This is a genomic window from Bacillus sp. Au-Bac7 (genome assembly GCF_021341655.1).
Taxonomy (GTDB): Bacteria; Bacillota; Bacilli; order Bacillales; family Cytobacillaceae; genus Niallia.
Window position 1 is genome coordinate 749,729 of record NZ_JAJTTG010000001.1, and the last position, 230,686, is coordinate 980,414.

At 39.0% G+C, this 230,686-nt stretch carries 226 protein-coding genes, 5 pseudogenes and 3 riboswitches (2 of these 234 cut by a window edge); of the genes and pseudogenes, 91 read left to right on the plus strand and 140 right to left on the minus strand.

Annotated features, from left to right (window positions below):
* The 4 genes from LXM54_RS03855 to spoIIP form a co-directional block, all read left to right on the plus strand.
* On the plus strand, positions 1 to 132 hold the 3' portion of the coding sequence (locus LXM54_RS03855; RefSeq protein ID WP_233313768.1) for a sugar ABC transporter substrate-binding protein. 909 nt of this gene lie to the left of the window's left edge; the window shows 132 of its 1,041 coding nt (coding positions 910-1,041); its start codon lies off the left edge, out of view; the stop codon is at positions 130 to 132.
* Positions 133 to 302: 170 nt separating this feature from the next.
* Positions 303 to 908, plus strand: coding sequence for a lysophospholipid acyltransferase family protein (locus LXM54_RS03860; protein ID WP_233313769.1), 606 nt, complete (start codon positions 303 to 305; stop codon positions 906 to 908).
* Entirely contained in the window at positions 905 to 1,324 is a 420-nt protein-coding gene (gene fabZ / locus LXM54_RS03865) for a 3-hydroxyacyl-ACP dehydratase FabZ (protein ID WP_233313770.1), read from the plus strand. The genes LXM54_RS03860 and fabZ overlap by 4 nt, the downstream gene beginning before the upstream one ends.
* A 175-nt stretch (positions 1,325 to 1,499) precedes the next feature.
* Entirely contained in the window at positions 1,500 to 2,639 is a 1,140-nt protein-coding gene (gene spoIIP / locus LXM54_RS03870) for a stage II sporulation protein P (RefSeq protein WP_233313771.1), read from the plus strand.
* 38 nt (positions 2,640 to 2,677) lie between these two features.
* Here spoIIP and LXM54_RS03875 read toward each other — a convergent pair whose 3' ends face one another.
* Entirely contained in the window at positions 2,678 to 2,875 is a 198-nt protein-coding gene (locus LXM54_RS03875) for an aspartyl-phosphate phosphatase Spo0E family protein (RefSeq protein WP_233313772.1), read from the minus strand.
* Positions 2,876 to 3,087: 212 nt separating this feature from the next.
* Here LXM54_RS03875 and LXM54_RS03880 point away from each other — a divergent pair, with 212 nt between their 5' ends.
* The 4 genes and pseudogenes from LXM54_RS03880 to LXM54_RS03895 form a co-directional block, all read left to right on the plus strand.
* Positions 3,088 to 3,834, plus strand: a complete 747-nt coding sequence (locus LXM54_RS03880; protein ID WP_233313773.1) for a sugar phosphate isomerase/epimerase family protein — start codon at positions 3,088 to 3,090, stop codon at positions 3,832 to 3,834.
* Positions 3,835 to 3,946: 112 nt separating this feature from the next.
* Positions 3,947 to 6,106, plus strand: a complete 2,160-nt coding sequence (bglX, locus tag LXM54_RS03885) for a beta-glucosidase BglX (protein WP_233313774.1) — start codon at positions 3,947 to 3,949, stop codon at positions 6,104 to 6,106.
* 206 nt (positions 6,107 to 6,312) lie between these two features.
* Positions 6,313 to 7,269 carry a LacI family DNA-binding transcriptional regulator gene (locus tag LXM54_RS03890; RefSeq protein WP_233313775.1) on the plus strand — a complete coding sequence of 319 codons (957 nt, stop codon included), beginning with the start codon at positions 6,313 to 6,315 and terminating at the stop codon, positions 7,267 to 7,269.
* Between the two features lie 122 nt (positions 7,270 to 7,391).
* Positions 7,392 to 7,649: pseudogene (locus tag LXM54_RS03895) on the plus strand (hypothetical protein); the annotation flags it as partial.
* A 135-nt stretch (positions 7,650 to 7,784) separates the two neighbouring features.
* Here LXM54_RS03895 and LXM54_RS03900 read toward each other — a convergent pair.
* Complete coding sequence (locus tag LXM54_RS03900; protein WP_233313776.1) at positions 7,785 to 8,744, minus strand: tyrosine-type recombinase/integrase; 960 nt, start codon at positions 8,742 to 8,744, stop codon at positions 7,785 to 7,787.
* Positions 8,745 to 8,848: 104 nt separating this feature from the next.
* Here LXM54_RS03900 and LXM54_RS03905 point away from each other — a divergent pair, with 104 nt between their 5' ends.
* From LXM54_RS03905 to LXM54_RS03920, 4 genes are all read left to right on the plus strand, one after another.
* Positions 8,849 to 10,345, plus strand: a complete 1,497-nt coding sequence (locus tag LXM54_RS03905) for an aminotransferase class V-fold PLP-dependent enzyme (protein WP_233313777.1) — start codon at positions 8,849 to 8,851, stop codon at positions 10,343 to 10,345.
* Positions 10,346 to 10,396: 51 nt separating this feature from the next.
* Positions 10,397 to 10,499, plus strand: a riboswitch (TPP riboswitch).
* Between the two features lie 105 nt (positions 10,500 to 10,604).
* Positions 10,605 to 11,213 carry an energy-coupled thiamine transporter ThiT gene (gene thiT / locus LXM54_RS03910; protein WP_233313778.1) on the plus strand — a complete coding sequence of 203 codons (609 nt, stop codon included), beginning with the start codon at positions 10,605 to 10,607 and terminating at the stop codon, positions 11,211 to 11,213.
* A gap of 401 nt (positions 11,214 to 11,614) precedes the next feature.
* A complete protein-coding gene (locus LXM54_RS03915) occupies positions 11,615 to 13,330 on the plus strand; it encodes a glycosyl hydrolase family 18 protein (RefSeq protein ID WP_233313779.1) in 1,716 nt (571 codons plus the stop codon).
* 329 nt (positions 13,331 to 13,659) lie between these two features.
* The gene (locus LXM54_RS03920) at positions 13,660 to 14,406 is read left to right on the plus strand and encodes an MBL fold metallo-hydrolase (RefSeq protein ID WP_233313780.1); all 747 of its coding nucleotides are present in this window, start codon (positions 13,660 to 13,662) and stop codon (positions 14,404 to 14,406) included.
* Positions 14,407 to 14,443: 37 nt separating this feature from the next.
* Here LXM54_RS03920 and LXM54_RS03925 read toward each other — a convergent pair whose 3' ends face one another.
* Positions 14,444 to 14,983: a GNAT family N-acetyltransferase gene (locus LXM54_RS03925; RefSeq protein WP_233313781.1), complete on the minus strand. Its 540-nt coding sequence runs from the start codon at positions 14,981 to 14,983 to the stop codon at positions 14,444 to 14,446.
* A 199-nt stretch (positions 14,984 to 15,182) separates the two neighbouring features.
* On the opposite strand from LXM54_RS03925, the gene fni reads away from it, so the two are divergent.
* The 5 genes and pseudogenes from fni to LXM54_RS03950 all read left to right on the plus strand — a co-directional run bounded on the left by fni (position 15,183) and on the right by LXM54_RS03950 (position 19,010).
* Positions 15,183 to 16,253, plus strand: coding sequence for a type 2 isopentenyl-diphosphate Delta-isomerase (gene fni, locus LXM54_RS03930; RefSeq protein ID WP_233313782.1), 1,071 nt, complete (start codon positions 15,183 to 15,185; stop codon positions 16,251 to 16,253).
* Positions 16,254 to 16,393: 140 nt separating this feature from the next.
* Positions 16,394 to 16,744, plus strand: coding sequence for a hypothetical protein (locus tag LXM54_RS03935; RefSeq protein WP_233313783.1), 351 nt, complete (start codon positions 16,394 to 16,396; stop codon positions 16,742 to 16,744).
* A 103-nt stretch (positions 16,745 to 16,847) separates the two neighbouring features.
* A pseudogene (locus LXM54_RS03940) lies at positions 16,848 to 17,403 on the plus strand (DUF6434 domain-containing protein).
* A 268-nt stretch (positions 17,404 to 17,671) separates the two neighbouring features.
* Positions 17,672 to 18,277, plus strand: a complete 606-nt coding sequence (locus LXM54_RS03945; protein ID WP_325169544.1) for a GNAT family N-acetyltransferase — start codon at positions 17,672 to 17,674, stop codon at positions 18,275 to 18,277.
* Between the two features lie 55 nt (positions 18,278 to 18,332).
* Positions 18,333 to 19,010 carry a glycoside hydrolase family 25 protein gene (locus LXM54_RS03950; protein WP_442780430.1) on the plus strand — a complete coding sequence of 226 codons (678 nt, stop codon included), beginning with the start codon at positions 18,333 to 18,335 and terminating at the stop codon, positions 19,008 to 19,010.
* A gap of 40 nt (positions 19,011 to 19,050) precedes the next feature.
* Here LXM54_RS03950 and wrbA read toward each other — a convergent pair whose 3' ends face one another.
* The 3 genes from wrbA to LXM54_RS03965 form a co-directional block, all read right to left on the minus strand.
* Entirely contained in the window at positions 19,051 to 19,668 is a 618-nt protein-coding gene (wrbA, locus tag LXM54_RS03955) for an NAD(P)H:quinone oxidoreductase (RefSeq protein ID WP_233313785.1), read from the minus strand.
* 29 nt (positions 19,669 to 19,697) lie between these two features.
* A complete protein-coding gene (locus LXM54_RS03960; protein WP_233313786.1) occupies positions 19,698 to 21,158 on the minus strand; it encodes an aldehyde dehydrogenase family protein in 1,461 nt (486 codons plus the stop codon).
* Positions 21,159 to 21,326: 168 nt separating this feature from the next.
* On the minus strand, positions 21,327 to 21,743 hold the full coding sequence (locus LXM54_RS03965; protein ID WP_233313787.1) for a MarR family winged helix-turn-helix transcriptional regulator: 417 nt from the start codon (positions 21,741 to 21,743) through the stop codon (positions 21,327 to 21,329).
* 103 nt (positions 21,744 to 21,846) lie between these two features.
* On the opposite strand from LXM54_RS03965, the gene LXM54_RS03970 reads away from it, so the two are divergent.
* The 3 genes from LXM54_RS03970 (at position 21,847) to LXM54_RS03980 (ending at position 24,320) form a co-directional block, all read left to right on the plus strand.
* Positions 21,847 to 23,298 carry an MFS transporter gene (locus LXM54_RS03970; protein ID WP_233313788.1) on the plus strand — a complete coding sequence of 484 codons (1,452 nt, stop codon included), beginning with the start codon at positions 21,847 to 21,849 and terminating at the stop codon, positions 23,296 to 23,298.
* A gap of 399 nt (positions 23,299 to 23,697) precedes the next feature.
* Complete coding sequence (locus LXM54_RS03975; RefSeq protein ID WP_233313789.1) at positions 23,698 to 23,895, plus strand: hypothetical protein; 198 nt, start codon at positions 23,698 to 23,700, stop codon at positions 23,893 to 23,895.
* A 143-nt stretch (positions 23,896 to 24,038) separates the two neighbouring features.
* Positions 24,039 to 24,320 carry a hypothetical protein gene (locus LXM54_RS03980; protein WP_233313790.1) on the plus strand — a complete coding sequence of 94 codons (282 nt, stop codon included), beginning with the start codon at positions 24,039 to 24,041 and terminating at the stop codon, positions 24,318 to 24,320.
* A 60-nt stretch (positions 24,321 to 24,380) separates the two neighbouring features.
* On the opposite strand, the gene LXM54_RS03985 is transcribed toward LXM54_RS03980, so the two are convergent.
* Both LXM54_RS03985 and LXM54_RS03990 read right to left on the minus strand, forming a co-directional pair.
* Positions 24,381 to 24,947 carry a GNAT family N-acetyltransferase gene (locus LXM54_RS03985; protein WP_233313791.1) on the minus strand — a complete coding sequence of 189 codons (567 nt, stop codon included), beginning with the start codon at positions 24,945 to 24,947 and terminating at the stop codon, positions 24,381 to 24,383.
* 135 nt (positions 24,948 to 25,082) lie between these two features.
* Positions 25,083 to 27,266: a diguanylate cyclase gene (locus tag LXM54_RS03990; RefSeq protein ID WP_233313792.1), complete on the minus strand. Its 2,184-nt coding sequence runs from the start codon at positions 27,264 to 27,266 to the stop codon at positions 25,083 to 25,085.
* Between the two features lie 77 nt (positions 27,267 to 27,343).
* Here LXM54_RS03990 and LXM54_RS03995 point away from each other — a divergent pair, with 77 nt between their 5' ends.
* A complete protein-coding gene (locus LXM54_RS03995; protein ID WP_233313793.1) occupies positions 27,344 to 27,982 on the plus strand; it encodes a hypothetical protein in 639 nt (212 codons plus the stop codon).
* A 30-nt stretch (positions 27,983 to 28,012) separates the two neighbouring features.
* On the opposite strand, the gene LXM54_RS04000 is transcribed toward LXM54_RS03995, so the two are convergent.
* Entirely contained in the window at positions 28,013 to 29,029 is a 1,017-nt protein-coding gene (locus tag LXM54_RS04000) for a Gfo/Idh/MocA family protein (protein ID WP_233313794.1), read from the minus strand.
* Between the two features lie 160 nt (positions 29,030 to 29,189).
* Between LXM54_RS04000 and LXM54_RS04005 the strand changes: the two genes are divergently transcribed.
* The 4 genes from LXM54_RS04005 to LXM54_RS04020 all read left to right on the plus strand — a co-directional run bounded on the left by LXM54_RS04005 (position 29,190) and on the right by LXM54_RS04020 (position 31,866).
* Positions 29,190 to 29,519: a hypothetical protein gene (locus LXM54_RS04005; protein ID WP_233313795.1), complete on the plus strand. Its 330-nt coding sequence runs from the start codon at positions 29,190 to 29,192 to the stop codon at positions 29,517 to 29,519.
* 219 nt (positions 29,520 to 29,738) lie between these two features.
* Positions 29,739 to 30,293 carry a GNAT family N-acetyltransferase gene (locus LXM54_RS04010; protein WP_233313796.1) on the plus strand — a complete coding sequence of 185 codons (555 nt, stop codon included), beginning with the start codon at positions 29,739 to 29,741 and terminating at the stop codon, positions 30,291 to 30,293.
* A gap of 22 nt (positions 30,294 to 30,315) precedes the next feature.
* The gene (locus tag LXM54_RS04015) at positions 30,316 to 30,774 is read left to right on the plus strand and encodes an NUDIX domain-containing protein (RefSeq protein WP_233313797.1); all 459 of its coding nucleotides are present in this window, start codon (positions 30,316 to 30,318) and stop codon (positions 30,772 to 30,774) included.
* A gap of 111 nt (positions 30,775 to 30,885) precedes the next feature.
* Positions 30,886 to 31,866, plus strand: coding sequence for a DUF3231 family protein (locus LXM54_RS04020; RefSeq protein WP_233313798.1), 981 nt, complete (start codon positions 30,886 to 30,888; stop codon positions 31,864 to 31,866).
* Between the two features lie 67 nt (positions 31,867 to 31,933).
* On the opposite strand, the gene LXM54_RS04025 is transcribed toward LXM54_RS04020, so the two are convergent.
* Positions 31,934 to 32,158, minus strand: a complete 225-nt coding sequence (locus tag LXM54_RS04025) for an alpha/beta-type small acid-soluble spore protein (RefSeq protein WP_233313799.1) — start codon at positions 32,156 to 32,158, stop codon at positions 31,934 to 31,936.
* A 91-nt stretch (positions 32,159 to 32,249) separates the two neighbouring features.
* On the minus strand, positions 32,250 to 32,759 hold the full coding sequence (locus LXM54_RS04030; protein WP_233313800.1) for a CBO0543 family protein: 510 nt from the start codon (positions 32,757 to 32,759) through the stop codon (positions 32,250 to 32,252).
* A gap of 186 nt (positions 32,760 to 32,945) precedes the next feature.
* On the opposite strand from LXM54_RS04030, the gene LXM54_RS04035 reads away from it, so the two are divergent.
* The 5 genes from LXM54_RS04035 (at position 32,946) to LXM54_RS04050 (ending at position 36,169) form a co-directional block, all read left to right on the plus strand.
* Positions 32,946 to 33,608, plus strand: a complete 663-nt coding sequence (locus LXM54_RS04035; RefSeq protein ID WP_233313801.1) for a DUF4272 domain-containing protein — start codon at positions 32,946 to 32,948, stop codon at positions 33,606 to 33,608.
* 177 nt (positions 33,609 to 33,785) lie between these two features.
* A complete protein-coding gene (locus tag LXM54_RS04040; protein WP_233313802.1) occupies positions 33,786 to 34,661 on the plus strand; it encodes a DMT family transporter in 876 nt (291 codons plus the stop codon).
* A 15-nt stretch (positions 34,662 to 34,676) separates the two neighbouring features.
* Positions 34,677 to 35,273, plus strand: a complete 597-nt coding sequence (locus LXM54_RS04045; RefSeq protein ID WP_233313803.1) for a dienelactone hydrolase family protein — start codon at positions 34,677 to 34,679, stop codon at positions 35,271 to 35,273.
* A 233-nt stretch (positions 35,274 to 35,506) separates the two neighbouring features.
* Complete coding sequence (locus tag LXM54_RS27875) at positions 35,507 to 35,641, plus strand: hypothetical protein (protein WP_267913278.1); 135 nt, start codon at positions 35,507 to 35,509, stop codon at positions 35,639 to 35,641.
* A gap of 201 nt (positions 35,642 to 35,842) precedes the next feature.
* Complete coding sequence (locus LXM54_RS04050; RefSeq protein ID WP_233313804.1) at positions 35,843 to 36,169, plus strand: YnfA family protein; 327 nt, start codon at positions 35,843 to 35,845, stop codon at positions 36,167 to 36,169.
* Positions 36,170 to 36,205: 36 nt separating this feature from the next.
* Here LXM54_RS04050 and LXM54_RS04055 read toward each other — a convergent pair whose 3' ends face one another.
* Positions 36,206 to 37,123, minus strand: a complete 918-nt coding sequence (locus LXM54_RS04055; protein WP_233313805.1) for an aldo/keto reductase — start codon at positions 37,121 to 37,123, stop codon at positions 36,206 to 36,208.
* A gap of 186 nt (positions 37,124 to 37,309) precedes the next feature.
* On the opposite strand from LXM54_RS04055, the gene LXM54_RS04060 reads away from it, so the two are divergent.
* The 3 genes from LXM54_RS04060 to LXM54_RS04070 all read left to right on the plus strand — a co-directional run bounded on the left by LXM54_RS04060 (position 37,310) and on the right by LXM54_RS04070 (position 39,754).
* Complete coding sequence (locus tag LXM54_RS04060) at positions 37,310 to 38,461, plus strand: tetratricopeptide repeat-containing glycosyltransferase (RefSeq protein ID WP_233314751.1); 1,152 nt, start codon at positions 37,310 to 37,312, stop codon at positions 38,459 to 38,461.
* A gap of 169 nt (positions 38,462 to 38,630) precedes the next feature.
* Positions 38,631 to 38,930: an antibiotic biosynthesis monooxygenase family protein gene (locus tag LXM54_RS04065; RefSeq protein ID WP_233313806.1), complete on the plus strand. Its 300-nt coding sequence runs from the start codon at positions 38,631 to 38,633 to the stop codon at positions 38,928 to 38,930.
* Between the two features lie 230 nt (positions 38,931 to 39,160).
* Entirely contained in the window at positions 39,161 to 39,754 is a 594-nt protein-coding gene (locus LXM54_RS04070; RefSeq protein WP_233313807.1) for a cell wall hydrolase, read from the plus strand.
* Between the two features lie 38 nt (positions 39,755 to 39,792).
* Here the strand turns inward: LXM54_RS04070 and LXM54_RS04075 are convergent, their stop codons facing one another.
* Positions 39,793 to 40,698: a LysR family transcriptional regulator gene (locus LXM54_RS04075; RefSeq protein WP_233313808.1), complete on the minus strand. Its 906-nt coding sequence runs from the start codon at positions 40,696 to 40,698 to the stop codon at positions 39,793 to 39,795.
* 172 nt (positions 40,699 to 40,870) lie between these two features.
* Between LXM54_RS04075 and LXM54_RS04080 the strand changes: the two genes are divergently transcribed.
* The 7 genes from LXM54_RS04080 (at position 40,871) to LXM54_RS04110 (ending at position 50,032) form a co-directional block, all read left to right on the plus strand.
* A complete protein-coding gene (locus LXM54_RS04080) occupies positions 40,871 to 42,121 on the plus strand; it encodes an MFS transporter (protein WP_233313809.1) in 1,251 nt (416 codons plus the stop codon).
* 11 nt (positions 42,122 to 42,132) lie between these two features.
* Positions 42,133 to 43,782, plus strand: coding sequence for an alkyl sulfatase dimerization domain-containing protein (locus tag LXM54_RS04085; protein ID WP_233313810.1), 1,650 nt, complete (start codon positions 42,133 to 42,135; stop codon positions 43,780 to 43,782).
* A 143-nt stretch (positions 43,783 to 43,925) separates the two neighbouring features.
* The gene (locus tag LXM54_RS04090) at positions 43,926 to 45,695 is read left to right on the plus strand and encodes a helix-turn-helix domain-containing protein (RefSeq protein WP_233313811.1); all 1,770 of its coding nucleotides are present in this window, start codon (positions 43,926 to 43,928) and stop codon (positions 45,693 to 45,695) included.
* 152 nt (positions 45,696 to 45,847) lie between these two features.
* Positions 45,848 to 47,152 (plus strand): Zn-dependent hydrolase, encoded by a 1,305-nt coding sequence (locus LXM54_RS04095; protein ID WP_233313812.1) that lies wholly within the window; start codon positions 45,848 to 45,850, stop codon positions 47,150 to 47,152.
* A gap of 15 nt (positions 47,153 to 47,167) precedes the next feature.
* Positions 47,168 to 48,376 (plus strand): M20 family metallopeptidase, encoded by a 1,209-nt coding sequence (locus LXM54_RS04100; RefSeq protein WP_233313813.1) that lies wholly within the window; start codon positions 47,168 to 47,170, stop codon positions 48,374 to 48,376.
* Complete coding sequence (locus LXM54_RS04105; RefSeq protein ID WP_233313814.1) at positions 48,369 to 48,563, plus strand: DUF3311 domain-containing protein; 195 nt, start codon at positions 48,369 to 48,371, stop codon at positions 48,561 to 48,563. The genes LXM54_RS04100 and LXM54_RS04105 overlap by 8 nt, the downstream gene beginning before the upstream one ends.
* On the plus strand, positions 48,560 to 50,032 hold the full coding sequence (locus LXM54_RS04110) for a sodium:solute symporter family protein (protein ID WP_233313815.1): 1,473 nt from the start codon (positions 48,560 to 48,562) through the stop codon (positions 50,030 to 50,032). The genes LXM54_RS04105 and LXM54_RS04110 overlap by 4 nt, the downstream gene beginning before the upstream one ends.
* 62 nt (positions 50,033 to 50,094) lie before the next feature.
* Here LXM54_RS04110 and LXM54_RS04115 read toward each other — a convergent pair whose 3' ends face one another.
* Positions 50,095 to 50,598, minus strand: a complete 504-nt coding sequence (locus tag LXM54_RS04115) for a spore coat protein (protein WP_325169545.1) — start codon at positions 50,596 to 50,598, stop codon at positions 50,095 to 50,097.
* Positions 50,599 to 50,677: 79 nt separating this feature from the next.
* The gene (locus tag LXM54_RS04120; RefSeq protein ID WP_233313817.1) at positions 50,678 to 50,989 is read right to left on the minus strand and encodes a hypothetical protein; all 312 of its coding nucleotides are present in this window, start codon (positions 50,987 to 50,989) and stop codon (positions 50,678 to 50,680) included.
* A gap of 198 nt (positions 50,990 to 51,187) precedes the next feature.
* Between LXM54_RS04120 and solA the strand changes: the two genes are divergently transcribed.
* Together solA and LXM54_RS04130 are read left to right on the plus strand one after the other, a co-directional pair.
* Positions 51,188 to 52,321 (plus strand): N-methyl-L-tryptophan oxidase, encoded by a 1,134-nt coding sequence (gene solA, locus LXM54_RS04125; RefSeq protein ID WP_233313818.1) that lies wholly within the window; start codon positions 51,188 to 51,190, stop codon positions 52,319 to 52,321.
* 131 nt (positions 52,322 to 52,452) lie between these two features.
* A complete protein-coding gene (locus LXM54_RS04130; RefSeq protein ID WP_233313819.1) occupies positions 52,453 to 53,073 on the plus strand; it encodes a nitroreductase family protein in 621 nt (206 codons plus the stop codon).
* Between the two features lie 6 nt (positions 53,074 to 53,079).
* Here LXM54_RS04130 and LXM54_RS04135 read toward each other — a convergent pair whose 3' ends face one another.
* Positions 53,080 to 53,574 (minus strand): L,D-transpeptidase family protein, encoded by a 495-nt coding sequence (locus LXM54_RS04135; RefSeq protein ID WP_233313820.1) that lies wholly within the window; start codon positions 53,572 to 53,574, stop codon positions 53,080 to 53,082.
* Positions 53,575 to 53,749: 175 nt separating this feature from the next.
* Here LXM54_RS04135 and LXM54_RS04140 point away from each other — a divergent pair, with 175 nt between their 5' ends.
* The 8 genes from LXM54_RS04140 (at position 53,750) to LXM54_RS04175 (ending at position 63,229) form a co-directional block, all read left to right on the plus strand.
* Entirely contained in the window at positions 53,750 to 54,058 is a 309-nt protein-coding gene (locus LXM54_RS04140) for a hypothetical protein (RefSeq protein ID WP_233313821.1), read from the plus strand.
* A 108-nt stretch (positions 54,059 to 54,166) separates the two neighbouring features.
* Positions 54,167 to 54,514 (plus strand): hypothetical protein, encoded by a 348-nt coding sequence (locus LXM54_RS04145; protein WP_233313822.1) that lies wholly within the window; start codon positions 54,167 to 54,169, stop codon positions 54,512 to 54,514.
* Between the two features lie 91 nt (positions 54,515 to 54,605).
* The gene (locus LXM54_RS04150; protein WP_233313823.1) at positions 54,606 to 55,019 is read left to right on the plus strand and encodes a CoA-binding protein; all 414 of its coding nucleotides are present in this window, start codon (positions 54,606 to 54,608) and stop codon (positions 55,017 to 55,019) included.
* Positions 55,020 to 55,530: 511 nt separating this feature from the next.
* Entirely contained in the window at positions 55,531 to 57,510 is a 1,980-nt protein-coding gene (gene parE / locus LXM54_RS04155) for a DNA topoisomerase IV subunit B (protein ID WP_233313824.1), read from the plus strand.
* Entirely contained in the window at positions 57,507 to 59,942 is a 2,436-nt protein-coding gene (gene parC / locus LXM54_RS04160) for a DNA topoisomerase IV subunit A (RefSeq protein WP_233313825.1), read from the plus strand. The genes parE and parC overlap by 4 nt, the downstream gene beginning before the upstream one ends.
* A gap of 111 nt (positions 59,943 to 60,053) precedes the next feature.
* Positions 60,054 to 60,806, plus strand: coding sequence for a hypothetical protein (locus LXM54_RS04165; protein WP_233313826.1), 753 nt, complete (start codon positions 60,054 to 60,056; stop codon positions 60,804 to 60,806).
* Between the two features lie 137 nt (positions 60,807 to 60,943).
* Complete coding sequence (locus tag LXM54_RS04170; RefSeq protein ID WP_233313827.1) at positions 60,944 to 62,005, plus strand: AbrB family transcriptional regulator; 1,062 nt, start codon at positions 60,944 to 60,946, stop codon at positions 62,003 to 62,005.
* Positions 62,006 to 62,479: 474 nt separating this feature from the next.
* Positions 62,480 to 63,229, plus strand: coding sequence for a hypothetical protein (locus LXM54_RS04175; protein ID WP_233313828.1), 750 nt, complete (start codon positions 62,480 to 62,482; stop codon positions 63,227 to 63,229).
* A 26-nt stretch (positions 63,230 to 63,255) separates the two neighbouring features.
* Here LXM54_RS04175 and LXM54_RS04180 read toward each other — a convergent pair whose 3' ends face one another.
* The 14 genes from LXM54_RS04180 to LXM54_RS04250 form a co-directional block, all read right to left on the minus strand.
* A complete protein-coding gene (locus tag LXM54_RS04180; RefSeq protein WP_233313829.1) occupies positions 63,256 to 65,808 on the minus strand; it encodes a rhamnogalacturonan lyase in 2,553 nt (850 codons plus the stop codon).
* Positions 65,809 to 65,901: 93 nt separating this feature from the next.
* Positions 65,902 to 67,002, minus strand: a complete 1,101-nt coding sequence (bglB, locus tag LXM54_RS04185) for a beta-galactosidase BglB (protein ID WP_233313830.1) — start codon at positions 67,000 to 67,002, stop codon at positions 65,902 to 65,904.
* Positions 67,003 to 67,015: 13 nt separating this feature from the next.
* Entirely contained in the window at positions 67,016 to 68,380 is a 1,365-nt protein-coding gene (locus LXM54_RS04190; protein WP_285854778.1) for a family 4 glycosyl hydrolase, read from the minus strand.
* 14 nt (positions 68,381 to 68,394) lie between these two features.
* Complete coding sequence (locus LXM54_RS04195) at positions 68,395 to 70,380, minus strand: beta-galactosidase (RefSeq protein WP_233313831.1); 1,986 nt, start codon at positions 70,378 to 70,380, stop codon at positions 68,395 to 68,397.
* Between the two features lie 5 nt (positions 70,381 to 70,385).
* A complete protein-coding gene (locus tag LXM54_RS04200; protein WP_233313832.1) occupies positions 70,386 to 71,084 on the minus strand; it encodes a rhamnogalacturonan acetylesterase in 699 nt (232 codons plus the stop codon).
* Between the two features lie 44 nt (positions 71,085 to 71,128).
* Entirely contained in the window at positions 71,129 to 72,166 is a 1,038-nt protein-coding gene (locus tag LXM54_RS04205; protein WP_233313833.1) for a glycoside hydrolase family 88/105 protein, read from the minus strand.
* Between the two features lie 16 nt (positions 72,167 to 72,182).
* Positions 72,183 to 72,956, minus strand: coding sequence for a carbohydrate ABC transporter permease (locus LXM54_RS04210; protein ID WP_396953809.1), 774 nt, complete (start codon positions 72,954 to 72,956; stop codon positions 72,183 to 72,185).
* A gap of 128 nt (positions 72,957 to 73,084) precedes the next feature.
* Complete coding sequence (locus tag LXM54_RS04215) at positions 73,085 to 73,984, minus strand: carbohydrate ABC transporter permease (RefSeq protein WP_233313834.1); 900 nt, start codon at positions 73,982 to 73,984, stop codon at positions 73,085 to 73,087.
* Between the two features lie 66 nt (positions 73,985 to 74,050).
* Positions 74,051 to 75,340, minus strand: a complete 1,290-nt coding sequence (locus tag LXM54_RS04220; protein ID WP_233313835.1) for an ABC transporter substrate-binding protein — start codon at positions 75,338 to 75,340, stop codon at positions 74,051 to 74,053.
* 115 nt (positions 75,341 to 75,455) lie between these two features.
* Entirely contained in the window at positions 75,456 to 77,006 is a 1,551-nt protein-coding gene (locus tag LXM54_RS28200) for a response regulator (protein ID WP_325169546.1), read from the minus strand.
* The gene (locus tag LXM54_RS04235; RefSeq protein WP_233313836.1) at positions 77,003 to 78,769 is read right to left on the minus strand and encodes a sensor histidine kinase; all 1,767 of its coding nucleotides are present in this window, start codon (positions 78,767 to 78,769) and stop codon (positions 77,003 to 77,005) included. The genes LXM54_RS28200 and LXM54_RS04235 overlap by 4 nt, the downstream gene beginning before the upstream one ends.
* Positions 78,770 to 78,803: 34 nt before the next feature.
* Positions 78,804 to 79,436: a YesL family protein gene (locus LXM54_RS04240; protein WP_233313837.1), complete on the minus strand. Its 633-nt coding sequence runs from the start codon at positions 79,434 to 79,436 to the stop codon at positions 78,804 to 78,806.
* Positions 79,437 to 79,754: 318 nt separating this feature from the next.
* Positions 79,755 to 80,711: a magnesium/cobalt transporter CorA gene (corA, locus tag LXM54_RS04245; RefSeq protein WP_233313838.1), complete on the minus strand. Its 957-nt coding sequence runs from the start codon at positions 80,709 to 80,711 to the stop codon at positions 79,755 to 79,757.
* Between the two features lie 113 nt (positions 80,712 to 80,824).
* Positions 80,825 to 81,481 (minus strand): M50 family metallopeptidase, encoded by a 657-nt coding sequence (locus LXM54_RS04250; protein WP_233313839.1) that lies wholly within the window; start codon positions 81,479 to 81,481, stop codon positions 80,825 to 80,827.
* Between the two features lie 160 nt (positions 81,482 to 81,641).
* On the opposite strand from LXM54_RS04250, the gene LXM54_RS04255 reads away from it, so the two are divergent.
* Positions 81,642 to 82,331 carry a DUF1796 family putative cysteine peptidase gene (locus LXM54_RS04255; protein WP_233313840.1) on the plus strand — a complete coding sequence of 230 codons (690 nt, stop codon included), beginning with the start codon at positions 81,642 to 81,644 and terminating at the stop codon, positions 82,329 to 82,331.
* A 57-nt stretch (positions 82,332 to 82,388) separates the two neighbouring features.
* On the opposite strand, the gene LXM54_RS04260 is transcribed toward LXM54_RS04255, so the two are convergent.
* The 5 genes from LXM54_RS04260 to LXM54_RS04280 all read right to left on the minus strand — a co-directional run bounded on the left by LXM54_RS04260 (position 82,389) and on the right by LXM54_RS04280 (position 85,430).
* Complete coding sequence (locus LXM54_RS04260) at positions 82,389 to 82,868, minus strand: CBO0543 family protein (protein WP_233313841.1); 480 nt, start codon at positions 82,866 to 82,868, stop codon at positions 82,389 to 82,391.
* 6 nt (positions 82,869 to 82,874) lie between these two features.
* Positions 82,875 to 83,345 (minus strand): CBO0543 family protein, encoded by a 471-nt coding sequence (locus tag LXM54_RS04265; protein WP_282581433.1) that lies wholly within the window; start codon positions 83,343 to 83,345, stop codon positions 82,875 to 82,877.
* A 116-nt stretch (positions 83,346 to 83,461) separates the two neighbouring features.
* Positions 83,462 to 84,163 (minus strand): N-acetylmuramoyl-L-alanine amidase, encoded by a 702-nt coding sequence (locus LXM54_RS04270; protein ID WP_233313843.1) that lies wholly within the window; start codon positions 84,161 to 84,163, stop codon positions 83,462 to 83,464.
* A gap of 287 nt (positions 84,164 to 84,450) precedes the next feature.
* Positions 84,451 to 84,960: a hypothetical protein gene (locus LXM54_RS04275; protein ID WP_233313844.1), complete on the minus strand. Its 510-nt coding sequence runs from the start codon at positions 84,958 to 84,960 to the stop codon at positions 84,451 to 84,453.
* On the minus strand, positions 84,957 to 85,430 hold the full coding sequence (locus LXM54_RS04280; RefSeq protein ID WP_233313845.1) for a hypothetical protein: 474 nt from the start codon (positions 85,428 to 85,430) through the stop codon (positions 84,957 to 84,959). The genes LXM54_RS04275 and LXM54_RS04280 overlap by 4 nt, the downstream gene beginning before the upstream one ends.
* A gap of 160 nt (positions 85,431 to 85,590) precedes the next feature.
* Here LXM54_RS04280 and LXM54_RS04285 point away from each other — a divergent pair, with 160 nt between their 5' ends.
* The 3 genes from LXM54_RS04285 (at position 85,591) to LXM54_RS04295 (ending at position 88,042) form a co-directional block, all read left to right on the plus strand.
* A complete protein-coding gene (locus LXM54_RS04285; RefSeq protein WP_233313846.1) occupies positions 85,591 to 86,850 on the plus strand; it encodes a glycoside hydrolase domain-containing protein in 1,260 nt (419 codons plus the stop codon).
* A gap of 434 nt (positions 86,851 to 87,284) precedes the next feature.
* The gene (locus LXM54_RS04290; RefSeq protein ID WP_233313847.1) at positions 87,285 to 87,569 is read left to right on the plus strand and encodes a hypothetical protein; all 285 of its coding nucleotides are present in this window, start codon (positions 87,285 to 87,287) and stop codon (positions 87,567 to 87,569) included.
* Positions 87,570 to 87,685: 116 nt separating this feature from the next.
* Positions 87,686 to 88,042: a hypothetical protein gene (locus LXM54_RS04295; protein WP_233313848.1), complete on the plus strand. Its 357-nt coding sequence runs from the start codon at positions 87,686 to 87,688 to the stop codon at positions 88,040 to 88,042.
* A 10-nt stretch (positions 88,043 to 88,052) separates the two neighbouring features.
* On the opposite strand, the gene LXM54_RS04300 is transcribed toward LXM54_RS04295, so the two are convergent.
* From LXM54_RS04300 to LXM54_RS04340, 9 genes are all read right to left on the minus strand, one after another.
* Positions 88,053 to 88,370, minus strand: a complete 318-nt coding sequence (locus tag LXM54_RS04300) for a Parvovirus coat protein VP1-like protein (RefSeq protein ID WP_233313849.1) — start codon at positions 88,368 to 88,370, stop codon at positions 88,053 to 88,055.
* A gap of 110 nt (positions 88,371 to 88,480) precedes the next feature.
* Positions 88,481 to 89,008, minus strand: coding sequence for an endolytic transglycosylase MltG (locus tag LXM54_RS04305; protein ID WP_233313850.1), 528 nt, complete (start codon positions 89,006 to 89,008; stop codon positions 88,481 to 88,483).
* Positions 88,998 to 89,378 (minus strand): hypothetical protein, encoded by a 381-nt coding sequence (locus LXM54_RS04310; RefSeq protein WP_233313851.1) that lies wholly within the window; start codon positions 89,376 to 89,378, stop codon positions 88,998 to 89,000. The genes LXM54_RS04305 and LXM54_RS04310 overlap by 11 nt, the downstream gene beginning before the upstream one ends.
* Positions 89,379 to 89,572: 194 nt before the next feature.
* Complete coding sequence (gene queE / locus LXM54_RS04315; RefSeq protein WP_233313852.1) at positions 89,573 to 90,295, minus strand: 7-carboxy-7-deazaguanine synthase QueE; 723 nt, start codon at positions 90,293 to 90,295, stop codon at positions 89,573 to 89,575.
* Complete coding sequence (queD, locus tag LXM54_RS04320) at positions 90,292 to 90,774, minus strand: 6-carboxytetrahydropterin synthase QueD (protein ID WP_233313853.1); 483 nt, start codon at positions 90,772 to 90,774, stop codon at positions 90,292 to 90,294. The genes queE and queD overlap by 4 nt, the downstream gene beginning before the upstream one ends.
* Positions 90,774 to 91,442: a 7-cyano-7-deazaguanine synthase QueC gene (queC, locus tag LXM54_RS04325; RefSeq protein ID WP_233313854.1), complete on the minus strand. Its 669-nt coding sequence runs from the start codon at positions 91,440 to 91,442 to the stop codon at positions 90,774 to 90,776. The genes queD and queC overlap by 1 nt, the downstream gene beginning before the upstream one ends.
* A gap of 237 nt (positions 91,443 to 91,679) precedes the next feature.
* Positions 91,680 to 92,063 (minus strand): ribosomal maturation YjgA family protein, encoded by a 384-nt coding sequence (locus LXM54_RS04330; RefSeq protein WP_233313855.1) that lies wholly within the window; start codon positions 92,061 to 92,063, stop codon positions 91,680 to 91,682.
* An 82-nt stretch (positions 92,064 to 92,145) separates the two neighbouring features.
* Entirely contained in the window at positions 92,146 to 92,307 is a 162-nt protein-coding gene (locus LXM54_RS04335; protein ID WP_233313856.1) for a Fur-regulated basic protein FbpA, read from the minus strand.
* Positions 92,308 to 92,431: 124 nt separating this feature from the next.
* Positions 92,432 to 92,549: riboswitch (SAM riboswitch) on the minus strand.
* Between the two features lie 34 nt (positions 92,550 to 92,583).
* Positions 92,584 to 93,657, minus strand: coding sequence for an EAL domain-containing protein (locus tag LXM54_RS04340; RefSeq protein WP_233313857.1), 1,074 nt, complete (start codon positions 93,655 to 93,657; stop codon positions 92,584 to 92,586).
* Between the two features lie 215 nt (positions 93,658 to 93,872).
* Between LXM54_RS04340 and LXM54_RS04345 the strand changes: the two genes are divergently transcribed.
* Positions 93,873 to 95,369 carry an FAD-dependent oxidoreductase gene (locus LXM54_RS04345; RefSeq protein ID WP_233313858.1) on the plus strand — a complete coding sequence of 499 codons (1,497 nt, stop codon included), beginning with the start codon at positions 93,873 to 93,875 and terminating at the stop codon, positions 95,367 to 95,369.
* Between the two features lie 43 nt (positions 95,370 to 95,412).
* Here the strand turns inward: LXM54_RS04345 and LXM54_RS04350 are convergent, their stop codons facing one another.
* From LXM54_RS04350 to LXM54_RS04375, 6 genes are all read right to left on the minus strand, one after another.
* Positions 95,413 to 96,126 (minus strand): MBL fold metallo-hydrolase, encoded by a 714-nt coding sequence (locus LXM54_RS04350; protein ID WP_233313859.1) that lies wholly within the window; start codon positions 96,124 to 96,126, stop codon positions 95,413 to 95,415.
* Between the two features lie 159 nt (positions 96,127 to 96,285).
* Positions 96,286 to 98,163, minus strand: coding sequence for a molecular chaperone HtpG (htpG, locus tag LXM54_RS04355; RefSeq protein WP_233313860.1), 1,878 nt, complete (start codon positions 98,161 to 98,163; stop codon positions 96,286 to 96,288).
* A 160-nt stretch (positions 98,164 to 98,323) separates the two neighbouring features.
* Positions 98,324 to 99,886 carry a catalase gene (locus tag LXM54_RS04360; RefSeq protein WP_233313861.1) on the minus strand — a complete coding sequence of 521 codons (1,563 nt, stop codon included), beginning with the start codon at positions 99,884 to 99,886 and terminating at the stop codon, positions 98,324 to 98,326.
* A gap of 95 nt (positions 99,887 to 99,981) precedes the next feature.
* A complete protein-coding gene (locus tag LXM54_RS04365) occupies positions 99,982 to 100,395 on the minus strand; it encodes a GNAT family N-acetyltransferase (protein ID WP_233313862.1) in 414 nt (137 codons plus the stop codon).
* Positions 100,396 to 100,623: 228 nt separating this feature from the next.
* Positions 100,624 to 101,385 carry a DUF1129 family protein gene (locus LXM54_RS04370; protein WP_233313863.1) on the minus strand — a complete coding sequence of 254 codons (762 nt, stop codon included), beginning with the start codon at positions 101,383 to 101,385 and terminating at the stop codon, positions 100,624 to 100,626.
* 16 nt (positions 101,386 to 101,401) lie between these two features.
* Complete coding sequence (locus LXM54_RS04375; protein ID WP_233313864.1) at positions 101,402 to 101,722, minus strand: PadR family transcriptional regulator; 321 nt, start codon at positions 101,720 to 101,722, stop codon at positions 101,402 to 101,404.
* A 195-nt stretch (positions 101,723 to 101,917) separates the two neighbouring features.
* Here LXM54_RS04375 and LXM54_RS04380 point away from each other — a divergent pair, with 195 nt between their 5' ends.
* On the plus strand, positions 101,918 to 102,424 hold the full coding sequence (locus LXM54_RS04380; protein ID WP_233313865.1) for a hypothetical protein: 507 nt from the start codon (positions 101,918 to 101,920) through the stop codon (positions 102,422 to 102,424).
* A gap of 38 nt (positions 102,425 to 102,462) precedes the next feature.
* Here the strand turns inward: LXM54_RS04380 and LXM54_RS04385 are convergent, their stop codons facing one another.
* From LXM54_RS04385 to LXM54_RS04400, 4 genes are all read right to left on the minus strand, one after another.
* On the minus strand, positions 102,463 to 103,869 hold the full coding sequence (locus LXM54_RS04385; RefSeq protein ID WP_233313866.1) for an amino acid permease: 1,407 nt from the start codon (positions 103,867 to 103,869) through the stop codon (positions 102,463 to 102,465).
* A 398-nt stretch (positions 103,870 to 104,267) separates the two neighbouring features.
* Entirely contained in the window at positions 104,268 to 105,011 is a 744-nt protein-coding gene (map, locus tag LXM54_RS04390; RefSeq protein WP_233313867.1) for a type I methionyl aminopeptidase, read from the minus strand.
* A 121-nt stretch (positions 105,012 to 105,132) separates the two neighbouring features.
* Positions 105,133 to 105,555 carry a DUF1801 domain-containing protein gene (locus LXM54_RS04395; RefSeq protein WP_233313868.1) on the minus strand — a complete coding sequence of 141 codons (423 nt, stop codon included), beginning with the start codon at positions 105,553 to 105,555 and terminating at the stop codon, positions 105,133 to 105,135.
* A gap of 18 nt (positions 105,556 to 105,573) precedes the next feature.
* Positions 105,574 to 106,557 (minus strand): Gfo/Idh/MocA family protein, encoded by a 984-nt coding sequence (locus tag LXM54_RS04400; RefSeq protein WP_233313869.1) that lies wholly within the window; start codon positions 106,555 to 106,557, stop codon positions 105,574 to 105,576.
* A 176-nt stretch (positions 106,558 to 106,733) separates the two neighbouring features.
* On the opposite strand from LXM54_RS04400, the gene LXM54_RS04405 reads away from it, so the two are divergent.
* Complete coding sequence (locus tag LXM54_RS04405; RefSeq protein ID WP_233313870.1) at positions 106,734 to 107,363, plus strand: LysE family transporter; 630 nt, start codon at positions 106,734 to 106,736, stop codon at positions 107,361 to 107,363.
* A gap of 118 nt (positions 107,364 to 107,481) precedes the next feature.
* Here LXM54_RS04405 and LXM54_RS04410 read toward each other — a convergent pair whose 3' ends face one another.
* Together LXM54_RS04410 and LXM54_RS04415 are read right to left on the minus strand one after the other, a co-directional pair.
* Entirely contained in the window at positions 107,482 to 107,739 is a 258-nt protein-coding gene (locus LXM54_RS04410) for a hypothetical protein (protein ID WP_233313871.1), read from the minus strand.
* 558 nt (positions 107,740 to 108,297) lie between these two features.
* Positions 108,298 to 109,752, minus strand: coding sequence for an alpha-amylase (locus tag LXM54_RS04415; protein ID WP_233314754.1), 1,455 nt, complete (start codon positions 109,750 to 109,752; stop codon positions 108,298 to 108,300).
* 179 nt (positions 109,753 to 109,931) lie between these two features.
* Between LXM54_RS04415 and LXM54_RS04420 the strand changes: the two genes are divergently transcribed.
* Positions 109,932 to 111,152, plus strand: coding sequence for an MFS transporter (locus LXM54_RS04420; protein WP_233313872.1), 1,221 nt, complete (start codon positions 109,932 to 109,934; stop codon positions 111,150 to 111,152).
* A gap of 36 nt (positions 111,153 to 111,188) precedes the next feature.
* Here LXM54_RS04420 and LXM54_RS04425 read toward each other — a convergent pair whose 3' ends face one another.
* The 5 genes from LXM54_RS04425 to LXM54_RS04445 form a co-directional block, all read right to left on the minus strand.
* Positions 111,189 to 112,355, minus strand: coding sequence for a M20 family metallopeptidase (locus LXM54_RS04425; RefSeq protein WP_233313873.1), 1,167 nt, complete (start codon positions 112,353 to 112,355; stop codon positions 111,189 to 111,191).
* Between the two features lie 134 nt (positions 112,356 to 112,489).
* Positions 112,490 to 113,299: an adenosylmethionine decarboxylase gene (gene speD, locus LXM54_RS04430; protein ID WP_233313874.1), complete on the minus strand. Its 810-nt coding sequence runs from the start codon at positions 113,297 to 113,299 to the stop codon at positions 112,490 to 112,492.
* Positions 113,300 to 113,429: 130 nt separating this feature from the next.
* On the minus strand, positions 113,430 to 114,359 hold the full coding sequence (gene glsA / locus LXM54_RS04435) for a glutaminase A (RefSeq protein WP_233313875.1): 930 nt from the start codon (positions 114,357 to 114,359) through the stop codon (positions 113,430 to 113,432).
* Between the two features lie 167 nt (positions 114,360 to 114,526).
* Entirely contained in the window at positions 114,527 to 116,776 is a 2,250-nt protein-coding gene (locus LXM54_RS04440) for a sensor domain-containing protein (protein WP_233313876.1), read from the minus strand.
* Between the two features lie 140 nt (positions 116,777 to 116,916).
* Positions 116,917 to 117,342, minus strand: a complete 426-nt coding sequence (locus LXM54_RS04445; protein ID WP_233313877.1) for an EamA family transporter — start codon at positions 117,340 to 117,342, stop codon at positions 116,917 to 116,919.
* A gap of 253 nt (positions 117,343 to 117,595) precedes the next feature.
* Here LXM54_RS04445 and LXM54_RS04450 point away from each other — a divergent pair, with 253 nt between their 5' ends.
* The 3 genes from LXM54_RS04450 (at position 117,596) to LXM54_RS04460 (ending at position 120,324) form a co-directional block, all read left to right on the plus strand.
* Positions 117,596 to 118,651 (plus strand): LLM class flavin-dependent oxidoreductase, encoded by a 1,056-nt coding sequence (locus LXM54_RS04450; protein ID WP_233313878.1) that lies wholly within the window; start codon positions 117,596 to 117,598, stop codon positions 118,649 to 118,651.
* Positions 118,651 to 119,601 (plus strand): ATP-grasp domain-containing protein, encoded by a 951-nt coding sequence (locus LXM54_RS04455; protein ID WP_233313879.1) that lies wholly within the window; start codon positions 118,651 to 118,653, stop codon positions 119,599 to 119,601. Before LXM54_RS04450 ends, LXM54_RS04455 begins: the two co-directional genes overlap by 1 nt.
* 99 nt (positions 119,602 to 119,700) lie before the next feature.
* Entirely contained in the window at positions 119,701 to 120,324 is a 624-nt protein-coding gene (locus tag LXM54_RS04460) for a ribonuclease H1 domain-containing protein (RefSeq protein ID WP_233313880.1), read from the plus strand.
* Between the two features lie 60 nt (positions 120,325 to 120,384).
* Here LXM54_RS04460 and dacB read toward each other — a convergent pair whose 3' ends face one another.
* The 10 genes from dacB to LXM54_RS04510 all read right to left on the minus strand — a co-directional run bounded on the left by dacB (position 120,385) and on the right by LXM54_RS04510 (position 130,264).
* Complete coding sequence (gene dacB, locus LXM54_RS04465) at positions 120,385 to 121,872, minus strand: D-alanyl-D-alanine carboxypeptidase/D-alanyl-D-alanine endopeptidase (protein WP_233313881.1); 1,488 nt, start codon at positions 121,870 to 121,872, stop codon at positions 120,385 to 120,387.
* Positions 121,873 to 121,941: 69 nt separating this feature from the next.
* Positions 121,942 to 122,751, minus strand: coding sequence for a bifunctional DNA-formamidopyrimidine glycosylase/DNA-(apurinic or apyrimidinic site) lyase (gene mutM, locus LXM54_RS04470; protein ID WP_233313882.1), 810 nt, complete (start codon positions 122,749 to 122,751; stop codon positions 121,942 to 121,944).
* A 108-nt stretch (positions 122,752 to 122,859) separates the two neighbouring features.
* The gene (locus tag LXM54_RS04475; RefSeq protein WP_233313883.1) at positions 122,860 to 123,879 is read right to left on the minus strand and encodes an STAS domain-containing protein; all 1,020 of its coding nucleotides are present in this window, start codon (positions 123,877 to 123,879) and stop codon (positions 122,860 to 122,862) included.
* Between the two features lie 18 nt (positions 123,880 to 123,897).
* Positions 123,898 to 124,485 (minus strand): branched-chain amino acid aminotransferase, encoded by a 588-nt coding sequence (locus LXM54_RS04480; protein WP_233313884.1) that lies wholly within the window; start codon positions 124,483 to 124,485, stop codon positions 123,898 to 123,900.
* A gap of 24 nt (positions 124,486 to 124,509) precedes the next feature.
* Positions 124,510 to 125,871 (minus strand): DEAD/DEAH box helicase, encoded by a 1,362-nt coding sequence (locus LXM54_RS04485; protein ID WP_233313885.1) that lies wholly within the window; start codon positions 125,869 to 125,871, stop codon positions 124,510 to 124,512.
* A 176-nt stretch (positions 125,872 to 126,047) separates the two neighbouring features.
* Positions 126,048 to 126,848: an HAD family hydrolase gene (locus LXM54_RS04490; RefSeq protein ID WP_233313886.1), complete on the minus strand. Its 801-nt coding sequence runs from the start codon at positions 126,846 to 126,848 to the stop codon at positions 126,048 to 126,050.
* Between the two features lie 101 nt (positions 126,849 to 126,949).
* Entirely contained in the window at positions 126,950 to 127,936 is a 987-nt protein-coding gene (locus LXM54_RS04495; protein WP_233313887.1) for a ring-cleaving dioxygenase, read from the minus strand.
* Positions 127,937 to 127,951: 15 nt separating this feature from the next.
* A complete protein-coding gene (locus tag LXM54_RS04500) occupies positions 127,952 to 128,374 on the minus strand; it encodes a MarR family winged helix-turn-helix transcriptional regulator (protein WP_233313888.1) in 423 nt (140 codons plus the stop codon).
* Between the two features lie 214 nt (positions 128,375 to 128,588).
* A complete protein-coding gene (locus tag LXM54_RS04505) occupies positions 128,589 to 129,344 on the minus strand; it encodes an exodeoxyribonuclease III (protein ID WP_233313889.1) in 756 nt (251 codons plus the stop codon).
* A 146-nt stretch (positions 129,345 to 129,490) separates the two neighbouring features.
* Positions 129,491 to 130,264 (minus strand): MBL fold metallo-hydrolase, encoded by a 774-nt coding sequence (locus LXM54_RS04510; RefSeq protein ID WP_233313890.1) that lies wholly within the window; start codon positions 130,262 to 130,264, stop codon positions 129,491 to 129,493.
* A gap of 138 nt (positions 130,265 to 130,402) precedes the next feature.
* Here LXM54_RS04510 and LXM54_RS04515 point away from each other — a divergent pair, with 138 nt between their 5' ends.
* Positions 130,403 to 130,984 carry a CBO0543 family protein gene (locus tag LXM54_RS04515; RefSeq protein ID WP_233313891.1) on the plus strand — a complete coding sequence of 194 codons (582 nt, stop codon included), beginning with the start codon at positions 130,403 to 130,405 and terminating at the stop codon, positions 130,982 to 130,984.
* A gap of 102 nt (positions 130,985 to 131,086) precedes the next feature.
* Complete coding sequence (locus LXM54_RS04520; protein WP_233313892.1) at positions 131,087 to 132,085, plus strand: NADPH:quinone oxidoreductase family protein; 999 nt, start codon at positions 131,087 to 131,089, stop codon at positions 132,083 to 132,085.
* 25 nt (positions 132,086 to 132,110) lie between these two features.
* On the opposite strand, the gene LXM54_RS04525 is transcribed toward LXM54_RS04520, so the two are convergent.
* From LXM54_RS04525 to LXM54_RS04535, 3 genes are all read right to left on the minus strand, one after another.
* On the minus strand, positions 132,111 to 132,983 hold the full coding sequence (locus LXM54_RS04525; protein WP_233313893.1) for an amidase: 873 nt from the start codon (positions 132,981 to 132,983) through the stop codon (positions 132,111 to 132,113).
* 48 nt (positions 132,984 to 133,031) lie between these two features.
* Positions 133,032 to 133,120: riboswitch (cyclic di-GMP riboswitch) on the minus strand.
* Between the two features lie 159 nt (positions 133,121 to 133,279).
* Entirely contained in the window at positions 133,280 to 133,720 is a 441-nt protein-coding gene (locus tag LXM54_RS04530) for a CoxG family protein (protein WP_233313894.1), read from the minus strand.
* A 112-nt stretch (positions 133,721 to 133,832) separates the two neighbouring features.
* A complete protein-coding gene (locus LXM54_RS04535) occupies positions 133,833 to 134,789 on the minus strand; it encodes a tyrosine-type recombinase/integrase (protein ID WP_233313895.1) in 957 nt (318 codons plus the stop codon).
* A 222-nt stretch (positions 134,790 to 135,011) separates the two neighbouring features.
* Here LXM54_RS04535 and LXM54_RS28205 point away from each other — a divergent pair.
* Both LXM54_RS28205 and LXM54_RS04545 read left to right on the plus strand, forming a co-directional pair.
* Positions 135,012 to 135,332: pseudogene (locus LXM54_RS28205) on the plus strand (DUF5658 family protein).
* Between the two features lie 68 nt (positions 135,333 to 135,400).
* Entirely contained in the window at positions 135,401 to 135,667 is a 267-nt protein-coding gene (locus tag LXM54_RS04545) for a DUF2533 family protein (protein WP_233313897.1), read from the plus strand.
* A gap of 15 nt (positions 135,668 to 135,682) precedes the next feature.
* On the opposite strand, the gene LXM54_RS04550 is transcribed toward LXM54_RS04545, so the two are convergent.
* Positions 135,683 to 136,699 (minus strand): STAS domain-containing protein, encoded by a 1,017-nt coding sequence (locus LXM54_RS04550; protein WP_233313898.1) that lies wholly within the window; start codon positions 136,697 to 136,699, stop codon positions 135,683 to 135,685.
* A gap of 391 nt (positions 136,700 to 137,090) precedes the next feature.
* Between LXM54_RS04550 and LXM54_RS04555 the strand changes: the two genes are divergently transcribed.
* The gene (locus LXM54_RS04555; RefSeq protein WP_233313899.1) at positions 137,091 to 137,627 is read left to right on the plus strand and encodes a ribonuclease H-like YkuK family protein; all 537 of its coding nucleotides are present in this window, start codon (positions 137,091 to 137,093) and stop codon (positions 137,625 to 137,627) included.
* Between the two features lie 49 nt (positions 137,628 to 137,676).
* On the opposite strand, the gene LXM54_RS04560 is transcribed toward LXM54_RS04555, so the two are convergent.
* The 9 genes from LXM54_RS04560 to LXM54_RS04600 all read right to left on the minus strand — a co-directional run bounded on the left by LXM54_RS04560 (position 137,677) and on the right by LXM54_RS04600 (position 146,919).
* Positions 137,677 to 138,447, minus strand: a complete 771-nt coding sequence (locus LXM54_RS04560) for a TerC family protein (RefSeq protein WP_233313900.1) — start codon at positions 138,445 to 138,447, stop codon at positions 137,677 to 137,679.
* Between the two features lie 126 nt (positions 138,448 to 138,573).
* On the minus strand, positions 138,574 to 139,761 hold the full coding sequence (locus tag LXM54_RS04565; RefSeq protein WP_233313901.1) for a MalY/PatB family protein: 1,188 nt from the start codon (positions 139,759 to 139,761) through the stop codon (positions 138,574 to 138,576).
* Between the two features lie 29 nt (positions 139,762 to 139,790).
* Positions 139,791 to 140,540: a glucose 1-dehydrogenase gene (locus LXM54_RS04570; RefSeq protein WP_233313902.1), complete on the minus strand. Its 750-nt coding sequence runs from the start codon at positions 140,538 to 140,540 to the stop codon at positions 139,791 to 139,793.
* 210 nt (positions 140,541 to 140,750) lie between these two features.
* The gene (locus LXM54_RS04575) at positions 140,751 to 141,404 is read right to left on the minus strand and encodes a DUF1796 family putative cysteine peptidase (RefSeq protein WP_233313903.1); all 654 of its coding nucleotides are present in this window, start codon (positions 141,402 to 141,404) and stop codon (positions 140,751 to 140,753) included.
* A 28-nt stretch (positions 141,405 to 141,432) separates the two neighbouring features.
* Positions 141,433 to 142,062 carry a DUF1796 family putative cysteine peptidase gene (locus LXM54_RS04580; protein WP_233313904.1) on the minus strand — a complete coding sequence of 210 codons (630 nt, stop codon included), beginning with the start codon at positions 142,060 to 142,062 and terminating at the stop codon, positions 141,433 to 141,435.
* Positions 142,063 to 142,208: 146 nt separating this feature from the next.
* Positions 142,209 to 143,120, minus strand: coding sequence for an NAD-dependent epimerase/dehydratase family protein (locus LXM54_RS04585; protein ID WP_233313905.1), 912 nt, complete (start codon positions 143,118 to 143,120; stop codon positions 142,209 to 142,211).
* Positions 143,121 to 143,259: 139 nt separating this feature from the next.
* Positions 143,260 to 144,435, minus strand: coding sequence for a hypothetical protein (locus tag LXM54_RS04590; protein WP_233313906.1), 1,176 nt, complete (start codon positions 144,433 to 144,435; stop codon positions 143,260 to 143,262).
* Positions 144,435 to 145,667, minus strand: a complete 1,233-nt coding sequence (locus LXM54_RS04595) for a glycosyltransferase family 4 protein (protein ID WP_233313907.1) — start codon at positions 145,665 to 145,667, stop codon at positions 144,435 to 144,437. The genes LXM54_RS04590 and LXM54_RS04595 overlap by 1 nt, the downstream gene beginning before the upstream one ends.
* 37 nt (positions 145,668 to 145,704) lie before the next feature.
* Positions 145,705 to 146,919 carry a glycosyltransferase family 4 protein gene (locus LXM54_RS04600; protein WP_233313908.1) on the minus strand — a complete coding sequence of 405 codons (1,215 nt, stop codon included), beginning with the start codon at positions 146,917 to 146,919 and terminating at the stop codon, positions 145,705 to 145,707.
* Between the two features lie 192 nt (positions 146,920 to 147,111).
* Between LXM54_RS04600 and LXM54_RS04605 the strand changes: the two genes are divergently transcribed.
* The 6 genes from LXM54_RS04605 (at position 147,112) to LXM54_RS04630 (ending at position 152,147) form a co-directional block, all read left to right on the plus strand.
* Complete coding sequence (locus LXM54_RS04605; protein ID WP_233313909.1) at positions 147,112 to 147,630, plus strand: hypothetical protein; 519 nt, start codon at positions 147,112 to 147,114, stop codon at positions 147,628 to 147,630.
* A gap of 42 nt (positions 147,631 to 147,672) precedes the next feature.
* The gene (locus LXM54_RS04610) at positions 147,673 to 148,191 is read left to right on the plus strand and encodes a hypothetical protein (protein ID WP_233313910.1); all 519 of its coding nucleotides are present in this window, start codon (positions 147,673 to 147,675) and stop codon (positions 148,189 to 148,191) included.
* 171 nt (positions 148,192 to 148,362) lie between these two features.
* Positions 148,363 to 149,454: a non-hydrolyzing UDP-N-acetylglucosamine 2-epimerase gene (wecB, locus tag LXM54_RS04615; RefSeq protein ID WP_233313911.1), complete on the plus strand. Its 1,092-nt coding sequence runs from the start codon at positions 148,363 to 148,365 to the stop codon at positions 149,452 to 149,454.
* Positions 149,447 to 150,433: a polysaccharide biosynthesis protein gene (locus tag LXM54_RS04620; RefSeq protein WP_233313912.1), complete on the plus strand. Its 987-nt coding sequence runs from the start codon at positions 149,447 to 149,449 to the stop codon at positions 150,431 to 150,433. The genes wecB and LXM54_RS04620 overlap by 8 nt, the downstream gene beginning before the upstream one ends.
* On the plus strand, positions 150,434 to 151,264 hold the full coding sequence (locus LXM54_RS04625) for a dTDP-4-dehydrorhamnose reductase family protein (RefSeq protein WP_233313913.1): 831 nt from the start codon (positions 150,434 to 150,436) through the stop codon (positions 151,262 to 151,264).
* Positions 151,257 to 152,147: an NAD-dependent epimerase/dehydratase family protein gene (locus tag LXM54_RS04630; protein WP_233313914.1), complete on the plus strand. Its 891-nt coding sequence runs from the start codon at positions 151,257 to 151,259 to the stop codon at positions 152,145 to 152,147. Before LXM54_RS04625 ends, LXM54_RS04630 begins: the two co-directional genes overlap by 8 nt.
* Positions 152,148 to 152,203: 56 nt before the next feature.
* Here LXM54_RS04630 and LXM54_RS04635 read toward each other — a convergent pair whose 3' ends face one another.
* Complete coding sequence (locus LXM54_RS04635; RefSeq protein WP_233313915.1) at positions 152,204 to 153,286, minus strand: glycosyltransferase family 4 protein; 1,083 nt, start codon at positions 153,284 to 153,286, stop codon at positions 152,204 to 152,206.
* Positions 153,287 to 153,517: 231 nt separating this feature from the next.
* On the opposite strand from LXM54_RS04635, the gene LXM54_RS04640 reads away from it, so the two are divergent.
* Positions 153,518 to 154,240: a glycosyltransferase gene (locus LXM54_RS04640; RefSeq protein ID WP_233313916.1), complete on the plus strand. Its 723-nt coding sequence runs from the start codon at positions 153,518 to 153,520 to the stop codon at positions 154,238 to 154,240.
* Between the two features lie 111 nt (positions 154,241 to 154,351).
* Here LXM54_RS04640 and LXM54_RS04645 read toward each other — a convergent pair whose 3' ends face one another.
* The 8 genes from LXM54_RS04645 to gltB form a co-directional block, all read right to left on the minus strand.
* Positions 154,352 to 154,786, minus strand: coding sequence for a peptidylprolyl isomerase (locus LXM54_RS04645; protein WP_233313917.1), 435 nt, complete (start codon positions 154,784 to 154,786; stop codon positions 154,352 to 154,354).
* Between the two features lie 117 nt (positions 154,787 to 154,903).
* A complete protein-coding gene (locus LXM54_RS04650; protein ID WP_233313918.1) occupies positions 154,904 to 155,563 on the minus strand; it encodes a peptidylprolyl isomerase in 660 nt (219 codons plus the stop codon).
* A 79-nt stretch (positions 155,564 to 155,642) separates the two neighbouring features.
* Positions 155,643 to 155,849: a hypothetical protein gene (locus LXM54_RS04655; protein WP_233313919.1), complete on the minus strand. Its 207-nt coding sequence runs from the start codon at positions 155,847 to 155,849 to the stop codon at positions 155,643 to 155,645.
* 84 nt (positions 155,850 to 155,933) lie between these two features.
* Positions 155,934 to 158,168 carry a DEAD/DEAH box helicase gene (locus LXM54_RS04660; protein WP_233313920.1) on the minus strand — a complete coding sequence of 745 codons (2,235 nt, stop codon included), beginning with the start codon at positions 158,166 to 158,168 and terminating at the stop codon, positions 155,934 to 155,936.
* Between the two features lie 75 nt (positions 158,169 to 158,243).
* Positions 158,244 to 158,708 (minus strand): hypothetical protein, encoded by a 465-nt coding sequence (locus tag LXM54_RS04665; protein WP_233313921.1) that lies wholly within the window; start codon positions 158,706 to 158,708, stop codon positions 158,244 to 158,246.
* 97 nt (positions 158,709 to 158,805) lie between these two features.
* Positions 158,806 to 159,345, minus strand: a complete 540-nt coding sequence (locus LXM54_RS04670) for an HD domain-containing protein (RefSeq protein WP_233313922.1) — start codon at positions 159,343 to 159,345, stop codon at positions 158,806 to 158,808.
* 220 nt (positions 159,346 to 159,565) lie between these two features.
* A complete protein-coding gene (gene gltD / locus LXM54_RS04675) occupies positions 159,566 to 161,056 on the minus strand; it encodes a glutamate synthase small subunit (RefSeq protein ID WP_233313923.1) in 1,491 nt (496 codons plus the stop codon).
* A 17-nt stretch (positions 161,057 to 161,073) separates the two neighbouring features.
* Complete coding sequence (gene gltB / locus LXM54_RS04680) at positions 161,074 to 165,627, minus strand: glutamate synthase large subunit (RefSeq protein WP_233313924.1); 4,554 nt, start codon at positions 165,625 to 165,627, stop codon at positions 161,074 to 161,076.
* 139 nt (positions 165,628 to 165,766) lie between these two features.
* Here gltB and LXM54_RS04685 point away from each other — a divergent pair, with 139 nt between their 5' ends.
* Positions 165,767 to 166,669 (plus strand): LysR family transcriptional regulator, encoded by a 903-nt coding sequence (locus LXM54_RS04685; RefSeq protein WP_233313925.1) that lies wholly within the window; start codon positions 165,767 to 165,769, stop codon positions 166,667 to 166,669.
* An 89-nt stretch (positions 166,670 to 166,758) separates the two neighbouring features.
* Here LXM54_RS04685 and pepF (LXM54_RS04690) read toward each other — a convergent pair whose 3' ends face one another.
* The 4 genes from pepF (LXM54_RS04690) to LXM54_RS04705 form a co-directional block, all read right to left on the minus strand.
* Positions 166,759 to 168,552, minus strand: a complete 1,794-nt coding sequence (gene pepF / locus LXM54_RS04690) for an oligoendopeptidase F (protein WP_233313926.1) — start codon at positions 168,550 to 168,552, stop codon at positions 166,759 to 166,761.
* Positions 168,553 to 168,750: 198 nt separating this feature from the next.
* Positions 168,751 to 169,866: an NADH-dependent flavin oxidoreductase gene (locus LXM54_RS04695; RefSeq protein ID WP_233314755.1), complete on the minus strand. Its 1,116-nt coding sequence runs from the start codon at positions 169,864 to 169,866 to the stop codon at positions 168,751 to 168,753.
* Between the two features lie 219 nt (positions 169,867 to 170,085).
* The gene (locus tag LXM54_RS04700; protein ID WP_233313927.1) at positions 170,086 to 170,901 is read right to left on the minus strand and encodes an STAS domain-containing protein; all 816 of its coding nucleotides are present in this window, start codon (positions 170,899 to 170,901) and stop codon (positions 170,086 to 170,088) included.
* A gap of 336 nt (positions 170,902 to 171,237) precedes the next feature.
* On the minus strand, positions 171,238 to 171,438 hold the full coding sequence (locus LXM54_RS04705) for an IDEAL domain-containing protein (RefSeq protein ID WP_233313928.1): 201 nt from the start codon (positions 171,436 to 171,438) through the stop codon (positions 171,238 to 171,240).
* Between the two features lie 177 nt (positions 171,439 to 171,615).
* On the opposite strand from LXM54_RS04705, the gene LXM54_RS04710 reads away from it, so the two are divergent.
* Complete coding sequence (locus tag LXM54_RS04710) at positions 171,616 to 172,425, plus strand: Cof-type HAD-IIB family hydrolase (RefSeq protein WP_233313929.1); 810 nt, start codon at positions 171,616 to 171,618, stop codon at positions 172,423 to 172,425.
* 59 nt (positions 172,426 to 172,484) lie between these two features.
* The gene (locus LXM54_RS04715; protein WP_233313930.1) at positions 172,485 to 173,342 is read left to right on the plus strand and encodes a dimethylarginine dimethylaminohydrolase family protein; all 858 of its coding nucleotides are present in this window, start codon (positions 172,485 to 172,487) and stop codon (positions 173,340 to 173,342) included.
* A gap of 41 nt (positions 173,343 to 173,383) precedes the next feature.
* On the opposite strand, the gene LXM54_RS04720 is transcribed toward LXM54_RS04715, so the two are convergent.
* The 3 genes from LXM54_RS04720 to LXM54_RS27880 all read right to left on the minus strand — a co-directional run bounded on the left by LXM54_RS04720 (position 173,384) and on the right by LXM54_RS27880 (position 176,358).
* On the minus strand, positions 173,384 to 174,454 hold the full coding sequence (locus LXM54_RS04720; protein WP_233313931.1) for a branched-chain amino acid aminotransferase: 1,071 nt from the start codon (positions 174,452 to 174,454) through the stop codon (positions 173,384 to 173,386).
* A gap of 190 nt (positions 174,455 to 174,644) precedes the next feature.
* A complete protein-coding gene (locus LXM54_RS04725; RefSeq protein WP_233314756.1) occupies positions 174,645 to 176,039 on the minus strand; it encodes a M20/M25/M40 family metallo-hydrolase in 1,395 nt (464 codons plus the stop codon).
* 187 nt (positions 176,040 to 176,226) lie between these two features.
* Positions 176,227 to 176,358, minus strand: coding sequence for a hypothetical protein (locus LXM54_RS27880; RefSeq protein WP_267913281.1), 132 nt, complete (start codon positions 176,356 to 176,358; stop codon positions 176,227 to 176,229).
* A gap of 416 nt (positions 176,359 to 176,774) precedes the next feature.
* Here LXM54_RS27880 and LXM54_RS04730 point away from each other — a divergent pair, with 416 nt between their 5' ends.
* Entirely contained in the window at positions 176,775 to 177,905 is a 1,131-nt protein-coding gene (locus tag LXM54_RS04730) for a CAP domain-containing protein (RefSeq protein WP_233313932.1), read from the plus strand.
* Between the two features lie 38 nt (positions 177,906 to 177,943).
* Here LXM54_RS04730 and LXM54_RS04735 read toward each other — a convergent pair whose 3' ends face one another.
* From LXM54_RS04735 to LXM54_RS04795, 13 genes are all read right to left on the minus strand, one after another.
* Positions 177,944 to 178,855: an AEC family transporter gene (locus LXM54_RS04735; protein WP_233313933.1), complete on the minus strand. Its 912-nt coding sequence runs from the start codon at positions 178,853 to 178,855 to the stop codon at positions 177,944 to 177,946.
* A gap of 63 nt (positions 178,856 to 178,918) precedes the next feature.
* Entirely contained in the window at positions 178,919 to 180,181 is a 1,263-nt protein-coding gene (locus LXM54_RS04740; RefSeq protein WP_233313934.1) for an L-lactate MFS transporter, read from the minus strand.
* A gap of 49 nt (positions 180,182 to 180,230) precedes the next feature.
* Positions 180,231 to 181,421, minus strand: a complete 1,191-nt coding sequence (gene purT / locus LXM54_RS04745) for a formate-dependent phosphoribosylglycinamide formyltransferase (RefSeq protein ID WP_233313935.1) — start codon at positions 181,419 to 181,421, stop codon at positions 180,231 to 180,233.
* 247 nt (positions 181,422 to 181,668) lie between these two features.
* Positions 181,669 to 182,970: an allantoinase gene (locus LXM54_RS04750; RefSeq protein ID WP_233313936.1), complete on the minus strand. Its 1,302-nt coding sequence runs from the start codon at positions 182,968 to 182,970 to the stop codon at positions 181,669 to 181,671.
* 26 nt (positions 182,971 to 182,996) lie between these two features.
* The gene (gene uraH / locus LXM54_RS04755; RefSeq protein ID WP_233313937.1) at positions 182,997 to 183,341 is read right to left on the minus strand and encodes a hydroxyisourate hydrolase; all 345 of its coding nucleotides are present in this window, start codon (positions 183,339 to 183,341) and stop codon (positions 182,997 to 182,999) included.
* 22 nt (positions 183,342 to 183,363) lie between these two features.
* Positions 183,364 to 183,876, minus strand: coding sequence for a 2-oxo-4-hydroxy-4-carboxy-5-ureidoimidazoline decarboxylase (uraD, locus tag LXM54_RS04760; RefSeq protein ID WP_233313938.1), 513 nt, complete (start codon positions 183,874 to 183,876; stop codon positions 183,364 to 183,366).
* Between the two features lie 27 nt (positions 183,877 to 183,903).
* Positions 183,904 to 184,386, minus strand: coding sequence for a (2Fe-2S)-binding protein (locus LXM54_RS04765; RefSeq protein ID WP_233313939.1), 483 nt, complete (start codon positions 184,384 to 184,386; stop codon positions 183,904 to 183,906).
* On the minus strand, positions 184,383 to 186,689 hold the full coding sequence (pucD, locus tag LXM54_RS04770) for a xanthine dehydrogenase subunit D (protein ID WP_233313940.1): 2,307 nt from the start codon (positions 186,687 to 186,689) through the stop codon (positions 184,383 to 184,385). Before pucD ends, LXM54_RS04765 begins: the two co-directional genes overlap by 4 nt.
* Positions 186,680 to 187,564, minus strand: coding sequence for an FAD binding domain-containing protein (locus LXM54_RS04775; protein ID WP_233313941.1), 885 nt, complete (start codon positions 187,562 to 187,564; stop codon positions 186,680 to 186,682). Before LXM54_RS04775 ends, pucD begins: the two co-directional genes overlap by 10 nt.
* Complete coding sequence (locus LXM54_RS04780; RefSeq protein WP_233313942.1) at positions 187,539 to 188,180, minus strand: NTP transferase domain-containing protein; 642 nt, start codon at positions 188,178 to 188,180, stop codon at positions 187,539 to 187,541. The genes LXM54_RS04775 and LXM54_RS04780 overlap by 26 nt, the downstream gene beginning before the upstream one ends.
* On the minus strand, positions 188,177 to 189,202 hold the full coding sequence (locus LXM54_RS04785) for an XdhC family protein (protein WP_233313943.1): 1,026 nt from the start codon (positions 189,200 to 189,202) through the stop codon (positions 188,177 to 188,179). The genes LXM54_RS04780 and LXM54_RS04785 overlap by 4 nt, the downstream gene beginning before the upstream one ends.
* Positions 189,203 to 189,424: 222 nt before the next feature.
* Positions 189,425 to 191,041, minus strand: coding sequence for an aminotransferase class V-fold PLP-dependent enzyme (locus LXM54_RS04790; RefSeq protein WP_233313944.1), 1,617 nt, complete (start codon positions 191,039 to 191,041; stop codon positions 189,425 to 189,427).
* A 32-nt stretch (positions 191,042 to 191,073) separates the two neighbouring features.
* Positions 191,074 to 191,643: a glycerol-3-phosphate acyltransferase gene (locus LXM54_RS04795; protein WP_233313945.1), complete on the minus strand. Its 570-nt coding sequence runs from the start codon at positions 191,641 to 191,643 to the stop codon at positions 191,074 to 191,076.
* 290 nt (positions 191,644 to 191,933) lie between these two features.
* On the opposite strand from LXM54_RS04795, the gene LXM54_RS04800 reads away from it, so the two are divergent.
* Positions 191,934 to 192,170, plus strand: coding sequence for a helix-turn-helix transcriptional regulator (locus tag LXM54_RS04800; RefSeq protein WP_233313946.1), 237 nt, complete (start codon positions 191,934 to 191,936; stop codon positions 192,168 to 192,170).
* Between the two features lie 262 nt (positions 192,171 to 192,432).
* Here LXM54_RS04800 and LXM54_RS28420 read toward each other — a convergent pair whose 3' ends face one another.
* Positions 192,433 to 193,380, minus strand: coding sequence for a methyl-accepting chemotaxis protein (locus LXM54_RS28420; RefSeq protein WP_442780431.1), 948 nt, complete (start codon positions 193,378 to 193,380; stop codon positions 192,433 to 192,435).
* Positions 193,372 to 194,487 (minus strand): annotated as a pseudogene (locus tag LXM54_RS28425) (HAMP domain-containing protein); the annotation flags it as partial. The pseudogene LXM54_RS28425 and the gene LXM54_RS28420, both read right to left, overlap by 9 nt.
* Positions 194,488 to 194,639: 152 nt before the next feature.
* Here LXM54_RS28425 and LXM54_RS04810 point away from each other — a divergent pair.
* Entirely contained in the window at positions 194,640 to 195,371 is a 732-nt protein-coding gene (locus LXM54_RS04810; RefSeq protein ID WP_233313948.1) for a hypothetical protein, read from the plus strand.
* Between the two features lie 50 nt (positions 195,372 to 195,421).
* Here the strand turns inward: LXM54_RS04810 and LXM54_RS04815 are convergent, their stop codons facing one another.
* Together LXM54_RS04815 and LXM54_RS04820 are read right to left on the minus strand one after the other, a co-directional pair.
* Entirely contained in the window at positions 195,422 to 196,144 is a 723-nt protein-coding gene (locus LXM54_RS04815; protein ID WP_233313949.1) for a LysM peptidoglycan-binding and 3D domain-containing protein, read from the minus strand.
* A gap of 204 nt (positions 196,145 to 196,348) precedes the next feature.
* Positions 196,349 to 198,490 (minus strand): PAS domain S-box protein, encoded by a 2,142-nt coding sequence (locus LXM54_RS04820; protein WP_233313950.1) that lies wholly within the window; start codon positions 198,488 to 198,490, stop codon positions 196,349 to 196,351.
* A 256-nt stretch (positions 198,491 to 198,746) separates the two neighbouring features.
* On the opposite strand from LXM54_RS04820, the gene pepF (LXM54_RS04825) reads away from it, so the two are divergent.
* The 3 genes from pepF (LXM54_RS04825) to LXM54_RS04835 all read left to right on the plus strand — a co-directional run bounded on the left by pepF (LXM54_RS04825) (position 198,747) and on the right by LXM54_RS04835 (position 201,086).
* The gene (gene pepF, locus LXM54_RS04825; RefSeq protein WP_233313951.1) at positions 198,747 to 200,561 is read left to right on the plus strand and encodes an oligoendopeptidase F; all 1,815 of its coding nucleotides are present in this window, start codon (positions 198,747 to 198,749) and stop codon (positions 200,559 to 200,561) included.
* Between the two features lie 98 nt (positions 200,562 to 200,659).
* A complete protein-coding gene (locus LXM54_RS04830) occupies positions 200,660 to 200,809 on the plus strand; it encodes a hypothetical protein (protein ID WP_233314797.1) in 150 nt (49 codons plus the stop codon).
* A 19-nt stretch (positions 200,810 to 200,828) separates the two neighbouring features.
* The gene (locus LXM54_RS04835; protein ID WP_233313952.1) at positions 200,829 to 201,086 is read left to right on the plus strand and encodes a transcriptional regulator SplA domain-containing protein; all 258 of its coding nucleotides are present in this window, start codon (positions 200,829 to 200,831) and stop codon (positions 201,084 to 201,086) included.
* Positions 201,087 to 201,120: 34 nt separating this feature from the next.
* Here the strand turns inward: LXM54_RS04835 and LXM54_RS04840 are convergent, their stop codons facing one another.
* Positions 201,121 to 201,306, minus strand: a complete 186-nt coding sequence (locus tag LXM54_RS04840) for a cold-inducible protein YdjO-related protein (RefSeq protein WP_233313953.1) — start codon at positions 201,304 to 201,306, stop codon at positions 201,121 to 201,123.
* 191 nt (positions 201,307 to 201,497) lie between these two features.
* Between LXM54_RS04840 and LXM54_RS04845 the strand changes: the two genes are divergently transcribed.
* Positions 201,498 to 202,667 carry an alanyl-tRNA editing protein gene (locus LXM54_RS04845; protein WP_233313954.1) on the plus strand — a complete coding sequence of 390 codons (1,170 nt, stop codon included), beginning with the start codon at positions 201,498 to 201,500 and terminating at the stop codon, positions 202,665 to 202,667.
* A gap of 30 nt (positions 202,668 to 202,697) precedes the next feature.
* Here the strand turns inward: LXM54_RS04845 and recQ are convergent, their stop codons facing one another.
* On the minus strand, positions 202,698 to 204,845 hold the full coding sequence (gene recQ / locus LXM54_RS04850; RefSeq protein WP_233313955.1) for a DNA helicase RecQ: 2,148 nt from the start codon (positions 204,843 to 204,845) through the stop codon (positions 202,698 to 202,700).
* Positions 204,846 to 205,103: 258 nt separating this feature from the next.
* On the opposite strand from recQ, the gene LXM54_RS04855 reads away from it, so the two are divergent.
* Entirely contained in the window at positions 205,104 to 205,949 is an 846-nt protein-coding gene (locus LXM54_RS04855) for a hypothetical protein (protein ID WP_233313956.1), read from the plus strand.
* A 51-nt stretch (positions 205,950 to 206,000) separates the two neighbouring features.
* Here the strand turns inward: LXM54_RS04855 and LXM54_RS28430 are convergent.
* The 4 genes and pseudogenes from LXM54_RS28430 to LXM54_RS04875 all read right to left on the minus strand — a co-directional run.
* Positions 206,001 to 206,084, minus strand: a pseudogene (locus LXM54_RS28430) (YjcZ family sporulation protein); the annotation flags it as partial.
* A gap of 100 nt (positions 206,085 to 206,184) precedes the next feature.
* Positions 206,185 to 206,292: a YjcZ family sporulation protein gene (locus LXM54_RS04865; RefSeq protein WP_233313958.1), complete on the minus strand. Its 108-nt coding sequence runs from the start codon at positions 206,290 to 206,292 to the stop codon at positions 206,185 to 206,187.
* Between the two features lie 156 nt (positions 206,293 to 206,448).
* Complete coding sequence (locus LXM54_RS04870) at positions 206,449 to 206,721, minus strand: hypothetical protein (protein WP_233313959.1); 273 nt, start codon at positions 206,719 to 206,721, stop codon at positions 206,449 to 206,451.
* Between the two features lie 169 nt (positions 206,722 to 206,890).
* Entirely contained in the window at positions 206,891 to 208,075 is a 1,185-nt protein-coding gene (locus LXM54_RS04875) for an MFS transporter (protein ID WP_233313960.1), read from the minus strand.
* 94 nt (positions 208,076 to 208,169) lie between these two features.
* Between LXM54_RS04875 and LXM54_RS04880 the strand changes: the two genes are divergently transcribed.
* Entirely contained in the window at positions 208,170 to 208,889 is a 720-nt protein-coding gene (locus tag LXM54_RS04880) for a ZIP family metal transporter (RefSeq protein WP_233313961.1), read from the plus strand.
* Between the two features lie 12 nt (positions 208,890 to 208,901).
* Here LXM54_RS04880 and LXM54_RS04885 read toward each other — a convergent pair whose 3' ends face one another.
* Together LXM54_RS04885 and LXM54_RS04890 are read right to left on the minus strand one after the other, a co-directional pair.
* Positions 208,902 to 209,726 carry a formate/nitrite transporter family protein gene (locus LXM54_RS04885; protein ID WP_233313962.1) on the minus strand — a complete coding sequence of 275 codons (825 nt, stop codon included), beginning with the start codon at positions 209,724 to 209,726 and terminating at the stop codon, positions 208,902 to 208,904.
* Between the two features lie 192 nt (positions 209,727 to 209,918).
* Positions 209,919 to 210,056: a hypothetical protein gene (locus LXM54_RS04890; RefSeq protein WP_233313963.1), complete on the minus strand. Its 138-nt coding sequence runs from the start codon at positions 210,054 to 210,056 to the stop codon at positions 209,919 to 209,921.
* A 314-nt stretch (positions 210,057 to 210,370) separates the two neighbouring features.
* Here LXM54_RS04890 and LXM54_RS04895 point away from each other — a divergent pair, with 314 nt between their 5' ends.
* Positions 210,371 to 211,990 (plus strand): ABC-F family ATP-binding cassette domain-containing protein, encoded by a 1,620-nt coding sequence (locus LXM54_RS04895; RefSeq protein ID WP_233313964.1) that lies wholly within the window; start codon positions 210,371 to 210,373, stop codon positions 211,988 to 211,990.
* 292 nt (positions 211,991 to 212,282) lie between these two features.
* Here LXM54_RS04895 and LXM54_RS04900 read toward each other — a convergent pair whose 3' ends face one another.
* The 3 genes from LXM54_RS04900 to mprF all read right to left on the minus strand — a co-directional run bounded on the left by LXM54_RS04900 (position 212,283) and on the right by mprF (position 217,929).
* Positions 212,283 to 213,431 (minus strand): D-alanyl-D-alanine carboxypeptidase family protein, encoded by a 1,149-nt coding sequence (locus tag LXM54_RS04900; protein WP_233313965.1) that lies wholly within the window; start codon positions 213,429 to 213,431, stop codon positions 212,283 to 212,285.
* Positions 213,432 to 213,627: 196 nt separating this feature from the next.
* Positions 213,628 to 215,256 (minus strand): MutS-related protein, encoded by a 1,629-nt coding sequence (locus LXM54_RS04905; protein WP_233313966.1) that lies wholly within the window; start codon positions 215,254 to 215,256, stop codon positions 213,628 to 213,630.
* A 138-nt stretch (positions 215,257 to 215,394) separates the two neighbouring features.
* The gene (gene mprF / locus LXM54_RS04910) at positions 215,395 to 217,929 is read right to left on the minus strand and encodes a bifunctional lysylphosphatidylglycerol flippase/synthetase MprF (protein WP_233313967.1); all 2,535 of its coding nucleotides are present in this window, start codon (positions 217,927 to 217,929) and stop codon (positions 215,395 to 215,397) included.
* Between the two features lie 539 nt (positions 217,930 to 218,468).
* On the opposite strand from mprF, the gene pflB reads away from it, so the two are divergent.
* Both pflB and pflA read left to right on the plus strand, forming a co-directional pair.
* Positions 218,469 to 220,709 (plus strand): formate C-acetyltransferase, encoded by a 2,241-nt coding sequence (gene pflB, locus LXM54_RS04915; RefSeq protein WP_233313968.1) that lies wholly within the window; start codon positions 218,469 to 218,471, stop codon positions 220,707 to 220,709.
* Positions 220,710 to 220,855: 146 nt separating this feature from the next.
* Positions 220,856 to 221,596, plus strand: a complete 741-nt coding sequence (pflA, locus tag LXM54_RS04920) for a pyruvate formate-lyase-activating protein (RefSeq protein WP_233313969.1) — start codon at positions 220,856 to 220,858, stop codon at positions 221,594 to 221,596.
* Between the two features lie 94 nt (positions 221,597 to 221,690).
* Here the strand turns inward: pflA and LXM54_RS27885 are convergent, their stop codons facing one another.
* The 4 genes from LXM54_RS27885 to LXM54_RS04935 form a co-directional block, all read right to left on the minus strand.
* Positions 221,691 to 221,825 (minus strand): hypothetical protein, encoded by a 135-nt coding sequence (locus tag LXM54_RS27885; protein ID WP_267913287.1) that lies wholly within the window; start codon positions 221,823 to 221,825, stop codon positions 221,691 to 221,693.
* A 175-nt stretch (positions 221,826 to 222,000) separates the two neighbouring features.
* Complete coding sequence (gene nadE, locus LXM54_RS04925) at positions 222,001 to 222,822, minus strand: ammonia-dependent NAD(+) synthetase (protein ID WP_233313970.1); 822 nt, start codon at positions 222,820 to 222,822, stop codon at positions 222,001 to 222,003.
* A gap of 16 nt (positions 222,823 to 222,838) precedes the next feature.
* On the minus strand, positions 222,839 to 224,299 hold the full coding sequence (locus LXM54_RS04930) for a nicotinate phosphoribosyltransferase (RefSeq protein ID WP_233313971.1): 1,461 nt from the start codon (positions 224,297 to 224,299) through the stop codon (positions 222,839 to 222,841).
* Positions 224,300 to 224,330: 31 nt separating this feature from the next.
* Positions 224,331 to 224,870 carry a cysteine hydrolase family protein gene (locus tag LXM54_RS04935; protein ID WP_233313972.1) on the minus strand — a complete coding sequence of 180 codons (540 nt, stop codon included), beginning with the start codon at positions 224,868 to 224,870 and terminating at the stop codon, positions 224,331 to 224,333.
* A gap of 323 nt (positions 224,871 to 225,193) precedes the next feature.
* On the opposite strand from LXM54_RS04935, the gene LXM54_RS04940 reads away from it, so the two are divergent.
* Positions 225,194 to 225,484 carry a hypothetical protein gene (locus tag LXM54_RS04940; RefSeq protein WP_233313973.1) on the plus strand — a complete coding sequence of 97 codons (291 nt, stop codon included), beginning with the start codon at positions 225,194 to 225,196 and terminating at the stop codon, positions 225,482 to 225,484.
* Positions 225,485 to 225,518: 34 nt separating this feature from the next.
* Complete coding sequence (gene yidC / locus LXM54_RS04945; protein ID WP_233313974.1) at positions 225,519 to 226,316, plus strand: membrane protein insertase YidC; 798 nt, start codon at positions 225,519 to 225,521, stop codon at positions 226,314 to 226,316.
* Between the two features lie 41 nt (positions 226,317 to 226,357).
* On the opposite strand, the gene crcB (LXM54_RS04950) is transcribed toward yidC, so the two are convergent.
* The 6 genes from crcB (LXM54_RS04950) to LXM54_RS04975 form a co-directional block, all read right to left on the minus strand.
* On the minus strand, positions 226,358 to 226,720 hold the full coding sequence (crcB, locus tag LXM54_RS04950) for a fluoride efflux transporter CrcB (RefSeq protein WP_233313975.1): 363 nt from the start codon (positions 226,718 to 226,720) through the stop codon (positions 226,358 to 226,360).
* The gene (gene crcB / locus LXM54_RS04955) at positions 226,713 to 227,093 is read right to left on the minus strand and encodes a fluoride efflux transporter CrcB (RefSeq protein WP_233313976.1); all 381 of its coding nucleotides are present in this window, start codon (positions 227,091 to 227,093) and stop codon (positions 226,713 to 226,715) included. Before crcB (LXM54_RS04955) ends, crcB (LXM54_RS04950) begins: the two co-directional genes overlap by 8 nt.
* Before the next feature lie 64 nt (positions 227,094 to 227,157).
* Positions 227,158 to 227,361, minus strand: coding sequence for a DUF6501 family protein (locus LXM54_RS04960; RefSeq protein WP_233313977.1), 204 nt, complete (start codon positions 227,359 to 227,361; stop codon positions 227,158 to 227,160).
* 75 nt (positions 227,362 to 227,436) lie between these two features.
* Positions 227,437 to 227,640 (minus strand): hypothetical protein, encoded by a 204-nt coding sequence (locus tag LXM54_RS04965; protein ID WP_233313978.1) that lies wholly within the window; start codon positions 227,638 to 227,640, stop codon positions 227,437 to 227,439.
* A gap of 81 nt (positions 227,641 to 227,721) precedes the next feature.
* Positions 227,722 to 228,114, minus strand: coding sequence for a gamma-glutamylcyclotransferase family protein (locus LXM54_RS04970; protein WP_233313979.1), 393 nt, complete (start codon positions 228,112 to 228,114; stop codon positions 227,722 to 227,724).
* Positions 228,115 to 228,138: 24 nt separating this feature from the next.
* On the minus strand, positions 228,139 to 228,537 hold the full coding sequence (locus LXM54_RS04975) for a secondary thiamine-phosphate synthase enzyme YjbQ (RefSeq protein WP_233313980.1): 399 nt from the start codon (positions 228,535 to 228,537) through the stop codon (positions 228,139 to 228,141).
* A gap of 199 nt (positions 228,538 to 228,736) precedes the next feature.
* Here LXM54_RS04975 and sda point away from each other — a divergent pair, with 199 nt between their 5' ends.
* The gene (gene sda / locus LXM54_RS04980) at positions 228,737 to 228,874 is read left to right on the plus strand and encodes a sporulation histidine kinase inhibitor Sda (RefSeq protein ID WP_233313981.1); all 138 of its coding nucleotides are present in this window, start codon (positions 228,737 to 228,739) and stop codon (positions 228,872 to 228,874) included.
* Between the two features lie 40 nt (positions 228,875 to 228,914).
* Here sda and odhB read toward each other — a convergent pair whose 3' ends face one another.
* Positions 228,915 to 230,165, minus strand: a complete 1,251-nt coding sequence (odhB, locus tag LXM54_RS04985; RefSeq protein ID WP_233313982.1) for a 2-oxoglutarate dehydrogenase complex dihydrolipoyllysine-residue succinyltransferase — start codon at positions 230,163 to 230,165, stop codon at positions 228,915 to 228,917.
* A 15-nt stretch (positions 230,166 to 230,180) separates the two neighbouring features.
* Positions 230,181 to 230,686, minus strand: the 3' portion of a protein-coding gene (locus LXM54_RS04990) for a 2-oxoglutarate dehydrogenase E1 component (protein WP_233313983.1). 2,317 nt of this gene lie beyond the right edge of the window; 506 of the gene's 2,823 nt are visible here — the last part of the coding sequence; its start codon lies beyond the right edge, outside the window; its stop codon occupies positions 230,181 to 230,183.

Sequence of the window (230,686 nt, forward strand, 5' to 3'; positions counted from 1 at the left end):
ACAACAGCAACAGTGAACAACGGCAAAATCGACGTTCCAGCAATCCTCCTCGATCCAGTAGCAGTCACTAAAGGCAATATAGAGGATACAGTAATCAAGGATAATTTTATTAACAAGGATGACTTAGAATAATCACTTAAGGAGCTTAGGAATGAGCTCCTTTTGTGTGTAGATGAGACTACTCTTTTTCAGTTGGATAGTATATAATTAAAGGTATAGAAAAATATAGTATCTAGTACTAAGAGCAGATGTTATACTAATCATAAATAATTCGTTGTATTTTTACATAAAGGAGATTTAACATGTATACATTCACAAGTAATTTTGCCAATATTGTTTTAAAAATATTTGGGCGCAGTGAGGCGATAAACAAGGATAAACTGCCAAAGGATACAGGTTATGTTGTTGCCTGCTCTCATATTGGCTGGATCGATGTTGTGGCACTTGGAACATCACTATTGCCGAAACAGATTCACTTCATGGCAAAAAAAGAGCTGTTCACAAAGCCTAATGCTGCCAAGTTTCTTAACAGCATTAACGCCTTTCCAGTAGACCGGGAAAATCCTGGGCCTAGCAGTATTAAGACGCCTGTTAAACTGTTGAAAGAGAAGAAAATCGTCGGCATCTTTCCAAGCGGGACAAGAACGTCCGAGGATGTTCCGCTGAAAAGAGGAGCAGCAACAATCGCCAATCTTGCTAAAGTGCCGATTGTGCCAGCAGCTTACAGCGGTCCGACAGATCTTAAGGGATTGCTAAAAGGAAATAAAATTAGAGTAATGTTCGGCGATCCGATTTTACTGCAAAAGGAAGACGGCTCGAGAAAAGATGTTGCGGAGCTGACGCAAGAAATGACTGATGTTATGGCAAGTCTGCAGCTGCAGCTGGATGCAAGAGGGAAAAAGCAATGATTGATTTAGCCATTGTAAAAGATATTTTAAACCGCTATCCGCTGCCCCTCGTAGATGAAATCTTGGAATTGAAGGCTGGCAAAATGGCTGTAGGTGTTAAGCAAATCAGTAAAGAAGACACATTTGCCACAGGTCAAAACCCAAAAAGCCCTATTTTGCCGGGAGTGTTAATCATTGAAGCAATTGCTCAAGTAACAGCAGTAGCCATTCACAGTGAAAAAAAACATGAAGGCAAATGGGCGTTATTAGCAAAAATAAATGACTGTAAAATAAGAAGACCAGTCTTTCCAGGTGACGAGCTTTGTATGGAGGTTTTCGTCACAAAGGTCAAAAAAACGATTGCCAAAGCAAAAGGAATCGCAACCGTTCGCGGTGAATTAATCTGTGAAACAGAGCTGCTGTTTTCCTTTAAATAAGATTTTCGCGTATGTAAGGGAGCTACTACATACGCTTTTTTAACAAATTTATAAAAAATTTTACGCACTCAATTTATAAATAAAAAAATAAACCAAAGCAACTAAAAGTTAAATAAATTCGTTCTTCTAAATCTCTTACAATTGAATATAAATTTAGAGAGAAAGGAGACGACCTATGCATATATCAAAATTAAAATACTATTTCCAATACATTTACACTACTGTTTTAGGAGTCATCCTTGTTTTTATCTTAATTTCTGGTGCAACGACTTCACTAGTTTCACAAAAATTCTCCTCTGATTATATAAGAGAGGCCCTCGACAAGGTCGATGCCACCAATTTATACTCCCAGCTCTTTAACTTTGAAAATCACTATTTTCCAAAGGAAGGAAGCGCTATTTCCTTATCAAACCTATTCTTTCAGGTTGCCACAAATATCAGCCTTGATGATACAAGAACACTATTAGGACGAGAGCTGCCCCAGCTAAGCTTTTATCATACAAAAATCATTGTTGCTGAAGAAGGGACAACCATCGCCCAATTGCCGTATGAATCAACACCTTCTGATGAAATACTAAAAAATCCGAAGGAAGCAGACGAAGAAAAAATTACCGAAGATACCCCAAAATCAGAAGACAACAATTCAAATCAAACTTCCTCAGAAAAACGGGTTCTTATCTATCAAACACATAATTTAGAATCTTATTTGCCACTGTTGAAGAATGCTAAAGACCCAGATGATGCAATCAGTGCGGATGAACGGGTTAATGTAGTCAGTCTTGGTACTAAATTAACTAGCCTTCTGCAAAACGAAGGGATAGGGGTTCAGCATGATAAAACAAATATGAATCAAAGACTGTTAGACCGGAAGTGGAAGTATACTGCTTCTTATAATGCTTCAAGTGAAATTGTAGAAACAGCCATGGCAGAAAACAAAGATCTTACGTATTTAATTGATATACACAGAGATTCATTGCGGAAAGATAAAACAACGGCTACTATTAATGGCAAGTCATATGCAAAGATAGTTTTTGTTGTCGGTGAAGGTTATGAAGGCTATGAAAAAAACCAGGCTTTTGCCAAAAAAATGCATGAAGAACTTGCTGCTAAGTATCCTGGTATCAGCAGAGGCGTATTTGGAAAAAGTCAGGATTCAGGCAATGGTATATACAATCAAAACTACTCAGATAAAGCTATCCTTCTTGAAGTAGGCGGTGTCGACAATAACCAAGAAGAACTGAATAGGACAATCGAAGCTTTTGCCGACGTCTTCTCCGAAATATATTGGGAAGAAAACGGTGCAACAGAACAGTAAACTACCTTAGCCTCCTTTTCATTTTGGAAAGGAGGCTGTTACTTGTTTATTTTTATGCTGCCGAGGACTTGCTGGTATTTGACGATATACACATCAAGTTCTTGGCTGATATTCAAAACAGCAAGACTCTCTAAACCTTCCTGTGACGCAATTAGCAACAACTCACAGCGAAGATGATTGATTTTAATAAGCAACTTATTAAGCTTTTCCTCTTTGCAATCCCTTTCCTTCAGCAAGATGTATTCTCCCTTATTCATTATTCCTTACAAAAATGAGCCTTATAACCTATCATACTGTCAAATTATGAACAAATAATGAATGTTTTTTAAACTTTTGCAACTCACTTTAAAAATAATCGATTATTTAGACAGAAGAGGAGGAAAAGTACGTTCGAATATATAAAGAAGTACTTGAGTATTTTATACAAACCATGAAAAGGAGAGATTCTATGAAAATGCCAATCGCATTGCAGCTATGGAGTGTAAAAGAGGAGGCTGAGCAAGACTTTTTCGGGACGTTGGAAAAGGTAGCAAGCATGGGCTATGACGGTGTGGAATTTGCAGGTTATTACGGGAAAAGTGCACAAGAAATAAAAGCAAAATTAAAGGAGCTAGGGTTGAAAATTGCCGGTTCTCATATCAGCATGGAGGATATTTTGCAAAACACAGACAAGGTAATAGAATTTGAGCAAGAGCTTGGAAATAAATATATTGTGTGTCCTTGGGCAAACTTTCCTACGATCGAGGAGTGGAATGATTTTGCAGAAAAGATGCAGAAAACAGGTGCTAAGATTGCAGCTGCAGGATTATCCCTTTTATATCATAATCATAACCATGAATTTGCCCGCAATGATGATGAGTTTATTCTTGATAGGCTGTTTAAGGCAGTGCCAGCCGGCTATTTAAATGCAGAGCTTGACACATACTGGCTAGAATACGCAGGAATAAATGCTATTGACTATTTGGACAAATGGAAGGATAGAACTCCGCTAATCCATGTGAAGGACTTGGATGCTAGTAAACGGGAAAGTACAGAAGTCGGCAATGGCAGTTTAAATATAAAGGGTATTGTTGAAAAAGCTTACGAGAATGGTACAGAGTGGCTGATCGTTGAACAAGAAGCATTTACTCAGCCACCATTAGTGAGTGTCGAAATCGGTTTGCAAAATTTACAAACAATAGTAGCAAGTTTATAGTATTAAGTCCTCCCCTTGGTTTTTAAGTTGACCTCAGAAATGAAAACGCTTATAATTCAAATTGTAATCGTTAGTGAAACGTTTCGATAAAGGGATAAGGGGAGGCAGAAAGATGGTTGAGCTCAATCTGAAGTCAATAATTCATAACATGACATTAGAAGAAAAGGTCGCACAATTAATCCAGCTCGCCGGAAATTTTTATTACGGCTTGGCAGGTGAAATAACTGGTCCATTTGAAGAGATGAACATCAGCGGCTTTGTTGTTAAAAACAGCGGTTCTGTTTTAGGTGTTTCTGGAGCAGAAACGGTGCGAAAAATACAAGAGGAGCATTTAAAAAACAATCGTCATGGAATTCCACTCCTATTCATGTCAGACATCGTTCATGGCTATAAAACAATCTTTCCGATTCCTTTAGCGATTGGCTGTTCTTGGGATATGGAGCTGGCAGAAAAAAGTGCAGCGGTCGCGGCTAGTGAAGCAGCAGTTGCTGGTGTACATGTCACCTTTGCACCAATGGTTGACCTCGTCCGTGATCCGAGATGGGGCCGAGTGCTTGAATCGACAGGGGAAGACTCTTTTTTAAACAGTGCTTTTGCCAAAGCATTTGTGAGAGGCTTTCAAGGCAGTAATCTGGCGGAAGATTACAGCAAAGTGGCTGCATGTGTGAAGCATTTTGCTGCCTATGGTGCCTCAGAAGGAGGTCGTGACTATAACACTGTCAACATGTCTGAACGCCAAATGCGAGAATCCTATCTGCCTGCCTATAAAGCAGCACTAGATGAAGGCTGTGAAATGGTCATGACATCCTTTAACACCGTTGATGGGATTCCAGCTAGCGGCAACAAGTGGCTCATGCGAGAAATTCTTCGCGAGGAATGGGGTTTTAATGGTGTGTTGATATCAGATTGGGGCGCAGTCAAAGAGTTAATTCCCCATGGAGTCGCTGATGACGAAGCAGAAGCAGCCCGTATGGCAATCACTGCTGGTGTTGATATTGAAATGATGACCCCTTGCTATATCAGCAGCCTGCAAAGTCTGATAGAAACAGGGAAAGTGGAAGAGGCATTATTAGACGAGGCAGTGATGCGCATTCTAAAGCTGAAAGATAAGCTCGGGTTATTCCAAAATCCTTATAGAGCTGCAGATGCTGCAAAGGAACAAGAAGTGATCCTTTCTAAGAGCAATCGAGAAGTTGCCCGTAAACTGGCAGAGAAATCATGTGTTCTTTTAAAAAATGAGAACGTGTTGCCCTTGGACAAACAGCAGAAAATCGCCCTCATTGGTCCTTTCGCACAATCATCGGACATCTTAGGAGCATGGTCTTGGAAAGGAGAAATCGAAAAGACAGTAAACCTCCATGAAGCACTAAAAACAATGACAGAAAATCTGTCCGTCGCACAAGGTTGTAATGTTGAAACTATAACAGAAGAACAAGTTGCTGAGGCAATAGAAGCAGCGACGGCCGCGGATATACTAATTCTTGCAGTCGGCGAAAATGCTTCCATGAGCGGTGAAGCCTGCAGCCGTGGTGATATCACTTTACCGGAGGCGCAGCTGCAGCTAATTAAACAGATGAAAACATTAAATAAACCAATAGCTGTCATCCTGTTCAACGGCCGTCCCCTTGATTTACACGGTGTCCTAGATGAAGCTGATGCTGTGCTCGAAGCATGGTATCCTGGAACAGAAGGAGCCGCTGCAATAGCTAATATTCTATATGGAAAAGTGAACCCTTCAGGAAAACTGGCTATGTCTTTTCCCTATTCAGCAGGGCAAATTCCAGTTTACTATAATGCTTATAATACAGGCCGTCCCTATGACGGAGTAAGCCGTGATCATTATGTATCCAAATATTTAGATATTCCAAATAAGCCGCTGCTCCCATTTGGCTTTGGCTTAAGCTATACAAACTTCACATACACTAATCTGCGATTGTCCTCCGATAAGATGAGCGCAGATAAACCCGTTCAAGTCACACTAACCATTACAAATACCGGAGAATACTCCGGAGAAGAAATTGTTCAGCTCTATATTCGTGATTTGTCAGGCGAAGTAGTCCGTCCCGTCAAAGAACTAAAAGACTTCCAAAGAGTAACCTTAAACTCAAAGGAAACAAAGGACATCCAATTTCAAATTACAGAAGAACAGCTGCGCTACTACCATTCTGATATGAGCTTTACTAGTGATGCAGGCTTGTTTGAATTGTATGTGGGCAGCAGCAGTGAGGATGTATTGTCTGGGAGATTTGCGTTGATAACAAAAGAAAGTTAATTTAATGGGCATCTAAGTTTTTGCAGTGGATTATTTGGAAAATAAAACGTTTATAAGCGGAGCCAGGAAATCCAGACGATTTCCTGGCTCCCTTCCTTACATAAAAAATAACTTGCACACAACAAGAACTATCCTAGTAATTTTGATAAAATAGTATTATTGATTTATTTTACATAGCAACTTTTATAAGATTGGAGGGATTCGTATTGGCAGGAATTAAGGATATCGCAAAAGAGGCAGGTGTATCGATTTCAACCGTTTCGTATGCGCTTAATGGGAGCCCAAAAGTAACGGAAGAGACACGAAGCCGGATATTGGCAATTGCTGATCGGTTAGGATATGTTCCTAATGCTGCGGCAAGAATGCTAAAGGTAAAGCAAACAAAGATAATCGGTGTCTTCTTGGCTGATTATGGAGGATATTTCTATGGTCCGCTGCTTCGGGGGATGCGTGAGGCTTTAAATGAGAAGGGGTATGAATTAATTGCGTGCTCTGGTATTCATTCTCATCGCCTTTTACTCGAAAAGGTTATAGATGGCGGTATTATTTTAGATCAGGCATTTACTGACGAAGAGCTGCTTAATTATGCTGACAAAAGCTATAAAATCGTAGTGCTCGACAGGGAGCTTAATCATGAAAATATTAAAGGAGTGCTTTTGGATAATAAAGCTGGTGCAAGAATAGCTGTAAGGAAGCTTCTTCATCATAAGGTGAACAAGCTGTATGCAGTTACAGGTCCTGCTGGTTCTTATGATTCCAAAAAACGGCTGGAAGGTGTCAGGGAGGAATTACTTTCGTTCCCAAATGTGGAGCTGATTGAAATACAAGGTAATTTCCTAAAAGATTCTGGCGAAGAGGCAGCAAGACAAATTTTTGCAGACTGCAGGGAGCCGATTGCAATATTTTGCTTAAATGATGAAATGGCTGTTGGGATTTATAATTATCTTCAGGATAAGGAATATAAAATAGGCAAAGATGTGTTCCTTGTAGGTTTTGATAATATTGAATTAGCACAATATATGGTGCCAAGATTAAGCACCATCAGCTATTCCAGCTCTGAATGGGGTTGTATCGCTGCTAATAATTTATTAAAGCTGCTATCAAACGAAACAGTTGAAAATGAACAAATTGAGGTTACGATAACGGTTGGCGGTTCTTCGTAATGGTTATTACAGTCTTAAGTTTTTGAACTTGAGGCTTTTTTTATATTTACTAAACCCGCATATTTCCTTATAGCAACAGCAAAATAAGAGCATGGAGCTTTTCTATCTTAAGGGGGGCTATGATGGACTTTCCGACAATACAGACGAATTTCTGGGATGCCGTGGCGGCAGTGCCGATTGTGATGGTACTTACACAGCTTATAAAGTGGCTTTTTCCTATTCCTAAAAAATTCAGACCAACAACCGCTCTTATTTTAGGACTAATAATTTCTGTCTTTTTCAGCCATAGACATAGTTTAACAGCAGGTCTGTTTATGGGATGGTTTTATGGTTATTCTGCAATAGGCTCTTATGCGTCTACGAAAACAAGTGTATTAACGATGATAAGCAAGTGGGAGAAGAAGGATAAATACCCGCGGATTAGACTGTTTTTAGAAAAGGTATTTTTAATAAAAAAGAAGTTGACCACTTTGCCTGATTAAAAAGAGCAGATGGAATTATCCATCTGCTCTTATTTACTTGGAGGAGACTTCTTCATCCATCGCAAGCAAGTATTGTTTATATCTTCTCAATGCTGCTTCACTTGTAAGAGAGAAGCGTTCCATAATATATTCATCAGATTTGCCTTGCTGAATTTCCTCTAAAATTGCTGTATTCCGTAAGGTCACTGCTGATATTTTTCGCAAGCCTGCCCGCTTGACTTCATCCTTTATCATTTCCTGGATGGCACGAACGGATAAAGCTTTTGGCTTCTGTCTGTCATAATCATATTGAAAGGATAGAGACACATTATTAAAAGCAACGAAAAGCGGATCCTTAGAGTGATATTTCGGGCGAAACAGCTTCGGAATAGAATAAAAATATGTCCTGATATCTTCCATAATCTGATTTTCAACAGCAAACTTTTTCATCGTTGTCCCAAAAGGTATCGAAAGCTCTCCTTGCGAAAGATTCATTTGCTCCATCGTTATGGCATACACTTCTGTCGGTGTTAACCCGAATGCTCTGATAAGGGATGCAATGGCAGCATTACGCTCCACTAAAAAATTTCGTGCTGCTTTTTTTCCTGTTGCTTCCGAGTATCGAAGTTTCATAGTATAGATCAGTTTAGTGAACTCCTCACTCTCAATAAAATCATTGTTTGTTAAGGAACGGAGCGGTGCTGTGTGTGATAATTTATGAATATCATGGGCTGCAATACATTGATAATATTTCAGGAAACGGCTCAGCACTGTCGCTAACCGGCGAATCGTCGCATGGGAAAGTTTTTTATTATGCAGGTAGACGAAGTATTTTTGAATATCGTCTTTTCTTAATGCCTTTAACGTATCCATATCCGTTTTTTTCTGTTCTGCTTCAAGCCAAGAAAAAAACTTCTTCAAGTCTGATTCGTATTGTTTTAGCGTCAATTTAGAGCGTCCGGCTTCGTGCAAATCCTCTAGGAAAGCATGAGCAAAATCGGGTAATATAGCCATAAGCTTTCAGCCCCTTTCTTTTTTAAAAAATTTTTCTGGATTTAGATTAACTTCTTTCTTTATTTTAACATAGGTTAGTAAGTGAGAGAGAGGGAGGATTTAGGTTGATAAGAGCTAAAATTGGAGAATCGACATATGTGATTGGGACGGAGCTAGAATCACACTTTAGCTCATTCAAGAAACATATTATCGGAGATGATTTTGCCTACCCTACTGTTTATGGTACCCAAAAATTATTATATGCTGATTGGACAGCGAGCGGAAGATTGTATCGGAAAATTGAAGATAACCTTGTTGACATAATTGGTCCTTATGTAGCAAATACACATACAGAGTCCAACATAACTGGCACCTATATAACAAATGCCTACCATGAGGCAAAAAGCATCATTAAAAATCACGTGCATGCAAATGATGATGACATTCTAATCTTTGATGGTTTTGGCATGACAGGTGTTATCAATAAATTTCAAAGATTAATCGGCATTAAACATATGGACAAACGAACGCTGACTATTAAGGAAAGACCAATTGTTTTTGTAACACATATGGAGCATCACTCCAATTATCTGTCGTGGCTTGAAACTGCGGCAGAAGTAATCACAATCCGGCCAGATGCCAATGGCGATGTGGATTACAGTCACTTAGAGGAGCTGCTTCTATTGCATAAGCAAAGGCATATGAAAATAGGAGCGTTTACTGCTTGCTCCAATGTAACGGGCAGAAAAACTGATTATCATCAGCTAGCAAAACTAATGCATCAATATGGCGGGATTTGTCTTGTTGATTTTTCTGCATCCGCCCCATATGAAACCATGAATATGCATCCCGAGGATAAGGAAGCATTCCTAGATGTCATCTGCTTTTCGCCTCATAAGTTCTTAGGTGGACCAGGTACAAGCGGCGTTCTTATAATGAATAAAAAGCTCATTCATGCAAAAATTCCTGATCATCCAGGTGGAGGAACAGTTGACTTTACGAACGGATGGGGAGACATTCTTTATAAAAAGGATTTGGAAGAGCGGGAAGACGGCGGAACACCAGGCTTTCTTCAAGCAATTAGGACTGCTCTCGCTATTCAGTTAAAGGAAGAAATGAATGTCCAGAAAATGCAGCAACGTGAACAGGAGCTTGTCGCTTTGACAATGACAGAATTAAGTAAAATACCAGGAATAACGATACTGGACGGTGAAAATAAAAACCGCCATGGTATTATTTCCGTAATTTGTGAAGGGCTGCATTTTGATCTTGGAGCAAAGCTTTTGAATGACCGATTCGGCATTCAAGTAAGAGGCGGCTGCTCATGTGCCGGCCCATACGGTCACTATTTGCTTGGTATGAGTAAAGCGCAATCTAAGCAAATAAGTGCAGAGATTCAAAAGGGCATCTTCACAAATAAACCAGGGTGGATAAGAATCTCGCTTCACCCGACAATGACCAATAAGGAAGTTTATTCTATTATCCATGCTTTTAAAAAGATAATCATGTATAAAGAAGAATGGCAGAAGGATTACTGCTATATGCCTCGAAGCAATGAATATGTTTGTGCATTACGAAGTAATGATAATCATACGGATATTTTTAAATCCTCCTTAAAATAGAAACTGCTTTTTAAATAAGTGTATGCTAAAATATATACAATTGAATAAAAAGCAAACCACAGGGGGAGCATGTATGCTGAGAGTGATCTTAAATGATCAGACCCTTAGAACCTGTTAGTTAATACTAGCGTAGGGATCGTGGCTAAAAGACAATTAGCTAAGTAGATAAGTTTATTCTTAACTTTTTTATGCGGAAAAAACACATTAATCTTACTTCATCTCCCCTTTGGTATGCATATATAACAAGGGGGATTTTTTTATGAAAAAAATGGGGTTAGTTGTTTTAATTGAAATCGCCATCTTCGCAGCCTTTGCACTAGTACTGGATTTGCTGCCATCGATACATCTTGGCGCAAGCGGCTCTATTTCCATCGCAATGGTGCCAATCTTTATCATTGCTTTCCGCTGGGGTTTTAAAGCAAGCGTTGCAGCCGGCTTTTTATGGGGGCTGCTGCAAATCGTCACAGGAGATTTACAAGCACTGGCTTTTTGGCAAGTTATTCTTGAGTACTTCCTTGCCTTTGCCTGCATCGGGCTTGCCGGGCTGTTCATGCCAGCTATTCAAAATAAATTAAAAAATGGTGAAAAAGGCGCCGCGTCACTATTAATGGTTGCCGGCATCCTTTTTGGAAGCTTTGTCCGTTATTTTTGGCACTTTCTTGCTGGCGTAACAATCTGGGCTCAATACGCACCAAAAGGTCAGTCAGCCTTTGCCTATTCACTCTTTTACAATGGAGTTCCATTCATCGGTGCATCCATACTATGTGCCATTGTCGTTGTTATTCTGCTTGGAGCAGCACCGCGATTAGTGCTCAATCGTCCTGCTGGGCGCACAGGGTATCATGCCGGAAATACAGAAGCTAAATAGTGGTTGGAGAGGAGTCCTAAAGAGGGCTCCTTTTTGGATGTAATATTCATTAAATATTCACAAAGTACACTAATTTGGTCATTTTAAAAACGTTAACAAATATATAAAATTAGCTTATATAAGAATAAAGGGAAATCTATAAAGATTATCTATATATTATCGAAGGAAATGATAATATCTATGATTTAGAAGACTTTTCGTTAAAAAGATCCTTTCCGATTCAAACAGACGCTGACTTAATGTTTGGCAGCCTGCTTGTCAAACCTTCAGAATAACACTTACAGAAAAATGGAAAAGGCTCTTCCTTTTGTCTGCTCTTTTTTCATGTTAGAATAAAAATATCTTTCTATTAAAATAGAAAAAATATGGCATCATTTGATATGCATCACAGGAGGAAGGTAATGGCAGAAATATCTTTTCAAGCACCAAAAAGGCCTAACAAGTATAAATTCTTGCTGGGACTAGCATTTGCTGTTCTATTGGTAGTGACGAGCATCTTCTTTATATTCTATCCATTTGCAAGCTCTAAAACGGCTGAATACTTTAATGGAGAAAACCCGATTATTTTAGATGGAAAACAGGCTGGCAATGCATTAATAGACAATGGGACTGCTTACTTGCCTTTGAGCTTCTGGCAAGAAAATATAGATGAGAGCATCACATATGATTCTGAAAGCAATTCGGTAATAGCGACAACAAAAGATAAAGTGGTTCAGTTTCCATCTGAATCTGTTTCGTATTTTGTAAATGATGAAACGGTGGATCTGCAGTTTCATCCAATAAAGGATGATAATGGGGAAGTTTATGTAGCAGTTGAACCATTAATCGAGTTTTATCCGTACCAGTTTACCCAACTTAGTGAGGACACAAATGCCATTTTATTGGAGAAAGATGGTACGGAAAAAACAGCGGCAACTTTCAGCACTAAACAAGTGCGTGATGATTTTGCTAGGCTTCGTACAGAACCGACTCTTTTTTCTGCTTATACTGGTGAGCTTGAGCAAAAGGAAGCTGTAACGATTGAGAAGGAAGAGGGCGACTACTATTTTGTGCGTAAGAGCAATGGGGTTGCAGGTTATATTAAAAAAGACCTTGTTAATACAGAGGATACGATAACAGTTAAAGCTGAAGTAGAGGAAAAAACGCCTGCGCTGAAAAAAATAGACGGTCCAGTCAACCTTACATGGGAAGCTGTTTATTCTCAGAATCCAGACACTTCAAAAATTCCTAAAATGGATGGTGTTAATGTTGTGTCACCTACATGGTTTAAGCTGTCTGGCAACAAAGGAAATGTCAGCAATCTCGGCTCAGCGGATTACGTAAAATGGGCGCATAAGCAAGGCTATCAAGTATGGGGGTTATTCTCCAATGATTTTGACCCTCAAAAGACTCATGATGTTTTTAAAGACTTCAAGACGAGACAAAAAGTAATCAGGCAGCTCCTTGTATACAGTGAAATGTACAACCTTGACGGCATCAATATTGATATTGAGAATGTAAATGAAGAGGACGGCAAATATGTGACGCAGTTCGTAAGAGAAGCAACGCCTTACTTCCATGATGCAGGTTTAACAGTCTCGATGGATATCACATTCATTGCCGGCGGAAATTACTCTGCTTTCTTTGAAAGAGATCATCTATCTGAGATTGTCGACTATTTAGTTGTTATGGCATATGACGAGCATTGGGCAACCTCACCAACAGCCGGCAGTGTTGCAAGTCTTCCATGGGTGGAGAACAACCTGAAGACTTTGCTTGAGGAAGTGCCGAATAAAAAGCTAGTGTTAGGTGTGCCATTATATGCACGTTTATGGGAAGAGAAGGAAAACGGGGAAATCTCATCTGAGAGTCTCTCCATGGAAAAGGTGCAGGAATGGTTAGATACGTATAAAGTAAATCCAACGTATGATGAAGAAAGCGGCCAAAACTACGGCGAATACTATGATTCAAAAACAAAATCCACCTATAAAATTTGGCTGGAAGATGAATTGTCTTTATCTAAGCGTGCAAAGCTTGTAGAAGAGTATGATTTGGCAGGAATTGCGAGCTGGTCCCGCTACTTTGCAGACGAGTCAGCATGGGTAGCCATGGATTTAGAAGAAGACAACAGCAAATAAAGAAAAGCCCTTCTTGGTTATGCAAGAAGGGCTTTTTAGTATGCTGACAAAAACTTTTGGATTCGGTTTATCATGAAAGGGTGTGCTTTTGTCTTTTCATTTTCAAGTGGATGCAGTCAAGATTAGTCCGTTGCTTTATGTTAATGAAAGGACACAGTTTTAGGAGACGTTCAAGATATGGAGGGTTCAAAAGCTAATAGTGTAAGATTGTAAAGAATTAGTGTCTCTGTATGGCTTTTTAAAATAAAGAATCTTTCACCCTTGCCGCTTTGCATATAGAAAAACATAAGCTAAACTAGTACATAATAGCAATTTAAGGAGGCTCCTACATGATTAAAGTGTATCCATTAGGAACAGGTGGTGCTTTTACAAAGCATTATCATAATAATTATATATTTGAACTAGGCGACAGAAAGCTTTTGGTTGATGCCGGTACAACGTTGCGCTTCAGTCTGCCTGCGGCTGGCTATAAAGAAACGGATGTAACAGATATTGTGATTACCCATTTGCATGCAGATCATGTCGGGGGCTTGGAGGAGTTTGCGCAGCGCTGCATGTGGCTGTATAGTTATAAGCCAAACTTGTGGATTCGTGCAGAGCTAGCTGAAGGGATAGAGGATGTGCTGAAAGCTGGATTATTTACAGACGGTTTGCAGCTCAGCGATTATTTCCACGTGCATTACGAAAAGGATGGTTTTCAATTAGGCAATGATTATGAAATAGAGTTTATTAAAACAGATAATTTACATGCGAAAGATATGCTCTCAATGGGCTTTAAACTGTCTGACAAGAATGATAATGTTAATATCATTTATACAAGTGATATTGGCAAGCATGAGGAAGCTTTATTTGATAAACATTTTGATGAAAACACGAAAGCACTATTTCATGATATTTCCTTTATTCAAACACCGGTCCATTCCTATATAGATGATGTGATAGCTTATTATTCTGACAAGCTTGCGCTTCCATCTTTATACGGTATGCATTATGCTGATGACATTGATGCAGTAGAAATAGAGAAAAAATACGGAATACAAATGGTGAAGATACAGCAGCCCCTTGTGTTTCCATAAAATTTTCAAGCAGACATGTTCATACATGTCTGCTTATCTAATCAGCAGGGTTTATGATAGCGAGAACTTGATGATCCTCCCAGTTGCCATTAATTTTTACATTTTTTCTGGCAATACCTTCTTTATGAAATCCTGCCTTCTCTAATACTCGGATTGAGCCGATATTATGTGGCATTACCCCTGCTTCGATTCTATGAAGCTTAAGTCTTGTAAAGGAATATTCTACAACAAGCTTAACTGCTTCTGTTCCATAACCTTTGCCGTTATGAGCGTAATCGATAAAATACCCGATAAATGCACTTTGCAGTGAGCCTCTTACAACTTGAAACAAGCTGATTGTTCCAACGAGTCTCTGATTTTCATTTTCAAATATGCCGAATTGATAGTGAGTGTCTGCCTTCCATTTTTGTTCCCAATCAGCAATTAATTGCTGCTGTCTTAAAAGAGAATAATAGTGCTGATCCCGCTCCACTGAAAATCTCTCAAAAAAAGCTTTATTCTCATTCTGATACGTTAAAAGACTTTCTGCATCCTCTAAGGAAAATCGTCTTATATGTATATGTGTACTAGATAACATCCTTTCCACCACCTTACTACTAATATAACGCAAAAATCATATAGAAAGGGGGATTATTATCTAAAGTTTCTCACCTTATTGTACAGTGATAGCTAAACCACAAAAAAGAACTTTATGAAAGTAAAATCAGCCTAGAATACGAGTTAGTCAAATGGGGGAGAGTAAAGGATAAAGTTGGAAAGATTTGAGGCTGTTTTTTATGGATGAGAAAACAATACGACAAAAACGAAAAGAAGAACATATTGAGCTTGCTTTACAACAGAACTACTTGCCACACGCTGATTTTGATGATTTATTCTTGATTCACCGCTCCTTGCCGGAGACTGGAATAGAAGATATAAAGCTGCAGACCAAGATAGGTCCACTATCCCTCCCATATCCAATCTTTATTAATGCGATGACAGGCGGCAGTGAAAAGTCAGGCGAGATTAATGGAGCTCTTGCTGAAGCTTGCATGGAAACAGGGATTGCGATGGCAGTTGGTTCTCAGCATGCAGGCATCAGAAATGAAGCATTAGCACATACCTATAAAATTGTGAGAAAGAAAAATCCAAAGGGAATTGTGTTTGCCAATGTTGGTGGAGATGTTCCCATTGATTACGCACTTAAGGCAATAGACATGCTTGAAGCAGATGCATTGCAGGTTCATGTGAATGTGCCGCAAGAGCTTGTCATGCCAGAAGGAGAACGGGATTTCACTAATATACTTCTGCGGTTGGAAAAAATGGCGGCAAAATTGGATGTGCCCGTAATCGTGAAGGAGACAGGATTTGGCATGTGCACTGATACATTGTTGCAATTGAGTGATGCGGGAATTCAGTATGTCGATATAGGGGGCAGGGGTGGCACAAACTTTGTCCATATTGAAAATGAGCGGAGAAGCAAACGTGATTTTGCTTATTTAAAGGAATGGGGCCAATCGGCTGCTGTATCTTTGCTGGAAGCACAGCCAGTATTAGGTAAGCTGACAATAATTGCTTCAGGAGGAATACGCAACCCCCTTGACGCAGTCAAATGCTTCTCTTTAGGAGCAGCTGCAGCTGGAATCGCCGGACCGTTTTTAAAGATTCTTCATAATGAAGGTGTGGTAGGATTGATAGACGAACTGGAAGAGTGGAAAGAGCACTTAAAGACACTTCTAGTTCTGCAAGGAGCAAAATCTATTGCCAGCCTGCACAGCTGCCCCATTGTCGCAACTGGAAGGGTAAAAGAATGGAGTGAAGCAAGAGGGCATGATTGGCAAGGGTTAGCTAGAAGACGACCAAAATGACTGGGCTAATCCAAATATTAGCTCAGTAATATATCTTTTTTTACTTTTTTTAATAGCCCTTTCTTTTTCCTGCTATGTAAATATGATATTATCAATATTCAAGCACTAGTTTTTTGTTAATTTGGAGAAAGAGGAACAGCATGTTTGCAACTATATTTTGGACTATTTACATAGGCTTGCTGGGAACAGCAGCAATTGGATTTTTAATAAAGGGAAAATATAAGACAACCTTGTCAAAAATAGACTTTGCCCTTTCTGTCATAACATGGATAGGCTTATTTGGCTTTGTGACAGACACACAAATATGGACACCATTAATTTGGAAGATTGTGTTTTTTGTAGGGCTGGCATGGGAAATCTTATATGGGGTTTTTCTAAACGACCATTATGGCGAAGAGCCGGAGGAAGATGTACCGTTTATTATTGTCATCATTTTTTTTATTATATTTGTTGGCCCGTTATATTATGGGTTATACAGCTACGCATTTTAATATGGAAAATTTTAGAGAGAGTTGCATTGGCAGCTCTCTTTTTTATGGTAAAAAAGGAACTAATGTTCTATAATGGAAATAATTAACTATGGAGGTGAGGGGAATGAGACCGGAATTGTCATCAGAAATTACGGTTGCTTCTTTCCAAGAGTATTACTGGCTGAAAACGGAATTGCAGCAGTTTTGCCGGACAAATGGGTTGAGTGCAGCTGGGTCTAAGCTTGAGTTGACAGAAAGAATAGAGGTGTTTCTACAAACAGGAAATCAGGAAGCCTGCAAGAACAAAATCGCCAAAAACGCAACGGGAAAGTTTATCATTAAATACTGTAATAACCGAAAACCATCGCTGCAGTCAACAGGTAAGAGCATTTTTCGTATCTGCAATAGGGAAAAAATTTCATTTTTCTACTTTTATGCAAAACTATTTTCGCAATAATGCAGGGAAAACATATCGAGATGCTGTCGCCGCATGGCATGAGGAGGAGGAACGGAAAAAGGATCCAAATTATAAGAGAGAAATTGCTCCTCCATTTGAATATAATCGGTTTATACGTGATTTTTTTGCAGATCCTAACAACAGAGGGAAAAGCCGCGATGAAGCGATTCAGGCTTGGAATACGATTAAGAAACTGCCAGGCAGCAATGCATATAAACGTTAAAATACAAGTAAAAAACCATCCTAATGGGATGGCATTTATTTCAATCTCACAATTAAATCTTCGTATTTTGCTAGAATTATAGCTTTCGTGTAGGGGTTTTGAATTTCGGCGAGCCCGTTTCCATAATCAAAGAAGACAATATGAATTTTGCTTTTATAAATAACTTTCTGGCCAAATTTGATGTTGCATCCTCCTTTAGGTGCAGCTTGAAATAAAAACTTAGCATATAGAAAGATAGATGTAAACTCCAAAGGAGCTTCATGTATAAGTGCCGATTCAAAACAATATGGAAACAGTATGGAGAATTTCATCTTTAACGAGCATCCAAGTGAAGGAGGGAAAAAAAGTGGCAGCAGAGAAAATTATTTTGCGGGAAATGGAGCGAAAAGACTGGCGAGCTGTTCATGAATATGCATCACAACATATCGTATGCAAATATCAGCCTTGGGGTCCTAATACAGAAGCAGAATCGGCTGCATTTGTTGATCAAGTACTGATAGATGCACAGCATCATTCGCGTACGAGATTTGTTTACAGCGTTTTTCTTCCGGATAGCCTCAAAGTAATCGGTGCCGGAGAATTAAACATCAGAGATATTTATCATCAAACTGGTGAAATTTCCTATATTATTCATCCTGATTATTGGGGCAAAGGATATGGAACAGAACTCGCCAAAAAGCTAATTGAGATTGGTTTTTCAACAAAAAACCTTCACCGAATTTACGCCACATGTGATCCAAGAAATATTGGATCAGCAAAGGTTTTAAAGAAATCAGGCATGACGGAGGAGGGAAGACTAAGGGAGGATATGCTGATACGTGATGGTTGGCGTGATTCATTGCTTTTCAGTATTCTAGAACATGAGTGGACTTAAAAGAAAACATAAAGTGATTTTAGTGTTGTTATTTATCATTATTGCCTTCATTCTTATGCTTGCCATTTTATGGCGGCAGGGAATTTTTATCCCAAATGAATTTCAGGCAAATAATTATTCAGTAAAGGGAATTGATGTTTCGGCTTACCAAGGGGATATCAACTGGCCTGTAATAGAGGAGCAAGCAATCGATTTTGCGTTTATAAAAGCGACAGAAGGCAGCTCTTTCGTGGATGAAGAATTCTTTGACAATTGGTTAGAAGCAAATAAAACAAGCCTGCGAGTTGGGGCATACCATTTTTTCAGCTATGACAGCAGTGGCAAAACACAGGCAGAAAATTTTATTAACACAGTCCCAAAAAAGAATGCTGCATTGCCGCCAGTGATTGATGTGGAGTTTTATGGAAATAATTACAAAAATCCTCCAAAGCGCAGTTATGTGGAACAAGAATTGCGTACGATGATTGAATTGCTTGAAGAGCATTACGGCCAACGAGTCATTCTGTATGCGACTCAAAAAGCATATAATCTTTATATAAAAAATGGTTTTAAAGATACAGATATTTGGATTCGCGATGTTTTTACAAATCCCTCTCTGGCAGATCATCGTCATTGGATTTTTTGGCAATATACAGATAAAGAAAAACTGGCTGGCTATAACGGTGAAGAAAAATTTATTGATATGAATGTATTTCATGGCAGTAGCCTTGAGTTTGAAGCATACGGAAAATAACGAAACAGAGCATTCTTGAAGTCAAGAATGCTCTGTTTCGTTATTGCTTACCGTTCTTAATCAATTCAGCTATATGAACGACACGCTGTGCTTGTACTTTTGCCGCTTTTTTAAACACTTCTTTGTCACCGACAATCTGGTTGTTCTGGTCTACAGTAACGCTTGTTCCATACGGATTGCCGCCTGCTGCATACAAGGATTGGTCTGTGTATCCTGGTGTGGCGACAATTGCACCCCAATGATACATAGTTGTATACAGACTAAGAATGGTAGCTTCCTGTCCACCATGTGGATTTTGGGCTGAAGTCATCCCGCTGACCACTTTATTTACCGTCTTGCCGTGGAACCAAATTCCTCCTGTTGTATCTAAAAACTGTTTCATTTGTGCTGCCATATTGCCAAAGCGTGTTGGCGTGCTGAAGATAATAGCATCAGACTTTTCAATTACCTCAGGTGTGACAACAGGAATATCCTTAGTTTCTTCAATATGTGCTTTCCAAGCTGGATTTCCTTCGATCACACTTTGGGGAGCAAGCTCTTCAACACGGTAAATCGTTACTTCCGCACCGCTTTCTTTGCCGCCTTCAGCAGCCCATTGTGCAAGCTGATAATTTGTACCTGTTGAGCTGTAGTAAACAATAGCAAGTTTAACTGTCATTGAAAATTCCTCCTATTCATTATTTATGTTCAAAATGGATACTTGCGGAATTTCGTCTGCACAGAGATCCATTTCGTCACCGTAAATTCTTCCGCAATCCATTCATTTCCGAAGCGTCCCATACCGCTTGCTTTTGTACCGCCGAATGGCACAGTAGGACTATCGTTTACGGTTTGGTCATTTATATGAGTCATGCCGCTTTCAATTGCCAAGCCAAGTTCTCTGCCACGTTCAAGATCATTTGTAAAGATGGCTGAGCTTAGTCCGTATTCTGTGTCATTCGCTAGGTCAATGGCGTGTTCATCTGAATCTGCCTTAATAATCGTCGAAATTGGTGCAAATAATTCTGATTGTGCCAATTTGCTTCTGTTATCGACATCAATAAACACAAATGGTGTTAAAAGATTACCGATTCTTTCACCTTCCAGAGCCAATTGGCAGCCTTCGTTTTTAGCTTCTTCAATAATAGCCATCGCTTTATCTGCTTGCTTTTCATTGATGAGCGGTCCAATGATGGTTTTTGGGTCCTGTGGGTCACCATATGGGATCTGCTTAACTCGGTCTATATACTTTTGCACGAACTCTTCATAAAGATCCTTATGAATGATTAACCGATTTATAATCATGCATATTTGTCCTTGATGAATGAATTTACCGAAAATAGCTGCATCAACAGCTCTATCGATATCTGCATCTGCTAAAACGATAAATGGATTGTTTCCGCCAAGCTCTAAAGCAACTCGTTTTAACATACTGCCTGCTATTTTACCAATATGTTTGCCGACAGGTGTTGATCCCGTAAAGCTGATTAAACCAGAATCTTTACTTGTCAGCATCTCATCGCCCAGCTCTTCTAAGTCTGACTGGATGACCTGCAGTACGCCCTTTGGCAGTCCGGCAATCTCAAAGGCGCGAGCGATGATGGAGCCTCCGGCAAGGCCTGTCTGCACATCTGGCTTATGAACAACAGCATTTCCGAGGGCTAAAGCTGGTGCGATTGTTCGCATTGATAAATTCATCGGAAAGTTAAACGGCGAAATAGAGGTAATAACACCTAATGGCAGCCTGTACACATAGTTTTTTTTCCCTTCGGTTGTTTCTGCCATCTCTCGTTTTTGATGAATCTTGTCTACAAGATCAAACGAAGCCTCTAAGTAGTTAAGACTCAAGTCAAATTCTACATTTGCTTTAATCGAACTTCCGCCTGTCTCCTTTGAAATAATGGAGACAATTTCTTCTCTGTTATCACGCAAAAATTCACTTGCCTTTTTAAGGACGGCAAGTCTTTCTTCAGGTGTTCTATTGCCCCAGTCTTTTTGCGCTTTAACGCTTGAAGTAAATGCAGCATGGAGCTGGTCGGCAGTTGCCAAACTAAACGAAGTGATAAGCGATTGATCATATGGGTTTTTATCCTCGAATGTTCGGCCTGTTTTTCCTTCTGTCCATACGCCATCAATAAAACTTTTGTTTAGCTCTTCAAAATGTTCCAAGATATACACCTCTGATTAAAATATAGTCTTGTCCTAGTCTTGCTGAGTTTCATCCATATTATTCTACCCGATGAAATTTCCGGCAAACGTTAACGGGTTTTGTATAACAGACATGATAATAAGGCATGGTAAATAAAAAAGCCCCAGACTTAAGCTGGGAGCAGTTCATTACAGGCCGTTATCTATTTTTTTTAATAAATACATTAACTGATTTCTTTCCTCATCTGTTAAGTTTTTAGTTAATTCCTTATTTAGCTGGTCTAAAACAAATTGTATATGTGGATATACATCAATAGCTTTTTTTGTGGGGTAAAGTTCATTTGCACGCCGGTCTTTTCTGGCCGTTTCCTTAATAATGTAGCCAGCTTTTTCTAATTGGTGGACAGAACGAGCGGTTGTCGCTTTATCGAATTTCAGCTTAGATGTAAGTTCGTCTTGGTTTATCCCAGGTTTTTGAATGATCCATTTCAAGAACGCATATTGTCCGCCATTGCCGATTTGATATTGTTTAAATGCTTTGAGCAAATATTTTTGGTTTTGTCTGTGAATGACAGATATTAATCTTCCTAAAGGTGCTTCCTTCATTTTCGTCAACTCGCTTATATTTTATCAAGTCAATTGCTTAAGCTTTTTGATTAGATTACAATAAAATTGTTGCGTGCGCAACTAATGAATAGAGGTGATGATGTTGGCAACAGTTCAAGCTGGCGCAAATGGTCATGAAAAACGCTGGACGATATTAATTATTTTAAATTTGTTTACCTTTATGGCAACATTGGATGGCAGTATCGTAAATATTGCTCTTCCAACTGTTTCAAAAGAGCTTTCCTTGCCCCTTGCGCAATCTCAATGGATTGTCAGCAGTTATTTAATGATGATTTGTACGGCGATATTGTTCTTTGGAAAGCTGGGGGATATATTTGGCAAAATAAAAATCTTTCGAATCGGGTCAATTATTTTCATTATCGGGTCATTTCTTTGTGGATTTAGTCATTCTTTAGGATTTTTGATTTTTTCCCGTGTAGTACAGGCCATTGGCGCTGCGATGACGATGGCGAATAATCAGGGGATAGTCACAGAAGTGTTTCCTCCAAGAGAAAGGGGCAAAGCGTTAGGCTTAATAGGGACCTTTGTGTCATTGGGAAGCATTGCAGGACCAAGCCTTGGCGGCGTTATATTATCTAGTTTAGGCTGGGAATATATTTTTTGGCTTAATGTGCCGATTGGCATTATTGCGATTATGATTGCCTGGAAGCTCCTGCCAAAGGACGTGACGACTACAAAAGTGAAGATCGATGTTCCTGGAAGCCTCTTGTTTGCCTTTGCGATATTATTTCTGTTTTCAAGTCTTCTGTTAGGTCAGCAATATGGTTATGCTAATATTTTTATTATTTTATCTGTTTTGATAGGGATTATTTTGTTTATCCTGTTTGTTCTCGTTGAAAGAAGGACGGAAAACCCCATGCTGTCCTTTTCCCTATTTAAGAATTCTCTGTTTACGATCAGCATCGTTTGTGGATTTCTCGTGTTTGTTGCTAATTTTTGCTTCAATATACTTGCACCATTTTATACACAAGATATTTTAGGACTATCACCATTGCATGCAGGCTATATTTTAATGCTGTTTCCGATTGCAATGGCAGTTGTTGCACCGTTTAGCGGAGCTCTTTCTGATAAGATTGGCGGGCAAATAATAACCTTTGCTGGGTTGATTTTAATGATAATCGCCCAGATAGGGTTAACATTTCTTCATGAAGGAAGCAGTATTCTCACATTATCGATACTAATTGTTTTGCTTGGAGCAAGCACAGGCTTATTTCAATCTCCTAACAATTCATTAGTCATGTCTACAGTTAATCGAAAACAGCTCGGAATTGCTGGCAGTATAAATTCGCTCGTGAGAAATTTAGGAATGGTCGTCGGTATTTCTGTCGCAACAAGCACTTTGTTTTCTGTGATGAGCTTGCATGCAGGCTACCGAGTGACAGCATTGATTCCTGACAGGCCTGACATATTTCTAGCAGGCATGCATGTCGTGTTTATCGGATCAAGTATTCTGTGCTTCATAGGGGCAATCCTTACAGGACTTCGATTTTATTCATCCAGAAAAGGGATGAAGAGAAGGGAAAATACCGCATAAAAAAGCACTTGATTCGTTATCCGAATCAAGTGCTTTTTATTGCATGGTGAAGTTTTGATTATGTAATGGACAGTCCTAAAAGATTTGGATAATTTCTTGCATACCAATTGCGCCATCTTCAGTTGTTAAACGATACTGCCATGTGTCTTTAGCAAAACTGCTATCCTGCCTAAGATGGCACCGTATGTTTTAATAACTTAACCCTGAACACCTAAATTTTAACTTCCGACGTGTATTCGTCTTTATAAAAAAATAAAAAAGCTAATAAACACACTGATTTTAAATTCCAATTTAGGTGAACAAACTACATGCCAATTTTATATATTAGTAGTGTAGAGATTAATTAGATAAAACGACATAAGGGGAGAGAATAAATGGCATGTCATTTTTGTACAGGGCATGATAAGGCAAACGGAGGCACTTGCAGCAAATGCGGCCATTGGTATTGCTGGAATTGCTCTGACTTATCAAGAGGAAACAGCCCAAGATGCCCTTCTTGTGGGAACACAGCACCTCAAGCAAGACAAATATCATGGGGTGTTTACAGAAATAGTTAAAGAGTGTCAAGAGCCTTGCAAACAGGCTCTCTTTTTATAGGCGAGTACAGAGAATAAAGCAAATTACTATAAAAAGAATTCTATAATGAAATAAACCTATAATGCAAAAAAAATGACAAATAATTACATATATGCAATAATAAACAAACGGGAATTTTTTAATGTGAATGGAGGTGAACAAAAATGAATGAGAAAGATGTTTGGGGCATGAGATCCGTTATATTAACGGCTATCTTAGTTGCAGCAGCCTTTGTAATATTTATCCTGCCTCGAGTTTTTGAGTTAGGGACAGTAGTCCTTTTATATCTTTTGATATTGGTCGGATTTGTTGTATCGTTTATTTTTGGTTTATTAAGTAAAAAATCTTTTAAGGTTTTTAGTTTAATAGCGAACACTGTTCTGTTTTTAGGGTTAGGAGTAGTTACCTTCTTCCTAGCACTTGCCTATGGAATTTCGGAGCCTTAATAAAAGAAGCTCCCTAACAAAAGCTAATTACTCTCTGTTAGGGGAGCATCTTAAGTCAGTTTAACGATTAATTACAGGAACTTTATATTCGGGAAAGACTTTATACCAATACAATGTTTTATCAATATTTGGATGAAAGACATGCTTTAAAGTATCAACACCGCCAAGTTCCATTCCTTGTTTTATGTAAAATTTACAGGCTAGCAGGTTATCATCCTGTGCCTCAAGAGAAATTCCCCGTAAGCTCATTTGTATTGCCCATTGTTCTGCTGTTGCAAACAATGTTTTACCAACCCCATTTTTTCGATAATCTTTGCACACTGCAATATTCTCAATATAGCAGAACTTATTCCAATCTTTAATTAGACGGATTTGCCCGATATATTCATCACCTATAAAGGCAAGAAAGATTATTTTATTCTCTTTGTTTATATAATCATCCCATTCAAGGTTATCATCAGGAAATTTTGTATATGACGTATGTTCATACAGCTCTTCTTCATAAGTCCATTTACCATTATTAAACGAGGGAATCAGCCGACCGATGATGGAGAATGGTTCATTTGTTTTATTTATGATGCTTATATGTTCTCGCTGAAATGGCTTCACAGTAATTTGCGTTTCCAAGTATGTTACCGCCCTTCAAGAATAATATATCATTATCATAGCATGACGCATAAAAAATGTAATTATTGTTCGAATACTTAGGTAATTTTTATAAAAAAAAGACACCGATTTAATGACTGGTGTCTCTTGATGCGATTAAACTGGTTTTTTCGCTTCTTTCATAAATACAACTGCCTGATTTCTTCCTTGTGCTTTTGCTTGATACAATGCGGCATCTGCATTTAAGATTAGCTGGTGCAGACTTGTTTTGCTTGTTTCACCGGAGCTGATACCGATACTGATTGTCAGCGGAAGACTGCCGCCAAATTCAAGCTCCATTGCTTGGTCTTGCATTGCAAGAACAAGCTGTTCTGCAATCGTTTTAGCTTGGTTATGGGACGTATTTGGCAGAAAAACAATGAATTCTTCACCGCCATAGCGGCCGATAATTCCACTGTTATGACATATATTATGAATAATGTTGGCTACAAAAATAATTGCTTTATCGCCAGTCATATGACCATATGTGTCATTAACATTTTTAAAATGATCAATATCAATTAAGAACAGGGAAGAGCTGTCATTCAGGCTTGCTGTTATTTGATAAAGGTCTGTTATTTGCTCAAAGAAATACTTCCGATTATAAAGATTAGTCAGATGATCAAACATGGCGGAAACTTTCAAATTCTGATAGTTTTCTAGCTTTGTAAGAATATGCTGAAAATGATCGGCGAACGATTCGGTAATGATGTTAGCTTCGAATTTCTGAAGTTCTCCTTCTTGCTCGTTAAATACAACAAACAATCCTTCCTTTTTAGCAGCCTTTATCGGAATCGAGATTAAGGAGTGAATATCATTTTGAATGCCAAAAGGGTTATTACGGATATTTGTCATAAATTGAGGATTATCCATAAACTCTTCTGAAACAGTCCATTTGTCTGTTTGTATGGCATTTCCCTTATGTGCATAAACACTCCAGCCTTCTTCTTCCCGTTCTAAAAATAAAGCATTTTCGTATTTTGTCACATCTTGCAATACGGTCAGCCCGCTCTCAATAAGGGCTGGTGTTTCTTCCATCGCTTCCATATTTTTATAAGAGTTGTGGAGCATCGACTGAATATAGTATTTTTTTGTTTCTTGTTCTTTTTCAAGGCTGATTCTTTTGATTTTGTCAGCAAGACCAAGAGAAAGAATAAACACCTCTACTAGTGCGCCAATTTTTGGAGCAATAAGTGTAAAATGATTGAGCGGCAGGATTTTATAGGCAGCCAGCAGGTTTAGGACAACCCCTAAAACGAGCAGACCCCATGCTGCAAAATAATATTTAGCTTCTCTTGAATGAGCCCTCACGATTATTGCAACAGCAATAATATAAAAGACAAAAATCGTCGCCACAACCGTGCTAATCATCGTTGATAGCGATGGAGCAAACATTAGCGGAGCAAGCAGTGACAAACAGAAAACAGCAAGAATCCAATTGGTCAGCTTATACAGCCAAAGAGCAGCTGTTTTCACCTGCAGGAAATGTTTGGTGAATTGCAGGGCAAATAATGACGTGAATATGATAAAAAAGGAATTAGACCTCAATGCCCACCATGGGGAATCTCCCCACAAGAATTGATATGCATACCCATCCCAAATCAACTGCATAACCGTAAAGCCAATGACAAAGAAAATATAATATAAGTACGTTTTTTCTTTTAATGAAAAGAATAGAAAAGTATTATAAATGATCATTGCGATCATTACTCCAAAATAAATGCCGTTTGCGGTTTGGGTAAAATAATTATCAGTTGAAAAAGAGATAGGGTCCCATAAGATAATCGGTGCTTGAAAGAAAGTGTCTGTCTTTATTTTCAGAAAATAAACTTGTTCACCATCTTTCTCCAAAGTGATAGGAAATAACAAATTTTTATGCTTAATTTTCCGATCATTGAAAGGTAAACTGTAGCCAATTGTGTCTTCTTCTATCAGCTTGCCTGCTACTTCTCTGTACAAAGTAACAGAGCTGAGATGTGGTTTTTTAATTTCAAGAAGAAGTTCCTTTTCACTTGAAGACATATTAGTCAGAGGAAGCTTTATCCAGTAGCTTGCTGAGCTGATGTTACCGGAAGGGTTGGCTTCGGAAAATGGACGGAACTCATCCTGTTTATCTACTATACTATTAGGAGCGATTTTATCGGAATAATCAATATAAATGCTAGTCTTGTTTGTTGCATTTAGTTCGTTCAGGCTGTTCCCTATCTTAATCTCAGCAGCTGATACAAGGTGTGCAGATGCCGTCCATACAGCAATAAATAACAGCAGGAACAGAAGACGACTCTGAAAGAATACTTTCATAAAATAACTCCTCTAATGTAAATTAGTAGTATAATTATACCATGATTTTCTAAACTCTCTACCAGTGGAGGAAAAAAATGAAAAGTAAATTATATAGTAAACTTGTAAAAGACTTCCAAACAGGTGATATCATTTTGTTTAATGGCAAATATCCTATCAGCAAGCTAGTGGAAGAATTAGAGCATAGCAAGTGGTCCCATGTAGGCATGGTTGTAAGGCCCGATCCTGAGGGAGAGGTGTATTTCTTTGAATCTACTGCATTAACAAACTTAGAAGATGTTCTTGAGCATGATCATAAAACCGGTCCTAAGCTAGTTAAGCTGATTGATCGCCTGAAGACATACGGAGCGGATCTAGTCCCTTATGTACCACCGGTTTATGCAGTTCGTTCTCTAAAAAAACATAGTGCTGTTAACATGGACAAATTATATACGTACATAAAGGAAGTGCACGGCATACCGAACCCATCTGAATGGAAGATGATTGAAGAAGTAATCGAAGGAAGAATCTTCTCTATCCATAGTAGAAGCAAAGATTATACTTGCAGCAAGCTGATTGGGGAAACGCTGGAGGTTCTCGGCCTTTATAAACCAAAAATGCCTCTGAACGGCCTTATGCCGATGGATTTTTCTACTGATAGTCATATTAAACAGCTTTCCGCTCTATGGGAAGAGGAAATCTACATCGAACTTGAAAAAGAAGAGGCTGTCGGCTAAATCCAAAAAAGCTGGCGTTAACCGCCAGCTTTAAAAATGTATTTTCACCCCTTTTTTTGCACTCTCCACTGCACCAAAGACCATCTTCATGCTTTTTATGTTATCTCGGCAATCTGTTTCTGCATTTCTGCCGTTCTCAATGGAAGCAAACATTTCATCAAGACAGCCCCAATGCCCTTCACGAGCTGTCCAGCTGCCTTCATAATTCTTTCTTTCTACTGGATAAATGAAGCTGTCTTCGTTTGAGGTGTTTTTTATTTCTGCATAGAGACTGGTTGTTCCGTCCCATGCTGCACTGCCGCTGCTACCAGTAGCCCGCCAGTCAGATTCCCAGGAGGTGTTAAGTCCCTCTGCACACCAAGAGCCATTATAAGTGAATACAGAGCCGTCATTCATTTCAAAAATGCAGACAGCAGATGCGTTTCCTTTATACCAAGAGCCCTTCGGATTGTATTCATGACAATACACAGAAACAGGGTCTGCCTGCAGAAGGAAGCGTGCTTGATCGAATGTATGGATAGCCATATCCACAATGAGAGGGCTATCCATGATTTCTCGGAAACCGCCAAAATGAGGTCCAAGGAAAAGGTTCGCATGCAAAGAACCTATGTCACCAATCATACCAGAAGCAAGGAGCTCGCCAAAGGCGCGGATTTGCCGGTTATAACGACGGTTTTGCATAACACTGTAGCTCTTTCCAGTCTCCATAGCACAATCAACTAACCGTTGCGCATCCTCAACGGTTTCTGCCATTGGTTTTTCACCAAATACATGACAGCCCGCCTTTAATGCAGCCGAAACAATAAAGGGGTGAGCTGCTGGAATGGTAACATCAAATACAAGGTTTGCTCCAGTGTTTTTGATTGCCTCATTAATATCCGTAAAAACTGGTACTTCTAAATCGAATTTTTCTGCTAAAGTTAACGCCGTTTCTGCATTTAAATCAACAAGTCCTGCTATTACTGCATTCTCGCGCTGCAAAGCATATTCTAACCAAGTATGGGACATGCTGCCGCAGCCGGCAATAATGATTTTATGAGTAGCCAAATGTATCACCTCTATCAGTTTGTTAAGCGTTTTCATATATAGTTATTATAATGTATTCTTCTTCATCATTAAATAGAATTCATTTAAGACCAGGGATAGTTCAATAAGATTTTTTAAAGTTGGCTATACTAACGGCAAAATGATTCAAGGGGGCTTTACGATGCCGAAGAAACATGAAGCTGACAAGGAAGACGCAGCGGCTGAAACAGAATCGAAAGTAGTAGCACTGCATAAAGAGGAGCATAAGGATAAAATAGCGGAGCTTAATCGATTACTAGCGGCAGTGATGACCTACATCTCCGATGATGAAGTAGAAGAAATCGATGTGTCTTATTTACTTGATAATACAAAAGGCTTAAAAGAGTGGTGGGATGAATATAAGGAAAGCAACAGAAAAGTCGTGGAAGAAGAAATCAAAAAGTCCCTCAATAAGCTATCATTGAAGGAATTGGAGCAGATTCGTGAACAAATAAAGGAAAAAAATGAGTAAAGCTTCCGAATGCGGGAGCTTTTTTCTATGCTGAACTTTACAATTTTTAGAAAATATAATTGTAGTGCGTTTCTCGGATTGGTAAAATTGGAATACAATCTCATTATAAATGGTAACAGGGTAGTAAACTCAACTAAAAACTAAAAATTATTAACGTAGGCTCAGACTTCAGGAGCCTTTTTTTCATGTTCCTATTTTTATAGAGGGGTGTTTGTACAAATGAAACTAGCTGAAAAGCAATATGAACGAAATAATCTAGCTTTTTCGATTAGAACAGCAGAAGAAAAGGATTCAGCAAGCTTATCAAATTTGCGGCTGCAGATTGACGGAGAAACGGAAAATATGGATAGAGAAAAGGGAGAGGCCTTTTTGGATGAAGCAGCATTTAAGAAAGTGATAAATGAGGATACTATTGCGAATAACAGCTTGTTTTTGGTTGCTGAGACGGCTGGTAGGCTTGTCGGTTTTTCAAGATGCGAGGGCGGCGCGCTTAAAAGAACAACCCATCGTGCTGAATTTGGGATCTGTGTGTTAAAGGAATTTTGGGGTTGCGGAATTGGCACACTTTTATTGAAGAGCACAATCGAGTGGGCTGATAGCATCCCATTAAAAAAGCTATCATTGTCTGTACTTGAGACAAATCAGAAAGCGATCAGCATGTATACGAAGCACGGCTTTGAAGTAGAAGGAATATTAAAGAATGATAAACGATTAGCTGATGGACGTTTTTACAGCACAATTGTCATGGGCAGACATCACAATATAGAAAGTTAAATGATATAAGGAGTGATGTTAAATGGGAGTAATATTTGGTGCTCGCAACTCAACATTAAAGTATCGGTACCGTAAAGCTGTATATGCAGTCATAATTAAAGATGGAAGCTTGCTTACAGTTATAAATCCTCGCGGTCATTATTTCCTGCCTGGTGGGGGAACAAGAGAGGGTGAAACGAATCTGCAGTGTTTAGAAAGAGAGCTGCTGGAGGAAACTGGCTTTACAATAGCAAATGCTCAATACATCGGACGTGCTGATATGTATTTTCTTTCTCCAAGTGGTGCTCCTATCCATAATGACGGGCACTTTTATTATGCTGCTCTGACTGCACAAAAGAAAAAACCACTTGAACAGGATTATACTACTAAATGGCTTGATATCGAAGATTGTGAGAAATATCTGCATCATGCCCATCATGTGTGGGCTGTTAAAAAGTTTGGAAATGGTTTTAAAGCGAATGGAAATAAAAGCTGCTTTTAGATTAAATATTTTCTGGTTATATATGAATATTATGGTATAGAATTGGTTTCCCAGCAAATACTAATGCTACCGAACTAAATTTCTCAAGTGTTTTGAAGGAGCATAAAACAGATGAAAAATGATCTATTGACCTCTGTCGAACTTGGAGCATTATGGACAACCTACCATAAGAAAACAATGATTTTACGGATTTTAGAGCATCTTATCCAGCATGCTGAAGACAATAAGGCGAAAAGCTTGATGTCCGGGTTATACGAAAAGCTGGAAAAGAAAGTAGAAGAAATGGAAATCATGATTAAAGACGGCGGTGCTGCTCTACCAAGCGGCTTTACTAAAGAAGATATCAATGAACATGCACCTGCTCTTTTCACGAATGGTTTTGATGTAATGTTTTGCCGGATATTAAAGGAGATTAGCATGGGGATGTATGTTCTTCATACAACCATTTCCTATCGAGATGAAATAATCAACTTTTACAGAGAGTTGACGGAATTAACGCATATGTATTACCGGCATTTCACTGATTACTTGCTGGCCAAGGAGTTTTTGCAGCTGCCAACTACAATTAAAATGCCAAATTCCGTTGATTTCATCAGTGATACGTCCTATATGAAAGGAACGAATCTTCTCGGCCAAAAAAGACAGTTAAACACAGTGGAGTATGGACTGCTGCATCATTCTGTTGAAACAAATCTGTTTGGTATGCAGCTGATGAAAGCATTTGCTCAATGTTCTACAGATAGAGAAGCAAAACAATATTTTACTAAAGGTCAGCAGTTATCAGAAGAAATTCTGCAAGGAACAGAAAAAATATTAGTGGAAAACAATATCCCTTCTCCAACATTACCTGGCGGGCTACTAACTTCTTCAACAGAAGCACCGTTTTCTGAAAGACTGATGCTATATTGTACATATTTATTAGGCGGGTTCAGCATTGGCGGGCAAGGTTTCAGCTCTGCATTTATCCTGCGAAATGACGTTATTGCCAAGTCTGCAATCTTTGCAAAGGATGCATTTGAGTATACGATGGAGGGTGCCAAACTGATGATGGAAAAAGGATGGATGGAAGAACCTCCTAAAATGGAGCTTTAATAAAGTTGAATATAAAAAAGGCTATCTTCCATATTAGAAGATAGCCTTATTCCATTATATGAAGTTGTTAGCGAATTACGTTGCCAGATTGACCAGCCAATTGTGATTGAGCTGTTGCAACAAGACGTTTTGTAATTTCTCCACCAACAGAACCATTGGCACGAGCTACTGTTTCAGCGCCAAGTTGAACACCAAACTCTTGTGCAATCTCATACTTCATTTGTTCTAGTGCGGACTCAGCACCAGGTACAAGAAGATTGTTGCTGCTATTACCATTACTGCGATTTGCCATTGTGATTCACCTCCTTGACTATATCATGTACGGTTTTTGAAGGAAGCATGTATAATAAATTCTGGAAGAATATTAGCTATAAAGACTGTTTTTATGATGTTAAAGGAATCTTAAAAAACAATATCAAAAAGATAATAATAACAGCTGAGAGAAGATAGCTTACCAACGGCCGTAGATGATGGAGACGAAGCATTACATACATAACCGTGTAAAAAAGTATTTCCATCCACGCCTTATAGCCGTTTATTAATTCAATACGATTAAAATATAGAAAAAGTGATTCAATTACTAATGAACCAGCAATCCATTGTAAAATATATTTAATTTGTCTGAAGTATCCTCTTTTATTAGGGTAATTAGCCAAGAATAAAAGCGTTATGGACGGCAGATTTATAAAACTGTGCAAGATGTCAACAAGAACAGGATAATCATGAAAGAAATCAGGATTGTATTTCCATAGGAGCTTGTCTGCGCAAAGTAGATTATATAATAAGTCACAGATGATAACATACAGGATGGTAAGATGATAGTGGTGGATTTTCTTCCAATCTTTTCTGAAAAAGCAGATTGATATAAGAATAATGGATAGCAGAAGATGCATATGAAAACTCCCATCACCTATAAAAAATCAGGTCTTAATCTTTTATCTACTTGAATATATTTTCATTAATCAGCACTAATTATTCATAAGTCAGTTATCTATATTTGATTCAAGTAAAAAAAGGAAATGGTATGTTACTGTCGAATTATTTATTGGGTACGTAATGTACATAGAATAAATTTTTTGATGAAAGAAAGTTGGTGGATGATGACCAGCCATATGCTCCGCAAAAGAAAATCAGAAGAGCAATTGCAAAGATTATCTGTGCCTGTTAATAAGCACCTGCCCTATGTCGAGGCAGAGCAATATACAGAAGTTCGTACTAAAGAAGAGATTGTAGACCGCATAATTCCTTTGACTATAGCCGCTGCTAAGGCACTGGGAGCACCTGATGATTTTTTGGAGGAAACAACGGAAGAATTTCAGGCTGCTGCTTTGTTTACAAACGAAGAACGTCAGTTTATGATGGCAGCGATCTTGCCAGAGCAAGCTAAAATTAATTTTTCTTGGAAGCTTGAATGTATTTGGATTTTGATGTGGTCCATTGATCTCGTTCCTGAATTAGGAATGCCTGATCAAACATGTGATGTAGATCTGTTGTTGGAAATGATCCTGGAAAGCTCGCGGACAGAGCTTCTTCATAAGGCCGAACTTAAACCAAAGAGCATGATATTGGATGAGCTTGATTTTATTTATCGTGCTCATTGGGCAGTCCGTGATGCACAGCTAAACGGAACCGAAATTCCTGCTGTCTTTGATGAGGGAGTTGTTTATGAAAGGCATTATGCCTTAAACTGGCTTGTTCATTACATGGATCAAACATGGGATGAGATAAGCACAGATACATAAAATCCAGCTGTCTAAATGACAGCTGGATTTTTCCGCTGCCACTCCTGAGACTTAAGGCGTTAGAATAGGTATAAATGATAGCGTTTTCTCGAACGTTTTTTTCTTAATTGAATACTATTTTTTAAAGGACTTGTACGTAAACAGCCCGTCTATTTTTAGCAGAGGAGGAATAAATGTGTGAAAGGATATGGTTATAATATAGCTTCTATATTAATGATGGGGGTTGGGCCTTTAATTGCAAAGTTTGGCTTGCAAACCATTTCAGCCAGTGCTGCTGCATTTATTAATGCATGCACAATTGTAATTGCGAGTTTTATTTGGGGAATGCTTCGTAAAGAACCAGTTAAGTTTTATGTTTCAAAAGATATGACCTTGTTGTCTGTCTGCAATGTGCTCGGTGTCTTATTTATGTATGTGAGCTTAAGTTTGCTTTCACCTGTACAAGTCGGTTTTCTGGGCCGATTTTACACAGTATTTGCTGTTTTGCTTTCATTTGTTTTGTTAAGAGAAAAAATCTCAAAAACAGAATGGATGCTCGTTCTCCTTGCTGTTGCCGGAACCTTCCTGTTTATTACACCTAAAGACAGCGGAAGTCTGTCAGTTGCAGGAGTCATTTGCGCTCTCCTGTATACGTTCTTCTTTGCTTTATGCAATGTCCTTATAAAATGGCGAATGGAGAAAGGCAGGAATTCTAACTCGATTCTGTTTACAAACAGCCTGTGGACATTTTTTCTTCTTGCACTCTATCTGCTGATTTTTCCTGTAAGCTGGCAAGTGTCTGCTCAAAGTGTTTCTCTTACCGCTGCAGCTTCTCTGATGACAGGGTTTTTAGGAACCTTGTTTTTATATGAGGCATTGAAGCGAATCCGTTTTTCCATTGCAAACATCATGAGAGCTGCCAGTCCAGTTATTCTCGCAATCGTTTCTTATCCATTCTTTCCTGTTCCTTTAACTTCACTAAATATATTAGGAGCGGTCATTCTTTTAGCTTCCATCATTCTTATTGGTATTACAGACTATAAAAAACGCAGACTCAAAAGTTTAGTGGAATAATCCGAGGAGAACCAAATGATAAAAATCATCCAAAATCAACCTAATCTAATCATAGTTGCACATGAGATTTATGGAATAAATGAGCATATAAAATCGTTTTGTGAGCAGGTAGCACAAGCAGGATTTGATGTCGTATGTCCTAATCTGTTGAAAGAACCGCTAGCTTTTTCTTATTCGGAGGAAAAGGAAGCATATCACCATTTCCATACTAACTGCAGCTTTTTAGATAGTAGAGCAAGTTTATGTAAACTTGCTTCAGAAAATAGAAGGGAATATAAGCAGATTTTTATCGTCGGCTTTAGTGTTGGTGCGACAGCTGCATGGTTAGCCTCCTCGAGCACTGCAGACATTGATGGAGCGGTGTGCCTTTATGGATCGAGAATTAGAGACTATACAGAACTTGTGCCTAAATGTCCTGTTTTGCTTGTTTTTCCGGAAGAAGAACAGTCGTTTGATGTTACTAGCTTGATGGATATTTTAGTAAAAAAAGAAGTAAAGCAGGTTAAGTTGGCTGGAAAGCACGGTTTTTGTGATCCGTTTTCTAAAAGTTTCAATATAGATAGTGCGAAAACTGCTTGGAGTCATATGCTTGCCTTTTTTCGTTCTAACTAAAATTGTATAAGGATAATTTTTCCTAGTGTAAAAAACTTCATTTTAGACGATATAAATATAGATAACATAAGAACAATGCCTTGAACTATTGTTATCACTATTGTGTTTTTGCCTTAAAAGAACGGGGACTAACGTTTCTTTTAAGGTTTTTTGACGTAATATATTAAAATAATATTATGATTACATAAATTGGTGGCTGCAAGCGAACAATATCGGTAAAAAGGAGGGTGAATATGAGCAAAAACGAGGATACAACGAGCGAAGGATTGAATCAAATTTTTGAAATTATCAATGCTAAAGGTGATATTGGAGAAATTAAAAAAATTCTCGCAGACTCCAACGAAGAGGAGAATTCTAATCCCGAATAACTTGTATCGCTGCTGCTGCATTCCGACTGGGATGTGGTTTTGTTTTATTTGCACGGAATATAAAAAAGATGGTGTTTATAAGATAGTTAATTAATCTGTCTCTTATTACATAAAATTATGGTTTTTTATAGAGGTTTTGCAGCAGCTATGGTACGATTTGGCAAGGAGTAAGTACCATTATTTATTAGGAGTTATTCATTTATGTTCTATTCCATGCTGATGTTTATTATTGCAGGCTTGGCAGAAATTGGCGGTGGCTATCTCATTTGGCTATGGTTAAGGGAAGGCAAGCCCCTTTCCTTCGGCTTGATTGGAGCGATAGCACTTATACTTTACGGCGTTATTGCCACCTTTCAAACATTTCCGTCCTTCGGCAAGGTTTATGCGGCTTACGGCGGAGTGTTTATTATTCTGTCTGTGCTCTGGGGATGGGGTGTCGATAAAAAAACACCCGATTTTTATGATTGGATTGGTGCCGGTATCTGTCTGCTAGGTGCTGGTATCATTTTGTTTGCACCACGTTCCTAAAAAATGCAGCTTCCGATTGGAAGCTGCATTTTTTATTTATGGAAGTATGTTTCCTGCTGCGCGGAAAATTTCATACCATTCTTCACGAGTTAAAGTGATATCGCTCGCTTTTATACAGTCCTGCAATCTTGATTGGTTCATTGTTCCAATCACTGGCTGCATTTTCGCTGGATGACGTAACAGCCATGCAATTGCAATAGTAGTATTGCTGACATTGTATTTTTTTGCAATTTCATTTATTTTTTGATTTAATTCTGGGAATTTTTCATTGTCCAAAAATACGCCTTCAAAAAATCCATATTGGAATGGTGACCAAGGCTGAATAGTAATATCATGAAGACGGCAAAAATCGAGAATTCCGCCGTCTCTGTTAATGGCCGATTCGTTTTCCATATTGACGTTAAAACCGCTCGAAATCATGGTCGAATTTGTGATGCTTAATTGAAGCTGATTCGCAACAATCGGTTGTTTTACATACTTTTGCAATAGTTGAATTTGCATTGGATTTTGATTGGATACACCAAAATGACGGACTTTTCCTGAGCTTTCCAGGATATCAAAAGCTTCTGCTACTTCTTCTGGTTCAACAAGTGTATCAGGACGATGTAAAAGAAGAATATCAAGATATTCTGTGTTTAATCGTTGTAAGATGCCATCAACAGATTGGAGGATATGGTCTTTGGAAAAATCAAACATTCCCTTGCGAATTCCACATTTGGATTGCAAAATAATATTTTCTCGAACAGTAGGACTCATATGTATAGCGTCAGCGAAAATCTCCTCACAGCTTCCGCCGCCATATATATCTGCATGATCAAAAAAATTAGCTCCTTGCTCTAATGCAGTTTGAATAAAATGCTCCGCTTCTTTTGCTTCAAGCGAATTGATGCGCATACAGCCGACAGAGACAACTGGCACCTCTAAATTGCTTGATCCAAGCTTCATTGTTCTCATGATTTTTCCCCCTTTATGGTTAGTTCACGTACATTACAGAATGTCCCATGAGCCTAAGTTGAATTATAAATGAGAGCGATTTCACCGTCAACTTTAGAGCACAGCTAGGATAATAGCACTTCCGAAAAAAGGTAACGTTCATATTTTAATATAAGCGACAAAGGAGCGGATACTTTGAAGGAGGAAATGGGATTGGAAGCATTCACGAAAAGCATTACACTTTGTATGATTGTTAAAAATGAGTCTAAAATAATCACAAGATGCCTAGATTCAGCTGAAGCGATTATTGATTCTCTCTCCATCTGTGATACAGGTTCGACAGACGACACGGTTAAAATTATCAAAAACTGGGCAAAAGATAATGGCAAAGAATGTACGATTCATCATACTCCATTTCAAAACTTCGGATATAACCGAACACTGTCTGTGAATCTGGCACAAGGTGCCTATCCAGACTCTGATTATCTTTTATTATTGGATGCAGATATGATCCTGCAGAATTCCCTTGCATTTCATGTAAATAACTTAAAAAGTGACCAATATTTAATCATGCAGATGAATCAAGATTTAAAGTATTGGAACACGCGGCTTATCCATGCAAAACGTTCATGGGAATGCGTCGGTGTGACACATGAGTACTGGGAGCTGAAAGAATCTCCTGCCACAGGAACTGTTGGAAAGCTTGAGAATATTTTCATTCTTGATAAGGAAGATGGCGGAAGCAAACAAGATAAGTTTGAAAGAGACAAAAGGTTGCTCGAAGAGGCTGTACAAGACGAGAACCAAAAGCCGCTTTGGCAAAGATATATGTTCTATTTAGCACAAACTTATTATGATTTGCAGGATTACTCCAACGCAATTGAATGGTATAAAAAGCGAATAGCAGAAGGCGGCTGGCAGGAGGAAGTGTATTACAGCATGCTGAAAATTGGTCTTGCTTATGAACAACTCGCGAACCGCTCCTCTGTAAATCTTAAGCGGGAAGAATTGCTGGCATTATCTTTATTTCGATTGCAGCAAGCATGGATGTATAGACCATCAAGAGGTGAAGCCATTTATCACCTCGCTCGGATTCATCGAGAATTAAAAAATTATCAGCTTGCCTATTTATTTGCAGCAGAAGGGAAATCAATTCCGTTCCCAGCAAACGATCTGCTGTTTGTCGATTATACGGTTCATGATTATAGATTTGACTGTGAACTGGCCATTGCAGGCTTCTATATAGAAAAAAACAAACTGTCTGGTAAACAAGCACTTGAACGCTTGCTAGCAAGGAAGGAAGAATTGCCAAGACATTTACATCCATGGCTTGAGCAGACTAGCCAGTATTATCACTAAAAGCACTGAATATTACTTCAGTGTTTTTTTCTATTAAATCTGCTTTTTTATAACCATATCAAAACAGGGTCTCTTCCTTTTAATATTTTCCCCCTCATCAGTGCAGGGATTCTTGAAAGGCACAGAGAATAGTACACAATTACTTAAAATAAATTTGGGGGCAGTAAGAATGATATTGGAAGCAGCCATGCTTAACGTGAAAGAAGGAATGGAGTCGGAGTTTGAACAAGCATTTGCTGAAGCATCGAGCATTATTGCAAGCAAAAAAGGCTATATAGAGCATGAATTGCAGCGCTGTATGGAAGATGTGGGCAAATACTTGCTGTTGGTCAGGTGGCAGACGCTTGAAGATCACACAATCGGGTTTAGGCAATCAGCAGAGTATGAGAACTGGAAAAAGCTGCTTCACCATTATTATGATCCTTTTCCAACGGTAGAGCATTTTAAATCTGTTTATATAAGCAAATAACGAATAAACGATGCAACAATTTCGAAATAATAGTGTAATAATAGAGCTTAGAAGAGAAAGAGAAGCTATTATTTCTGGTAATGCCTGCCTTTTTAAAAGAGCGGACCACTTATCCAGCAAGATATCGAGCATTTTTCTTTTCATGTGTAATATTTTGGCACATGAATATATATATTACATCTGTTAACCTACTAGAGTATTAAAGAATGATTCTAGGAGGTTAACAATCTATGAAAAACTTAAAGAAACTACTTATTGTTTCAACAGTAGCCCTTTCCTTATTTGGGTTTAATACGCAGTCTAAAGCCGCCACCAATCATGTTGTCCAAAGTGGCGAAACTTATTGGATTCTTGCAAATAAATTTGGTGTTTCAGCAAACAGCATAAAAAGCGCAAACGATGCTACAAGCAACATGCTTATTCCTGGTCAATCGCTGACTATTCCTAACTCTACTATCTCAGCAGCTGATAAAGATCTAATGGCACGTCTTGTATCTGCAGAAGCTAAAGGTGAGCCATATGCAGGGAAAGTCGCTGTGGCAACGGTTATTTTAAACAGATTGGATAACAAAGATTTCCCTGATACTATTAAAGATGTAATCTACCAAAAAGACAATGGCTATTATGCCTTCACACCTGTGCAAAATGGAGCAATAAATGAGTCTGCAGATGCAGAGTCGAAAAAGGCAGTAACAGAAGCAATTGCTTCAAGAGGCTACGGACAAGGTTCTCTGTTTTTCTATAACCCAAAAACATCTACAAGTGATTGGATTTTCTCACGTCAAGTGACAATCAAAATTGGTAACCATACGTTTGCAAAATAATTGAATCCTGCATCACTCCATTTTGGAGTGGTGTTTTTTTAGTTAGGAGACATTGCTGATTCTATATATTTCATGAATTTTCTACCAAGCAATGATGGAGTCTTCTTCTTAGGATATACAAAACCAAAAGCGATATGTACAGGCTGGTGATTCAGAATGTTCATTTTTTTTATAGCGTTTTGATTAACAAGGAGAGTATCTCCTTCCTTGTAAAGCTCTGGTGAGAAGGTGATAGCCATGTTTTGAATGACGGCCTTTTTAATGACATCCGTATTATTCGATGTAAACAATATTTGTAAGCTTCCAAATTCAGCAATAAAGTTTTGAACAAACCATTTTACATAATCTCCGTCATACATAACAATCGTTTCATTAATGAGTGCTTGTGGCTCAATGCTATCATTAACAGAAATGGCCGAATCTTTATGTGCGAATACCTTCATTTCCCCTTTATTTAGAAGCTGAAAATCAAGATTTTCCATTTTATCCTTTAGACCATCATGTAGTGTTATCAGTCCAATGTCCAGTTCAAAACGGGTAATATCGTTGATTATTTCATGTGTTTCCTGCTCCATAATCTCAATCTCTACATTTGGATAATCCGCTTTAAAGGCTGCGAGCGGCTCCAGTAAATAGGGCATATAGATTGGGATGGAAGCAAATGTTAGCTTCCCTTGAACATCTTTTGAGTCCTCTTTTATTTCTTCGCGTAATTCCTCTACTTTTAATAAAATTTCCACTGCCTTTTGAATTACTTTTTTGCCTTGTATGGTAGGCAATGTTCCTGTTCTGGCACGGTGAAACAAAACAACACCCAGTTCTTTTTCAAGAGCAGTGATTGATTGGCTCACAGCTGATTGTGTGACATGCAGGTTTTCTGATGCTTTGGAAATTGCTCCTGATTTTGCAACTTCGAGTACATATTCAAGCTGTTCAATCTTCATAGACTCCCACCTTCTATAAGTTTTCCTTACCTTACCTTCAAAAAGTTTAATTTTATTAATCATAAACTACATTATATAATTTATTCAATCTTTTCTTAATGGTTTACTCGGAATTGGTAGAAGGGAGATTCCATAAATTGCTGTCGATTATGCTTCAAAGGAGGAAGGAGTTATGCGTTGGTTGATTTTAGGGGCTGTGTTTTTACTGGCTGTCATTAATTTCGCAGACAAAACAGTGATTGGCTTATCAGCCGTTCCTATCATGAATGATTTGCAGCTCAATTATGAGCAGTGGGGCATTGTGGGCAGTTCATTCTTTTGGCTGTTTTCTGTCGCTGGTATTGTCGGAGCGGCTCTGTCTGATCGGTTTGGGACAGAAAAGATGCTGCTGATTATGGCAATTATTTGGACTATAGCCCAGTCCATCACAGTGTTTGCCGCAGGATTACCGTTTTTAATTATGACTCGTGTGTTACTAGGTGCTGGTGAAGGGCCGTTTTTTGCAACAGCTGTCAGCCATCTTAGCAAATGGTTTGCCCCAGAATCAAGAGGGTTTGCTATTTCGATTCTAAATTTAGGAAATACAGTCGGAAAAGCTGTCTCTGTTCCGGTTTTAATCTGGCTTATCACTCAAACAGGCTGGAAAATGACGTTTTTATTTTTAGGTGGTGTGAGCCTGCTGTTTGTTTTTATCTGGTTATGGCTAGGACGACTCCAGGCTCCTCACACTGTAGAACAAACTTCTGCAAAAACCAAAATAGTCTGGACTGATGTAAGGAAGACCATTTTTTCACCCACCTTTGTATTTACAACAATGATTGCCTTTATTGGTTATAGTGTTATCACCTTCAGTCTTGTCTTTAGTCCAACTTACATAACCGAAGTAAAGGGAATCTCACCAAGTGTAATGGGCTATATGAAAGCGACCGCTGGTGCGACAGGAGCAATTTTGTCTGTCGGACTCTCCGCTTATTCTGACTTTATCTTCAAAAGAAGCAAAAATATATGGCTGTCCCGTGTTTTATTTACATCCATTTGTGCAGCGTTAGCGGGGATAGTATTTTTCTTTTTTACCATAACAGAGTCTGTAGCACTTATGACGCTTATTTTAATTTTAGAAAACGGGCTGATTATGCTTATTTTCACACTCGGTCCGCAAGTTGTAAACAGCTTGATGCCTGAGAGAAAAGGGCTGATGTCAGGTATTATGATGGGATTAGCGACAACCTCAGGTATTATTGCGCCAATAATTTTTGGCAAAGTGATTGATGCATCTGGTGATTCGCTTACCGGATTTACCGGAAATATACAGGCGATGGCAATCCTGCTGATAATTAGTGCAGTCCTGTTTGCATTGTTTGCAAGGCCGGCTCAGAAAGAAATAATCCCAGGTCAACAAAATATGGGAATTCATTTAAAATAGGAGGAAATAAGATGAAATATAGTGTAAGCAAGGATGAGAAAGAACTAGCATTAATGTATTTGCAGGAACATACAAAACGGTTTACGAAAAGAGTGGAAAAGGTTACTGAAAATATTTATTGCGCAGTTGGATATGGACTGGCGAATTCGACTTTAATTGTAACAGATGCAGGAAATATTATTGTTGATACAACCGAAGGAATAGAAACGGCTGCCGAAGTAAAAAAAGAGTTTGATAAAATATCGCCATTGCCAACCATAGCTGTTATTTATACACATGGTCATCCTGATCATATTAACGGAGCTTCCGTTTTTGCAGACGATAAAACAGAAATTTATGCCAACAAGCTTACGCTCGATTTTATTCAAACACAGTATAACCAGTTAAATAGTATACTTGAAATAAGGGGGGCAAGACAATTTGGCGTTTTTCTTCAGCCGGAGCATTATCCATACAGTGGTTTAGGACCTGCTTTAAAACTAAGCGGCACAAAAAAAATAATGGTGCCAACCACAGTGTTTGAAGATGCGGTGAAATTGCAGTTTGGCTCCACTGTTATACAGCTAGTTTCCGTTCCTGGTGAAACAGAAGACCAAATCTTTATTTGGCTACCAGAGGAAAAGGTATTGCTTGGTGCGGATAACTACTATCCAGCTTTTCCGAATCTGTATACGATCAGAGGAACAAGCCCACGGCCAGTACTGCAATGGGTATACTCTCTCGATAAAATGCGCGCGCTGCAAGCCGAATACTTAGTGCTTGGTCATACTGAACCTGTATATGGCAAAGAAAAAATCGCTGAATTATTAACGATTTACCGAGATGGGATTCAATATATTCATGACAGCACGGTACGCGGGATGAATGCAGGAAAAACGGTTGATGAATTAGTGGAGGAAATTTCTTTGCCAGAATCTCTAGCTTCATACGAAGAACTGCGTGAGCTGTATGGCAGCATATCCCAATCCGTTCGCGCGATTTACAGCGGTTATTTAGGATGGTTTGACGGCAATGCTTCTAATTTGGAACAATTAAGTTCCCGTGCTTTTGCCCAAAAAATGGCGGATCTTGCCGGAGGAAATAACAGGCTGCTGAAGGAAGCAACAAATGCTGTTGAAAATGGTGAATTTCAGTGGGCAGCACAATTAGCGGACATGCTGCTGTCTTTATTGCCTGAAAATGATCAAGCGTTGCAAGTTAAGATTCGTGCGTTAACAGAGCTTGGACTAAGATCTTATAACTCGAATAATCGCTCTTATTATCTATCTCAAGCGAAAGAGCTGCAAAACGGTGTGCCATTTTTAAACAATCGAAGCAACCACTCCGCTTATGCTTATGCTGAAAAAATGCCCATTCGCGCGTTCTTTCAGCAAATGACGATTTTTCTACAGCCTGAAAAATGCGAGCATCGAGCGCTTTCCCTAAGCCTTACCATTACAGACGATCAGAAGCAGCATATTTTAGTCATCCGCAATGGCATTATCGATATTCAGGAAGGATGTTTAACAAACCCGGATATAACGGTAGCAACAAGTTCATCTATTTGGAAGGAGATTATATTAGGTATTCTAAATCCAAATGATGCGGCAAATAATGCAGGTTTTCAGCTTACTGGGGATGCAGTATCCTTTAGTCAGTTTGTTGGCTTCTTTCAAAAATAATTAGTTTGTAAAAAACCGTCTTGGCAGATAAAAGGCGGTTTTTACTTTAACAGCATATTGTAAGAAAACCTATATGTATTTTAAAATAATAGAAGGAACTAGTGCTTTACAAAGTTAGCGCTATGGTTGGAGGATACATCATCATGAATAAAGACAAACAATTACTGAGCTTAATAAATGCTGCGCAAGTCTTAACATCTACATTAGATTTGGACAAGGTGCTCCAGCAGCTGATTAAAGAAACGTTAAATGTAATAGATGGTGCAGATGCTATATTGCTGTTTGTATATGATAAACGGACAGGCAGGCTTATAGCCAAAAATGGTGTCGGAGTTGAACTAGCATACTTGCAGGAAATTAAACTTCATCCTGGGGAAGGCATGACAGGCAAAACATTCTTGAGCAAAAAAGGACAAATATTCAGTCATGTAAAAGAAACAGAGAGAGGGATGGAGAATATTAGAGGTGATAATAAAAGTCTGTTTCAAAAGGCTGTTGGCGCACTCCGCTATCATCCTGTCAGTACCATTTGTGCTCCCCTTTTATCTAAAGAGGAATGTATTGGTGTATTGACGATTGACAGTTTTTCTGAAAACGTGCATTTCACAAACCATCATCTTCTCCTGCTCGAAACATTCGCCGCTCAGGCCAGTATTGCGATTGAAAATGCAAAATTTTTTGCTGATACAGAGCGATCGAAGAAAATTCATGCTGAATTGGCTACCGCTTCGATCAACCAAAAAGGTCTAGAAGAAATTACAGGCACGCTCACACAGCTTATTAAAGAAGAGGTTTGTGTTTATAATGAGTTTTTTGAGATTATTTCTTCTTCCTCGACACAGGCTGAGGCAATGGGGACGGCTAAAAGAAACGTGATTATGACTGTTTATAATGATGAGGTGCAAAATGAGGGGAGTTTATATTGTAAAGAAGAGAGAATAAAGCTGATTCCCATTAAAACAGATGCCAGAATTGTTATTGGCATTCTGGCAATCTTTAACGTCGAACGAGCTTCTCTTGATACACTAGACTTGCTTGCTATTGACCTTGCCAATAATATTTTCGCGCGGGAAATTATCGGCCAGGAAAGATTGCTCTCTGATTATTATAAATATGAGGGGTACTTATTAGATCAGCTTTTAAGTCAGAAGCTGGATTCATTTTCCGGACCGCAAAAAAGCATTGTCGGCCTGTCTGACAACTATCGATATATATGCATTAATATCCAAATTCCTAATCAGCTCCTTGAGTTTGAGGAATTAAATCGAAAGAAGCAGCATTTTCATCGCTTATTGTTTCGGGAAATCAAAAAGCTGCCCTACAAAGTATTAGTTTCGGAAAAGAACATGGAATATGATGTGTTAGTTATGATTCATGACCGAAAAAAAGAAGAGGAAATAACAGAACTGTTTAGCCTATTCTTTAATGGGTTAAAGGATAAACTTGTTGAAAGTATATCCTTTGACTTCCATGTCGGCATCGGCAGGCTATTCTTAAAAATTAAGGAGATTCAAAGCTCCTACAGAGAAGCAAAGATTTGTTCCGACTATATTAAAACGAACAGTAAGGATTTACTAGTGCTTTCCTATAAATCGCTTGGCATCTATCGCTTGTTTATTAAACAGGAGCCAGAAGAGATTCGTGAATATGTAAAAAGCACGATTGGTCCGCTAATTGATTATGATAAAACAAATGGAACTGACTTGTTGTCTACATTAGCGGTATATATGGAGAATAAACAAAATATGACGTTAACAGCGAAGCAGTGCTTTGTGCATTTAAATACGATTAAGTACAGACTGCAAAACGTGAAAGAGATTTTAGGCATACACCTTGAAGGCAAGGAAATGTTTGAACTGCAGCTTGCTATTTATTTGTTTGACTATTTAAAGAAAGGCATCGGCAAACACTAGTCTAAAAGTTGTAAAAATTCGCTATTTTTTAAGATGCATTATCTAAAGCAGACAAAAAGCTTACGATTAATTTGTCTGCTTTAGATATATTAATAATTGTCGAACTATTCTACAATTTCTAAATAATGATACATATTATGAGGGGGTACAGCATGGATACAACAGCAGCAAGCAGGCTGGACGAGCTTCTGTTATCTGACTATGATCACACACTTGATCATGGGGGCATATCAGGTAAAAGAATAGCGCAAAGGCTGTATGAATTATCAAAGATTGGTTTGACAGACGAAAACGGTTCTTACCGAATCGGTTTCTCTGCAGAGGAAAAGTTAGCAAAACAGCTTGTTGCTAACTGGATGACAGAGGCAGGTTTATCTGTCAAACAAGACGAAGCTGGCAATATCATCGGCAGATTGGCAGGTAATGACGAGGAGCTTCCAGCAATTCTATCTGGTTCCCATGTTGACAGTGTTCCAAACGGGGGGCATTTTGATGGGCCGTTAGGTGTTCTTGCGGCGTTAGAGGTAGTGGAAGCATGGCGGGAAACTGGGTTCAAACCGACTCATCCATACGAAGTGATTATCTTCTCAGATGAAGAGGGAGCAAGATTTAATGGCGGTCTGACTGGAAGCAGAGCAATGACTGGTGACATAGATGTTGAAAATCAACTCAGCTTAGTTGACAGCGAGGGAGCCAATTTTCAAACAGTTATTGAAAATAACGGCTTGTCACTTGATACATTCTTTCAAGCAAAACGGGACTTATCTAGAATCAAAGCATATGTGGAGGTCCATATTGAGCAAGGAAAACGGCTCGAAAAAGAGAATCTTCCAGTCGGAATTGTTTCGGGAATAGCAGGTCCAAGCTGGCTGAAAATCACTTTATCAGGAGAAGCCGGCCATGCAGGAAACACTCCGATGGATGACAGAAAGGATGCGTTAGTAGCAGCAGGTGAACTTCTTGCGGCAATTCCTGCCTTGCCTAAAATGGTAAGCTCCACCGCGGTTGCGACAGTCGGGAAGCTGCATGTTCATCCGAATGGAGTCAATGTTATTCCCGGCAGAGTTGAGTTGTTTGTTGATATTCGTGACATTTATGAAGACAAAGTAGATGCGCTTGTTGCTCTTACAATTGAAAAAGCTGCAGCTATTTCCGAAAGCTATGGAATCAAGACTACGTTTGAACAAACATTGAAAGTTTCACCGATGCTCGTACAAGATGACATAAAAGAACTGCTTGAGCAATCACTGCAAAAAATGGCCATTAAGCCGTACTTTTTACCAAGCGGTGCTGGTCATGATGCGATGGTTCTAGGAAGGCATGTACCATCTGCGATGATTTTTGCTCGCAGCAGAAAAGGGATTAGCCATAATCCCGAGGAATGGACAACGCTTAGTGATTGTGTTCAATCTGTGCATGTATTGAAAAACATGATTGAAAGCCTGGATGAAAACTAAAAGGAGTGATACATAATGGAAGCAACAAAATCTTTTATACAAGCAAGCATAGATGCAGTGAAGGAAGAGGTTGTCACATGGCGCCGCCATCTTCACCAATATCCAGAATTAAGCTTTGAAGAGGAAAAAACGTCTCAATATATATATGACCAATTAAAATCATTTGGCAATATTGAACTAACCCGCCCGACAAAAACCAGTGTAGTTGGCCGAATTATCGGAGCTCTACCTGGCAAAGTTATTGCCATTCGCGCTGATATGGATGCACTTCCGATACAAGAAGAAAACGAAAGTGAATATGCTTCCCAAAATCCTGGCGTGATGCATGCTTGCGGTCATGATGGACATACAGCCATGCTTTTAGGTGCAGCAAAGGTATTATCCTCCCTTAAAAGCCATATCGAAGGAGAAATCCGTTTGTTATTCCAGCATGCAGAAGAATTGTTCCCAGGTGGAGCAGAGGAAATGGTCCAAGCAGGAGTAATGGACGGGGTTGATACAGTAATTGGCGCCCATTTGTGGTCCCCACTTGAAATCGGCAAAATCGGAATCGTTTATGGACCGATGATGGCATCACCTGATACCTTCTATCTTAATGTCAACGGCAAAGGAGGACATGCTGCTCTTCCTCATCAAACAGTTGATTCGATTGCGATTGCTTCTCAAGTGGTCACAAACCTGCAGCATATCGTTTCACGAAACACAGATCCTCTTGATAATCTCGTTTTGTCTGTGACAAAGTTCGTCGGAGGCACAACGCATAATGTAATTCCAGGTTCTGTTGAGATATGCGGAACAGTTCGCAGCTTTGATCCAGACTTGCGCAAGGAAGTTCCAAAGCTAATGGAAAGAGTCATCAAAGGTATTACAGACGCACATGGAGCGACTTACGACTTTAAATATGAGTTCGGCTACAGACCTGTCATCAATGATGCCCGCGTTACAGAGGTGTTAGAAGCAACAGTGTTAGAAGTGTATGGCAACGATGCGATCGACAGAATGAAGCCAAATATGGGCGGAGAAGATTTTTCTGCATTCCAGCAAGTAGCAGAAGGATCATTCTTCTATATAGGTGCCGGAAATCCGCAAAAAGGGGCTGACTTTCCTCATCACCATGCCCGCTTTGAAATCGATGAAGACTCCCTTGAAAAGGGCGTAAACTTATTTGTTTACAGTGCATTAAAGCTGTTAGAAGCAGCAGAAGGAAGGGAAGCAAATGATTAAAGTATTGGCGCTGATTCCGTTCGTTTTCATGCTGGGCGGAGCCTATGTATTCAATCAAGTGACACCATACGTACTAGGAATGCCATTTCTGCTGTTTTGGTGTGTATTATGGACAGTCCTGACATCTGTCATTATGGCAATTATCTATAAAATCGATCCAAAAAATAAAGAAGGTGAAACAGAATGAATGCTGCATTAGTAATTATTTTTGCTACGATGCTACTATCTATCTTTTTAGGTATTCGGGCAAAAAAAGGAAAAGACATGGATTTAGAACAATGGTCTGTAGGAGGAAGAGGATTCGGTTCCGTTTTAGTATTCGTGCTGATGGCAGGGGAAATTTATACAACCTTCACCTTCCTTGGAGGAAGCGGCTGGGCATATAGTAAAGGCGGCCCAACCTATTATATTATTTCATACGGTGCTCTTGCTTATATTATGTCATACTTTTTGCTGCCGAAAATCTGGCGCTACGCAAAAGACAACAAGCTTGTGTCTCAATCAGACTTTTTCGTCAGCAAATACAACAGCCCGTATTTAGGAATTCTTGTTTCGCTTGTAGGGTTTGTTGCGATGATTCCTTATTTTGTTCTGCAGCTGAAAGGGCTTGGAATTATTGTATCAGAGGCTTCTTATGGCCATATTTCACCAACTGTGGCGATTTGGATCGGCATTATCGTTGTAACCGTCTATGTAATGGTCTCAGGTATTCACGGCTCTGCGTGGACTGCTGTTGCGAAGGATATTCTTATTCTTGTTGTGGTCTTATTTTTGGGAATTTATCTTCCGCACCATTATTATGGCGGGATTCAGCCAATGTTTGAAGCAATTGACACAGCGAAGGCAGGCTTTTTATCATTGCCTGATTCAGGACAAAGCTCTTCTTGGTTTGTAACAACTGTTTTACTTACAGCATTAGGCTTTTATATGTGGCCGCATACATTCGGTTCCATTTATTCCTCTCAAGGAGAGAAAGCCTTCCGAAAAAATGCTATTTTCATGCCATTATATCAATTAGTCCTTTTATTCGTATTCTTCGTAGGCTTTGCAGCGATTCTGCAAGTGCCAACATTAACTGGAGCAGATACGGATTTAGCACTGCTTCGTTTGTCTATCCAGACATTTGATCCATGGGTGGTAGGAATTATCGGTGCGGCAGGTATTTTGACTGCTCTTGTTCCTGGCTCGATGATTCTAATGGCAGCAGCAACCTTGCTTGCGAAAAACGTTTATAAAGTGTTACGACCAAGTGCAACAGACAAGCAAGTCACAAGCATGGCCCGTTATCTTGTACCTGTTGTGGCGCTCATTTCCGTAATCGTTACATTTAATGGCGGCGGAACGCTTGTTGCTTTGCTGTTAATGGGATACAGCCTTGTAACACAATTGTTTCCGACCCTATTGTTCAGCTTAATGAAACATAATTTTGTTACGAAACAAGGAGCGTTTGCTGGTATTATCGCAGGTGTTGCCACGGTTACTTATGTGACAGTTTCAGGCACGACTGTCGGAACATTGTTCCCATTTTTGCCGCAAGCAATTAAGGACTTCAACGTTGGTATTATTGCCTTGATTATTAACTTAGTTGTCCTTACGGTTGTATCATTGGCAACAAGACCAGTGGCAGTATTAAAAACGAAATCTAATCAAGCATAATAAAAGACCCCTCTTATCCTAATAAGAGGGGTGTTTACTGTTTTCACATCTAAAACGAATGACTATTTACTAAGCGCTTTTTTGGCAAGATTAACGTCATTTTGCAGCAGACTCTTTAAATCATAAGCTGGGTAATACCCCTTTTTATACATATATTGGAATACTTCCTCGTGTGAATCAATCGCTTTGTTTATATGTGTTTTTAACACCTTTCTTAATTCAGGTGTAGCTGTTTCAGTAATGGCAACCGCATAATTTTTGACACTTGATTTAAATAGACCAAGCAAATCTCCTGCCAGAAAAGGTGTTAATGCTTGATTGCGCAAGTCCTCTTCCTCGTCTTCCTCTCTCGGTGCTAACGGATAGAATTCAAGCAAGTCTTTTATTTTAGCTGTTAAACCTTCAATAGCCTTTGTGTACAGCCTTTTTAGTTCTGGGTCTGTCACCGTTGGAAGTGCGAGTTTCAATTTCATTGATGCTACTGATTGTGATGCTGTTAATTCATGTATTTCTAATGTTTCATGCCATGCTAAATGCTGCGGACGTTCGTTATGTTCCATTCTCATGATCCTCCTTAAATGACGCTTCCTCTTTTTTTAGTGTCAGATAGAAAAAAGAGGAGATCACTCACCTCTTTTATCGTGACTATCTTTGTGGATATTGCTTATGCCAGTCATCCCAATGACCTTGTGGATGATGGTAGCCTTTTTTCCATGAATCTTGCGGGTAGTATGGCTTATGCCAATCTTGGTGGGGTTTATGCCATCCGTATGGATAATCGTCATGAAAACCTTGATGATACCCTCCAGGATATTGATGATAACCGCCGTATGGATAGCCTTGTTGCTGCCAGCCACCAAACGGATAGTTCTGCTGACCTTGCTGCCAGCCGCCGTATGGATAGCTTTGTTGACCTTGCCCCCAAGGGAAATTAGGTTGATATGGTCCAAATTGCATGTAATCACCTTCCGTTGCGAGTTTTCTGTATAGGGTATGTCGGCTTGCTGTTAATGAGCTTATCTACTTTTTTTAAGAAGAAGCCCAATTATTAACTCTTATTAGAAAATTTTTATTTTTCAAGCTGTGCAACAATGGTATGATTGGCTATATAAAAAAAGAGAGTTAACGTTTAGGGGAAGAGAAGGAGGAAATATTTTGACAAAATATGATGCGATTATCATCGGTGCCGGTTCCATGGGGATGGCAGCAGGCTATTATTTAGCGGAACAAGGAAAAAAGACATTGTTAATTGATGCCTATGACCCTCCTCATGCACATGGAAGCCACCATGGCGAAACAAGAATTATCCGTCATGCATACGGGGAAGGTGCTGAGTATGTTCCTTTGGCGTTAAAAGCACAGGAGCTTTGGGGCGAGCTTGAAGAGGTATCAGGCAAGCAGCTGTTTTTGCAGACAGGTGTATTAAATGTCGGCAAAGCAGATTCACCATTTATGAAAAACATAATATATAGCGCGAAAACATATAACCTGCCAGTGGAAGTGCTGCAAGCAAGTGAAGTAATGGAGCGGTGGTCTGGCATTAAGCTACCGGCTGATTATATCGGCTGCTTTGAAAAATCGTCAGGAGTGCTTAAAAGCGAGACTTGTATAGAAGCATATAAAGAGCAGGCTATTAAAAAGGGAGCAGATCTTCTTACATATACAGAAGTACTAGAATTGCAGATGGATAATGGGAAGGCAATCGTAAAAACGGCAACCAATAACTATTATGGAGACGCTCTTATCATTTGCGGCGGCGCATCAGCAGGCAAGCTGTTAGCTACTCTAGGTTTAACGCTGCCATTAAAACCGACAAGGAAGACGTTTGCTTGGTTCCATGCTGATGAAACCATTTATTCTAGTGAAAACTTTCCGGCCTTTTCCTTTGAAACGGAAAAAGGCATGTATTATGGCTTTCCAAGCATCGAACAAGCTGGTTTGAAAATAGGCAGACATGACGGCGGCGGTGTTGAAATACAACCAGGCCAGTCAATCAGCCCATTTGGTGAGCTTGCCGAGGATGAGGGAGATGTAGGGCAGTTTCTTTCCACTTATATGCCATTAACAGATGAGCTGAAGTTTGGCAAAACTTGCACATATACATTGACACCTGATGAAGACTTTATAATTGATCTTCATCCTGATTACGCCAATGTCGCCATTGCGGCAGGTTTTTCAGGCCATGGCTTTAAATTCAGCAGTGTGGTCGGGAAAATTTTAAGTGACTTAGCAACAAAGGGGAAGACAGAATATAATATCTCACCTTTTTCTATTAAACGCTTCTCATAAAAAAAGCTGCCTCTAATGGCAGTTTTTTTATTGGCAAAACAGGAAGTAAAAAGCTTTACAAAGGACTTTATTTAATATACCTTTAATTCAAGATATATTAAATAAAGATAAAATCGAAGGAGAAACAAATCATGGCTGAATTTTTAGATCTAGTTAAATCACGACGCTCTGCGAGCAACTTTTTGGAAGGAAACCCGATTTCAACAGAAGAGTTAAATAGTATTTTTGAAACGGTTAAGCTAGCACCATCTGCTTTTAATTTACAGCATACAAGGTATATTGCCGTTATAGATGATGAGAAAAAAGCTGAAATAAGAAATGCCGCAAGCGGTCAATACAAAGTAAAAAGCGCTGCTGCTGTTATATTGGTAGTTGGGAACAAACTTGCTTATAAACAAGCACCAGAAATCTATGAAGGTCTGCAGATGCTCGGAATTGTAAACAAGCAGGAATATGACCATTTAGTTCAGGATACAACTTCCTTTTATGAAGACAGAGGTGACACCTTCCAAAAAGAAGAAGCAATTCGTAATGCTTCACTTTCTGCCATGCTGTTTATGCTCGCAGCAAAGAATCAAGGCTGGGACACTTGCCCGATGATTGGATTTGATGACAAGTTGGTTCGTGAAATACTGCAGATTCCCGATCAGGAAGAGGTGGTGCTGATGATTACCATTGGCAAGGAGAAAACAGACAGCAGACAGCCGCGCGGATACCGAAAGCCAGTCCGTGAATTTGTAGACTATATTTAATAAGGTTTATGGATGAATGGCTACAGCTGTGCCAATAGGAGCAATGCTTGCTAATTCCTCCACATCCTTGTTTTGCATTCTAATACATCCTCTTGATACAGCTTTGCCAATGGAGCTAGGATCATTTGTACCATGGATACCATAATGCTCTTTAGAAAGACTCATCCACATTGTACCGAATGGACCTCCAGGATTCGGCGCTTTATTGATGATAACAAAATTGCCTACAGGTGTGCTAAACAGCATTCTGCCTACTGCAATCGGATACTGCTTTTGCAAAACACCGCCTCTAAACAAGCGCAATATTTTATTACCTATCGAAACATCTATTCGATAAGGAATACTCTCAGGGGACGGTAAGCCGGGTATGATGATTATTTGTCCGGGGAAGATGCTGTTTGGCTGGATTGTTGGGTTTGCTGTTAATATACTGGCTAATGGAATGCGATAGTCTTTTGAGATTTGGGTTAAAGTCTCCCCGGGCTTAACAATATGGTTCATCAATTTGCCTCCGTTTTTACGTCTTTTAAGGTACTATATGACTATCGTCAGGAAAAAATATATAGTCCCATGAAAAAAGCCAAGTTAACAAACGGCAATTTAGGCATTTGCCTATATCACTAAAAAAGAAGTTTGCATACTTTATGGGTGACATAAAAAAAGGAGAGTTGCCTATATGTACCCTTATGTAAATTACGCTTATCCACAAACTCAATATGATTACCAATACCCGCAAGGATATTACGAAGATCCGAACAGACAAATCCAGCTGTCACAGCTTTTTCAACAGCCACAGTGGAGACAGTTTGAGCGGAGGCTTAATCAGTTAGAAAGACGGATTGAAGCTCAGGATCGCCGTATTGATCAGCTGGAACGGAGAATAAATCAGCTAGAGCGGGAGAATAACCAGCAGCAAAGAGATATTGACCAGCTTGAGCGCAGTTTGCAAAGAGTTAATCAGCGCTTAAATGCATTGGAAAGATAAATATAACTAAGGAGCACAGCAGTTGCTCCTTAGTTATTGATTAGAATTTTTTTTGCTGTTTAGGGAATGTTAATATATCATAATTGACTTTTTGGAGGTAATTTAAAAATGACCGTTTATGTATATCAAACATTTTCACTCAAGCAAGATAAATTCAAAGAAGGATTGGAAAATTTGCGTGAGCTGAAAAAGTTTAGTAATGAAAATTACTCACACAAAGTAGAAATATTGACGCCTATCTCAGGCAATGATCATACATATGCCCTTTTAACGGAGTACGAAGGATTGGCTGAAATGGAATTGCAAGGCAAAAAGATGAATGAGGATGAAGACTATCAAAAGCTGATTGGTGAGTTCTTTTTGCAAAATATAGAACAAAACAGCATGCATACGCAAATCTACAGAGCAATGCCTGAAAAGAAGGAAAAAAAGGACAAGGATAAGGAATCAGAGTAAGCAAAGCCTAGTTCATATTAGTTGCATCAACAGATACACGTCCACTAGTATAAAAGTAGAAATAAAGGTTAATTAAAGGAGGAACAATACTATGGCAATCGAAAACCCAAGCAGGGAAGAAATCGGCAAACTATTAAAAAAGGCAAAAAAAATCGCAGTTGTCGGTTTAAGTGACAATCCAGAAAGAACTTCTTATATGATTGCAGAAGCCATGATGAAAGCAGGCTATAGCATCATCCCCGTCAATCCTACAGTAGATGAAGTTTTAGGAATGAAAGCATATAAAAGCCTGACAGATATTAAAGAACATGTTGATATTGTCAATGTATTTAGAAGATCTGAATTTCTTCCAGAAGTTGCGGCGGAATTTGAAAAAATCGATGCTGATGTTTTTTGGGCACAGCAAGGACTTGTTCATGAAGAAACTTTTCACTCTTTAAAAGAAAAAGGCTATACGGTTATCATGGACCGCTGTATTAAAGTAGAACATGCTCTAACGAAATAACTATAAAATATGGATGCAATAAGGTAACTTGACCCTCATAAGAAGCGGTCTTAAAAGCACCTTATTTGCATCCGTTTTTTTATTTTCTCCCTGCGCTATTATGAGGATAGCCCGTCAGAGAAACGGTAGTTAGCGTTTTTTTTATAAGAAATATGTGTTAACATAATTAAGATGCTTAAACGAAACCTATTAAAAAAAGCTTTTCTCTTTTAGCTTTCTTGGTTTAATATTGAATTTAATCGATTATTTTGTGAGTAACTCGATATATCAATATGCTTGTAGAAAAAATGCTGCTATTATATGATAAGAACAAACGTTCTAATTTTAGTGTTTTTTTATCAAATGCATAAAATAGTGTGCTTCGTCCACTATAGATGGCAAAAAGATAAAGAAAAAATAATCCTGCAAACAAAGAGGATAAATGAAATTATAGACGAATACATAAACAATTGTTCGACATGCTACATAAAAAGATAATATGTCGTGTTTTTGAGGTGAAAGGGGTATGTCTGTGGCGAAAAATCAACAACCATTTGACTATAACGATGATGCCATACAGGTGCTGGAAGGACTGGAAGCTGTAAGAAAGCGTCCCGGTATGTATATAGGCAGCACAGATTCAAGAGGGTTGCATCATCTTGTATATGAAATAGTAGATAATGCTGTCGATGAAGCATTAGCCGGATTCGGTGAAGAAATCATTGTAAAAATCCATAAAGATAATTCTATCAGTGTACAGGATAAAGGAAGAGGACTTCCGACAGGGATGCACAAAATCGGCAAGCCGACACCTGAAGTAATCTTTACGATCCTGCACGCAGGCGGAAAGTTCGGACAAGGCGGATACAAGACGAGCGGCGGTCTGCATGGTGTAGGTGCGTCAGTTGTCAACGCCTTGAGCGAGTGGGTTGTCGTTAAAATAAAAAGAGACGGTTTTATCTATGAACAGCGTTTTGAAGATGGAGGAAAGCCAGTTACTACGCTTGAAAAGCTAGGCAAAACAAATCAAACTGGCACGACTATTCACTTTAAGCCGGATCCTTCCATCTTCTCTACAACTACTTATAATTTTGAAACGCTTTCAGAGAGGCTGAGAGAGTCAGCCTTTTTATTAAAAGGACTTAAAATCGAATTAATAGATGAGCGCAATGATGTCCATGCTGTCTTTCATTATGACAACGGAATTGAAGCTTTCGTTGAGTACTTGAATGAAGAGAAGGATACTCTGCACCCGGTTGTTAGCCTAGAAGGGGAAAGCAACGGGATTGAAGTAGAATTCGCTTTCCAATTTAATGACGGCTATTCAGAAAATGTTCTCTCCTTCGTTAACAACGTCCGCACAAAGGACGGCGGAACACATGAAGCGGGCAGCAAGACAGCAATGACGAGAATGTTTAATGAATATGCCCGCAAGGTCGGCCTGCTTAAGGATAAAGATAAGAACTTAGACGGATCAGACATACGAGAAGGTTTGTCTGCGATTGTTTCTGTCCGCGTACCGGAAAGCCTTCTGCAATTTGAAGGACAAACGAAAGGCAAGCTTGGTACAAGTGAAGCAAGAAGCGCTGTCGATGCAGTCGTTTCCGAGCATATTTCCTACTTCTTTGAGGAAAATCCTGATACGAGCACACTGCTAATCAAAAAAGCGATTAAAGCATACCAAGCAAGGGAAGCGGCGCGAAAGGCTCGGGAAGAGGCCAGAAGCGGCAAAAAAAGAAAGCGCGGCGAAACAGTGCTATCAGGCAAGCTGACACCGGCACAGTCAAAAAACCCGCAGAAAAACGAATTGTATCTAGTTGAAGGTGATTCTGCAGGCGGCTCTGCTAAACAAGGAAGAGACAGACGCTTCCAGGCCGTTCTGCCATTAAGAGGTAAGGTTATCAACACAGAAAAAGCAAAGCTGTCTGATATCTTTAAGAATGAAGAAATCAACACTATTATTCATGCGGTTGGAGCAGGTGTCGGAGCGGATTTCAATATCGATGATTCCAATTATGACAAAGTTATCATCATGACAGATGCTGATACGGATGGCGCGCATATTCAAGTGCTGCTGCTCACATTCTTCTATCGTTATATGAAGCCGCTTGTGGAAGCAGGAAAAGTGTATATCGCACTACCGCCGTTATACAAGGTAAGCAAAGGCTCAGGAAAAAAAGAGGTTATTGAGTATTCATGGAGCGACGATGACCTGCAGGACGCTATCAAAAAGGTCGGTAAGGGCTATGTGCTACAGCGTTATAAAGGATTAGGCGAGATGAATGCAGATCAGCTTTGGGATACAACGATGAATCCTGAAACAAGAACATTAATCCGTGTTAAGATCGATGATATCGCACGAGCGGAACGCCGCATCACAACACTGATGGGTGATAAGGTAGAACCTAGACGGAAATGGATTGAGTCAAATGTTGCGTTCGGACTCGAAGAGGAAGGCAATATATTAGAAAATGAAAATATTGTGGTTGCAGAGGAGGGGGATGAATCATGAGTTCAAGTTCAACGGAACAATTTCGTGATTTGCCTTTAGAGGACGTTCTCGGTGATCGCTTTGGACGTTATAGTAAATACATCATTCAAGAGCGGGCGCTGCCAGATGCCCGCGACGGCTTGAAGCCGGTTCAGCGTCGGATTTTATATGCGATGCATGTTGATGGTAATGTTCATGACAAGAACTTCAGAAAATCTGCGAAGACAGTCGGTAACGTTATCGGTAACTACCATCCTCACGGAGACAGCTCTGTGTACGAAGCGATGGTGCGGATGAGCCAGGAATGGAAGGTCAGAAATCTGCTAATTGAAATGCACGGTAATAACGGAAGTATTGATGGTGACCCTCCTGCGGCAATGCGTTATACAGAAGCAAGACTTTCTGCAATATCATCAGAACTGCTGAAGGATATTGATAAAAAAACGGTCGATTTCATTCCGAACTTTGATGACACATCAACAGAACCGACTGTTCTGCCGGCAAAGTTCCCGAACTTGCTTGTGAACGGTTCAACAGGGATTTCGGCTGGTTATGCAACAGACATTCCACCCCATCACTTAGGTGAGGTGATTGATGGTGTTATCGAAAGAATGGATAACCCAAAAGCAACCGTAGAAGATATCATGAAGCATATCAAGGGCCCTGATTTCCCAACAGGGGGCATTATTCAAGGGGTAGACGGTATTAAAAAAGCCTACGAAACAGGCAAAGGCAAAATTATTGTCAGAGGCAAAGCGGATATTGAAGATATTCGCGGCGGGAGACAGCAAATTGTCGTAACAGAAATACCTTATGAAATAAATAAAAGCAATCTAGTGAAGAAAATGGATGAAATCAGGCTTGATCGAAAAGTCGAAGGGATTTCTGAGGTCCGTGATGAAACAGACCGGACAGGCTTGCGCATTGTCATAGAGCTGAAGAAAGATGCAGACGCTTCTGGTATTCTCCATTATTTATACAAGAATACAGATCTGCAAATTACTTACAGCTTCAATATGGTTGCCATTCATAATAAACGTCCGAAGCTGATGGGCATTATTGAGCTATTGGATGCTTATATTGAGCATCAGAAGGATGTTGTGACAAAAAGGTCGCAATATGATCTGCAAAAAGCGAAAGAAAGACAGCATATCGTTGATGGTCTGATAAAGGCACTGTCTATTTTAGATGAAGTTATCTCCACAATCCGTGCGTCTAAGGATAAACGAGATGCGAAGGATAATTTAATTGCATCCTTCCAATTCTCTGAAGCTCAAGCGGAAGCGATTGTGTCCTTGCAGCTATACAGACTTACAAATACGGATATCACGGCGCTTACTGCAGAAGCAGAAGAACTCGCGAAGAAAATCGAAGAATGGACAGCGATTCTTTCCAGTGAGAAAAAACTTCTTGCTGTTATCAAAAAAGAGCTGAAAGATGTTAAAAAACGCTTTATTTCTGACAGAAGAACGGCGATTCAGGCTGAAATTGAGGAAATCAAAATCAACCTCGAAGTTCTTGTCGGCAGTGAGGATGTTATCGTAACAGTAACAAAAGAAGGCTATGTGAAGCGGACTAGCCAGCGCTCCTATGCGGCAAGTAATGGTCAGGACTTCGGCATGAAGGATTCAGACCGTATCTTAGCTAAATTGGATGTTAATACAACTGAAGTTGTATTGCTGTTTACGAATAAAGGAAATTATTTATATTGCCCAGTCCATGAGCTCCCAGATATCCGCTGGAAGGATCTTGGACAGCATATTTCTAACATTATTCCAATCGATAGAAATGAAAGCATTATTCATGCAATACCAGTTAAGAGCTTTGAGGAAGGCAAGTATTTGCTGTTCTTCACGAAAAATGGCATGGCGAAAAAGACCGAATTGACAAGCTATAAAGCACAGCGCTACAGCAAGCCTCTTGTTGCACTAAATCTGAAAGGGGAAGACGAGGTAGTCGATGTCGTAGTGACAGACGGCAATAAAGGTGTTATCATCGCCACTCATTTCGGCTATGCACTTCGCTTCCATGAAGAAGAAGTCAATATTGTCGGAGCAAGGGCAGCTGGTGTGAAAGGCATAAGCTTAAAAGAAGATGACTATGTTGTCTCCGGTCAAATCATTACGGATGAAGCCAATGAATCGGTTGTTATTATGACACAGCGTGGTTCTGTGAAGAAAATGAAGTTAGCAGAATTTGAGAATGGCGGTAGAGCGAAACGCGGCGTTGTGATGCTGAGAGAGCTTAAAGCTAATCCACATCGCATTGTCAGCATGTTTATTGCAGGTAAAGCAGATACCGTTCATCTGCAAACAGAAAAAGGACTAGTCGAAGAAGTGCAGGTGGAATCAATCCGATTCAATGACCGTTATTCAAACGGATCATTTGTCATTGATGAATCTGATGCAGGCAAAGTTATATTAGCTTGGTTAACAAAACCGGTAGAATCTTAAAAAGATAATCCTTCACCAAAATGGTGAAGGATTTTTTTCTTCCTCCTTTACATCTTTTTTCCATTATTGGAGATGATATTTACTAACAGGATTACGCCAGGAGGGATTAAATTGAGAAAAGAACTATTGTTCGCCTTCACCGCATTTTTTTTCATGTCACTAAGTGCGATCACAGGGGCCTACGCATTGGAAAATGAAGAGCAGGAAAAGAATGTGCTTCAAGAACAAAAAGACATAAATGGTGATGGAAAACAGGAAACTATTGGCTTAAACGGAATTCTTTCAGAGGAAGAGAATGAATTTTATACAAGACTAACGATTCAAATAACTGACAGCAAGGAGCAAAAGTCAGTACAGGAGGTAGATGGCGGATTCAACCCACAGTTAGAACTGATCGATTTGGATGGTGATGGAACGGATGAAATGTTCTTAACACTAGCTGAAAATGAACGAGGCAGCAAAAAGAGATTTGCGATTTATGATTACGACGGCACGAAGATAAAGGAAGCTTCCATTCCAGAATTACCTGTGATGACAAGCAGCTTTAAAGAAGATTATAAAGCAGAGCTAGTGATTGAAGGGATAAAAACCTATAATTTTGATTTATATGAGCGAAAAAATACATATGAACAATTAGGCTTATATCAAAATGGGCATTTGAATGAGTCTACAGAGCTGATTATCAGTCCGTTCTCCCAATTAAAGCCTTCGAGCTATAAACAAAAATTAACACTAGAAGGCAAGCAAATGATTAGCGGCATAGCACCTGTCGATAAAATAGCATATTTGGAGACAGTGTGGACGAACAAAGATAACACTTGGAAATTAGAAAAAATAAAAGTAAAAGAAATCAGCAAAAAATAACAGAGAACTGTTCATCCGAAAAGGGAGGGTGGATGAACAGTTTTTTATACGCAAAAAATAATCTTTCGAAACCCAAACTAATTTTTATGATAGTATATTATATATACATCTAATAAATTAGCAAGAAGGGATATAGAATGTCATTTTATCAAATGTTAGTGTCAGCTATTATTGGCGGAACACTTTTTCAATTGCTTCAACTGCCGTTAGCATGGCTTCTCGGAGCGATGATCGGTACAATAGCCTTTATTAAACTCACCAAGCAAACTCCAAAACTTCCTTTCTCCTTTCGCACTTATGCACTGATTCCAATCGGTTATACAATCGGAGAAAATTTCAATAAACAAACACTTATGGATATGGTTACACATCTGCCATCCATGCTGGTATTGACCATATGTTTAATCCTGTTCAGTCTGCTGCTTGCAGTTGTGACGAATAAACTCACACACAGCAACCTGAAATCAACGATTGCAGGCAGTATCCCTGGAGGATTAACACAAATGGTGGCGATCAGCTCAGAAATTAAGGGCATAGATCTTACTGTCGTAACTATCATTCAAGTCAGCCGTATCATGACAGTGGTTATGCTAGTTCCTTTTATCGTTTATAGTCCGATTTTCCATGCAGGAAGCACAGCAGTTGCAAGTGCAAATGCAGAAGGCGTAAACTGGCTGTTTCTGTTCTTTCTAGTCATTTCATATGCAGCTGGGGCAGTTGCAAAAAAATGCAAATTTCCAACTCCCTATATGCTAGGACCGCTTATCATCATTGCTGGTCTTTTGCTTATTGGCATGGATGTACCGGCAATTCCAGTGCCAGTCATTGCTGCAGCACAGGTAATGATGGGCATTGATTTAGGCATGCAGATGAAATTCGGCGAAATCGAGAATAAACCGCGATTCTTAGCCGTTTCAATTATTTCTTCGATTGTACTTGTTGGTTTTTCCTTCGTTCTGTCCGCCATTTTACTGGGGATAGAAGAGAATATATCGCTATTAACCGCATTTATCGGCCTTGCTCCAGGAGGAATGGCGGAAATGGCCTTGCTCGGGCAGGCAGTTAAAGCCGATTTGACGATTATTACCACATATCAATTGTTCAGGCTTTTGTTTATATTATTTATAGTCCCGCTTATTATGAGGAAAGTTTTCCTGTTTGTGGAAAGAAGGCAGGCAGCAAAAGTAGTTATAAAATAGTTAACAGCAACTAGACATTAAAATTTATGTCTAGTTTTTTTGTTTATGAGAAGCGCTTTCATTATATAAAAAAGTGAATCAATAAGATTCGTTTAAACATGTAATTTAACTAGAAAAATAAAATAAATGATGCAATGAATCTATGCTAAAGACAATATTATAGAAACAATTAAAATAAAAATAAATGATCAGCTAAAATTAAATTAAAATTTAGCACGAACAAACAATTATATATAAAAACAGTAGAAATAATTTAAGAAACTATAAGTGAAAATTTTTATTCTGTCTCACTATCTAAAGTATACTTTAATTTGAGACAGAATTTTTCATAATTGTAATTGCTTATTATAATATATATTATGTAAACTAGAAAAAATGAAAAAAGAAAACTGGCTTTTCATTATCTTAAGATGCTTTTATATCTTCTCTTCTGGCATACTAATAACAATACAACTTTCACCAAGGAGTTTATACATGCTAATACATAAATTTCTACCTGCCATCAAAAGGCTTTCTGTTCATCAATCACTTACAAAACAAGATTTATTGACAGCTTCATTCCTAATTGGTGCTGAAAATGATCTTGTCATGTATTATGCACCACATAATGATTATGTAAACAAGCAAGCGATTATTATTATTGTCGGAATTACTCCTGGCTGGCTTCAAATGAAAAACGCTTATGAAGCTTTCCTTTCGTACGAACATATGAGCTTAACGGAACAACTAAAGCTGACGAAGGAATATGCAAGCTTTAGTGGATCGATGCGCATCAATTTAATTAATATGCTCGATGAAATCGGACTGCAAACGGAACTAGGCTTAAGCAGTACTGCTGAGCTGTTTGCAGAAAAACGGAATTTGCTTCATACTACCTCCCTTCTTAAATATCCAGTATTTTATAAAGAGCAAAATTATACTGGCCATAATCCATCAATGACACATGCTAAGCTCCTTCATCCTTATATTAACACTGTGTTTCCGGAGGAATTACAGCAGCTGCCTCAGAGCTCTTTAATCATTCCGTTAGGAAAAAAGGTTGAGGAGATGATGAAGAAGCTAGTGTCAGCTAATAAGATTAAGCAGCTGTATCTTTCCGGCTTCCCTCACCCTTCTGGTGCAAATGGTCACCGTTTAAAGCAGCTTATACAGGAAAAAGCTAGACTCATGGAAGAGCTTGCTGGCTGGTCTGAGACTTTTAAAAAAGACAACAGCCGCTACTAATGCTAGCGGCTGTTGTCCTATGTTTACTATTTCCACGAATTGATCAGTAAGTCAGCATGCTTCGTTAAATTTTTTGCTGCCTCATCTGAAATATATTTAGCTTTTACGCCCTTCTCTATCTGGTCCTTATATTTCTCCAATGCTTTAACTGCTTGCTTCTTATTGCTTTTTTCCTCGTGTTTTATAGCCTGCTTATAGCTGCTTTCTAACTGTCCGTACAGCTTGCCTGATAGTTCTCCCTTATCTTTATAATCCTTCATTAACTGACTAAGCAAAGCTTCTAAACCAGGTGTTGTGAACGTTGGCACTGGCACTTGTGACCAATCTGTATCACTTGCAAAATAGAAGCTAGTATAAGTAGGCTGATTATAGGTTGTGCTTTGTCTAGCTACACCTGTGCGGTATTGAACATCATGCATTAGTGTATAAAGCTTTCTGTCAGTCACTTCTGTGCTTTGATAGATTCTGATAGCAGAGCTGTCTGTTGTGCGGACTAGCAATTCCTCACGCCAGTCGCCAAATATGTCAGCTACAAGCGATGGATTCCCCTTTGTGCCATTATTCGTTCTCGTTCCTTCTAGTGTCAGAAGTCTGCCATTCTTCCAGTCTTCAATGGTCGGTGTCACTTCAAGAGCTCCGTCGACTATTTGAGTTGTCATATTGCCTGCCCATTTAATACTCATATTCGTACCTGGTCCAGCATCTCCGATTTTTTCTCCTTTTGCCGTATATAAGCCGACACCTGTGTTGGCCCATGTCTCAAGCCCAGGCTTTGTTGGGTCGATATCACCAATCATCCCTCTGCCTGTATCTTTACCTGTATAACCGCCATAAATAACTTCACCTGTCTTAGCATCCCTTAAAGTGTAACCGTACGGTGCACTCGTTGCCCCTTCATGCACCATGTATATTTCCAAACCAGGACGCTCGGGATCGATATCGGTGACATGAAGAGCGTCACCGTGTCCGAGTCTTGCCGTTGTTCCAGGTGAAGCACTTTCTTCAGGCATTACATCTGTAGAGCTGTACAGTAAAGAGCCGTTATCGTCAATCGTTGCTCCCCCATAGACAATTTCCTGCTTGCCGTCTGAGTCCACATCAGCCATTTCCAGAGAATGGGCCCCTTGTGTTGTTAATGTGCCGAATTCTTTATTGGTGCCATCCTTGCCATGAGGACTGTCATTGAACGGGTTAGACATTGGTGTCCAGCCGGAGTCGACATCCCATTTCTTCTTCAAATGCTTCCCATCCCAGCTGTAGGAAACAAGCGTTGTTCTTGTATAATAGCCTCTAGCAAACACAGCATATGGCTTTTTACCGTCAAGATAAGCTACTCCAGCAAGAAAGCGGTCCACACGGTTGCCAGGCTCAATGCGCGCCATCGCATAATCGCCCCACATTAAGCCGTCATCATGGCGGTCTGTTTCATAATGGATGGTTTCCAATTCCTTCCCTGTAGCTCCTTCAAATACAGACAAATATTCAGGGCCTTCAAGAATGAACCCTTCAAAAGTCCTTAAATCATTACGTGTGCTTCTGCTTGGTGCGTAAACATCCATGAAATAATCAACAAGACTTTCTGCGTCCTGTTTTGATAGTGGATAACTGTATTTCTTTTCGATGCCAAAGGCCTCTTCTAAGCTTTTAGGCCAATTGCCATTAACAACTTCTTCATGATGATGCCAGTTTCTAAACATTTTTACTAAATGATCATAATAATCTGCAGCACTCATGCGATAATCATCTTTATTGCTGTAGCCTGCCTTTATATCGCTTTTAGGCATCGTAATGTATTTTTCTGATGTAATATTGCCGTTTTTATCATAACGAATGACTTTCGTTCCCGGAGCAGTCTTAAACATTAACTCTGCTTTGCCGTCGCCATCAAAATCATACACCGACATTTGCGTATAATGCGCTCCTGCTCTTATGTTCACACCAAGGTCAATTCTGTACAGCAGCGTGCCATCCATCGTATAAGAGTCGATATACACATTGCCTGTATACCCTTTTTGAGAGACATCTTTAGAATTAGACGGATCCCATTTTACGAAATATTCATATTGCCCGTCGCCATCGACATCACCCACACTCATATCATTGGCAGAATATGTGTATGTTTCGCCTGCAGGCGTTACCCCGTCCGCTGGTTTTTGCAAGGGAATATCATAAAACTGGTCAGCCCATGGACGGACTGAAGCACTTTCATCGACTTCTTTCCCGTTCACGACTGCCCTTACCTCATAAGCAGACGAAGCACTACCAGTTTTGTCGAGAAAATTGGTGCTGTCACTAACGGTTGCGATTTTTTTGTTATCGCGGTATACATGGAAGGATGCTCCCTTCATCCCATTTTTTGTGTAGCCTGTCACCTCTGTTCCTAAAAGTCTCCAGCTGAGGAAGTTGCCTTCAGAAGTTTGGGCTGCTGTTAAGCCTCTGTCTAAGTATTCTAATTGCACTTTAGAAGAAGTATCTGTAGATTTGTGAGCAAAAACACTGCTTGTATCAACAAAAAGCAGCGGCAGCACCGCTGCAGCACAAAGTGCCTTTCTCATATAAGAAGAACCTTTCCAAGACATAAGCTACACCTCTTTTTAATTTTTTTGTAAACCTTTTCATTTTATTTTAAAGGAAGAACCTTGCATACGAACAAGGCCCCCTATTAAAATCTATTACTGACAATCTTGCAAAAATTCTGCGAGACAAAGAATAGCTAAAGATTGACCATACGGCATCGCGGTAATTCGAATATCCTTATAAAACTGGAGCGTATCTCCCATTCCAGTGCCGACAGAAACTTTTTGCAGCACTCCCTCGCTGTTTATTTCTCCTCTGAGTGCTTCAATCGCCTTATAAGCAGTTTCTCTGTACATTTCAGACACATAGCCCTTATGAACAGCCTTTAAAATGCCATAGGCAAACCCTGCAGAAGCAGACGCTTCTAGATAAGAGCTGTTGTCATTAATTAACGTATGCCACAGCCCACCCTCATTTTGCCAATGGTGCAATGCTTCAATTTGTCTTTGTAAAGTCTCTAGAAGAAAGGATGAGAAAAAGTCATCTTCCTGCAGCCCGAGAATATCAATTAATTCTGGGATAGCAATGGTGATCCAGCAGTTTCCCCTTCCCCACAGCGCTTCTGCATAATGATGATTGCCCTCAAACGTCCATCCGTGAAACCAAAGACCAGTTCGTCTGTCTGCTAAGTATTTAATATGAATGAGAAATTGCTTTTTTGCTTCCTCGATATAATCTTGTCTGTTTAAGAGCATGCCGATTTTCGCAAGGGGCAGCACGGTCATCATCAGCGTATCATCCCAAAGCTGATTTTTGTTTTCAGGCCCGTATGTCATATGCTGCAGTCCATCTTCCTTCGTCCGCGGCATCTCCTTCATGACCCAATCAGCCCATTCTTGCAAATGAGGCAAGTAGTCTTGATTTTTCGTATCTTCATATAAACAAGCAAGTGTTAATAGTGGTGCCATCGTATTGACGTTTTTCGGCGGGACTCCCTCTGTGAATCTTGCAGTAAACCAGTCATGAATAATCTGCAATGCTTTTTCGTCACTAGTCAGCTTCCAATATTGATAGATACCATATAAGCCGACTCCCTGCGGCCAATTCCAAACATGCCAGCTTTTATCATCAACGATTAATCCATCGAAATTAAGTAAATATTCACCAGTATCATCCTGTATTTTCGTTAAATTGTTCATTAACAGCTGGATTGTTTCTGTCACCTGTTTTTTATCTGCTGCTGTAATATTTGCCATTTGACCATCTCCTTTACTGATTTTGCTGCAAAATGCCCATTTCCTCAAATAATGCTGCTGCCTGTTCATAAGGAATGGCTGCAACCAATGGATCTTGAATAAAGGCATTAAAGAGGAGCTGATTGTCCATTGTTAACACCGCCTTTAGGACTGCTTCTTGGTTATGAACATGCCTGTTAACCATATTGGCAACATCAAGTGGCAGGTCTTTTGTTAAAACAGGCTGGACGCTGTTTCTGCGGATTAGAGCATTTGTTTCGACGATAGCATGATTAGGCAGATTTGGAATTTGACCTAGATTCGGAAAGTTGACGTTTGTCACTAGTTCCTCCAATCCAAGCAAAGCAAGGAGAATTTCCACCCCTTCTTCACCAGACGGCTCTAGGACGACTTTTGTATCACCAGTAAAAGCTTGTTCATTTTCGGTTATTTTCCGCGCTTGGTCTTTTACGCGAAAATCGACAGACGTTAAATGGAACTTCCAGTCATGAACTGTTTCAGGATTCTTTAAATAAACAGGCGGCATAAATTCGGCAAGATGACGATCGCCTGCTGCTGCAATAAGTCCGTATTTTTTAAATAAGTCAAATTTCACACGATTGCTTGAGCTGAATACACTTTCCTCCCATTTTCCTTGTTCTTTTTCGTATCCTGTTTCGGCATACTTCTCAGCAAACTGCTTATATAGGGGGAATAAGTCAATATTTTGATAAGCGGCCTCATTAAGCCATGTAAAGTGATTGATGCCTGTTACACTCACTTGGATGTCTTTGCGGTTTTTCACGTTAACATTTAGCATTTCACCAACCATATCTGCTAGCAAATGCTGTGTTTCAAACACTTCATGGCAGCAGCCGATCGCTTTAATTGCTGGAAACACCTCATATAAAGTGCGGGTGCATAAGCTCATCGGGTTTGTATAATTGATTACCCAAGCATCCGGACAATGCTTACGTATTTCGGCAGCGATTTCCACAAACATTGGAATCGTTCTGACAGCGCGTCTAATACCGCCTGGTCCAACCGTGTCCCCGACAGACTGGTATATTCCGTACTTCTCTGGAAGGTGAACATCCTTTGCCATATCTTCAAAAGTCCCTGGCAGGATTGAGATAATCACGAAATCTGCTCCCGTAAGAGCTTCCTCGATTGCAGGTACTGCTTCGTACTTCCATTTGCCAGTTGCATCAGGATGATTCGTTATATAGGTGCCGATTTTTTCATTTGTTTTTGCAGCTTCGAGATTAAGATCATAAAGGGCCACTGTTCCTGATATTCTTGACTCGAGGGCAAGATCATACATCAATCTTCTGGCCCAGCCTTGCGAGCCTCCTCCAATATAGGCTATTTTAATATCATCGGCCTGTAGTTTATCCATTTGTAATTCCTCCTTTAATACAATTGCAGAATTCGATATTCATAGTTTCCGAGCTTCCATTCACCTGCAAGTATTTCCTCTTGTGTAAGACAGTCGACTGCTTTTTGAGGAATGCTGACAGTCCCTCCGTTGCCGTCCATATTGACAATAACCCAATATTTTTTGCCATTCTGGTCTCTTGGAGCGATAATTGTTCCTTCTGAAGCGGTTATCTCTTGCTGTACTCCAGCGAGGCCTGCATATGTTGTGATGATTTCTGTCAGCATCCTACTCCCCGCATCACCGAGCGGCAAGGAACCGAGCATCACTATCATGCCTTTGCCGAGTTGTCTTTCTGTCAAAAAAGCTTTCCCTGAAACTAGCCCGCCCTTTATAACACCGACAGCCTTTGCTTCCTGTACATCAAAAACAGAGCTCCACAGCCCTAGTGGCGCAGTATGACCGAAGGCTTCTCCAACAGAACCAGTATCTTCAATCGGGAAGGTGAAGGCTGTCTCTACTCCTGCCAGCTTCTCAAGACTTCCTAAAGCTGCATCTGTATGTATCGTATGATGCTCTGTTCTGCCGCCGCTCAACGGGCCGACAATCCATATACCTCCCGCTTCAACAAATGCTTGTGCTTTCTTAATAAATTCATCTGAGAGATGATGAACAAAAGGAGTAACCAACAGTTTATAGCCGTCCAGCTCAGCTCCTTCCGGCAAAAGGTCGCGGTGGAGGCCTGATGCTAAAATATACTTGTAGAAATCCGTGATTAATTCCTTATAGTGCAAGCCTTTATGCGGTTCTGTGTTGAAGAATATCTTGGCTTTATCGGAATAAGTAAGCGCAATTTCTGCCTGCATTGGGGATGTTTCTGTCAAGATTGGTTCAATGGTGCGCCTTGCCGTTTCTGTTTCCAAAACTTCTTCATACCCGACCGTTGGTTTCCCCCAGGCGCTGATGACAGAACCATGGGGCTGTTCGCAGCCTGCTCTTTGCTGACGCCACAACCAATAGCAGAAAGCTTCTCCGCCTAATGCGTAGGCAGCCACTGCTTCTGCTTTTAAATAACCTTTTGGGTGGGGCTTCGCATAGCTTTCAAGCGATGCACTGTAGGAGGGACTTGTTTCCATAATCCAAAACTCCTTGCCTTTTTTCAGGTTTCGCCATAGATCACAATTGAACAAATATGAGTAATACGAATTGGCTGGCGCATATGTGTCAAAGGAAGCAAAATCAAGGTTTTGAAAGAGGCGTTCATTGTCGACAGCGAACATGACGGTGCTGTTATGGGTGATTGGTGCTTGTGAATGCTCGCGGATAATTGCTGCTTGTTCTTCTGCAAATTCGGCAATTGCTTCCGTTGAGAAGATTTGATACATCGTCTTTAATGATGAATTATGCAAAAATGGCACGGGTCCAGGCTGCGGAACTTGGTCAAAGCTGTGATAATACTCACTCCAAACATGTGTTCCCCAATCGTGATTTAAGCACTCAATCGAACCATAGCGCTGCTCAAGCCACTGATGCCAAAGCTGTCTGCAACTGTCACACATACATTCTGCTACATGGCATTTAAACTCATTATCAAGCTGCCAGCCGATCAGCCCAGGCATCCCGCCAAGTGCTTCTGCGATTTTCTTTGTGAGAATTGCTGCTCGTTGTCTGAAGTATGGATTATTGGTGCAAACATGCTGGCGAGAGCCATGAATCATTGTTTGCCCATTTTGATCGACATACATGCGCTCAGGGTGTTCATAAGACATCCAAATCGGCGGTGTTGCAGTCGGTGTACACATTACCGTCTCAATACCATTGTCATACAGACGTGCAATGATGTTTTGAAAGAAACTCAAGTCAATTGCTCCTTCGGTCGGCTCCATTTTTGACCAAGCAAATTCACCGATTCGAACGACATTGATGCCAGCTTCTTTCATAAGCACAATATCTTCTGCTATCGTCTTTTCATCCCAAAGCTCTGGGTAATAAGCCGCGCCATGATACAGTTTTTTCGCCATCTTAGCTATCTCTCCAATCTAATCTCCGTCTTTTTAATGAAGTTTTTTAGCTCCAGCGGTAATTCCATGATACCCTCTATAAGGAGTCTGCATATTTCCACAGCACCTGACGAGTGAAAATGCGTGTCATCTTGCAACCCGCTTGGATAATTTGGATGCTCGCCTGCAGTCAGCCAGACAAATAGTTCCTTTGACGCTTCTGGACCGAGAGATTCATACAGTCCTTTCGTTTTAACATGCATATCAATCAAAGGAACCGCTAATCTTTTCGCCAATTGCCGCATAGCGTCTGGATAATCCCCCAGCGTATCAAGCAGTGTTCCATCTTCGCTGAACTTCCGTCTGTTTACAGATGTTAAAAACACCGGAAACGCGTTCTTCGTATGTGCCAAGGCCGCATATTCGGCCAGACAAGCCTGATAAGAGGTATATGGCTCGGTTCCATATGACTTTTGATCATTATGGCCGAACTGAATAAATAAGTAATCACCAGGCTGGATTCTGTCTTGAATCGAAAGAAGCCTGCCTTCCTCTATGAAGCTGTTAGAGCTTCTGCCACCCATCGCTTCATTGCAGACTTCGATTTCCTCTGTAAAAAAATCCTGCAGCATTTGTCCCCAGCCTGCCATCGGGGCTTCAAATGCTGGACAGGTGGCTGCTGTTGAGTCACCTGCTATAAACAAGCGGATACTCTTATCCTTCACGCTTTGCTGCCTCCTATTTTTAAGAGATTCAAACTACTCCGATTTTATGCGTAAACACGATTCGTGCTTTTTATTAACTGAGAAAGGTACACAAGTGCAAGGCCTTGTCCCCAGCCATGGATCCGTTTGAACGGTACTCCTTTGTAGCCGTCTATATCATCCATAACAGCAGTTCCTGCAGAGACATTCATTACCTTTCCGTCTTCTGTTATGTGTTCAAGGATGGATGCAATTGATTTCTGTGTGTATTTGTTATAAAGAGAGCCTCGTGACAAAAGCGCTGCTGCAATACCACAGCTGCCTGACACTTCTAAATAAGAGGTGCTGTCTGTCAAAACGGTGTGCCACAAACCTGATTGATCATCCTGCAGTCTTGCTAACGCACTCAGCTGATCCCTTAAAGAGCCGTCAATGATCATAAAGGATGGATGTGTCACATCAATTAGTTCAAGCGCTCTAGCCATCGTCAGAGCGGCCCAGCCATTACCTCGGCCCCAATAAATACTGGACATATGGTTTTTCGCCATATTATCCCAACCATGGTAATAAAGATCAGTAACTGGATCTTGAAGCAGTTCTTCATGACCATGAAACTGCTTAAGCCCATCCTCGAAATATTCCTTGTTTTCTGTTAGCTTGCCAATCCGCAGCAGGAAAAGTCCAGCCATCATCATCGTATCGACCCATGCTTGTTCATGGAACACATACGTAGTCGAATTCACAGTATGCTGGAGAATTCCGTCACCGAAGCGCTCCGCGTCATTCCTCAAGTATTCTGCTAGTTGGATCGCTGTGTCTAAATAGCGTTGATCATTTGTGCCGGCATATAAGCTCAGCAGAGCATGACCCATGGAAACACCGTTAACAGACAGCTTAGGTAATCCATCCTCTAATCTTTCGTCCATCCAGTTTTTCAATAAATGAAGATATTCCTCCTTGCCAGTTACCTCATATGCTTCGGCCACTCCATAAAAGGCAACTCCTCCTGGCCAATCCCAATTAAAGTCCATTTGAAACGTCTTATTCACTACAGCATCTATCGCATCAAGAATGCTGCTTTCATCAAAAACAAGTGCTGGCATAATTTCACTCCTTCCATTATTTCAATCCGCTTGTGCTGATACCTTCAACAATATACTTTTGGAACAAGAAGAAAATAAGTACTACAGGCAGCAGGGACACAACACTCATAGCAAACATTCCGCCCCAGTTGGAGGCTGTTTCCGAATCTAGGAAAAGCTTTAAGGCAAGTGACACAGGATATTTCTCTGGACTGTTTAAATACAGAACAGGATTGATTAAGTCTTCCCATTTCCAGTAAAAAGAGAAGATACCTGCAGTCGCCAGAGCTGGTGTGATTAACGGCAAAATAATGCGGTAGAAAATGCTGAATCTTCCGCAGCCATCGATTCTTGCAGCTTCATCAAGCTCCATCGGGATATTGCGGATAAACTGCACCATTAAAAAGATAAAGAATGCATGCCCGAAATACTGAGGAACAACAATCGGCTTAATAGAATTGAGCCAGCCTAACTTCGCAAAAATAATATATTGCGGAATCATGATAATTTCGTGTGGAAGCATCATCGTTACCATCATGCAAGCAAACCAAAATGCCTTCCATTTAAATTGAATTCTGGCAAAACCGTAGGCTATCAATGCGGATGATGCAACCGCTCCGATTGTAGATAATACAACAATCACAAGGGAGTTTTTAATAAATACGCCAAAAGACTGTCCGGCAATCCCTTCCCAACCTGCTGCGTAATTGCTTAAAATAAACGGTTTTGGTATTAGAGAATGGGCGGTGATGAACACTTGTGAGCTTTCTTTAAAGGAGCTCATTAACAGCCAGATAATCGGATATAGCATCACCAAGGCGAATCCGCCTGTTACAAGATGGTAAATCCACTTTTTTGCCTTCAAACGAGGATTTTTATATGATACACCCGTATTTGGCATTAGCGGGCCTGTATCTTTAGTGGCGGTTTTCATGTAAATCAATCCTCCTTCGATTCGTAATGAACCCAAAATTTAGACGTTTTGAATAAGATCAGCGTCAAAATACCGACAATAACGAGAAGCACCCATGCCATGGCAGAGGCATAGCCCATCTGGAAGAAATTGAACGCTTTTTGGAATATATACAGGGAATACAGAAGCGTGCCATCAAGCGGTCCGCCTTCCCCTTTTGTGATAATATACGCTGGGGTGAATGTCATAAAGGCTGAAATAGTCTGCATTACTAGGTTAAAGAATATTATCGGACTTAACAGCGGCAAGGTGATTTTAAAGAAAACTTGAAATCTGTTGGCGCCGTCAACATTCGCTGCTTCATGGTAGGAAGGCGGTATATTTTTCAAGCCTGCCAAAAATATCAGCATGGATGAGCCGAATTGCCAGATCGCAAGAAAAATCAATGTCCATAACGCTTTAGTCGGATCTTGATACCAAAGGATTTTTTTATCGATTCCAAAGAAAAACAACAAGGCATTCAATGTACCTTCATTGCCGAAAATATTTCTCCACATGATTGCTACAGCAACGCTTCCGCCAATGATGGAAGGCAAGTAGAACAATGTTCGGTACAGACCGACTGCTCTGGATGCTTTATTCAAAAGCATTGCCACAATTAACGCGAATATCAGTCTGAGCGGTACTCCTGCAAACACATACGTAAAGGTTACCTTCAACGATTGCCAAAACTTATCATCACCTGTGAACATTTCCTTGAAATTATCGAGACCAACCCACACAGGGGTGGAAAATAAATCGTAGCTTGTAAAGGATAAGTACAAGGAAACGGCCATTGGGATGATGGTAAATGCCATAAAACCGATGATGAATGGGGATATAAATGCATAGCCTGCTAAATTTTCACTTAACTGCCGCTTTTTCATGCCGTTCAACTCCTCTGCGGGCCTTTAAGAAACTAAAAGGAGGAAAAGCTTTCCTCCTTTCTAGTTTTACTTGTTTCTGCCCAAAATTTCTTCAGCTTGTGCTCGGAACGTTTTTGCGCCTTCTTCTGGTGTAATTTTCTTAAACAGAATTTGTTCTGAAACATCCTTCAATGCTTTCATTACTTCCGCACTTCCAAGTGGATCAGGAGGATCTGCCTGGCTTGCATTCTGTGAAGCTCTTTCCACATATTCGAAGATTTTCGTTTCTTCTTCTGTTAATTCAGGCTTGATGGCTTCAATAACCTTAGAAGAAACTGGAACACCTCTGTCGCCTTTAATCAATTTGTTTGCCTCTACATCGTTTACAAAGAAATCAATGAATTTCGCAGCTTCTTTTTTATGCTCAGAGCTTTTTGGAACAGAGAAATACATACTTGGCTTTAAGAATAAAGCTGTTTCTGCTGATTGCTCTGGCGGAAGATTAAGAGTAAGCGGAGAGTCTGTCAATTGAGCAAACCCTAAATATTGGTTAGACCAGTTCCAAGTCATCGCAGCATTGCCTTTTACGATAAAGTCATCCTCAAGACCTTTAACCTGTGCTTGAACATCAGGTGTTGGGAATGCGTTATTAGCAAGGAGCTCAAGCTGTAAGTTAAAGTAATCTACAAATAACTTGTCATCTGTATAAGCTAATCCGTTGCCTTCTTGGTTATAGAAGCGCTCTCCCTGTGTTCTTAAATAGTAAGGGAAAAATACGTCTGCCGGGTTCATCCCGTTCGTACCGTACTTGTCTGTTGATTTTTGAACATCTGTTGCCATCTGCACGAAGTCTTCCCAAGTCCAATTTTCATCATTCAGGTCAACACCAGAGCTTTTAAGCATGTCATCATTTGTAATAACAGACAGAACATTGGAGCCTAAATTAAAACCGTACATGCTATCGCCGATTTTACCGCCTGATAAAGTATTTTCATCAATCGAGCTCACATCAATGCTTCCATCCTCCGTATATTTTGTTAAGTCTTCCAGCTGGCCTTTTTCCCCGTATTGGGAAAGATAGGCTGTATCCATCTGAATAATGTCAGGAAGCTGGTTGGCAGCTGCCATAGGTGCTAGCTTCTTCCAATAATCATCAAAGTTGGCGAACTCTGCTTCAATTTCAACATTCGGATTCGCCTTCTCATACATTTCAATTACCTTCATTGTGTAATCATGCCTTGGCTGTCCGCCCCACCATGCTACACGCAAAGTAATTTTTTCATCTTTGCCTCCTGAAGTCTCTTTGCCGCTAGAACTGCAGGCTGCTAAAGAAAAAAGTAAAAGAAAACTTAAAGTGATAAGGCCTAGCTTTTTCATATATTGCCCTCCTTTATTGAAAGTGCTTACATCCTTAATTTAATGCATTTTTACTTTCTCTGTAATGGAAAAAACAGATATGAATGTGCAAAAAACAGATATAAATAAAACGCTTTCAAACAAGGTTTTGAGCTTTGCGATAATCTGACGGTGTATAACCGGTATACTTTTTAAACACTTGGCTGAAATATTGCGGATTATCCCCAAACCCTATCATATCTGCCAATGTCACCATTTTGACATCATCATTTTCCGTTATATAAGCGATTGCTTTTTCAATTCTCCATTTCGTCAAATAAGCAGAAAAGCGCTCCCCTGTTTCTTGTTTAAATAATTTTCCAAGATAGTCAGGGTTCATATACAGCATCTCATTTGCGACCAGCTTTAAGGATAGATCTGGATTGGAAAAATGGGTTTCAATTATATCAATCACCTTGCTGATTACAGATGATTGCTTTGTCACAAGCCGCGCACTATATATTTCCGACAGCTGTGCTGCACAATCCTTCAGATAATCCTTCATCTGCTGAACAGTCTCCATTGCCAGCAATTCTGTTGTACCAGTATGCAAGTCTAGCTCTTCGTCTTTATCGGCTTTAATTATTTCCTTATAAAGCTGAATACAATGAGATTTTGTCCGGTGGATGCCAAGCCGTTGATTCGCCATAGTGGCAAACAGACTGTCAAGCACACCCAGTGCCTCCTCTTTGTTTCCAGACTTGATTCTTAAAGTTATTTCCTGCTCATCCAAGGAAAACGGTTCGCTACATGTTTGATTTCTAACAGGTGTAATATTGGCAGCTGTAATCAGCTTGCCTGTGCCGATATAGAATTTATGTCCGATAAATTCACAAGTTTGCTTATACAGTTTCTTTATTTCTTTGAGAACGCCAGATTCGCTTAATGCAGCAGTTGTTTGCACATTGTATTTCGAAGAAAACTGGGACTGTATGTCTGTCACAAGATGTATAACATCCTGCCTTGATTCCACTACAATGATGGCCTGTTTCCCGATAACTGTTGACAGCACAAGTTCAGGCACAAGCTCCGCAGCCATTTCTGCAAGGTAGGTTAAATATTCATTAGAATCCTCGCTCTCCACTTCCAAAAGAGCAAGCATGACTTGCTTATGTCTGTCTTTTATGTCAAATAAGTGTTCATACCGCGTAAAATCACGATTAATCTCTTTGCCTGCAAAAAGCTCTGTTAACAGCTGTGCCTTCATATATGGCTGAATTTTCTCTAAATTCTCTTCGAGAAGGAGGAATTTTTTATTCTGCTGTTTTTTTGCCTCCAATTCCTTAATGATGTCTTGCAAGGCAGCAGTGATTTTCTCTTCATTGCAAGGTTTGAGCAAGTAGTTTTTGACACCATATTGCATTGCCTGTCTTGCATATTCAAATTCTCCAAAGCCTGACAAGAGAATAAAGCTTGTAGCAGGAAACTCTTCATACACTTTTTTAGCTAAGGCAATACCATCCATTCCTGGCATCTTTATATCACTGATTACGATATCCGGTTGATGTAAGACAATTTTTTCATACGCATCGACGCCATTTCGCGCCGTAGCCACAAGCTCTGTATGGAGCATGCTCCAGTTGATGACGCTTGAAATTCCTTCCACGATAATTCTTTCATCATCAGCCAGCAATACTTTATAGGTCATCTGATACCACCCCTTTGAATTGGTAAAATGACTGTTACAGCTGTGCCTTTTCCAGCGAGATTCTCAATTTCCAAACCATATTGCTCACCAAAACCGAGCTTTATTCGCTGATCAATATTATTTAGGCCAATCCCGGTTCCTTTTGGTTTAATAATGCCTTTTTTTATGTATAGTAGTGTATTTGGATCAATACCAGGTCCGTTATCCTCCACTCGGATATACAGTAATTGTTCAGTCTCTACTGCTGATAGTTTAATAGTAGAGACATCAAGAGCAGGCTCCACTGCGTGCTGAAAAGAATTTTCTAAAAGCGGCTGAAGTGTCAGTTTCGGGATATGATGGTGCAGCACAGAAGCAGGTATATCCATTTGAAAATCAAGCCGATCGGCAAACCGATAGTTTTGAATCGTCAAATAGCTTTGGACAATGTCCAGCTCCTTTTCCACTGTAATAATATCTTCATTAAAATTAATAGAATTACGCATGAGATGGCCAAGTGCTTCCACCATGCTGGAGATTTGCTGCTGCTTATTCGTTTTCGCCAGCCAGTTGACCGATTCTAACGTATTGTATAGAAAATGCGGATTAATTTGTGCTTGCAGTGCTTTGAACTCGGTTTCTTTGACTAACAGCTGTTTAGAGAAATTTTCCTTGATCAATTCATCAATACGCTGAACCATTGTCTTAAAATTTCGATATAGCGTTCCAACCTCATCCTCTGGCATTTCATCTACCTTAAGTGATTGCACAGCTAAAAAGTTACCTTTTTGCACCTCCTGCATGGTGGAGGCCAGCTCCTCGATCGGATTGGTAATTCTCTTTAAAAATCCAAAACCAATTGAAATCAGCAGGATAAATAAAAACGTGAATAATAGCACCATCGAGTATTTGACTGCTGTAATTTTGGAAAACATCGCATGAAAGGGGATGATATTCCAATATGTCCAGTCCTCAAAATTTGTGGCAATATGATTTACGAAATATCTTTCGCCGTTTATTTTCTCAATACCATAGCCTTGCCCCTTCTTTGTGATGAAATCAAAATTACCTAAATCATGGGTACCCTTTTGTGAGTAAAAAACTTGGCTGCTGTTAGAGATAACGATATTACCGCCGACCTCTCCTTGTGTAAGCGGCAGACCGGCAACGATTTTATCAAGGTTGACCCGAATCATCAGCTTGCCGATTCTGTCAAAGTTTAAATTCTCATACGAGCGCAGCAGGCGTACAGAAGTCAAAAATTCATCCACACCGTCTATTTCCATCCAATAATTTTTGCCTTCATACCTGTCAGCGCTGTACATAGCAATGCGCTTTTCCTTTTCGCCAAGCGGTTTAGAGCTTGAGCCCGCTAAGAATTCTCTCCCTGAAGAATCATAAAGATAGATAGAATGGATATACCTTTCCGAGCCGACGTAATTGGCTAACTCCTCCTCCAGCTTTTGCTCGAGCCGGTAAATATCATAGCCAGTAACCTCTCCCTGCAGCTCCAGCAAAGCTGATTGTATTTGCGGATCAACGGCAATATTAAAGCTTACCTCCTCGATGCGTTCCAGCTCTTCTTCAATGGTATTGGATGACATCATTAATACCTGTGATGATTTTGCATATATTTGTTCATCATATAGGCTGAAAGCATATTGGAGACAAATTAATACGAGCGCAAGAGTAACGACCATAAGAAGTGTGATGCGAATAAAGAGCTTTCCATTCAGTTTCGTATTTTGATAGATTGTGATGATTGATGCCCATGTTTTTCTCATAGAACGAAAGTACTCCTTTATTGTCTTATCTCCTTTACTGCAAGACTTGTTCCTTAGCTGTACCTTTGTCCATGCTGCTAAATGCCTTCATAGCAAAAGCAGTGACAACCAATGCAAATAAGCTTCCACTGAAAAATATAATCACCGTTACGTGGATCAGACTGATTAAAATGGCACCAACTGCTCCTGCCAACATTCCAATCGTGTAAAATGGTCTAGAAAAGCCAATTAGAACTGCATACTTAAATGTTTTTGATAACGGAATATCATAGTGTACGTACACGGGAAACACCATTAAGAACACAATGGTAAAAATGAGCAGCAGAATCATAAAAATTAACGCAAAAACGGATGTTTCTTGGCCCATCCAGCCGAATATAACAAAATCAACATAAAAAACAGCCATTACCGTTAATAAAATCCAGCTTAATTTATTGGCGCGCCAGAATTCCCGCTTATATGCATGCATAAATGTGCGATAAACAGGTATATCCGTGTGCCCTTGCAGCCATTTTCGCGTGACCGTATACATAGCAACCGTTGATGGTCCAATTCCAAATACAATGAACCCGACAGCAGTAAAGAATGCCCATAATAAATTTAGATAGGCAAGCCTTGTCACCCATTCACAAAAACGATAGATACCATTTGTGACGAAATGATACATAGTAATCCCTCCATCATCCATCTTATTTATTTAAGCGCTTTCATTCCTCCTTTTAGTTTAATGAATTATGACCGCCAAGAAGTGCAAAAAAACAGACATTCATGTTTAATAATCAGTGATTTGCTAACAGAAAGCCTGGCCGATTTACTTTGCTGTCTGCTATTATTATAAAGCACTTCTCCCAGTATTTGAAAGATACTATCAAATAATAAGGAAATTCTACCATAAAATAGTTATCCTTTTAAAAACTAGAAGACTAGAAGCAAACATTAGTTTATAAAAAAAGATGCCTGCATCATCTATGCAGTGCATCGTTTTTTATTTGAACCATCCTTTTCGCTTAAACCAAAGGATCATGATGACCCCTAAAACAATCATAAAAGTTAGGGAAAACAAATAGCCATAGCGCCAAGACAGCTCAGGCATATGTTCAAAATTCATGCCGTATATCCCAGCGATAAAAGTAAGCGGCGAAAAAATCGAAGTTATGATTGTCAGCACTTTCATGACATTATTCGTCTGATGGGAATTAAGAGATAAATAGCTGTCTCTAATATCTGCTGTGATTTCACGGTTGGACATAACCATTTCCGACAGCTTAAGCAGATGGTCATATATATCGGAGAAATACTCCCTTCTCGCATTGATTCCCTTCAGATGATGGGAGTTGAGCATGCGATACAGCAAATCACGCATGGGATGGACAGTATGCCGTAAGTTTAAGAGGGAATATCTTGCATCAAAAAGCTCTTCCATTAAGGCATTCATTGATTTATTCTGGGTATTATCTTCTATTTTGTCTAAGTCATCCTCTAAACTATAGAGGAGAGGAAAATAGTTATCGACTATTTTATCAAGGATTTGATAAAACACATAATAGGTGTCCCATTTTTCTATTTTCTTGTGAGAAAGAAGGATTGTCCACACTTGAGATACTTCGATTGCAGGTGAAGAATGAAAGGTGACGATAAAATTATCTCCCACAAAAAAATCTAATTCCTCCTTCATGAGTTCACCCTCTTCTTTGCGAAGAATATGTGTTACATAGAAGGCATGATTGTCATAATAGTCAAGCTTCGGACGCTGGAGCCGGTGGACACAGTCCTCGACCGCCAGTGGGTGAAAATGAAAGACATCAATTAGTTTGGTAATTTCCTCTTCTGTCGGACCGTTAAAGTCGACCCAATACCATTTATATGCGGATATATTTAAGTCATTGATAGAAACATTCAGATCCAATCGATTATCTTCAGTAACGCCAATGATTTGAATCACCTAAAAACAGCCCCTTTTAGTCTAGCTTCCTTTTGCGTATCTTTCCCAACCATCCCTTTTCTTACTATAACATTCCCCCTTTACTACATAAAAAAACAGGCCGGTAGCCTGTTTTACTGGATGACAAAACTTACACCTAAATAGCCGAAATAAAGGGCCTGACCGAAAAATAAAATGCCCCAGATAAAGGCGGGAATGATTTTTGTCATCTTGGCAAGACTTGTAGCATCTCCTGCAGTCATCGGTTTTTTAAAGCTTAAGTGAAGCACAATAAAGGCGCTTTTTATTGACTGTACAAAAATAATACATGTTAACAGCTGTAATGTATGTACTTTCAGTAACATGCTGCCGTAAACGGTCAGCCAAAGAAAAAAGCTGCTCGCACAAATAATCCACAAGATACCATATAAATTGCGTATCCACAATACAAGTGCTGTTAAACAAATACCTGCGTAAATGTACAGCAAGAGCTCAAATGCCCCAATTGTTATCAGCCAGATTGAAAAGAAGGAAAAGGCAGAAGCAAATAGATAGCCAGACAGTGTTGTTACAAACCTGCTGAACCAGTTGGCATGTGCGGTGAAAGCCAGTCCTTCAGTATTTGCGAATAAATGAATTTTTCTTACCTTTCCGCCACATATTATCGCCGCAAGCCCATGGCCGACTTCATGAATTAATGTTTGAATAACAGCAACATATCTTCCGAGCACGGGAATATGCAGAAAAATTACCGCCACAATTAGATATAATAAAAAGCTCGTTAAAGTCAAAGTCGTGTCCTCCTGTCATTTGATGCTTATATATTAAGGGAGAAATCTTAAAAAAGCCTAAACATTACATGCAACTATGTTAAAAAAAATGCCGTTTGTCCAAGCAATTACCTGTCACTCATCATTCAATATACTATAATGCCAGAGCAAAGGAATGATTATGGTGAATTTACAAGAAATAAAAGGCCCTTATGATTTAATGCTCGGAATCGGCAGCTGGTGTGGTCCTTCCTTGAATTTAAGAAGACATAATTTGCGCAGATTTGCCTTTCCCCTTGATTGGATGGTTTCCAACTCCGTTGCTGATGTGACAAGATTAATCAACAACCGCTTTCAAGGATTTATGGATTTTCCAAATCTCGTACTTACAGAAGGAACCTCCAGTTCCCTTGATGATGGAGTAGCTGTCATGCCAGCACAAGGCGGAACAGAACCAGTTAATGCCCATTTCATTTACGATACAGTATATAATATAACATCTGTGCATGATTTCCCAATCGTCCCTGGACAAGATTGGACTGTAACGTATCCAGCTTACAAGGAAAAGCTGCAAAAACGGATTGCTAATCTGTTTGAAAAGCTAGAATACAGCCCGAAAATTTTATTTGTGAGATGGGGTTTTGCTACCCAAGAAGAAGCGCTCGCCCTTCATGCTGCCCTCTCAACATTAGTAAAAGGGGATTTCAATTTACTGCTCATGCTGCCAGTAAACGGAATAAAAGGAATGCAGGAAATGTACTGGCCATATCCGGGAATATGCGCTGTTCAGGTGCCAATTGAAGAGCCGAATAATGATTCTATTTGGAACGAGGTCTATAACGGACTGTCATTGACAAATTTTTGGCCATAAGCACTAAAAGCCATACAGCACTCCGTGCTGAATGGCTTTTTTATCTCATATAGCTGCTTATTCTTCTCGCATCAGCATTCCCTTTTCGAACCAAAATACAAATACTTTTAAGATTGAGAGCATGATGATGCTTGATACAAATCCAAGTGCCCAATTCCAATGATGGTACTCGACAAGAGAAGTAGTTCTTTCTACAATAACACTGTAAGTTGGGGCAATCGTTCCAAACAGAAGAAAATAAAACAGAGTTTTTACATACCGGCCCTTTTTTGGATAATACAAGATAAACAGCATCCCGATCGTTGGAAAAAGCAAGTAATGAAGGGTAAAGCTTAATTTCGTCGCGTACGGAAATTCACGATACGGAAATGCGACTAATTGCATTTTTATTTGTACAAATTCATAAAGCCATGCAATGGACTGGGAAAACAAGAATGTGATTTGTGCCACCCGTTTATTGCTATTACGTATGTTCAGAAATATAATAATCGGTACAACAGCCCATATAATCATTAATATCCAAAATTCTTTATGCATGGTGTCTCACCTTAATCCTCTTTTAAACCATTTGTAATACTTATGGCTCAAATATAATATGAGCATGACACTAAAATAACTCCAATACCATTGCCATTTATGATAATCCACCAACTTTGTAAATCTTTCGAGTATGAACTCTATGCAGGTAAAAAAGCCGGCAATCAACAAATAATAGAACAACTTAGGAATAACTCTTCTTGATGATGGATAATACAAATTAAACAAAATAGCTGTTATTGGAAACAAGAAGAATTCAAAATATAAACTTGATCTGTAATCATTATTATCATTAGGAAACAATTGCACCGGATATTCAATCCACTTCATTTCTACGACAAATAATCCAATCGGCCATGAAAAGAATTGAATAGACAAAAAAAGAATAAAAGCATCCCTTGCTTTCTCAGCTGGGATGAATCGCCATGCAATCACAAAGCTGATAATAAGTATGCCTGCTAAAATCAAGCGTTCCATCACCAAAAACAATCACCTCAAAAGGGTTAGGTATTCCCATATTATACCCAGTTGATAACATACTATGTGATTGCTTTTTATTAAGAAACCCTGCTTAACAGCAGGGTTTTCCTTTTTTATTTAATACGGATACTTTGACCAACCTTCAGTTCAGTCGCATTAACATTAGGATTAAGATTTTTTAATGTTCCATGCTTGATATTTAAACGTTCTTCTATATCCCAAAACGTGTCTCCTGCTTTAATTTTATACGTTGTGGAAGCGGCTTTTTTCTTTAAGTTAAAGGCTCGCTCAAGCCCTTTAACATGTCCTAATGCAACTGCATCAAGGAAGTCATCATTCTTTAAAAGGTTAGCATCCTTGCGAGTGTCGATGAATAAGCTTTCTGTCAAAATTGCAGCCATATCAGATTCTCTCAATACATGCAGATCGGATGCTTTTGTCCCCCTGTCGACTACATTATAAGATTCAAGTTCATCCATGATTGCATTATGAATTGCTGCATGAACCTTACCGGTTCTGCTTGAGATTGCAAGTGTGTTGTAGCGGTAATCTTCATAGCCTGTTCCGCCGCCAGCATTGATATGCACAGACAGAAAAAAGTCAGCATTCCAGCTGTTAGCAGCATCTGTCCGCTGATCAAGACTCAAAAATTTGTCTGTTGTGCGGCTCATTTTCACCTCAACATCTTCGTAGTCCTTCAACAAAGCTTGTATCTTTTTAGCAATCTTTAACGTTAAGTCCTTTTCCTGCAGCCCATTACCGACGGCACCAGGATCAGATCCGCCATGCCCTGGATCAATAAATATTTTTGTCATACTAACCATCTCCTTTTTAGAATTAGCGAGTATGGATCAGCACAGAAGAAAAGGCATTCATGTTTCCAAATAATAAAATAAGTAATATAGTTATAACGACTCTTTTCTTTTACCGATCGACTAATATTAATATATGATTATTTGAAATTTTTGTGAAAATTAGTGATGAAGGGCTTCTAGACAAGAAAAGAACAGTTGCTAACGGCATATTTACTGTTTAAATTATTGTTTTTATAAAAAAAAAGATATCCAATTGGATATCTTCGAAAAGTTTAACAAACTACCCCCTATTCATTTTCCTTGCTTTTGCTTTTCTGCTCTTCCTTTTTTATATAAGCATAAATAAATGCGGTGACAGTTTGGATAATCAAAAAAACGGGAAGAGAATGGACAAGTTTATAGCCATTTTGCAAGGTGATAATATGCAGCAGGCTAAATACAAATTGTGCTCCAATACCAATACCTGCCCAAACGACAATATACAAAATGCTAAATAGACCTCGTATCCGCAGCACTTCATAGAAGTAATTAAAGCAATAACCGAACGGTACAAACAGCATATAGTACACAAAGTCAAACAGCTCATAATGATTAATATCATTCACTCTATAATAATCAAGCCGGCCGCCACCGATGGTGAAATCGAACACCACCCCGATTGTGAACCCCCAAACAATACTTAATATAGTCAGTTCTGTTGACAGCACCTTTGGCAAGATAACCATAATCGCGTATGTGACTCCGACGAAAATCAGCAAAGCAATTTCATTCATATCAAATGTTCCGATTAATTTCATACCGTTTTACCTTCTTTTTGAATAATGGACTGGTAGAAATAATGAATTACTAAAGCACCGCAAAAATAAAGGACAAAATAAATATAATCAAGACTTAGATTCCACTGCTTTGTTTCAATCAAATTACCTGCGAGTGCCAACAAAATAAAAGCGAATAAACACATCGCTCCTCCTAATGTAACGAAAATGGTTTTTAATCTAGTCGTTTTTGTCAGGATGATGTTTATATAAATAATTGCCGCTACTGGTGTAATTATCGTCCGAAACAACAAAAAAGCCGTATATGCTTGTGTTGTATCCGCAATTTTCACTAAAACAAGCTCCTCGTAAATAATCCAATTCCAATGGATGCTGACAACAAGCATGATTAGAAAAATAATCATATTTTCCCCTTTTGATATCACCTTTTTTTGCAGATAAAAGATGGCCGTGATTAGCCATGCAAAAAAGAAAAAAATAGAAAACAGCATTTTTTTCACCTACTAGATATTTTTTTTAGCTTCCCCCTTTCGCTTTATCCTATACGAGAGGCTTTGTGAATAATCGATAACTTTCTTCCTGGACAAGCCCGAACAAATGGTTGTAATTCAACATATTGTAGTTAAGAGGGATAAAGGAAGGTGTGATACGATGAATTGGAAAAGATATTTAATCATTACAGCTTCAGCTTTATTGATTTTGTTAATGGGCATCGGTGCATTTATATATGAAAATTCTAATAGTGCTGCAGTGGCTGATAGCTCTGAAACAAAGGCTAATAATAGCTCTGCAACTGAGTCAGAGCAACAAAACGAAGCAGAAAGCAGCTCTAGTCTTTCAGTTTCTAATAATATTGAAAACAATGTAAGCGGCCAAGCTAAAGCGGAAATTGAGAGTTCGATTCAGAATGAAGTGGAAAATAAAGACGCAAATATTAAAAACAATATAACTAACTCTATCAGCGATGAAGCAGAAGTGAAACTGACAAATAAACTGGAGAGTCTCTTAAACGGCAGCTTAACAGGTACTTTAAATAATACAATCAACAATGAGGTAAACAGTACTGGTCCAACAACCATTGAAAATAATCTGATAAACAATATTCAGCTTCAAGTTAATGTCGAAGTTACAAATGGTATTACAACATCAGGCAAAGAGACAAACGCAGAAAACGACAGCAAGGAGAATAACGATAACGAAAATGCAGGAAGCGAGGAAGAATCAGCTAATAATAATGCAAGTTCTTCAAAGGAAAAACCTGCCTATATTTGGGGCATAGACTCTGCCAGTGCATCTACAGATGAATTCTATGCTTGTGTGAATGAGAACTTCGGTAATCCTAAAGTGGTAGCCCGCTATTTGGGCCACAATGAAGGTGTTTCTGCTGGTTTAACAAATGAGCAAATCGACTTAATTCATGAAAAGGATGCAGACGTTTTGCTTATACACAACGGCTTTACTGATGCAACAGGATATGATAATGGAGTCAATGAAGCGAAGGAAGCGATTGATCTTGCAAATGAATTAGGAACACCAGATGGAGTAGCAATATTTGCAGATATTGAACCGACTTACCCAGTCGATGCTGCCTTTATTGAAGGGTGGTATGATGAAATAACTGCTTCTAATTTCGAGCCAGCCATATATGGCGTGTTTGACAATGGCAGTGATTTAGTAGATTCCTTCAACGAAGCTGCTCAAAATAAACAAGAAGTAAAGGATGATACCTTTATTTGGTCAGCATCGCCAAGCATCGGTATCACCACAGAACAAGAAGCACCTGATTTTGATGTCGACGCACCTAAAGGATCGTTGGCATACGGCTGGCAGTATGGAATAAATGCTGAAACCTGTAATATTGACACAAACCTGTTTGACAGCAAATTAACAGAAGTATTGTGGAGCGCATAATCAAATACTGGTATGTTACAGGACTTACTTACCTGTAACATACCAATTTTTCATGGAATTATATAGACTATTTTACCTAATTATTATAAGCTACGATAGATACAGTATATAGTGAGTACTTCCAACAGCTAGCTTTAGCTGCTAAAAATTTTTGGCCATTTCTAAAAAAAGGCACTCAAGAGGATATCTTGATCCATCTAAAACGAGCACGCAAAACAAAAGCAGCTCAAGCAGTATGTTGCACTAGATGAAAAAAATAAAAAGTCTTCTCAGAAGGTGTGCGTTCCACCCATCAAGCCTATCAACAAATCGTAATCATACTAGAGTCTTAAGGCATGTTAGGGCTGTTTGAAACACGAGCCTTTTGAATGATGTGAAACACCGCGCTCCTTCCTATAATGAGGAGTAATAGACATAAAAACACAGGGGGAAATATGAAAATTTATTTGGTCATTTTACAAGTTATTTATTTACTATGTCTCATACCTTGGCTGCCGATATGGGGACTTTCTTTTATGAGCTTTGATGGAGGATTCAGCTTTTATAATATTCTATTTGTCTTAATTGTCAGCTTGTATCCAGTTGCCTTTATTGTCTGTACGATTCTTTCGTGGATATTCAGAAACAAACGAAAAAAAACTGCCATTATTATTAACTTAATTCCTATTATTTGGGTCGCAGCATTTGCTTTCGTTTTATTTACATTTAATTTTTCTTAAAAAAGGGCTATGTAAGGCCCTTTTTTTTGTTTCCGCTTTAAACTGCTTGCTGCAAGGATAACCGTAATTTATAGCGTGCATACTATCCTTACTACTATTATTTTTGGAGGCAGACAATGAGTAATATTTTAGGAACTATGTTCGCTAAAGCTAAAAATACATTGACGCAGACAGCAGAAACGGTACGCAACAGCATGCTTGCAAACAAAGAAGGTGCAACTATATCTGTCATCGGCTTAGCAGACTATATTGAAACACATCAAGATACAAAAAAAGCCACTCAATTCTTATTAGGAGATTTTTATCATTTTTATGTTTTAGAGGCAGAGGGAATACATTATTATTTAGAGAAAAAAAGTGACTATATTCTTCAGTTGGATGCTTCGATGGATGACCAAATCCTTGTTGCTTATCGCTCTTACCGGGATAAGCAGCATTTACAGGAAATGTTTTCTTTTCCAATCCAAAAATAACACAACGCCGTTATCTTCGGCGTTGTGTACGTCTTGGCTTTGCACAATTCAAATCAGTGCGCAGTTTCATGAAGCCAGAGATAAGTCTGGCAGTGCTTCCTTCGTGTGTTCTTTCATTCGTTTTTCTTTGCACGCATTCAATTAACAGCTCGTCACATCTGCAGCTTGAGCCGTATCTTGCTACACAATCATCATGTTTTTTACAGCATGAATCTACGTAGTTGATTGGCGCTCCTGGGCCGCTGCAGCCTGGGCCACAGTATCGATAACCGCCTGGCAGGCAAAATCCCCTGCTCCTTTTATTTCTTTTCATCTTTTCACCTTCCATAATAAAGCTTCCTCCTAGCATTTTATGGAATGGAACGAAAACGGTTTGGCTTCCCACCTATGGCAATAAAAAAATCACTTATGCTGTATGCATAAGTGATTTTTTTGCTTTTATTGCTTTTGGAAAATAGTAGATATAATTTTATTTGTAGACATGGAGCTGTCGATTTTATATGAGCCAGGCTTCAAGTATTTTTCGACACCTTTTTTCTCTACTTCTTTAGAAAATTCGAAGCCGCTCATTTTAATGATATCAGCATCTTTCAAGGCGTTTCCAACATCAATACTTGTCATCCCGTTTGATACATAAATGCTAGTGCGATAGACAACATCACCATTGCTCTCTGTATCTTCACTTGCTGATTTTTTAGCAGCATCGACTTTTTCCTGCCATTGCGTTTCTGTCTTTTCAGCTTCTTCTTTTGTTTGTACAACATAGCCGGAAGAAGCGAGTAGTTCTTCCATCTCTTCAACAGTCGGTGTTTTAACCGCTTCTGTATTTGTATCCTCTGTCACAGCAGTTGTTGCAGGTTCTGCTGCTTTTGGTGTATCTTCCTTAGTCACATAATAGGCAACACTGCTAATGGCTGCCGCTAAAAGTAAACCTGCTGCAAAACTGCTTATGGTACTAGGCTTCATTTACAACAGATCTCCTTTCTTCTTTCTCCATAATATAAGGAGCAAGCATTTTTTCCACTTGTTCAACTGACAGCTTTTTTTGGCCGGCAATTGTTTCAATGGAATATTTGCGACGGTGCAAGTCTAAAACTTCTCTTAATTTAACGCGATCAGCTAATGCTAATCGAACGCCAGATTCTTTTTCAATGATCTCTATATCGAGCTCTAGATTGCGAACTTGTGTCTGCAGCTGTGTAAGCTCTTCCGTAACAGAAAGGTGAATCATATCGATTTCCCTTTGTTCTGCTTTTGCTGTTTTACGGCTTCTGATTGTGGAAGCAAATAACAGCACCACTGCAGCAATAAATAAAATGGCTAAAGTCCATTCCATTACTTATCAGATCCTCCCTCTTGTTAGAATCTACTATTCTAATAATTTATTATACATTGTTTCCCGCTTTTTTTCGATTATATTCTACAAATTCCTCCGATAGTAAGATAATATTGTGTCCAAAAAAGGAAATTTGTCCATATTAATAGTTATATTGAACCTTATATTTATCAGTAAAACTAGATATTTATAGTCTAAACGCCTCTTTTATTTCCCCAAACCAATGCATGAAGCTGCGGAAGAACGCGAACGTCATTCATTTCACTCGTGTTCATAGTGAGGTCAATCAGCCATTCATATTTCGTTAACAGCTTTTGCAGCAATTCTTCATTATTGCCATTTGTAATGTCATCATTGCCTACTTGCAAATAAAAAGGCACATTTGGGTAGCGTTGATGAACATGAATAGCATATTCATAGTCTGCTTCATCAAAAACAACCACCTTCAAACTGAACAAGCTGTTTGCATCTGACAATTTCGTGATGATGTCATCTAAAATGGCAAAATTTGTTTTCATTCCAGAGCTTGGCGGCTTAGGCGAAATGGTCAGATCATCAATTTGCTCAAACCAGTCTTGCCATTTGCTTCCCTGTGTTTCTAAAGCCAACTGGATATTTTTTTGCTTTGCCAGCTCAATGAAATGGCGAAGGTTTGTCAGCAGGGCTGGATTTCCCCCTGAAATAGTGACATGGTCGAAGCGATCTCCGCCTAATTCAGATAATCGTTCCCAAATTTCCTCTGCTGTCATTTGGATAATATCATCTTTTCCTGTGCCATCCCATGTGAAAGCAGAATCGCACCACGAACAGCGATAATCGCACCCGGCAGTGCGGATAAACATTGTTTTCCTGCCCACAACCATCCCTTCTCCTTGGATTGTCGGCCCGAAAATCTCTAGCACCGGTATTTTGCTCATCCCATCCATTCCCTTCTTGCTTCTGCAAAACTCGTAGGTGTCTCATATAGCTTGATATACTCTACTCTCAGCTTTTGGCTGTCATTATTGTATTGTTTTAATTCTTCATTTAATTTTTCATACATCCACACAACCATGTTTTCTGCAGTTGTATTCATATGCGGCAGTGTTTCATTTAGATAGCGGTGGTCGAGATATACTTCTATTTTTTCCTTCCAAATGTTTTTCAGATCACCAAAGTCAATGACAAGTCCGATATCATTTGTTAAACCGCTCACTGCTAGAATAACTTTATATGTGTGCCCATGTAGATTTTTGCATTTTCCTTCATAACAGTGAAGATGGTGTGCAGCATCGAAAGTAAATTCCTTGGAGATTAGCACTCTTTTCTGATGATAATTCAACTCTTCTTTTTTTATGTCCTGGCCGATTTTCTGCAGGTTCTCCACAATTCGAAAGCCGAAGAAATTAGTGTCCATTATACATGTGCCTCTTTCTTTCCTTCAAGATATTTATCTAGTCCTGCTTTTCTAAGCAAGCATGAAGGACATTCTCCACAGCCGTCGCCGATTACTCCTTCATAGCATGTCAACGTCTTTTCTCTCACATAGTCCAGTCTGCCTAAATCGTCTGCAAGCTTCCAAGTTTCCGCCTTATCCAGCCACATTAAAGGTGTATGAATGACAAAGGATGTGTCCATGGAAAGATTAAGTGTTACATTAAGGGATTTAATGAAGGAATCACGGCAATCAGGATATCCGCTGAAATCTGTTTCACAAACGCCTGTAATGATATGCTTTGCCCCAATTTGGCTTGCTAAAATAGCCGCAAAAGACAAGAAGACAAGATTTCTGCCTGGAACAAATGTAGAAGGAAGCTCCCCATTTTCGCCTTCTTTCACTTCAATATCACTTCGAGTCAATGCGTTCGGTGCCAGCTGATTTAATAATTCCATATCTAGAATATGATGTTTCACACCAACCTCTGCAGCAATATCAATTGCACATTGAATTTCTGCTTTGTGTCTTTGATTATAATTAAAGGTAACAGCTTCTACCTCTTTGAATGTTTCTAAAGCCCAAAACAGGCATGTAGTGCTGTCCTGGCCTCCGCTGAATACAACAACTGCTTTTTCATCTCTTAACATAATTAAAAATACTCCCTTTCTACCATTACAACTAATGCCCAATTACCAAAAAAAACAGCACTCCAAGATAGAAGTGCTGCTTCTTCTTAGTTTTTTTTAAGAGGGGGGCTACAACCTCTCCGATCTAATATTAAGCGGCATAATGCCTTTGACTGTTAAAAAACTCAATCACTATTATATCGTAAAATAATGAAAACACAAATCAGAAAATAACTGCCAAATTTTTAAAAGAATCAACTAGGCAGCTTGCTTATGCAAAAGATTCCGATCCACCAAATATGCCAGTGCTACTCCGACTGTGTAACGAAGTAAATCAATCCACAGAAAACCCTTGCCAAGGATAAGTCCACCAAGCAATGTATTACGGAATTCAACCAGCCAATCTCCTTGATATAATTGACTAAATTCAATCAGCCAGCAAAATAACAGTGCGAGCAGGATGGAAAATAGATAATGATTTTTCTTAACAAAGAGCCTTAAACCAAAATAAATCATACTAGCCCAGATCACATCACCAAGATGGGATTGGATCACTTGCGGATAAAAGGCTGTATATCTGGAAGATAATCCGATCAATATGCATATTAGGATTGCTGTTATATATTTTGCCATCCTGTTCATTTTTGGGCACCAGCCTTTTTATTAATCCTGTTCCATTCTACTATTTTATAGGCACAAGTTGAAACAGATATGCCTGGCATATTTAACACTGATTGTCACAAGCTGCTTTCTCATACACTTCTTCTAGCTCTGAGACCGATAATTCAAAAAGGTGCAGTGATTCCTTCTTATATATACCGAGTGCAATCAGCTTTTCAATCAGCAAGTCTTTTTCGTCACTATATTGAGCGTTGTCAAACCCCATTATTTCTGCCTCCTGTTACTATTCGATTTTCGCCTTTTATAGGAAGGAAATAAAAAAGTCCTCTTCTTGACAGAAGAGGACTGTATCATTCATACACTTAGTTCGTGCAACCATGCATTTCTTCCTCTTATCTGTAAGACCGAATAATCGCGTCCTTGGAATTGGCACAGTATTCATCTCGTAAGATGAACCCGCTGCCGAGGTTTCATAGGGCCAGTTCCCTCCACCTCTCTGGATAAGTTTTGAAATATAATATTTGGATTTTATTTAATCATATTATGAAGTTAATGTCAATATATTCTCATGTTCCTTTAACGTTTCTATCAGCTCTGTGTCACTCATCGGTTTTTGTGCAGGTTTTGAAAATAAATAACCTTGAAACAGATCATAACCCATTTCCTGTAGAAAGTGAAAGTCTTCCATATGCTCAACACCTTCAGCGAGCGCGAGCGCACCGATTCTTTTGCTGCGAATTAGCACCTCTTGTGCTAACTGTTGCTTCTGTAAATCTTTGCTCACACCATTTACATATTCAATCGCAAGCTTCACAACGTCAGGTTCCATTTTTTCCAATTTGTCTATCTGGTTATAGCCTGTTCCCACATCGTCAAGTGCATACTTAAATCCATGTTTTCGATAATAAGCAAGAATAGACTTTAAATGATCGAGATTTTGCACGTCATCTGTTTCAACTACTTCAAATACTACTTGTGAGGGCTTCACACCAAGTTCCTTAATTAAAGCAAATGTACTTGCAAGACAGTGCTCCGGTACATAAATAGCTGTCGGGATAAAGTTAATAAAAACAAGCTTATTTTTTACAACGCCTGCATTGCGGACAGATTGGAGACGGCAAGCTCGATCTAATGAAAATACGCGGTTGCGCAAGCTCGCTGCCTCAAACAGTTTATTAGGAGGGATTATTGCCCCGTATTCATCAAGTCCTCTTGATAACAGCTCATGTCCATAAATTATCGGTTTGCTGTCTTCTATCCGGACAATTGGCTGATAATATGTGATAATCCTGTTTTCTTCTATAACCTGATCTATCCAAGCAGCCTCCCTTTCTTCTGTGAATAGATGAATTGGTTTTTTTCTGCTCTTATTTTTATCCGGATTCCATATATCAGCTTCCGCAGCTGTTATTGCGTATTCGCCGAGGTGTACAGCTGCGTAATCGACAAAAGAAAAAAAGACTGGTTCTAGTAGCCAGACTGTGCAAGTATTCACGATTTTGAATGCATCAGGCGAGCTGCCCTTTAAATATTTAAGGAGCACGTTCATTGAGTGAGCATCTGGAAAGAAGACACTATAGCCTTTAGTACTCGGTTTACAAACATCACAAACCACGATTCATTTCCTCCTGTTCATCTCTTTGTCTAGTCGTTTATCGTTCTAATTTCATCAACTTTAAATAATAAATCTAAATTAGTGCTATTTTACTATAACTTGGAGCAGTATAGCTTTCAAGGAATACGACTTATTTCCTGGTAGGATATTAATGTTTTTTATTTCCTATTTTGGGAAACATAGAAGGAAAAGACATAGTAAGGAGATGGATGGTTATGGACAAGCATGAATCATTATGGAGGGATACAGTTAAACTTCCTTCCTTTCCTAAGCTCACTAACGATCATGAAACAGAGATTTGTATTGTCGGCGGAGGTATTACTGGTTTAACTGCCGCCTATTTACTTGGAAAAAAAGGACGTCGTGTCACACTGCTGGAAGCTGATAGCTTGATGAGTGGAACAACAGGATACACGACAGCAAAAATTACGGCGCAGCATGGACTTATTTATGATGAATTGAAGCAAAACATGGGATTAAAAAAAGCGAAGCTCTATTATGAAGCAAATCATAACGCCATGGAATTTATAAAAACAGCAGCTGAACAAATAAATATCGACTGTGGACTAGAGAAACATGATGCTATCCTTTATGCAGTATCTGATGAATATGAAAATAAGGTAATGAAAGAGCATGCTGCCTACAAAGAAATTGGCATAGATTGTGAACTGCGTGAGTCCATACCTTTTCCAATTGAAGTGAAGGCCGCATTAGTAATGAAAAATCAGTATCAATTCCACCCACTTCTGTTTTTCAAAGAATTACTAGATAAAATGGATAATGTAACAATATTTGAACAGACAACAGCAACAGATGTGGAGGAACAACAGGAGAAAAAAGCAGTAGTTACTAGGGACGGCTACAAGGTACATGCAGATAAGGTAATCAGCGCCTCTCACTTTCCCTTTTATGATGCAAATGGCTTTTATTTTGCCCGTATGTATCCAAAAAGATCTTATGTCGTTGCTGTGGAGGAAGCAGATAAATATCCTGGCGGTATGTACTACAGTGCTGATACTCCTTCAAGATCGCTCCGTCCGGTGTCACATGACGGCAAAAGATTAATTTTAATTAGCGGAGACAGCCATAAAACGGGACAGGATGAAGATACTACTAAGCATTATGAAGCACTTAAAGCGTTTGGACGAGAGGTTCTTAACAGTGAAAAGGTATATTATGAATGGTCGGCACAAGACTTGATTACACTTGATAAGATCCCATATGTAGGACTTATTAAAAAGGGGCATGACTCGATTTATGTAGCCACAGGCTATCGGAAATGGGGCATTACAAACGGGATAGCAGCAGCTTTGTTGCTTGTTGATATGGTTGAAGGTAAACAAAATCCATACGAGGAGTTGTATGCTCCTTCCCGTTTTTATTCTGACCCATCTTTGCGAAAATTCATCAGCATAAATTTAGATGTTGCAAAGCATCTTATTGGCGGAAAGCTGAAACCTGCCAGCGATGAGGAGGAATTGTCTCCAGATGAAGCATCCATTCTCCGCATAAACGGAAAAAAAATCGGCTGTTATAAAGACACTGATGGCAATGTTCATATGGTTGATACAACCTGCACCCATCTTGGCTGTGAGGTCGCTTGGAATAATGGGGAAAAATCATGGGATTGCCCGTGTCACGGCTCGAGATTCTCTTATGATGGCGAAGTGCTGGAAGGCCCTGCCGATAAACCGCTGCAAAAATATCAATAACATAAAAACAGGACAGGAAAACATGTTTTCCTGTCCTGTTTTTTTACTTACCTATAATTTCTGTTAATTGTTGCAATATTTTTCCTGATACGATACCGCCATGATAGCAGATGACTGTTTCAATATCATAGTTTAAAAGTTTTGCAACAGATGCTAGTGCTTCATCCATATTCAATGTATGCTGAGGTGCTGGTCCTAGTAAGTTGCCGTCCGAACAAGTCAGTGCATCACCAGCAATCAATGTTTTTGTTTGTTTAACATAAAGGCTCGCATGGCCAGGTGTATGACCAGGTGTAGCAATGACTTCAATGCCAGGAAATCCCTCTACCTCAGCACCGTCTTCAAGAGTATTTGTCACTTTCGCTGATGGCGGGTTTTCATAAAACGGCTTCAAAGCATCTGGAATAGCCGCCCATTTTTCTGCTGTCATATTTTCACCGTTCATCTTAATAAGGGGGAGTTCTCCTTCTATATAAGGTTTTTCCACTTCATGAGCAAATACAGACAAATTAGGGTTTACTGTTGTCAATTCAGGCAGACTGCCGATATGGTCTAGGTCTTGATGTGTTAGGATAATTGCTGACAGCCTTTCAAAAGGAACATCTAGTTTTGACATTTCATTTTTAAATACAGGAAGCAAGCCTGGCATCCCAGTATCGACTAATATCGCCGTCTTTTCATTCCAAATCAGTGTAGGAAAAATAGTAAAGCCGCCAAGATTAATCTCTAATGCTCTTAAATTCCAATTTACAGTCACTTGTTTTCTCCCCTTTACCGTTATTTTACTATTTCATTATGGTATATTCAGGGAATTCAGTCAAATATAAAATATTTAATCATATCACAAAAATAATATTTTGTCAATATTTAATGCAGTTAAAAACAGCCTGCAAGACAGGCTGCTTTTAACTTTATATTAATCCATGATTTTGCAAATATTATTAGTGAAGTCAACTGGGTCTTCAATTGGAAGTCCTTCAATCAGCAATGCTTGATTATACAGCAGATTCGTATAAAGGCTAAGCTTCTCTTTATCTGCTTCTAACGCTGTTTTTAATGATTGAAAGACAGTGTGGTTCTTGTTAATTTCAAGCACCTTTTCTGCCTGGACGCCTTGGCTGTCAGGCATCAAGTTAAGAACCTTTTCCATTTCGATCGTCAATTCGCCGCTTGTTGATAAACAGACTGGATGAGACTTAAGGCGTGTAGATATTTTAACATCCTTGACCTTGCCGCTAAGAGCTTCCTTCATAAAGTCTAACAATGGTTTGTTTTCTTCCTCAGCATCTGCTGTGTCTTTATTATCCTCATCAATCCCAAGATCACTTGCAGAAACGGATTTAAATTCTTTGTCATTAAAAACACGCAGCATCTTGATGGAAAATTCATCAATATCATCTGTGAAGTAAAGTATTTCATAGCCTTTTTCCGCTACTGCTTCTGTTTGTGGAAGCTTGCTTATTCTGTCGATAGAATCTCCCGTTGCATAGTAAATGTATTTTTGCTCCTCTGGCATTCTCGATAGATATTCATCTAAGGATACGAGCTTCTTCTCTGTGGAAGAATAGAACAGCAGTAAATCCTGCAGCATTTCTTTGTTGGCACCAAAGTCACTGTACACGCCATATTTAAGCTGTCTTCCGAATGATTCGAAAAATGCTTCGTATTGTTCTCTCTCATCCTTTAGCAGCGCTTTTAATTGACTTTTAATTTTTTTAGTAATATTTTTTTCGATTTTTTTCAGCTGTCTGTCATGCTGCAGCATTTCTCGTGATATATTCAAGGATAAATCCTCAGAATCTACGAGTCCTTTCACAAAGCTGAAATAATCAGGGAGCAGATCGGCACACTTCTCCATGATTAAGACGCCATTGGAATATAGTTCAAGTCCTTTTTCGTACTCTTTAGAGTAATAGTCAAACGGAGTCTTTTCTGGAATATACAAAATAGCATTATAGCGAATCGATCCATCTACACTTACATGCAGATGTGACAAAGGCTTGTCAAAACCATAACGTTTGTCCTCATAGAAACGCTGGTAATCCTCGTCTGTAAGCTCACTTTTGTTTTTTCTCCAAATTGGCACCATGCTGTTGATAGTTTGCTCTTCGACAAACTCATCGAACTCATCCTCTGTTCCTTCTTTTGGAGCAGATGTAGTCACATCCATTTTTATTGGATAGCGGATAAAGTCTGAATATTTTTTGATGATTTGCTTTAAACGGTAATCTTCTAAAAATTCGTCGTATTGGTCATCCTCACTGTTTTCCTTCAATGATAAGACAATTTCCGTTCCAACCTGTTCTTTTGCCGTTTCCTCGATTGTGTAGCCATCCGCACCCTTTGATTGCCACTTGTAGGCAGTGTCACTGTCAAGGGATTTTGATGTAACTGTGACAACATCTGCTACCATAAACGCCGCATAAAAACCTACTCCAAATTGGCCGATAATATCATGGCCGTCTTTCAGCTCATTTGCATTTTTAAAGGCCAGAGAACCGCTTTTAGCAATTGTTCCTAAGTTATTCTCCAATTCTTCCTTCGTCATCCCGATGCCTGTATCCGTAATCGTCAATGTCCGATTTTGCTTATCTGCTTTTATCTTTATATAATAATCTTCTTTATGGAAGGTAATGGCTTCATCTGACAATGCTCTGTAATAGATTTTATCAATTGCATCACTGGCATTGGAAATCAGCTCTCTTAAGAAAACCTCTCTTTGTGAGTAGATAGAGTTAATCATCATTTCGAGCAGCCTTTTCGATTCGGCTTTGAATTCTTTTGTTTCGACCATTAAATAATAGCTCCTTTCAAAAGTAAGAATAATATGTAGTCCAGTTTAGCACTTTAAGCTTCAGAGTGCTAACGATTATTTAATACCATATATTTGGAATTATGTCAACAAAACAACACATTGAAAAAGCCTGCTGTCATAAACACAGCAGGCAATGATATTAATAAGGATCAGAAGGATGTGACACATCTTCTGCTGTTTGCACAGCATCTTCCATTTGATCAACTCTTGTTTCTGTTATTTTCTGGATTGCTTCTGCAATCCGTTTTCCGTAATCTTCATCACACTTTGTACACATGTCGATCATTTTCTCTTGAATTTCTGTACGGCAAGCTGCAAGTGCGGAGGATAAGTTGCTTATAAGCTCATCTCTTTCAAAATCCGTAAATCTTCGGTAAGTTTCGCCAGCTTGTCCAAAGTTATTTTCACGAGAGATTTTTTCCCTTTTTACATTGCCTTCCACATATGGTTCATGCTCTTTGCCTGGATTTTCTGCTTCTTTTAAGCCGCCGATTACAGAAGGCTCATAATTAATGTGCGGATTTTGGTGTTTGCCGAATTCTGTTCGGAAGTCCATTTGTCCGCCTTCTTGATTAGTAGCAACATGTTTTTTCGGTCTGTTGATAGGTAATTGCAGATAATTTGTTCCCACTCTGTGTCGCTGTGTATCGGAGTAAGAGAAAGTTCTGCCTTGCAGGAGCTTATCATCGGAAAAGTCCATTCCGTCGACGATTACGCCTGTTCCAAAAGCCGATTGTTCCACTTCTGTGAAGTAGTTCTCTGGATTTTTGTTCAAGACCATTTTGCCGACTGGAAGCCAAGGGTAGTCCTCTTTATACCAAAGCTTTGTAGGATCAAGCGGATCAAAATCCAATTCTGGGTGCTCTCCATCCTCCATGATTTGCACATAAAGCTCCCATTCAGGATAATCGCCTTTTTCAATTGCTTCATATAAATCCTGTGTTGCATGGCTGTAATTTTTCGCTTGAACTTCATCTGCTTCTTTTTGCGTTAAGTTTCTGATACCTTGTTTAGGCTCCCAATGATATTTTACAAGCACAGCTTTGCCTTCTGCATTCACCCATTTATAAGCATGCACTCCAGAGCCTTGCATTTGCCGGTAATTGGCAGGAATGCCCCATGGTGAAAATACAAAGGTAATCATATGCATCGATTCTGGTGTCAATGCAAGGAAGTCAAACATTCTTTCAGGATCAGACAATCCTGAAACAGGATCTGGTCGGAAGGAATGAACCATATCTGGGAATTTAAGCGGATCGCGGATAAAGAAAATCTTTAAATTATTCCCGACTAAATCCCAGTTGCCATCTTCTGTATAAAACTTAATGGCAAACCCACGTGGATCTCTCAATGTCTCTGGAGAATGGACTCCATGAACTACAGTGGAAAAACGGATAAACAGCGGTGTCTGCTTGCCTTTTTCTTGGAAAATCTTTGCACGTGTGTATTTAGAAATAGGTTCATCACCAACAGTGCCGTATGACTCAAAATAACCATGTGCACCAGCACCTCTTGCATGAACAACCCTTTCAGGGATTTTTTCGCGGTCAAAATGCGTAATCTTTTCTAAAAAATCATAGTTCTCCAATGTGGTTGGCCCTCGGTTGCCAACGGTTCTTACATTTTGGTTGTCTGTTACAGGATGACCTTGGCGATTTGTTAACAAGTCTTCGCCAGTCGGTTCATTCATCTTCTCTTCCATCCATTTCAACTCCTTAATATGTATAACCCTATCGTTACCAATTTAAGGATTGATATGCATAATTTAGTTTAACTTTACAATATTTTCATATGATTTTAAATTAACATCGTCATTCCAGGCGCATCTGTATCTCGTTCTTGAAAGCCTAATTTTTTATAAAAAGAATGCTTGCCTTTTGCCGAAAAAAGCTGAACAGTTTGAATCCCGCTGTCCTTACATTTTTGTAAAAGCTCTTCTATGACTTTTTTGCCCAAACCTTGTCCTTGCATATCAGGACTTACCATCACATCACATATAAGTGCCTGATATACTCCGTCTGAAATCATTCTGCCGAAAGCTGTTAATGTATTATTATGATAAATCGCTGTATAAAACCAGCTGCCTTTCGCTGCTTCAAATAATTGTTCTCGTGTATAATTTCCTTTTTTATTTTGAAGCAGTCCGCTGTCTTCATGGAGCTGTGCAAACTGTTCAAATGTCGGAAGTTCATTGGATATATGGAATTCCATCGTTATTCTCCTTAGTACGTTTCTTTATATAATATTTATACAATATTATTAATAAATATTCAATTATTGTTTTTAAAAAAAACACCTTTTTTAAAGGTGTTTACAGTTTAATTTTTTCTCGGGATAAGAAAGGAATATTATTACTATCCGCTTTAATGGCGAAAGCAGTGTCAAGTCGCTTCACTGCTAGTTCGTCTTACCTATCCATTCTTATTTTACAGTTTAAATTTATGCTGTCTTTGCTTTTTCTTTTCTGCTTTTTAGAAAGACAATCAGAAAATACGTTACAGCAAGCAAAACGAATATAATGGATGAATATAATGCTTTTTCCTCCATGGAAAGGGGTAAAAAATTGACAGCAAATGTTGGAACATAGACGACTAATGGGATGAATGGTGCCCATGATTTAGACCACCATGCAAACGATGCCAGAAAAACGAACGCAATTGCAGCTATTCCCAGCTTCCCAAGTAAACTGTCGATGATAAGGACAGGTGTGCCTTTATTACCGAAATACAATATGAAGAAAAACGCTGCGGTAGACAGTACATTGAGTACGAATATACCAATGGCCATTCTTTTTGACAATGCTTTCGTACGGGATGCGAAGGTTTTAAAGGTTAAAACATATAACAGAAGCATAAAAGCAACGACAATTGGCTGACCGATAATGTCTGTTAACGTATAACTTAACTCACCTAATAAGGCATCACCAATAACCTGGTAGGAGATGATGCTTAAAAAAAGCAACGGAATATACTTAAGCCACTCCCCATAATCTGTTTTCATCTCCTGTGCAAGGCTTTCCATATAGCTTTTCGGGGAAGCACCTGTGATTTCAGATATGTCTTTGCCATCCTTTTCTGCTTCTAATAAATGATCTGTCAGTTCCTCTACTATTTCTTTTATTTCCTCATCCTTTTTACCGCTTGTCATAAGGTATAAATGAAGGTTATCAATGAATTCCTGACTTTTTGCCGACAGTTCCACTTTTTTATGTCCTCCTTTATGTTTTTTTTAATAGTTCGTTGACACTGTTGGAAAGCAGCAGCCACCTTTCTTCAAATTGCTGTAATTGGTGGTGTCCTTCCTCTGTCAATGTATAATACTTTCGTTTAGGACCTGATGGGGATGCTTTTGTTTCTACATGGACGAGCTTTTCTTTTTTCATACGCAACAGTACTGGATAAATACTGCCTTCGCTTATCATAGTAAAGCCATACGCTTCGAGCTTTTCAATCATTTCATATCCGTATACTTCTCCTTTTGAAATGATTGCCAATAAGCACCCTTCCAGCACTCCTTTAAGCATTTGACTTGAAGACATTTGTTTCTTTCCCTTCACGTAACCTTAATCGCTATTTTGCATTGCAATATAGCTTATATTTAGAGGATATCATACACTATTTTGCTTTACAAGATAGTTCTGGTAATTATTTTCCTGAATTAGAATAAATGGGCTTTTCTGCTATACATAGTGGACTTCCACTCTTTCATAAATTGAGGTAAAGGAGGTTATTAAGTGAAAAAAGTTATTTTTTGCACCATTTTACCCATTATCTTCGTTTTATCTGCATGCTTTAATGATCCAATTCAAGATGATCTAATGAATTATGTGAACAGTGAAATGACAACAGCATTTGAGCTTGAAGCAACAGCTGTTAGTGCATATGACCAAGTATCTGGCATTAACTATACGGATGACGTGACAATGTATGATGCGTTAGTGATTACTGTCATCCCCACTTATAATGAATTCATTAAAGAATTGAATTCCGTTCCGATTGATACAGAGGAGTTACGAGCTGTTCATGAGAAATATATAGAAGGAGCAGATCTTCAGTATAATGCGTTCGTGAAAATTGTAAGGGCCCTTGAAACCCAAGACCCATTATTAATAGAAGAAGCGAATGGCATGCTGGAGGAAGCTCGGTCTTTACTTCGTGAATATCAAAATGAAATTGATAAACTTGCAGAGGAACATAATGTCGAGTGGGAGGAAAAGGATAATCCTTCTTCTTCTTTATAAAAAAAAGGCGAAGCAGCTTAATAGCTGCTTCGCTCTTTTTATTTATCAGACAAACTCTGATTGCGGGGTACTTTTGCATAAAACAAGATTCCGCTAGCAAGGAGAATGATTCCGAACATAAATGTCTTAATATCTGCTGTCCCGGCAATTATTACCCAAATAGAGTAAACAGAGGCAAGCAAACCGATGATCATGTCTGTAACTCGTCCTTTTCTTTGACCATATGTTTCTCCAGTGAAAGTAAGTTTCACTTGGAACAACGAGGCAATTAAATATGGAACAAGATATGCTAGTGTCGCAATGTAAATGACAAAATCAAATGCTTGTGAAATGCTGTTAGACACGGTTGAAAATATAAATAGCTGTCCAAGGATATTTGTCAGCACTAAGGAAAACACAGGAATGCCCTGTTTGTTTTCTTTCTTAAAAGGTGTCAGGAAGATACCTTGCTTTGCAGCTTGGTATGGTATCTCTGCACTTAGCATGACCCAACCGATTGTTGAACCGAACAAGCTGATCAATCCAATAGCTGCTAGAACTTTTCCGCCAATTGGTCCAAGCACGACCTCGATAGCATCAATCAATGGTTTCTGCGAGGAAATAAGTGCTTCCTGATTTAACAGTCCCATAACCAATGTGCTTATCCCAATGTAAATCGCAAGTGCAAGCAACAATCCTAAAATCGTAGCACGCTTCACATCTATTTTCCTTTTCGCTCTGCCTGCAAACACGACCGCAGATTCAACACCGAGAAATGCCCACAGTGTAGTTACAGCTGCATTATTAACTTGCCCAAGTAGACCTACTGAATTGCCGGCAGCATCTGTTTTTGCTTCTGCAAATGGCAATATATTGCTTGATTCAAAAGCAAACAGTGCAATAATAATGAACAGCAAGAAACCGACCACTTTCGCTGCAGTCGCAAGGAAATTCAGTTTCCCTGCATTTTCAAGCCCACGCAAAATAATAAAATGTGTTCCCCATAATAAAAGCGTACAAACTGCGAATGTAAATGCATTGCCGACTTTTAACGTAAAGGATCCTGCTGTAAAGAGAACAGCTTCACTCGTTAAAATAGGGAAAAACGTGGATAAATAACCAGCAAATGTCGTGATGATTGCAACATTTCCTGCAAGATTACCAATCCAGTATCCCCATGACGACATAAAACCGGAAAGCAAGGATAGATTTGATCCTTCTTTAAACAGCTGCTTTGCATATATTTGCGGCCCGCCAGTCAGCTCTGGCTTCCTGATTGCTAAATTCCCAAAGACAAGGGCTGTGACTAATACTCCTAAACCAGTTAAAACCCATGCAAGTATAACCCCAGCTGGGCTTGCTACCTCTGCTAATGTGCGAGGAAGCATAAAAATTCCAGAACCGACCATATTGCCGACAACAAGTGATGTCAATATGGCTAGTCCGAGCTTATTACCATTGCTCATGATGTAAGTGTTCTCTCCTTTAAAAGTTAATTGTCTAGTTGAAGTTGGGAGATTACTTATAGCTTGTATAAGCTGTGAATACAGCTGATGTTTGACGATAAACGCATAAAAAAAACACCTGTTATAGTTTGGTGTAGACTAATTTAAAAACCAGCCGATTCAATAGTAATATCCGTAAAGCAGCACTAATGGCTGTATTAATACGACAGCCATTTCCCCCATAAATCAAAATACGTCGGGCGGTATATATATACAATACGGGAAGGTTACTAGTGATGTCAACCATAAAGTTTACTCTGCTAAAGTACTAAAATATTCTGAAAAAAACAGTTGAAAAAAGTTGTTTACACACAAAAAAATACAGCCAGCAGAAATGGAAAATCTGCTGGCTGTACTAATTATAGTGTTGTAATAATTGGCTTATCTTTTGTAATGATTACTGTATGCTCATACTGTGCTACGAAGCTTTTGTTTTTCGTTGAGAAAGTCCAGCCATCGGATTTTTCATATACTTCTTCAGCACTTGTCGAAATAAATGGTTCAAATGCAATAACCATTCCTTCTTTCAAAAGGTCATTATCCCATGCATCAAAATAGTTGAGAATATGCTCAGGCTCCTCATGCAGAGATGTACCGATTCCATGGCCAGTAAGGTTTTTGATTACTGTAAATCCATGTTTTTTAGCGGTATTATAAACAAATTTTCCGATTCTGTTCTTTTTGCCGCCTGGTTTAAAGCATTTTAGTCCTTCTTCAAAAGCTTCCTTCGCAACTTCACACAGCTTTACTAAGTTTGGATCACCATTGCCGACAACAAAAGATTTGCCTGTATCAGCAAAATAGCCGTTTTTGCTGGCAGAAACGTCAATATTTACTAAGTCGCCTTCTTGAATAATGCGGCTGCCTGGAATGCCGTGAGCTACTTCATCATTTACAGAAATGCATGTATATCCTGGAAAATCATACATATCCTGTGGTGCAGATACAGCACCATGTTCAGCAAATAGCTTTCCTGCAAGCTCATCCAGTTCCTTTGTTGTAATGCCAGGAACAGTTTTTCTATATAATTCTTCCCTAATTAAGCTTACTATTTTTCCAATTTCCTTTAGACCATTGATGTCTTGTTCATTTTTAACAATCATATACTTACTCCTCTTTGTTTCTTCTAACGCATTTTATTCCATTTAAACGTTATTATTATAGTTTAACAAATTTTTTTAGTAAAATATATCCCCTAATAAGGATTAGGTTTCTATCCTGCTGTTACTTCTCTGGATACGTTTCTTTCAAAAAATCAACAGAAGCAATAATCAGCTCTTGTAAAACAGCTATATCAATGTCTGCAATTTTGTTTATGTAGACACATGCCTTGCCAGTTGTATGTTTGCCAAACCGCTCTAACATTTCAGCCCGCTTTGATTCTCCAGGCGCAAAATAAAGGCTCGTTTTGGCCTTGCGAGGTGAGAATCCTACTAACGGTGCATCCCCTTCGTGACCTGAAGCGTATTTATAATGATACGACCCAAAGCCAATGATGCTTGGTCCCCACATCTTGGCTGGAAAACCAGTTGTTTCAGTAAAGATATCCAGCAATTTATAGGCATCCTCTTTTTTCTTCGGATTTTCCACAGTTTCAATAAATTCAATAACACTGTTATCTGTTTCTTTTGTCTTCAATTCATACACTTTTTAAGAAGCTCCTTTCTAGTCAGTCGTTACCGTATCGACACCCATTTGTCTTCTTGCTTCATCTAGAATTTCCATCACAGCCATCGTGTTCGTCCATGTATTGCGTGGTGATTCGAGACACTCAGACTTGATTAGATCAATAAACTCCTCGATTTCATAGTACATTGGATCAAATTGCTCCTGTTCGCTTATATCCTCTGCTACCCCACTTGAAAAAAGGATTTCTGTTTTTTTAGGACTAGAAATATGATGAACAAGGATTGTTCCGTCCTCGCCTTGAATTTCTGTCGGCAACGTAGATTCTGAAATACAAGAAAACATAACATTCGCTTTAAAATTACTGTAGTGAAGGGTAATTTGCCCATTTCCGTCCACACCCGAATCTAGCACGTTACCGCTTGCATCCACCGCTTTTGGAACACCAAATAAATCTACGATTGGGGCTATTGTGTATACACCTAAATCCATTAGAGATCCGCCAGCAAGCTTAGGGTTGAAAAGATTCGGCAGCTCTCCCTGTTTATATTGCTCATAAAAAGGCGATAATCTGCAATTCGTTGAGAAATACGATTGAATCTTACCGATTTTATGTAGATTTTCCTTCACCGCAAGAAAATTTGGCATGAGCGTTGATTTCATTGCTTCCATTAGCGTAACCCCATTATCCTTTGCAGCTGTAATCATTATTTCTGCTTCCAGCTTATTTGCAGCAAATGGTTTTTCGCAAAGCACATGCTTGCTGTTGTTCATAAACAGCACTGCTTGCTCACAATGAAGGCTGTTCGGTGTTGCAATATATACTGCGTCAATCTCACTAGATTGCGCCATCTCCTCTAAACTATTGAATGCATTTTCTATTTGATGCTTCCAAGCAAACTCTTTTGCTTTTTTTTCTGTCCGTGAGTAAACAGCCGTTACTGTAAAATCTGCATGCTGTCTACCTGCTTTAATGAATCTCTCCGTTATCCAATTAGACCCAACAATTCCAAAACGTATCATTTTGTCACCGCTTTCTATTTTATTATTTATAGAATAGCAGACTGCCAGACAAAAGCATATGCTGATTAAACTTTTCTGTAAAAAAGCAGATTCAGATAAATGCTCGCATGAAACATATTTGTCTCCACTAAAACATAATAATGGATGTACAAGCAGTTGTGATGGGAGGAAAAGGATTGAGCCTAAGTATTTTATTCAGCTATATTCTTTTAGGGTTAACATTAGCTGCCCCAATAGGACCAGTTAATTCTGCTCGTCTTGATAAAGGTATTAAAAATGGGTTTTGGCATGCCTATATTGTTGGTTTTGGATCAATGGTTGCTGATGGGCTTTTTATGTTAATGGTCTATATTGGCATGGTCAATTTTCTGGAAATACCATTCATTCAAGTATTTCTTTGGCTCTTCGGCGGATTTATCCTCATTTATACAGGCATAGAAAGTATTAAAGGCTCCAATTCCATTACCCTTGATTCGTTAAGAGGAAGAGATTCCTTGTTCAAATGCTTTATTACTGGCTTAATTATGTCTGCGACTAGCCCGTTATCTATATTGTTTTGGCTTGGAATTTATGGGTCTATTTTAGCGAAAACAGCAAGTGAAAACGGTACAGGTATGCTGCTAGTGTACAGCAGTATGATATTTTTAGGGCTGATAATTTGGGACGTTATTGTCGCTGCACTAACCTCAAGTTTTAGGAGATTCCTAAATCTCACAACATTAAGAATGATTTCTATCATTTCTGGCATCACCTTATTATTATTCGGTGCCTACTTTGCTTATCAAGGAATTGACAGTCTTTTTTAAACGATAAAAAGGAATGGCGTATGAAGCCATTCCTTTCTTACTAGTAGCATTCCATCTCCATCAACTAGAACAAACGTCATATCCTCCCAATCTTTATCCATTTCTAGAACTGTCTTCCCTATTTTTTACCATCTTCTAATGCATAGCTATGAATTTCTCCTTGATTTTTTTTACCTACTTGATATTGATAAAGATAATATATTTTATTTTGTTCAATTTGGATATCACCAATAAAGCCTTCTGAACTTTCAAGTTTACTTAAAAACTTACTTGACTCCTGTATTGAGTAAATTCTAGCAATTTTATTAAATGTTGCCAAATACCCTTTAGTCGTAAATAAATTTGAAAAAGATACTGAGTATTCCGCTTCATCCATTTTATTAAAATTATCTATAGTACCATCATCACTTGAGCAAGAGGTTAGTAAAATGGTACAACATAAAATTAAAACTCAGCACAGGAAAACTTTTCATAATTAAAGCCACCTCAATATCTTTAAGTATTGTGAATAAGTAGGCTTGAATCTATATCATTTTGTATTTGAAGCACCTTTCACCCACAAACCGTAGTACTAACCCCCTTTTTACTAATAGGACTCCAATAGTTTGCAAAAGATTCAACTGTATACTTTTTTATAGAGCGCTTACATTTAAGCGGGCAATAAAACTGAGCAAAACTTGTCACATACATAAAAAAATGTTCGTGTTAAGCAAAATGAAGAGGTTATTATCTTTTCATTACTTAGGAAACTACTCCGGCCACAAGTAGACACAAAACAATAAAAACAACCGCAGGTACTATTTGAATATCACTGAAAATAGAAGAAGACGAACTAAACAAGTTCGCCTCCTTCCTACACAACAGCTAGAAAATTTTTAGTAATCTTATAAATCAACAGTTGAATCCGATTATCCATCGACTTATCAATTTAAACTTAATCCGCCAATCCCCAAACAGACACGCTTTGCCCATTAACAGGGAAATCGGCAAAACCATCCTCTTCAATGACAATTTGCTCTTCTCTTGTATTTGTTAAGTCTATCCAAGTTTCTCCAGCACGCTCTTGACCGACAAACATTCTTTTGCTGCCTTCTACATTATTGGATATAACTACAGCACAGCCGGATTTTTCGATGTTCTCATCGCCATGGCGAACCCAACCGATGACATTTTTATCATCAAAATAATCGTCTTGTTTTCCGTATGCTTTTCTTTTTCTAGCATATAACAGTGGATCAATTGCTATTTTTTTGCCATCAACAGGCACTGGACCGTTGATACCGTAATAATCGCCGTAGAACACACATGGATACCCATCTTTACGAAGCAAAATTAAGCTGTATGCAATCTGTTTAAACCAATCCTCTACCCAAGATTCTAGCGATTCATTCGGTTGTGTGTCGTGATTATCGACAAATGTAACACTATGTGTTGGATGGAGGTTTACAAGCGTATCCTCAAAAATGGTGGATAGATCAAACTCACTGCCTTGGATGGAAGCAGTATGTAATTTATAGTGAAGCGGAACATCAAATAAATCAATAGAGAAATCCATTTCTTCTAAAAACTGCTGACACTCTTCAATATCACCTTTCCAAAACTCACCGACAAAATAAAATTCGTCGCCTCGTTCTTTCTTTAACTCAAGGGCGAAATCTTTAATAAATTCATGATTTATATGTTTTATCGCATCAAGACGGAAGCCGTTGCACGATAATGTTTCACTGATCCATTTCCCCCACTTAAACATCTCTTCTCTGACAGTCTCATTATTAAAATCTATATTAGAAAACATTAAGAAATCATAGTTTCCTAGTTCCTTATCGACATTCTTATTCCAATATTTATTCTCACCAAGAATGCGGAAGACGCCTTCCTTCTCTTCTTTCGCATCATAATCTGTTCCATTAAAGTGGTTGTAATTCCACTGGAAATCAGAGTATTTACCATTTCTTCCTGGGAAGGTGAACTTTGTCCAGCCTTCGATATCATATGGTTCAGAAATATCTTCTTCTCTGTTCTCTGGATTCACTTCAACCACTTTAAAGGTTTCCGCTTCATCAGCGCCTGCCTTATGGTTCATTACTATATCAACATAAACAGCGATTCCAACATTATGACATGCCTGGATAGCCTCCACTAATTCGTCTTTAGTTCCGTATTTTGTCCGGACACTTCCTTTTTGGTCGAATTCACCAAGGTCATACAAATCATAAATTCCATATCCGTTATCATCACCAGTGATTCCTTTTGTTACTGGAGGAATCCAGACAGCATCAATTCCTGCTTCCTTAAGTTCACCAGCTCTTTCCTTTAATCTTTTCCAATGGTTCCCATCTGCTTCTAAATGCCATTCAAAAAACTGCATAATCGTTTTATTTTCCATAATAACACTCCTTTAAAGTTTAAGATTATGAGTAATAAGTACCCCAATTTTTGTTTTTTTAAAGCACTTAGCAGGTTATTAAGAAAATTTTTTTCGCGATTGAATTTCGCATTGCGAAATAAGTGTATTGCTTATACAATAAAACTGAATAGTCTAAAATAACTGATATTAAAGGAGCAGCGATGAATAAGAAAGTTTTTTTATATGTGAAGGCATTCTCCGACTTAGGGACCTTTATGGATTTAATCGCTATAAATGTCTTAATGTATGTTGCTACAGGATCTACTGGTTGGCTAGCAGCGACAATGGCGTTCCGCACACTCGGCGGCGTGCTTTCGAGCCTATTTTCAGGGGTACTTGCTGATCGTTTTGACAGGCGGAAAATCATGATAACAGCAGATGTTTTGCGGGCAGCTATTATTCTTTTGCTGTTGATTTACCCAAATCCAGTTATGATTGTGACTGTATGCTTTCTGATCGGCTTAACGACCAGCCTGTTTGCTGTCAGCTACAGTGCGGAAATCCCGCAAATTTTCGGGGAGGATAAAGTGATTAATACAAACGCCTTAATCGCACGGCTTACTTCTGTAAGTCTTGTGTTTGGATTTATTGGCGCAGGTATAATCACGGAGCTTATCGGTTATCAAGCCACACTAATTATTGATGGGGCAACGTATATATTGTCTGCCTTTATCTTAATGCGGATGAAGTGGCAAACGTCCGCACAAACGAAAACTCCTCTTGCTGCTAGCAGTATGAAAAGCGTATTAACAAGTCTTGGCAATGACCTGAGAGAAGTCAATGCGTTCATTTTATTAGCACCAATGCTGCTTTTAGTTAATCTTGTTTTCTTAATCGGCTCCTTTGCAGGTGCTTCTCATAATTTAGGAATTCCCTTGCTTGCTGAGGTGATTAATGGAGAAAAACAAAGTCTTTATTATGGGTTGATATGGGGTGCTTGGGGAATTGGTTCTGTTTTTGCAACAATGATTATGCCGAAAATTAAGTTCCAGACGGAAAGAAGCATTTATTATGCCTGTTTCGTGTCTGCTATGTTGATGTCAGCAGGTTTTATTACATTCTTTTCTAACACAAACAGCTGGATTATCTTAATATTTGCATTTGTCACAGGAATTTTTGATGCAACCTTCACTACCCTGCATGCTGTATTGCTTCAAAAAACAGACAATCATATTAGAGGAAGAATCTTTGGTGTTGGCATGCTCCTCAAATCTCTTGGATTTGCATTAGGTTTCGTTATCGCTCCACTCATCCTTGAAGCAACCTCACTAAAGCAGATGGTTTGGATATTTCATGGGTCATTGATTGCTTCAACAGTGTGTATTATTTTTATAGCCTTAAACACAAGCAAAAAACGAAAACTATGGAAAAGCGTTTCTTAAAAAAAACCTCCTGGCAAGCGCACCAGGAGGTTTCTGTTATTTATTGCGGTTAAATTCATCTTTAATTTGTTGAAGCAGCTCTTTGTTTGTTAATACTTCATAGCCAGTTAACGCCATCGATTTAGCCCCAACAATCATTGCTTCTCTCGCCTGATCTGTCATTGCAGCCTCTCTAAATTCATGTGTGTGGCATGCATATGCTTCATTGCAAATTTTAATATATGGGTGAATTGAAGGCACAGCTTGGCTGACATTACCCATATCAAGGGAACCAGATCCGTCTCTTTGCTCATAGATTTCCTGTGCAGGTATGCCAAGTGAAACTAATTCCTTATTAAATGCTTCAGAAAGCGTATCGTTTGTAATCATATCATCATAAGAGAATTCATAGTTAGACACTGTTAATGTTGCACCAGTCTGCAATGCAGCACCTTCTGCGCATTTTTTCACCTTCTCAACAAGCTCGTTCACATAGTCTCGTCTGGCTGCACGTACATAGAATTGGGCAACTGCATAATCAGGGACAACATTGGCTGCCTTGCCGCCTTCTGGAATGATGCCATGAATGCGTGCATCTGAAGTAACATGCTGGCGAAGGGCATTGATGCTGTTAAATGTTTGCAGTACTGCATCTAATGCGTTAATTCCCATATGAGGGCTTGCAGCAGCGTGGGCTGCTTTCCCGAAGAACTCAAATTGGATCGCATCCATCGCTAAGGAAGATCCGCTTTTCATATTATTATCAAGAGGATGGACCATCATGGCTACATCCAGTTCAGAAAAGATATCTTGTTCTGCCATGGTAACCTTGCCGCCCTTTGTTTCCTCTGCAGGCGTTCCATAAACGATAACTTTACCGCCAGTCTCAGCCAGGACTTTGCTCAGACCAATACCTGCCGCAATTCCCATCGTGCCGATTAAATTATGGCCGCATGCATGGCCAACTTCTGGCAATGCATCATATTCTGACATAAAGCCAATGACTGGACCTTCCTTCCCGCTGTCAAAAACGGCACGGAACGCAGTTGGCAGTCCGCAAAAATCTCTTTCTACTTTGAAATCATGTTCTAATAATGTTTTTATTAAGACTGCACTTGCCTTGAATTCCTCATGGCCAAGCTCAGGGTTTTCGCCGATATATATGCTGATTTCTTCAAATGTTTTTTTATGCTGATCAATTGCATCGATGATTGTTTGTTTCAAGTAAACCTTTCCCTTCTCCCTATTATGATACTATCTTACCAAAATTTTTGGCTATTAACATTATAAAATGATTAAAAATTATATTTCAAGCATATTTATACAAAAAAAGAACAGGCTAAACGCCTGTCCCTGTATTAGTTGTTGATATTTTTTCCATAGAAAATCTCGTTCATTTCTACTGTCAGCTTTTCTGTTATGTCTGCCTGCTCTTTTTCACTTAATTCATCAGCTGTATATCCAAACAAGTAATTGTTTAAATCAAACTGCTTCAGCTTACATTTTGTATGAAAAATATTTTCTTGGTAAATATTTACATCAATCATATCAAAGGTTTTTTTCGCTTCATCGGGAATATAATTCTGAATTGAGTTAATGTCATGATCTATAAACAGCTTATGTCCATGAATATCACGGGTGAAGCCTCTGACGCGGTAATCAATAATCATGATATCTGTATCAAAAGAATGAAGTAAATAGTTGAGTGCCTTCAATGGAGAGATTTCTCCACAGGTGGAGACATCTATATCAGCGCGGAATGTGCTGATTCCTTCATCAGGATGGTATTCAGGATAAGTATGAACAGTTATATGGCTTTTATCAAGATGCATTACAACAGAACCAGGCAGCGGCCCTGGTGATTCTTCAAATACCTCTTTAGGAGCTTCCGCCACAGGGCCTTCTGAAACTAATAAGGTGACACTTGCTCCTTGCGGTTCATAATCCTGCTTTGCGACATTTAGAACATGTGCCCCAATAATATCGGAGACATTTTTTAAAATACTTGTTAACCTATCGGCATTATATTGCTCATCAATGTATTGCAGATAGCTTTCTCGTTCTTCCTTTGTTCTTGTATAACAAATATCATACATATTAAAGCTCAGCGATTTTGTCAGGTTATTAAAGCCATGCAATTCTATACGCTGCTCAGGTGTTAAGCTCATGTTTGTATTCCCCCTATTTCTGCTTTAAACTAGTCTCTCAAATAGTTTTATGTTACCCCTATCTATTTGAAAATAACCAAAAGCAGAAATAGAATGGATCATATCATTTACTCAGATGGCGACAACTCAATCAAAACATACTTAAAGAATATTTCTTCGCTAAGATTTCAAGCAGCTTGACTCCTGCCACACTATTTCCTTTGTCATCAAGGGCAGGACCGGAAATGCCGATACCAAAACGATTAGGAACAGCGCCTAGAATTCCGCCGGAAACACCACTTTTTGCCGGAATGCCGACACGAACTGCAAACTCCCCAGATGCATTATACATTCCGCATGTTACCATAAAGGTTTTGCAGATTCGGGCCACATGCGCTGGCATTATCCGGTTATTCGTTACTGGCTCTACACCATCCATTGCAAAAATAATCCCTATTCTTGCAAGATCCAGGCAATTAACCTCAATGGCACATTGCTTCGTGTAAAGGTCCAGCAGTTCTTCCACATCTTCATTGATGATGCCGTGCTGTTTCATAAAGTGGCATAAAGCTCTGTTTAGATGAGATGTTTCAAACTCAGAGCGGGCAACCTCTTCTGAATAGCTGATGTCATCATTGCCTGCCAGTTTTTTCACAAAATCTACAATACGTGTTAAACGCTCCTCGACAGAATTTCCTTTAATCATGCTTGTGACCGCTAATGCACCTGCATTTATCATAGGGTTAAGCGGCTTCGACGGATTGCTCATTTCCAATTTAACAATGGAATTAAAGGGGTCTCCTGTCGGTTCATAGCCTACCTTTTGGAAAACAGTGTCTTCTCCGGACTCCATTAATGCAAGTGCTAAAGTAAGCACCTTTGAGATACTTTGCAAGGTGATTTTTTCCTTAATACACCCTGCTGAATAACATGTACCGTTCGGATAATAGACCGCAATCGACAAATCATCACCATTTGCTCGGCTCAATGCTGGTATGTAGTCAGCGACTTTTCCATCTTTCGTATATACCTTTGCTTCCTCTAGAACTGCTTTCAATTCATCTACTGTTTTACATGGCATACATCATCACCAACTTCTTTCATTTCATTTCCTTATTTATTTCCTTATCGAAAAGAAATAAACTTCCACTTAAATATAGCGGACTTCTATATACTTATACTATACAATATGAATGGAAACAATCGCCAAGTTTGGTTATTATCCTAACAAAAAGGACTTGAGTTTATTCAAGACCTTTCTGATTTTCCTGCTGAAGCCTGTGCAAACAGCAGTTGTTCTATTTCCTGTCTCGGCAACGGCTTGCTGTAATAAAAGCCTTGTCCAAGTACACAATGATTAACTTTTAAGAAATCTAGCTGTTCTTCGTTCTCTATCCCCTCGGCAATAACAGAAAAATTCATATTATGACCCATATCAATAATTGCTTTTACTAACGACCCTTTATGAACTGGATCTGTTATATCATCGACAAATGTTTTGTCTATTTTAATCGTATCAATCGGCAAATACTTTAAATAGCTTAAAGAAGAATAGCCTTTGCCAAAATCATCAATTGAAATATTAAAACCTAAACTTTTCAGCTTATGCAGGATATTCAAAGATAAATCAATATTTTGCAGCGTGCTTTCTGTTATTTCTAATTCAAACATTTTTGTGTTCAAGCTGTACTCTTCTGCAAAATTACTGATAATCTCTGCAAAATCTTGACAATGAAATTGTCTTGGCGATATATTAATCGACATTTTAATATCATTTATGCCTTGCTTGTTCCATTCCATCATCTGCCTGGATGCTTCTTTTATAACCCAGTCTCCAATTGGAATAATTAAGTTTGTTTCCTCAGCGATTGGAATAAATTCGGCTGGAGAAACAAATCCAAATTGGGGATGCTTCCAGCGCAATAATGCTTCCACCCCAAAAATCTCACCTGTAATAATGTTAAATTGAGGCTGATAAACTAAAGAAAGCTCATTAAGCTTAATCGCTTTTCTTAAAGCCATTTCCAGCACCATTTTTCTCGAACTGCTTTCCTCCAGTGCGTGGGAATAAAACTGATAATTGTTTTTGCCATTATCCTTAGCCAAATACATTGCCGCATCTGCATTTTTAATCAATGTTTCCTGGTCTTTACCATCAGATGGATAATGGCTGATGCCAATGCTTGGTGTGACGAAAAACTCTTCCATCTTAATGAAAAGCGGCTGCGTGAAAGCCTCCAGAATTTTGTCTGCTTTACTTTTTATTTCCTGTAAGTCTGCATTTTCGAGGATTATGACAAATTCATCTCCCCCAAGCCTTGCGACGAAATCACCTTCTTCAAGAGAAGATTTCAGGCGATTAGCTACCTCCTTTAGAATCATATCTCCTGTTGAATGTCCCCTCGTGTCATTTATCCGCTTAAATTGGTCAAGATCCAAAAACAGCACATACAAGCTTTCAACAGCAAGACAGTGGATACGATCATGCAAATAGACCATACAGCTGTTTCTATTCGGCAAATCGGTTAACGTGTCATTATATGCCAAACGCTTAATTAAAGTATCAGATTTCTTTCGTTCTGTAATGTCTCGCCCAACAACAAGCACGGCATGACTTCCCGCGAATAAAATTGGCATGCAGGACAACTCAACATCCATTACTTTTTGCTGTAATGTTTTAATTTGCACTTCTACTCTCAAATTTTTAGCGCCGTTAATGGAAAACTCGTGATTAATCTTTTCATAGTCTTCCGTTGACAGCAACTCATACACGGTGTTGCCAACGAGCTCTAATGGATTGGATGCGCCAATGAGCTTACTGCCTGCAAAGTTGATATAAAGCATTTCATAGTTACTGACAACAGCAATTATGTCAGGCGACATTTCCACAAGTGTACTAAAACGGTCTTCATTTTCTTTGCTTTCCGTTATATCAAAAAAAATGCTAGTGAATTCTATCATTTTGCCATTACCGTCATATAAGGGAATGCCCTTGTCTTTAATCCAGCGGATTTGACCGTCTGGCCGTATAATTCGGTATATGCTTGTGACTTCTTTTTCGGTCTTTAATGCTTCCAGTCTTTCCGTTATCAGACCTCGGTCGTCTTCATGAACTACTTCTTTCCATAAATCAATATTTTGGTAAAATTCTGCTGTTGATCGACCATAAATTCTTTCCATTCCCGAAGTGATGAATAATGTTCCTATCTTATAATCGTGAAACCAAATTGCCATATCCATCGTTTCAAAAATAGTCTGCAATTTAGTGCTGCTGTTTTTCAGCTCTATTATAAGGGCAGAAATGTTCTTTAACAGCACCATCAAGGAAAAGATGGAAATAAGGCTGAAAAGAAGATGCAGTAAAATGAATACAACATGATTTAGAAAGTGATAAAAGATATTTACAAGCATTGATAGAACAACACATAAACAAAGGGTAATGATCCATTTCGTTTGACTGTTTTTATAGATCATTGTTGCTCTCTCCAATCGTCTCATGTACCTCCTTAATAAGAAGGAAAATAAGGATTTTGCACCCTATTTACACTCTTATATCGGTACAATTCCGTATTTTGTTGAGAGGATTTCACTACGATAACAATAAAAAAATCAGGAAGGATATCCTTCCTGAAAATAAATTAATGAAGTGCTGCTAAAATAACACCTATTGTAATTAATCCAATCCCTACACCGTTCAGAAGACTAATCTTTTCTCCTAAGAAAATGATAGCGATAAGTGCAGCCAAAACGACACTCAATTTATCAATTGGCGCTACTTGTGTGACCTTTCCTGTTTTTAATGCTAGAAAGTAGAACAGCCACGAAGTAGCTCCTGCAATGCCGCTCAATACAATAAACATGAAATTCTTCTTATCAGAAATAATGCTCGGAATTTTATGCAGGTTGCCTTCTATCGCTACAATGATGAAGAGAAAAACTGTCATAATCATTGCTCTGACAGCTGTTGCTGTATTAGCATCAACATTTTGCAAGCCAATTTTCCCAAAGATACCAACTAATGCTGCACAAACGGCTGAAAGAATAGCATAAATTAACCAAGACAAACAAATTCCCCCTTTTTTATAGTTTGGTTGTTTAATCTTGATTTACTCTTCCTTCCTGAAAATATCTGTATTTCCATGCATAAGAAAATGCTTTTTTTGTGGATTTATACGAGTTTCAAAGCAATCTGAGTATTTATATAGGATTTAAAGTGTCCGCTCTATTGACAGTTAGTATATCTCTATAATAACATTATAAATATTCTAAAAACTTTAGCGTCCTAAAATATCAGATTACATAAAAAGGAGAATCAACATGAAATATGGATTTTGGCTGCCTATTTTTGGCGGATGGCTTAGAAATGTAGAAAATGAAAACATGCCGCCTACATTCGATTATGCAAAAAAGGTCATTCAAAGTGCAGAAAGTTGGGGGTTTGATACAACGTTGATTGCAGAACTATACTTAAATGATATTAAAGGCCCTGAAAGAGATTCATTAGAAGCCTGGTCAACTGCCGCTGCACTTGCAGCAGTTACCGATAAAATAGAAATTATGACAGCGATCCGTCCTGGGTTTCACAATCCTGCAGTTGCTGCTAAGATGGCCGCCAATATCGATCATATTAGCAACGGCCGATTCACCTTAAACGTTGTGTCTGCATGGTGGGAGGAAGAAGCTAGGCAGTATGGCGGGATCTTCACAGAGCACGATGAGAGATATGAGCGTACAGAGGAATTCTTAGCTGTTTTAAAAGGATTATGGACAGAAGAAACATTCAGTTATAAAGGGAAATTCTACGACATTAAAGAAGCAAAGCTTTCTCCTAAACCTGTGCAGAAGCCTAATCCAATCCTTTATGCAGGCGGAGAAAGCCCGAAAGGCAAAGCAGTCATTGCTGAAACCTGCGATGCTTATGTGATGCATGGCGGTACAGTCGATGAGATTTCTCTAAAAATTCAAGATATGCAGAAGAAAAGGAAAGAGTTTGGAAAAGATTTGTTTACGTCCTTTGGAATGGCTGCCTATGTTATTTGCCGTGATACAGAGGAAGAAGCACAAGAAGAGCTTGCTAGAATTACAGATGTGAAAGAATCCTCTGCCTATGCAGGCTTTGATGATTTTGTAAATAAATCACAGCTAGAACAGCAAATTAAATTGCAAGATTATTCTGTTTCTAACAGAGGCTTGAGACCAGGACTTATCGGCACTCCAGAGCAAATTGCTAAAAAAATTGTTGAATACGAAGATGCCGGCATTACGCTGCTCTTGCTGCAATTCTCTCCTCAGCTCGAAGAAATGCAACGATTTTCAGAACAAGTTATGCCCCTTGTCGCATCATTAAAAAAAGAAAGAGAAGTGACGAAGTGATGAGTAAAGTTTATGTTATCCATGAAAACAGTGAATGGACTGTTCATTTAACGAGACGTTTGGAGGAGCTTAATATTCCATTTGAGGAATGGGATTTGTCAGAAGGCAATTTTGACTTAACTGAAGCACCGCCTGAAGGAATTTTCTACAGCCGTATGAGCGCTTCCTCCCATACGCGAGGCCACCGCTATGCGGCAGAATATACTTCTGCTGTGCTCGAATGGCTGGAATCATACGGCAGAACTGTGATAAATGGAACGGGCGCACTTCGACTTGAAGTGAGCAAAGCGGCCCAATACGCGGCCTTGTTTAAACATGGTATTAAAACACCTAGAACGCTTGTGGCTACAGGAAGTGAGCAAATTATCCAAGCTGCTAGAAAACTAGGCGATCCTTCTTTTATTACGAAACATAACAGAGCAGGAAAAGGCTTAGGTGTCCGCCTGTTCCATTCAATCGAAGAGCTGGAAAGATATGTGTATGGCCCTGAATTTGAAGAGCCTGTTGATGGAATCACGCTTATTCAACAATATATTGAAACACCTGACCAAAGCATTACACGCTGCGAGTTTGTCGGCGGCAAGTTTGTGTATGCAGTGAAGGTTGACACAGCAGGCGGCTTTGAACTGTGCCCGGCAGATGCGTGCCAGATCAATGATCTCTTCTGCCCTGTCGGCGAACAGGTGGAAGACAAGCCAAGCTTCACCATCCAAACAGAGTTTAATGAGCCTATCATTGAAAAGTATGAACAGTTTCTGCAAGCACAAAAAATTAAAGTAGCAGGAATTGAATTTATGAAAGATAAAGATGGAAACTTGTATACGTACGATATCAACACAAACACTAATTATAATGCGGATGCTGAAAAAGAAGCTGGTATATTCGGGATGCTGCAGCTTGCTGAATATTTGCAGGGGTTACTGCAAAAACAATACGGAGTTCCAAACTAAAGCTTTATTTAGGACTTGCTAATACTTTTAGCAAGTTCTTTTTGTGACAAGCTGTGTTATGATTAGGAAATGACTTTAGTTTGAGGAGGCAACTTCTTTATGGCAAAACAAAAATATTATGTCGTGTGGAAAGGTCGTAAGCCGGGGATTTATAAAACCTGGGCTGAATGCGAAAGGCAGACAAAGGGCTTTCAAGGTGCGTCCTTTAAATCGTTTCCGACATTGGCAGAAGCAGAGCAAGCATATAAGCAAGGCGGATTCAGTTCGTCCTCCGCAGCAGGAAAAAGCAGCAATGCAGCTAGTAGCAGTTCTTCTCTTCCGATTGACGAAAACAGCATTTCAGTAGATGCAGCATGCAGCGGAAATCCTGGCATGATGGAGTATCAAGGTGTCGACACAAAAACTGGTGAAAGAATCTTCCATTACGGTCCTGTGTTTGGCACAAATAATATTGGCGAATTTCTAGGAATTGTCCATGCCCTTGTGATGCTTAAAAAACAAGGAAAAAACACAACCATATACAGTGACAGCATGACTGCACTGTCATGGGTGCGCAATAAAAAAGCCAATACAAGTCTCACTCGAGACAGCCGTACAGAACAGCTTTGGCAAATGATTGAACGTGCAGAAGCATGGCTGAAGGAAAACAGCTATGAAAACAAAATTATCAAGTGGGAAACCCATCTTCACGGCGAGATTAAAGCTGATTTTGGCCGGAAATAGATGGGATAGTATTTACGTAAACATGAATTGCCAGGAAGGCTTCCCCTTCCTGGCTTCTTTTTATTGGGATGCTAACAATTCCACAATTTGATCTTCTATGACCTTGCCCTGCTTTTCATCCATTAAGTGATTCAACAAAATCGAGAATATGTATGTTTTGCCGCTTTTACTTCTAACATAGCCTGACAGGGAGCTGACTGCAGATAATGTACCTGTTTTTGCTTTAACTGCCCCTTTTGTATTTTCAGAAAAAAGACGGTTGCGCAGTGTGCCGCCAATCATTCTATCTTTATTGCCGGAGACAGGCAGTGCCTTTTCATAAATCGGAAACCATGCTTGCTTTTGCACGTTGAAAAGCAATGTTGACAAATCGTTTGCTGTTATTAAATCAATTGGCGAAATGCCAGAACCATCGCGCAGAAGTATTTTGTTTTTATCTAGACCAAATTGTGTCAATTGGTCCCGCAAAACAGCAATTCCCTCATCAAAGCTGCCTTCCCCTTTTTCCACTCTGCCCATTTCCTTTAAGAGTGTTTCTCCTATCGTATTATTACTGAGCTTCATAAATGGAATAAGCAGTTCTGACAGCGGCATGGATTTATGCACAATAATTGGAGTGGACAAATCTGGAGTTTTCCCTTCCTTGACTTGACCTGTCCAAGTAATGTTCTGTTTTGCCAATGCTTGTGTAAAGACATCCAGCACCATATCCGGAGGACTTTCTACTGCTACCCAAACCTTTGTTTCCTCTGCACCTATTGGGATATTTCCCTTTAAGCTGATAGATTCCCCGCCATGCTCCCTTTCTGCCTCTATATCCTCTTTTGCTCCTTGTGCGGCAGTTGTGGTTTTATTGTTCATTTCAAGCTTAAGTGAAGAAGGCAAAACACTGACGATTGCGCTGCTTCCAGCTTTTGCCCCAGGTTTCACCTTCATCATTATAGTGCCTGCATCATATTCTTTATCTGGTGACATAGTCAAAGCAGAAACTGGTGCTCCATAATAGGTGGATTCATCACTCCAGGCTAAATCAACTGAGTACGGCACATCATCATACCAGCTCGCATCTCCAATAATACTGCCATTAATTTGATTAATCCCTTTAGCATGCAAATGTTCAGCAATTTTATCTAAATCACTTGCCAGTAATGTTGTATCTCCTTTTCCTTTCAGATAGACATTCCCACTCAACACCCCATCTTCCAGCTTTCCGTCTGTGTAAATCTCTGTCTGAAAACGGTAGTCAGGACCTAAAACCGAAAGAGCAGCAGCTGCTGTTAACAGCTTTAAATTCGAAGCAGGAGCTAATCTCGTTTCAGCCATGTGTTCAAACAACACTTGGCCGCTGTTTTGATCACGAATGCTGATACCAGTGAGACTTCCCTTTAATTCAGGGATGGTGTTGAGCAAGCTGTTCATTTGACTGTTCAGCTCGCCCTCATTTCCTTTAGCATTTGCTTCCACATGAAAGGAAATGGTTCCGCTCAGTTGTAACACAATCATTCCAATCATAACAGGAAGCAGTACGAATTTACGTCTTTTCAACATCCAACTTCACTCCTTGGCAGATGCATTTATAAAAGACTATTATGACCACAAGAGCAGCTGTTTAGACACTTAGTGCTGACAGTTAGGGCAATAGAAGGTTTTTTTAGAGGAAATCTCTGTTTGAACAATCTTTGTACCGCATCTTTGGCATGGTTGGCCTTCGCAATCATAAACACGGCAAAGGTCATTATATGCGCCTGTTTTGTTATCGTTAATGAATAGAGGATGTTCCATATAGCCACCAATATCAGTCGCTTCTTTAAGTACAGTCTGAATAGCCGTATATAATGCTGTTTTTTCTTCAGAAGTTAAGTCCTCCAGCTTTCTTTCAGGAAGCAGCTTTGCATGATAACAGATTTCGTCTGAATAGCAGTTTCCGATGCCTGATAAGAAATGCTGATCGACTAGCTTGAGCTTTAATGTGCCGCGCTTTTTTTCTATATATGCCAGAAAATCCTCTTTAGTAAAGCTTAAGTCAAGTGGTTCAGGTCCTAAATCAGCAAGCTCGGCTTCTGCTTCAGCGTTTGTATATAGGTGAAGATAGCCTAACCGAAGTCCAATAAAATACAGATGCATATTTCCGAATGAAAGCTGGATTTGAACCGTTCGCTTTGGCTTGTCTTTTTCCTCTGAATAAAACATCCAGCCTCCCAGCATTAAATGCAGCAGCAGTACTTTACCGTTGCTTAACCGAAACAGCAGATGCTTAGCTCTTCTCTGAACAAGACTAACAGTATTTCCCTGAACTGCTTGTATGAAATTTTGCGGATCAACGTTAATAGATTTTTCTCTGTTAACTATTACATTAGATATGACTTTACCTTGAATCAACTGATTTAGATTGCGCTTATAGTTTTCCATTTCTGGTAATTCAGGCATTTATGGAGCCTCCTAAATTAGTATTTGCTTGTTATCATCTGACTCTGCTGCTCTTTTCATGCACAAAAAAAGCTCCATCTTTGACTTTGCAAAGATGGAGCAGAATGCTTACCGTTTTTTTACGATTTCATAGCCAAGCAAGTCGACTGCATGCTCAATACCTTGTTCTAATGTTGAGAAGGTTGGAATAGTACTTAAATCTACTCCTGAGTTAACAATTTGCACACCTAATGTCGGACTGATGCCAACAAGGATACATTCCCCGCCTAAAAGGGACACTGCCTTTACTAAGCCCTGCAGGCGAAAAACAATATACTCGTCAAATTCACTGATTGCCGTCATATCCAGCAACAAATAACTAGCTCTTTTTTTGGAAAACTCAAATAAGGTTGTTTGGAGCAGTCCTTCAAATCGCTCATCATTAAATTTCCCGACAAGGGAGACTGCTAATATCCCTTTTAACACAGGCATAATCGGTGTAGACAAATGTTTGACAAGATCTGTCAGCTCATGCGTTCTGTCCGCTACTTTTTGTTCCAGCTCACTGATATATGCTTGTTCTTTTTGTCGTGCAAGCTCATGGATATTATCATTAGGTGTAATAGAGGATGGGAAAATTTCAATCTCATCATATTCACTGCCAGACAGCTGCGATTTATTGACTTTATACCACATGTTTTCCTTCAATAAGCCTGTAAACACTCCAGCCCAATGGCTTGGTAAAAGAACGAGCGCCTGCTCTTTTTTGAGAGATTGATAGATGCGATGCTCCCAGCTGTTTTCAAGCTGCAGGATAATTCGTTTCTCCTCCAGACAAAAATGGCGGACATTAATTTTCCCCCAGCCTGCATTCCGATAAATATCGATATATTGCGTAAGTACATTTCGTGTATCAATTCTATCTTTGTAATAACTGCTCACCAGCTCGCCCATTCGGAATCCAGTTGCCTCTAAAACGGTATTAGACACATCTTCCCCTGATATCTCAATGATCGTGCTGATGAATAATTCTATCGCGGAGTCCCAAAACAGCATAGATGGGGCTCCGTCAAATGTAAATACACCTTTTTCTTTATCCCAAGTAAACACAGTTGAATCAACCTGTGTACGTATAATAGAGTCACCCATCGCTACTCTCTCCCCTTTTTATTTCTCTTCCAGCTTTTTTCCTAACCCAAACATGAATTGGTAAAACAGCTCTAACGCTTGTGCGATTGTTAAATCCTCTGTAAAACCAGCTACATTTTCAATCGGAAGGTTTACATCCCAAAGTCCGTCCTGTCCGTTAAACATCAAGCTGTAAGAATTCTCTTCTCCCAGCTGTTCAGCAAAATAGGCACGGATTACGGCTTCCTGTTTTTTAGGTGCTTTGAAGCCGAACAATGCATCATACTTGCGAAATACAGAATCTACTTCCAATGTCAGTCCTTCCACTTGAATAATGTCAAATAAATCAGACTCGATGTATAAGTATTCCTCAAGATTTGCTTTTAATAGTGAAATCTTGTCATTCAAAAAAGAGGCAGGCAAGTTGTCCTTAACAACTTCATCACTCTCTTTATTGGCAAGCTCCATATAAGTTTGACCAAGTCGGTCAGTTAACTGGCTAACAGCGATATTTTCTTCCTTTGCCAACTCATTTTCAAGTACGTATGCTCTTTCTAATGGAAGAACGGAGATTTTACTGTTAGTTGCATTTTTTTCAATGTATTTCATCATGTTTGCTTTAATCACGTTCCTGATAGCTCCTTTACCTTATTATTTCTTTTTAGATCTTTTTGGTTTATAGACAGCACTGCCTGTATGCCTGCTTGCATTTGAACCATTCGTGCGCCCTTTTTCCTGTCTTGTTCCACTATTGCTGTTTCTTTTTCCACTATCTTGCTTTTTATCTTCATTCGAAGACTGTTTTTTTCTTCCTTGAACAGCTTTTGCTTTTTGCGCAGCACGGAAGCCAGTTTTTCGTTTACTATCTGGGGCCTTTTTCTCCTGAACTTTTTTATCATCCGTCTTTTTTAATTGCTGCATTTTTTCAATACGAATGCCAAGCTCATCTTCTATCATATCCAATGTTTGTCTGTCATCAGAAGTATATAAAGTAATCGCAAATCCTTCTAAGCCAGCTCTTCCTGTACGTCCGATTCTGTGCACATAGCTTTCTGCATCTGCTGGGATGTCATAATTGAATACATGTGAAATCCCGTCAATATCCAACCCTCTTGCTGCAACATCTGTAGCAATTAAAATTGGAAACTTTACATTACGGAAATCTTTCATCACTTGTTCACGTTTCGCTTGGGAAAGGTCACCGTGTAATTCACGGCACTCAAAGCCATTGTTTCGGAGAACTTCATACAATTTGCTTACACGTCGTTTCGTACGGCAAAAGACAACAGCCATATAAGGATTAAAGGATGTAATTAGACTCATTAATGTTCCTTGTTTCGCTCTGTCTGTTGAGTGCATCGAAAACTGTTTTACCGTTACAGCAGGACCTTGTTTTTTCTCTGCTGTTATATATTCAGCTTCTTTCATATATTTCTTGGCAAGCATTTTAATATTATCTGATATCGTTGCAGAGAACATTAAAGTTTGTCTGTTTGCTGCTGATTTACGCATTATGTATTTGACTTCCTCTAAGAAGCCGATATGAAGCATCTGGTCTGCCTCATCTAACACTAGCACTTTCAAGCGGTCGAGCTTAATGTGGCCGCGTTTCATATAATCGATTAATCTGCCTGGTGTTGCAACAACAATGGAGATATTATCCTTCATCCGATGCAGCTGCTTCTCTACATCCTGCCCGCCGTAAGCAGTGAGCACCTCTGCATAATCTGGTTTCACTTTCTCTATTTCGGCAGCGATTTGGATCGCTAGCTCTCTTGTTGGGCTGACAATCAATGCTTGAATATAGTCTGCATCTTTTTTTAGCTTTTGTACGATTGGCAAAGCAAATGCATATGTTTTACCTGTACCAGTCTGGGCTTGTGCTATCACATCTTTTCCTTCTAAAATGGATGGAATAACCATTTTTTGAATAGGAGAAGGTTCTATTATACCTCTATTTCGCAAAAGGTTTATTGCATTATCATTGATTCCTAAGCTTTTAAAATCTGTCAATTCATATCCCTACTTTCTACTGGCTGACTTAATGTAGCCAACCATTCTTTATTTTGGCTTTTTATGATGAAAATAGCAAGTATATGTGAAGAATTCTTGACTGAAAACCTCTGTTTCTTTGTAAATTTCTCAAAAGAAAAGGAGCAATAGACCTTAGTCTATGCTCCTGGCATTGCTTAGACCAACTTTAGAATTTCGGTGACTGCATAAGCTACACCATCATCATTGTTGCTCTTAGTTATATCACTTGCTCTTCTTTTTATTTCATCAGGAGCATTTTCCATTGCAAATGATCTTGTAGACACTTCGAACTGTGTTAAATCATTGCCGCCATCTCCAAATGAGTAAATTTCATCGAATACCATTTTCTTCATGTTTTCATATCTTCTAATTGCTTTGCCTTTTTGAGCAGCACTTGAAGTGATTTCACAGTTATTTGGGAAAGAGGATGAAAAGGATACGCTGGAAATCTCTTTTAAACTATTTTTAACTGTATCAATTCGCTCAATTTCCGTTTCATTTACTACAGCTATCAATTTATATATCTTAATATCTTCCATGTCAACAATGCCTTCATAATCCTGGCTGCTGAACATTTCTTCAATTTGGTCCCATGATTTCCCTCTTAAGGAAGGTAAAGTACCTGGGAATCCTCCTCTATTTGTATAAACAAGAATACCGACGTTTAACGGCTTTAGTTTTTCTAAAAGTTCAAAGTACAATTCTTTGGAAAGAGTAGTTTCATAAAGCAGCTCCCCTGTTTCTGAATACATCATACTTCCGTTCAAACAGAAAATTGGCAGCTCCAATTCAGCGACACCAGCAACTTTAATAACGTCTGCATACTGTCTGCCTGTATTTAGAATTACTTCTATATTATTGTCCTTCATTTGTTTAATAACATTTCTATTATTTTCGGAAATCAGATGCTGGTCATCTAACAGAGTTCCGTCTAGATCAATGGATACACATTTCATTCTGTTTGCCCCCTTAAGTACTATACTCTTAGTATTATAACTTTTCGTTTCTCTAATAGACAGCCTTTTTGCCTCACAAAAAATAAGGAGAGAGCTAAAGCTCACTCCTTATTTGCATCTAGCTTTGTATCAAGGGGTTTTAATCTTGCTTCAATCTGTTCACGCTGCGGCTCTAAAAACGGCGGAAGTGCCAATGACTCTCCAAGATGATCAATATGCTCATCTGTATCAAAGCCAGGACCATCTGTTGCCAGTTCAAACAAGATACCGTTTGGTTCTCTGAAATAGAGAGATTTGAAATAGAAACGGTCTACGAAGCCTGAGTTTTGGAATCTTGATTCATTGACTTTATTGATCCATGCATACAGCTCTTCTTCATCATCGACACGGAAGGCAACATGATGGACTCCGCCTCTGCCTAGCCGCTGCACAGGCAAATCGGTTCTTTCCTCAATATGAACTTCTGCGCCAGTTCCCCCTTCTCCCGTTTCAAACACTAATACATCAGGCTGATCTTTAATAGTGGAAGGAAATTGTCCTTTTAAACGGAACCCCATTAGCTCTGTAAGCACACGTACGGTTGATTCTGTTCGGCGGACGGTCAGCTGAACTGGTCCAAGGCCGATAATTGCATGCTCTAGCGGAATTGGTCCGTTCTTCCATGGTATTCCTCCTGCTACCCCACTGTTTTGTTCATCAGAAACAAGGAAGAAACGCTGGTTTTCATAATCTCTGAACTCAAGTGTTTTCCGTCCCGCTCTTTCGAGAATGTCCCCATGAGTGACTTGCAACTCATCAAAACGGTTCACCCAATATTGTAAGGATGCATCACTCGGCACACGTAAAGAAAGTGCAGAGATACTGCTGACACCTTCTTTGTTCGGAGCAAGATTTGGAATTTCAAAGAAGGTAAGCTCTGTCCCTGGATTGCCCTTTTCATCACCATAAAAAAGATGATAAACAGATGGATCATCTTGATTTACTGTTTTTTTAATAAGGCGCATGCCTAAAGTTTTTGTGTAAAAATCATAGTTCTGCGCTGCTTTTGCTGTCATGGCTGACACGTGATGAATGCCTTTAAAGTTCATCTTAACTCCTTCTTTCTATTTCTGAATTTTTTTTAGCAGATGAAGCAGCTGCTTTTTTTCCGTATCTGTTAATGCATCAAATTGAGCCGCTTGAAACATCTCTTGTTGAGGAATCACTTCGCTGTACAGCTTAGTTCCTTTTTCTGTGAGCGATACGTATTTCGTTTTCCATTCCTGTTTTCTTTCAATCAGGTTCTGCTCCTCCATCTTCTTTAAAAGCTGAGCAATATTCCCTTTTGAAACAAGTAATTTATCTGCAAGCTCTTGCTGGGAAATAGATTTATTATGACCAATTTGCGCCAGCAAATCCAGCTGTGCAACATTCAGTCCGAATTCTTTCAAGTGCTGGTTGCTTTTTCTGTTGCTTTTGTTATAAAACCGGGAAAGCCGGAACCATAACAATACGCCTAGCTTTACATTTCTGTTTGTTTTCGTCATTTTTATTCACCTAATTATGAGTTTAGCGGTAAACTTATAATCTTAGTTTATAACTAAACTGATATTTCGTCAAATACTTTTAACTTAAAAATTGGATTATTTATGAATTTATTGTATGTCTTAAACTATTATCTTCTCGATTTCTGCAGACATACATATAATCGAGCAGGAATAATGGCCAGCGAAAAGCCCAAGCATTCAGCTTGGGCTTTCATCAAATATTTATTTGCAACATTACCGGACAATGATCACTGCCCATGACATCACAATGAATTTCTGTATCTATCAGTCTATCTTTTAAACGTTCAGACAGGATAAAATAATCGATTCTCCAGCCGATATTCCGCTCTCTTACTTTTGCCATATAAGACCACCAAGTATAAACATCACCTCTGTCTGGATACAGATAGCGGAAGCTGTCAATATAGCCTGAATCAAGCAGGCTCGTCATTTCTCCCCGCTCCTCCACTGTGAAGCCGGAATTGCCGAGATTTGATTTTGGGTTTTTTAAATCGATTTCCTGATGGGCCACATTTAAGTCCCCACAGTAGATAACCGGTTTAACGGCATCAAGTTCTTTTATATAGGTTTTTAGCTGTTTTTCCCATTCGATTCTATATCCAAGTCGGCTTAAGTCTCTTTTCGAGTTGGGTGTATACACGTTCAGCAAAAAAAATTCAGGGAATTCTAGTGTAATAGCTCTTCCTTCTAATTCCTCAAAGTCTTCCCCAATGCCGTAAGTGACACTGATTGGCTCCTGTTTTGTAAATACAGCCGTGCCAGAGTAGCCTTTTCGCTCCGCATAATTCCAAAACTGATGATAGCCTTCTAAGTCTAACTGTATTTGGCCTTCCTGCAGCTTTGATTCTTGTATACAAAATATATCTGCATCTATTTCATGAAAAAAGTCTAAGAAGCCCTTTTTTACACATGCTCTTATGCCGTTCACATTCCATGTTACTAATTTCATCTGTAATGCTCCTTATTAATAATAATCATTCTAAATTAATAGATTACCATGAAACTAGCAATCAATAAAGTAATATCCTTTTTCCAATTTAAACACAAAAAAATCTTATCCCTGTTGCTGTTATGAGCATGGGATAAGATTGCCGTTTATACAACGGTTGGCGATTCAGCAAAACCAACATCATAATGGCGAATAAGCTGATAAAGACCTTTAGCAATTTGCTCTTTACCGTATAGCGGTTTTCCATGACCTGTATAAATGGTGCTTGGCTCTAGTTTTGCCAGTTTAATGATTGATTCTCTGCTTTCTGCACGGTTTGGTGTAAAGTAAGCAGGAGGTCCATGTATCTCTTCTTTCTGCGTTAATACAGCAAGTAATGACTCTTGTTTAACGGTAACAAAAGCATCTCCTGCCAGCATCAGTCCATCTTCTTTTCTGTATAACGATATATGTCCTTTCGTATGCCCTGGTGTATGAATGCCCTCCCAGCCCTGCATGAATTCTAACTCTGTGCCAGTTTCTATTTCACGTAAATTAGAGTGAAGCCCAATACCATCACGGGGATAAAACGGCGATAAAAACGACATTAGTCCTTTAACAATAAATGGTGTTGGTCTTGGATACTCCTTCTCTCCTGTTAAATATGGCATCTCCTCGTGATGGGCATATATTGGTACATCCCACTCTTTAAGCAAAACCGGCAATGCCCCGATATGATCAAAGTGGCCATGTGTTAATACGATTGCTTTTGGCTTCTTGCTGCCAAATAACGTGGAAGCATATTTCAAGATAAATTTAGCAGAATACGGCACCCCTGCATCAACCAGTACCCATTCATCTTTATTTTTGCCCAGTCCAGAAATGAATGCGATATTTGCGATAGCTGTTCTGTATCCATATACATCTGTGGCTATTTTCATGTTCGATTCTCCTTTTTCCTATTATTGTTGCCAATATTTTTGTTCTGACACTGTAATTCGATTTATTTTTTTCAGGGATACATGTAATTTTCCGTTAAAGCGAACACTAAACTTAAACACTTAATGGAGATGCTTTGAATGAATACACAGCAAAAAAGTCTGCTTGAAGAATTAAAAAAAGATGAATGGAGTCACTCTAAAGAGTGGTTTGAATATTGGCTCGGCTATTCAGGACCAGATCACTGGCAGTTTTGGATTGGACTTGCTCTTTTAATAGTGCCGTTAATTGCTTTTTTTCTATTGATAAATAAGCGTAATGCCCTCCAGCTCGGCTTCTATGGATACAATGTTCATGTGTTCTTTACCTATATCGATTTATATGGCGCTAATAATGGTTATTGGTTTTATCCTTATAAGGTGCTGCCAATCCTTCCATCCAGCTTTGCATTGGACGCCTCATTTGTACCGGTGTTTTTTAGCTTCATATATCAGTGGTCTCAAGCAAAACAAAAGAATTATTATGTATGGTCAATAATATTATCTGCTGTTTTCGCATTTGTTTTAAAACCTTTGTTTGTTGCTATAGGCATGTTCGAGTTTGGCAAAGGTGCAAATTACCTTCATCTATTTATTGGCTATGTTATTGTTGCCTTAACAGCAAAATGGATGACAAATCTGTTCTTGTATTTTGAAAAAAAAGCCAAAGTTCAGCATTCCTAATTAAACAAACCAAGCTATTCTAGCACAGGTTCACTTATTCAAAATGGATGTTTTGACCAATCTGGAGAAAAAGTGTTAAGATGGCAACGAGGTGAAACGACAATGATAGATTCATTTAAAGCAGTAGTTGTAGATAAAAAAGACGAGGATTTTTCTTTAAAAGTGGACCAAGTCAGCCTAGATAACTTATCAGAAGGAAATGTTCTTATTGAGGTTCATTATTCTGGAATAAATTATAAAGATGGACTTGCAAGTGTATCAAACGGCAAAATCGTCCGTTCCTTTCCACATATTCCAGGCATTGATCTAGCAGGCATTGTAGTCTCATCTGATGATGAACGCTATCAAAAAGGCGATAAAGTTATTGCCACAAGCTATGAGATTGGCGTATCGCACAGCGGCGGATACAGTCAATATGCAAATATCCCTGCAGATTGGATTGTGCCCCTTCCAGATGGCCTTACATTAAAAGAAGCAATGATTGTTGGGACAGCAGGCTTCACTGCAGGCTTAAGCATTCAACGACTTGAAGAAAACGGCTTGACTCCTGAAAATGGCAAAGTACTCGTAACAGGTGCAACAGGTGGTGTCGGAAGCTTTGGTGTGGCAATGCTTGCAAAGCTGGGCTATAAGGTCGATGCAAGTACAGGCAAGCAATCGGAGCATACATATTTACAAACTATAGGTGCTGACAGAATCATTTCCCGCACAGATATTTATGACGGCAAGTTGAAAGCCCTTGATAAACAACAGTGGGCTGCTGCCATCGACCCTGTTGGCGGAAGCACATTAGCTGCGATCACAAGCAAGCTTCTTTATAACGGCTCGGTAGCTGTGAGCGGCTTAACAGGCGGCGGTGATGTCCCGGCAACAGTATATCCTTTTATTTTAAGAGGTGTTAATATACTGGGGATAGATTCTGTCTACTGCCCGATGGAAACAAGAAAAAAGGTTTGGAACCGAATCGCTACAGACTTAAAACCAGCTGATTTAACCCAATTTATTTCAAGTGAAGTAACGCTCGAAGAGCTTCCTTCTGTCTTGCCAACCATCTTGGAAGGCTCTGTACGCGGAAGAATAATTGTTAACATTAAAGGATAAAAAAAGGACCTTCAAGGTCCTTTTCTCATTTCATTTGCATCCATGTTTCGATATAATGGACTGCAAAGTTTATATTTTCTTGTGGATACGCTTTAGCTACCTTCGCAAGCTCACCTTTCATATAAGACTTACCCTTTTCATAAAAGCTTATATTTGCTCCTTCAGAAGACTCTCCTGTTTCAACACCAATATTGATTGCTTTGCCAAAGTCTTTCGCATATTGCACCTCTGTTTTTACAAGAGCATTAATACCATTGATTCCTGCTGCTGCATTTCTGTATGCCATAATTGTGGCAAAATCACTGTTTTTAATAGCCCATTTTGCAAGATTGCTTTTCCCATACGTATTGGCAAATGTTATTTCATCAAACCAAAAAGGAATGTCCATACTAAACTCAAGGTTTAAGTTATTGCTTAGTTGTCCGCTGCGTTTGATTAATTTTTGATATGCTAATACAACGTCAGCTCTGTCTGTATTCCATTCTTTCAAAATATATGGTTCTACATCTAGATGAACACCTGTAAAACGTTGATTTTCCGTACTGTTTTTTTGATAGCTTTTCACCCATTGAAACAAGCTGTCAGCATAACTTTGACCGCCGTCCAAAGCCCATTTCGGTGCACCATCTAATGCATGAACACTAATTTTATTATTAGTCGCTTTAGTAATAAATTGTTGATATACCTTCCGTGCAACCTCTTGGTCAACCTGCAAATAAACATCCGTTACCTGATTTTTCACTAGGAAACTAATGATTTTATTTTGACCAGCTGCTGATGTTAATGACCATGGATTCCAAATCCAAGTAGCATTTGTTTTACTGCTTTCTGCAGCATTTGCATTAATAGCAGGCAGCATTAATCCCACCACCAGAAAAAGAATGACTAGTTTCTTCATATATATACTTCTCCTTTTAGAAAAGCCTAGACTAATCCAAAGGAGAAGTCTGGCAGCCTGGCAGCCATTCGTTTTTACTAACGGTTAGGCCCATAGCTTTGCGTCCTTGCTTTTCAACAAGTTTGCCCTTTTCAGATGTAATTTAGTTACCTATATTATAGCTTTTCTCAATCTATTTTCCTACTACTATTATCATAGTTGTTAAATGTAAAATATGGTTATAAAGGAAGAAACAACAAAAAAAGATGTGTTTAGTTACAACACATCTTTACCTAGTTAACATAATAATATTATATTTAACCATTTTCAATTGCCTTACACACTTCAATCGTTAATTCTTGAGTGATTTCATCGAGCTTCGGCTGGAGAACACTATTTACCATTGGTGCAAACGTTCCAAACGCATTGATTTCCAAGTAGCCAGTCATCCTCGTCTCATTCACTCCGCTTTGCTCGGCTGAAAAATACCCGTTTCCCATAAACTTTTCATTTATACCAGTTAATTTAAAAGAAACCTCAGAAGGTTCTTCCCATTTAAGAATATCAACTCTTAACAAGATCTTCTTCTTTAGAATACCTAGATCTGTCTTGAATTCCCATGTTGACACCATTTCTGAGATAAGTTGATGCTGTATATACCCTGGCACAAGCGGAGCCCAATTATCCATTGAGCGAACAAAATCCCATACTTTCTCCATTGGTGCTTTTACTATAACGCTATGTTTTCTGCTTGGCATTTACATGAACACTTCCTTCTCCATATGTCTATTATTATGCATATTCATATAGGAAGAAAGTATGTATACTGACAATAATTTTATTAGTTTACATAATATTATTATCGTAAAATTAATTAAAGTAATCTGACAGCTCCATCTCCATCGCTTTTTCTTTTTGCGCATCAGAGACATGTGTATATTTTTGGGTTGTATTTAAATTTGTATGTCCTAACAACTCTTGAATTGTTCTGATATCTCTGCCGTCCCTGACAAGATGTGTTGCAAAGCTGTGGCGAAGCTTATGGCTGGAGATAGATTTTTGTTTCCAGTTATATTCTGGATATTCGCTTTCAATCGAAGCACATATACGCTCTGTTATTTCCTGAATCCTTCTTCTTGAGATCCTTTTCCCTCTTCTGGAAATGAATAATGCATCTTCATAGCCTTTCATTGGCAGAATTCTATCTTCCTTAATATAGGCCGCCAGCTCATCATAAAGCTTTGCTGGCAAAGGAATATATCTATTTTTATTACCTTTACCTAAGACGTGCAACCCTCTTTTGCCAGATTGAATCGAGGATATGTTCAGAATATGAATCTCAGAAACCCGCAAACCAGCAAAAGCCATCAAGCCCATCATGATTTTATTTCTGCGCTGATGCTGCTTTTGGGAAACAATGCCGACCATTTCAAAATATGCTTTCAACTCATCCTTTTCTAAATAACTCGGCAGCTTTCCTTTTTGTTCTTTTGCACTTACCAGTTCAGCGGCAATGTTTTTATCGAGAAGTTCATAGTCCATTAAACATTTGAAGAAAGAGCGCAATGCTGTCAGCCGTCTATTTCTTGATGCAGCACTGTTGCCTCTTTTCGTTTTAAGCTCATTCATAAATAAAGTTATATGAAGTTTTTTTACATCCCCTAATTCTACTTTTGCTGCCTTTTTTCTTGTTATAAATTCTAAAAATAAGAAAATATCACGTATGTAGTTTTCTATTGTAAATTTGCTGTAATCTTTATTGTCCATCTCTGTTTGAAAGATAGTAATTTCATCCTCATACCAACTTGCTAATAAATTATTATCCATCTCTATAATCCACCAATCTTCGACTTTTATCTATTATTTATTATACTATATTCCTTAATAAACCGCACATAAGAGATATTATGCGCGGTAATGCAGTCAAAACTGCTACAAAAGAATGAAATTATCTTCTCCGTGTTATGACCTATTTAATTTGTTGCTATTTATTGGGATAATTAGTAAGAATAACTAGCTGTTAACTACTAGAACTAGAGGTGTTTTTTTGTGAAAATACTCTTTTTAATAATCAGTTTTTTAAATTTAGCAGATGGGTTATTAACCTATATTGGGATACAGCTTGAGCTAATAGATGAAGCAAACCCGTTAATGAGTTCTGTCTAGGAGATATCTCCTTTTTTGTTTTTAGCTTTGAAATTCTTCTTATCAATCTTACTCTTTATTTTCGCTTATACTTTTTCAACAAAACATGTAAAAACATGGACGATTATTCTCATTGTTCCCCTGTTATTATATGCAAGTATTTTCGCTGTCCATCTAACTTGGATTTCATACGTAATTAAAGTAGAAGATAATAATATTATGTAAACTAGTTTTTTTCACTCTTTATCTGAGTATATAAAAAAAACTAAATTACTGTTAAAGGTGTTTTAATCATGAATGTACATAAAGCCATTACCAAACATGTTAATAAAGTGAATGTTCGTGTAAAAAAGTTCCAAGCATTAGATCAGCAGCGAGAATTCATTATTGAAGAAGCAATTGCTCTCTGCAAAAACGAATATCCCTTCACTGTCGATAATATTAATGCAGTCACAGAGCAAATTAATGAATTAGCAAAACAAGGAACTATTCCAACACGAAAAATCGTTACAATTAAAATGGTTCAGGATTTTGTAAAGAAAGAAAACTCCTTATCTTAACGATAAGGAGTTTTCTTATATTATTTTCCTGCCTAGCTGTCCCAATGCATAATGAATGCCATGCTTTAACGTTTGGAAACAATCAAATTGAGATAAATTAATATTTGCCTGTGATACGACAATACTCAGTTCTGGAGAAATTCCTACTAAAATCGTTTGAATGCCAATAAGATTTGCAGCCGAACCGATTTTCTCCAAAAGACTTGCAGTATGCTGACTGATATCCCGGTCCAAACCAGTTAAGTCTAATACTAAATAGCTTGCCTTATATTGAGGTAAATTATTTAGTGTATTAGTAACAAGCAGTTCAGAACGGTCTTCATCATACTTTCCAAGGAGCGGAACAATTACGATGTCATCATGAACGGGAATAATCGGAGAAGAAATTCTTTTGACTAATTCCTTCAGCTCTTTCGTTTTTTCCTCAACAACCTGTTCTAATCGAGCAATCTGTTCGGATTCTTTTTTCCTCGCGAGCTCATGGATATTATTCGTAACAGTAATTTCTGATGGGAAGTATTCAATAATGCTGCACTCATTGCCTTCAAGCTGCTCTTGAATAATTTTGTACCAAATATTTTTGCCGAGTAATCTGGTAAATATACCAGCATAATGGGCAGCTAAATAACATCCGCCCTTCTTTTTTCCTTGCTCTACATTTATTTTATATTCCCAGCTGTCTTTAATATGAGCGGTTAAAGTTTTCGTTTGATAATTCAAATCAAAAATTTCAGCCACACCCCAGCCTGCCGATGCATATGTAGCGGTAATAAGATTCGCCGCCTCCTTCACATCTACATCCTTCATTTTTTCAAAATACTCGCCAACGACTAGACCTTGACGATAACCGGTTGCCTCAAACACTAAGTTAGAAGCCTCTTCACCAGATATTTCTTCAATCGTATCAAAAAAAGTTTTCATCGCACTAGAAATCCAAAAAAGAACAGCATCTTGCTCTTCAAACAAAAACCTGCCCTTTTCTAATTCCCACTCAAAGTGTAAACCACCAATATGAATAGAATTATTGCTCATGTAAATCCCCTTTTTCCGTTCAGTTTTCTTTTCTCTATTATTGTTATATTCACCTAGCTTATATACACTGTTTTTCATTTTTTTAAACCTGTTTCGTGAAAATTTTTAAGTGGAAATAATAGTTTATTAATCTCTTTCGTTTAGGAACGGTGCTTTATCTACTTATATTACTTCTCTAGTTGATTATTTTTAAAATAGCTGTTATTACACTCCATTCATTTATTTTTCCTTTCCTCTTAGTTTTACTAGGCCTCCGCCAACTCCAAATGTAAAGCATTGCATACAATATGACATGGTTATGCTTGGTGCTATTTTTCAGGGGTGCTCATACAATAGTTAATAGTAAGTACTTCATTGCTTGTGTTTAGACGTTTGAAGGAGGAGCTAATGAATGGCGGCGAAAAGATGGTCAGAGATGGCATTTCAGAATCTTCAAGAAAAGTCGATGACATTTGATGTTGTTTTTCAGCGCATTTCCAATTTTATGAGAAGAAATCCACGGGGAAATTATCGGTTGATGATTGGCACTGATTCTCAGGTTCACCCTAAGCATACTACCTTTATAACGGGCATTGTAATCCAGAACAAGGGTAAAGGAGCTTGGGCATGCATTAGAAAAATAATCGTTCCCCGCAAAATGCTGGCGTTGCACGAAAAAATTTCTTATGAAACAACCTTAACAGAGGAAGTGGTGTCTCTGTTTACAGAAGAACGGAAAAACGAACTGATTGATATTGTTCTGCCATTTATATATAGTGGAGCGACATTTTCAATGGAAGGACATATAGATATTGGCAGCGGCTCAAGAAATAAAACGAGTGAGTTTGTTAATGAAATGGTTGCAAGAATTGAATCAATTGGAGTTGAACCGAAGATTAAGCCTGATTCGTTTGTAGCCTCTAGTTATGCTAATAAATATACGAAATAATTTTTTACATAAAAAAAGCCTGTCCCAAACTGGAACAAGGCTTAATTTGTTATTCTTTTGTTGATGCCACTTCTTCTGACATCTTTTTGTTTTTGTTGATGAAGTGGATGATAAACGTAATAATGAACGCAAGAATCAATATAGCAAAGAAGATATAATGATCTAATTCAAAGCCAAAGATACTTGCAAACATTTTAAGAGCAATAATGCCAATTAGCACAAATGCAGTGTTTTCCAATTCAGGCACTTTATCAATTAATACAAGGAATAGCTTCGCTACTGTTCTCATCATTAAGATTCCAAGCATTCCACCGAGAAGCAGAATCCAAATTTCTTCAGAAACAGCTAATGATGCGAGAATACTGTCAACTGAAAATGCTAAGTCCAACAATTCAACAGAAATGACCGTAGCCCAAAATGAACCAAACATCCGGACAGTCCAGCTGTCTTTTTTAATTCCCTTAGCGTCCTCATCCTTGTTGTCAAGCCAGAAATGTTTAATAACAATCCACGCAAGATAAGCGGCACCAAGGACTTTAATCCATGTGAACTTGATTAAATATACACCAAGTCCGATAAATAGAAAGCGGAAGAAATACGCTCCAAACAATCCGTAAGTGAGTGCTTTTTTTTGTTTGTCCTTCGGCAAATCCTTGACCATAATGGCAAGTACTAACGCGTTATCTGCAGAAAGTAGTCCTTCAAGGATGATTAATGAACCAATCAATCCCCACGAAACTGGATCTGATAATACTTCTACCCACATGTCCCAATCAAAAAAGGAAGCATAAGTGGAAAGTATTTGATGTAGTATGTCCAATGAAAAAGCCCCCAAATATAAGTAATGTAATTTCGATAATGAAAATATTATACTCCTAAAAATACACAACTGCAAACCTTTAAACAGTATTTGGAAGCTTAGCCCTTGTAATGATGCTGTTATATACTATTGTAAATCTTCAAATTCCTTTGCTATTCGATCTAACGCTGTTTGAATGAGTGAACGCGGCGATGGAATACAAATTCTCTGAAAGGCTGTGCCTTCTTCTCCGAACATACTTCCATCCTCTAACAGGACATTCGCTCTGTTATAGATGCGATCATGGACTTCTTCAGGTGTAATATTATAGGCGGAAAAATCCATCCACATAATATAAGTGCCTTCTGGTATGACCACTTTCACCTTCGGCATTTTTTTATCGATAAATTCTTTCACCATTTCCATCGTGCCGTCAATATATGTTTTCAAATCTTCGAGCCATTCTTCTCCATCGTTATAAACAGCAATAAGCGCAGATATGGTAAACGGTGATGCCATTTGGTGACCCATTGTTTTTATAAATTGTTTGCGCAGCTTTAAATTCGGAATGACCATATTTGTGCAATGAAGACCAGCAACATTGAAGGTCTTGTTGATGGCTGTACAAGTAATTAACATCTCATTATCAGCGATTTTCGCCATTGGAATGAACTTTTCATTTTTTCTGATCAAATCACCGTGAATTTCATCAGCAACGATCAATACTTGATGCTTTTTGCAAATCTCCGCTAATCTTTTCAGTTCATCTTCGCGGAAAATCCTGCCTGTTGGATTATGAGGGTTGCATAATATAAACATTTTTGTGCTGTCTTGACTTGCCTTTTCCTCAAAATCTGCAAAATCAATCGTATAATAGCTCTGCTCATCATATAGAAGAGCGTTGTTCAAAACTGTTCTGCCGTTCCCCTCAATTGCTGTTGTGAAGGGCGGATAAGCAGGACGCTGAATAATAATGCCGTCGTTAGGCTCTGTATAGGCACGGATTGCCATATTAATTGCATGAACAGTGCCAGGGCTATACACAATATGATCTTTATCGATGTCCCAATCATGTCTTTTTTTGAACCATTGCTGGATGGCTTTATAATATTCATCTGGAAAAATGGAGTAGCCGTAAATTCTGTTTTCAACTGTCTTATGCAAGGCATCAACAAGAGCCTGTGGTACTGGCAAGTCCATGTCAGCAGTGAATAAGGGAATCGTCTCTTCATCATAGCGCTCAGTGAGACCCATCTCCTTAATGAGCTTGCCGCCATCCCATTTAACCGAATATGTATTGCGCCTGTTTACTACTTCATCAAAATTATTAAGCATTATTGCACCCTCCTTGCTTTTTTTAGAAATCAATCTTCTTCATAAATCATCTTAACCGTCATCCCGCCGTCTATTGTAAGATTTGTTCCTGTGATGAAATTATTCTCTCTGTCTGTCAAAAATAGACATGCTCTAGCGATATCAGAAGGTTTACCAACTCTTTTGGATAAATGCTGCTCATGATCCACATCCCTTAATGAATCATAATGCTTCGTTTCAATCCAGCCAGGAGCAATGCTGTTAACAGCAATCCGGTCATCTGCAAGACTGTTCGCCAATGCATGGGTAATTGCCATAATTCCGCCTTTGCTTGCACTATAGCTTTCTGTATTCGGTTCAGACATATATGCCCTTGTCGATGACATGTTCACAATTGAGCCGCCGTTTGTATTGTGCCTCATTATCTTAGCTGCCTCGCGGGAGCATAAAAATACACTCCGCAAATTTGTATTTATAATGTCATCCCATTCCTCCACAGTTAGATCATAAAAAGATTTAAACAGAGACTTGCCTGCATTATTGACTAAAATATCAATCCTGCCAAACCTCTGTTTCGTTTCTTCCATCAGCCGAATAATATCCTGTTCCTGCCTTACGTCTGTTTTAATGAAAGCTGCATTTTCAGAATAAGCTGACGCTTCAATTATTTTATTAGACGCAGCTTCATCCACATCTGCAAAAACAACCTTAGCACCTTCCTTTAAATAGTGCTCTGCAATGCTTTGACCGATTCCGTTGCTTGCGCCTGTTACGATGACGACTTGATTTGAAAATTTCATCGCTGTCTCCTTTATCCTTTTTGTTCCCATCCATTTTAGTTTTTACATTTCATTATTATTGTAATAAAGGAATACAGACATTTCAAAAATTAACACTTTAAAATTAAATTACCAGCGATTAGATACTTAGATTTATCGTACTAACAAGGGCAATTACCTGCAAGAGATTAAAAAAAGTAAGCAAAAACGCTCCATATAATGGAGCGTTTTTTATTCATCTAGTTCTTTAACACTAATGTTTTCAAACAAAGCTTCCCAATAATCATCATTGTTTGTCCACTTTTCGTATACAGGCATTTCCACTACTGTAACATTTTTGATTGGCCAGCTTTTCACTTCCATATCCTCTCTGTCATTATGATTGACGACCAGTATATGAAACTGATTTTTCACAATATCAGACAAGACAGCTTGCAGCTGAAGTGTATCTGAAAATGATGCTTCTGTCCTAACAAATAACAAGCGTTCTCCTTCATCAAAGAATTTTAACATTCTTTCCACACGTCTATCTACCTTCTGTTTTACCTTTGAATATTCCGGAAAGTTTGTAAATGTATTGCTGTCTGCTCGAAAATCATGGCTGGAAACAATATTGTAAGCGGTATCTGTAATGACTAAATGTGGATCTGTAGAGTTGATGCCTGTCGAGTACTCTCCAGTTGCTTTTAGGTTATGAAGTTCCATATATCCTGAAAATCTGTTAGCCAGCAGTCTAGTAACATCTGGCAGGTTATTTGAAGCCATCCAATCCAGCGGCCCTGCAAATGGACGCAAATTAAATTTACGCAATTGGATGCTTGCCAAGCACAAATCTCCTAAACTGAAAATAGCGTCATATGTTCCTTTCATATCTTGTACACTCATATACTCTAAGTCTCCTTTATACATGCCTTCATTTCGGACGAATAGAAATTCCATCGAAAATTTGTTGCCAGTGATGATTATTTCCATCCCATATATCTTCATTTGGCAGCCATATAGAACAAACATTATCAATATTGCATTCTTGCACAATAAGATCAGAAACTGGATAGTGATTAACGACTAATAGTGTAAAGTCACCTTTGACAACCTCACGAAGTGCGGATTGGAGTTCAATAATTTCTTCAATGGATGCTACTGACCGAATGAATAAGATACGTTTATCAGTCTGTACACTCTGAATGAATCTGGTGATTCTTCTGTAGTACTTCTCCTTAACAAACGGCAAATCCATCAGATTATCAATCGTATTCCTGTCTGTTTTAAAATCATGGTTAAAGCTGATGATATTATCAATATCATATACAAGCAAATCGGAGTCTGAAGCATATCCGGTAGTGACTAGGTTCTCTTCTGCAAGAAAACCGGTAAAATAAGTGCGAATCAGCTTGGCTACATTGTGCACATACCTTATCCCTACCCAATCTAGCGGACCGGCAAATGGCCTGAGATGAAACTGTCTCATTTTCATGGCTGGCAGGCAGTTTTCACCTAAACTATAAATAGCATCATATTCACCTTTAATTTCATGAAGCTTCATGTACATACTCCTTTTAATAACACTAGTGTGCCATTATCAAAATGAAAACTCATAGAGGCAAACAGGTGATGGAAGAGGGGGCTAGCAGCATACGACTATAAACTGAATTTTACAAGGAAAAGGAAACACAATATGGAGAATGGTTATTAATTATTATAATAATGATAGGTTTTTTGTAAGCCTTCACTTATGCTGTACTCCGGTTTCCATCCAAGCTGTTCACAGCATTTTTCATTTAAAAGACAGCTGTGTTTAATATCACCTGTCCGGCTGGTAACATGAATGGTTTCTAGACTGTCTGGATGAAGTTCTAATAGAATCTCAGCAAGTTGATTAATGCTTGTTGGCTTATTTGTACTTACATGAAAAATATCATTGCTGCCGCTTGTCATTGCTGCGATGTTTGCTTTCACAACATCCTCAACAAATACGAAATCTCGTGTCTGTTTTCCATCTCCATGGATTTTTAAACAGCTTCCTTCTTTAATCCTGTCCATAAAAACGGCAATAACACCGCCTTCTCCTTTGGCAGTTTGTCTTGGACCGTATACATTTCCATAGCGCAGGATGGTGAAATCCAGTCCATATAATACTTGGTAAAGTTGAATATACTGTTCAGCAGATAATTTAGATAATCCATAATAGGAAATTGGTGATGTACGATCGTGTTCTTCAATCGTTTCTTTTTGAAGATTGCCATACACTGCAGATGTAGAGGAAAAAATAATTTTTTTCACATTTGCTTTCCGGCATCCTTCCAATATATTAATAGTGCCGTTGATATTGATATCTGCATCTTCACATGGATTGTTAATCGATCTTGTAACATCTGCCTGTGCTGCTAGATGGAATACGAATGCAGGTTTTTCGGCTTCGATTATTGCTTGCGCCCTTTCACTGCGGATATCCACTTCATGCAATACCACATTGGGATGTTCAGGGAAATAATGGCCTGACGAATAATTATCCAGTATATGAACTTCATATCCCTCTTTTAATAAATAATCTGTTAAATGAGAGCCGATAAAACCTGCTCCACCAGTAACTGCTACTTTCATCCTTCTGCTCCTCTACTCATTTTTAATAGCTTATGATATTCGAGTGTTCCGTGTATATGGCGGGTGACCATACTGAGCCAAAAATGGACATCTCCTTATAAGAAAAAAGCGAATGGCGACAAACCATCCGCTAAAAAACTCATAATTTTTCTGATGGTATCTTGTTGATTGCCGTTGTGTCAGGGATTCTATAATTAATTGGTAATGCCGAAGTTATTTCATCTACATAACGTCTATCCACGAAGGCTTTTTTTGTATGTCCCCTTTTTTCAAACAAATCATCATAGTTGTCACTAGACATCTCATCAAATATTTTTATCATGCGGAAGTTAGGAAGGTGATAATCAGCTGGTAAAGCTGCTACGATTTTATCAAATATTGTCCGGTCCACAAAGAACGGCTTTGCTCCCGGCTTTTTAACAAAAAGAGATTTATAGACGTCACTTGACATCTTAGAGAAAACCTCTAATGTTCCGATATTAGGAAGAAGATAGTCTTGAGGTAGCACTTCACCAAGTCGGTCCATAATATGATTATCAATAAATAACGGCTTTGCTGCGGTATTAGCAGGGGAGTTCCTAATAAATAAATGTTGATACGCATCTGCCTTCATCGGCTGAAAAACAGATATCGATTTTTCGTTTGGCATGTTGTAATCCGAAGGAAGAACAGAATTGATTTTTTCCCACACTCTTTGCCGTTCTTCCTGCCTTTTCTGCTCCTCTAGCTTTTTCTGCGCTTCGAGTCTTTGCTGTGTCTCGAGTTTTTGCTGCTCTTCAAGCTTTTTCTGCGCTTCGAGTCTTTGCTGTGTCTCGAGCTTTTGTTGTGTTTCCAGCTTCCGCTGTGCCTCAAGCTTCTGCTGTGTTTCGAGCATATGCTGTTTCTCAAGCTTTTGTTGTGTATCCAGCTTCTGCTGTGCCTCAAGCCTTTGTTGTGTTTCGAGCTTCTGCTGTGTTTCAAGCCTTTGTTGAGTTTCGAGCTTCTGCTGGTTCTTACGACTTTGTTGTGCCTCTAATCTTTGTTGTGTTTCAAGTCTTTGTTGCTCTACTACTCTCTGGTACTGTTCTAATCTTTTTTGCTGTTCTAATTTTCGTTGCTTTTCCTGCTCTCGCTGCTGTTCGAACCATTTTTGATAATTCTGCCACTGTTGATGTTGACGCCATTGCAGCGGTCTTTTTGTTTTTTTAGCCTTCTTTTCATCTGTATGATTATTTGTGTTTTCTTCTTTATTAAGATCATTCGTCTTGTCCACATCTTCCTTTTTTACAGAAAAGGGGAGAATTTTATGGATGTTCTGTTTCCAAGGAAACTTCATTACCTTCCTTCCTCCCTCCCTTTTGCTAACGCAAGCTCATACACTTCCAGAATACTTTTAGCTCCTTTAGATAATGACCAATGCTCTAGTCCCCATACTCTTGCATTATTTCCAATAATGGATTGAAATTCAGGCGTACTTAACAGCAGCTGCAACAAACCGTATAATGCATCTACATCTTCAGCCGGATAGATCAAACCTGTCACCCCGTCCTCAACCATTTCAGGAAGTCCTCCTGCATCACTTACAATGGCAGGCTTTCCGGCAATTTGTGCTTCTACCAGTGACAGTGGCTGATTTTCCAATAGACTAGGAAATACATAAATATCGGACTGGGAAACTAGATACGGGACATCACTCCGATTCCCAAAGAAAAATACATCATCCTCCAATCCTAGTTCTATTACTTGTTTTTCCAATTCCTTCTGTTTATCGCCTTCCCCAATAATCCAACAAACCCAATCGTCTCTGTCTTCCTTAAGCTTACCTAAGGCAGCAATTAAATGATGTACACCTTTCATTTCAATAAGGCGCCCTGTATAGGTAATAATTGTTTTATCTTCAGGAAGTAACAGTGATTCATTTACCTTTTGTGTTTCCAAAAGGAATGTATCAGTGTCAAAACCATAGTGCAGCACCTTTATTTGCTCTTCTGGCACTTGGAACTCCTCTGTTAGAATTTTTTTCATCCAGTTGTTTGCTACAATTGTATACGCCGCAGCAGTAGCACCAACCTTTTCCATTTCATCATAATAGGCTCGAGCCATATAACCGGTAGATGATTTATGCATTCCTTTCAGCTGGTGTCTAATTTCATGCGCCACTGAACCATGGAGTGTCGCAACTAACACGGTTCCCTCTGGCAACACTCTTGCAAGGCTTGCAGTTGCAATGACATCCTGTGTGTGGATGACATCGTATTCTGCAAGTCCAAGATAAGCCGCTGAAAGTTCAAAAACATAGCGCTGAAATTCAGTGTATTTCACTAGTGCATTAGCATGGATCTCTGGATATGCTTCTTCTGTCAGCTTCGCTTCGAGCAATGGCATGATTTTTTCTTTCTCAATGGAGATATCTTTATTGTAGATATATACAACACTTGTATCTTCATTAAACCCGAGCAGGTCTACTTCATGCCCGAGTTTTTCTAATTCTCTTTTTTGTTGTTCCATATAATGCCAGACTCCTCCGACATGGGGAATGGGCCAATAGGTTGCAAATAGTATTTTCATATTTTTCGATTCTCCTTTACTGTAATATTTCTAAGTCTTAAGGGGTGGTTGCTTGGCGATAAATCGCCATAATATTCTCCACTCCAGTTTCTAAGGACCAATGCTTTAGTCCCCATTGCTTGGCGTTAGCTCCAAGAAACGTTTGGTATTGCTTATTTACTAAAAGCATATAAAGACTGTTCCGAAGCTCTTCGACATTCCCTTTTGGAACAATCAATCCTGTTAACCCATGTGTAATCATTTCAGGGAGTCCCCCTGCATCGCTCACAATACATGCTTTGCCGACAATCTGTGCTTCAATAACAGATAATGGCTGGTTTTCGATCATGCTTGGCAAAACATAGACATCTGCCCTAGATAGAAACTGCGGGATGTCTTCTCGTTTTCCAAAGAATACAATCATATCTCCCAAACCAGCTTCTGCAGCTTGAAGCTTAAGTTCATTCAGCTTTTCACCTTCTCCTACAATCCAGCATACCCAATTCGATAAAGAACCTCTGAGCTGTTTTAATGCTTCAATTAATACGTGCACACCTTTCAATGCAACTAGTCTTCCAGTAAAAAGAATTACTTGTTTCCCAATTGGTTTTGTTATGCTCCTATCCTGCGGATCGATTCTGTTCAAAAAAGCTTCTATATCAAATCCATAATGGAGGACAGTCATTTGCTCTGCTGGTACATGAAATTCATTGATGAGAATATCCTTAAGCCAATTGTTTGCAACAATTGTTACATCAGCAGAAGTTGCTCCTAAATACTCCAATTCATCGAAATACGTACAGCCTATTTGGGAAGTTGCTGTAACATGTTCATATAGAAGATGATCTTTCATTTCGTGTGCAACTGAACCATGCAAGGTTGCAATTAACTTAGGTCCATTCAACTGCAGCTTCCCAAAGCTAGTTGTTGAAAACACATCCTGTGTATGAATGATATCGTACTTAAGCAAATCGAGACTGGAAATGGCAATTTCATATCCAATCCGGTGTTTTTCACAATAAGTGACAACTGGATCTGCCATATACGGTTTATGCTGGATGCTTGCTAAACGGCTGTTTATTTCTACTTGTAAATCATCATTAAAAATCTTTTTTTCTTCTGATACAAAATATGTGTACTTATGCAATTCTCCGTATCCTAATAAATCTACTTCATGACCTAATACCTCAAGTCGTTTTTTTAATTGGTTCATATAATTCCATACTCCTCCGACATGTGGAACGATCCAGTATGTCGCAAGCAGGATTTTCATATATACAGCCCCTTTCCGCTTTGTCTCTTTATTCATATTTAAATAAATAAAACTAGTATAGGCTGTTGCCTGTAAAACGGGTGGACTTTCTAAAAAAATCCATATTTTACCCATAATATTTGTCCAAGCTTCTTAGTATTTTGCACATAAGCTATTTTGTAACTTCCGAGAAATTGAAAGGAGGTGAAATAAATGCCTGTTGCATTACAAGCCTTTACAAATCCAACAAACACTGTCCGAATTGCAGACTCTGCTACAGCACCTGGTCCTGTTGTTACTGTAGGCCCACAAACTCCGTTAATTGATGGAAACAGCTCCTACATTTGGTCTCCAGTCAGTGTTTCTGGCCAAACAGTAACATTCCGCAGTGTCTTTTCATTAGGTGCTCCAGCGTTGGGTCTAGCTTTGCCATTAACAGTATTTTATGCATATGCTGGAAATCAAACTGTGTCTGTTACAGGAACATTACAGGTACTGGATGTATTAGGAATCATTGTTCTTACAGTTCCTTTATTCTCAGGTGATACGAATTTAGGAAATCCGTTAAACGTAAGCACAATTGCAGCTGATACTCTATTGGCGGCTAGTATACTAGGCGGCACGATAAACATTACCATTGATGCTGTTGTGACTGCACCTATCACGACTCCTTACGAACCAGTCAACACTGGCCGTTATCTAGGAGAAATCACTGTTCAAACAATTGTCTAAACCTAAAAACTAACTGATAGATTAAAACTAGGAGGTGAAAAAATGCCAATCGTTTTACAAAGTTATACTACTCCGGCCAATACAACTATTGTCGCAAATACTGCTGGCGGAACATTTCCACAAATACCAGTTGTGGTAACACCGTCTGCCACTGCCCCATTCATTGACGGGAGCAATGCTTATATTTGGGCCCCTAATAGTGCAACGAACCAAACAGTAACCTTCGTGAGCAGATTCACTTTTCCGTTAGGTCTTTTAAATGTTGCTTTGCCAGTCAGTGTCAACTATGCCTTTTCTGGAACGGAAACAGTCATCGTTAGCGGAATATTAGAAGTCGTCAACCTATTAGGCATTGTTATTGCGACAATACCGGTATTTACGAATGTTGTGAATGCAGGTGGACCTTTAAGTGTAGAAATCGCATCCGGCGATGCCCTTCTTGCATTGCAGCTTCTCGGCACTAACGCAGTTTTGACTATTACTTCAACAGTAACATCAGGCGCAGCAGGCACTGGAAATTATTTAGGACAGGTTACGGTTAACGAAGTAATTGCACTTTAACTTAAAATAACTGTTTATGCTTCCCACTTTATTAGCGGGGAGTTTTTTTGTTACTTAAGAGCATTTATTAACATAATTTTCTATTAAAAAAGGTTTGCTGCCTAGAACATGCGGTACGGACATGCATATGTTATAGAGATTCTTCATTAAAGGCTTTACGAGAGGTGAGAAATGAAAGTATTGACAATATTGGGGACAAGGCCAGAGATTATACGTCTTAGTTTGATAATTGGCAAACTCGATCAATTGGCAGATAAACATATCCTTGTGCATACAGGACAAAACTTCACTTCGTCATTAAGTGAAATATTTTTTCAGGAAATGGGAATAAGAAAGCCAGATTATGTGCTTAGTGAAAAGCATCAGTCGTTGGGAGAACAGCTTGCCGTCATATTCAAAGAATTAGAATTGATATTAAATAGAGAAAAGCCGGATAAAGTGTTGGTACTTGGTGATACAAACAGTGGTTTAAGCTCCATTTTAGCAGAAAGAATGGGCATTCCAGTCTATCATATGGAAGCTGGAAACCGATGCTTTGATTTGGAAGTTCCAGAAGAAAAAAATAGAAAGCTAATTGACAGTGTCTCTAGCTTTAATCTCCCATACACACCACAAAGCAAGCAGAATCTTATGCAGGAAGGATTCCCATCGAGCAGAATACTTGTGACTGGAAATCCCATTTACGAGGTACTGCTTCATTATGGCGAACAAATTGATTCTAGTCGGATATTAGAAAAACTTTCCCTTAAAGAACAAGATTATTTCCTTGTTACCACACATAGAGCAGAAAATGTCGATTATAAAGATCGGTTAAAGGAAATCATTACTGGCATCAATTCGATAGCAAAATTGTATAAAAAAAGGATTATTTGCAGCATACATCCCCGCACGAGAGCTCGTATAGAACAAAACAAAGAGCTGAAGATTGATCCTTTAATTGAATTTTATGAGCCATTTGGATTTTTTGATTTTGTGAAGCTAGAACAAAACGCCCTATGTGTGCTTACTGACAGTGGAACTGTCCAGGAGGAATGCTGCTTATTCCATGTTCCGACTGTAACAATCCGCAAGACTACAGAACGGATGGAAACAATTGAATGCGGAAGTAATATCCTGTCCGGGCTGAATGGCAAACACATCACAAGCTGTGTGCAGGCAATGGTTAATCAATCAAGAAAATGGTCTTTTCCTGAAGGCTATGATCATGTGAATGTATCAGATAAAATAGTAAAAATTGTATTGGGAGGAATGAAAGTTGTTTGAAAATAAAAAGATTTTAATTACTGGTGGAACTGGTTCATGGGGACATGAGCTGGTGAAGCAGCTGCTCAATGAAAATCCAGAGGAAATTCGCATTTTTTCCAGAAATGAATCTGTGCAATTCATGATGAAACAAGAGTTTGACAATCATCCTAAGCTGCATTTTATTATTGGTGACATTAAAGAAAAAGAAACCTTGATGGATGCATGCCAAAATATCGATTATTTATTCCATTTAGCAGCCTTAAAGCACGTGCCAATTTGTGAACACCAGCCTCTTGAAGCATTAAAAACAAACGTCATTGGCACCCAGAATGTCATAGATGCTGCGATTGCACAAAATGTCCACAAGGTCGTCTATATTTCAACAGACAAAGCCTCTGATCCGTCTAATTTCTATGGTTTATCAAAAGCGATGGGAGAAAAATTAATCATTCATGCGAACACACTTAATACAGATACGAAATTCGTCTGCATTCGCGGTGGTAATGTTCTCGGAACAAACGGAAGTGTTATCCATGTCTTCAAAAAGCAAATTCGTGATAAGCAAACGGTCGGCATCACAGATTTAAAAATGACAAGATTCTTTTTGACCGTACAAGAGGCAATCAAACTAGTATTTAAAGCAACATTTGAAAGCTTTGGCGGCGAGATTTTTGTCATGAAAATGCCTGCATGCCGAATTATAGACTTAGCTGATGTAATAGTCGAACTTTCACAAGTAGAAAATGTAAAAACCGAAATACTCGGAATCCGCCCAGGTGAGAAAATTCATGAGCTGCTGCTGTCCAAATATGAGTGTACTACAACATGCATTTATGATGAGGAATATTATGTTATCTTGCCATCCATTCATATTGATGGGTTAAAAGAACATTATGAAAATTGCTCTCCTGTTGACCTGGATGAGTATAATTCTGGCATCGGCTTAATCAGCAAAGAGGAAATCAAGGAGATGCTATCGAAAGGCGGTCTTATCTAAATGAAGCTCTTAGTCCTTGGTGGCAAAGGGATGGCAGGACATGTAATGGTAGCTTATTTCAGAAAAAATCCGAAATTTAAAGTCTATTACACATCAAGGGATAAGCAGGATAAAGATAGTATTTATCTGGACGTGACCGATCTGATTTCTTTGGAGAAAATCATTGAATCTATAAAACCAGATATAATCATTAACTGTATCGGCATCTTAAACGAAGATGCCGAGAAAAATCCTTTTATTGCCATGCAAGTAAACAGCTTTTTACCGCATCAGCTCGTCAAACTAGCGAAAAGAAACGGCGGAAAATTGATTCATATTAGTACAGATTGTGTGTTTTCCGGCGATGAAGGAGATTATACAGAGGACAGTATTCCAGATGGTACTACCCAATATTCCAAAACAAAGCAATACGGGGAAATTAAAGATGATGAAAACCTGACTATTCGAACTTCGATAATTGGCCCTGAACAAAAAGAACACGGAATTGGCCTCTTCTTGTGGTTTATGAAGCAGACTGGTGAAATTAATGGATATGAGCACGTATATTGGAATGGTGTAACAACCATAGAGCTGGCGAAAGCAACTGAAAAGATGATTGAAAATAATGTAACAGGTCTTTATCATTTATGTGTAAAAGAAAAAATTTCAAAGTACGAATTGCTAAAGCTGTTCCAAACAGTGTTTGACAAAAAGGATGTGAAAATCCTTCCTGATAAGGAAAATAAACTTGACAGGACAATCGTAAATACGAGGACAGATTATGTCTACACTCCCCCCTCATACTTGGATATGCTAAAGGAAATGAAAACTTGGATGAAAGCAAATGAATAAAACAATCTTAATTACCGGTGCTAGCGGCTTTACAGGAATCCACGCTTGCAGATTTTTTGCAGAAAAAGGCTACCATGTTTATGGAGCAGCTAAAAATCCAAATTCCCTCATTCCTGGCATTAAACAGCTCCTACTATGTGATTTAGCTAACGAACAGGATGTGGATAAATTAATTGAAACATGCAAGCCGGATTACTTGCTGCATCTTGCAGGACAAAATCATGTCGGAGACTCCTGGGATAATCCTGTTAAAACACTGGAAATAAATGCGCTATCAACAGCCTATTTGCTTCAGGCAGCAGCTAATCACAGGCCAGACTGTAAAATTCTAATTGTCGGTTCAGCCTTGCAGACCAATCCACAGGATATATCCGCTATCCCGCACCCTTACAGTTTAAGCAAAACAATCCAAACAATGATTGCTCTATCTTGGGCTAATCTGTATGATATGGACATTAGAGTCGCAAAACCAACAAACTTGATTGGCCCTGGTAATTCTAACGGCGTTTGTGCAATTTTTATTAAAAATATTCTCGAGGCTTTAAAAGATGGAAGAACACCAGTTATCAAGGTTCAAAATATAAATGCAACAAGGGATTTTATCGACGTTCGCGATGTTGTGTCTGCATATGAATATATCTTGCTTAAAGGAAGCAAAAACGAAGTGTATGATATTACAACAGGTGTTAGCCAGTCGTTAGGAAATGTTTTAGCGCATCTGGAACAATTAACAGGAAGAACTATTGATATAAAATCAGCTTGTTCTGATGCTTCCGATACTGCTCCTGTGATATACCCTGTTAAACTGAAAGGGTTAGGCTGGCAGCAGGAAAGGTCACTGACATCTTCTTTAGTTGATATGATCAATTATTATCAAGGATAAAAAATGAGTCGTGCATGAAATGCGCGACTCTCTTTAGTAGTTACCAGTTGATTTCTCTAGTTCTGTGGTTTTACACCAAAATCACTCATCATGGAAACAAAGTTCTGGCAGTACTGTTCTGGACTGAATTCACGTCTCAAATGCAAGTAAGCACTTGTTCGGATATGTTCCCTCAAGGGTACGGAGAACATCAACTCCTTCGCTTCCTTACACGCGGCTTCAATATCTCCTAGCGGATAATACTTTCCAGTTACATTATGGATAATAGAACTTCTCACCCCATCAGAGTCTGTTGTAAGTACAGGACATTTGCAGCTGAATGCTTCGAGCACAGAATAAGGTGCACCTTCCACTTTAGATGTAGAGCATAGAAAACCGCCCGAATCTCCAATCACCGAATAATAATCTGCCATTTGTTCATTCGGGATATTCGGCAATACTGTCAAATGTTCAGCTAGCTGGAGCTGTTCCACTAAAAGTTGAAAGGCTGCTCTCTCCTCTTGTGTCGATAATGTAGGATCCTCAAACATATAAAGCTGAATACCATTATTAACACCATTTAAGAGCTGTTTTCCTATCTGCAGAAACTCTCTCCAGTTTTTATTGTCCTCCAATCGTCCAATCCAAGCTACAATCGGTTTCTCCGATTTTGGCAGGCGCTTATACGCGAATTTTTTGCTGTCGAAACAATTATTAAATTGGTAGGTTGGTAGGGACGGAAATAATTCACTGAAAATTTGAGAAATATGGGGTGTCTTAGGATTGAGTAACCCAACTTTTGGTGTTGTCACATATGGTACTGCGTTCGTCATTTCGGTTTTGGCCACATGCTTTGGTCCATACCCTTGTATTTCCAAAATAATAGGGCCAGTGTATCCGAAATTCCGAAAGCGCGGAATCGATTTATAGTCTGAAATGATTACCATCCATTGATAATTGCCTTTATCTAAAATTGCTTTAATTTCTGTATCATCATCTGTGATAAATGTTGGTCCTTCATGGTCATTAACTAAATCTCTTGCTTTGCGGAAATATAGGAAATGGCTGTTAATACCAGCCTGTTTAAGGGCAGCTGAACGTTGGCGATTTAATGTTTCCACCCCGCCGCTCGGCACATAATAGACAAATAGAATATTCATTGTTGTTTTCCAGCATCCCTTCATATCATTATTTTTTAACATGCTTCTAATAGGATATGGAAAAGTGCTCCAATTTGACCTCTTTTTTGTCTTTTAAGGAGAAAAAACTTTGATGAATGATGTAATTCAGTCAAGCACATACCTATACAGCAAGCAGGAGATATACATATATTACTATTACTGAAAAGAATTTCTACACAAACAGAGGAATAAAAAGAAGGAGGAAGTAAGTTGTATCCGAAAATATCAATCATCATCCCTTTTTATAATTGCGCTTATGTAGATCAAGCCATCAGGAGTGCCTTGAATCAAACCTATCCGAATGTAGAAATAGTTCTAGTTGACGATGGCTCCGTTAAATACAGAGAAAAAATTATGCCATATAGGTCACGAATAAAGTATATTCGAAAAGAAAATGGTGGTACTGCAACAGCTTTGAACAGGGGCATTGCAGAAGCGACCGGTGAGTATATAGCATGGCTTAGCTCAGATGATCTTTTCAAGCCCGAAAAACTTAAGCGGCAAATGGAATTTATGTTGGAAAGAGGATTAGACGCAAGCTTTACAAACTATGATATTATCGACAGTAACAATAATGTACGAATCCCATCTAATGGTGCCAACTATTCAACTATGAAGGCAGTATATGAAGGTTATTTATACTCTAACCCAATAAACGGATGTACCATTTTAATCAAAAAAACCATTTTTGAAAAATATGGAGACTTTAACCCTGCAATGGTATATACACATGATTATGAAATGTGGTTTCGTTTACTGTCTAAAGGGGTGCATATTGTTTACTTGGAAGAGTCATTGACACAGTTCCGCTCCCATTCTGAATCTGGTACAACTAAATACCAACAGCAGATGCTTGCAGAAATGCAGGTCATTGAGGCAATGTACAGACCGCTTATAGTTCAGTATATTGTTGATCATTATTTACTTCTTTAAGTAATAAAAAAGTGATTTTTTGGATGCGTAAAATCTATAATTACAGTTAGAATAGGACAAACCCCTATCGATCCTTTTGTTCGATAGGGGTTTGTCTAAGTATTGCTATAATTATTCTCCGATTACAACTTTCTCCATAACATCGCCGTTTCTCATTGCTTTAACAGCAGAGATTCCAGATGTTACTTTACCGAATACTGTATGTACTCCGTTTAAATGCGGTTGAGGATCATGTACGATAAAGAATTGGCTACCGCCAGTGTCTTTACCAGCATGAGCCATTGATAATGAGCCTTCTTGGTGTGTATGAGGATTGCCTTGTGTTTCACATTTGATTGTGTAACCAGGACCGCCTGTACCGTTGCCGTTAGGGTCTCCACCTTGGCTTACGAAGCCTGGGATAACGCGATGGAAAGTCAATCCATCATAAAAGCCTTCTTTAGCAAGTTTTGTGAAGTTTTCTACTGTTCCTGGTGCTTCGTTCGGATAAAGTTCGAATTCGATCTTTTCACCGTTTTGCATTAGTATGTATCCATTTTCTGCCATTATTTACATCTCCTTTAATCTTTGTCCCTATTTTGTTGGGACAAATGTTTCAACTTATCATACCATACATTCTATCAAGAAATAAAATGTATTGCTTGTCCATAAAAAAAGCTAGTGCTATTCTACCTTTTGCGGCTCTGGAAAATTAACGCCCTTCGTATCCACACTTACTTTCTTCATGATAACATCTTCCTTCGGTTTATCATTAGCATCTCTGTCAACGGCAACGATTTTGTCGACTACTTCCATGCCGCTAATGACTTTACCAAATGCTGCATATTGGCCATCCAAGCTTTCTGTCGTTTTAGTCATAATGAAAAACTGAGAGCCTGCTGAATCTGGATCGCCTGATCTTGCCATGCTGATTACGCCTCGTTCATGCTTCAGATCATTGTCAAATCCATTGTCTGAGAACTCCCCATTTATCGCATAGCCAGGACCACCTGTGCCATTCCCCGCCGGATCTCCGCCTTGGATCATGAAGTCAGGAATAACTCGATGAAATGTTAATCCATCATAGTAACCCTTTTCTACAAGTGTAACAAAGTTGTTGACAGTATTCGGCGCTTTTTTCGGATATAATTCGATTTCAATCTTTGAATCATCTTCCATGGTAATGGTCACAATTGGATTTACCTCAATAGTTGGAGAATTAGATGTAGAGCTTTTTGAATCCTCCGCTTCATTTGTACTGCCGCATGCTGCAAGTCCCATCGTTAGCAACAACAAACATGCAAGCAATAATCTGTTTTGTCGGAATTTCTTCTTCTGTTCCATATTACACCCCCTATATACTTGACGAATTAATTGTACATAAAGAGATAAAAATAAACAAATCTAAATCAGTCAAATGTACTTACAGTTCAATATAGATACGGTAAACTCCATCAATAAATTGTTCATCATACACATAAAATCCATTATCTTCAAGCTTAGCAAGGATTTGCTCTTGTGCTTCCTTGTCAGTGACAGTAATATACCCTTCACTATCGTATGTTTCGAGTGCTTTATTTACAGCATCTTCTGTTGTGAGCACTTGCCCAACCGTTTCTTTTAAAGTCATTTAGCAATCCCTCCAGAAAAATTTACAAACTACTATTAAATGATACCCTGTTTCCTTTAAGGCTGTAAACAACCATCGTAAATTTTACGACAGCTGTTTAAGCAAATAGGCGGCAAGCTGTTTCGATTCTATTCTGACTGCTATGGAAGGTGGCTTTGCTCCTGGCACGAGCTGCAGTGGATGACCAATCCATACGATGTGTTCATCTACAATGACAAACGGAAAGGGTGCGTCATATTCCATACTATCGACACGTTTATTTTTAAAACTCTTTACTGGACCATATACTTTGCATATTGTGTTTGCAGCAATTGCTTCTAAAAGCTGCAGCCAGTCTTGTGGAACTTGAACTATATCCGGCATTGCAGCAACAACGGTTTTTCCATTCTTCATATCTTCCCATATATCTTTCGTGTTTTTTGCATGCTGCCATTTAAGATACGGGTGGCTGGAATTAATCCATGTGCCGATTTTCTGCTGTTCAACTAGTAAATTCTCACTCCATTGATGCTCCACAAGCTTTCTTACAGCCTTATCTCTGCCTACTCTTCTTTTGATGAAATCACAGTTAGCAATATGAATAAACTTACCCTTAGACCTCGTAATTGCCACGTTCAATAATCTGTCACTGTCTTTTCCAAGCAGCAGCATTCCCGGCCGCTCATGAGGGTACCCTTCTGTGCTGTCAAATATAATCATATCCTTTTCACTGCCTTGGAAACGATGGACTGTCGCTATCTGAATACTGCTATCAGCAAGCTGCTTAGGGAACAGTTCAGCGGTAACAGCGTCCATCAGTTCACTTTGAGCTCTATATGGCGTCACATAGCCAATGCTTCTTATTCCGCTTTTCCATGCTTCTACAATCAGCTGTAAGGAGAGCAGCATATGCATGAGATTAATACGTGATTTTGTGCCTTTTTCAAAGCCGCCATAATAGCCAAAATTACTTGTATCCAAGAGGATATTGGCTTCTTTCGGAAAAGGACCTTTTTCTGTGATCGCTTTTCGCGATGATGAAACGGTTGGATGATCGGAAACAAGTGAGTGATAAATATGCTTATTAGTAAAAGACGATATGCTTGGATGCATCCTTCTCTGTTCATTCAGTAACAGCAAATGCTGATGAAGGGACCCGGATGCTACACTGTCGGCAACGCCTGACGCATGGAAAATATCCTCTTTCAGCCATTTATTCACTGCTTCGCTTCTGCTTGCTGCAATCGGAGGCAATTGTTTAAAGTCGCCGCAAACGATCAATCGCTTTCCAAGTGAAGCTGCAAAGGCTGTTTGCGGCACATAGGCCATACTTGCTTCATCAAGGAGAATAAGATCATATTCATCCTCATAAATAGCTGGGTCTGTCGCAGCTTTAGCAAGTGTAGTGCCAACTACCATCGCCTTTTTAATAAACTGCAATTCTTTTTTTCGTATTTTTTCTAATACTCTTGCAATCTGTTCCTCCATTTTAAGTAGAGCTTGTGAATCTCTGCTACTGAAGGATCTCGCTAAATCTCTTTTTAATTTAATCTTTTCATCTAACAATTCTTGTTTTTGAACAGCTAAAGCTTTGTCCTTCTCGTCAAGAAGTGCACTTGTTGTTATTTTTTCATCGTGCAAATCCATTTCTGCTGCATTGCCTCCATACCGGAGAATATCGCCAATTTTAAATCTTTTTTTGCTTTGTGCTGTTTTCGTTATTTCCTTCATGAGCACATCTACTGCTTGGTTGCTTTGAGACAGGAGAAGAATCCTTTTTCCCTTCCAATATTTTTGGAGGGCAACTCTTGCTAATGTATATGTTTTACCTGTTCCCGGCGGTCCCCATACAAAGGTGATGGGATTATACTTGCTTCTCAAGGAAAGATCATGAACATGGTTTTTAATCATATCCTGGGGATGCTTCGCAGGCATGGAAGGATTCATCAGCCTTTTAATTCGCATTCTTTTCGTCTTATTTTCCTTAATCGCATCAAACCGGATCATCAGCTGCTCCAAAAGCTCCCAAGGATCGTGGCTGACAAAAGCTTCTGACACATAATCGCCGATTGATTTGTCAATCTGGAGGATTAAGCTTTTACCATCTGAAGACAGAATGCGGCCGTTAATCTTGGCTTTCCCCCAAGTAAGGACAACCGATGAACCGATAGGTATTTTAACGAAAGAAATGCTTTCAAAATAATAAGTATAGTTCTCCTCTGTTTGAAGATGTTGGCCATTAAATAACGCTATTTTCGTACTGGAGAACCTTTTTAAATGATTTATTTCCTGCTGAAGAGCAAGCTGCCATTCTTTTATATATCTAGAGGTGCTTATCATTGTATTCCCTTCTAACTTCTTAATGATTTTTTTATTATAGCACCAAATTGTCATCATGAATGAAAAAAGGAAGACTCAAAGGTCTTCCTTGTATATCCTCTGCTGCCAAACATAATAACCATATATGATAAACGAAAGTCCGTACATGATTAAAAAATACTGCCATGGAGCAATCCCTTTATATTCAGCAATATGAAGCTTACTTAAGCCTGGCAGCACTGCAAATGCCATTAATGTATCCATGATGATGTTCGTAATCGTAAAAATAATAAAGCGGCTGCTTGTGAAATAAAATATCCAAAACGTTCCTACCGGAAATAGCCCATATGCGAAGCTAACATCAATCATATATCCCCATGGAACAATATATGTATGAATAATCCACCATTTATAATGAAACGCTATTTGAAAAATGATTGTCATTAAAAAAACCGTTAAAATTATTACAGGTATATACTTTTTAATGCGCTTCTTATTAGCAAACAGCAAGGAAAACCACGGGAGAAGCAAACTTATATAAAGTATCATTTTAGCTGTCATGATAATACTCCTATTCGTTAATTTCCCTTTATTATTTTTCCGCTCTTTGCAATTATGCAATAATGCAAAAAAACGGAAGGAAAAGGGGCATAATTGCCTACTTTCCTTCCGTTTTATCTTCGTCTTGGGTGATATATTTATCAATTTTTTCGTCTAGTCTTTCCAAGCTCTCTATTGCTCTTTTAATACTTATCGTCCGGTAATGGTGATGCCCGCCTGGCTCCTCATCCTTTTCGTCTGCTGCTTTAACAATTTCCTGCAGCGGTGTTAGGATGACATTTCCTCCAGGAATGAAACTGTCTGTATGAAACAAAACAGCTAATGCAATTTCTTTTGCTTTAACCGGATTTTCACCGAGTCTGATAAGGAGTTTATGTGCTCTTTCTGCCCCTTTAATAGGATGAATATCATTTTTTTTATACAGCTGATAATCCCATTTACCGTCCTTATACCACGTATAATGTCCCATATCATGAAGAAATCCTGCTTTAGCGGCATTATCCACATCTATATTTCTTTCTTTAGCCAACTCAAAAGCATGATAAGCTACGGCCAGAGCATGAGCTAATCCTGATCGCGTAATATACTTCTGCGCAATATGGTGTTTAAAAATATCTGTCAGTCTTACATCTCTCATCTCCGACACTCCCCTTGAATTGTTGCAGGCAATGTCCAAAAAACTTAAATATTAATTGCTCTATTACGAGGACAGCCCTTGATTTTTACCCATTATATACTATTAGATGAAAAAAGATAATAAAAAGGGTAAACACATTTTCATTTTTTTACCCATTTTATGTATGATTTATTCTTCTTCCATAAAAAAAACTGGCATCCTTTAGGATACCAGAAAATAATTATGCATTAACGGTTGGCAAACAAGTTACACCCATCAAATATTGATCTACTTTATACGCAACTTCTCGGCCTTCATTTATTGCCCATACAATTAAGCTTTGGCCTCTTCTTGCATCACCTGCTGCAAAAACGCCATCTACATTTGTTTCAAATTCGCCATATTTAGCGGCAATTTTGTTATTGCGTGTATCAACACCAAACTGAGAAAGAACAGATTGTTCTGGACCTTCAAATCCAATTGCAATAAACACTAGCTGAGCAGGCCAAACCTTTTCTGAGCCAGGAATCTCTTTAAATAAAAATCTGCCGTCCTCTTGTCTGATTTTCTCCATTTGCACTGTATGAAGCTCCTTCAGGTTCCCCTCTTCGTCATGCACCATTTTCGTTGTTTGGATGCTGTACTCACGAGGATCTTTACCAAATTGCTTTTGTGCTTCTTCATACGCATAATCAAGTGTGAAAACATGAGGGAAAGCAGGCCACATATTATCAGTAGCACGAGCTAATCCTAGCTGTGGGTGTTTTCCGAACTGAACAACTGTTTTGCATTTTTGACGAAGTGCTGTTGCAACACAGTCTGCCCCAGTATCACCGCCGCCGATCACGATAACATCCTTGCCCTCTGCATCAATGCTCGGTTTACCTAGACTTGGATCAAGCAGGCTCTTCGTTGATTGTGTCAAATAATCCATTGCAAAATGAACGCCATTTGCTTCTCTGCCTTCGATATTTAAATCTCTTTGCTTTTGCGCTCCAGTACAAAGGATAACTGCATCAAACTGAGCTTTTAGCTCTTCAGCCGTAATGTCTTTACCGATTTCCGTATTTGTGACAAAATCAATTCCTTCCTGTGTCAGGAGGTTAACTCTTCTTTCAACATCCTTTTTCTCCAGCTTCATGTTAGGGATACCGTACATCAACAGCCCGCCAGGACGATCAGAGCGCTCAAATACAGTGACAGAGTGCCCCGCCTGGTTAAGCTGATCAGCGCTGGCAAGGCCAGCAGGACCGCTACCGACAATCGCTACTTTCTTGCCTGTACGGTGTGATGGTATTCTTGGTGAAATCCAGCCGTTTTCAAACCCTTTATCGATAATAGTTTTCTCAATATTCTTAATCGCTACAGCTGGATCGGAAATGCCAAGGACACAAGACCCTTCACAAGGGGCAGGACATGCTGCTCCTGTAAATTCAGGGAAGTTGTTTGTTTTCAGCAATCTTTCAAGTGCATCCTTCCATCTTCCTTTATAAACTAAATCATTCCATTCAGGAATCAAGTTATGAATCGGGCAACCGGAGGTGCTTCCTCCGATTTCCATCCCGATATGGCAAAATGGTGTGGCGCAATCCATACATCGTGCACCTTGTCTGCTTAGCACCTCGTCAGAGAAAGGAGCAGAATACTTCTTAAAATCGTTAATGCGGGAGAGGGGAGACCTTTCTTCCGCTTCCTCTCTTTTATATTCCATGAAACCCGTCGCTTTGCCCAATTGTTTTCTCTCCTTTCTTACCGAACTGCTAAAGTCATCTTAGTAGTTTGCTGTTTTTTTTTGCCTTGGTTTGAGTTGCTCTCAAAAGCTTTCATTTCCGCTTCTTCTTGCGTTAATCCATGGTCAATGCCTTCTTGGATTTGGCTGATCATCCGTTTGTAATCTTTAGGGATTATTTTTACGAATTTAGCAGCATTTTTCTCCCAGCTGTTTAACACTTGCTGTGCTGAGAAGCTGTCTGTTTGTTCCGCATGTTTACTGATTAAAGTCCTTACTCTCTCCAACTCTGCCTTATCTGTCAATTCTTCAAGCAGAATCATTTCCATATTGCAAAGATCCTTAAAGCTGTCCTTGTCGCTTGGCAATACATAAGCAATTCCTCCAGACATACCTGCACCGAAGTTTTTGCCGACTTCACCAAGGATGACTACTTCCCCGCCTGTCATATATTCCAGACCATGATCACCAATACCCTCAACTACAATGCTAGCTCCGCTGTTTCGGACTGCAAAACGCTCTCCTGCTTTACCGTTAATGAAGGCTTCACCGCTAGTTGCACCATAGAATGCAACATTTCCTGCAATAACATTATCTTGAGCAGAAAACGATTCAACTGATGGAGTCTTAATGACGATTTTACCGCCGGATAAGCCTTTTCCAACATAGTCATTCACATCGCCGTTCAAGCGGATTGTCAATCCTTTTGGAATAAATGCACCTAAGCTTTGGCCTGCAGACCCTGATAAATGCAGATTGATTGTATCTTCAGGCAATCCCTGCTCTCCATACTTTTTAGAAATTTCACTGCCGACAATTGTACCGATAACACGATCTGTATTGCGTACATGGTAGTGCAGGTCAATGTTTTCGCCATTTTGAATCGCTTTTTCTACTGCAGGCAGGATTTTTCTCATATCAATGCTTTCTGCAATTTTATGGTTTTGCGGCGTTTGGAATGTTCTAATTCCATCCACTTGGTAAAGAAGCTTAGTTAAATCAAGGTCTTTTGCTTTCCAGTGGTTTTTAGCATTCTCACCGACAGTTAATACATCTGTTCTTCCAATCATCTCATCAACAGTGCGGAAGCCTAATTGTGCCATAATCTCTCTTACTTCTTCTGCGACAAAACGCATGAAGTTGACAACATGATCTGGATCTCCAGCAAATTTATAACGAAGATCTGGATTTTGTGTGGCAATCCCGACTGGACATGTGTCCAAGTGGCAAGCACGCATCATTACACATCCTAAGACGATGAGCGGTGCTGTTGCGAAGCCAAATTCTTCTGCGCCAAGCAATGCTGCCAGCACAACATCTTTACCTGTCATCAGCTTTCCGTCTGTTTCTAGGACAACTCTGCTTCTCAAACCGTTAAGCATTAATGTTTGATGTGCTTCAGCTAATCCAAGCTCCCACGGAAGACCAGTATGTTTGATACTTGTTTTTGGTGATGCACCCGTACCGCCATCATAGCCGCTAACAACAATAACATCTGCCGCACCTTTTGCCACACCTGCAGCAATCGTGCCGATTCCGCCTTTTGAAACAAGCTTCACACTGATTCGAGCATCACGGTTCGCATTTTTCAAATCGTGAATAAGCTGTGCCAAATCTTCAATAGAATAAATATCATGATGCGGCGGAGGTGAAATTAAGCCAACTCCCGGAGTAGAGCCCCTTACGTCTGCAACCCAAGGATATACTTTGTTTCCTGGCAGCTGTCCGCCTTCCCCAGGCTTTGCACCCTGCGCCATCTTGATTTGCAATTCGCGGGCATTTATTAAATAATGACTTTTTACACCAAAACGTCCTGATGCAATCTGTTTAATGGCGCTGATTCGATTGTCGCCATTCACATCAAGCTCGTAACGGGCTGGATCCTCTCCGCCTTCCCCGCTGTTTGAGCTGCCGCCTAGACGGTTCATTGCAATTGCCAATGTTTCATGCGCTTCCTTACTAAGCGATCCAAAGGACATAGCTCCTGTTTTAAACCTTTTTACAATGGATTCAACTGATTCGACTTCTTCTAGATCAATTGGATTCTGGTTAGCATTAAAGGCAAACAAATTTCTCAAGAAGTTTAATCTCTCTTCATTGGCTGCCTCTGAATATTGCTTAAATAAGCTGTAATCAGCTTTTCGGCATGCCCATTGCAATGTATGAATTGTCTTTGGATTGAACGCGTGATGTTCTCCGCCTTTTCTCCATTGGAACTCACTTCCAGAATCTAAAGTCTCATCCAGAATATTTGCATATGCTGCATCATGTCTGTCAGCAGCTTCTTTTGCAATCGTTTCTATACCTATTCCGCCTAATTGTGATACAGTTCCAGCGAAGTATTTATCGATAACCTCTTGGCCAATGCCGACTGCTTCAAAGATTTGGGCTCCGCGGTAACTTTGCACGGTAGAGATACCCATTTTGGACATTACTTTAACGACACCTTCAGTAATTACAAGATTATAGCGTGCTACAGCTTCCTCATAGGAAATGTTCAGCAATTCATCTTCAATTGTCTTCTGATAAGTCGCATACACTAAATACGGGTTGATAGCATCTGCACCAAAACCGATTAAGCTCGCGAAATGATGAACCTCTCTTGTTTCACCTGATTCTACGATGATACTAACCTTTGATCGAAGTCCTTTTTCAATTAAATGCTGGTGCAGTGCGCTGACTGCTAACAGGACAGGTATAGCTTTTTGTTCTTGATTCATTCCTCTATCCGTTACAATTAACAGGCTAACACCTTCAGCAATGGCATTTTCTGCTTGCTTCAACAGGCTTTGAAGACTCATCTCCAAGTTATCTGTGAAAGTCGCTGCAAAGCTTTGTGCTGTAAATCCGTACAGCTCATTTGCTTTCAGCTGATTGATTTCAGCATTAGAAAGGATTGGACCTTCCAACTGAATGCGGCGACAATTCTCAGCTGCCGGGTGCAGCAGGTTGCTTTCAGCTCCTAACCAAGTCAATGTTGATGTGACCACATGCTCCCTGATTGCATCAATAGGAGGATTGGTTACTTGGGCGAACAGCTGCTTGAAGTAGTTGAATAATGATTGGGACTTTTCAGACAATACAGCAAGCGGTGTGTCATTCCCCATTGAACCGATTGGATCCTTGCCTTCTGTTACAACAGGCAACAAGTTTTTTTGGATATCTTCATACGTGTATCCGAAAGCACGCTGGCGTGTCAGTAAATCTTGGAAAGACTCTGCTTCATCGTTTTCCGATTGCTCTAGCTTAACAACTTCCTCCAGCCATTCTGCATACGGCTCTTGAGATGAAATTTCGCTTTTCAGCTCATCGTCAGAAACGATTCTGCCTTCCTCTAAGTCTATTAACAGCATTTTTCCTGGGCTTAAACGGTCTTTATATAGAATGTTTTCTTCTTCTACCGGTACAACACCTACTTCGGAGGAGAACACAATATAATCATCTTTTGTCACATAATAACGAGCAGGACGTAAACCGTTTCGGTCTAATATTGCCCCGATTTGCTTACCATCTGTAAATGTGATGGCCATCGGACCATCCCATGGCTCCATCATTGCACTATGAAACTCATAAAATGCTCTTTTCTCGCCAGTCACGTGAGGGTTCTCTGTCCAAGGCTCCGGGATAAGCATCATTGCTGCATGAGCCGGCTTACGGCCTGCAAGAATGAAGAATTCCAAGGCGTTATCGAAAACAGATGAATCACTTCCATTTGCATCAAGAATTGGCAGAACCTTTTGCAGGTCATCACCGAAAGCTTCTGACACAAATTGCTGTTCTCTTGCCTTCATCCAATTGAAGTTACCGCGCAATGTGTTAATTTCTCCGTTATGGATCAAATAACGGTTTGGATGGGCTCTTTCCCAGCTTGGAAAAGTATTTGTGCTGAAACGTGAATGCACAATAGAAAATGCGGACACGAATTCTGGGTCTTGCACATCAAGATAGAACGTTTCTACTTGATCGGAAGTTAACAGCCCTTTATATACAATGGTGCTCGTAGACAGACTCGCAAAGTAAAATTCTCTTTCTTCTGCCTTGCCCCAATTTTCAGATAATTTACGGATAATATAAAGCTTGCGTTCGAAACCAAGCTTCTCTAAACCATTATTATTTTTAATAAACACTTGTCGAATTACAGGACAGCTCTTTTGAGCGACTTTTCCGATTTTTCTGACATCTGTAGGTACAGTACGCCAGCCGAGTAGCTCTTGGCCCTCAAGCTCGATATATTCATTTATCTTATTTTCGATTTCATGTCTGTTTGGATCGTCCTTTGAAAAGAAAACCATTCCGACACCATATTGTCCGCGCTCTGGCAATTCAAAATCCGTAATCTCCTTGCGGAAAAATGCATCTGGAATTTGAACCATTAATCCGGATCCATCTCCTGTCAACGGATCGCTGCCTTGACCACCGCGATGATCCAATTTACATAGCATGCTTAGTCCCTTTGAAACGATGTCGTGAGTCGCCATCCCCTTAATATGAGCAAATAACCCGATTCCACACGCATCATGTTCAAATTCAGGTCGGTATAGACCTTGTGCTTTAGCTAATTGGTTGTACGTCATTTCAACCACCCCTGTCAGATTTTCTAACACTTTTTTTTCTTCAGATAACCCAATTATACTATGCAAATTCATATATACAATATATTATTTGGATAGAAGTAATCTAATATTGAGATGAATAGGAGGATTAACCTAAAAAATGGAATTAAGACAACTGAAATATTTCATCGAAGTTGCAGAAAGAGAACATGTATCAGAAGCTGCTGAACGCCTACATGTAGCGCAATCCGCTATAAGCAGACAAATTGCTAATTTGGAAGACGAGCTAGGTGTCCCTCTATTTGAAAGAGAAGGACGAAATGTCAAATTGACATCAATTGGTAAAATATTTTTAACTCATTCCCTTGCGATTATGAAAGCAGTAGATCGTGCTAAAGAACAAATTGATGCTTATTTAGATCCAGAAAGAGGCTCCATTAAAATCGGGTTTCCGACAAGCCTTGCCAGTCATTTGCTGCCGACGATAATTTCCGCTTTTAAAGAAAGGCATCCGAACATAGCCTTTCAATTGCGACAAGGCTCATACAGTTTCTTAATCGATGCGGTAAAAAATCGAGATCTGGATTTAGCGTTATTAGGCCCTGTACCGACAGATGATTTTGATTTAAAAGGGAATATATTATTTACAGAAAAAATCTTTGCCCTTCTCCCAAGCAATCATCCGTTGTCCGAAAGACGTACACTTCGGCTAAGGGATTTACGAAATGAATCATTTGTATTGTTTCCGAAAGGTTATATTTTGCAAAAAATAGCTTATGATGCTTGTAAACAAGAAGGTTTTTTGCCGAATATAAGTTCTGAGGGAGAGGATTTAGATGCTATTAAAGGGTTAGTTTCAGCTGGAATGGGAGTGACATTGCTTCCTGAAAGCACCTTTTATGATAATGTTCCAAAATTCACAGCAAGGGTGCCAATTGAGAATCCTGCAATCAGCCGTACGGTCGGTATTATCATTCCCAAAAACCGAGAGCTGCCGCCGTCTGTACAAACTTTCTATCATTACGTGATTGAGTTTTTCTCCATTCTAGAAAAATACCAATAAAAATTTTATGCAAAATAATTAATTTTTATGCAACTTGTTCCTAACGCTTCAAGAAAGCCGTATACAAAGTATACGGCTTTAACCAATTTTTAACCCTTTTTTGTCATCTCTTCTACAAGAGAGTGGAAAATAGACATTGCATGTTCTATTGGTTCTGGAGTAGTTAAGTCAACACCTGTTTTTTTCAGCAATTCTAATGGGAAATCTGAGCTGCCGCTCTTTAAGAATTCTAAATAGCTATCCAAGTCTTCCTGTTTGCCTTCCAAAAGCTTATCAGCAATTGTAATAGCAGAAGCAAAGCCTGTTGCATACTTATAAACATAGAACGGACGATAAAAATGCGGAATTCTTGACCACCCGTGCTTCACTTCATCATCAAGGACTAGCTCGCTGCCATTGTAAGCTTTAAAAAGAGTCTCATAAGTCTCATTGAAAAAATCAAGTGTTAGCGGTTCTCCCTTTTCTGCTTTCTCATGTACCTCTTTTTCGAACTCGCTAAACATTACTTGCGTGAAGAAAGTCCCTTTAAAGCTATCGATAAAGTGGTTCAATAAATGCTCCCGTTTTTTCGGATCTGTTTCTGTTTTTAACAGATACCGAATCAGCAAGACTTCATTTACTGTTGATGCAACTTCAGCTACAAAGATGCTGTATCCTGCACTGATTGCCGGCTGATGCTTATTGCTGAGATAAGAATGCATCCCATGGCCGCACTCATGCGCCAATGTAAAAAGACTGTCAAGGTCATCTCGGTGATTCAACAGGATGAATGGGTGTACCCCGTATACTCCTAGATTATAAGCTCCCGACCTTTTCCCCGGTGTCTCTCTCACATCAAAATAACGTTTTTCCTTAAAGCTTTTCAAAACATCAATATACTCAGACCCAAGCGGCTCTAAGCTTTTCAGCATAATATCATAGGCTTCATCAAATGAGATTTCCTGCTTCGCTGCCTCGCCTGCAAGGGGAACACTTAAGTCATATGCATGCAGCTCATCGACACCTAATTTTTGCTTGCGGTATTGCATATATTCATCCATATATTTTAAATTATTTCTAGTTGATTCTATCAGGTTCTCGTAAACTTCCTTTGGAACCCGATCACCAAACAAACTTTTTTCAAGGGCTGAAGGATAATTGCGCAGTTTGGATGTTTTAACATTATTTTTGACTGCAGATGAAAAAGTTGCTGCAATTGTATTCTTGAGTCCGAGATAAGGTTGATAGTATGCCTTGTAGGCCTCGATTCTTTTTTCTCTATCATCGCTTTCCATCAGCTTTGAATACATACCTCTTGTCAGCTCTACTTTGTTTCCGTTCTCATCTGTCACATCCCCAAACTTAATATCTGCATTATTAATCATCCCGAACACTTGGCTTGGAACAGACAGGGACTCCCCTAATTCTGATAAGATTTCTTCCTTTTCTTTGCTTAAAACATGCTTTTTATAGGCAAACGACTCCAGCAAATCCTTTTCAAAATATTTCAAGCCTTCTTCTTGCGCAATATATGCTTTTAATTGGCTCTCTTCCAGGCTTAAAAGATACGGCATAAAAAACGAGCTTGCGCTGCTCCATTTTTGTCCTGCACTTCTCGCTTGGTCTACAAGGCTTTGAGCGCTGTTATTTCTGGTATCTGTATCAAGCAGCAGCATGCCGTAAGCGAAAACCTTCCTATATATGTAACCGATTTCTTCAGATAGCTTTAGATAGGCAAGCAAGCTTTTGGCATCGTTTATATTATCATTGTAGGTAGCAATCTCGCCAACCTTTTCACTGACTATGTCCAAATCTGCTTTCCAAGCTTGCTCTGTTTCGTACAGATCACTAAGATTCCATTTCTCTATGTCTTTTACTTCATTTCTGTCTTTATAAGAAATCATCTGCAGCCTCCTCATTTGATTAAGTTTATTCCATCATAATGGATAGCATTTACTCCTGTCCAAAAATTAACACTATTGTTTTAGCAGAAAAATTTTCTGCTTTAGATGATTAGTTTATGCAGGAAACTAATTTGTCATGAATCTTTTGCGCTGTTAAAGAAAAGCCCCCGGAGATAATCGCCGGGGGGCAAGAATTGCTTATACTCCTGGGAACCAGCCAGGAGAGTTGATAATTGCATTCCAAAGCGGATCTGGCACTACCAGTTCCTTCTGCTTGCTTTTATCTAATACAGAAACAATTTCACTTTCTCTGCCTTCCTCGATTTTTTGAACAAAATCAGGATCGATAATGAGCTCACGGCCAATAGCTAAAAGATCAATATCTGTTTCAAAGGCTTTTTTTGCATCATCTGCTGTATACACGCTGCCGACACCAATCACTGGCACACGTCCATTGACACGCTCGATAATCCATTCAATTCTGGATTTGCTATCATCAGCGCCACGTCTTGGTGCTGACCAGAACTCTTGTAAGGAAGCATGCAAATAATCTAGGTTTTTGTCTGCAAGTGCATCAATCAAGGCAAATGTTTCCTCCATCGTTAAACCTGGAGTTTCCGGTTCTTCTGGAGAGAAACGATAACCAACAATAAATGGCTCTGTTGCTTTTTCTGCTTCTTTTTTCACAGCATCAACAACAGCAAGCGGGAATGCCATTCTATTCTCTAGAGTACCGCCCCATTTGTCGTTGCGTCTATTTGTGTGCGGTGAATAAAACTGCTGAAGCAAATATCCGTTTGCGCCATGGATTTCAACACCATCAAACCCTGCTTCCACAGCACGTCTTGTTGTTTCACCGAATGCTGTGATAATTTCAAGAATCTCTTCTTCTTTTAAAGGTCTAGGAGCTGGATTATTGTCTTGTGCAACATCGCTGGCACTTACAAGCTCACCATTAGGCACTAGGTTTGGAGGACAAGATCTGCCGCCATGGAAGATTTGCAGAATTGCTTTCGCCCCTTCTTTTTTTATTGCAGATGCAAGTTCTCTTAAAGACGGAATGAATTCATCAGAATATGCAGCAAATTCTCCCGGGAAGCCTTTGCCGTTTTCTGTTACATATGTACATGCAGTAATAACCATGCTGACACCTTTAGAACGTCTAGCATAATAGTCAACCTCAGCTTTGGTAACTGTGCCGTCCTCGTTTGATGAGAAATTAGTCATTGGCGCCATTACTAAACGATTTCTCAGTTCCAGCTTATTTGCCAAGTTCAATGGTTGGAAAAGCTTTTCGGATTGATTGCTCAAAATTAACACTCCTTTTAAATTATATTTACATAATGTTTCTTGATTAAATGAACTTCTGCTTCACTCCTGTAGTATGCCTTTATCAGGGTGAATTATTGAAGTAATGTCATCTTAATATTCTCGCACTTAAATAGTCAAACGATTGAACTCGGCCAAAAACAAAAAAGCACCCTTGGTGTTACCAAGCGGTGCTGTACTTATATAAAAATAACTTTAAATCGGTTACTTCAAAGACTCCAGTGCCTGCTTAAGATTAGCATAAACCTTGATTGCCGCCATATTTAATCTTGTTTCCACAACTGTTTGAGCAAGCTGCGGGCGCAAGCCGGTTACAATGACCTTGATGCCAAGGAGCTGAAGCACCTCGCCTAATTGGTACAGATAAGAAGCGATTTCCGAATCTATATTTTTAATGCCAGAGTAATCTGTAATAAGATATTCAAGCTGAAGCCCAGCTATATAGGGGACAACTTTTTCCATTATATACGAAGCTCTGTAGGCATCGATTAAGCCAACAAGCGGCAGAACAGCTACACCTTCTTTTACAAGCACAACTGGAGCAGACAGCTCCGCCAATTCCTGCTGGGCTTTCTTTCGGTAACTTTCTGATAAACATTCATAAGTGGAGACTGTTTCACTTAAGCTAGTGTCGAGTATATCGTCAACCATTTTTATTAAAAAAGCATTCTCACTAAGAGCTAGTCCAAACTTAATGCTTAACTCTGTCAGCAGCTCATTAAAAATCTTCCTTGTCGGCTGGTAGCGGATAACGATTTCTGAAATTCTTCCTCCTGCGTTCAATTGCTGTTCAGCATTGTGCTTACTCCAAGCAATTAAATCCGCTGGCACTCCTGACACACCTGTATTAAGTGACTTGCCTAAAAACCCTAAAAACTCTTTGTACATGAGAAATGCATTATTTCTCTCGTCATCAGGGATGCTTAAATCTAAACTGCTGAGAACTCCCTCTACTATTCTATGAGCAAGGACTTCTGTATTTTCCTCTATGTACTCAGCCACTTTACACATTGTTGTCATATATCATTCCCACCCTTTACCCCAATAGTATAACTAGATTATAACGCAAAAAAGGGCGGTTTTGGGAGAAATATTCCGTCTTTATTGCAGCTAATTTGACTATAAAAAAATAATAGCTTGCAACAAATTAATAGATATGGTATATTTATTTCTGCGATGAGCTCTATTGAATAAGTCAATAAACGCTAATGTGCTATGTGGAGCACAGTTTATTGCCTCAATAACGTAAGGACACCATTTTTGGTGTCCTTTTTCATTTTTTTCAAACGAACAACAAAAAGCATGAAGATTTGCATCTCCATGCTTTGATATATAACGACTATTATTAAAAACTATTTAGGAGATCAACTTGTTTAGTTCTTCTGTTAAACGAAGAAACTCAGGCTTATCACCAGCGATTAATGTTGCATCAATCTGCTTTTTTAGACTCTGTTTCTTGAAATTATAAAGGGCTTTCTCCAAGACCATTTCAGCTAATAAAGAATCAACTACATTTCCTTCAGACTGTTGTGGTGCATTTAATAAATACTTTTCCATTTGAATCAACCCCTTTGCTTTTTTATATTATAGCAACAATTTTCTGATAATTCAAATACTTTTTCGAGGTAATTTCTCCCTTTTTCTAATTAGAAAAAAATCTCCCTTTCCGCTATAATCTCAACTGATATTCATGTATTCTTAAGATGTAGAATAAATTTTTTTAAGGAGATACAAATGAAATATAAAATGATTGTACTAGACATGGATGACACATTGCTTCAGGATGACCATACAGTCTCAGAAGCGACAAAGGCAGCATTGATTAAAGCACAGGAACAAGGGGTTAAGGTAGTTCTTGCTTCAGGCAGACCTACGTTTGCGATGTGGGATACTGCAAGAGAACTACATCTGTCTGATTATGGCAGCTATATCCTTTCATTTAACGGCGCGAAAATCACCAATTGCCGAACGAATGAAGAGATTTTCAGCAGTACGCTTTTACCAGAGGTTGTACACCAGCTGTTTGAATTGAGTAAAAGAGAAAAGGTTTGGCTTCATACATATGTTGGCGATACTATTGTGACAGAAGAAAACAATCCATTTACGGAGATTGAAGCACAAATAACTGGGCTGCCAATCAAAGCTGTGCCTAACTTTGTTGATTACATAAAAGACCCTGTTGTAAAGGTATTAATGGTTAAAGAAGAGGATATTCTGAAAAATGTGGAGAAAGTATTACAGACAGAACTTTCAGAGCAACTGAGTGTTATGCGCTCCAAACCTTTTTTCCTTGAATTCACGGAGAAAGGTGTTACTAAAGGCACAAGCCTATCATTATTGATTGATCGCCTTGGCATCACAAGAGAAGAAGTTATCGCAATGGGAGACAGCTATAATGATGCCGCAATGATTGAATTTGCAGGTCTTGGCATTGCAATGGGCAACGCTCCTGACGACATTAAGCTAATAGCCGATTATGTAACAGATACAAACAATAATGACGGAGTTGCCAAAGCGGTCGAAAAATTTATTTTAAACGCTTAAAAGCTTATTTTGTCAGCTTGTGAATGGATTGCCCAAAACTTAAAAAATGGAGGATTAATATGAAGAATGATCAATTGTTGATTGGGAGCCACAGCGAATATGCCCCATTAAAAAAAGTGATTTTAACATCTCCATTATATATGACTATTAAAGAACCAATAAATGCGATCCAAAAGCAGTATATGAAAGAAAATATTGATACAGAATTAGCTGTTAAACAGCATCAAGGCTTTGTTGAAGCTTTGAAAGCTGAAGGCATTGAAGTTGTGCTCCTTCCTGCTGAGAAGCAATTCCCTGAACAGGTATTTACTAGGGATATCGGCTTTACACTTGGTGATCAAATGTTCGTTGCGAAAATGGGGCATGATGTCCGTAAAGGAGAAGAGCATGTTCTGTTAAACTGGCTGAACGAGCAGGAAATTTCTTTTACGAAATTAAACAGTGACAAGATTGAAGGCGGTGATGTGCTGATTGACGGCTCGACCATTTATGTCGGTGTCAGCAATCGCACAAATGAACAAGCCATTAATCATCTTCAAAGCTTGCTGCCTAACTATGAAGTGATTGCTGTTCCATTCACAGACAGCTTTTTACATCTTGATTGTGTATTCAATATTCTTTCGCCGCATGATGCGCTGATTTATCCTGGGGAAATTGATAAAGATAAATTGGAATTGTTAAAGAAGCGGTATTCTCTCATTGAGGTGACAAAGGAAGAGCAAGCAACACTCGGAACAAATGTACTATCTATCGGTCATAAAAAAGTCATCAGTCTTCCCATTAATAAAGGTGTAAATAGTGAGCTGCGCAAACGCGGTTTTACAGTGATAGAGGTTGATATAACGGAAATCATTAAGTCAGGCGGAGCCTTCCGCTGCTGCACACTTCCTTTGTACAGGGAAACACAGACAACATAATTAAAAGAGCCGCTGCCATGATTGACAGCGGCTCTTTTATTTTATACTTCGACTGTCCAGCCAAACGGATCTTCTGCTCTTCCGTTTTGGATGTCTGTCAATGTATCATAGACTTTTTTCGCAAGCTCGCCAGTTTCTCCGTTATTAAGAGTAATGGATGTTTCATTCCATAAGAACTCACCAATTGGAGAAATAACCGCTGCTGTTCCTGTACCGAATGCTTCTTTCAACTCACCATTTTTATGAGCTTCAAAAATCTCTTCAACAGAAATTCTGCGTTCAACTACAGGGATGTCCCAATGTTTAAGAAGATCCATGACGCTTCTTCTTGTCACACCTTCAAGGATGCTTCCGTTTAATGCTGGTGTAATAACTTCATCACCAATCTTGAAGAATACGTTCATCGCGCCTACTTCTTCTACATATTTCTTTTCGACTCCATCAAGCCATAAAACTTGAGAATAGCCTTTTTGTGTAGCGATTTGCTGCGCTTTTAAGCTTGCTGCGTAGTTACCAGCTGTTTTTGCAGAGCCAGTTCCGCCAGCAACGGCACGGACATACTCATTTTCAACAAAGATTTTTACAGGTTTAACACCTTCTTTGTAGTATGAACCAACCGGTGACAAGATGATCATGAATTTATAGCTGATAGAAGCCGCAACACCTAAAAATGGTTGTGTAGAAATAACGAAAGGACGGATATACAGGGAAGTTCCTTCTCCTGATGGAATCCAATCTTTATCAATATTAATCAGCTGCTTTAAAGCATCAAGAGCGAAATCCTCATCAATTTCTGGAATGCAAAGACGCTCATTTGATTTGTTCAGACGTTCCATATTTTTTTCCGGTCTGAAAAGCAATACTTTTTCTTCTTTTGTCAAATATGCTTTCATACCTTCAAAAACTGCTTGCCCGTAGTGGAAAATAACTGAAGCAGGATCTAACGTGATTGGCTGATATGGTAGAATTTGAGCATTATGCCAGCCGTTCTCTACTGTATAGTCCATCATGAACATATGATCCGTAAATACTTTACCGAATTCCAATTTAGACGGATCTGGCTTCGGTTTCTTTTCTGCAGCTAATGTTACTGTGATTGTTTGTTCACTCACGTTGAAAAACTCCTTCATATGTAAATTATTATTTCTATCTATTATAACGTAACTTTTCTGGAGGAAAAGAGGAATATATATTTTTTTAAAAACTTTTTTTGCTTAACCATCTTATTGTTATAGCACAAATAAAAAGAAATACGCGCCACAAAATGGACTGGCGCTATATTTCTTTCCAAAAAATATTTGCTTACAGTTCTATTTTCTCTTGCTTTAGTGCTGCCGGAAAACCTTTAAGCATATGGGCCATATAAACAATTCCTTGTTCATAATCTGATGTGCGGATGCTCTCATTCGGTGCGTGAGCCTTGCTGCCGACCCAGCCAACTCCTGTGCTGACAATCGGCAAATTCAAAATTCTGCCAAAATCAAACATCGGTCCTGTTCCTGCCGAGTTTGGTGCGAGCACAACATCACTATTGTAAACCTCTTTAGCTGACTGCTGTACATGACTGATAAACGGATGACTGAAATCCGAGCGGTACGCTTTCTGACCGTTAATCAACTTTACAGACACATCATCGAAACCATGCTTTTTCAAATGATTCACAACACATTCAAAAATATGGTTCGGATCTTGACCAGGCACAAGGCGGCAATCCAGCTTCATTTTTGCGCTTTTTGGCAGAACTGTTTTTGCTCCTTCCCCTGTATAGCCGCTTTCGATCCCGCAAATTGTCATTGTCGGTTCAAAAACCATTGCATAACGAGGGTCCTTTCCTAAAGCCTCTGTTATTAAAGGCCTTTTTAACCCATACAGCTCCTGAACGGCTTCTTCATTGAACGGCAATGACTGAACGACCTCCTCCTCTGCAGGAGTTGGTGGTGTTATTCCATCATAAAAACCTTCGACAATAATTTCATTGTGTTCATTGCGCATAGAGGCTAAGGCATGAACAAGTCTCCACGCTGCATTGTCGACATACGCTCCTACCGAGGAGTGCATATCGATGTCAGCACCTACTGCTGTTAGCTCCATATAAGCCATCCCTTTAATGCCTGCTACCATGCTGATCCGCTCTTGTTCATCCTTTCCGCCAAATTCCCAAATGCAGGCATCAGCTTGAAACAATTCAGCATACTTTTCTAAATAAGGAGTCAAGTTAGGGCTTCCTATCTCTTCTTCTCCTTCAATAAGGAACTTAATATTACAGGGAAGACCGCCTTCTGTTTCCTGTAGCACTTTAATGGCTGTAAGTCTCGCGATTGTGTCCCCTTTATTATCAGAAACTCCCCTTGCAAACAGTTTTCCGTCGCGCACGGTAGGTACAAACGGTTCAGTCACCCATTCATCAAGAGGATCGGCAGGCTGCACATCATAATGGTTATAATAAAGAAGCGTACTAGTCGAATCCCCCTTCTCTCCTGCTGGGAAAAATCCATAAACAACTGGGTTTCCACCAAGATCATCTAGCACCTGAACGTCACCTCCGAAATCCTTTATCACACCAGAAATATACTCCACTGTTTCTGGAATGAACTTGTTTTGCGCAGATACTGTTTCTAACTGTAAATATTGTTCTAAAATAGCAAAGGATTGTTCTAAATTTTCCTTTGTCTTCGTTTCAATTGCTTGTAAATCCATTTTTTCCATATTGCCAGCTCCTTTATATTTAGATACTCTATTGTTTCGCCAACCGAAGAAAAAAACCTGCTATTTTTCAAAATATTTTATAAATTAAAAAAATAATTTTAGTCACAAAAAAAATCTAAATCAGTTCGGAAAAGAAAGATCGTCTTTTCAAAAGTGATTTAGACTTTATTAGATAAGTTTAATTCCAGTTTTTCGTATCTTCGAGCAGATCATCAATCTCAATAGTTTTGATGTTCCATTCACTGACACAGCTAGCCAGATCCAGCGTGTCTTGCAGAAGCTGGTCTATATCGGCTCTAATTAATTGCATTTTGTAGCCTCCTTTAGTGCCTAATCATGCTTAGTAATGCCCCCTTGAAACAATTCTTAAACGACTATTTCTCTAGTTATTACATTGCTGCATTACAAGTATGTAGCACTTTATAGCTTGGAAACTATATCCATGCTGTTGTTTTACATGCTCATTATAGCATGTTTTTATCAATTAGCCCATTACGCCCAAATTACATGAACATTACAGCCTGTAATACTGTCTTTCGCCAATAGATTAGCAAGTTTTTCCTCTTACTCAAAAGATGTTTCACTTATTGGAAGATGGTATACTTGAAACTATATATTCCCTTCAAACGTCTGTCTATATTCGTTAATTTCTAGCAAAAATTAATCATTTGCTTATGTTTTTTCCTGATTCAGGCAATCATGGAGAGGAAATGGAGGGATTTAATTTTGAGAAGGCTTATAAAACTGGCGTTGCTCATTTTAATTGTCTACGTCGGAGTGCAATATATACAGCATAAATTTGGCACGGAAACGATACCGAATGCGATTGATTATGCAAAAGCCGAAGTGAACGAGCAGGAAGCTGCTAATTTTATTGAAAAATTTATTGAGCAAAGTAAACAGATTTTCCAAGATACACAAGATATCCTCCCAGACTGGGATACTGGTGCGGAAACAGAACAGACGAAGCAGGCAGAAAAACCGGAATTAGAGACACCAGCTCATCAGACCTTTTCCATTTATAATATTCAAATGGGTGATTCGGAGGAAGCAGTTGAGCAGGAATTAGGTAAACCGCAGCGTACATCTATGAATGAGTACGGCATATCATGGAATACGTACCACGAAAACTATCAAAATTTTGTTATGGTAGGATTTGATTCCAATAAAAAGGTAGCAGCGCTGTATACAAATCAAGATTTGATTTCCTCTACAAACGGAGTGAAAAAAGGCAGCAGTAAAGACAGTGTCTTGAAGACGTTAGGAAATCCCCTCGATGAACTGACAAAAGGCTTTGTCCGTTATAAATTTCCAGAAGACAGAGATTATGAAGTTTTTGAGATGGACGGCAGTTATGTCACCGTATTTTTTGATAAGCATGAAAACAATACAGTAACGGCAATGCAGATTGTGACAACTGAGCTTGAAGAGGACAGAAGTGATTTCTATACAGACGGAAGCGCCCAACTGGAAGAGGGCTTTGAATTCCAGCTGTTTGATTTAACGAACGCCAGCAGGGTTAACAACGGTCTTGGCGTATTGACATGGGAAGATAATGTAAAGGTAACCGCAAGGAAGCACAGTGAGGATATGGCGAAAAACGACTATTTCGACCATACAAACCTCGATGGTGAGTCCCCATTTGACCGGATGCTCTCTGACGGCATTAAGTATACAATGGCTGGTGAAAATCTTGCTTACGGGCAATACAGCAGTATTTTTGCACATGAAGGTTTAATGAACTCTTTAGGACATCGGGAGAATATTCTGCAGGAAGGCTTTACTTACCTAGGTGTCGGTGTTGCTTTCAATGAAAAATCACAGCCGTATTATACGGAAAACTTTATTACAAAATAAAAACAAGGCTATCCTGCAAAAGGAATAGCCTTGTTTGTTTACACAATCATATTTCCTATTACCCATAACAAGACAAAGCTGATAAGGATAGACAGGTTTGCTGCTGTGCCGACAAATCTCTGATTATACTTAAACTCTACACTGTAAGGTAATACAGAGGAGGCCATCGGCAGAATAAGTCCAATCAGGACTGTATAGCGGAACATATCATCGACTGGCAGAAGGAAGAACCCTAATGTTCCAACAAGTAAACCTACACCATAGCGCAACCCCAATACCCTTCCAATGCCCTTCCAGTGGCTTTTTTTAAATGAAAAATTCAAATAGATTCCTAGAAGCAGTAAAGACAGAGGCATATTAGCCTGAGAGATGACAGAACTGATGTCTATAACAGCAGTCGGCAGTGGCAAGCCGGTAATATTAATGATAAATATGACCACATATGTCATTAACGGGATTGATTTGCCCATTTTGCCGGCAACATGCTTGAAGTTCAGCACAACGCCTTCCTTTGCATAATAGCTTCCAATTAAATAACTGACTCCAAATGTAATAATAGCATTACCAATATCGAACATGCCGAAATACTTTAATCCTGCTTCTCCCCAGATACCTTGAACTAAAGGATAAGCAAACAAGCCGATGTTAAACCCAGGGATCAGCATGCCAAGCATCCCTTTATCTCTCCGCTCTTCCTTCCTGAATAAAAACAAGCCTAATATTGCGACAATGATACCATATACAAAGCCTAGGACCATCAGCATCATCAGGGAGGAATCGATTGTTATACGATGAAATGTTACGATGATTAAACTTGGCAACGTAACATTAAAAATAAGGCGTGCCATCGCTTCCCCGTCTTTTTCCTTGAGAATCTGCCACTTCTTCAAACAATAGCCTAGGGCAATTATAATGAAGGAAATGATAAACTGATTATTAAAGTTTTCCATATTGCTAATCTCCAATCATAAGAGGAAAACTCAAAAAAAGGTCAGGGGTTTACCCCCAACCTATTAAATGCTGTTGCCTCCACTAATTTCTTTATTCATCAACTTAATCTTTTTAATATCCAAACGGATTAATAAGGAAATTGTCAGTGAAACGATGAACATACAGGAAAAGACAATCAACGTCTCCTGATAGCTTCCTGTCGTGTCTCTGATCCATGAGACAAACCTAGGACCAGCAATACCTGCTGCAGACCACGCTGTCAGTATATAGCCATGAATGGCACCAAGCTGTTTCGTTCCGAACATATCTCCAATATACGCAGGGATCGATGCAAATCCTCCCCCGTAACAAGACATTATGATACATACTATTATAGAGAAAGTAATAGCGTCTTGTAAATGAGGCAATACAAAAAAGGCAGCAATTTGAATCGCAAAAAACAATGTGTATACATTAGGACGACCAATATAATCGGAAACAGATGCCCATGCAATTCTTCCTAATCCGTTAAATACACCCATAATACCGACTAATACAGCGGCTTCTGTAACGGACATTCCAGCAAGCTCTTGTCCCATTGGAGATGCAACAGCCAATATGGCAATTCCACACGTAATATTAATGAAAAGCATTGTCCATAAAGCCCAGAATCTTTTTGTTTTTATTGCTTCATTCGCTGTCGATTGAGCTAAATCAGCTTTCGGAGCAGCAGTCCCTGTCTCCAATGCCTTCTTGTAGCCAGCAGGTACATAGCCTTTTGGAGGCGGAGCCAAATATTGAGCTGAAGCTAGTATTATTATAAAATAGATGATTGCCAAAATATAAAATGTAGAAGGTATACCAACAGAGCTAATCAACTTATTCATAATCGGACTGCTGATCATGGAAGCAAAGCCGAACCCCATTATAGCCAGCCCTGTTGCCAGCCCTCGTTTATCAGGGAACCATTTCACCAATGTTGATACTGGCGTAATATAGCCTACTCCAAGACCAATTCCGCCAAATACTCCATAAGTGATATACAAAAGGGGCAAGGATTCAATACTTACCGCAAACCCTGACCCTGCCATTCCTAATCCAAATAGAGCGGCGCAGAGTGTTCCAGCAGCACGGGGACCGAATTTCTCCACGAAATGTCCTAAAAAGGCTGCAGAGAGACCTAAAAATAATATAGCGATACTGAATGTCCAGGAAATGCTTGTTAAACTCCAATTGTACGTTTCTTCCAATGGTTTTGTAAAAACACTCCACGCATAAACAGAGCCAATAGAAATATGAATGCCAACTGCTGAAAGGGCAATTAACCAGCGATTTTTTGTTTTCATAACAGTCTCCCTTGCTTCTTAGTCTAGTTTTTCTGGGCTTAAATAAAATCTATTGTTCGGACTTCCCATAAGTAATCGACAGCTTAGCGTGAGCCTCTCTTGCATCAGCAAGTGCTGCTTCTGCTGTTTCTCCTCTTTGCAAAAGAACAGCTAAGCGTCTGCCGACAACTGCATTCGGTTTTCCAAAAATTCGGATCTGGCTGTCTTTAGATGCTAATGCTTCTTGAACGCCATGGATTTCATAATCCGCACTTTCTCGTGATGCCTTTAAAGTCTTACTTGCACCAGGCGAGTTCAGCCTGATTTGCGGTATAGGCAAGCCCAATACAGCACGGATGTGCAAGGCAAATTCTGATAAATCCTGTGTTGCTAATGTTACCATTCCAGTGTCATGAGGTCTTGGCGACACTTCACTGAAATACACACCATTATCTGTTAGGAAAAGCTCTACACCAAAAAGTCCGTAGCCTCCTAAAGCGTCTGTTATTTGTGCGGCAATTTGCTCTGACTGTTCAAGCTGTTCGGCGGTCATCTGATGAGGCTGCCATGACTCGATATAATCCCCATCCTTTTGGATATGACCAATCGGCGGACAAAAGTGCGTGCCACTGATAGAGCGGACCGTTAACAATGTTATTTCTGAATTAAAGGAGATGAATTCCTCTACAATTACTCGTGTTTTTTTCCCTCTGCCTCCCTCTACCGCTTCTTCCCATGATTTCTTTACATCATCAAGACTGCGGCAGATGCTTTGCCCTTTACCAGAAGAACTCATTATCGGCTTAATTACACACGGTACACCGATAGTAACAACGGCATTCTGCAATTCTGCTAAACTGTCTGCAAATTCATACTTCGCTGTTGGCAAATTCAGTTTCTCACTTGCAAGTCGTCTAATTCCTTCCCGGTCCATCGTCAAATGGACAGCATTTGCAGTCGGAATAATATTAAAGCCTTCTCCTTCTAATTCAACGAGCATTTCAGTTGCAATGGCTTCAATCTCAGGCACAATGAAATCAGGCCTTTCTCTGATAATGATTTCTTTAAGTGCTTGGCCATCAAGCATATCGACCACATACGATTTATGTGCTACCTGCATTGCTGGTGCATTTGCATAGCGGTCAACAGCAATCGTGTTAATTCCTAGTCTCTGTGCCTCAATAATCACTTCTTTTCCTAACTCTCCTGCTCCTAGAAGCATTATCTTTTTCGTATGTTTGGAATTTATTGCACCGAACATATAAACAACCCCCTCTATTGTTCGTTCCTTTATTGAGCATAATAACGTACTTCACCTATCAATTTCAAGGTTTTTTTATAAAAATAACGAACATTTTATAAAGTTATATAAATATAGTTCGGTTTTTCCGATTAGAAGAAAAATAAAAAAGAGTGCTTATCGGCACTCTTTGGAGGATAGCGATTTAATTAGTTTAGTTGCTTTCAAATCAATCAAATAGAAGTCTTCAAAAGTGTTTCTTAACCATTCACTTATCTTGAAAAACAGTTCTTCCTCTTAGCATTGTCTGCTTCACCTTTCCACGAAATGTTTTTCCAATATAAGGACTTTGAGTATTTCGATAATAAAGATCTTCTTTTGTTAATGTATATTTCTCACTTATATTAACTAAACAAAGGTCTGCAGCACTGCCAACTGTTATATTCCCTTTATTAGGATATAATCCAAACCGCTTTGCAGGGTTGGTGCTTGTTATCCTCGCAATCACGGAGAGCGGTATACCTCGTTTCCAATAACCTTCCTCCAGCAGAATAGACAATGACGACTGACAGCCAGAAATGCCTCCCCATGCCTCTTTAAGACTTCCTTGCTTCATCTCCACTAAAGATGGGGAATGGTCGGAGCCGATTATATCAATTGCTCCTTCCTCAATCGCCTTCCACAGCCCCTCTATTTCTTGGTTATTTCGTAATGGCGGCGCACATTTGGCAACAGCGCCTAGCTGATTCAAATCATCGGCAGTCAATGATAAATAATGAGGGCATGTCTCAACAGATACGTTAATCCCTTTTCTTCTGGCAGCTAATATCGGCTGCAGCACCTCACTGCTGCTAATATGTACAATATGAACTTTGCAATTTGTAGCTTCAGCATAAGAAAGAATGCGATTTACTGCTTCTAATTCAGAATAGATTGGTCTTGATGCAGAAAATGCCCCGCCATCCTCTGCTCCGAGCACCTTGCTTAGCTCTTCTGTAATAACATCACTTTCAGCATGAACAGCAAGAATACTGTCAAGGGCTGCTATCTTTTTCATACCAGCAAATAAGGTCTTGTCATCTGCTGCTTCGAAATCTTCAATGCCGCTGTTTGACATAAATGCCTTAAAGCCAATGACACCGCAAGCATGCAGCTCTTCTAGCTCGCTAAGATTTTGCGGAACAAGTCCGCCCCAAAGTTTATAATCAACTAATGATTTTTCGTTTGCCAACATGTCCTTTGCTTCGAATCCATATTTATTGACAGTAGGTGGATGACTGTTTAATGGCATATCAAAAAATGTCGTCACTCCTCCTGCTGCCAAGCTTTTACTGCCTGTTGCAAACCCCTCCCACTCTGTTCGTCCTGGTTCATTGAAATGAACATGTGAGTCTATCAGACCTGGAAACACATGCAAACCAGAAGCGGAAATTATTTGAGCATCGTTGTCGATATCAATATCAGTGGCGATATTTGCGATTTTACCATCCTTAATGGCAATATCCGCTTGAATCTCACCTGTCTCTAATACGATCATTCCGCCCTTTATGACGACATCATATTGACCCATTCGCTTGCCTCCTTTATTAAAAACCGTTAACTGCCTCGGTATGTCTGATAACCCCATGCCGATAAAAGAAGTGGCACATGGTAATGGGACTCTCCTTCAGCCACTAAAAACCGTATCGGTATTCTTCGAAAAAACACGTTTTGCATCTCTCCGTTTTTAAAATAATCCTCTACATAAAAAACTAGTTCATATTCTCCATGCACAAGCTCCGTCAAAAGCGGCGTTTCGACTCTGCCATCATCGTTTGTATAACCGCTGGATATGAGCTCAGATTGATTCGCTCCGCTGTATTTCCACAGTTCTACAAGGATATTACTTGCTGGCACTCCCTTTACCAGGTCCAATACATGTGTCGTTATTCCTGTCTTCATTTCACAATCTCCTTTCTAATAATTATGCTTCGAGCACTTTTTGGACGACTCCTTCCAGTCTAAAAAAAGTGATAGTGAATATTTCAGATAATGCTGTTTCGAACTCTTCCTCCATTGTATGATGGATACGCCCTTTCATCGCCTCGTAAATAGAATCCTTCGTATGCCCTTTCACTGCCAGAATGAATGGGAAATGAAATTTAGTGCGATATTCGTTATTTAATTGGAGAAAGCTTTCATATTCCACTTTCGATAACGTATCTAGTCCTGCCCCCTTTTGTTCATTCACCGAGGACTGTGTCATCTTTATTTTTCCTCCTAAATCAGGATGGGCCCGAATTAAATCTAGCTGCTCTTCTCTTGCCGCTTCTCTAACGACCTTGACCATTTCGTGGTGCAATGTTTGCAGGGACTCAAAAGTTGACTGTCTTTCCCAAGTTCTGTCTGCGACCCACGGACTGTGTTCAAAAACCCAGCCTATTTTTTCAATAAACTCATTTTTTGACATCGCATTTATTGCTGCTATTGTATACATTTCATCGACCCTTCCTTACTATGCTAGTTACTCTGCTTTATTTGCCAAGATGTCCACCGCCCGTAAAATCCCTTCGTATCCTGTGCATCTGCACAAGTTCCCTGAAAGTCCTTGCAGAACTTCTTCTTTCGTCGGCTGGCTTTCACGTTCCAATAAGCCCTTTAGTGCCATAATCATCCCTGGTGTGCAATATCCGCATTGCAAGGCGCCTCCTTGCAAAAAGGCTTCCTGGATCGGATGTAATGCATCTGCACTAACACTCTCAATTGTCTGCACCACTGCATCTTCCAGCTGGTAGGCCATGACTAAACAGGAATTGACAAGCTTTCCGTTCAAGATAACGGAACATGCTCCGCATCTGCCGACTTCACAAGATATTTTTGTGCCTGTCAGGTTTAATTCCTTGCGAAGGATATCTACTAATCTATAAGTGGCAGGGACAGATAAATCTACTGAGCTGCCATTCACATTAAAGCGGATTGTCTTTCCAGCTTGCAGCTGCTCCTTCATCCTTTGTCCCCTCCTAACCATCCGTTTTGATCATTTTTGCTGATTTTTGTAAAGGCAAACTCCATAATCTCTTCTGGACAGATAGGCAGCTTGTTAACCCAGTGGCCTGTAGCATCATGAATGGCAGCAACAATAGCAGGAGCTACTGCTACTGTCCCAATTTCCCCAACGCCGCGCGGTCCATACTCGTCGCCGTCCTCTAACTCTTCGATAGCTGACACATTCGTGGATTTGGGGATATCCAGAATGGTTGGAATTAAGTAAGAATCAAAGTTTTCCGTCATATACTTGCCATTATCCATAACGGCATCTTCCATCAATGTAAAGCCGAGTGCCATACTCCCGCCACCTTCAATCTGCCCTAAGTAGCCCATCGGGTTGACGACAGGTCCGGCAGCAATGGCATGATCGAGTTTACTGACATATACTCTTCCTGTCAGTGCATCTATTTCTACTTCTGCAGCTGCTCCAGCAAAGGAATATAAAAAATGTCCGCCATCGATGCTTTCTGGAGTTGTCGGAAAGTGATAGCTTGCCGTAACAACTGGGAGCTCGGAAATTTTGTCTGCTACTTCTTTATAAGTCATAACGAGGGCTGAGTTACCATTTTCTTGATATTCCCAAATCCCTCCATGTCCCGTCTTTAAGACTTCAAGGGGCACTCCTGACTGTTGGGAAACAAAAGAATAAACCTTATCACACCACGAACCTTTCATTTTGTTGATACCGGTCCAAACCATATTTGTAGCCCTAGAGGCAGTCGAAGAACCGGAGTGAGGTACTTTTGCAGTATCGCCGATTGTTATTTCAACATCATCTGCAGAACAAGCAAAAGACTCTGTCATAATCATTTCAATCGTTGACAGCAGACCTTGACCACATTCTTCAAAACCAAACGAAATCTCTAATTTACCTTTTTCATTTAAGGACAATCTAGCTCCTGAAGGATCGGAGCGGCCATAACCAAGCCCTCCACCATGCATGGTTATGCTGTAGCCTTTCCCTTTTAAAATAAATGGCTGACTTTCATTGTTAGGAGGTTTGTCTTGAAGAATCGGTGATTTCAGTATTTCATCTAATACTTGCTCCGCTCCGGCGGTTGGAACGATTTGCTGATTCACTGGCCCAGGATCTGCTGTTTTCCGCAAGTTCTTACGGCGCAGTGCTGTGCTGCTTATGTTTAACATCTCAGCCAGCTTTTCGATTTGGCTTTCTAGTGCAAAGGTGACTTGATTACCGCCAAAACCTCTAAATTCTCCAGCAACACCGTTATTTGTGTACACACAATAGCCTTCTACCTCAACATGCTTTATCCTATAAGGTCCGGTACTATGCTCAACAGCAAAGTCAAGTACAGCAGGTCCCAATGTGGCATATGCACCTGTATCAGCCAATATCCTCACCTTATGTGCAAGCAGGTTGCCATCCTTATCTGCGCCAGTTTTCATGGTTATTTTCATCGGATGTCTTTTTAGGCCTGCTTTAACAGACGTTCTTCTCGATTGATGGATTTTAACTGGTTTTCCAGTTGCTCTTGCAAGCAAACAAATAAAGGGCTGGATATTTAATTCATCTTTTCCGCCAAAAGATCCGCCAATCGGACTTGAAATGACTCTTATATCGCTCTCTGGCATATTTAGTATTCTGGATAGCTGCAGCTGATCTTTAAAGCCATGCTGGGTAGGAGCATATATCGTTAAGCCATCTTCATGAGGAACAGCAACTCCACCTTCTGTTTCCATATATGCATGCATTTGCCTTGGTGTATAGTAGACCTCTTCCACGATACAAGCACAGTTTGCAAACGCTTCTTCTACATCAGCTCCTTGTTTGTAAAAGGCATTATGCAGAAGATTGCCATTTTCATGGAGCTTAGGCGTTTTTGCTAACAGGCTGACTTCCGGATCTGTAATGGGCTGCAAAGGAGTGTATTCGACCTTAATAAGCGCTGCCGCCTTTTCGGCAATTTCCTGTGTTTCTGCAGCAACTGCAGCAATGGCATCTCCCACATATCTGACTGTATCCTCACAAAAAACAGGCTGGTCTTGAATAACAATGCCAAAGCCATTTAAGCCAGGAATATCTTTTGATGTCAGAACCGCACTAACACCTGGAAGTTTTTCAGCTTCTGAAGTATCAATACTGTTTATTTTTGCAAAGGCATATTCACTGCGGAGCACAGTTCCATAAAGCATGTTCGGGAAGGACATATCCGAAAGATACTTCAATTCACCCGTTACTTTTTGAATCCCATCTCTTCTTGCCTTCCACCTGTTTTGAGAGCCTGCTCTAGTCAATCGCATCCTTCATCCTCCTTTACATACTCCGAATTTAGCAGGTTATAAAGATTGGCAACAATAATATTGGCAGCCGCTTTTCTTCTGTAGCTGTCTGTAACAAAAGGGTCAGAATAAGAATGGAAGCCATGTTCAATCATAGAGCGTAACACTTGCCACTCCATCGTTTTTAAGCTTTTCTGCAGTACATAGCTTTCCGCGTCTGACAGTCTTTGCGGCTGGTGAGCGCCGCCGCCGATGGCCATTTTTGCATCTGTAATGACGCCATTTTCCATCTCTATCCTGCCTGCTGAAGAAATAATGGCAGCAGTGAAGCTTTCTCTGCGTCCTATCTTCTGAAAAAAGGATATGCTCCGGCTTTCGGTGGATAGCGGGATATTTACCGAAACCAGCAAATCAGGCTCTGTTAGCGGACCAGCTTTAATCCATTGTGATAATGGAACAACATACGTTGAAACGCCATTAAAAAAATGCAGCTGTGCATCTAAAACAAGTAAAGCAGGGATAGAATCTCCTACTCTGCTGCAAATATTTCCGCCTAATGTACCCCTGTTCCGAACAGCAGGTGCAGCAATTTTTGTACAGGCCTCCGCTAGAATTTTCGCTCTTTTCTGAATATTTGAGTCGAGGATACAATCAGACAATAAAGCTGATGCACCGATTCGCAAAAAATTTGCTTCTACTTCTATACCTTGTAAGCTTTCTAACCGGTGGGAGCTGATCAAATGATGTGGTTTTGGCTGACCAGCTTCCCAGTTCAATTGTAAAAGAGTGCCTCCGGCAATAAACATAGAACCTTCCTGTCTTAATGAAAAAACCTCTCCTAAGCCCGCAGGTGCATCAACAGCTGTATCATCATTTTGTAGTGAACTTTTCATCATCTGCCCCCCTATCTTCTAAAACACGGCAATAATTTCGATAGTCAGCCATTGTATCGATATCTGCGAAAAAGTCATCATCAATAAATTCAAGCAACTTCCCTTTTAAACTTGAGTCTTTTAGAATAGTTCTTGCTCCTGTGTCTCCAGTCAATTCATAAATTCGATCAAACAATAAAGAGGATAACACTACGGGCGGTTTAATGACTCCGTTATTTAAGCAAGCAATATATTTTTCGTCTTTCTCCAATGACTGCCACAGCAAGGTTTGCAGCATAGATTTAGGGATGAAAGGCTGATCTGCCAAGCAAATCAGCACTTTGTCTGCCTTATGCTTTTCTGCTTTTTTTACGCCTGCAATTAAGGAGCAGGATTGCCCTAAATGGGCTTTTTCAGAGACAACTAATTCCCCTCTTCCAGCTGATAGCTGTTGCTGCACATCTGCAGAAATCCAATCTAAGTTATCTTGTGGATGCACGACAACATACACATAGGTTTTTGGATTATGAAGGATTGTTTTTAACGCCCTCATTCCCAGCGCTTCTCCTCCAAAGTGAAGTGCCATTTTTTTGCAGCCCATCCTTTTGCTTTGCCCAGCAGCGAGGTAAATTACCTTCAACTTTTCACCACTTTCGAGCTTTCCGTATTGCTGTTTTTGACTGCAATTAATTGTGCTGCAATGCTGATTGCTATTTGTTCAGGACCGTCTGCATTTATGCTCAGCCCCACAGGAGAATAAAACCAGTCTGGTTTGCCTTTATTGCCCAACAGCCGATCTGCTCGTTTTTTCGAGCCGAGCATACCGACAAAAGCATACTCTCCACCAAGTAAATAGTTCATCAGCTCTTTATCCTTCGTAAAGTTATGTGTCATGATAACAATAAAATCGCTGCTTCTAACATGAACTTCCTCCAGCACAGACAAAGGATTGCCATTAACAAGCAGGTCAGCATGGGGGAAATGCTCTTTTGTGCAATAGCTTTGGCGCCAATCAGCAACAATTACTTGGAAACCTGCCTGTTTGGCTATTTCACAAACTGGCCGTGCATCAGCTCCTGCACCATATATAATCAATCTTGGCTGTGGTAAGAAGGTTTGGCGAAAATAATATCTGCCTGTCTTTTCGTCAGCATACAGCTTATTCACTGGAACAGAGTGCACAAAATGAGTGTCAAAATTGCCAGCATTCTCTCCTGTTTCACTGATAAACACACTTGAAATGACGTTTAAATCATCATCAAGCACCTTAATATGCTCTACTGTATCGCCATTTTCGAGCCATTGCCTCACCAAGGTGAGATTATTCTTAAGCTCACTGCTCACATATTCCATCAATACAGTTATGCTGCCGTCGCAGCCTGCGCCCTGTCCCCAAGATAAATCATCCTCTGAACGCAAATCATATATAAGGGAAAAGGATGATCTTCTATCATGCTCCTCGATTTCCATTCTTGCTAAAATATCTTGCTCGACGCAGCCGCCGCTCAACAAACCCATTTCCCAGTTATCCTCTGAAAAGAACATCATTGTTCCTTCTCTGCGGTATGCAGAACCTGTTACATCAATGATTGTCGTTAAAAAACCGCCAGAGCAACTAGCTGCAACAGCGTGTATAACAGCATACTCATCTGAAGACATCATGTTAACCTCCTAAATGGGTGGCTATTCTGGGATAGAAACAACTCTAACTATTTAAAGAAAGAGGGCTTATAACCGCCCTCATGTTAATAAATATAACATCATTTGTTATTAAAAAATATTATCTTTCTCCATAAAAAATGTCATTGTTGAATTTATATAATAAAAATATTTAGAATTAGCTAAATTGCACAACTATTTAACCTGCTAATATATTGTAAAAAATCAGTTTGCCAGCGCTTCTCTGTTGTCGTCTAGTAATTGTTGCAGATAAGAACAAATGCTAAAAAATATTTGCAGCATTGCCTCGGTATTTTCAATTGACACATTTGCTAACATTGATATTTGAATCCAGTTTCTCTCTTGCAAGTAGCTGCTTTGATAATGGAGATGAAAACCTTGCTTTTTCATCCAATCACCAATCATAACAGAGGAAAGAGCGGGATCAAGACATACTGTCAGGATTGGGGAACAGTGCAAATTTGCTGCCGGCAACACATAAAACTTAGCATCTGTCAGTCTTTTATATGTGTATGCAAACCAGTCGGCAACATCGCTAAACTTTTTTGTGAAATCTTTTGTGAGCGCTTGCTCTAATGCAGCAAGCAATGGGGAAGAATGGGTATATGGGACACTGTTATGTGAATGGTACAGTCCTAAATCTAAATACGGTGGAAGCTGTTCATTCGGCTTAACAGCATGATTATGAAATACGAGAGCTAATCCTGAGACTGATTCAATTCCTTTTCCACTCACAGCTGTTGCTAAATATACATTTTTAAGGCTGACTGGCAGTGCTCCTATCGTGCTGATACAGTCTACTGCCTGTTTAATCGGCTTGTCACCTATTAACTTGGTTATATGTTCAATCGGAATGACAGTGCCCGTAGAGGTTTCACAATGAACATACCATATCCATTCCACTCCTCCATTGAGTGCTGTTCTCAATTCCTCCTCTGAGAACGGCTCGCCCCACTCTTTCTTTAAAACTTGGCAATGAAGCTGGAATCTTGCTGCCCTTTGCGCCAAACGCTCTCCAAATTCTCCGTTGCTTAAGATTAGGCCTTTACCGTTTAATAGAGACAGCTGGGCGGCGACAGCGTCGTTTGCGAGCGTTCCTGTTCCGAGCATTACTTGAACATATTTAGCTTTCGTAAGATCTGTCAGCCTTGTCTGCACTCGTTCCATCATCTCCATAAATAAGTTGTCACGATGGGAGAAACCTTGGCGACAAAACGCATCAAGGACATTGTCTGTTACTAAAACAGGGCCTGGCAAAAAAGAAACCGTTGCCGGCAATACTTTTTCTGAAAGCAAAATTCTATCCTTTAACAGATACATAGGCTGATAGATTGCTCCATGACTGCCAACTTGATGGGCAAACGGAATAAACCCGATATGCTTATACAGTTTTTCCTCACGGAGAATGCCGCTAATAACAGCTCCATCGTAGCCTTTCTCGATAAAGACATGGTGAAGCAGGCGCAATAAGCCAACGAAAACCTTTGTTTTCCGGTACTCCTTCCTAATAGAGAGCAGCCTGATTTCGCAAAGCTTATTTACATTCACTATGTCAGACAAGTAAATACCAATATCCCCCAGCTTTTTATCTAAGGAAAAAGGCCGCTTATCTGCCAGAGAAATCATGCCAATTACTTGATGATCCTTTAAGGCAATGATATATGTATTTTGGTCATGAAAAGAATCAATTAGCACTCCTTGCTCATTTCTGTCATGCTGGGGAATTTCCTCAGCAAAGGTTTCATGATTTAACCGAAAAATCTGTTCGAATTCCTGTGGATGTGAAGCAATTTTGAATAAATAGGAAGTTTTTTTCGCCATTAAAATACCCCTCTCCAAGAAATATAAGCTTATTATTTAGTTTTTCTAACTAGAAACTCCCTCCAGCTGACACGATGGGCGAGTATAATCACAGCTACCAGCAGCAGAGCAAGGCAGCCTGACCAAACGTCCTTTTCCATTAAGAAAAAAGCGAAGGCACAAACAGTTAAACTCAGCAAACCTGGTACAGTAAAACCTCGGTATAGAAGATAAAAAACAAAGAAGCTGACAATGATGATCGGGACAAACAGCCAATGAATCGCGATTAGTCCGCCGATTAATGTGGAGATTCCTTTTCCGCCTTTAAACCGAAAAACAAGCGGCTTAATATGCCCGATACAAACAAACAGCAAGCCGGCAAGCAACACTGCAGTCGAGTAACCAAGTAATCTTCCTGTTATAATAACAGCCGCACCTTTTAAGGCATCTCCTAAAAACGTAAGTACAAATGCTTTTTTACCATACAGCCTGCCAGCATTCCTTGCCCCAGCATTTTGGCTGCCTTCTGAACGTATATCTGTCCCTGACAGAATTCTCCCAATGATGACACCAAATAAAAGATTTCCGAGTAGATAAGCGGAAATGAAATACAAAACTAGCAAATTTACACCCTCTGTCTGTTTTTACTATTTAACTGTAATTTTCAACCAAGTAAATTATACATGATTAGAATAAATTTACACAATTATTATTAATTTTTCTTTAAGATAAGACCAAAATGAAGATATTTTATTTACAGATGCGAAATACCTGTTGAATAATTTCTTTAGTTTTTTTATTATGAATGTAGCAATCTATCCGATATATAGATAGTTGAGAAGAAATGTTTAGAATCTGGGGTGATTTATGTCCAGGTTCAGATGTATTTGCTTGTAAAACCGAGGTGAACGAAATGAACAAAGAAATTATTAAATTTATTCGAAAAAACTATGAGATGACACAGAGAGACTTTGCTAAGGTTGTCAATTGCAGCTTTGCGTTAATTGCACTTGTGGAAGTAGGTAAAAGAAATGTCAGCAAGGAGCTTGAGAACAAGGTGAAGACGGCATTTAACATAGATGATCAAGACATACAGTCCATCACTACTATTATCTCTGAATTTAGTAAAGGCATCCCTCCATTCATGTAAAACGAGCAAAACAAGAGGGGCAAATAATTTGCTCTTCTTATCAACTTTGCTCTCCCCTTCTTTTTTCCTTCTATTGCTAATTAAAAATGCCTTCTCCATTCTTTTATTAATTTCCAGTTAACAAAATGCTTATTTATTATTTACATAAGTTTTTTTAGTGAAAATAAATCTTATATCTCCCTCTTTTCTCTCATTTTCTTACGAAAAATCTGATTATTTCCTAAACAAAGCCCTCGAGTACGCTCGAGGGCTTTGTTGTTATTTACAGCTTAAATCTGCTAATTAATGTCATTAATTCTTCCGCCATTTTACTTAAAGAGAGTGCAGATGCAGAAATTTCCTGCATGGATGCAATTTGTTCTTCTGTAGCTGCCGAAACATTCTGTGTTCCTTGATCTGTTTGCTCTGCCATTTGTTTGACAAGATTGATTGCTAGAACCATTTGTTCCATGCCATTGTTCAATTCTTTAACAGAATGAGAAACATGCGTAATTTGACCACTGACTTCATCTACCGCAGATTTTATTTCACCAAATATTTCTCCTGTTTGATGGACTACTTTAATACCGCCATCCACCTCTGCAGTCGCATTATTCATCGATTCAACTGCTTTTATGGTTTCTGTTTGGATTCTGCCGATAAGATTACTTATCTTGCCTGCTGATTCAGAGGATTGCTCTGCCAATTGGCGGACTTCTTCTGCCACAACCGCAAAGCCTTTACCCTGTTCGCCAGCTCTTGCTGCTTCAATCGCTGCATTTAAGGCAAGAAGATTCGTTTGGTCAGCAATGCCAGTAATAACTTTCGATATCTCTCCAATTTCACTTGAATAGCTGCCAAGCTCTTTAATAACCTTTGATGTCTCTCTAACACTAGTGTTAATCGTATCCATCTGGGCTTCAACAGTATCAATTGCTTTGTTTCCGTCTGCTGCCTTTGCAGATGCATCCACAGACCGTTTTGCAACTCCATCAGAGCTGACTGAAATTTTCTGTACATAATTAAGCATATTAGCTACAGACTGATCTGTTTTTGTCAATTCAACAACTTGGTTATCCATTGCTGCACTCACTTCATGGACAGTTGTTGAAATATGCTCTGAAGCGGCATTCATTTCTTCTGTGCCTGCTGTCAGCTCTTCAGCTGAGGCTGCGACTTGTTCTGAGCTGATTCTCACCTTTTGGATAACCTCCCTGAGGTTGTCGGTCATTACACGAAAGGAAGCGGCAAGTTCGCCAATTTCGTCCTTAGAGTTCGTAATCACATCATCACTTTGCAGGTCGCCTTCTGCTATTTTTTGAGCATGCAATCTAATATGATCCAATGGCTGTAAGCTTTTTCTAATAATATAAACCAATGCGGCAATCAAGCCAATTGACAGGATTAGTGACAAAATAAGGGAAGTCATATTCGTTTTTGTCAAGCTGTCTTGAACATCCGTCAAAGCCGCACTTGCGATATTTGCATTCTCAAAATAAGAGGCTGTATCCACTTGCGCCATTAGCACATATCTCGCTTCATCATTAACGATAACTGGATAATATGTTTCAGCTTTTCCATCTTTTATGGATAAGGCCGGTTTTTTTGAATCTATAACTGTTTGAATTGTTTCATCCTTAATCGTTGAACCCTTTTCAAACACTTGCTCTTGTCCTTCTCTCAAGGTTTCCGTCAAAACAATACCACTGCTGCTAATTAAGTACAGTGACTGAACACCGTTTCCATCTTGAATAAATTTAGAAAGAGACTCTTCAAAAACTTCAGCATTTTGACCGACCTCTACTATCCCCTTTCCATCTAGTCTTGGAATAGAGGTAAATTTAAAGATCTCACCACTTTCTTTTTTTATTGTCAGCGGACCTTCCATGATTTTAAGTTCACCTGACAGAAGTCCCTTAACGGTTGGATCTATGGCAAGCAAATCAAAGCCAATGGATGCTTTATCTGTTGAATGAGTAAAAACCCCTTTTTCATTCGTAATTAAGAAATCATTCATCCCTGTTTGTTCTGCTATCTCCTTTAAATCTTGATTAGAGATATTTTTTTGCGCATCTATTTGTTGAAGCGTATAAGCAGCATTTGCCATTGCTTGGTCTAACTGCTCCTCTAAAACTACTACATGCTGTGAAATTTGCGTTGATAATTCTGTTAGCTTTTCTTCCACATCTTTTGTTGAGTTGGCATCCAATTCTTCCATTACTGCCTTTGTATCCTTTTTCATGCGGTTTGTTTCCACAAATTGCACAAGACTTGATGCTGCTATGAGCACAATAATGATTAAGCTCGTAATGCCAATCATTTTGTTTTTTAATGACATAAGTAACCTCCAAAAATATTAATACATATTTTTATCGGACAATCTCGAGAAATGTTAAATTTTATCTCGGATAGAATGCTGTTTAGCAATAGCAACCTTTTTGCAAAGAAACACATAAGCTGTAAGGAATAGATAAAAAAGGAGGAAGTAAATTGCCTGAATATGATAATCGAAATACATCTGTGTATTTGCCAGAGACAAATATAACCGCAGATACGTGCCAATCGGTATATCATCATAACTATCTGCAATCTGTTTTAGCAAACCAGCAGATAAAAAACGAGCAGCTTGCATTGCAATTAGAGGAGCTTTTACTTCAAGGAAATAGAAACAGCAATGCGCAAGGAGAAAAAATACAGCATTTGGAGGAATTACTTTTTGTGCAGGAAGCTTTGTCTAAAGATATTCTTGAAGAAGCAAAACGAAACCAAGATGACATAAAAACGATTCTCCAGACCACCCAGCAAACAGAAAGATTGGCTGCAGACACCGAACAAAAGCTCATTGAAGAGCAGCTCGTTCATACAGCCATACTCGATCAGTTCACCATCCAAGAAACTGCGCTTCATACACTTACTAAAACATTAGAAACATTTAAGCAGAGCTCTGACTCCTTAACAGCAAAAATAAGTGCGAATGAAGAAACGCAGCAAAAAATCGAAGAAAAATTAGACCTTCAAGAGGTTTTCCAGCAAACAATCCTAGAGAAAATGGAAGATACAGATGCGAAAGTCGGTAAACTAACAAGACAAATGGATCAGCTTAAAGGCATCGTTTTTGAAAGAATTCAATTTCTAGCAACTAAGCTAGAGGACAATATGAAATCACTTGTTATGCCTGTACACCAATTTTTTGTGAAGGCGAATGATAAGGAAAATAAATAAGAAAGCAAAAAAAAGGATAGCAAAATGCTATCCTTCCATCTCTGACATGATTAATCAATGATTTTAACCTCGACTTGCTGTCTTCCCCATTTCAGTGCTTGCTTCTCTGAAGACATAAACAAGTCTATTTTATTCCCTTTAATAGCTCCGCCTGTATCTCCAGCAATAGCCTTACCGTAACCTTCCACATAAACGGTAGAGCCTAGCGGAATAACTTTCGGATCAACTGCGATGACCTTTTGATTTGGATTTTCATTCAAATCAATCCCTGTCGCAGTAACACCAGAGCAGCCTTTACAATCTGCTGTGTAGGCAGTTGCAGAAACAGTCAATGTCTCGGCATTTCCTGAATCATCCTTATTAACTGTTTTTGCAGCTGACTCTTTTGTTTTTTCCTTCTTACCGGAATCTTTTTTGTCGATTCCGTTATCGACGATTATTTTTTCACCAGCATAGATTTTTTCTGAAGATAGATCATTCCACTCCATTAAATCCTCTACTGAATTGTCATTTTCCCTTGCGATGCTCCAAAGAGTGTCGCCAGATTTGACTTTATATTTTTTCTCCACTTGGAGATCTAATGTATCGTTAACTTTAATTATGTCAGAATCAAGGTCATTCCAATCTTTAATGTCACCTGTGGAAACATTATAGTCTTGGGAAATGCTCCAAAGTGTGTCTCCTTTTTTTACAGTGACTTCTGCCGCCTTCGCTTCTGTCCCTATGGAAGTGGCAATTGTTGCGCATGCAATAAATGATAATAGTTTTTTCATTTATCTTTACCTCCTAACTAGCTTAAACAAGCTAACGGGTATTATCTTAACATGAAAAGCGCAAATAAAAAGAACAAGGAGATAGCAATTCCGTTACTAATATGACAAACCTTTAACAGTTAAAAGTCTAATTGTCAGAATAGTACGTATTGTTATATCCTTGCTCTTAGTATTTTAGGACTATATTGGAAATAACTAAGTCTTTTAACCTATATCATTTCCTGCTTTCGGAAAAGTTATATGGAAAGATGTTCCTTTGTTTTTTTCACTTTCTATATATACTTTCCCTTTAAAGTTCTCAATAATCTTAAAACTCACCAATAATCCTAACCCTGTTCCTTCTTTTTTTGTAGTGAAAAACGGCTCTCCCAGTTTTTGAAGCTGGTCCTTGTCCATCCCAATCCCCGTATCTTGAAGCAGCACATCAATACTCTTGGCAGTAGTTTTCACTGCTATTTTTAAGCTGCCTCCACTCGGCATTGCTTCTACTGCATTTTTAATAAAATTAAGAAAGACTTGCTTTAGCTTGTTTTCATCACATTCTAGACGAGCCTCACTGTCATCAAAAGTAAAGTCTACTTGCACTTTGCTCTTTCTTAACTGGTAGTCTAATATGGAAAGAACATTTGCGATGATTGGTATGATTTCCTTCTTCTCCAGGCTGGCAGAAGTCGGCTTGGACAAGAGCATAAACTCTTCGACAATGGAATTAACCCGTTCAATCTCTTCTAATACAATGGAAAACAATTCCTGCCTGTCTGTTTCTGTTTCATCCATACTCAAGAATTCTGTATATCCTTTTATAGAGGTGAGCGGATTGCGAATTTCATGGGCTATACCTGCAGCAAGCTGACCAACTGCCGCTAGTTTGTCCTGTCTGTGCAGTATTTCTTCTGTTCGTTTTCTTTCCGTTATATCATTTCTAATGGCTAAATATTTATATGGTTTGTTCTGACTGTCCAAAAAAGGAATAATAGTGGTATCTACCCAATAGTACGATCCGTTCTTCGCTTTGTTGCGAATCTCTCCCTTCCACACCTCTCCGTTGGCAATAGAATGCCATAATTCTTGAAAAAAGGCGGCCGAATGATAGCCGGAATTAACGATTCGATGTGTCTGACCGATTAACTCTTCTTCCGAATAACCTGAAATCCGGCAAAACTTATCATTTACATTGGTGATGACTCCTTGCTTATCTGTAAACGCAATAATGCTTGACTGGTCGAGGGCAAACTTTATATCGCTCACCTCTTGCACCATTTCCTGCATCTTTATTTGGTCTTGCTTCTGATCTGTAATGTCTCTTCTTATGGAAACATACTGATATGGTTCTCCTTTTTTGTTAACGAAAGGAACAATAACCGTATCCACCCAGTAGAAGCTACCATCCTTTGCTTTATTGCGGATTTCACCTTTCCATATATTCCCTGAACTGATAGTCTTCCACAATTGTTTAAAAAACTCTGGCGAATGATAGCCGGAATTAATTATGCGGTGATTTTGGCCAATTAATTCAGAACGGCTGTATTTCGATATTTCCACAAATTTATCATTCACATATGTAATCATCCCATTTTTGTCTGTAAAGGCGACAATCGAGGACTCATCCAGCGCATACTGCATATCGCGAACATTTATATCATTGACAGCAAGCTTCTCCCTTATCAATGTACTAGTCCCAATAAGGCCGCCCAAGATTAATATAGTAATGAATAAAACGACATAAACAATAAAGCTGTCATCATAGTGGCTCGGTTCATATTCAATCGGTGTCATGCTGTGCAAAAGAATGAAATGACTTAAAAAACATACACCTGTAATGATGAAGCTGCATAACGGTCTAACGATACCTTTAGCTATTCTTGTCTTTTTAGCAGGATAAAAAGACAGCTTCACGGAAAAGGAAAAACCGCTGAACAGCAACAGAAAGCTGAAAAATAGAGCAGGCATATTCTCAGCTTGCACCGAATTACCGATTGAATAAAGCCCTAATATGAATACTGCCAGCATGGAAAAACTGAAAAACAAGCTGCTTACATATATCCGATGCTTATTATTCTCCTTATCCAGCATAGAATAAAACGCCATTCCGGCAAAGCAAATTCCGATCAGCATGGATAAGGTGGCAATGGGAATATCGTAGCTCGAAGTTGCGTATATATTATCGGCCATTAATGCAACAAAACTCATTACCCAAAACCCAAAGCCAAGAGAGAAGGTGCTAGCTAAAAATAAAAAGCGGCTGTTCTTTTCAGAGGCTTTAACAAGCTGAAATAAATCAAAAGAAGTGTAGCTGGCCATATAAATTAAAATAATACTGATAATGACTAGAATGGAGTTATACAAAATAGATCCTCCCATACCATTTTAAAAAACAAAAATGAAAATTTTATGACAAAATAACAACACTTATGATTGTAATGGAAATGTAATATAGATGAAAGTATTTTTCTTATTTATGTCATGGAAATGATTCTTTCTCATTAATAAGCTATCCTCTATTAGTCATATATTTTTGAAGCAAAAATATACTTACTATTCAAAATAATATGATATAATCATTTCGTATCACTAAATACCTTTTATAAGGGGAGGAATCAGATTGCAAATAACTAAACAAACAAGACCCTACCGCCATGAGGTGCCAGAAGAATTAAAATGGAAGGTGGAAGACCTGTTTGCAGATAGCAATGCGTGGAAAGCTGCATTAGTACAAGCAGAAAACAGCTTGGCAGCTTTTGATCAATATAAAGGAAAACTTGCTACAAGCAGTTCTGTATTATTGGAATGCTTGCAAGCACAGGAAGCGTTGCTTGAGAGTATCGTACTTATCAGTACATATGCCTCCTTAAAGCAGTCTGAAGATGGCACTAATCCTGAAAACCAAGCAAACTCTTCCCTGTTTGCAGCTTTTAATGCTAAGGCAGCCGGCACCATGTCCTTTATTCAATCAGAAATTTTAGAAATGCCTGAGGAGCTGATTGCTCAGTTCTTGAAAGAAGAACAGAAGCTTGCCGTTTACAGCCGCAACATTCAGAAAATCTTAGCTGCAAAAAAATATGCATTATCGAGTGAAACAGAAAAAGTACTGGCATCATTAGGCCAAATTCATGCTTCTCCTTATTTAGTGTACCAAAGCAGCAAACTGGCTGATATGAGCTTTGCTTCCATTGAAGATAATAACGGAGCAGAACTTCCTGTATCTTTTGCATTATTTGAAGATGTTTATGAGTTTTCACCAGATCCGGAAATAAGAAGAAATGCTTATAAATCGTTTACAGACACTTTAGCAAGTTACAACAATACAATTGCTGCAGCTTACAGCACCGAAGTAAAAAAACAAGTAACTTTAGCTAATATTCGCGGATATGCTTCTGTTACAGACATGCTGTTAGAGTCACAAGAAGTAACTACCGAAATGTATCATAATCAGCTAAGCGTTATTTTCAATGAACTAGCACCACATATGAGAAAGTTTGCAAGCTTGAAAAAAGAACAGTTAGGTTTAGAAAAGATGCTTTTCTGTGATTTAAAGGCACCGCTTGATCATGAATTCAATCCTGAAACAACATTTGAAGAAGCAAGCGATATTATTTTAGAGGCATTAAAGGTGATGGGACCTGAATACTCTGAAATCATGAAAAAAGCTTTAACAGAAAGATGGGTTGATATAGCTGATAATGTTGGAAAATCAACTGGTGCTTTCTGTTCTAGTCCGTATGGCTCTCATCCATTTATCTTAATTACTTGGGGTAATACGATGCGAAGCGCCTTTATGTTAGCACATGAGCTAGGACATGCCGGTCACTTCTATTTGGCAAATAAAAATCAACGTATTGTCAATACAAGACCGTCAACCTATTTTATTGAGGCACCTTCTACAATGAATGAAATGCTGCTTGCTGACTATTTGCTGGCCAAAACAAATGACAACCGAATGAGACGCTGGACTATCCTTCAGCTCCTTGGCACTTACTATCATAATTTTGTTACACATTTGCTTGAAGGAGAATTTCAACGCCGTGTTTATAAGCTGGCTGAAGAAGGAACACCTTTAACAGCCAGGGTTTTTAATGAAGTAAAAGGAAACGTATTGAAGGAATTTTGGGGAGATTCTGTCGAGATTACAGAACAGGATTATCTGACATGGATGCGTCAGCCTCATTACTATATGGGATTATATCCTTACACCTATTCAGCAGGGTTAACAGCTTCGACAGCCGTTGCGGCTAGTATTCGTGAAAATGGTCAAGAAACAGTCGATAAATGGCTTGATGTCCTTCGCGCTGGCGGAACAAAAACTCCGCTTGAGTTATTGAAGGACGCAGGAGTGGATATGTCTAATCCAAATGCAATAAAACAGGCCGTCGCATATGTCGGCACACTTGTCGATGAATTAACAGACAGCTTTGCTTAAATAAAGAAGGTATCTATCCTTTGATAGATGCCTTTTTTGCTTTATTTTCCATCATATTTTTTTGCGCACAAGCAAACACTGTTTTTAAAGGAGAGAGTATGATGAAGAATTCAAAAGACACTAAAATGAACAACAAGCAGCGTTCAGCAGATGACCGAGGAGACTCTATCGACCAGCTTCAAAAATTAGAAGCTGCCAACAGCATGATAGCGGAAAAGGAAATTGGTCAACAGAACGAAAATTTATAATAGAAAGGAGAACAACCCAATGGACACACTTGATCCAAAAGATCTGCAATTAGGTGATGAAGTATATGTCATTTACCATAATCCCCATACACCATCTGTATCTAATGTAAAACCGGCAGAAATCGTTCAGCATCCAAAAGATCCAAATGCATTAGCACTTTTTTTGAACGACACATTCCATACAATTGAAGATGATGATGCCCTCTTTCACTCGGAATCAGATGCTGAAAATGCCTATAACCAAATGTATCAAGATGAAATAGACAATTATTTTTAATAAAACAAGACCCCGAATATGGGGTCTTGTTTTATTAGTTATTTATTTGTGGCAATTCTCTCATTTCCATCGTTGTCTCATTTCCACATAACGGACATTTCAAATCATCAGTTGCAAAATCCTTCCTCATCCAACCGTTGCAGGAATTGCAAGCATACACTTCCAAATTCAATAAAACTTCCTCAGGCTTATCATCCATTCCTTTTCTGTTAAAAAACATGCTGTTAGCCCCCTTTTTTGTTTATTATGAACATAAAGACTCGTTTTTATAGGTATTTTGACGATTTTTTAGAATTTTCTTTCCGTCACATAAACGAAATGCTTATTCTAAAGTTCACTGAATCGCGATAAGGGTTGAAATTATGCTATGATGATTGTCTAACAAATACGTATCCTTAGGAGAAATCAAACATGACAAACCAATTGTATTACTCGTCCCCCTACATGTCTTCTTGGACAACAAATATCGTAAAAACACTTCATAAAGATGGTAAAGAATATGTTGAATTAGCAGAAACAGCTTTTTATCCTGAAGGAGGCGGACAGCCAAGCGATACAGGTACCATCAACGGCATTACTGTATTGGATGTTCAAAAGGAAGATGACGGCACCATTTTACACTTAGTCGAGCAAGAGATAACCGGGCAAACTGCAGAGTGCATAGTTGACTGGGAGAAACGATATGACCATATGCAGCAGCATACTGGCCAGCATTTGCTGTCAGCTGTATTGCATGAGTGGAAAGATATTGCAACAGTAAGCTTCCACCTTGGAACAGATTACACAACAATAGATATAGACATAGAAGAGCTTACAGCATCAGATTTACTGGAAATTGAAGCATTATGCAGTAAATACATATTTGCAAATAAAGAAATAAAAACATATTTTGTAACAGAAACAGAGGCTGCAGCATTACCTTTGCGGAAGCTTCCAAGTGTTACAGGCAAGCTTAGAATAGTGGAAATTGACCAAATTGATTATTCAGCATGTGCAGGCACACATGTTGCCAGGACTGGTGAATTAGGTTTTATTAAACTGCTTAAAACAGAAAAGCATCGCAATCAAACCAGGCTGTTCTTCTTATGCGGTCACAGGGCAATGAAGGATTACCAAGTTTCCCAAACAATCTTAACGGCGCTCAGCGACAAATTCCGAACTAATAAGGAAATGCTGGCAGACAGAATTGACAAGCTGGAGAAGGAAAAGAAAATATTAAATAGTGAGCTGGAAGCAGCCAAATTAGAAAATGCCGCTTTTTTAGCTGAAAAGCTGACAAGCAATACGGACAGCACTGTCATTTCTGCTTCATTTGCACATAAACAACTAAAGGACTTACAGCTTCTTGCTAAGACCATTATTAAAGAAAAGGATTATATAGCAATCCTGGCTTCTGAATCAGATAAGAAATTATTAATTCAGCATAATGGCAGTCAGTCTATTTCTTGTGGAGCACTGCTGAAGGAATTGCTTGCCGAAATAAACGGCAAAGGCGGCGGCAATAACACTCAAGCCCAAGCAACCTTTGACAGTGAACAAGACTTGAAAAAAGCAATGGACAGCTTAATCAGCTCAATATAACAAAGGAGAAGCCTAACAGCTTCTCCTTTGTTATATTGTCTGCTTTCTTACATACAGGGAAAGAGCAATCTTTATTTGAAAATAGCTGATATGGGGGTCCAGTTCTTCTTTAATTGGCTTTAGCTTCTCTCCCCCTACCTTTTCGATCATTGCCTCAATTTGTTGCTGCTCTTCCTGTGATAAAAATTGGCTCCAATCAATGGAGTGCCCCTCTTCCTCACATTTAAGCAAATGGTTTTCGATAGTTATAGTTGTCATGTCTCTTTTCTCTGCGATTTCTTTAAGATTTAAGCCAGTATTCAACATTTCGAGTGTAATTAAGTGAGAGTTTTCTGTTTTGCCTTTTTTCTTTGGCAATGAACTAGATTCTGTTCCTCCTACCTCTTGCCCTTTTTCCCAGTCCTGCGGATTTTCTTGTTTATAAGAAATCAGTGTCTCCAGGATAATGCCGCCGTATTTGTTGAGCTTATGCTCTCCTATCCCTTTTATCGCCGACAGCTCATTTACGTTTTCCGGTTTATGACTGGAAATTAATTTGAGCGTTTGATCGGAGAAGATAACAAACGGAGGGACACCTTCACTATCAGCCAGACTTTTTCGCATTGCTCTTAAACGCTGGAACAATCCGTTATCTTCTGTAAGTGCCTTCGTTTGCACCTGCTCTTTTCTCAGCACCTGTTTGCGCTGAAGCAACACTTCTTTTCCTGTTGCTGTGACCTTCAAAACAGGCAGGGAACCGCTGCTGACAGCTATATAATTTTCTGAGATTAGAAATTCAATGAAGTCACTTACAGCCTTCGCTGACTGCTCCTTCATAATTCCGTATGTTTTTACCTTATCTAATGAAAAATCAATTATTTTCTTATTTTTAGAGCCAGTCAACACTTGGGCAACCATTGTTTTTCCGAACCGCTCTCCCATGCGCATCATGCAGGAAAGCACCTTTTGTGCTTCAACCGTTACATCTACAACATGCCTTTCATCCTTACAATTTCCGCAGCGTTCACAAGTTTCCGTTGTTTCCTCCCCGAAGTAATGAAGGATGTATTTCTGAAGGCAATCCTCTGTATGACAATAATTAATCATTGCTTGCAGCTTTGATAAATCCTGTGCTTGTTTATCAGGATCATGTGTAGTCTGATCAATCAAAAACCGTTGAATCCGAATATCTTGTGCAGAATATAAGAGGATGCACTCACTCGGCAGGCCATCTCTCCCAGCACGGCCGGCTTCCTGATAATAACCTTCCATGTTTTTCGGGAGCTGGTAATGAATCACAAATCTTATATTGCTTTTATCAATACCCATCCCAAAGGCAGTTGTTGCCACCATAAGCTGACAATCATCGGTGATAAATTTCTGCTGCTCCTCTTCTCTTGCCTTGTCTGTCATGCCGCCGTGATATTTTGCCAATGAATAGCCTTTGTTTGTTAATCGTTCATATAGCCGTTCCACATCTTGTCTTGTGGCAGCATAGATAATTCCTGATTCTTCTTTGTTTTTGTTAAGAAATCTCTCAATATACCGATGCCTGTCCTCTCCTTTGACGACAGAGAAGGACAGATTACTTCTTTCAAACCCGGTAATAACCGTGTTATCTACAGAAATATCCAATTGAGCGCAAATATCCTCCTTAACTACTGGGGTTGCTGTAGCCGTAAGGGCAGCAACAATCGGCTTTTTCTCCAGCCGTCTAATTAATTGGCCTAATCTCGAATAACTCGGACGGAAATCATGTCCCCATTGGGAAATACAATGAGCCTCGTCGATTGCGATAAACGGAATTTCCAAGTCATTAAGCATGTCAATAAAGAACTCTCCATCAAGTCTTTCAGGGGCAACATATAAAATCTTGTATTTGCCAGATTTTAAGTCTTCCATTCTTTTAGAAGCTTCATAAGAGTCAAGCGTGCTGTTTAGAAAAGTTGCCGGTATGCCCGCTTCTGTCAAAGCATCGACCTGATCCTTCATTAAGGAAATCAGCGGTGAGACAACAAGCGTTACACCAGGAAAAATCATCGCCGGAACTTGATAACAAATTGATTTTCCTCCTCCTGTTGGCATAATGCACGCAACGTTTTCGCCTTGGAGGATTTGGCGGATTACCTCCTCCTGACCATTTCTGAAAGTATCATAGCCAAAATATTCTTTTAAAATAGATAAAGCTTTGTCAAACATTTATATTAATCCTCCTAATAAACCGAAACTTAGTCCTTTCCATTGTAACATTTTTTTTGCATGTAAAAAGTCGACAATTTTATAGGACTTCAAGCCTTCAGAGATTCTTTTTTTGCACTAACCAAAACTTATGAAGGAATTACCTATTCTTTTAGAGAACTTCCTATTATCAACATATTAGGGTGAGTACGATGGAGTAGTCTATTAATGTAAACTAGAAGGTTTAGATTTTAGCCTATTATGGAAAGGCTTGATGATATGCGAACAAAACTTGTTATAGTAGAAGGCTTGCCTGGAAGCGGCAAAACGACAACCGCTTCTGCATTACACGAAATAGTAAGAAATAACAACATAAATAGCGAGCTATATCTTGAGGGTAACCTTGACCATCCAGCTGATTATGACGGTGTCGCCAGCTTTTCTCTTTCTGAATGGGAACAGCTTTTGAACACCAATCAACAATGGGATGCATTAGTTTCGTATGGTCAGCAAAAAGGAGACAATATCCTTTTGCCTTACAGAAAAATAATCAATCAAGACAGCATGTTTTTTTCTAAAGAACAGCTGAACGATATTTATAAGCATGACATTTATGAATTGCCATTTGAACAGCATGCTATGCTAGCTGCTGAAAAATGGGCTGAATTTACAGAAAAAGCGCTGCAAGATGATAAGCTTTATATATTCGAATGCTGCTTCCTCCAAAATCCATTAACAATCGGCATGATAAAATGGGGAATCCCGCAGGAAATCGTGGTAGAGCATGTACTTTCTTTAGAAAAAATAATTCGCAAGCTCAACCCAGTGTTACTTTATGTAGACCAAGATAATCTTCCAAAGTCATTCCGTAAAGCATACAACGAAAGACCAGAGGAATGGAGAAACGGATTTATTGAGTATTATACAAAGCAAGGCTACGGAAAAAAACATCATCATACTGGTCTAAATGGTACAGTGGAAGTTCTAAAAAGAAGGAAAGAACTAGAATTGGAGATTTATGAACAGCTGACAATCAAGAAGTACATGCTAAACAATTCTCTATATGATAAATCATCAGCACGTGCCCAAATTACCGACACATTAGCTTCATTTTATCTAATCTAAAACAATAACAAAAAGGCATAAGCGATATCGCTTATGCCTTTGATGCTGTTTTTACAGCCAAGCTGCTCCAACAATGATCAATAGAATGAATAGAACAACAATCAATACGAATCCGCCACTACCATATCCACCAGATACTGGAGCTGCATAGCTGTATCCTCCACAACCACAAGAACCGTAACCACCATAACCGTATGCCATTTATAAAACACTCCCTCTTTTTATATTAATTTAATTAATAACCATAACCAACGTAGCTAGATCCTACAATGATTAATAAAATGAATAGCACTACAAGCAGAGCAAAGCCTCCGCCGAATCCTGCTGTTTGTTCACCACCCATTTAATCCACCTCCCTCATGCACATAAGCATCATATGTAGATACAGGTTGTCTCGAATGGGCACATTTTTATTTTTTTTTTATTTTTGTCCATTTTTATTAATTATCATAAAAATAGGCAATCTTCCTTTGAAAAGGAAAATTGCCTATCGTCCGAACTAGAAAAAAGGAATGAATGCAAGTGCTGCAATCAAGCCAAAAGAAAAACCAACTGCTGCTGCACCCCAGCCCCAGCCGCCATAGCCACCATAGCCGCGGTAATAACCAAATCCAAAACCGCCATAACCTCTTCTGCCGCCGCCTAATGGCCTAATGTAAACTTTGTTAGGAGTAACTCGATCAATGATTCCTGTATGAACTGTGCCGTTATGTGTACGAATACGGACACATTTTCCAACACCTTTCGAACATTGATTATAATAATTGTTCATCGCGCTTTCCACCTCCACTTATTTCCTTATATCTTATGTCCAAGCTATAAAAAAGTATGGACAGCCTTCCTATGACATTAGCGGAAAATAAAAAGCTCCCTTAAAAACAGCAAAAAGTCAGCCCTGCTTATAAGTTAATTTATTTTTAGCAAGTGCTGACTTTATAGAGTTATGACGGACTTTCATTCCATTGTTTTTTTAAAACAGCCTCCTGTTTTTCCAGACGAAGCAAGAATATATTCAGCCCTAGACCAATCACTGTTAAGACACTGAAAAATAAATATACATGAAAGATGCTGTAATGATCAAAAATAATGCCGCCGATAAAAGTATTGAACCAGTTGCCAAGCCCATTGCCAATCGCCGAATAGAAGGTGATTGATGTTGCAATTAAATGGACTGGCGCTATTCTTCTAATATATTGTAGACCTGCCGGAATGAACAGCCCCACACCAAATCCTTGCAGAAAAGCAGTGGCATAAACGAGTGTTAAATTCGGTTCTGTAAAATAAAAAATCCATCTGATTAAGGAGAGTATTCCCGAAAATAATGTAATTTCTAACAGGCCGAATTTTTTTATCCATGCCCCTGCAATTCGCATAAAAGGGACTTCTGACAGGACCGCTATTAAAAAGGCTATCCCTATTCCGGTATATGTACCTCCGCTTCCTTCCACAAACAAACCAAAAAAAGTGTTGTTAGCCAGATTCGGACTAAAAATCATAAACGTGATGATTAAAAACAGCATGTACTTTTTATGGGCTAACAGCTTGCTTGCTCCTTTAAGGGGATTGCTGTTTGCAGCAGCTTTTTCACGGGGCATCTTAACTGTTGTAAGCGAGCAAATCAGCAATGCAGCGAAAAAGGAAATAAAAATAATGCTCGGGGAAACTTCTGAAATCCTGCCCATTACAAAGACAGCAATCCCAAAACCTAAAGCTCCGTACATCCGCACATTTCCGTAATCAAGATTATGTTCACTCGTGTATTTTATCGTGATGCTGTCAGAAATCGGGACGATTGCACTTTGGAATACGGCAATCAATGTCGCAATCACAAAAATCCAGATAAACTGGTCCATAAACAAATACCCTAGACCACATAATCCAGCAAAAAATGCGCATAATTTAAGGATAGATGTGGGCGCATTTGTCTTATCAGAAAGAATTCCCCAAAAGGGTTGAAAAAATATGGTGACAACAGGGCCAATCGACATAATAATGCCAATTTCAAAACCAGATAAACCAATCGAATTGTTTAAATAGACACTAAGCAGCGGAGCTATGCTGCCGCTGCCAAAAAAGGCAAAAAAATAAAAGCATTGCAGGATAAAAAGTTGTTTTTGTGTTTTCATTTAAGTCCGGTCTCCTTTGCTTTTACCATTATATATCAGCATCTGAATACATGAAATGAATTTACAGAAAAAAACCAATAAGGAGCTTATATTTATGCTGGAGGCTGCAATATGGGGAGCTATCGCTAGTCTGTCTTTGTTTATCGGAAGTATAATCGGCCTTTGTTTTGAGGTACCTGCAAAAGTGAATGCCTATTTGATGGCACTGGGGACAGGAGTGCTTATCGGTGCTTCTGCCTTTGACCTGCTTGTCGAATCAATGGAAAAGAGCGGGCTTTTGATGACTTCTGTCTCTTTTCTTGGAGGGGCCCTTCTGTTTACTTTAATTGAAGTTTTCTTGTATATGAAAGGCGGTACAAACAGAAAACGGTCAACCGGAAATATTGCTTCCCACTCAGGCATAGCCATATTCATCGGAACTTTAATGGATGCTATTCCCGAATCGTTAATTATCGGTTTAAGCTTGATCGCAACCAACCATGTCGACATTCTGTTTATTGTCGCCATCTTAATCAGCAATTTTCCGGAGGCCCTTTCTTCTACTGTCGGCTTAAAAAAAGATGGCTACAAAAAAAGAAAGATTTTATTTCTATGGGCAAGTGTTGTAGGTATATCCGCACTAAGCAGCTTAATCGGCTACTCATTTATGGCAAATGCCTCCGAAATAGTTATTGCGAGTATTGAAGCTTTTGGTGCTGGAGGACTAATTGCAATGGTTTGTTCCACTATGCTGCCTGAAGCTTACCAAAAGGCTGGTCCGGTTGTTGGGTTTATCAGCTGTATCGGCTTAATGATTGCTCTTGGACTGACCTAAGATTCTGCTATCTTATTTAGCGATCTTCTTTTGACTGCTAGTTACATTTACGTCTTTTAGCTTCCCTTTTTTTCCGGAAAGGATGTACATATTTACTGCTCCGACAAACAAGCCTCCGCCAATAATATTGCCAATAGTCACCGGAATAAGATTATGAAGCGCGTTTCCTATTGTAATAAATTCAGGATGGGGAACAATTAATGCAATGGAAAACAGTCCCATATTGGCAATACTGTGTTCATAGCCTGAGACCATAAAGCCGAAAACAATAAGCATGGTAGCTAATACTTTTCCCACATCTTCTTTCATATTCATTGGAATCCAAATTGCCAAACAAACAAGCCAGTTACACAGTATAGCCCGTATAAACAGCTCTAATGTTGTTGCGCTCATTTTGCTGTTTGCGACCTCCATCAGCCAAGTTGTTTTTTCCTCCAAATGAAACAACCCGGAATAGTAAATAAGAACCACAAAAAGTACAGCGCCGGCAAAATTGCCTAAATATACGGTAACCCAGTTATAAAACGTATCACTCCAGGTTGTTCTGCCGGCAATTGTGCTCATTGTAAAGGCCATTGTATTTCCGGTAAAAAGCTCCCCACCCCCAAACATGATAAGCACTAGTGCCAGGCCGAAAAACATAGCTGTCATCATATAAGTTCCGGGCGAATGTACATCATAAAAAGGCTGTGCCAGCTTATAACAAATCACAAGGGCAAAGCCAATATACATACCTGCTAAAATTGCTTTTGTAAAATACCGGAGAAAGGAGCAATCAATCAGCTCTTTCTTTTTTAAAGCATAGGCAACCGCCTTCTTAATTGGTTCCTGTTCCATTTTGTGTTCACCCTCTCTCAATCAACAGTTTGCTCACTATTGAACAATCAATGACATTATATATTATTTTTTTGAGAGAATGACAAAGAAAAAACATGTTTCACAAAATTGTAGCATTTATTGCCTTTTTTCCTATTCATACGATGGAAACAGCATATAATGTACAACGGAACATGTTTTTAGCAGTGTAATTTAATGTGTTGTAGAGGAAGTCAATTTATTAGGTTGGCGGATGGGAACGATTAAATGTGATCTAGGTTTAGTGAAGCTTATTTTGATCCCTGATTTTTTCATCTTATTTACTAAATCAACAAGCTGTTTTCTAGCCATTTATATCTACTCCTTTATGTCCTGTTATATGTAGTGTACAGAAAATATATGAAAAAAATATGAACATTTAATAAAATTTTATTGATATTTTACGTATTCCCCAATCCAAGCACCTAAAACTCGTTTTAGTCATTTTAACGCTTACAAATCATATTCGCTTAAGATTAAACAATTCCTCCTTTTTTTATAAAAAATCTCAAATCTTACATAAGGAAAACGCGGAGATTGAGTAAGTTTTTCTAAGAAAAATTCGCTCTTACCTGTTAATGATGGTATAATTTTATGGATATTGTATTTTGGAGGAAAAAATATAAATGATAACAGTTAGCAATGTTGGTCTTCGATATGGTGATCGTAAATTATTTGAAGATGTTAATATTAAATTCACACCTGGGAATTGTTATGGTTTAATCGGGGCAAATGGTGCCGGTAAATCAACTTTCCTTAAAATTCTTTCCGGTGAACTGGAAGCTCAATCCGGTCATGTTTCATTAGGCCCTGGAGAAAGGCTTGCTATCCTGAAACAGAACCATTTTGAGTACGAGGAGCATGAAGTGCTGCAAGTAGTCATCATGGGTCATACAAGACTGTATGAAGTAATGAAGGAAAAAGATGCTATTTATATGAAAGAAAACTTCTCTGACGAGGACGGTATGAAAGCTGCTGAACTTGAAGGTGAATTTGCTGAATTAAATGGTTGGGAAGCTGAATCAGAGGCGGCAATCCTATTAAAAGGATTAGGAATCAATGAAGATCTGCACAATAAAAAAATGGCAGACATCAGCGGATCAGAAAAAGTTAAGGTACTTCTTGCACAAGCACTATTTGGTCAGCCAGACGTTCTTTTGCTTGATGAGCCTACAAACCATCTTGACATTGGCGCAATCCAGTGGCTAGAAGAATTCTTAATCAACTTCGAGAATACTGTTATTGTTGTTTCCCATGACAGACATTTCTTGAACAAAGTATGTACTCATATTGCTGATTTGGATTACAGCAAAATTCAGATTTATGTTGGTAACTACGATTTCTGGTATGAGTCAAGCCAATTAGCTTCTAAAATGGCAAATGATGCAAACAAGAAAAAAGAAGAAAAAATTAAAGAGCTGCAAAACTTTATCGCACGATTCAGTGCAAATGCATCAAAATCCAAGCAGGCAACATCAAGAAAAAAATTGCTTGATAAAATTTCTCTGGACGATATTAAACCATCTTCTAGAAAATATCCATATGTTGCATTTACACCTGAAAGAGAAATAGGAAATGACCTATTGCGTGTAGAGAATCTGTCAAAAACAATTGATGGCGTTAAAGTTCTAGATAACATCAACTTTATCATGAACAAAGATGACAAAATTGCTCTTGTTGGAAAAAATGAACTGGCAAAAACTACTCTATTCCGCATTTTAATGGGAGAAATTGAGCCAGACAGCGGTTCCTTCAAATGGGGAATTACGACAACACAAAGCTACTTCCCTGCAGATAACTCTGAATACTTCGCACGTGACGAGCAAAGCCTAGTTGATTGGCTGCGCCAATACTCACCAAATGATCAGACAGAAAGCTTCTTGAGAGGTTTCCTTGGCAGAATGCTGTTCTCTGGTGAAGAAGTAATGAAAAAACCTAGCGTTCTTTCCGGAGGAGAAAAAGTCCGCTGCATGCTTTCCAAAATGATGCTTAGCGGTTCCAACGTGCTGCTTATGGATGAACCAACAAACCACTTGGATCTTGAATCCATTACAGCATTAAACAACGGCCTTATTAACTTTAAAGGCTCCTTGCTGTTCGCATCACATGACCATCAGTTTGTTTCTACAATCGCAAACAGAATCTTTGAGATTACACCAAGCGGCCTAGTAGACAAACAAGTAACTTATGATGAGTACTTGGAAGATGCACAGCTGCAAAAGCAAGTAGCTGAAATGTATAAATAAGTACAAAAAAATGGGCCCTGCTTGTTGCAGGGCCCATTTTTTATTGCACTATAATATTGATAATGGGTTAGTAGGTATTTTTAACTTATTTGTTAAAGTGATACAAAATACCCAAAATACGTTTATAGGAGTAATAGAAGTCTTTATTCAAAAAATGAACGGAAGTGGTGAGACTCCTACAAGAATAGCGAAACAGCCTTGTCCCACTGGAAAGCGAACCACAGCAGTGCTAATCAACATCCCTAGTTTACCAATAAATTTATCAAGCTTACTATCAAACAGTCTTCTTTTGCTATCTTTTCTTTTTGTATATAACAGCAGCTGCTATGATACCAATAACAAGGACACCAGCTATGACCTTAATAGAAAGATAAGAACTATCGCTTTCTTCCTTATTACTTAAAGTGTCACCAGCTTGAAGCACATCGAGAGGCACCTTTTCCTTCAGCTGAAGTGATTGAATAGTATCGCCAGCTTTTGTCTGCATCAACAGCTCTCCAGTCGGTGTGATAACTGGTGTGCTGTTATCCTTCGGAACAGTGACAAGCTCGGTCTTTTCTGTTTGAAAGACTTTACCTGCAACTGGATATTGCATACCTGGCGGAAACGTGTCATTTATAAAATTTTTGAAGCCATAATCAAACATTGCTTCTGTATCTTCATAAACATCCTCTTTCCAATCACCTTTCAGGACAATTGCAATTAAGTTTAGCCCGTCATTGGCAGCAGACGTTGCTAATGTTTGTTTGGATTGATCTACATAGCCGGTTTTCCCACCGTTGACACCTTCATACGGCAGTTCTCCCTTTAACATAAGATGGTGGGTAACAAGCGTCGTATCCCAAGATAATCCATCCCAGTTCAACTCTTTCGTACCGAAAATAGCTCGGAAGGCTTCATTTCTTAACGCATACTTTGTGATAAGCGCCATATCATAAGCAGTCGTATAATGGTTTTCATTGAACAAACCACTTGGATTCGTAAAATGAGTCGACTTTACTTTTATTTCTGTTTTCAAATAGTCATTAAAGTTTTGTTCAAATTGCGCAGGACTTCCATCTAGATATTCTGCAACTGCATCTGCAGCATCATTGCCTGAATTGACAAGCATACCATTCAGCAGTTTTCCCAGACTGACTTTTTCACCAGTCTCTAAATAAACACTGGTCCCCTCTTCTTCTGCTGCATGTTTGCTTACCATTACCATATCGTCTAAAGAACCTTTTTCTAATGCGTATATGGCCGTAGCGATTTTCGTCAAGCTCGCTGGATACATTTTTTTATAGCCGTTTTTTTGGAATAGTACTGCACCTGTTTTTTCATCAAGCAAAAGTGCCGACTCGCTCTTTAACTCGAGTTCTTTCTCCTCTTTTCCTGCAGCTGATGCAGTTGACGCAAAAAGAAAGCTCAAAAGAACAAGTGCGGCAATACTAATCTTCATCTGTAAATCACCTAATTTTTCGTCTCTTTTCAATTACCATGACTATTTTACCAGATTTTACTCTTGATTGCACAGCGATCATATGTTTCAATTCATTATCATTTTCTATATTTGGATAATTTATTAGAAAATTTTTTCAAACTAACGTTTAAATGACAGGAAACACCGTTGACCAAGTCAGCGGTGTTTCCTGTCATTAGATTAAGCTGTTATTTAATTCCTTTGCTTTATTAACGGCATGAAGATACACTTTCTCTGGAAAACCCGTAATCCTCAGCAGTTCGATTGCGTTTCTTGTGTTGGACGCACCTTCTTTTATTAAAAAATCAAAGATGATTTCATCGTCTACTATCTGTTCTCTGAAATGATAATTTTTGTATTTATCATTAAGCATCTCTGTTAATTCTATATCATGAGTTGCCGCCATGATTTTTGTATTGCTGCAATGATTTAAATATTCCAGTACTGATTCGGCGGCAGCAACCCTCTCCATTGTATTAGTGCCTTTAAAAATCTCATCCATAAATACATACAATAACATATCACTGCTATTGTTTCTTCTGTCAAAGATTCTTTTCAATGCCTTAATTTCACTTAAAAAATAGCTTTGTCCCTTTTCGATATCATCAGACATTGCCATGGAAGAGTAAACCTCCCCTCTTGTAAGTCTGATTTTATGGCTAGTACTTGTATTTAAAGCTTGTGAAAATATAATATTTACAGCAATAGTTTTGATGAAGGTCGATTTTCCTGAAGCATTCGAACCGGTCAGCAAACTATTTTGCGTGAATTCAAAGTCATTGCCAACAGGGTTGCTTACTAAAGGATGATAGCCATTAACAATTGTCAAAGAATCATTATCAGTGTATTCTGGCAAACAATAATATGGCAATGTTTTTCTCCACAAAGCAATCGAATAATACAAATCAATTTCCGCTGTTTTTCTCCATGCCAACTCGTATGTTTGACTGTTATTGTTTATAAGATAAACGATGTAATGAAAAACAAAATAATCTATAAGAAAAATTGATTTCAACATCGTAAATAGTTGCAGTATTAAATTTGTACCCGTCGGATCATCTTTCAATAAAAAAACACTGATAAAAGGAGCACTTTTTAGTTTACTTGTCTTTTTTAAAAAGTCAGTGTCCTGATTTAGCTTCGCGATATTTCTGGAGGTAAGCAGGATAGTTAGGCAATAAAACAAGCTTTCATATTCAGCTTCGTTTTTAGAACGGTTTATGTAGAATAAAAAACTGTTCACTAATATGCTAATAAAAAATAACCCTAAACCAATTTGAAGGGAAAATCCAATGATTGCTAATCCTATAATCGGAAGCAAACCTAGCAATATATATATTTTATTGAAACTACTATCAGGTTTTGCATAAATATATTTGGAAGAGTTAGCATACGGTGCTTTTCCTAATGCTGATAAAATCAGTGATAACTTCGTGCGGTATTCTTTGTTTAAACTTATTTTTTCTATCTTTTTTTCTTCAAACAAATGCGTTTCATGTGGTGCTTTTAATCGATAGTACAGCAATTCCTCACCGATTGATGTAAAGGTGAAATTAATCGTCTTAAAAATTTTAGTCAAATTTAGATCATGCCAGGTAATATGATCGACGACAGCATTCTTTTCTTTATTTAAGTTCACATTTTCATAGAGATATGTAAATGTTTCATGGAAATTTTCTGTATGATCTAATTTCTCATTCTTGTCCCATAAACTTAAAATAAGCTTTTTCCTTTTCCGCGAATAATACATATTAACAAGTACAGCTATTCCGCTTACTATTACGATTATAAAAACATAAAACATATTTTCCTCCTATTCTAGCATTTGAATATACTTTATTTTAACTTAAAATCCAATTTATTACCAAATTTGTTTTTTATTATCTTATTTGAATGCGCAGAATTATTTAATTTACAATAGAAAAAAGAGCTGAATAATATTTCAGCTCCTTTTACCCTTAGCAACAAGCATTGTTACTTGTGCTGATGTAAACGGCAGGGATGACTTCCTTCTATACCCTAAATACTTTGGCTCCCATATGTCACAATATTTGTTTTTAAAATTCCGCAATCCTTGAAAATGATAAAAAACATGTCCGTGCTTAAAGATTTGCGCGGCCACCTTTTCACTTAAGAAGGAAAAGCGTGAAATCCCAAGATTGGATAATGGAGCCATTCCTAAATTACAGCTTTCCGTCCCTGCTTCCTTCAAATACTCAAAGGTATGCAAATACAGAAAATCCATCGATCCAGATGGAGCGCCAGGCAAACTTCTCATTAAATCTATCGACCACATTTGTTTTTGTTGATAGGAAGGAATCAGTGTTAAAAATGAAATTATTTTACCATCAGGATCTTTTACGTAGATTATTTTACATGTATTTATATAATCCCTTTCAAAAAAACCTAATGAAAAGCCTTTTTCTCTTCTTCCTCCAAGCCATCTGTAGCTTATATTCTCCAGTTCATTTAAAAGTTTTAGATCATGTTCTGGCAAAGAAACTTGCACAGTATAGCCTTCTCTTTCAAATTTATTTTTTATCGCTCGATAATTTTTCATTTTTTTACCTGTCAGTGAAAAGCTGTTCAAGTCTACATGACCTTCTTCACCAAGCTTAAAAAAATCATATCCGTTAGCATGTAGAATCGGCAGCATATTTCGGCTCGTTTGGTAAAAGACGGGCGTAAATCCATAAATATCAGCTTTTTCATAAAGCTCCTCCACGGCTTTTACAAAGTCTTTCTCTTCGCCGATAGGGTCTCCTAAAACAATCAGTTTGTCTGCATATGTTTCATATGCAAACAGCACATTCCGCTCTTTATTCCAAAAGATATATTTATCATGCAAAAAGATAAGATGTGCTAAAGTGGTGCCATTATACTTTTCCAAATGTTCCATTATCTCTGCTTCCATTTCTCTAGATGGCAATTTTGTTAAGCTCTTCGGCTTCTTAATCCAATAGCCTACAAGGATGATGATAAGAGCAATAAATAAAGAAACAAATGCACTCCAAAACAGACTTTTTGCATCTGAAATAATATAGGGCTTCACAAATTTAGGGACACTTGCAATGCTTGTTGGCAAATTTAAATAACCAAGCGTCAAATAACCAAATGAAAAAAAGGATATAACAATTATGTCAAAGCAAATTTTCCCCCAGGTTAGGACAAAGCTCTCCCGGTAGAACTTGCCCCTTGAGAGCAGCAGAAGGATTAACACAACAACGATGATTGTTGCTTCTTCATAATCAAGCCCTTTTAAAAATGTCGTAACAGCCGCAATTGCCAAAACGAATAAAGTGAGATGATAGGTCCTCTTTTCCCTGTATTCTATCCCTCTAGCAAGACCTAAAAGGACAAGACCTGCTCCGACGGATACGTGATGGGAAATGTTCATGACAGGCAAACTGATAAATTGCTCTGTAAGGCGCAGTCTTTCTAAAATCCCTGGTACTGCACCTGAGATTAACAGCAAAATTCCTGAAAGAAACACAAGAATTGTCAGAAAGAAATGACTGATATTCTGCACAACTGCACGCGGGATATTGTTCCAATATTTATTCCACTTTTTCCATAAATCGCGAATAAGCAAAATCAAACCAGTGAAGAACGGTATAAAATAATAGCCTATTCTGTACAGGAGAAGCACAACAAGCAGTTTTTCTGTAGAGACACCTATATATTCAAGGCCCCATAGAAATACAAGGTCAAATGCTCCGATTCCACCAGGAATCATGCTGACAATCCCAGCACCGACAGCAATAAGGAAAATCTTCAGAAAGTCCCAGCCTCCTACAGGGAGGTCAACAAGGCATGCGAGCCAATATAAGTAGAAATAAATGAAGCTCCACTCTAAAATAGATGCACCGAGCAGCGAAGCTGCCATGTTACGGGATTTAATAATCTTATGTAAATTGGTTTTCTTTATGAAATAGCTGATGATAAGGATTGGCAGTATGGCCGAAACGACTAAGGTTGTCACCATCAGCCAATGATGATTCTGTATGAGCGGCATCTTCCAGCTGTCAAATAAAATCACCCAAGTTAAAAAACTAACTCCAGTTAAGTAAAACATCGTGATAAAAGCAATACCCTTCATCAGCCTCTTCTTGTCTTGCTCATATTCTTTATAAAAATAAGTTCTTAAGGCGATACCAATTAATCCGCCAAATCCAAGCAGATTAGAAAAGGAATTGCTGATAAGAGAATACTTGGTCAGCTGTTTCACTGATATTTGTGCATTTAAATATTTGCTTAAAAAATGATCATAAAAATACATTGGCGATAACGCTATAAATCCAAAAACAACGATGAGGACTAGCTCCAAAAAGTCCAATTTATCAATATATTTCATTAACAGCCCGAAATCGATGGTAAGGAACATATCCCTGAATTCCAATGAAACAAGCAGCAGCAAGGTTACTGGAAATAGTATTTTCAGCAGCAGCATTATTCGGTCTTTTGTTATAAACGACATTAAAACACCTCAAAAAATTTTTTGCGCTTCAATTGATATTTAGTAATCATTAAAGCATGTCCATCATTGCCTTTGACTTACATGAAAGACCAATGAATGGCAGATAAAAATAAGAATACAAACCAGGAGAAAAAAATACATACTCCCCTATCATATCTTAAATCGGCTGTGCGGAAAATAAAAATTAACTTTTTTACATGCATTTTCCATTAGTAAAATTATGCACAAGTCACATTACTGCTAATCCTATAGTTCACTGGTAATTTAAAATCCCATTAAAACAGATTTACTATTTTGCTTTTCTATTATATAACAGTTAACAAGAAGCAATTTTGTTATACACTTTAAAATACGAAGATTTTATGCTATTTCACTTTTCTCCCCCCTCCCCAAGTCTTGTCATATCAACAGTTCACAGATTAGTCACAGAATTGCCTTAACTTATACATAATTTTGTGAAATACATCACATTATTATCTGTTATATTTAATTTAGAAATATTTTTAATATCTGTTATACAAAAAAAGAGGTGACTAGTAATGGAAAAGCTGGAAACAAATTATTGGAATGGATTTAAAAGCGGCAGTTGGGAAAAGGAAGTGAATGTGCGCGACTTTATCTTAAAGAATTTCAAACCGTATCACGGCGACTCTTCTTTTTTAAGCGGTCCGACTGTGGAGACAACGCAGCTGTGGGAACAAGTTCTTGAGCTTTCTAAGAAAGAAAGAGACAGAGGCGGTGTTTATGATCTCGACACTGACATCCCTTCTACAATTACATCGCATGGTCCTGGTTATTTGGACAAAACAAAGGAAAAGATTGTCGGTGTTCAAACAGATGAGCCATTCAAAAGATCCTTCCAGCCTAACGGCGGCATCAGAATGGCAGTGCAAGCGTGTGAGTCTTACGGTTATAAAGCAGACGAAAAATTAGAAGAGTTCTTTACTAAACACCGAAAAACACATAATGCCGGCGTCTTTGATGCATACACAGATGAAATGCGCCTTGCACGAAAAGCAGCAATTATCACAGGGCTCCCTGATGCATATGGACGGGGCCGGATTATCGGCGATTATCGCCGTGTAGCTTTATACGGTATTGACTTCTTAATAAAAGAAAAACAAAAAGACAAAAAAGCAACAAGCTCAATTATGACAGAAGATGTTATGCGTCTTAGAGAGGAAGTTTCAGAGCAAATCCGTGCTTTAGCTGAACTGAAGGAGCTGGGAGAAAGCTACGGCTTCGATTTGTCCAGACCAGCTGCTAATACACAAGAAGCGTTTCAATGGCTGTATTTAGCTTATCTGGCAGCAATTAAAGAGCAAAACGGGGCAGCAATGAGTCTTGGACGTGTTTCCACTTTTCTTGATATTTATATTGAACGAGATTTAGAGCTGGGATTACTAACAGAGAAACAAGTCCAAGAGATTGTCGATCATTTCATCATGAAGCTGCGCCTTGTTAAGTTCGCCAGAACGCCAGACTATAACGAACTGTTCAGCGGCGATCCTACATGGGTAACTGAGTCAATTGGGGGTATGGCTAATGACGGACGGCCGCTTGTGACAAAGAACTCATTCCGCTTTCTCCATACACTTGATAATCTCGGACCTGCGCCTGAACCGAACTTAACAGTTCTTTGGTCCACCCAGTTACCGGAGAATTTTAAAAAGTACTGTGCTCAAATGTCCATTCAAACAAGCTCGATTCAATATGAGAATGATGACATTATGAAACCTCACTGGGGTGATGATTACGGAATTGCCTGCTGTGTTTCTGCGATGGAAATAGGCAAGCAAATGCAGTTCTTCGGCGCTCGTGCGAATCTTGCAAAATGTCTTCTATATGCAATTAACGGAGGCAAAGATGAAAAATTGAAAGTACAGGTCGGCCCTGACTACAGCCCTGTTGCTTCTGAGTATTTGGATTATGACGAAGTGATGGAGAAATTCGATCAAATGATGGAATGGCTGGCAGGTCTTTATATCAATACATTAAACGTCATCCATTATATGCATGACAAATACAGCTATGAAAGAATAGAAATGGCCTTGCATGATACAGAAATATTACGGACGATGGCAACTGGAATTGCTGGACTAAGCGTAGTGGCAGACTCATTGAGCGCTATCAAATATGCAAAAGTGAAAGCAATCAGGGATGAAAACGGCATTGCCGTTGATTTTGCCACAGAAGGAGATTATCCGAAATACGGAAACAATGATGATAAAGTTGACAGCATTGCCGTTTCTATTGTCGAAAGTTTTATGAAAAAGCTGCGGAAACATGTGACTTACCGCAACTCTATGCACACAATGTCCATCCTGACGATTACTTCGAATGTTGTGTATGGTAAAAAGACAGGAAACACACCGGATGGGCGCCGTGCCGGCGAACCGTTCGCACCTGGAGCAAATCCAATGCATGGCCGGGATACAAAAGGCACATTAGCCTCTCTGTCATCTGTTGCTAAACTTCCTTATGATTCATCTTTGGACGGTATATCTAATACTTTCTCTATTGTTCCTAAAGCACTCGGCAAAGAGGAAGAAGACCGTGCATCCAATCTTGTATCTATATTAGACGGTTACGGAGTAAAGGCCGGTCATCATTTAAATGTAAACGTATTTAACAGAGAAACACTTCTAGATGCAATGAAGCATCCAGAATCATATCCGCAGTTGACTATTCGTGTCTCAGGTTATGCCGTCAACTTTATTAAACTGACACGTGAACAGCAATTGGATGTCATTAACAGAACATTCCACGAATCTATGTAATTTCTCCCCTCTCAGGCTTGCAGTAAGAATTGCTGCTAGCCTGAGAAGATTGCTTTTATAAAAAACCGGCATACAAGGAAAAGTGAGACCCCTTCTTTCCCTTGTATGCCTAATAAATTGCCCCACACACAGAAAGGAGCATAATCATGAAAGGCAATATCCATTCCATTGAAACATTTGGAACCGTTGATGGACCAGGCATACGATATGTATTATTTATGCAAGGCTGTTTGTTGCGCTGCCAATTTTGCCACAATGCAGATACTTGGGAAATGAATGTTAGCAAAGAAGTTGAAGTAAAGGAAATCATCGACGATTTAACAGCCTACCTCCCTTTTATTCATGCATCAGGAGGAGGAATAACAGTAAGCGGAGGTGAACCGCTGCTGCAGCTCCCCTTTCTAATCGAACTGTTTAAAGAATGTAAAAAAATAGGTATTCATACAGCAATTGACACATCAGGAGGCTGCTATTCAACAGCACCTCATTTTCAAGAACAGCTACTAGAGCTATTTTCCTTTACAGATTTAATTTTACTAGATTTAAAGCATATCAACCGTAAAAAACATATTAAATTAACAGGAATGGGAAATGACCATATCCTTGCCTTTGCTACCTTTCTGTCTGAAAAACAGATACCTGTTTGGATACGGCATGTTCTCGTACCAACTATTAATGACAGTCGAGAAGACTTGAGTATGCTTGGAGATTTTATTGCGACATTGTCTAATATCGAAAAAGTTGAAATCCTTCCTTACCATAAACTAGGTGTTTATAAATGGGAATCGCTTGGTCTAGAATACCCATTAAAAGGAATTGAACCTCCAAGTGAAGCCTCTGTCCAGTTCGCATATAACATGCTTACAGGCTCTCAAATAAATAATTAAGATGATTTTTCGACAGAGAAAAGCCTCAAGCAAAAAAGAATCATTAGCTCGAGGCTTTATATTTATGACAGCTGCCAAAAGACAGCTAATGTGATTATTCTTCGTCTTCTCCATATTCTTCGTCTTCTTTAGAATCTTCAACTTTACCTTTTCCTACTGATAATCCCCATGTAAAGTTAACTGGTACGTTCAGCAGCAGCATGCTTAAGTTCACACCAAATAGTGTCATAGTTTTCCCTCCCTCTTACTATTTTTCCTGCCTATTTCTTCACTTAAAAAGTGAGCATCTTTTTTACTTACACTGCTAACTTATGTAAAACATCTAGGACATGCCTGTGTGAATAACCAGTTTTGGTTATTCACACCAAAAAAACCTCCCGTTTTATAACGAGAGGTTAATCCATTTATTTCTTCCACCAATCATCAAACATAGATGCAGGCACTTGTCGTTTATGTTCTGTAATTAAGTAACGAGCTTCAATTTTTTCAGCTGCTTCTTGTGGGACTTCCTTACCTTCTAAGTAGTCATCCAACTGATCATAAGAAATTCCAAGCTCTGTTTCATCTGCTTGACCTGGTTTCTCATCAAGCAAGTCAGCAGTCGGTACTTTTAAGTAAATTCTTTCTTCTGCTCCAAGTTCCTTTAACAGCTGTTTCCCTTGGCGCTTTGTAAGACCAGTTAACGGCAGTACATCTGCTCCGCCATCTCCATATTTTGTGAAGAAGCCTGTAACTGCCTCTGCAGCATGATCTGTACCAATTACTAGTAAATTTAACTGACCGCCAATTGCATACTGCGCAATCATTCTCGCTCTAGCCTTGATATTTCCTTTATGATAATCAGCTAGTGGAGTATCGGCCATTTCATCATAAACTCTCTTAAATTCGTCAACAGGACCACGAACATTGAATTCAAGCTCTTTATCTGCTGCAATAAACTTCAGTGCTTTGTTAGCGTCGTCTTCATCTGCTTGCACACCATATGGCAATCTTACTGCAACAAATGTAGCATCATAACCTTCACTGCGAAGCTCTTCCACAGAAAGCTGAGCCAATCTGCCTGCAAGAGATGAATCCTGGCCCCCGCTTATTCCTAATACAAATCCTTTTGCTTTTGTCTTTTTCAAGTATTCTTTCAGAAAGTTAATGCGCAGTCTTATTTCTTCTTTAGCATCAATTTCAGGTTTCACGTTTAGTTCAGCGATAATTTGATTTTGTATGCTCATGTCAGCATTCCTCCTGTTATTCCTTATTTTTAATGTTGCTTTTTACTTTTTCTAAATGATTCATCTTGTTTTCCCAACAAAGCGGGCTTAAATCAACTGGATATTCCTCCGGATTGAGTGAACGCTTGTATTCATCCCACAGCACATCCAAGTTATCCTCCGCATATTTTTGTGATTCAAAAATTGTCGGTGACTTATAGATAAGCTCTCCATTTTGGAAAATATCCTTATGAATATCCTTCGCATGGAAATTAGTAACAAATTTACTGATATAAGTATGTGTTGGATGAAACATCTTTAAGCGCTCCTCTTCTTCTGGATGCTCCGTTTCCAAACAAATATAGTCACCTTCGGATTTATGGTTGATGCTGTTGATGATGCGGTATACCCTTTTAATGCCAGGTGTTGTCACCTTTTCTGGGTTTCCGCTGATTTTGATTGTATCTTGCATATTACCCTCTTCATCCTCAATTGAAACAAGCTTGTATACTCCGCCTAAAGCAGGCTGGTCAAAAGCAGTAATCAGCTTCGTGCCAATGCCCCATACATCAATCTGAGCTCCTTGAGCCTTCAAGTTGATAATCGTATATTCATCCAAATCATTGCTTGCTACAATTTTCGTATCTGTAAAACCTGCTTCATCAAGCATTTTTCGCGCAGCTTTGGAAAGATAAGCAAGGTCGCCGCTGTCTAATCTGATGCCGACAAAATTAATAGCATCACCAAGTTCCTTTGCCACTTTAATGGCATTGGGAACTCCTGAACGCAAAGTATCATACGTATCAACCAAAAAGACACAGTCTTTATGACGTCGTGCATACTTATGAAATGCCGTATATTCATCTCTGTAAGCCTGAATCATGCTATGAGCATGCGTTCCAGATACAGGGATGCCAAACAGCTTGCCTGCTCTAACATTGGACGTGGAGCTAAATCCGCCGATAAACGCTGCTCTTGTACCCCAAAGTGCCGCATCCAGTTCATGGGCGCGTCTGCTGCCAAATTCCATTACGACTCCCTCACCGATAGCATGCTTAATGCGAGATGCTTTTGTCGCAATCAATGTTTGGTAATTCACAATATTTAGCAATGCCGTCTCAATTATTTGGGCTTGAGCAAGCGGGGCCTCCACTCTTAACAATGGTTCATTAGCAAAAACGATTTCTCCTTCCTCTACTGAACGCAAGTTCCCGGTAAAACGAAAATCCTTTAAATACTCCAGAAAGTCCTCTTTAAAGCCGCTCTCTCTCAAATATTCAATATCACTGCTTGTGAAATGCAATTCTTTTATGTACTGAATTATTCTTTCTAATCCTGCAAAAACAGCGTATCCATTATTGAAAGGAAGCTTGCGAAAGTACACCTCAAATACAGCATTTCTTTCCGAAACGCCATCCTCCCAGTATGTTTCTGCCATATTAATTTGATATAAATCTGTATGCAGCATTAAGCTGTCATCACGAAAATTAAAACTCATGCTTTTCCTCCTGCGGTTTAACCAATTCGCCTTACAAAATGACTGCACCTAATGTGCTTTTAAAATGATCAATGGCCCAAATATGACCTGGTTCATTAAAGGATGCGGTCGCATTCTCATGAATGAAAAGGTTGAATCCTTTATTGTAACAATCTACAGCTGTATGAAGTACACAAATATCTGTACAGACACCTACTAAATGCACGTCCTTTATGTTTCTTTCATTCAGCTTTAATTCAAGATCAGTACCGGCAAAGGCACTATATCTAGTTTTGTCCATCCAGTATACATGCTCCAGTTCCTTGTTTTTCTCATACACTTCCTTTAATGAACCATAAAGGTTTCTGCCTTTTGTTCCTTTAATGTTATGAGGCGGAAACAGCTTTGTCTCAGGATGATATTGATCCTTTTCCGTATGTAAATCAATAGCAAAAACAGTAAAATGACCTTCTTCAATAAATTGTTTGGTAATAGCAGAAATAGTGCTTTCTATTTTCATTCCAGATTCTCCGCAAGGCAGAGCTCCCTCAATAAAATCGAAAGTATAATCTATATTTATTAGTGCTTTCACTTATGAGCAGCCTCCTAAGGTTACGCCAAAATATGTGAACACATTATACCGAACTTCGTTTCATTTTACCATAAACTAAACTTGTTCCATTTTGTAAGTGATGTATTTTTAACTCTATCATACACCTAATTATGACAATTATTAAGGAAAGTTTTTAGATTGAGACAAATTTTTAATAAAAATTAGGTATTTCCCCCTGTCAATCACCGTTTCAGTCATTTGAGTAAATTATGTACAAAGTATGACTGGTAATAGAACACGATTGCCATTTAGGCTTATTTTCGATATAATTTATTTGTTGATAACGAACCTGAGGTGTATAAATGTTCGAATTCTTAATAGATTTGACAAACATTCCAAGCTATCAAACCATCTACATTACCGTAATGATTGGATTAATGGTTAAATATTTTTGGGATATCAACCTGCAAATCACTGTTAATGATGATTTTATCGCATCAGACGGCCTTTACTTGCAAAGAGTCGTCACGACGGTAAATTTTAATGTTCAAAAATACAATACTCCTATTTTGCAATGGATATGCAAGAATATCCGCAAAAGAATGGAAAGTTCCGCTGATGATCCGGAAAAACCGCTTCTCCTCCTGAATTAAACAAAATTTTTTCAACGAACTAGGAGGAGTCGAAATGACAAAATCAGCAAAAAAACTTTTATTAGTATTTATGACAATATTAACTGCCGTTATGCTTAGCGCATGTTCAACAGCAGGAAACGGAAGCGGGAACAGCGGTGGCTGGTTCCATAACACGGTCGTAGAGCCTTTCGCTTCTTTAATACATGGAATGGCAATGATGTTTAACGGCAACTTCGGTCTTGCCATCATCTTGATTACCCTTATTATTCGCCTTCTATTGATGCCGCTTATGTTAAGACAATACAAAAAGCAGCAGCAGATGAAAGAAAAGATGGAAATAATCAAGCCGGAAATGGACAGAATCCAAAAGAAAATAAAAGCGACGAAAGACCAGAAAGAACAGCAAAACCTACAACGGGAAATGATGGATCTTTATAAGACACACGGTGTCAATCCATTATCAATGGGCTGTCTGCCTATGCTTATTCAGATGCCGATTCTCATGGGCTTCTATTACGCGATAAGAGGCTCACAGGAAATTGCCAGCCATTCATTCCTATGGTTTAATCTTGGCCATTCAGACCTTATTTTAACAGCTATCGCTGGTATTGTTTATTATTTACAATTCCGTGTTACTCAAAACACGATGACTGCTGAACAACAAAAACAAATGAAATTTATGGGATTAATTTCCCCAATCATGATTGTTATGGTTTCTCTTAATGCTCCAGCTGCCCTGCCGTTATATTGGACAGTCGGCGGAATCTTCCTTATCTTCCAGTCTATGCTTGGAAGAAAGCTGTATCCGCCTGCCAAAGTGACTGAAAGCACGAAAGAAGTTAAACAATAAGGAAAAAAGCAGAACGGACCTTAGTCCGTCTGCTTTTTTATTTACCCAATATTCGCAGTTAAATAACCAAACCACACAAAAACAAGTCCTCCGCCAAACGAGAGCACTATATACCTATAAAAGGTTATTTTGTTGTTTTCCTTCCACAACTGAACTGCCTCAACAGCCAATGTAGAAAAGGTCGTAAATGCCCCTAAAAACCCGACTGCAAACAACAAATGTACCATTTCACTCACATGCAGTCCTGAAAGTAATCCTAATAAAAAAGAACCAACTAAATTAACTATCAGAGTGGCAACTGGCAAAACAGTAGTGATTTTTGACTTTATGTATTGTATTAACCAAAATCGGCTGATTGCGCCGATAAATCCGCCGATGGCGACTGCACCAATCATGTTAACCATCGTTCTGCCCTCTTTCTGCAAGCTTTGATCCTGTCTTCATTCCGATATAGGCAGCTGCTAGGCCGAGAGATGCACTTGCTGCCATATACATAAATGCCTGCAGTATTTTACCTGATTGCAAAAGGTTCAGTGTGTCGAGACTGAAGGTCGAAAGGGTCGTGAATGAACCGAGAATGCCTGTGCCGACCGCTGTTGCAAGTTCTGGCGGAAAGCTGACTCGGCCAGCAGCATATTTTGTTAAAGCACCGAGAAGAAAAGAGCCTGCTATATTAATACATAATGTATGTAACGGAAAGCTTCCCTGCCCTATGCTGCATAAAAATCTGGCGACACTGCCAATTATGCCGCCTATTCCTACATACAAATAAATCATGAAGTAATCCCTTCTTTCCATTCAAAAAGGAGAAAACATCAGCTGCTTTCTCCCGTTCCCGCTTTTATAAATCTTGAAAATAATCCTTATAAAAACCGCCTACTTTTCCTGAGTTATCAACAATGAAGTAAAACTCTTCTGTTTCATTTTTAACTTCATATGTTTGACCGACAGTCAATACTCTATTAACAATATACTTGCTTGCATCTGTATGTATGCACTTTACTTTTTTAACAGTGTTTTTGTCATTCCAAATTTCATGTATCAATTGATAAAGCCCCTTTCACTTATATACTACTTTAGTATATAGCCAGTAAGCCCTTCAACGCAACAAATCCTTAGCTTAAGACACTAAATTCTTTTCATTATCGAAAAGAAAATTAATGCTGCTTCGGTTGAACGTATACCATTTTCCTGTCGAAGCTTGTTGAAAAGTGATATAGCATTGTTTATTTATCCAGTCCATCCTTTTAAATTCCATTGCTTCATATGTCTGATTTTCCTGTTTAATCGAATATAATATGTTATTTGCCTGTATATTCATCATATATGACCTTCTTTCTATGATGTCGTATAGAATATATATACCACTGGCAAATTGTCCGTTAAACATGATTAAGCCTATTTTTTATTGGCTGAATCTTGAAAAAGCAGTCCAATCATGGCCTTCAATTTCCTCCAAAAGCATTTCCTCTTTATTGCAAGCATATGTAAAAGCCATTAAAGGTTTTTCTTGTCCATAAACCTCTACCTCAACTCTTATATAGAGGCTGTTTTGGTCTCCTGGTGTATAATCTTCAAACTCGTCTAATAGATGCAAATCTGCAGCCGGGACTTCAAATACTTCACCACGCACCCTTTCGTTACCTTTATCTAAACTTAAAAAAGGATAGCCTACCCCTGCATCATACAGCTTGCCATAAATCCACATATTTTCAGCAATACAAGGATAATTTCTCATCATATAGTGATTGATTTGCTGCTTCCTTAAAGTGCCGTAAACAAATAGATAAATCTTCATTTTTATCTCTTCTCCTTAAAGCTTTTAGCTCGGCATAAATTTAAGTGAATAGCTTCTGTGTCTTGGTCCGTCAAATTCACAAAAATAAATACCCTGCCATGTTCCTAAGCATAAACGCCCACTTTCTACTATAACAAGCTCAGATGCTCCGACAGTACTTGCTTTCATATGTGCTGCTGTATTCCCTTCCATATGCCTGTCTTCGTTGACAGTCCAAGGATATACTTCGTCAAAACGACGAATCATATCACGTACTACATCTGGATCTGCATTTTCATTTATGGTAATTCCAGCAGTCGTATGCGGACAGTACACAATGACTATTCCTTCCTTCATTCCATATTCAGTGACTGCTTGTTGAATATCATCTGTTATTTCATACAACATCGTGTGCTCTTTTGTTTCCAATCTTTTGTGAATCATAGCCTGCCTCTCCTCTCCTAATTCTGTATATAACTTAACTTATATCCTTTTTATCCATAACTATAACATGTCTCATTCCATACCACTCCTATATCGTTAAATTTATCCAGCTCCACCTTATCGCTTTTCATTGTCCAAGCATTGCGTTAGTATAAACATTGTAAGAATATTCAATCCATTTATTTAAGGAGGATGCAAAATGAAGATTATGAGCAATGAACAGCTGATTTTTTCTTATCGAGATGCATTAAAGGCCGGAAATGAAGAGGAATGGATTCTTATTTTAAAGGAAGAAATGGACAAACGAGGACTTAAGCCAAATATAATGTCTGAATAAACAAAAAGGGGATGCTTATTTTTAAGCATCCCCTTAATTATTATGCTTCAAACAGTAAGGATTCTGGATCTTCCAGCAATTGCTTAACTCTTGCTAGGAAGGTTACTGCTTCTTTGCCGTCAATGATACGGTGATCATAAGAAAGTGCTAAATACATCATCGGCCTGTTTTCCATTCTTTCATTATCGATCGCAACAGGGCGCATTTGGATTTTATGCATTCCTAATATCCCGACTTGAGGTCCATTTAAGATAGGTGTTGACAGTAGCGAACCAAACACACCGCCATTAGTTATTGTAAATGTGCCTCCTTGCAGGTCTGATAACGACAGTTTATTATTACGTGCTTTATCAGCGAACGTTAAAATATCACTTTCGATCTCTGCAAAATTTTTGCGATCTGCATCGCGAAGAACTGGTACAACTAGCCCTTCATCTGTTGACACCGCAATACCAATGTCATAAAACTTCTTAAGGACAATTTCATCCCCTTGGATTTCAGCATTTAAAAGCGGTGATTTCTTTAAGCATGCTACAACTGCTTTTGTGAAAAAGGACATAAATCCAAGCTTTACATCATTTTCTTTTTGGAATTGATCCTTCCGTTTTTTGCGAAGGTTCATAATATTAGTCATATCCACTTCATTAAAGGTTGTAAGCATTGCCGTATTTTGCTGTACCTCAACAAGCCTTGAAGCAATTGTTTGCCGTCTGCGCGTCATTCTAATGCGCTCAGTCGGTTTTCCTGGGTCTGCTGCTTGTTTAGCCTGCTGCGGTGCTTCTTTTTCAATTGGAGCCTTTTGGACAGGCTGGTCTTTCTTACGGTCATGCTCGATAACATCATGTGCACGCAATCTTCCTAAAGGATCAATGGAAGAAACTTGATTCAAATCAATGCCTTTTTCTCTAGCCAGCTTTCTGGCAGATGGTGAAGCAATTGGATAGCCTTTTGCTTCTGGTTTTACTTGGGGCTGTTCTTTAACAGGCGGTGCTTCCTTTGTTGCTTCTGTTTCGATTACAGCTGCTGGACCTTCAGCTGGTTTGCTGCTTGGTGCAGCATTTTCAGAAACGATTGCGATTGTTTCCCCTACCTGAACTGTATCGCCTTCATTTGCCTTGAGTTCCTGCAGGATGCCGCTTTCTTCAGAGATGATTTCAACATTTACTTTATCTGTTTCCAATTCTACTATGTAGTCGCCTTTTTCTACATATTCACCTGTTTTCTTAAGCCACTGTGCCACGGTTCCTTCTGTGATTGATTCTGCTAGTTCTGGTATTTTAATCTCACCCATCTTAAAAATCCCCCTCTATTCAGTCCATGTCAATGCTTTATTAATAATTTTTGCTTGATTTTTGCGGTGAACAATTGGATCCCCTTCTGCAGGACTCGATCTTCTGCGGCGTCCGATATAATCGAAGGACACAGAATCTTGGAGCAGCTTTTTCACACGTGGTTCCATAAAGCTCCATGCTCCCATATTTTGCGGTTCTTCTTGCACCCATCTGATTTCTTCTAAATTAGGATATTTTATTATGATTTCCTTCAATTTATTCGCAGGGAAAGGATAAAGTTCTTCTATGCGCACACTATGCACCCAATCAGAATCCTCGAGCTGCTTAATTCCTTGATGAAGGTCAATCGCTATTTTACCTGTAGATAAAACAATCCTTTTAACGGCTTGCGGATTTTTGCCAGTAAGTTCATCCTCTACCACTGATTGAAATGTTTCATTGCTAAATGCAGTAGTGCTAGATGCCACATCAGCATTTCGCAGTAGACTTTTAGGTGTCATGATTACTAACGGTCTGACTT

Bases quoted from the DNA above. Each gene is read 5' to 3' on its own strand.
- LXM54_RS04305 (WP_233313850.1), bottom strand. From the start codon at position 89,008: ATGAAGCCTAGTACCATAAGCAGTTTTGCAGCAGGTTTACTTTTAGCG.
- LXM54_RS04815 (WP_233313949.1), bottom strand. From the start codon at position 196,144: ATGAAAAAACTATTATCATTTATTGCATGCGCAACAATTGCCACTTCC.
- LXM54_RS27885 (WP_267913287.1), bottom strand. From the start codon at position 221,825: ATGACACTATTTGGTGTGAACTTAAGCATGCTGCTGCTGAACGTACCA.
- LXM54_RS04545 (WP_233313897.1), top strand. From the start codon at position 135,401: ATGAATGTACATAAAGCCATTACCAAACATGTTAATAAAGTGAATGTT.
- LXM54_RS04330 (WP_233313855.1), bottom strand. From the start codon at position 92,063: ATGAACAGGATGGCAAAATATATAACAGCAATCCTAATATGCATATTG.
- LXM54_RS04595 (WP_233313907.1), bottom strand. From the start codon at position 145,667: ATGAAAATACTATTTGCAACCTATTGGCCCATTCCCCATGTCGGAGGA.
- wrbA (WP_233313785.1), bottom strand. From the start codon at position 19,668: ATGACAGTTAAACTTGCTATTGTTTACTACAGCTCAACAGGTACAAAT.
- LXM54_RS04855 (WP_233313956.1), top strand. From the start codon at position 205,104: ATGCGAACAAAACTTGTTATAGTAGAAGGCTTGCCTGGAAGCGGCAAA.
- LXM54_RS04655 (WP_233313919.1), bottom strand. From the start codon at position 155,849: ATGACTTTAAAAGAAACGGTTGGGCAAGTGCTCACAACAGAAGATGCT.
- LXM54_RS04660 (WP_233313920.1), bottom strand. From the start codon at position 158,168: ATGATAAGCACCTCTAGATATATAAAAGAATGGCAGCTTGCTCTTCAG.
- spoIIP (WP_233313771.1), top strand. From the start codon at position 1,500: ATGCATATATCAAAATTAAAATACTATTTCCAATACATTTACACTACT.
- LXM54_RS04145 (WP_233313822.1), top strand. From the start codon at position 54,167: ATGACCGTTTATGTATATCAAACATTTTCACTCAAGCAAGATAAATTC.
- LXM54_RS04515 (WP_233313891.1), top strand. From the start codon at position 130,403: ATGAATACACAGCAAAAAAGTCTGCTTGAAGAATTAAAAAAAGATGAA.
- LXM54_RS04300 (WP_233313849.1), bottom strand. From the start codon at position 88,370: ATGGAAGGTGAAAAGATGAAAAGAAATAAAAGGAGCAGGGGATTTTGC.
- LXM54_RS04885 (WP_233313962.1), bottom strand. From the start codon at position 209,726: ATGGAACAGGAACCAATTAAGAAGGCGGTTGCCTATGCTTTAAAAAAG.
- LXM54_RS04895 (WP_233313964.1), top strand. From the start codon at position 210,371: ATGATAACAGTTAGCAATGTTGGTCTTCGATATGGTGATCGTAAATTA.
- LXM54_RS04740 (WP_233313934.1), bottom strand. From the start codon at position 180,181: ATGAAAACAAAAAATCGCTGGTTAATTGCCCTTTCAGCAGTTGGCATT.
- LXM54_RS03950 (WP_442780430.1), top strand. From the start codon at position 18,333: ATGCTTGCCATTTTATGGCGGCAGGGAATTTTTATCCCAAATGAATTT.
- LXM54_RS04700 (WP_233313927.1), bottom strand. From the start codon at position 170,901: ATGACAACAATGTGTAAAGTGGCTGAGTACATAGAGGAAAATACAGAA.
- odhB (WP_233313982.1), bottom strand. From the start codon at position 230,165: ATGGGTGAGATTAAAATACCAGAACTAGCAGAATCAATCACAGAAGGA.
- LXM54_RS04115 (WP_325169545.1), bottom strand. From the start codon at position 50,598: ATGAGAATGGAACATAACGAACGTCCGCAGCATTTAGCATGGCATGAA.
- LXM54_RS04020 (WP_233313798.1), top strand. From the start codon at position 30,886: ATGAAAAATGATCTATTGACCTCTGTCGAACTTGGAGCATTATGGACA.
- LXM54_RS04905 (WP_233313966.1), bottom strand. From the start codon at position 215,256: ATGTTTTATGTTTTTATAATCGTAATAGTAAGCGGAATAGCTGTACTT.
- LXM54_RS04055 (WP_233313805.1), bottom strand. From the start codon at position 37,123: ATGAGAACAATGAAGCTTGGATCAAGCAATTTAGAGGTGCCAGTTGTC.
- LXM54_RS04265 (WP_282581433.1), bottom strand. From the start codon at position 83,345: ATGGAACGCTTGATTTTAGCAGGCATACTTATTATCAGCTTTGTGATT.
- LXM54_RS04170 (WP_233313827.1), top strand. From the start codon at position 60,944: ATGTCATTTTATCAAATGTTAGTGTCAGCTATTATTGGCGGAACACTT.
- LXM54_RS04475 (WP_233313883.1), bottom strand. From the start codon at position 123,879: ATGGGTGACTCTATTATACGTACACAGGTTGATTCAACTGTGTTTACT.
- gltB (WP_233313924.1), bottom strand. From the start codon at position 165,627: ATGACGTACAACCAATTAGCTAAAGCACAAGGTCTATACCGACCTGAA.
- LXM54_RS04530 (WP_233313894.1), bottom strand. From the start codon at position 133,720: ATGCCAAGCAGAAAACATAGCGTTATAGTAAAAGCACCAATGGAGAAA.
- LXM54_RS04310 (WP_233313851.1), bottom strand. From the start codon at position 89,378: ATGGAATGGACTTTAGCCATTTTATTTATTGCTGCAGTGGTGCTGTTA.
- queE (WP_233313852.1), bottom strand. From the start codon at position 90,295: ATGAGCAAAATACCGGTGCTAGAGATTTTCGGGCCGACAATCCAAGGA.
- LXM54_RS04005 (WP_233313795.1), top strand. From the start codon at position 29,190: ATGCCGAAGAAACATGAAGCTGACAAGGAAGACGCAGCGGCTGAAACA.
- LXM54_RS04685 (WP_233313925.1), top strand. From the start codon at position 165,767: ATGGAATTAAGACAACTGAAATATTTCATCGAAGTTGCAGAAAGAGAA.
- LXM54_RS04410 (WP_233313871.1), bottom strand. From the start codon at position 107,739: ATGGATGAAGCGGAATACTCAGTATCTTTTTCAAATTTATTTACGACT.
- LXM54_RS04525 (WP_233313893.1), bottom strand. From the start codon at position 132,983: ATGAAGAAACTAGTCATTCTTTTTCTGGTGGTGGGATTAATGCTGCCT.
- LXM54_RS04400 (WP_233313869.1), bottom strand. From the start codon at position 106,557: ATGATACGTTTTGGAATTGTTGGGTCTAATTGGATAACGGAGAGATTC.
- LXM54_RS04285 (WP_233313846.1), top strand. From the start codon at position 85,591: ATGAATTGGAAAAGATATTTAATCATTACAGCTTCAGCTTTATTGATT.
- LXM54_RS04500 (WP_233313888.1), bottom strand. From the start codon at position 128,374: ATGACGAAAACAAACAGAAATGTAAAGCTAGGCGTATTGTTATGGTTC.
- LXM54_RS03920 (WP_233313780.1), top strand. From the start codon at position 13,660: ATGATTAAAGTGTATCCATTAGGAACAGGTGGTGCTTTTACAAAGCAT.
- LXM54_RS04120 (WP_233313817.1), bottom strand. From the start codon at position 50,989: ATGCAATTTGGACCATATCAACCTAATTTCCCTTGGGGGCAAGGTCAA.
- LXM54_RS03975 (WP_233313789.1), top strand. From the start codon at position 23,698: ATGATAAGGCAAACGGAGGCACTTGCAGCAAATGCGGCCATTGGTATT.
- LXM54_RS03900 (WP_233313776.1), bottom strand. From the start codon at position 8,744: ATGGCTATATTACCCGATTTTGCTCATGCTTTCCTAGAGGATTTGCAC.
- LXM54_RS04890 (WP_233313963.1), bottom strand. From the start codon at position 210,056: ATGGCTAGAAAACAGCTTGTTGATTTAGTAAATAAGATGAAAAAATCA.
- LXM54_RS04070 (WP_233313807.1), top strand. From the start codon at position 39,161: ATGAAAAACTTAAAGAAACTACTTATTGTTTCAACAGTAGCCCTTTCC.
- LXM54_RS04375 (WP_233313864.1), bottom strand. From the start codon at position 101,722: ATGTCTTCAAGTCAAATGCTTAAAGGAGTGCTGGAAGGGTGCTTATTG.
- LXM54_RS04840 (WP_233313953.1), bottom strand. From the start codon at position 201,306: ATGTTTTTTAACAGAAAAGGAATGGATGATAAGCCTGAGGAAGTTTTA.
- pflA (WP_233313969.1), top strand. From the start codon at position 220,856: ATGAAAGGCAATATCCATTCCATTGAAACATTTGGAACCGTTGATGGA.
- LXM54_RS04075 (WP_233313808.1), bottom strand. From the start codon at position 40,698: ATGAAGATTGAACAGCTTGAATATGTACTCGAAGTTGCAAAATCAGGA.
- LXM54_RS04365 (WP_233313862.1), bottom strand. From the start codon at position 100,395: ATGGAATTCCATATATCCAATGAACTTCCGACATTTGAACAGTTTGCA.
- recQ (WP_233313955.1), bottom strand. From the start codon at position 204,845: ATGTTTGACAAAGCTTTATCTATTTTAAAAGAATATTTTGGCTATGAT.
- LXM54_RS04015 (WP_233313797.1), top strand. From the start codon at position 30,316: ATGGGAGTAATATTTGGTGCTCGCAACTCAACATTAAAGTATCGGTAC.
- LXM54_RS04255 (WP_233313840.1), top strand. From the start codon at position 81,642: ATGGTGAATTTACAAGAAATAAAAGGCCCTTATGATTTAATGCTCGGA.
- LXM54_RS04590 (WP_233313906.1), bottom strand. From the start codon at position 144,435: ATGAAGTTTCCTTGGAAACAGAACATCCATAAAATTCTCCCCTTTTCT.
- LXM54_RS04510 (WP_233313890.1), bottom strand. From the start codon at position 130,264: ATGAAAATAGCCACAGATGTATATGGATACAGAACAGCTATCGCAAAT.
- mutM (WP_233313882.1), bottom strand. From the start codon at position 122,751: ATGCCTGAATTACCAGAAATGGAAAACTATAAGCGCAATCTAAATCAG.
- LXM54_RS04050 (WP_233313804.1), top strand. From the start codon at position 35,843: ATGTTCTATTCCATGCTGATGTTTATTATTGCAGGCTTGGCAGAAATT.
- LXM54_RS04385 (WP_233313866.1), bottom strand. From the start codon at position 103,869: ATGAGCAATGGTAATAAGCTCGGACTAGCCATATTGACATCACTTGTT.
- dacB (WP_233313881.1), bottom strand. From the start codon at position 121,872: ATGTTGAAAAGACGTAAATTCGTACTGCTTCCTGTTATGATTGGAATG.
- LXM54_RS04460 (WP_233313880.1), top strand. From the start codon at position 119,701: ATGGCAAAACAAAAATATTATGTCGTGTGGAAAGGTCGTAAGCCGGGG.
- LXM54_RS04670 (WP_233313922.1), bottom strand. From the start codon at position 159,345: ATGAGAGATGTAAGACTGACAGATATTTTTAAACACCATATTGCGCAG.
- LXM54_RS04790 (WP_233313944.1), bottom strand. From the start codon at position 191,041: ATGGCGAAAAAAACTTCCTATTTATTCAAAATTGCTTCACATCCACAG.
- LXM54_RS04565 (WP_233313901.1), bottom strand. From the start codon at position 139,761: ATGCTTAATAATTTTGATGAAGTAGTAAACAGGCGCAATACATATTCG.
- LXM54_RS03965 (WP_233313787.1), bottom strand. From the start codon at position 21,743: ATGAAGGAAGCACCTTTAGGAAGATTAATATCTGTCATTCACAGACAA.
- LXM54_RS04930 (WP_233313971.1), bottom strand. From the start codon at position 224,299: ATGAGTTTTAATTTTCGTGATGACAGCTTAATGCTGCATACAGATTTA.
- LXM54_RS04585 (WP_233313905.1), bottom strand. From the start codon at position 143,120: ATGAAAGTAGCAGTTACTGGTGGAGCAGGTTTTATCGGCTCTCATTTA.
- LXM54_RS04965 (WP_233313978.1), bottom strand. From the start codon at position 227,640: ATGATGAATATACAGGCAAATAACATATTATATTCGATTAAACAGGAA.
- sda (WP_233313981.1), top strand. From the start codon at position 228,737: ATGAAGATTATGAGCAATGAACAGCTGATTTTTTCTTATCGAGATGCA.
- LXM54_RS04360 (WP_233313861.1), bottom strand. From the start codon at position 99,886: ATGGAAGAGAAGATGAATGAACCGACTGGCGAAGACTTGTTAACAAAT.
- LXM54_RS04345 (WP_233313858.1), top strand. From the start codon at position 93,873: ATGGACAAGCATGAATCATTATGGAGGGATACAGTTAAACTTCCTTCC.
- LXM54_RS04215 (WP_233313834.1), bottom strand. From the start codon at position 73,984: ATGAAAAAGCGGCAGTTAAGTGAAAATTTAGCAGGCTATGCATTTATA.
- LXM54_RS04900 (WP_233313965.1), bottom strand. From the start codon at position 213,431: ATGAAGATTAGTATTGCCGCACTTGTTCTTTTGAGCTTTCTTTTTGCG.
- thiT (WP_233313778.1), top strand. From the start codon at position 10,605: ATGAAAAAAATGGGGTTAGTTGTTTTAATTGAAATCGCCATCTTCGCA.
- pflB (WP_233313968.1), top strand. From the start codon at position 218,469: ATGGAAAAGCTGGAAACAAATTATTGGAATGGATTTAAAAGCGGCAGT.
- LXM54_RS04195 (WP_233313831.1), bottom strand. From the start codon at position 70,380: ATGGCGAAAAAACTGTATCATGGCGCGGCTTATTACCCAGAGCTTTGG.
- LXM54_RS04135 (WP_233313820.1), bottom strand. From the start codon at position 53,574: ATGAACCATATTGTTAAGCCCGGGGAGACTTTAACCCAAATCTCAAAA.
- LXM54_RS04295 (WP_233313848.1), top strand. From the start codon at position 87,686: ATGAGTAATATTTTAGGAACTATGTTCGCTAAAGCTAAAAATACATTG.
- pucD (WP_233313940.1), bottom strand. From the start codon at position 186,689: ATGCGATTGACTAGAGCAGGCTCTCAAAACAGGTGGAAGGCAAGAAGA.
- LXM54_RS28420 (WP_442780431.1), bottom strand. From the start codon at position 193,380: ATGACCGACAACCTCAGGGAGGTTATCCAAAAGGTGAGAATCAGCTCA.
- LXM54_RS04835 (WP_233313952.1), top strand. From the start codon at position 200,829: ATGGACACACTTGATCCAAAAGATCTGCAATTAGGTGATGAAGTATAT.
- glsA (WP_233313875.1), bottom strand. From the start codon at position 114,359: ATGCCATGTAAAACAGTAGATGAATTGAAAGCAGTTCTAGAGGAAGCA.
- LXM54_RS03925 (WP_233313781.1), bottom strand. From the start codon at position 14,983: ATGTTATCTAGTACACATATACATATAAGACGATTTTCCTTAGAGGAT.
- nadE (WP_233313970.1), bottom strand. From the start codon at position 222,822: ATGAGCATACAAAATCAAATTATCGCTGAACTAAACGTGAAACCTGAA.
- LXM54_RS04570 (WP_233313902.1), bottom strand. From the start codon at position 140,540: ATGAAATTTTCAAATCAAGTCGTCATCGTAACAGGCGCAAGCAACGGA.
- LXM54_RS04865 (WP_233313958.1), bottom strand. From the start codon at position 206,292: ATGGGTGGTGAACAAACAGCAGGATTCGGCGGAGGCTTTGCTCTGCTT.
- LXM54_RS04785 (WP_233313943.1), bottom strand. From the start codon at position 189,202: ATGATGTCTTCAGATGAGTATGCTGTTATACACGCTGTTGCAGCTAGT.
- bglX (WP_233313774.1), top strand. From the start codon at position 3,947: ATGGTTGAGCTCAATCTGAAGTCAATAATTCATAACATGACATTAGAA.
- LXM54_RS04220 (WP_233313835.1), bottom strand. From the start codon at position 75,340: ATGAAAAAGCTAGGCCTTATCACTTTAAGTTTTCTTTTACTTTTTTCT.
- pepF (WP_233313926.1), bottom strand. From the start codon at position 168,552: ATGATTTCTTATAAAGACAGAAATGAAGTAAAAGACATAGAGAAATGG.
- LXM54_RS04555 (WP_233313899.1), top strand. From the start codon at position 137,091: ATGGCGGCGAAAAGATGGTCAGAGATGGCATTTCAGAATCTTCAAGAA.
- LXM54_RS03935 (WP_233313783.1), top strand. From the start codon at position 16,394: ATGTTTGCAACTATATTTTGGACTATTTACATAGGCTTGCTGGGAACA.
- LXM54_RS04045 (WP_233313803.1), top strand. From the start codon at position 34,677: ATGATAAAAATCATCCAAAATCAACCTAATCTAATCATAGTTGCACAT.
- LXM54_RS04110 (WP_233313815.1), top strand. From the start codon at position 48,560: ATGAATGCTGCATTAGTAATTATTTTTGCTACGATGCTACTATCTATC.
- LXM54_RS04870 (WP_233313959.1), bottom strand. From the start codon at position 206,721: ATGAACAATTATTATAATCAATGTTCGAAAGGTGTTGGAAAATGTGTC.
- LXM54_RS04095 (WP_233313812.1), top strand. From the start codon at position 45,848: ATGGATACAACAGCAGCAAGCAGGCTGGACGAGCTTCTGTTATCTGAC.
- crcB (WP_233313975.1), bottom strand. From the start codon at position 226,720: ATGGTTAACATGATTGGTGCAGTCGCCATCGGCGGATTTATCGGCGCA.
- LXM54_RS04030 (WP_233313800.1), bottom strand. From the start codon at position 32,759: ATGCATCTTCTGCTATCCATTATTCTTATATCAATCTGCTTTTTCAGA.
- LXM54_RS04085 (WP_233313810.1), top strand. From the start codon at position 42,133: ATGAAATATAGTGTAAGCAAGGATGAGAAAGAACTAGCATTAATGTAT.
- LXM54_RS03860 (WP_233313769.1), top strand. From the start codon at position 303: ATGTATACATTCACAAGTAATTTTGCCAATATTGTTTTAAAAATATTT.
- LXM54_RS04010 (WP_233313796.1), top strand. From the start codon at position 29,739: ATGAAACTAGCTGAAAAGCAATATGAACGAAATAATCTAGCTTTTTCG.
- wecB (WP_233313911.1), top strand. From the start codon at position 148,363: ATGAAAGTATTGACAATATTGGGGACAAGGCCAGAGATTATACGTCTT.
- speD (WP_233313874.1), bottom strand. From the start codon at position 113,299: ATGAGCTTAACACCTGAGCAGCGTATAGAATTGCATGGCTTTAATAAC.
- LXM54_RS03915 (WP_233313779.1), top strand. From the start codon at position 11,615: ATGGCAGAAATATCTTTTCAAGCACCAAAAAGGCCTAACAAGTATAAA.
- queC (WP_233313854.1), bottom strand. From the start codon at position 91,442: ATGTTAAGAGATGAAAAAGCAGTTGTTGTATTCAGCGGAGGCCAGGAC.
- LXM54_RS04635 (WP_233313915.1), bottom strand. From the start codon at position 153,286: ATGAATATTCTATTTGTCTATTATGTGCCGAGCGGCGGGGTGGAAACA.
- LXM54_RS04450 (WP_233313878.1), top strand. From the start codon at position 117,596: ATGAAATATGGATTTTGGCTGCCTATTTTTGGCGGATGGCTTAGAAAT.
- uraD (WP_233313938.1), bottom strand. From the start codon at position 183,876: ATGTATACAATAGCAGCAATAAATGCGATGTCAAAAAATGAGTTTATT.
- LXM54_RS04065 (WP_233313806.1), top strand. From the start codon at position 38,631: ATGATATTGGAAGCAGCCATGCTTAACGTGAAAGAAGGAATGGAGTCG.
- LXM54_RS04735 (WP_233313933.1), bottom strand. From the start codon at position 178,855: ATGGAAAACTTTAATAATCAGTTTATCATTTCCTTCATTATAATTGCC.
- LXM54_RS03995 (WP_233313793.1), top strand. From the start codon at position 27,344: ATGAAAAGTAAATTATATAGTAAACTTGTAAAAGACTTCCAAACAGGT.
- bglB (WP_233313830.1), bottom strand. From the start codon at position 67,002: ATGGCAAATATTACAGCAGCAGATAAAAAACAGGTGACAGAAACAATC.
- map (WP_233313867.1), bottom strand. From the start codon at position 105,011: ATGATTGTTAAAAATGAACAAGACATCAATGGTCTAAAGGAAATTGGA.
- LXM54_RS04750 (WP_233313936.1), bottom strand. From the start codon at position 182,970: ATGGGTCAATATGATGTCGTCATAAAGGGCGGAATGATCGTATTAGAG.
- LXM54_RS04605 (WP_233313909.1), top strand. From the start codon at position 147,112: ATGCCTGTTGCATTACAAGCCTTTACAAATCCAACAAACACTGTCCGA.
- LXM54_RS04715 (WP_233313930.1), top strand. From the start codon at position 172,485: ATGAAGAATGATCAATTGTTGATTGGGAGCCACAGCGAATATGCCCCA.
- fni (WP_233313782.1), top strand. From the start codon at position 15,183: ATGGATGAGAAAACAATACGACAAAAACGAAAAGAAGAACATATTGAG.
- LXM54_RS04625 (WP_233313913.1), top strand. From the start codon at position 150,434: ATGAAGCTCTTAGTCCTTGGTGGCAAAGGGATGGCAGGACATGTAATG.
- LXM54_RS04505 (WP_233313889.1), bottom strand. From the start codon at position 129,344: ATGAAATTAGTAACATGGAATGTGAACGGCATAAGAGCATGTGTAAAA.
- LXM54_RS04630 (WP_233313914.1), top strand. From the start codon at position 151,257: ATGAATAAAACAATCTTAATTACCGGTGCTAGCGGCTTTACAGGAATC.
- LXM54_RS04940 (WP_233313973.1), top strand. From the start codon at position 225,194: ATGTTCGAATTCTTAATAGATTTGACAAACATTCCAAGCTATCAAACC.
- LXM54_RS04880 (WP_233313961.1), top strand. From the start codon at position 208,170: ATGCTGGAGGCTGCAATATGGGGAGCTATCGCTAGTCTGTCTTTGTTT.
- LXM54_RS04205 (WP_233313833.1), bottom strand. From the start codon at position 72,166: ATGCCAGCACTTGTTTTTGATGAAAGCAGCATTCTTGATGCGATAGAT.
- LXM54_RS04180 (WP_233313829.1), bottom strand. From the start codon at position 65,808: ATGTCTTGGAAAGGTTCTTCTTATATGAGAAAGGCACTTTGTGCTGCA.
- LXM54_RS04100 (WP_233313813.1), top strand. From the start codon at position 47,168: ATGGAAGCAACAAAATCTTTTATACAAGCAAGCATAGATGCAGTGAAG.
- LXM54_RS04290 (WP_233313847.1), top strand. From the start codon at position 87,285: ATGAAAATTTATTTGGTCATTTTACAAGTTATTTATTTACTATGTCTC.
- LXM54_RS04035 (WP_233313801.1), top strand. From the start codon at position 32,946: ATGAAAGAAAGTTGGTGGATGATGACCAGCCATATGCTCCGCAAAAGA.
- LXM54_RS28200 (WP_325169546.1), bottom strand. From the start codon at position 77,006: ATGACCTATAAAGTATTGCTGGCTGATGATGAAAGAATTATCGTGGAA.
- LXM54_RS04535 (WP_233313895.1), bottom strand. From the start codon at position 134,789: ATGGATAATAATTTATTAGCAAGTTGGTATGAGGATGAAATTACTATC.
- LXM54_RS04520 (WP_233313892.1), top strand. From the start codon at position 131,087: ATGATAGATTCATTTAAAGCAGTAGTTGTAGATAAAAAAGACGAGGAT.
- LXM54_RS03980 (WP_233313790.1), top strand. From the start codon at position 24,039: ATGAATGAGAAAGATGTTTGGGGCATGAGATCCGTTATATTAACGGCT.
- LXM54_RS04610 (WP_233313910.1), top strand. From the start codon at position 147,673: ATGCCAATCGTTTTACAAAGTTATACTACTCCGGCCAATACAACTATT.
- LXM54_RS04490 (WP_233313886.1), bottom strand. From the start codon at position 126,848: ATGAAATGTGTATCCATTGATCTAGACGGAACTCTGTTAGATGACCAG.
- LXM54_RS04830 (WP_233314797.1), top strand. From the start codon at position 200,660: ATGATGAAGAATTCAAAAGACACTAAAATGAACAACAAGCAGCGTTCA.
- LXM54_RS04455 (WP_233313879.1), top strand. From the start codon at position 118,651: ATGAGTAAAGTTTATGTTATCCATGAAAACAGTGAATGGACTGTTCAT.
- LXM54_RS04210 (WP_396953809.1), bottom strand. From the start codon at position 72,956: ATGCTATATCCGATTATCTGGCTGTTAATGAGCTCCTTTAAAGAAAGC.
- LXM54_RS04150 (WP_233313823.1), top strand. From the start codon at position 54,606: ATGGCAATCGAAAACCCAAGCAGGGAAGAAATCGGCAAACTATTAAAA.
- LXM54_RS04645 (WP_233313917.1), bottom strand. From the start codon at position 154,786: ATGGCAGAAAATGGATACATACTAATGCAAAACGGTGAAAAGATCGAA.
- LXM54_RS04580 (WP_233313904.1), bottom strand. From the start codon at position 142,062: ATGAAGCTTCATGAAATTAAAGGTGAATATGATGCTATTTATAGTTTA.
- htpG (WP_233313860.1), bottom strand. From the start codon at position 98,163: ATGGTCGAAACAAAAGAATTCAAAGCCGAATCGAAAAGGCTGCTCGAA.
- LXM54_RS04080 (WP_233313809.1), top strand. From the start codon at position 40,871: ATGCGTTGGTTGATTTTAGGGGCTGTGTTTTTACTGGCTGTCATTAAT.
- fabZ (WP_233313770.1), top strand. From the start codon at position 905: ATGATTGATTTAGCCATTGTAAAAGATATTTTAAACCGCTATCCGCTG.
- LXM54_RS04260 (WP_233313841.1), bottom strand. From the start codon at position 82,868: ATGCATAAAGAATTTTGGATATTAATGATTATATGGGCTGTTGTACCG.
- LXM54_RS04105 (WP_233313814.1), top strand. From the start codon at position 48,369: ATGATTAAAGTATTGGCGCTGATTCCGTTCGTTTTCATGCTGGGCGGA.
- LXM54_RS04060 (WP_233314751.1), top strand. From the start codon at position 37,310: ATGGGATTGGAAGCATTCACGAAAAGCATTACACTTTGTATGATTGTT.
- LXM54_RS04090 (WP_233313811.1), top strand. From the start codon at position 43,926: ATGAATAAAGACAAACAATTACTGAGCTTAATAAATGCTGCGCAAGTC.
- uraH (WP_233313937.1), bottom strand. From the start codon at position 183,341: ATGAAGACAGGAATAACGACACATGTATTGGACCTGGTAAAGGGAGTG.
- LXM54_RS04175 (WP_233313828.1), top strand. From the start codon at position 62,480: ATGCTAATACATAAATTTCTACCTGCCATCAAAAGGCTTTCTGTTCAT.
- LXM54_RS04665 (WP_233313921.1), bottom strand. From the start codon at position 158,708: ATGACAGCTAAAATGATACTTTATATAAGTTTGCTTCTCCCGTGGTTT.
- LXM54_RS04845 (WP_233313954.1), top strand. From the start codon at position 201,498: ATGACAAACCAATTGTATTACTCGTCCCCCTACATGTCTTCTTGGACA.
- LXM54_RS04440 (WP_233313876.1), bottom strand. From the start codon at position 116,776: ATGAGACGATTGGAGAGAGCAACAATGATCTATAAAAACAGTCAAACG.
- LXM54_RS03880 (WP_233313773.1), top strand. From the start codon at position 3,088: ATGAAAATGCCAATCGCATTGCAGCTATGGAGTGTAAAAGAGGAGGCT.
- LXM54_RS27880 (WP_267913281.1), bottom strand. From the start codon at position 176,358: ATGCAATTAATTAGAGCCGATATAGACCAGCTTCTGCAAGACACGCTG.
- LXM54_RS04190 (WP_285854778.1), bottom strand. From the start codon at position 68,380: ATGGATAAACTACAGGCCGATGATATTAAAATAGCCTATATTGGAGGA.
- mprF (WP_233313967.1), bottom strand. From the start codon at position 217,929: ATGTCGTTTATAACAAAAGACCGAATAATGCTGCTGCTGAAAATACTA.
- parC (WP_233313825.1), top strand. From the start codon at position 57,507: ATGAGTTCAAGTTCAACGGAACAATTTCGTGATTTGCCTTTAGAGGAC.
- LXM54_RS04970 (WP_233313979.1), bottom strand. From the start codon at position 228,114: ATGAAGATTTATCTATTTGTTTACGGCACTTTAAGGAAGCAGCAAATC.
- LXM54_RS04600 (WP_233313908.1), bottom strand. From the start codon at position 146,919: ATGAAAATCCTGCTTGCGACATACTGGATCGTTCCACATGTCGGAGGA.
- LXM54_RS04775 (WP_233313941.1), bottom strand. From the start codon at position 187,564: ATGATGAAAAGTTCACTACAAAATGATGATACAGCTGTTGATGCACCT.
- LXM54_RS04975 (WP_233313980.1), bottom strand. From the start codon at position 228,537: ATGATTCACAAAAGATTGGAAACAAAAGAGCACACGATGTTGTATGAA.
- LXM54_RS04800 (WP_233313946.1), top strand. From the start codon at position 191,934: ATGAACAAAGAAATTATTAAATTTATTCGAAAAAACTATGAGATGACA.
- LXM54_RS04650 (WP_233313918.1), bottom strand. From the start codon at position 155,563: ATGGAACAGAAGAAGAAATTCCGACAAAACAGATTATTGCTTGCATGT.
- LXM54_RS04725 (WP_233314756.1), bottom strand. From the start codon at position 176,039: ATGGATTTACAAGCAATTGAAACGAAGACAAAGGAAAATTTAGAACAA.
- LXM54_RS04280 (WP_233313845.1), bottom strand. From the start codon at position 85,430: ATGCTGTTTTCTATTTTTTTCTTTTTTGCATGGCTAATCACGGCCATC.
- LXM54_RS04575 (WP_233313903.1), bottom strand. From the start codon at position 141,404: ATGAGTGTACAAGATATGAAAGGAACATATGACGCTATTTTCAGTTTA.
- LXM54_RS04270 (WP_233313843.1), bottom strand. From the start codon at position 84,163: ATGACAAAAATATTTATTGATCCAGGGCATGGCGGATCTGATCCTGGT.
- LXM54_RS04130 (WP_233313819.1), top strand. From the start codon at position 52,453: ATGGCTGAATTTTTAGATCTAGTTAAATCACGACGCTCTGCGAGCAAC.
- crcB (WP_233313976.1), bottom strand. From the start codon at position 227,093: ATGATTTATTTGTATGTAGGAATAGGCGGCATAATTGGCAGTGTCGCC.
- LXM54_RS04420 (WP_233313872.1), top strand. From the start codon at position 109,932: ATGAATAAGAAAGTTTTTTTATATGTGAAGGCATTCTCCGACTTAGGG.
- LXM54_RS04765 (WP_233313939.1), bottom strand. From the start codon at position 184,386: ATGAAGGAGCAGCTGCAAGCTGGAAAGACAATCCGCTTTAATGTGAAT.
- LXM54_RS04710 (WP_233313929.1), top strand. From the start codon at position 171,616: ATGAAATATAAAATGATTGTACTAGACATGGATGACACATTGCTTCAG.
- LXM54_RS04875 (WP_233313960.1), bottom strand. From the start codon at position 208,075: ATGAAAACACAAAAACAACTTTTTATCCTGCAATGCTTTTATTTTTTT.
- LXM54_RS04495 (WP_233313887.1), bottom strand. From the start codon at position 127,936: ATGAACTTTAAAGGCATTCATCACGTGTCAGCCATGACAGCAAAAGCA.
- LXM54_RS04140 (WP_233313821.1), top strand. From the start codon at position 53,750: ATGTACCCTTATGTAAATTACGCTTATCCACAAACTCAATATGATTAC.
- LXM54_RS27875 (WP_267913278.1), top strand. From the start codon at position 35,507: ATGAGCAAAAACGAGGATACAACGAGCGAAGGATTGAATCAAATTTTT.
- LXM54_RS04335 (WP_233313856.1), bottom strand. From the start codon at position 92,307: ATGGGGTTTGACAACGCTCAATATAGTGACGAAAAAGACTTGCTGATT.
- LXM54_RS03990 (WP_233313792.1), bottom strand. From the start codon at position 27,266: ATGAAAGTATTCTTTCAGAGTCGTCTTCTGTTCCTGCTGTTATTTATT.
- queD (WP_233313853.1), bottom strand. From the start codon at position 90,774: ATGGACACTAATTTCTTCGGCTTTCGAATTGTGGAGAACCTGCAGAAA.
- LXM54_RS04235 (WP_233313836.1), bottom strand. From the start codon at position 78,769: ATGAGAAAAACATGGGCATCAATCATCACAATCTATCAAAATACGAAA.
- LXM54_RS04550 (WP_233313898.1), bottom strand. From the start codon at position 136,699: ATGAGCAATAATTCTATTCATATTGGTGGTTTACACTTTGAGTGGGAA.
- yidC (WP_233313974.1), top strand. From the start codon at position 225,519: ATGACAAAATCAGCAAAAAAACTTTTATTAGTATTTATGACAATATTA.
- LXM54_RS04275 (WP_233313844.1), bottom strand. From the start codon at position 84,960: ATGAAATTAATCGGAACATTTGATATGAATGAAATTGCTTTGCTGATT.
- LXM54_RS04025 (WP_233313799.1), bottom strand. From the start codon at position 32,158: ATGGCAAATCGCAGTAATGGTAATAGCAGCAACAATCTTCTTGTACCT.
- LXM54_RS04240 (WP_233313837.1), bottom strand. From the start codon at position 79,436: ATGTATCATTTCGTCACAAATGGTATCTATCGTTTTTGTGAATGGGTG.
- LXM54_RS04705 (WP_233313928.1), bottom strand. From the start codon at position 171,438: ATGGAAAAGTATTTATTAAATGCACCACAACAGTCTGAAGGAAATGTA.
- purT (WP_233313935.1), bottom strand. From the start codon at position 181,421: ATGTTCGGTGCAATAAATTCCAAACATACGAAAAAGATAATGCTTCTA.